The sequence below is a fragment of the Streptomyces sp. 7-21 genome (assembly GCF_016741785.1).
In the GTDB taxonomy this organism is placed as follows: Bacteria; Actinomycetota; Actinomycetes; order Streptomycetales; family Streptomycetaceae; genus Streptomyces.
Genome location: NZ_JAERRL010000005.1, coordinates 1 through 226,582 on the forward strand (window position 1 = coordinate 1; position 226,582 = coordinate 226,582).

A 226,582-nucleotide genomic window follows, 5' to 3' on the forward strand; every position below is an offset into this window, starting at 1 on the left:
CCCGGTACTCGTCGTCCGCGTCGGCGTACGCCTCGTCGGAGGTGTCCCGCTTCAGGGCGTCGAAGATGCTGCTCTGGAGCTCCTCGACGCCCCAGCTGACGATGTCTCCTCCGACCGGCAGGCGCTCTGTCAGCAGCCCGACGCCCTCGCCGATCACCAGGCCGGCGGCGGTTTCCGCGATCTCCAGTTTCTCGTTGAAGGCCTCGTCGTCCGCGATGCCTTCCTCGAAGACCGCGGCGGCCCGCGCGTCGGCGAGGATACCGGCGATCCTCGCCCCGGGAGCGATCGCGTGCTCCACGCGGTCACCGATGTTGACACCCGAGTTGGTGTGCTCGTTCATCGCGACCTCCACGGCCAGCGCGGTGAACGCCTGCTGCGCACCCGTGAGGGCCCCGTACGCGTCGGGGTCGCGTGCCAGCTGCCCCAGGAAGTAATCGACGGGCAGTGCGCCGTTGTCGGTTCCGAACAGGTCGGGGAGGGCTGCCTCATGGGCGTGGAGGAGGTTCGCGTTGTCTCCCAGTTTGTAGTTGAACTCCTCCATGAAGGCGCTCGCCATGATGCCCAGCTGCGGCCGCATGAACGCGAAGTCCCCGTCGTCCGCGATGAGGGCTCCCTCGTCCCGGGAGAACCGGTCGACGATCTCGCGCATGACGCGGTCGCCCTGCGGCGTCCGCTGGAACGGCGTGTCGTCGCTGCTGCCGGCGGGCCGGCCGGTGGTGGCGGCCTCCAGGGCGGCCGCGAAGCCGGTGCGGGCGCCGGCGGTCTCCTCCGTGGTGGTTCTGACATCCTCGCCCGAGATCCGCATGACATGGTCGAGTTCCCAGTTGCGGTCGTTGATGAGGTAGGCGAGGGCGTCGCCGTTGTCCGGGTCGAGATAGGTGGCGGCGGCGTCCGGGTGGCGGCTCATGATGCCCAGGACGCCGTCCAGCGGGTCCTGCGCGAACCACTCGGGGGCCTCGCGCGGTTCGTGGCCGCGGCCGTAGGAGATCAGGGTCTCCCGCCAGATCAGCTTGTTGCCGCCGCGCGAGGGGTCCTCGGCGGAGCGGATGTTGTCGGCCAGGTGGGTCAGGAAGCCCGTCGAGTAGCCGCTGCCCGACTGCAGCAGCGTGACGAGGTACTGGTAGCCCCGCACGCCGCCGGGGTCGTCGGTGATGTCGGTGTCGAAGTAGTTCTCCATGCCCGCCTCGTGGAGACGGGACATGAAGTCGACATACCACTGGGCCTCCGAGGTGACCGCCCAGTGCTCGTACCAGGGGGCGCCCGGCTGCGGCCGGCCCACGTCGGTGGCGCTGGCGACGGCGTTGGCGATGTTGGTCTGCAGGTCGGCGTAGCCGGGCCGCAGCTTCTCGTCGCCGCCGTTGGCCAGCCCCGGGAGCCGTTCGGCGAGACTGATCAGGCCCTCGGGGGAGATCGCGTCCATCAGGGCGCGGTTGAAGTCGCCGTTCTGGTAGTTGCTGGCGAGGAACTCGTTGAGGGTGAAGAGCTCGGGGGCGGACAGGTCGTCCGCGTTGATCAGCCCGCTCACCAGCTGCGCGGCGTCGGCGAGGTTGGCTTCGCCGGAGTTCTGGAACGCTTCCAGGCGCGCCGCGAACGCCTGGCCCTGCGGGGTGTTCTCCACCCACTCGTCGTACTCGTCGGTGCCGGGCCGCATGCCGCCGGGAAGGTAGAAGGCGGCGGTCAGCACGAGGGCGAGCTGGTTCCGCAGGTCACGGGCGACCGTGGGGTCGTCCAGGCCGTCCGCCTGGCTCTCGACGCGCCGGGCCAGCGCCAGGAAGTCCGCCACGCCCATCTGGTCGACCAGGGCGGCGGCGAAGTTCGGGTCGGAGGAGAAGGCGCCGAGCCAGCTGCGCATCTCCTCCAGGTCTTCCTCGGACAGCTCCTGCCGCTGCGCCAGCTCGAGGAACCGGTCGATGTTGGCCTGGCCGAGCACCCGGAACGGTGCGTCCGGGTCGGCGTTGGCCCGCTCCTCGTACGCCTCCAGGTCCGCCGGGGTGGGAGCCGAGCCGCCCCAGTTCGGCAGCGGCGTGTCGCCGCGCAGCAGCGCCGCCTTGTCGCGCAGCTGGCTCGCGGTGTCGGTCAGCCAGGTCAGGACGGGGGCGAGGCTGGTGACCTCCCCGGACGCTCCCAGGGCGCGGGCCCGGTCGAAGATGGCGGCGAGGTCGCCGTAGGCCCCGCCGTCGCCGGGCGCGCAGAGCTTGTCGGCGAGTATCTCCAGCTGATCCGGATTAGCGCTGCGGACGTCTGCCATGACTTGCCGGTCTTCCTCCCCCGCAGGGCACCCCCCGCGACTTGTGACGCTGTGGCCGGGCCACTGCGGGGAAGGACGACGGTGGCCGGCCGGCGGTTCCGCTCCGTGGCCGGCGCGGCCAAAGATGACTCAACGTCACGTTCCCCGCCCGGAGCGCTGCCGCGGGATGACGGAGTGCCGGGGCGGGTGCACCAGGGTGAGCTGCCGGACGATCTGGTGGAATGCGACGAGCGCGGAGACGGGCGGCAGTCCGGCGACCGCGAGCTCCGTGGGGGTGGGGGCCGCCTCGACAACGCACAGCGCCACCGCGAACCCGGAGAAGAGCACGACGACCGCCCAGGAGTGCCAGGCGTGGCGCTGGTGCAGGGCGGCCCGCAGGATCGACAGGGTGCCCACGAGCCAGGGGCCGTAGATCAGCAGCGGCCACCAGGCCGACAGCGCGGGTGAGGTCTCCAGGGCGGCGGCCTCGCGCAGCGGCTGGTAGGACACCAGGCCGCTGAGCACGCTCAGCATCGCGACGAGGGCGGACGCCAGGGCTGCCATCATGAGACTGGCCCAGCGCAGCCACTTGGTGCGGGGCGGCCGGGAGGCCCAGGAGGGGCGGTGGCGCCGCCTGCGGTGGCGGCCGTTGGGCAGGTCGGGCGCCGGTACGCAGCCGGGCGGGGGAGCTGGGGCGGCCCCGGTGAGGGGCGGAATGAGCAGAGTCGTTTCTGCCGCGTCCGTTTCGGGCCACATGCCGACGTGTGAGTGCTGTGAATGGAGATGCGTCACGTCGGGCAAACGAGGCACGCGGGGCCCCGGATATGGTGCAAGCGGGTGAATTCGGACTCGATATGTTTGCCCGGCACGTCCCGAACGGGTATGGCAGGTGCGCTTACTGTGGCGCGGGAGTCGCGGAGGGGGGCTCGGAGGCGCGCGAGGAGCGGAGCGCGCGGGCCGCGACGCAGCCGGCGGCGAACAGCGTGAGGACGGACAGCCCGGTGCTCAGCCAGCTGGCGCCGAGCAGCTGTCCGCCGACGTACCCGACGCCGACGCTGTAGCCCGTCCATACCACGGCGGCCACGGCCGACCAGGGCAGGAACTCACGGGCGCGCCGGTGCGTGGCCCCGGCGCCCAGGCTCACCAGCGCGCGCCCCGCGGGCGCGAACCGCGCCAGCACGACGAGTGCGCCCCCGCCCTTGCTGAGCGCCGCGCCGATGCGGTGATGCGCCGCTGCCAGCCGGCGGGAGCGGGCGATGGCGTCGCCGAAGTGCCTGCCGCCGCGCCGGGCGAGGCGGTAGGCGGCGAGGTCGCCGAGGAACGAGGCGGTCGCGGCGACGAGAACGAGGAAGAAGACCTGGGGGATCTGGCCGGGCGCCGCGGAGAGCCCGGCGACGTCGGCCGCCGCGCCGGCCGCGAAGGTCGCGGCGGTGACGACCAGGGCGCCGCTCGGCAGCACCGGGACGAAGACGTCGAGCAGTGTGCACAGCGCGACGAGCACGTAGATCCACGGGGCGTACAGCAGTATCCCCAGGGTCTCCTGCACGTTGCTTCCCCGTCCCGTCCGTCAGCATCTGCCGCCCGCCGCTGGTCCGGCGAGCAGCAGCAGGGACGCCCCCGTTGAGCGCCTTGGTTCCGCCGCACAGCGTACGCCGTCCGTGCGCGCGGGGAGGCACGCGGGTGGGGCGTGGCGGCGTGTTCATGACCACGGTCATGTGCATGGCCGTGGCCGCGACCGGGTTCGCAGCCGTGTTTGCGGCGTTCGTAGCCAAGTGGGGCAGTGCGGCTGGTTCGGGGCCCGTGTGGGGCGCCTCACGGCGCCCGGCGCGGGCCTGCCCGGGGCCGCTCCGTTACAGTGGCCTCGTCTGAAGGGGAGTAGCTCTTCGCCGGACCATCGACATACTGGCCCGATCCCGCGTGTCATCCGCGCGGCACCGGGCCCGGTGCCCGGAGCGGCGGCCGCGGCGCGGCCCCGCCAGCGAGACCTTCGGCCGCAGTGTCCGTGTTCGATGCTGCCCGGCCGAGGTTCCCCGTCCCCGCCGCGGACTCCCCGGCCCGGGCGGCGGGAAGGTCGGGAGTAACCGTGTTCAGCCTCACCACAGCCGCCGTCGTCTTCGGCGTGGTCTTCCTCGCGGAACTGCCGGACAAGACCGCGCTCGCCGGTCTGCTGCTCGGCACCCGTTTCCGCGCCTCGTACGTGTTCGCCGGGGTCGCCGCGGCGTTCGTGGTGCACGTCGCGCTGGCGGTCGCCGCCGGGAGCGTGCTCACGCTGCTGCCGCAGCGGCCGCTCCAGGCGGTGGTCGGCCTGCTCTTCCTGGGCGGCGCGGTGCTGGTGCTGTGGGAGTCGCGCAAGCGCGAGCGCGGCGAGGAGGACGGCGAGGACGGTGAGGAGCTGCGCCAGCCGAAGCAGCCGTCGTTCTGGGCGGTGGCGGGCAGCGGCTTCATGCTGATCCTCGTCGCCGAGTTCGGCGACATCACGCAGATCATGACCGCGAACCTGGCCGCCCGGTACGACGATCCGCTGTCGGTTGCCGTCGGAGCGGCGCTGGCGCTGTGGGCCGTCGCCGGGATCGGCATCCTGGGCGGGCGCGCGCTGCTGCGGTGGGTGCCGCTGCGGGTGATCAGCCGGGTGGCCGCCGCCGTGATGCTGGGACTGGCCGCGTTCAGCCTCTACGAGGCGGTCGCCGGCTGATCCGGGCGGCCGGGCCCGGCCGCGGGCAGGTACAGGCGGAACGGGCCGGTGCCGGTGACGCGCACGCCCTCGAGCGTCGCCACCACGGCCGCTGGCCCGTGCGCGGCGGCCCGTTCGCCGACGCCGATCACGGTCATGCCTGCGGCGAGCCCGGCGGCGATGCCGGCAGCGGAGTCCTCGAAGACAACGCACTCCCCGGGCGCGACGCCCAGTTCGGCCGCGCCCTTCAGGAAGCCCTCCGGGTCCGGTTTGCTGGCGCTGACGCACTCGGCGGTCACCAGCACGTCGGGCACGCGCAGCCCCGCCGCGCCCATCCGGGCCGTCATCAGCTTCCGGTCGGCGGAGGTGACCAGGGCGTGCGGCAGCCGCTCCAGCGCGGCCAGCAGGCCGGCGGCGCCGGGTATGGGCACGATGCCCTCGGTGTCGGCGGTCTCCTCGGCCAGCATCCGGGCGTTGTCGGCGAGGTTCAGCTCGTGCGGCCGGTCAGGGAGCAGCTCCGCCATCGTCGCGTGCGCCTGGCGGCCGTGCATGGTGGCGAAGACGCGGGCGACGTCCACGCCGTTGGCGGCGGCCCAGCGCCGCCAGACGCGTTCCACCACGGCATCGGAGTCCACGAGCGTGCCGTCCATGTCCAGCAGCGCGGCCCTGAACGTTCCTGCCTCAACTGCTGCGGACACCACGCGCCATCCTGCTCGAAAAGACGAAGACCGGGAAAGACCAGTGGCTCCGCCCGGTTGGTCGGGGATCGGGCGGAACCACTTTGTTTGGCTACGGTACAAAAAGCGGGCGCGGCTACGCTACCCCCGGCGGGAGTTTCGCCCGCCTTTCACCGCCGGTTCATCTGCCGCCACTCCTCGTCCGAACCCGCCAGCTCCGTGGTCATCTCCCGCACCAGCTCGGCGAGGTCATGCGGGCGTTCCTCCGGCCGCCACCAGTCGCCCAGCAGCCCGGCCAGCTCCTCCTCGCGGGAACGGGTGAGCCGGTCCGCCACCTGCCGCCCGCGCTCCGTCGGCCCCAGCCGCAGCCCGTCGCGCTGCGCCAGCCGCTGCTCTTCCAGCTGCCGGGCCGCCGTGGCGACGACCGGCACCGGCACGTCGTGGCGGTCCGCGAGCAGCGCGGGTGCGACCGGGCCGTAGTGGACGATGCGCAGCAGCAGCCAGCACGCCGCCGGGCTCAGGTCCGTGCCCGCGCGCGCGGCGATCCGCGCGTACGCCTCGCGCCGGCCCTGGCGCGTGGCCAGCAGCGACAGCGCGCGGGCGCACTCTTCGCGTGAGGAGCGCTCCACCGGATTGGGCGGCACGGTCTCGCTGCCGTCGGGCGCGCGGACGCTGCCGCGCAGCCGGTCCTCGCGCAGCAGCCAGGCCAGCAGGTGGGCCACCGCCATCACCGGCACGCCGTACAGGAAGACGGAGGTGATCGCGTCGGAGTACGCCGTCAGCGTGCCCGACCGCGCCGCGCCGCCCAGCCGCGCCACCCCGCTCGGGTCATGCAGCAGCGAGCCGGCCGTCACCCCCGGCGGCAGCGGCACGCCGCGCAGCGCGTCGGCGAGGTTGTCCCGCAGCGCCCTGGTGAAGAGCGTGCCGAAGACGGCGACGCCGAACGCGGCGCCGATGGAACGGAAGAACGTCACGCCCGAGGTCGCCACCCCCAGGTCCTCATAGCGGACGGCGTTCTGCACCGCCAGGATCAGCACCTGGATCACCAGCCCCAGGCCCAGCCCGAACACCAGGAAGTACAGGCTCGTCTCCCACGCCGGGCTGGTGCGGTCGAGCCGGTGCAGCAGCGCCAGGCCGGCGGCGGTGACGGCGGTGCCGGCCACCGGGAAGACCTTCCAGCGCCCGGTGCGCGTGATCAGCTGCCCCGAGACGGTGGAACTGGTGAGCACCCCCAGCACCATCGGCAGCATGTGCACGCCCGACATCGTCGGCGACACGCCGTGCACGACCTGGAGGAACGTCGGCAGGTACGTCAGCCCGCCGAACATCGCGAAACCGGTGACGAAGCCGATGGCGCAGCACAGCGCGAACGTCCGCACCCGAACAGCTCCAGCGGCAGCACCGGCTCCGCCGCCCGCCGCTCGGCCGCGGCGAACGCCGCGGCCAGCAGCGCCGCCAGCACCGCCAGGCCCGCGATCTGCCACGATCCCCACGCCCACGCCGTGCCGCCGAGCGAGGCGATCAGCACCAGGCAGCCGGCCAGCGCGGCGATCAGCGCGGTGCCCGCGTAGTCGATGACGTGCCGCTGCTCCCGGGCGGGCAGCCGCAGCGCCGCCGCGATCACCGCGAGCGCCACCAGGCCGACCGGCACGTTGACATAGAACACCCACCGCCAGCTGAGGTGGTCGACGAACAGCCCGCCCAGCAGCGGCCCCAGCACGCTCGTGGCCCCGAACACGGCGCCGAACAGGCCCTGGTACCGGCCGCGCTCCCGGGGCGGCACCAGATCGCCGACGATGCCCATCGACAGCACCATCAGCCCGCCGCCCCCGAGCCCCTGGAGGGCGCGGAAGCCGATCAGCTCGGGCAGGTTCCGCGCTGCCCCGCACAGCGCGGAGCCCGCCAGGAAGATCACGATCGCGGCTTGAAACAGCCGCTTCCGCCCCAGCTGGTCGCCCAGCTTGCCCCACAGCGGCGTGCCCGCGGTCGCGGCCAGCAGGTAGGCCGTCACCACCCACGACAGGTGGTCCATGCCGCCGAGGTCGCTGACGATCGTGGGCAGCGCCGTGGCCACGACCGTCTGGTCCAGCGCCGCCAGGAACATGCCCAGCAGCAGCGCCGCCAGCGGCAGCCACAGCGCGCCGCGCGCGGGCGGTCCGTGGCGGTTCGCGGGCATCGGGGCCGTCTGGTGTGCCTTAAGCACCCTTTTGATGCTAAGGAAGGCCGCCCGACCGCGCTTGTCGAGCCAACCTCGGCGCAGCCGCGCCACACGCGGCCCGGCTGCGGCATAATCGCTGCCAATTCCACAGTGTTATTTACAGCGTCACTGTCGCCGCACACCGCGCACCGCGCTCCACGCGCGGCGGAAGGCGAGGCAAGAGGGGGTGCCGTGACCGACCGGATCGAATGCCTCATCTGCGGTCGGCCCGCGCTGCCGTCCGGCGAGCCGGCCTGCGACTGCGTGACCCACTCGCTCTTCCGCCCGGTGGGGCCGCCCACCCACGGCCCCGACCCGGCGGACGTCGCGCTGTTCCCGCCGGAGCCCCCGCGCCCCCCGCGCCCGGCGCGCCCTGTCCATCCGGGCCGGGACACCGCCGCGCGCGAGGAGAACGCCGGGCCGCCGCCCGCGGGCGCCCACCGCAAGCCCCGGCACCGCACCCGCCTGGCCGTGGCGGCCTCGGGCGCCGTCGCCGCGGTCGTCGGCGGCACGGCCCTGGCCGTCTCGCTGTTCGGCGGGCACGGCCGGGGCAGCGAGGTCAGCGGCGGGCCCACCCTGGCCGTCCCCGACGGCGGCTACGTGCCCGACCTGCCCGACGTCCCCGACGAGGAAGACCCTGCGGGCACCGCTGCCCCGTCCCCCGAGCCGGCGACCGGCGACGGCCTCACCACCGAGACCGCGCCCTCGCCCTCGCCCACCGCGCCGCAGGCCCAGCGGGACGAAGCCCCGCAGCCCTCCTCCCGCACGGGCGGCTCCGGCACGGGCGGCGGCTCGCCGCAGCCCGCGCCGAGCGGCTCTCCCAGCCCCACCGCCGCGGCCCCCAGCCCGGAGCCCGAACCCGACCCCGAGCCCGACCCGGTGCCGGACCCGACGGACGGCCCGGAGCAGCCCGGCCCTACCGCTCCCGACTCGCCTCAGCCCTTGGTGCTGCGCGAGGGCGACGAGGGCCCTGAGGTGGCCGAACTCCAGCAGCGGCTGCTGCAACTGCGCTGGGTCTACCACGGCGACGCCCACGGCTACTACGACCGGGCCACCCGCGACGCGGTCGCCCGCTTCCAGACCGCCTACGGCGTCCACGACTGCATGCCCGGTGTCTACGACCTGGCTACCCGCCGGGTGCTCCAGGCCCACACCCTGGACCCTGGCACCCTGCCCGTGCACCCGGCCCCGTGAGCCGGGCGGGCCGTTACGCCTGCCCGCCGGCGCCGGAGGCCGCCTCGAACCGTACCGGCGCCCCGAACGCCGCCCGCCGCGTCGCCCGCCGCAGCGCCCGCAGCACGGACCCGCCGCACACCAGCACCAGCACGGCCGTCAGCAGCGCCCGCGGCACGTCCCAGCCCAGCGACGTCGCCGCCACGTAGGCCACGTACCGCGCCAGGTTGTCCGGCAGCGGATCGCCGGGCACGAACGACACGCTCGTGCTCAGGCCCGCGAGATACGGCCAGCCCTGGAGGTTGATCACCAGACCGTAGCCCAGCGAGGACACCGCGCCGTAGGCGGCGAGCAGCCACACCTCGGCCCGGCCCCGCAGCCGCTCCCGCCCCGGCAGCAGGCCCGCGCCCATCGTCAACCAGCCCATAGCCAGCATCTGGAACGGCAGCCACGGGCCGACGCCGCCCGTCAGCAGCGCCGAGGCGAACATCGTCACCGCGCCCAGCACGAAGCCGAAGCCCGGCCCCAGCACCCGCCCCGCCAGCACCACCAGGAAGAACATCGGCTGGAGCCCGGCCGTGCCCGCCCCCAGCGGGCGCAGCGCCGCGCCCGCCGCCGCCAGCACCCCCATCATGGCGACCGCCTTCGCGTCCATCCCGGTGTCGGCGATCGTGGCCACCACCACGGCCAGCAGCAGCGGCAGCAGCAGCGCGAACAGCCACGGCGCGCCCGACGCCGAGTGCGCCAGCTGGCTGTGCGGCGGGGCCAGCAGCGGCCAGCCGAACGCCACCACGCCGACCGCCGACACCAGCACCAGCGCGGCCGCCGAGCGCCAGCCCAGCAGCACCGGAGCGGCCGGCGCGTCCGGTGCGGCCGGCCCGCGGCGGCCCGGCGCCCTCACGCCGCGCCTCCCAGCGCGTCGAGCGCCGACCGCACCTCGGCCACGGTCAGCCACGGCTGCGGCGCCATCACCTTCGTCACCTGCGGCGCGAACGACGGCGAGGCCACCACCACCTCGCTCGCCGGGCCGTCCGCCACCACCTCGCCCTCGGCCAGCACCACCACCCGGTCGGCCAGCTCGGCCGCGAGCTCCACGTCGTGCGTGGCCAGCACCACGCCGTGCCCCTGGTCCGCCAGCCCCCGCAGCTCGCGCGCCAGCCGCGCCTTGGCCTCGTAATCCAGGCCGCGGGTCGGCTCGTCGAGCAGCAGCAGCGGGGGAGCGGCGGTGAGGATCACCGCCAGCGCGAGCGCCAGCCGCTGCCCCTCGGACAGGTCGCGCGGGTGCGCCCCGCCCGGCACGTCCGGCAGCAGCCGCGCCACGAGCGCCCGGCAGGTGCCGGGCGCGGCGCCGCTGTCGGCGTCGGCCGCGGCGCACTCGTCCGCCACCGTCTCGGCGAACAGCAGGTCGCGCGGGTCCTGCGGCACCAGCCCGACGTGGCGCAGCAGCCGCCGCGGGTCCTCCCGGTGCGGCGTGATCCGGGCCGGGCCGGCGAGCCGTACGGTGCCCGAGGCGGGGGCGTGCATGCCAGCCAGGGTGCGCAGCAGCGTGGACTTGCCCGCGCCGTTGCGCCCCATCAGCGCGACCGTCTCGCCCGGACGCACCGTCAGGTCCACGCCGCGCAGCACCTCGGCCCGGCCGCGCCGCACGGCCAGCCCGCGCACCCGCGCCAGCTCGCGCCCCTCGGGCGCCGGGCGCGCGGACGGAACGCGCGCCGGCGCGTCCGCTGCCTCGGCCAGCCGCCGCCGCAGGCCGGCGGCGCGGCGCCGCGCGTCCCGCACCGTCAGCGGCAGCGGTTCCCAGCCCGCCAGCCGCCCGAGCGCCACCACGGGCGGGAAGACGGGGGAGCGCGCCATCACCTCCGCGGGCGAGCCGAGTTCGGGCGCGCGCCCGCCGCCCGGCAGCAGCAGCACCCGGTCCGCGTACTGCACCACCCGCTCCAGCCGGTGCTCGGCCATCAGCACCGTCGTGCCAAGGTCGTGCACCAGCCGCTGCAACACCGCCAGCACCTCCTCGGCGGCGGCCGGGTCCAGCGCGGACGTCGGCTCGTCCAGCACCAGCACCCGCGGATGCGCCGTCAGCACCGAGCCGATGGCCACCCGCTGCTGCTGCCCGCTGGAGAGCGAGGCGAGCGGCCGGTCCCGCAGCCCGGCCAGGCCTAGCAGGTCGAGCGTCTCCTCCACACGCTGCCGCATCACCTCGGGCGGCAGGCCCAGCGACTCCATGCCGTAGGCCAGCTCGTCCTCCACGACGTCGGTGACGAAGTGCGCCAGCGGGTCCTGGCCCACGCTCCCCACCACGTCCGCCAGGTCACGCGGCCGGTGGTGCCGGGTGTCGCGGCCGTCCACCGTCACCGTGCCGCGCAGCGTGCCGCCGGTGAAGTGCGGCACCAGCCCGCTGACCGTGCCGAGCAGCGTCGACTTGCCGGACCCCGACGGGCCCACGACCAGGCACAGTTCGCCCTCGTCGACCGTCAGGTCCACCCCGGCGACGGCAGGGGAACGGGCGCCCTCGTAGACGACCGAGACCTCGGAAAAGGTGATCACGAACGCTCCTTGGCAGAACGGGACGGCGGGGCCGCCGGCCCCGGGGGCCTGGGCGCCACCACGGCCGGCAGCAGCCCCAGCAGCAGGGCCGCGGCGGGCCACGGCGGCAGCTCGGGCCAGACGGGCGGGCTCACGGCCGGGTGCAGCGCCGCCCCGTGCGCCGAGGACGCCCACCACATCGCGGCGGCCACCCCGGCGCCCGAGGCCGTGACCAGCCAGGCCCGCGCCCCCCAGCGGTCCGGCCGGTAGCGCGTGCGCGGGCTGCGCCGGCCACCCAGCCACAGCCCGCCCAGCGCCGCCGCCAGCCCGCAGGCCAGCAGCGGCGGCCCGTAGCCCGTGCCCTCGGCGGCCAGCAGGCCGTAGGTGCCGGCGCACACGCCCAGCAGGCCGCCGAGGGTCAGCGCGGTCGTGGCGCGCCGCACCGCGGGCGGCACGGCGGCCGTGCGGCCGTAGCCGCGCGCGTCCATCGCCGCCGCCAGCGCCACCGACCGTTCGAGCGCCCCTTCGAGCACCGGGCGCGCGACCCGCAGCAGCGAGCGGATCCCGCGGTCCGTGCGCCCCCGCAGCCGCTGCGCGGCGCGCATCCGCAGCAGGTCCGCGACCAGGCGCGGCGCGAACGTCATCGCGACGACGACCGCCACGCCCGCCTCGTACAGCGCGCCCGGCAGCGACTTCAGCAGCCGCGCCGGATCCGCCAGCGCGTTCGCCGCGCCCAGGCAGACCAGCAGCGCCGCCAGCCGCATCCCGTCGTAGCAGGCGAACAGCAGCGCCTCGGCCGTCACCCGGCCGCCCAGCCGCACCCCCTGGAACCGCTCCGGCAGCGGCACCTCGGGCAGCGTGAACAGCACGTGCGCGCCGCCCACCGGCGAACCGAGCAGCGCCGCGAAGGCCACCCGCAGCAGCACCACCACGGCGCCCAGCGCCAGGAAGAAGCCGAACGCCCGCGCCCACGGCGCGTCGGTGCGGCGCGCCGCCACCACGTACCCCGCGACCGCGACCAGCAGCGCCAGCAGCAGCGGGTTCGTCGTGCGTGAGGCGGCGGCCGCCAGGCCCAGCGCCCACAGCCACCACGCGCCGGCGTGCAGGGCGTTGCTCCGGTGCGCCTCAGGCGCCCGCAGCGTGCGCGGGGCGCGCAGGGCGCGCGCCGCGCGCCCGGTGACGGTTCTCACGGCCGGCCGCACCCTCTCAGGCACGCCGGGCGCGGGCACGCCACAGCGCGGCGCCCGCCAGCAGCGCCACCACCGCGACCCCGGCGGCCACGGCCGCGCCGCTGCCGCCACCGTCACCGCCCCCGCCGTCGGCAGCGGAACCGGCCGGCTCGCCGGCGTCCGCCCCCGCGTCCTCGCCGGACGGCTCGCCGTCGTCCTCCACCTCGACCGGCTCGGCGCAGCCCGTCTCCGGGTAGCCGCCGACCGCGCACAGCAGCCCCTCGGGGCTGTACCGCAGCGGCTCGGCCACCTCCGCGAGCACCTCGGCCGCCGTGGCGCCCTCGCTGAGCGGCGCACAGACGGAGCGCGGCTCGGGCGGTGACGCGCCGTCCGGCGCGTCCGCCGCCGTGCCGAAGTCGATCACCACCGCCACCCGGTCGCCGCTGCCGCCGCCCTCACCGCCGTCGCCGTCCTGGCAGACGGCCGCGAACGAGGCCTCGCCGCGCGGCTGCGCCGCGTCCGGCGTCCCGGTGCTGACGGCGAACCGGAACCCCAGCACGTCGCCGTCCGAGGGCCGCGCCGTGCCCGGCCCCTGCGTCGCGTACACCCAGGAGCCGTCCTCCCCCTCCCAGAACGACCAGTACCGGTATCCCGTCTCCGAGACCGCCGCGGCCTGCGCGGGCACCGCCCCCGCCAGCCCCAGCAGGCACGCCGCGAGCAGCGGCACCGACCGCCGTGTCCGCCGTATCCGTCTCACCGGCCGGCCCCCCGCCCCCGGCGCAGGCTCAGCACCACGCCGATGACGATGCCCGCCAGCAGCCCCGCGCCCAGCACCCACACCAGGGCCCCGGAGCCGCCGCCGTCCTCGGACGACTCGGCGGCCGCGCCGCCCGTCGCCTCGCCGGGCGTCTGGTCGGGCGCCGGACCCAGCTCGTTCAGCGCCGCCAGCAGGTCGGTGCCGCCGAAGTCCTCCGGCGAGGCGCCGCCCGCGTGCGCCGCCAGCACCAGCAGCCCCAGCGCGCCCGGGCTGTCGGTCAGGCCCCGCCACGCGCCGTGGTTGTCCTCCAGCCAGCCCAGCGGCCCGCTCGCCGCCTCCGGGTCGCCGCTCGCCGCCAGCGCGAGCACGGCCCGGGCGGTCGCCGCGTAGTCCGGCTGCTCCTCGTCGTCCGGCACCGCCGACAGCAGGTGCTGGTCCTGCTCCGCCAGCACCGCCGCCAGGTAGGCCGCGCCCGCGGCGCCCGACGCGGCGCCCGGCGACACCCCCTGTTCCGGCCCCGCCGCGTCATCGGGCTCGTCCGGCCCCTCCGGCTGGCCGGACGCCCCCGCCGACGCGTCCGCGTCCTCCGGCTCGCCGTCCGCGTCCCCGGCCCCGTCCGTGGCGTCGTCACCGCCGCCGGTGCCGTTCCCGTCGCAGCTCACCGGCTCCACCGCCGCGTTGGCCTCGGCCTGCTCCGGGTCCACGACCAGGCCGCTGCCGTACGACGCCAGCACCGCGTCCACCGTCGCCAGGTCGTTGGCGTACAGCTCACCCGACCCCTCGTCCGGCATCACCGCGAACGCCCCGCGCTCCGCCTGCGGCGCGTCGCAGCCCAGCTGGAGCCCGGCCAGCGCGTCGAACGGGCTCGCCCCCTCGCGCGTCACCTCCGCCGGGTCCTCGCCCGCGGCGGCGAAGGCACCGACGACGAGCGCGGTGGAGTTCGCGTCGCTCGCCCCGCCCGGGTTGTAGGCCCAGCCGCCGTCGGCGTTCTGCACCCCTTCCAGCCAGGCGAGCGCCGAGGACACCTCTTCCTCGTACTCGCCGTCCTCGCCGAGCGCCGCCAGCGCCTGCACCGCCGTGGCCGTCGCGTTGGTGTCCGCCGCCGACACGTCGCCGCACTCCCGCTCCGGATCCGGCCGGTACGCCAGGAACGAGCCGTCGTCGCACTGCTGGTCGAGCAGCCAGCTGACCGCCTCGCTGGCCGGCGTGTACCCCGCCGCGTCCTGCGCGAGCAGCGCCAGCGACTGCCGCCACACCCCGTCGTACGTCGGATCGCCCGTCCCGAACAGCCCCTCGGGCGGCGGGGACGACTGGGCCGGCGCGCCCGGCGCCGCGCCCACGGTCAGCACGGCAGCGCCCGTAGCGCAGACCAGTGCGAGGGAACGGCGGCGGAGCCGCGCGCGGGAGGCGTGAGCCATGACGTCGGTGCCTTTCGCTGTGCTGGTCATCCGGCCGCTGGGCACGGCCGACCACCACAGCGCGACGCTGCGCGGGCGGTGCACCGGGCTCAGCTCCGTATTCCTCGACGGTGCCGGCCGTCCGTCGCGGACGGCCGAGTGCCAGTGCGCCCCGCGGGCGGGCATTCCGGCTCACGGGCCGCCGCGGAAGCCGCGGCCGGCCACGCTCACGGTTGCGGGTCAGCGCCGGATTCGCACCGGTCTTCCCCCGCACGCGGGTGAACTGTGGAGGTCATTTTAACGCCGTCCGGCTCCGTCTCGCCCGGCCGCGTCACCAGCCGGCAGGCCGTCGCCACGTCCGCGTGCGCCTCCGCCAGCGTGCAGTGGCCCGACAGCCACGACAGCAGCGCCGACTGCCACGTGTGCCGGATCACGCGCAGCGCGCCCTCCTGCCGCCGCGCCTCCGCCTCCGGCAGCCCCGACGCGTCCCGCAGGATCTCCCCCGTCAGCCGCGTCACCGCCGCGACCTCCTCGCGCGCCGAGCCGTCCGCGAACAGCAGCGCCCGCATCATCGCCTCCGCCAGCAGCGGTTCACGCTGATGCGCCCGGAACGCCCGGCGCAGCGCGTGCTCCAGCCGCTCGGCCGGGTCCTCCTCCGGCAGCGGACGCTCCCGCAGCGTCGCCCGCAGCTGCCCGAGCTGGTCGTGCAGCACGGCCACCAGCAGGTGGATCTTGGACGGGAAGTAGCGGTACAGCGTGCCGAGCGCCACCCCCGCGGACTCGGCGACCTCCCGCATCTGCACGGCCTCGAAGCCGCCCGCCGCCGCCAGCGCCGCCGTGGCGTCCATGATCTTCCCCCGGCGGGCCGCCTGCCGCTCGCTGCGCGCCGGTCCGGTCGCCTTCGCTGCGCCCATCAGGACCCCACGGAACGTGAACACGTCGGAAACCCGGCCAGTCTACGGCCTCACCGCGCCACCGGACCCCGGCCGCAGCGGAAACGGTGCCCCGGTTTCGCCGACCACGGGGGCGGGGGAGGAATGCGACTACCGGCGGGTTAACCTTCAGTTCCCGCGCAAGTGCACGTGAACGAGGGGGCCCGGCGTTGACCACACAGACGGGCGGCGAACGCCCCCTGCGGATCGCCCTGCTCAGCTACCGGGGCAACCCCTACTGCGGCGGCCAGGGCGTCTACGTCCGCCACCTCTCCCGCGAACTCGCCCGCCTGGGCCACCGCGTCGAGGTCATCGGCGCCCAGCCGTACCCCGCCCTCGACGACGGCGTCACCCTCACCCGGCTGCCCAGCCTCGACCTGTACCGGGACAGCGACCCGTTCCGCACGCCCGCCCGCGACGAGTTCCGCGACTGGATCGACGTCCTGGAGTTCGCCACCATGCGCACCGGCGGCTTCCCCGAGCCGCTGACGTTCTCCCTGCGCGCCCGCCGCCATCTCGCCGCCCGGCGCCGCGACTTCGACGTCGTCCACGACAACCAGACCCTCGGCTACGGGCTGCTGCCCAGCCGCGCCCTGCCGCCGCTGGTCACCACCATCCACCACCCCATCACCGTCGACCGGCGCCTGGAACTCGCCGCCGCCGACCGCCTCGCGCGCCGCCTGTCGCTGCGCCGCTGGTACGCGTTCACCCGCATGCAGAAACGCGTCGCCCGCCGCCTGCCCACCGTCCTCACCGTCTCCGGCGCCTCCCGCCGCGAGATCATCGAGGACTTCGCTGTGCCGCCCTCCCGCGTCCACGTCGTCCCCATCGGCGCCGACACCCGCGTCTACCGCCCCGACCCCGCCGCCCGGCGCGTCCCCGGCCGCATCGTCACCACGGCCAGCGCCGACGCGCCGCTGAAAGGCCTGGTCCACCTCGTCGAGGCGCTCGCCAAGCTCCGCACCGAGCAGCCCGACGCCCACCTCGTCGTCGTCGGCACCCGCCCGGCCAGCGGCCCGGTCGCCGCCGCGCTCGACGCGTTCGGCGTGGCCGGCGCCACCGAGTTCGTCCACGGCATCAGCGACGAGGAACTCGCCGCCCTCCTCAACAGCGCCCAGGCCGCCTGCGTGCCCTCCCTCTACGAAGGCTTCTGCCTGCCCGCCGCCGAGGCCATGGCCTGCGGCACCCCGCTCGTCGCCACCACCGGCGGCGCCATCCCCGAAGTCGCCGGACCCGACGGCGAGACGTGCCTGGCCGTGCCCCCCGGCGACGCCGGGGCCCTCGCCGCCGCACTCGGCCGTCTCCTCGGCGACGCCGCGCTGCGCGACCGCCTCGCCGCCAGCGGCCGCGCCCGCGTGCTGCGCCACTTCACCTGGGAACGTGCGGCAGCCGCCACCGCCGAGCACTACCGCGCCGCACTCGCCGCACGAAAGGCAGATCCCCGTGCTCACCGTTGACTTCTCCCGCTTCCCCATAGCCCCCGGGGACCGCGTGCTCGACCTCGGCTGCGGCACCGGGCGCCACGCCTTCGAGTGCTACCGCCGCGGCGCCCACGTCACCGCACTCGACCGCGACGCCGGCGACCTCGCCGAAGCGGCGCGCTGGCTCGCCGCCATGCGCGAGGCGGGCGAGGCACCCGCCGGCGCGCGCGCCCACACCGTGCGCGGCGACGCGCTCGCCCTGCCGTTCCCCGACGGCACGTTCGACGCCGTCATCGCCTCCGAAATCCTGGAACACATCCCCGACGACGAGGCCGCGCTCGCCGAGGCCGTCCGCGTCCTGCGCCCCGGCGGACGGCTCGCCGTCACCGTCCCCCGCTACGGGCCCGAACGTGTCTGCTGGGCCCTCAGCGACGCCTACCACGAGGTCGAGGGCGGCCACGTGCGCATCTACCGCGCCACCGAACTCCTCGCCCGCCTGCGGCGCGCCGGGCTGCGCCCCTACAGCAGCCACCACGCGCACGCGCTGCACTCGCCGTACTGGTGGCTCAAGTGCGCCTTCGGCGACCGGCCCGGCCGCGACCGCGACCCGCTGCCCGTCCGCGCCTACCACCAGCTGCTCGTCTGGGACATCACCCGCCGCCCGCTTGCCACCCGCCTCGCCGAGCGCGTCCTCGACCCGCTGCTCGGCAAGAGCTTCGCCGCCTACGCCACCAAGCCGAGCCGACGGGAGACGGCGTGACCGCGGGACCCGACCACGCACTCGCCCCGCCGGGCGGCCTCACCCCCGGCCAGGCCGCCGCCACGGCCGCCGCCGTCGCCGCCGTGCAGCGGCCCGACGGCGCGATCCCCTGGTTCCGCGGCCACCACCTCGACCCCTGGGACCACGTCGAGGCCGCCATGGCGCTGGACGCCGGCGGCCATCACGACCGCGCCGCCCTTGCCTACCGCTGGCTCGCCGACCGGCAGAACCCCGACGGCTCCTGGTACGCCGCCTACCAGGACACGGACACCGGCCCCGCCGAGCCCAGCGACCTCGGCAAGGAGAGCCACTTCTGCGCCTATCCGGCCGCCGGCGTCCTCCACCACTACCTCGCCACCCGCGACGACGCCTTCCGCCGCCGGATGTGGCCGATGGTGCGCGCCGCCACCGAGTTCGTGCTCGCCGCGCAGCGGCCCGGCGGCGAAATAGGCTGGCGCACCGCCGCCCCGGACACCGGCGACGGCGAGACCGGCGAGGACCTCGCGCTGCTGACCGGCTGCTGCTCGGTCTACCACTCGCTGCGCTGCGCCCTCGCCCTGGCCGACCTCGCGGGCGAGCCGCAGCCCGGCTGGGAACTCGCCGCCGGCCGCCTGGCCCACGCGCTGCGCCACCACCCCGAGCGGTTCGCCGACAAGTCCCGCTACGCCATGGACTGGTACTACCCGGTGCTCACCGGCGTCGTGCGCGGGCCGGCCGCCGCCGCCCGGCTGCGGGAGCGCTGGCACGACTTCGTCGTCCCCGGCCTCGGCGTGCGCTGCGTGACCACCAACCCGTGGGTCACCGGCGGCGAGAGCGCCGAACTCGCCCTCGCCCTCTGGGCGGCCGGCCAGCCGGGGCAGGCCGCCCGCGTGCTGCACTGGCTCGGGCACCTGCGGACCGGCGAGGGCCTGTACTGGACGGGCTACGTCTTCGCCGACGACGCCATCTGGCCCGAGGAACTCACCACCTGGACGGCCGGTGCCGTGCTGCTGGCGTCCGCCGCCCTCACCGGGGACCGCGCCACCCGCGCCGTCTTCGGCGGCACCCGCCTGCCGCGCGGGCTCGAAGCCGAAGCGGACGGCTGCTGCGCGAGAACCTGACCGCGAAGACCCGGCAACGCGCGGCGGCCCCGCCCGGAACGCTGTCCGGAGCGGGGCCGCCGCGCGTGATGCCGCTGGCTGGCTGCTTCGCTCAGCCGCGCTGGATGCCCGAGGTGTCCTGGAGCACACCCCGGCGGCCGTCCTGCGTCTGCGCCACCAGGGCCTGACCGCGCTGCTCCACCGCCAGGTACCAGGTGCCCGGCGCCAGCTCGGCGACCGGTGTCTGCGAACCGTCCTCGCTGTACAGCGGGCGGGCGGCGGGAACGGCGAACCAGAACGGCTGGAAGTTCGGGTCCGAGGCACCCCCGGCCGGTGCGGACTGCCCGGCGGCCGGCTGCTGCGCGGCGGGCTGCTGCGCAGCGTACGGCTGACCCGGCTGACCCGGCTGGCCGGGCTGACCCGGCTGCGCGCCCGGGTAGCCGTAGCCCGGCTGCCCCCCGAACGGCTGGCCGCCCGGCTGACCGGCACCGGCACCGCCGGTGAGCGGCAGCCGCAGCGCCGGAACCAGCGGGGTGGCGACCGCCAGCCCTGCCAGGACGAGTGCTGCGAAGAAGCCGAGGATCGCGCCGACGGCGAGGTCCATGCCAAAGGGGCCATTGCCGATCACGACCCACAGCCCCGCCCAGGCGGAGGACACCGCGAGCACCGTCCCCCACTGGTCGAGCCGCATTCCCAGCAGCTTCCTCTCGTCCGGAAGGAAACGGGCACCGAGGATCAGGCCACCGCCGATAACGCCCGAGAGGAAGAAGGACGGCAGAACCGGGTAGAAGTCGGACGACCAGCCGTTCCAGCTGTTGTTTTCCACCTTGCAGAGGTCGAGGAAGGAGCAGATGAGGAGCACCGCGGCGGCGATCCCTACTCCTAGATCACCTCGGGTGAGCGAGCGGTTGTTCACGTCAGGTCCTTTGTCGGTTCGGTCGTCATGATCGGGTCACATGGGGCGGGCCGTGCCTCATCGTACGGATGAAGGCCGCCGCAAGTCTGAGGGGTAGGGGCTTCTGTTTCTCAGGCGACACGCTTGTGATGCGGCCGTGATGCCGCCGGTATGCGGTCGTGCCCGTCAGATGCCCGGCCCCACCCGTCTCAGCAGGCGCAGCGAACGGCACCCCGGCACCTCGGCGAACGCACCGCTCTCCCGCGCCCGCAGCCAGACCCGGTAAGGAGCCTGACCGCCCTGCGCGGGGTCCGGGAACACGTCGTGTATCGCCAGCAGCCCGCCCTCGGCCAGGTGCGGCACCCAGGACTCGTAGTCGGCCGTGGCGTGCGCATCGGTGTGGCCGCCGTCGATGAAGACCATGCCGAAACGCCCGCCGCCACCGCCCGAGAGCGCCGCCGCCGCGACCGGTGACGCCCCGACCACGGCAATGACGTACTCCTCCAGCCCCGCGTCAGCCACCGTACGGCGGAAGGCGGGCAGGGTGTCCATCCGGGACGGGTCGTGCGGGTCGGCAAGATCCGGGTCGTGATACTCCTCACCAGGCTGCTGCTCCTCGCTGCCCCGGTGGTGGTCCACGGTCACCACGACCGTCCCGGCCCGCCGCGCGGCGTCGGCGAGCAGCAGCGTCGAACGGCCGCAGTAGCTGCCGATCTCCAGCAGAGGCAGCCCGGACCGCGCCGCGTCCGCGGCCGCCGCGTGCAGCGCGCGGCCCTCGTCGGCCGGCATGAAGCCCTTCGCGGCCTCAAAGGCGGCGAAGACCTCCGGGTCTGGCTTCCCCACGTGTCCCCCAGTGCTTCCCCGTGTTGTCCCCACATGCTGCCTTACCGCCCCCCGGCACCCGCCGCCGGGGGAGGGGGTTTCACAGCGGCGCCTGCTGGAGCGGCACCGGCTTGGTGACGCCGGACGGCCGCCCGGCGGCGGCACCGTCCTTGCTGTCCTGGCTGTTCTTGCCGTCCTTGGGGCCGCTGCCGCTGGCCTGCCCGGCCGGGCCGTCCTGGCCGCCGCTCTCCGGAGCGTTCTGGCCCTCCTTGCGGTCGCTGCCGCTGCCGCTGGCCTGCCCGGCCGGGCCGTCCTGACCGCCCCCGCCCGGCGCGCCCTCGCTCGCGGGCGGCAGCGGCTGCGGCTCGGGCACCGGCACCGCGATCCTGGCCAGCCCGCACGGCACCTGCGGCGTGGCGTACGGCAGCAGCAGCTCGCCCTCCGCCGTCCACAACCCGGTGCCCGCCAGCCAGCCCTGCGGCACGGTCAGGTGCTGCAACTCCCGCTGCTGCGGCCGCCAGACCGCCACCCAGTCCGCCTCGGCCGTCGTCATCCGCAGCGCCACCCCGCAGCTCTCCGGCAGCAGCACCTGCCCCGGCTGCACCGCGAACGGCGTGACCGCCGTGCCCGGCACGTGCAGCGCCTCAGGGAACCGCACCGGGCGGTGGCTGCCGAGCACACCCCAGCCGATCCGCTCCTCACCCGGCGCGTCGGACCGCACCAGCAGCAGGCCGCTGTCCGGATCGGCCAGCAGCAGCCGGTCGTTGCTGTCCTCCGCGATGCGCAGCAGCTCCGTCACCTCGCCGCCGCTCCCCACGTCCACGGTGACCGCGCGGGTGCGGCCCGCCGCGTCCGTGCGGTCCAGCGCCAGCAGCCGCCCCTCGCGGTCCAGCCATGCACCGCCCGAGCAGCGGCCCGGTATCACGGTCACCAGCTCGGGGCCGAAGGACCCGCCGCAGACCAGCCACAGCTCGGTCGTCACCTCCGCCGCCGGCTCCTGCGGGCTGCCGTCCTGGCCGCCGCGGGCCACCAGCGCGAACGCCCGCGCGCCGTCCGGCGACGGTGGCAGCAGCGTCACATCCGTGCCCTCTACGGCACCCAGCGGCAGCTGGCCGGTGTCGGGCGAGGAGGGATACAGCAGCTCGAAGTGGTAACGGCCCATCGCCGGGCGGCCGATGAGCACCCGGCCATCGGCCAGCGCGAGCACGGGACTCGTGGGATCCTCAGGCTGCCCGGCGGGCAGCCGCACCGCATACGGCTCCGGCCCGTCCAGCGTCCACCGCTCCGGACACCAGCCCTCACCACCCTCGTCGTTGCGCACGGTGACCAGCCGGGCCGCGTAGGAACCATCGGCGGCGATCGCCAATGGCGCGGGTGCCGGGGCCGTCATGTCGCCTTCACCTCCAGGCAGGACGCTAGGTTCGTCGGATGCGTCGAACAACTCGGCTTGATTCGCTTCACGCTTAAGGGTGAACGCCGCGGGAAACGGCGGCCTGTCGCCCCGTGTGACCGGGGTCCGGCACGCGCGCTGCGCGGGCCCCGCCGCCGGTGCCACCGGCGCGGTTCGCCCCGGCGCGGGGGCGGGTAGCCTGGGCCCGTGCCCGTACTCTCCGAAGTGATCATCGCGCTCGACACCCTATGGCCTCCCGAGCACGCCGAAGGCTGGGACGCCGTGGGCACGGTCTGCGGCGACCCGGACGCCGAGGTCAGCACGGTGCTGTTCGCCGTCGATCCCGTACGCGAGACCGCCGAGGAAGCCATCGCGCTCGGCGCCGATCTGCTGATCACCCATCACCCACTGTATCTGCGGGGTACGACAACGGTTTCCGCCGGCACCCCCAAGGGCGGCGTCGTCCACAGCCTCATCAAGCACGACATCGCGCTGCACGTGGCACACACCAACGCCGACCGCGCCGACCCCGGCGTCTCCGACGCCCTCGCCGCGGCGCTCGGCCTGCGCGTGACCGCCCCGCTGGTGCCCGACCCCTCCGACCCCGCCGGCCGGCGTGGCCTCGGCCGTGTCTGCGCGCTCGACCAGCCCCTCAGCCTCGAGGAGTTCGGCGCCCTCGCTGCCGCCCGGCTGCCCGCCACCGCCCAGGGCATCCGCGTCGCCGGCGACCCCGCCCGGCCCGTCCGCACGGTCGCCGTCTGCGGCGGCGCGGGCGACAGCCTCTTCGACCAGGTGCGCGCCGCCGGCGTCGACGCCTACCTGACCGCCGACCTGCGCCACCACCCGGCCTCCGAGGCCACCCAGCGGCCCGCCGACCCGGCCCTGGTCGACGCCGCCCACTGGGCCACCGAATGGCCGTGGTGCGAGCAGGCCGCCACCCAGGTCGAGGCCCTCGCCATGCGCAACGGCTGGGACCTGCGCACGCACGTCTCGCGCCGCGTCACCGACCCCTGGACCGCCCACCACGCATCCCAAGGAGCCCCCAACTGAAAGCCGCGCCCGCCGATCAGATCCGGCTGCTGGAAGTCCAGGACCTGGACGTCAGGCTCACCCAGCTCGCCCACCGCCGGGAGAACCTGCCCGAGCACGCCGAGATCCGTTCGCTCGAGACCGAGATCGCACAGCAGCGAGACCTGCTGGTGGCCGCGCGGACCGAGGAGAGCGACACGGCCCGCGAGCAGACGAAGGCCGAGGCCGACGTCGACCAGGTCCGCCAGCGCGCCGCCCGCGACCAGCAGCGCCTGGACTCCGGCATGGTCACCAACCCCAAGGACCTCGAAAGCCTCCAGAGCGAGATCGCCTCGCTCGCCAAGCGCCAGGACGACCTGGAGACCATCGTCCTGGAGATCATGGAGCGTCACGAGGCCGCCCGCGAGCGGGTCTCCCAGCTCACCACGCGCCTGGAAGAGCTGGAGGCCAAGGCCGCCGAGACCGCCACCCGCCGCGACGCCGCCCTCGCCGACATCGACGCCGAGGTCCGCCGCGTCCGCACCGAACGCGAGAGCCGGGCCAGCGCCGTCCCCGGCGACCTGCTCAAGCTCTACGACAAGCTGCGCGAGCAGCACGGCGGCATCGGCGCCGCCCGCCTCTACCAGCGCCGCTGCGAGGGCTGCCGCCTCGAGCTGAACATCACCGAGCTGAACGAGGTCCGCGCCGCCCCCGAGGACGCCGTCGTGCGCTGCGAGAGCTGCCGCCGCATCCTCGTGCGCACCCCGGAGTCCGGTCTGTGAGCCCCGCGGGACGCCGGCTCCTCGTCGAGGCGGACGGCGGCTCGCGCGGCAACCCCGGGCCCGCCGGGTACGGGGCCGTGGTGCGGGACGCCGTCACCGGCGAGGTGCTGGCCGAGGCCGCCGAGTACCTCGGCACGGTGACCAATAACGTCGCCGAGTACCGCGGCCTGATCGCCGGCCTGCGCGCCGCCCACGACATCGACCCCGACGCCACCGTGCTCGTCCGCATGGACTCCCGGCTCGTCGTGGAGCAGATGTCGGGCCGCTGGAAGATCAAGCACCCTGCCATGCGTCCGCTGGCGCTTCAGGCCAAGGCCATCTTCCCGCCGGGCGCCGTCCGCTTCGAGTGGGTCCCGCGCGAGCGCAACAGCCACGCCGACCGCCTCGCCAACGAGGCCATGGACGCCGGGCCCAACGGCACCCCCCGGCGCCCGGCCCCGGCACCCGCCAGCGGCGACCCGGAGGCGGCGGCGTTCGCCGGACAGGCCTCCCGTCCCGCCGCCGGCTGGGGCGACCCCGCCCGCACCGCTACCACGTTCCTGCTGCTGCGGCACGGCGAGACCGCCCTCACGCCGCACAAGCGGTTCTCCGGCAGCGGCGGCGACGACCCCCCGCTCACCGAGACCGGCCGCCGCCAGGCCCGCGCCGCCGCCCAGGCCCTGGCCGGTGCCGGCGTCGAGGCCATCGTCACCTCGCCCCTCGCCCGCTGCCGCCAGACCGCCGATGAGGTCGCCGCCGCCCTCGGCTCCCCGCCCGTGCGGGTGGACGACGGCTGGCGCGAGACGGACTTCGGCGCCTGGGAGGGCCTGACGTTCGCCGAGGTCAAGGAGCGCTACCCCAGCGACCTCGACGCCTGGCTCGCCTCTGCCGACGCCCGCCCGACCGGCGGCGGTGAAAGCTTCACCGCCGTGGCGCGGCGCACCGCGCTGGCCCGCGACAAGGCCCTCGCCCGCTACGCCGGGCGCACCGTCCTCATCGTCAGCCACGTCACGCCCATCAAGACGCTGCTGCGGCTCGCCCTCGGCGCGCCGCCGGAGGCCGTGTTCCGGATGGAACTGGCGCCCGCCTCACTGAGCGAGATCGCCTACTACCAGGACGGCAACGCCTCGGTCCGCCGCTTCAACGCCACGCCGCCGCCCGCGTCGTGAGGGACTAGCCGCCGCTGATCACGTCCAGCACGCCCGGTGCCGCCGTGCCCTCGTCCCGGCGCACCGTGAACCCCAGGTCCGCCAGTGCCTCGGCGAGCGCCTGGGGTGTGCGCGGGGCGGCGCCCGACTCCAGCAGCGCGCGGACCAGGCGGCCCTTGACGGACTTGTTGGCGTGGCTGACGACCTTGCCGGCCTCGGTCACCACCCGCACCGTCACCGTGCGGCGCGCGACCTCACCGGCGGGACGCCACATCGCCGCGTACGGCGAGGACCGCAGGTCCAGCACCAGGCCGGAGCCCGCCGCCTCGGGCAGCACGCCCGCCATCGGCTCGCGCCAGAACCGGCCCACCTGGCCGATGCCCGGCAGGCGCACCCCGGCCGCGCAGCGGTAGGACGGGATGCGGTCGGTGATCCGCAGCGCGCCCCACAGCCCGGAGAACACCAGCAGCCAGTCGCGCGCCCGCCGCCGCGCCGCCTCATCCAGGGTGGCCAGGCCCAGCGCCTCGTACAGCACGCCGGTGTACACCTCGCCGGCGGGACGCGCGGGCGCGGTGCGCAGCGCGGCGTTCTTGGCCACCTCCCCCGCCTGCCGCGGGCCCAGGCCCAGCACCTCCCGCGCCTTGTCCGGGCCGGGACCGTTCTCGCCGCACAGCGTCACCAGGACGTCGAGCACCGTCTGACGGGCGGCGTTCAGGCCGGGCAGCGACAGCGCGCCCAGGTCGACGGGCGCGTGGCGGCCCTTCCCGTCCGGCGACGCGTCCGACTTGCCTTCCGACGGCGGCAGCAGCACAAGCATGGCCGCAGCGTAACCTCCGCCGGGCAGCGGGCCGTCCCGCCCGGCCGGGACGCCCTGGCCGGCGGGTATCATGGCTGGTCCGGCGGACGAGTCGGCCGGGCGGCCGCGTCAGGACCCTCCCGGTCCTGCCGAGGAACGTCCGGGCTCCGCAGGGCAGGGTGGTAGGTAACACCTACCTGGGGTGACCCACGGGACAGTGCCACAGAAAACAGACCGCCGGCCGCGAGCCGGTAAGGGTGAAACGGTGGTGTAAGAGACCACCAGCGCCCAGGGTGACCTGGGCGGCTCGGTAAACCCCACCCGGAGCAAGGTCAAGAGGGGCTGCTGCGCAAGCGGCGGCCCTGCGCGGACGATTGAGGGCGGCCCGTCCGAGTCCGCGGGTAGACCGCTAGAGGCCGGTGGCGACACCGGTCCTAGATGGATGGCCGCCACCCCGACGGCCGCAAGGCCCAGGGGTACAGAACCCGGCGTACAGGCCGGCTCGTCCGTCTTCCCCGCCCACGTCGCATAGAGGCGGCCAATTGGCAGGGAGGCTGCCGCGCGGCCCCGGGCAGGGACGGGAGGCATCCGTCGGAGCCGACGGCCAACCTGGCTGCACCGTCCGCATCGACTCCGTCCCGGCGGCTGCCCCACGTCCCGGCTAGGACTCCAGACCTACCGGCGGGCTAGTCTTGCTGCCGCCACTCAACTAAAGCAAAACGGCGGCTCCCGTGAGAAAACCGCAGGCCAATAAGTGTGCTCCCCGCACGCGCGGGGATGGTCCCGCAATGAACGCCATGCACAGGGCAATGATGACGTGCTCCCCGCACGCGCGGGGATGGTCCGGGCTGGCCCACCACAGGCAAAGTCCTCTCCGAGTGCTCCCCGCACGCGCGGGGATGGTCCCGCCAGCTTGGCGTCGATGAGCTCCTGGTGCTCGTGCTCCCCGCACGCGCGGGGATGGTCCGCGCTCTCCGAGTGGCTGTTGCTGCTGGCCGGGGTGCTCCCCGCACGCGCGGGGATGGTCCCGACCAGGCCGTAGCCGTGTACTTGCCCAGGCCGTGCTCCCCGCACGCGCGGGGATGGTCCGGACCGGGAGGGCCGCGGCCGGTACGCCATCGGGTGCTCCCCGCACGCGCGGGGATGGTCCCTCTCACACTGCGCGCGCTCGCCACGGCGACCTGTGCTCCCCGCACGCGCGGGGATGGTCCTCGCCACCGGTGCGGGCGGCGTGGCTCCTCGCCGTGCTCCCCGCACGCGCGGGGATGGTCCTGTGAGGATCGGCCGCACCGATGCGGTGGTGTTGTGCTCCCCGCACGCGCGGGGATGGTCCCGCGAGCGGCTCCAGGAGCTGGCACAGGCCCGGGTGCTCCCCGCACGCGCGGGGATGGTCCCGCCCGTATGAGCGTCCAGCAAGCGGGACAGGGGTGCTCCCCGCACGCGCGGGGATGGTCCCGGCGATCCGCTGATCACGGGCGTCGCCTACACGTGCTCCCCGCACGCGCGGGGATGGTCCCTGCGGTTGACCAGCCGAGCCGACATCAGTCAAGTGCTCCCCGCACGCGCGGGGATGGTCCGCTGCGCGGCGAGTACCGCCGGGGACAGACCCTGTGCTCCCCGCACGCGCGGGGATGGTCCCCGGCCAGAATCCAGCACGGACGCGCCGGATGGGTGCTCCCCGCACGCGCGGGGATGGTCCTGCCGCCCGTTCGCCTGACGCGAGGATGAGGGGTGCTCCCCGCACGCGCGGGGATGGTCCCTCGACATCGCCTGGGAGCTGGTGACGACGCGGCTGGTCGAGGCCACCGAGAGTGACGCGACCGCGCCGGTCTCCCTGTACGTCAACGCGGCGCTGCCGGACGCCTACGACCTGGGGGCCAAGCTCAAGTACGTCGTGGCCCGTTCGCAGTCGGTCGCTCCGGTGCTGCAACAGCGCGCCGAAGAGGGCGACTCCCACTTCCATCCGGCCCTGCGCATCACCGGACGCCTGAAGGGCCCGCTGGACCAGCGGGAAATCGAGCGCGCCCGCGGCATGGCCCGGGTCCGCGGCGTGTCGCTGGACAACGAGCAGACGCCGGGCGAGGCGGTCGCGCTGATCGTGCACCTGGCGCATAACCCGACGATGGTCGACGAGGCACTCGACGCGGCTCAGCGCGGCTGCGTCGATGCCACCGGCACGTCCGCGGTCTGCCGCGCGGCTCTCGTCATCGACGGCGGCCAGGCCAACCTCCCCGAGACGGAAGAGGACTTCGAGCTGATCGTCCGGCACGTGTACTCGGCCTGGACGCAGTGGCTGAGCGCCAACCCGGAGTTCGCCGCGCTGCGCAAGCGGCTGTTCATCGCCGCGCCCGTGTCCATCGGGGTCGCCCTCGGCTGGCTGATGGGGCACACCGTCACCGCCGTTCCCCACCCCTACCTGTACGACCGCCCCGGCGAAGGGACACCGTGACATGCGGGCGCATCTGGTCCAGCTCAGTACCGCCGGCAAGCAGCGGTTCATCTTCTCCTCGATCAAACGCAAGGAGGTCGTCGGCGCCTCCGACGTCATCGCCCGCGTGGACAGGCAGTGGGTGCACGATGCGCTGGCGGAGGTGTTCCCCGGCTTCTCCCGCGACTGGCGGATCGAGGACCGCGACGCCGAACTGCTCGTCGCCGGTGCGGGCGGCGCCACCGTCGTCGTGCGCGACGCGGACCGGGGGCGCGCTCTGGTCACGGAAGTCACGCGCCGCGCGCTCGCGGAGGCTCCCGGCCTCCAGGTATGCGGCGTGGTCGTGCCGCTGCGGTGGAGCGGCGCCGGGGACCTGGCCGAGGCGATGAGCCGGGCCGGCGAGGAGGAGACGGCCGTCCGGTCGGTGCTGCCCGCGCCCGACAGCCGCTTCGCCCGCCTGCCGCTCGCCGAGCAGTGCGCCACGAGCGGCATGCCCGCGGCCGTGCTGCACCGCTCCACCTTCCAGTCCCGCCTCCGGCCGCGCTCCGCGACGACCATGGCGAAGCGGAAGGCCTATCCCGGGGCGCTCACCCGGCTCACCGACGTCCTGGCGACCGGCGACGCCGAGGTACGCAGCGAAACGGTCGAGCGCATCGTGGACTTCCTGGGGCTGTCGGCGGAGTGGGTCGCCGTCGTCCACGCCGACGGCAACGCTTTGGGCGCCGTGTTCCGGGACTTCAGGAAGCTGGTCGGGGACGCGGACGCCCGCACCTATGCCGACAGGCTGCGGGAGCTGTCGCAGGGCGTCGACGCCTGCGCCCACGCGGCGTTCCGCGAGGCCGTCGCCCACGCTGGGGAGGTCGCCGCACGAGCCGGGACGCCGGTGTTCGAAGGGCTCCCCGCGGTGCTGCCGCTCGTCCTCGGCGGCGACGACGTGACCCTCATCTGCGACAGCGCCATCGCCCTGCCGCTCACCCGGGTCTACCTGGAGCGCTTCACCGCTCACACGCAGCGGCGGCTGGGCCCGCTCCTGGCGGGGAGCGGCCGCACCGCGCTGGGCGCCGCCGCCGGGGTGGCGGTCGTGAAGCGGAACTATCCGTTCCACTTCGCTTACGGCCTGGCGGAGGAACTCGTCACCAAGGAAGCCAAACAGGTCAAGGACCGGCTCGGCCCCGACGGCAGCGCCCTGGCGTTCCACGTGCTGTACGACAGCGAGGCAGCCGACCTGGACCGGCTGCGCGCCGCCGCCACCGCCCCCGACGGCACCCGGCTCGTCGCCCAGCCCTACGTGGTGGGGCCGCCCGTGCCGCCCGACGCGCCAGGCGGCGACTGGGCGCAAGGACGCCACTGGGAAGACCTGAGGCGGCGCGTCACCACGCTCCGGCGGCGGGACGAGGCCACCGGCGAGCAGATGCTGCCGGTCGGCGCCGTCCATGACCTGCGGCAGGGACAGTTCCTGGGCCGGGAGGCCGCTGCCGCACGGCTGAGCCTGCTGCGGCGGCGTTTCGCAGCACTGCCCCGGCTCGCCGACGACCTCGGCCACCTCGCCGGCTTCTGGGACCCCGGGGACGGGCCGGTGAGCGGACTGGTGGACGCGTGGAACGCCGCGGCACTGCTGGCGGGGGAGCTGCCGGCGGGGGAGGGGAACGAGGCGTGACAGACGTGATCGGGCTGCGGCTGCGCATGCTGAGCGACTGGCACATCGGGACCGGCGGCGGCGTCCATGGCCACCTCGACCGGCGTGTCCAGCGCGACCAGGACGGCCTGCCGTACGTGCCGGCCAAGACCCTGGCCGGGGTGTGGCGCGATGCCTGCGAAGTCGCCGCTCACGCCCTGGACTCGGGCCCGGCCGGGGTGTGGCACGACTGGGTGGACGACCTGTTCGGCACCCAGCACCACACGACGGGCCCCGGCCGGGGCACCAGCCGCCCGGCCCGCCTGGCCGTCGGCGGGGCCCTGCGGATGCCCGGCCGCATGGGCGAGGCGCTGCGCGGCCGCCCCCAGCTGCGGCAGGCCGCGGCGTTCCTGAAGGTCGGCGTCGCCATCGACCCCGCCACGGGCACGGCCGCCGACGAGGAGCTGCGCGTGGAGGAGATGGCCCGCGCCGGGGTGTGCCTGACCGGCTCCGCCGAGCTGGGGACATCGCCGCCGCTCGGCGCGGAGCAGCGGCGGGCCGCGGCCGCGCTGCTGTGGGCAGGCGCCCGTCTCGTGGAACGCATCGGCGCCAACCGCCGGCGCGGTGCGGGCCGGTGCCGGCTGGAGCTGGACGGCGCCCTGTTTCCCGCAGACCTGGACATCCTGGCCTCGGCGTCGCCGCCCGCGCCGCCGCCGCACCGCTACGGCGACGTGGCGGCCGACCCCGTCCCGGCGTCCGGTCCGGGCTGGGAGCGGGCCACGCTGCTGCTGCGCACCCGCACGCCCGTCCTGGTGCCCGCCCAGACCCAGGGCAACCTGGTCAGCGGCCGGGACCACCTCCCCGGCGGCGCCCTGTTCCCCGCCGTCCTGCGCTGCCTCGGCGGCCGGGCCGCGGCGCTGGCCCGCCGGGGCGACCTGGTGGTGACGGCGGCGGCCCCGGGCCCGCCGGTGCCGCGCGTCTACCTGGCGAAGAAGGGCGACCCGTCCGTGCTCCTGGCCAACGCGCTCGCCGACGAGCCGGACGGCTCCGGGAAGCCCGCCGGCCGCGGCTTCCTCGACGCCGGCGCCAAGGGGGACGGCGACGGTGACGCGCCCCCGCGCGTGGTGCTGCCGGAGACGGTGGTGCGGATGCACAACACCATCCGTGACGACGTGCAGCGCCCCACGCAGGACATCGGCGGCGTCTACATCTACGAGGCGCTCGCCCCCGGGCAGGAGTTCCGCGCCGAGGTCCGGGTCCGCGCGGGTGTGCTCACGTCCGGCTGGGCCGGGAAGCTCGCGGGGACATGGCGGGTGGGGGCGCGCGCTGGAGCGTGCCCTGGCCGCGGCCGGCGCGCGAGGCGTGCGGCTTGCGCCGCTCCGCGACGGGCGGACCTCGCTCGCCCTGAGCCGGGTCGACAGCTGGCACCGCACATGGCAGCTGCCCCGGCCCACCCTGCTGGGCGTGGCGGGCGGCAGCTGCCTGCTGTTCCGCGTCACCCAGGGCTCCGTGCCGCCCCGGGCGCTGGCCGAAGTGGAGTGCGGAGGCATCGGCGAGCGCACGGCCGAGGGCTTCGGTCAGGTGCTCCTCAACGACCCGCGGCTGCGCCGCCGCCTGGCCACCTCCGCCGTACCCCGCCAGGAGCCGCCCGGCCAGGCCCCGGCGGCGGAACAGGCGGCCGGGGAGACGGCGCCGCTCGCCCCCGGCGAGACCGGCTACGAGGAGGCCCGCGTCATCGAGCGGGCGGCCTGGCGCGAGGCCATGCGCCGCGCCGCCGAGGAACTCGCCGCTGACCGCCGGCGCCGGGAGCGGATCGTGCCGACGCAGCCGACGCTGACGCAGCTCAACGCCGTCCGGCGGCTGTTCCCCGCGCTGGACGACGAGGCCGTGACGACATGGCTCGACAGCCTGGCATGGCCCGAGGAGGCCATTGCACGCCTGCGGCGGCTGCTGACCGAGCGGCACACCGTCTGGGACCACCTGAAGCTGCCCGAGGCGGAGCTGACGGCGACGCGTGACGGCCGGGAGACGCTCCGCGCCGAACTCGCCACCGAGGCGATCCGCGTGCTGCTGGAGACCTGCCTGCGGGAGCACGCCCGCGAGTCGGGGGACGGCGACGGGCTGGCCAACGGGAAGGAGAAGCGCGGATGACCGCACGCACCGGCCGCCCGATGACCTCACGCCTCCGCGTCAGAGGCTGGCTGCGCACCGAAAGCCCGCTGCACGTCGGCGGCCTGGGCATGGGCCGGACGGACACGCTGCCGCTGGCCGTGGACGGCCTGGGCAGGCTGTACGTGCCGGGCACGTCCCTGGCCGGCGTGCTGCGGTCCTGGATGAACGGCGCGCCGCCCGACCGCTGCGAGCCGTCGCTGTGGGGCTACACCGAGCCCGGCAGCGAGAAGGGCCAGGCCAGCCGGGTAGTCGTCCATGACGGCCTGATTACCCGCGGCCTGGGCCTGGACTCCCACGGCCAGCCCGCCGATCCCCTGCCGCACCACGCCCTGGAGCTGCGCACCTCCGTGGGCATCGACCGCGTGACCGGCACCGCCGCCCCGGAGATCCTCTACTCCCGCTCGGTCGTGCCCGCCGGGTACCACATCCGGCTCGAACTCGACGTCGAGAGCGACGAGCAGGAGGAGGACCGCGACCGGGCCGTCGTGGGACAGCTGCTGGCGGCGCTCATGGACGGCGAGATCCGGCTGGGCGCCGCCACCGGGCGCGGGCTGGGACGGGTCCGGCTGCTGGACAGCCCGCTGGCCCTCACGGCCGACCGCTTCGACACTCCCGAAGGACTGCTCGCCGCGCTGCGCGACGACCCGGCACGTGCCGTCCGGCTCGACACGCTGAAGGGCGCCGCGGCGGACCTGCCGCTCCGCCGCGAACTGGTGCGGGTCCGTGTCGCCTGGCGGCCCCTCAGCCCGGTGATGTCCGCCGCCAGGGAGGAAGGCCGGGCCCTGCTCACCATGCCGCTGGTGACCCGGGCCGGCGGCGAGCACGTGCGGCTCGTGCTGCCGGGAAGCGCGATCAAAGGCGTCCTGCGTGCCCGGGCCGAGTTCATCGAACGCACGGTGCGCGGTAAGACGGCGGTTCCCGCGTCGCCCGGGAGCCCGGCCCACGAACACAGCGCCGTGTTCCGCGACCATCTCGACCAACTCGACGTGACGACGAGCCTGTTCGGGGCGGCCAGAAAGCAGAGTGCGAAGCAGCGGAAGCCGGCCAAGGCGGGCGCGCTGCGGGCCGAGGAGTGCCTGTCCGACGTCACCATCCCGCCAACCTGTGGCGCGCCGCCGCCGGACTCGACAACCGCACGGCTCCGGCCAGCAAGGACGACCGCCCCACCGACCTCCCCTCCGAGGTGCGCGACCGGCTCGCCGAACTCGGGCTCGAACCCGCCGACCATGTCGCCATCGACCGCTGGACCGGCGGCGCGGCCGACGGACTGCTGTTCCGGGTGCTCGAACCCCACGGCGTCACCTGGGAACCGCTGCGCCTCACCGTGGACCTGACCCGCCTCGGCGACGACCGGAACAGGGCGCTGGCCCTGCTTCTGCTCGTGCTGCGCGACGTCGCCGCCGGGCGGGTCCAGCTCGGGGCCTACGCCAACCGGGGATTCGGCGACATCGAGGTCGAGGACGTCACGCTCGAAGGCGGCCCCTGGCCGCACCCGACCTCGCTGTCCGACGCCCTCGCCACGCCGGACCTCGCGGACGCCTGGCAGCACTACGTGAGTGGAGAGCCCGCCGATGACGACCCTGCACGCGGCGGCCCACCCCGGGCTGCCGCTCGCCGAGGCGCTCGCCACCTGCGTGCGGGCCAGCAAGCTCGCCGAAGCCACGGCACTGCTCACCGCGCCCTCCCGCTACGACATCGCGCTCGTCGGCGCCGACGGCGGCTGCCGCACCCCCCAGGGCCCGGCCCAACTGTCCGAGGTCTACGAGGCGCGTGTCTTCACCGCCGACGCCGAACTCCGCTGGCGCGAGGAGCCCGGCGGGCCGGGGCGAGCGGTGCTTCTCACCGAAGAACCCGCCCTGCTGCCCCCGGAGTTCCCTGAGACCGACGGGCTCGCACTAGAGGCGGTCGGCACGCTGACCACCCACCAGCTGCTGTGGGGGCAGGCGACCGAGGGAGCAGGGAAGTGGACGACGCTGACCGGCGCCAGCGTCACCTTGCGCGTCCCGGTCCAGACGACCGCGCGTGCCCGGCTCGCCGCCCGCCAGTACATCGCCGTCGAGCCGGAGCACGGCAACGCCTACGTCGCGGAGGAACGGCTGCTGCGCATCGAGCCCTACTACCCCCTGTCGGAGCTGCGGGACGGAGACGGCCAGTGACGGACGAGTTCCTCAACCCCTACGGATTCATCCCGGCCTTGCCACGCACGGACCTCCCCGAACCGCTGCGCGACGGGCGTCCCCCGGGCCACGACCGGCTCGCCACCGATGACGGGCAGCCAAGGTGGGCCGGTCAGATCGGCGTCACCATGACCGTTGTGACCCCGGTGGTCGTGCTCGACACCACCCGCGCGACGCGTCCGGAGCAAGGCGACCCCGAGCACCGCGTCTACCCCGTGCTGACGCGGAACGGCCGACCGCATCTGCCGCCGACCAGCATCAAGGGCATGCTGCGTGCGGCCTACGAGGCGATCACCAACTCCCGCATGGGCGTCTTCCGCGGCCACGACGAACCCCTCGGCTACCGGCGCCCCACCTCCGACGGGCTAAAGGTCGAACCGGTCGTCGTCACCGGGGACAGGCGGGTCCGCGTGCTGAAGCAGGCCAAGCTGGCCCGGTACCCAGAGTCGCCAGAAAAGGACTCCATCCTTTTCAAGGGCACCATGCCCAAGCACCGGCAAGGGGTGGCAGCACTTATTAAGGGCGACCGAGTTGAGCGTCTTTCCCTGTGGCAAGACAAGGACCGCCTTGCCAAGGAAGCGCAGGAAGGGCAGAAACCCGTCACGGGCTTCGCCTACATCACGGGGCGGAACATCCCGGGAAAAAAAGACGAGCGGCTGTTCTATCGTCCACCGGACGCCGATCCGGAAGAGATTCCTCTCGACCAGGAGGAGTGGGACGCCCTCGTATCCGGGTGGGAGGCGCTGATTCGCAACTACCGTGGTGCGCACAGCGACGACGAGATCCGACGGCGCGTGAAAGACGGCGGCGCCATCGCCGAGCCCTGGGAATGGCTGGGGCACGAGCCGGGGCAGCCGGCCTGGAGCCCGCACCTCTACGAGCACCTGACGGACTCACCGGATGTGTCCTACCCGTACCAGTCACCGCTGTTGTGCTGGGCACGGTTCAAGAAGGTCAACGGCCAGCGGAAGATCGCCGCCCTGTACCCCGTCATGATCTCCCGCGACCTGCACCCTGCGGCGCCCGCGGAGCTGCTGCACCCGTCGCTTCACCCGGCCGACTCGTTCGACAAGCTGTCGCCCGCCGACCGGGTCTTCGGGTGGGTGGCCCCGGAGGGCTCAGGCCGCAGGCCCGCCGCTTACCGGGGGCGGCTGCGCATCGGGCCGGTCGTGTGTGACCAGGACGCCGAGCAGGCCGTGCGCACGTTCGACGGCGATGGTCTGCCGCTGGCCATCCTGGGACAGCCGCGCCCGGAACAGGTCGGCTTCTACGCCGAAGTGCGGCGGAAACGACACAAGGACGAGGTCGGCCCGCTGTACCAGGAGGGTGTTTCCCTGCGCGGACGCAAGGCGTACGTTCACCACGCGGGTCTGCCGGAGGACTACTGGGACGAGCCGCAAGGTGCCGCCGACCCCACCCAGACTCCGGTTGAGGGCCGGTTCCGGGAGTTCCGTCGCCCCCGTACCCCTGCCACGGCCGAGACACCGGGGCAGGAGCAGCGCGACAGCCAGAACCGGTCCATCAAGGGATGGATCAAGCCGGGCACCGTCTTCCGGTTCACCATCGACGTCCGCAATCTCGACCAGATCGAACTCGGCGCTCTCGTCTGGCTGCTTCGGCTGCCTCAGGGGCACTTCCACCGACTTGGACTGGGAAAGCCTCTCGGCTTCGGCAGCGTCCGGCTGGACATCGACCTGGAACGGACCGAACTCGCCTCCGGAGACCAGTGGCGCGATTACTACCGCTCCCTGACAGCCCCGCTGGCCAGCGCGGAAGAGTCGCGCCTGCTTGATGAGGCGAGGGCGGCCTACGAAGCGTTGCTTGAGCGGACTCCGCCTCTCCGCGCGGTGAAGAAAGCGTTTCTGGCCGCCGCGAAGGGCGACAGCGAACTGCCCGTCCACTATCCGCGCACGCGCCCGGCCGACCTCCCGGAGGGGACGCCGGTGCCGCCGAACCCGGAGGGCAACAGCTACGCCTGGTTCACCGAGAACGCCAGGGCCGAGCGTCTTCCTCTCCCCCGTCTGGGAACGAGCGACGCGCCGCTGAGAATTCTCCCTGAGAAGGACGAGAAGAAGGAGCAGAAGGACAAGAGCCGGAAGGGGCGGAAACCCCGACCCAGAAAACGGAACGGGTGAGCACTCGCCCTCCTGACCGAGGACATGCAGGCCAGGAGGGCGCTGCCGTTAGCGACTCAGCTCACCGCGCGTCAGGGCGGTGAGGAAGCCGGACCAGGCGGGGGCGGAGAACACGAAGGCCGGGCCCGTGGCCATCTTGGAGTCCCGGACCGCCATGGAGGCGCCGTCCAGGCGGGCTCCCTGGACGCATGCGCCTCCCTGGTCATTGCTGTAGCTGGAGGTGAACCACTCGGCGTTGGCGAGGACGCTGGGCTGTGTCTTGTTCACTGGTGCTCCTTGATGGCCTTCTTGATCATGGTTAGTGACTCACGGGGCCCCGGGGCGACTGCTTGCAGTTCGGTGAACGCCTCCTCGTAGCGCTCTACGTCCCCCTCTCTGCGGCTTACCCAGGCATCGGCGAGATGCTCCAGGTAGACGATCGACTTGATGGCGGCGCCGTCCGGGAAGCGCAAGACATGGAACGCCCCGTTCATCCCGGCGTGTGCGCCGACCCGGTAGGGCACGACCTGGACTCTTATGGTGGGAAGCTCCTCTGCGGTCTCGACGATGTGGGTGAGCTGGCGCCGCATGAGGTCTGCCCCGCCTACCGGACGGTGCAACACGGCCTGGTTGATGATGGCCGTGTACTTCAGGGGGTTGTCCTGCCGCCGCAGGACCTCCTGCCGCATCATGCGCACCTCGACGAGGCGGTTCACCTCTTCCGCGCTCAACCCGTGATGAGCCCGCTCATGGATGACCCGCACGTAGGCTTCCGTCTGGAGCAGGCCAGGGACGAACTCCGCCTCGTAGTTGTGCAGCGTGCTGGCCGTCGCCTCCAGCCCCAGGAACGCCTTGAAGACGGGGCGGATCACCGGGCGGTACTCGGGGGACTGCCACCAGTCCTTGCGGGTCTTGGTGACCGCCGCGTATCCCATGAGCTGGGCCTGGGTCTCGGAGTCGGCACCGTACATCTCGCAGAGAGCCATGACGTCGGTCTGTTCCACGACGGAGTTCTCGCCGGTCTCCAGGCGTGTCAGCTTTGACGGACTCCACAGCAGCCTTCTCGCTACCTGGCTTCCTGCCAGCCCGGCGTGCAGGCGCAAGCGGCGCAGCTCGCTGCCGAGTTGCAGCCGACACAGGGCAGGTGTCGCCGACTCGATGTCTGTGATCACGACGTCCCCTCTCTCTTGCCACTCTGGCGGCGAGCGTTCTGCTGCGGCACGAAACGTTCTGGACCGCTGCGGTGGCTACCGCTAGCGTGAGACGGCAATCTCGCCAGAAAAGAACTTCCCGCAGGATTTTGTCAGGGAATTCCTGTCGCTACGGTCCCACGGATGGGCTTCTGCTGTCATCCTGAATAGGGCTGGTTTTGCCGTTGTGTTGGAGCGATCGAGGGGCTCGAACCGGCAGCCAGCGTCTTGCTCGCTCAGCTTCGGTGGGAGAACAGATGCTCGTCACGCGGACGTCATTGGTGAATAGGTACGCGCGTCACTGGGTTCTCACCGCCAGAGCGGAAGACATCGCACGCTGGCGCTGTGTCGTCGCCAGAAGTCTCCAGAGACAGCAAATCGCCACGGAAGGCGTGGAGTTGGCTTGCCTCGGAGTGTCCGAGCTGTTGACCAACGTCGCCAGGCACGTGGCCGACCGTCGCTGCCGGCTTGCAATCTCGTGCACCGCTGCCTCGGTGCTTCTTTCGGTGTTCGACCGCTCGGCCGAACTGCCGAAGGTCGCATGCCCGGACTGGGACGCAGAGCAAGGACGTGGCCTGTGGCTTCTGCGAGAGATGGCGGGGCGGGAGCACCTTGGCGCCCGGCCGGCGGCTGCGCCCTGGCGGAAAGAGGTCTGGCTACGCTGTGTGCTGCGCAGCGACGGCTCGACAAAAAATGTGGCCGAGTCGCGATAAGCCGCTAACACCGAGTCTGTGCTGCCGTGCGGAATCGTACTTCCTGCACAACCACGAGTGCAGGACCACCAGAGATGGTGCCACCCCCGTAGGGGCGATGAGGACCCCATGGCAAAGCCGCTGGTGGCGGGTGGAGAGGGAGGGCGTCTGCGGGCGGATTGCGCAGCGAACCTCCGGTAGCGCGGTTGGGTCCGGCGTGTCGCTGAAAAGAAGGGGCATGGGCTGATGAGGCTACCTCGCAGCGTGCCGACTGCGATGACTTAGGGAAAGATCGCCAGGGCGGACCGCCAGTCGGGGACCGTCCGCTCGACCAGCGCGCAGGATGAAAGCGTCGATGATCTCTTCGCTCACCGGTTCCCCGGCCTGCACCGCTCGGCGCATGTCAGCCTGTGCCTCGTCGAGGGCGGGCCAGCGGGGCCGGTCGCCGCTGGCGGGAAGTTCGATGGTGGCTGTGGCGAAGCCCTCTGCTGGGCGTGCCCGGCGCGGGCAACCAGCCGGGGTACATCGTGCGCGTAGCCCGAGAGCCGGGTGGCCGAGCAGGATCAGCGGTGCCGGTGCAGACGCGGACGCCCGAAGCCGGAGTCCACAGATAGCCGGGGATCTTACCGAGGACGCACTTACGTTCGCGGAAGCCGCCGTCGAGGAGCTGTTCCGCAGTGACGTGGATGGTCGGGCCTTTCGCAAGCGTGCAGGAAGGCGCTCCTGGACGACCTGCTTATTGCCCGACCGCTCCAAGGAGGGAGCACCCATGACGAAAAGTTCACAGGTGCCACCTCCTTGGTCCTTGGCACGGCCTCGCCGGAACGATAACAGCGTGCTGGTCCTGGTCACGAACCGGTTTACGGGCCAAGCGGGTTGGGACTGGACAGCCGCTACAGGGCGGTCTTGCCAGCTGGCTCAGCAGACTGCTCGCCGGACGGGATCTCCGGCGGCGTCACACGGAAGGGGAACGTATCGGCGGCGATGAACGCCTCGATGATCGGCGAAAGCAGCGTGATGAGGCGGCGGATGTCAGCCTCGTCCACGGACGTCCACAGCGCGGCGCAGTGCCGGTCGGTCTCCGCTTCGATCCGCTTGCGTGCCTCGACGCCCTCGGCGGTCACAGTGCCGTCGGCGTGGAGCCAGCCGCGTGCGACAAGGCGGGCGGTTGCCGCAGCTACCTCCTCGTCGTTCCACCGGCGGGTGTCACGTGCCAGCCTCTCTGGCATGCGCCCAACCGCTACCTCCAGCACATTGCAGTCGCACGGCCCGATGCCGTTGGCGGCAAGGACCGTGAAGTGCGCGTCGCCGCGCCACTCGCGCAGCACCGTGATCTGCTGCCACAGCGCGACGAGCGGGTCGTCGGGAAGCGGGACCGAGGCGTTGGCGGCTGCCATCGACTTCCACGCGTAGTCGGCGCGCGCGACAACCGGGTCGAGCAGCGCGCGTGCTTCCGCGATCTGGTCGTCGGTGAGGCTGACGCCGACGCGCCGCATCGCGCGGCCGGCGGCTGTGAATCGGGCTGCCTGCCACTGCTCCGGCGTGGCGATGTTCCACACGCCGTCCATGACCCGCACCGACCGCGGGCTGAAGCCGTAGAAGGCGGCGAGTACGACCTGCCACGGCACCGCGCCGAGCGCGGCCCCGCGGAGGGCGAAGTACGCCGGTCCGCTCTCGGTCACGCCAAGCCGGGCGGCCTCTTCGGAGACCTCAGGCACGAAGTAGATGAACAGGTGGGCTTTGTTGATGGTGAGGCTGACCTCGCGGAGGAGCCGCGGATCGATGGTTTCCGTTACAGCTTCGGGCGCCGCGTCGTTCAACGTCACGCAATCAAAGGTGCGTTGAGGATGCCAGTACCGTCTAGTCACTGGTTTTCCAGGACGCCGACACGCGGTACGGCACCTCAGTAACGGACGGCTGGTGACCAGCGATCTTTCCCGAACCTGTGGGAGCGCTTGTCCTGCGCATGTGCTGCGAGTCACAGCGCTTGCCGAACATCTGCGCATCGATCCCGCTGTCGAGGTGCTGCGTATCCCAGCAGCCGGATGGGCGTCGCCACCGACGCCATTTCAGCGACACGCCGGGCCCAGCGACACTACCGGAGGTTCACTGCAAAATCCGCCCGCAGACGCCCACGCTCTCCACCCGCCACCAGCAGCTTTACCATGGGGTCCTCATCGCCCCTACGAGGGGTAACAACGAGGCGACGGTTCCGATGTGGGTCAGCGACCGCTTGTGTCCTCATCGCCCCTACGAGGGGTAACAACCCGTATCCGAGGTGGACGGCGAGGGACTGGGCGCCGAGTCCTCATCGCCCTTACGAGGGGGTAACAACTACGGGCTCACCTCGCCGTTGCCGTCGTCATCCCGCGTCCTCATCGGCCCCCTAGAGGGTTAACAACACGACAGCCCGGAGCCAGCTGCCAGATCCGCCACGGGTCCTCATCGCCCCTACGAGCGGCCCAGGCGGTGGTTTGTGCCCGGCCACCGCCTGGGCCAGTAGGCAGCATCCGCCGGGCCAGCCGACGCCCGTCACGCCCGCTGCGTGGCCTCGTTGACCGCCGCGTCGGAGGTGGCCGGAGCCGACGGGCCGCTGGCGTGCAGGAGCTTCTGGCGCTTGGCGGCGCCACGCGGCAGCTGGTGCAGGCGGAAGGAGCCCGGCTTGCGGGCCTCCGCCGACAGGGAGCCGGGGATGCTCCGGCAGATGGTCTCCTTGAGCCGGGCGATGAGGCGCCCGCCGACGTGGGCGCGCACCGCGACGTCGGACCGGTTGGCGAACTGCAGGACGGCGTCTGCCCGGCCGAGGCTGAGGCACTGGGCGTAGAACATCTGGTGCACCGTGCCCGGCTCTTCGCCGTCGATCCGGCTGAGCACGGTGTCGGCCGCCCGCGCGCCCAGCGGCGTGGCGTTCAGGCAGCACATCCGCAGCGCCTGCCCCGACGGCGCCGCCGCGTCCCCGGCCGCCAGCACGCGCGGGTCGTCCACGCTCGTCAGCGTCTCATCGGTGAGCAGCCGCCCCGCGGCGTCCGTGCTCAGCCTGCTGCGCGCGGCCAGTCCCGGCACGCCGAAGCCCGCGGTCCGGACGGTGACGTCGCTGGGCAGTTCACGGCCGTCGGCGAGCCGCACGGCGTCGCGGTCGACGGCCGTGACCGTCGAGCCCGGCCCGTCGGTGACCGTCACGCCGAGCGCGGCCAGCCGCCTGGCGACCGAGCGGCGGGCGCGCGCGTGCAGGTTCGGCCCGAGGACGCCGCCGCAGACGAGTGTCACCGTGCGTCCCTGCTCGGCCAGTTCGGCGGCGGTCTCAATGCCGGTGGCACCGGCGCCGACCACCGTCACGGGTGCGGCGGCCGGGGTGGCGTCGAGGGCGGCGCGCAGCCGCCGTGCCTCCTCCAGGGTGGCCAGCGGGTAGGCGCACTCGGCCGCGCCCGGCACGTCGGGTTTGGCGCTGTGGCTGCCGACGGCGTAGATGAGGTCGTCGTAGCCGCGCGTGTCCCCGGACGCGAGCGTCACCCCGCGCCCGGCCGTGTCGATGCGGGTCACGCTGTCAGTCACCAGCCGCACGCGCGCGGCGAGGACGTCGCGGTAGGCGAGGACCGCCTCGTCGGAGCCGCCGACGGGCTGGTGCAGCCGGACGCGGTGCACGAACTCGGGGCGCGGGTTGACCAGCGTCACGGTCACGTCGCCGCGCCCCGTCAGCCGGTTCGCGGCCATCACGCCCGCGTAGCCGCCGCCGATCACGACCACGTGCGTGTTCCCTGTCATGGTGCCTCCTCCGGTGCCGGGCCTGCGCCCCTACGTCACCGGAGCACCGGCCGCTGTGACAGGGGGTGCGGCGGGTCACACCGGGCGCGGCCGGTCAGCCCGTCGTCAGGGAGGCGCGGATCCGGTCCACCGCGCGCAGGATCTCGTCGCGGTGGTGCGCCCGTTTGATCCATGCGGGGAGCCGGGCGATCAGGGACTTGCGGCTGCCGTCGTCGTACCGGTTCGCGCGTTCCCGCAGCGGCGCCTGGACGTAGCGGCGGATCAGGTCGAGGTGTTCGGGGTTGTACGCCCACAGCCAGCCGTGCCGCGTCTCGGTCTGGAGCCACAGCGGCAGGCCGAGGTACGGGTCCGTCGCGGGCTCGGTGGTGCTCCGGGACAGCGTGATGCTGTGGCCCTTCCAAATCCGGGACAGGCCGCAGCCGCGGCAGACGAGCCGCCGGGGGCGGAACATGGTCAGCGTCTGGTGCTTCTCGTCCCCCGGCGGCCGGATGATGCGGGCGGCCTGCGCGCAGCGGGGGCAGCGCACGAGGACGACGTCGAGGAATTCCCACACGCCGCGGGGCGTGTCCTGGAACCGGTGGGCGGGCTGGGACATGAGCCGAGTATGCCGTCCGCCGCCGACGGCAGCGCAGCCGGTTTTCCGGCCGTGAGACCAGCGTCCGTCGCCGCGCAGGTGTCCGGCGAGCGTGCACGTCACCGGCAGAAGCGGCTGAACGGCCATGCGGAAGGCGGGAGTTGGCGGGTTGTACGGTGTGGCCGGTCGACGTCTGGGGGTCGTGTGAGGTACCGGGCCGTTCTCGTGGCGTTCTTCCTCGTGCCGGGGCTGTGGGGCGTGGTGAGCGTCACGGACGCGGTGACGGCCTCGGACGAGGTCGTGTGCCCGGGGGAGAACCTGGGGGAGGACGGCGAGGAGCACCCCGGCCCGATGCGGCCGGGGGACAGGCACTGCGTGGTGCTGGACGGCGCCGGTGCGGTGGGCACCCGGACCTACGAGCAGCAGCAGCGGGTGCAGTCCCTGGAGCGGCGGCGCGACGCGCGCAACGGCGCGCTGCTGCTGGCGTACGCCGCCGCCGGGTCGTTCGCGGCGTGGCGGGCCACGCGGCCCCGCCGGGACGGGGGCTGAGGCCCGGCGGGGCAGGCGTCAGGCGGCGCGGCGGATGAGCAGTACGTGGTCGGTGACCTCGGCGGTGCGTCCGCCGGGGCCCTCCGCGATGCGGCGGGGCGCGTCGGCGCGTTCGATGGTCCAGCCGGTCCCGTCCAGGCCGAGGCCCGCCGCGACTTCGTGCGGGGTGGGGAACCGGGCTGCGGGGTCCTGGTCCCACGACCACGGTGCGGTCGAGCCGTGGTCGACGACCAGCAGTCGGCCGCCGGGGCGCAGCCGGTGCGCGGCCGTGCGCAGGGCGGCCGGCCGGTCCAGGGGGTACGGGGTGTGCAGGTAGTGCGCGGAGACCAGGTTGAACTGCCCGTCGGGGAAGGAATGGTGCAGGTCGTGCCGGGCGGCGGTGATCCGGTCGCCGAGGCCCAGCTCGCGGGCGCGCGCGGCGAGGCGTTTGACCGCCACGGCGGAGATGTCGACGGCGGTGACCCGCCAGCCCTGGCGGGCCAGCCACAGCGCGTCGCCGCCGCTGCCGCAGCCGAGGTCGAGGGCGTCGCCGGGCGGCAGGCTGGAGGCGATCTCGGTGAGGCGGACGTTGGGGCGGGGCTCGGCGGTGGCGGGGCGGTCCGCGTACAGGCCGTCCCAGAACGCCGCCGCGTCGGTCGTGGTCATCGCCGCTCCTTCGTGGTGGGCCGGGTAGGAGCGGCCAGTGTGGGCCGGGGGCGCCCGGGGCGGCGAGGAATGTTGCCGCCCCGGCAAACGGGAGGGGTCCCGGGCCCGGCGGATACCGTAACGCGCAAGGCAGGCAGCGGCGTTGGGGGATCGCATGGCGGCGGAGAACATCGACGACGTCGTGGCCGGGCTGGCGGGCATCGTGCGGGACGCCGCCGCGGCGGCCGACCGGGCCGGGTACTTCGCGGCGCTGTACCGGCAGGTGACGGTCGAGGTCCGCGAGGGTATCCGCAGCGGGCTGTTCGACGACGGGCCGCGCATGGACCGGTTCGACACGCTGTTCGGCAACCGCTACTTCGAGGCGTACGACGCGTGGCGGCGGGACCGGTCCGGGCCACGCTGCTGGCGCGAGGCGTTCGGGCTGCTGGACGATCCGGGCACGGTCATCATCCAGCACGTCGTCCTCGGCGTGAGCGCGCACATCAACCTCGACCTGGCGATCGCCGCCGCCCGCACCAGCCCCGGGGACGGTATCTACGCGCTGCGGCGCGACTTCCTGCTGATCAACGACATCCTGGGGCGGGTGGCGCTGGCGGTGCAGGACGCGGTGGGCGACGTCTCACCGCTGCTGTCGCTGCTGGACCAGGCCGGGGCGCGGACGGACGAGCGGATCCTGGACTTCAGCATCCGGCAGGCGCGGGAGGAGGCGTGGCGCAACGCCGTTCTGCTGGCGCACCAGGACGAGGCGGAGCGCGAGGCGACCCTGGAGCGGCTCGACGTGCGGGCCGCCGTGCTGGCGCGGCTGATCGCGCGGCCCGGGCCGCTGGTGCGGCCGGCTCTGGAGCTGATCCGCAGCACGGAGAGCGACGACGTGCCCGCCGTCATCCGGCACCTGGACCGTGCCCTGGCGGACCACGGGCGCGGCACGGGCCGGTAGCCGCCGCGGGCGGCGCGCGGCCGGCCGTCAGACCGGGAGCGGGCGGGGCTCGTGCTGGATGCTGATCCAGTGTTCGGTGGTGAACTCGTCGATGACCCAGTGGCCGTTGAAGCGGCCGAGGCCGGAGTCCTTCTCGCCGCCGAAGGCGGCGTTGACGTCGTCGTGGACCGTGGTGTCGTTGATGTGCGTCATGCCGGCCTCGACGCGCTGGGCGAACCGCAGCCCGCGGTCGAGGTCGCGGGTGAACACCGCGCTGGACAGGCCGTATTCGGTGTCGTTGGCCAGGCGCAGCGCGTGCTCCTCGTTCTCGGCGCGGATCACCGTGGCGACCGGGCCGAAGACCTCCTCGGAGGCGGTGGCCAGGTGCTGGCCGCCGGCGAGCAGGTGGGGCGGCAGCACCTGCCCGGTGGGCCCGGACGGCTCGCCGGAGTGCAGCAGCCGGGCGCCCTGGTCTACGGCCCGGCCGATCTTCTCCCGCACCGACGCCAGCTGCCTGGCGTTGATGACCGGCCCGATCTGGGTGCTCTCCTCGCGCGGGTCGCCGGCGCGCAGGCCGCGTACCCGCGCCAGCAGGCGGTCGAGGAACTCGTCGTGCACGGCCGCGTCGACGATGACGCGGTTGGTGGCCATGCACACCTGGCCCTGGTGGAAGTAGCTGCCGAAGGAGGCGGCGGCCACGGCGGCGTCCAGGTCGGCGTCGTCCAGCACCACCAGGGGGCCGTTGCCGCCCAGCTCCAGTGACAGCTTCTTGATGCCGGCCGTGGCGGCGATGCCGGAGCCGACGGCCGTGGAGCCGGTGAAGGAGATGATGCGGGGGACCTCGTGCCGCGTCAGGGCGCCGCCGACGCTGCTGCCGGGGCCGATGAGCACGCTCAGCACGCCGGGCGGCAGCCCTGCCTCCTCGTAGATCTTCGCCAGCAGCAGCCCGCCGGTGACGGGGGTGTCGCCGGCGGGCTTGAGCACCACGGCGTCGCCGACGGCCAGCGCGGGCGCGACCGAGCGGTTGGAGAGGAACAGCGGGAAGTTCCACGGGCTGATCACGCCGACCACCCCGGCGGGCTGCCGGTAGACGCGGTTCTCCTTGCCGGGGGTGTCGGAGGGCACGGTGCGCATCGGCAGGAAAGCGTGGGAGGCGGCGAGCGAGGTGACGGCCCGGCAGATCGTCAGCTCCATCTCGATGCGGGCCCGCACGCAGCCGGCCTCGCGCAGCAGCCAGTCGCCGATCTCGCCGGCGCGTGCGGCCATGATCTCCGCCGCGCGGCGCAGCACCGCGGCGCGCTCGGCGGCCGGGGCGGCGCCCCACTCCCGCTGGGCGTCCCGGGCCGCCCGGCAGGCCAGGTCCACGTCCGACTCGTCGGCCTGGGCGATCTGGGTGAGGGTCTCTCCGGTGTAGGGGTCGGTGTCCGTGAGGGCAGAGTCGGAGTTTCCGTCACGCCACTGACCGGCGATGAGCATGCGGTCGAAGCCGGTGTAGGGGGCGGGGGTCGCGGCCATGGGCACCTTCCGTCGCGTGGTTCGTCACAGATGTCCGCCGGGAATGGCGGCAATGCCAGGTTGCTCCCGCGGCGCGGGTGCGGCCGGGGCGCCACGCCGGGGAGGCGGCGCGGACCGGCCCGGTGCCGGCTACTGGCTCCCCGTCAGCAACGGCCCCGCGGGTCCCAGTAGGGTGCGCGGCGTGAACACGGCTTTCGACAACTCGCGCGCTTTCCGGCTGATCGTCACCGGCGGTGGCACGGGCGGGCACACGTATCCCGCCCTCACCGCGATCCGTACCCTGCAATCCCGGCTGGCCGCGTCCGGCGGCACGCTTGACGTCCTGTGGATCGGGACGGCCCAGGGCCTGGAGGCCAAGGTCGCCCCGGCCGAGGGCATCGCGTTCACCACCGTGGCCACGGGCAAGATCCGCCGGTCGTCCAACCCGCTGAAGATGCTCGGCCCCGCCAACATCAAGGACATGGCGCGGGTGCCGCTGGGGGTGGCCCAGGCCAGGAAGGCCATCAGCGGGTTCGGGCCCGACGTCGTGCTCGCCACCGGCGGGTACGTCGCCGTCCCGGCCGGGCTCGCCGCCCGGATGTGCAAGCGGCCGCTGGTGCTGCACGAGCAGACCGTGCGGCTGGGGCTGGCCAACCGCAGGCTGGCGGGCTCGGCGACCCGCATCGCGGTGTCGTCGGAGTCGACGCTGCCGCTGCTGCCCGAGGCCGTGCGCTCGGCCGCCGTGGTCACCGGCAACCCGGTGCGGCCCGAGGTGCTGACGGGCAGCGCGGAGAAGGCCGTCGCCGCGCTGGGGCTGACCGGTTTCGACCGGCGGCTGCCGACGCTGTACGTCACCGGCGGCGCGCAGGGCGCCCGGCAGATCAACGACCTGGTCGCCCAGTCGCTGCCGTGGCTGCTGGAGCGGGCCAACGTGGTGCACCAGTGCGGCCCGGCCAACGTCGAGGAGCTGCGCGGCCAGGCGGCCTCGCTGCCGCCGCAGCTCGCGCAGCGCTACCACCTCACCGGCTTCGTCGGCCCGGAGCTGCCCGACGTGCTGGCGCTGGCCGACGTCGTGCTCTCGCGCAGCGGCGCCGGGACGCTGGCGGAGCTGACCGCCCTGGGCAAGCCCGCGGTGTTCGTGCCGCTGGCGACCTCGGCCGGGAACGAGCAGGCGCACAACGCCCGGCACCTGGAGGAGAGCGGCGCCGCGGTCGCGCTCATCGGCGACGTGACGGCCGCTCAGCTGTGCGAGGCGGTGGAGCCGCTGCTGACGGACCCGGCGCGGCGCGCCGCCATGGCCGAGCGGGCCCGCGCGCACGGCCGCCCCGACGCCGCCGACCGGCTCGTCGACGTGCTGCTGGAGGCAGCTGAGGCCGGCTGACGCCGGCCCGGCCCCGGCCCGGCTCAGCCGCGGCGGCCGGGCGGCCCGGCCTCGACGCGGGCGAGCAGCCGCCCGAACGGCGCCCGCTGCTCGCTGAGGTGCTCCAGCCACCAGGTGACGCCCGCCGCCGCGTACCGCGCGCACGTGCCGTCCCCGGGGCCGGCCGTGACGCCCGTCAGGGCGACGTCGAACGGCGCGTCACGGCCGGGGCGGCCCCCGGCGCGGCTGCGGCGTATGCCGTGGATGCGGGCGATGCCGGCGGCCAGGGCGTCCGGGTCCCGCGTCATCCGGCCGCGCGCGTCGTCGCCGTTGATGACCCAGCCGTCCCAGCGCGCCGCCCGGCGCTGGGCGGCGCGGCTGCCGCCGCCGACCCAGACCGGCACGCGCGGGCGCTGGAGCGGCACCGGCGCCAGCGTGACGCCGTCGGCGGTGTAGTGCGGCCCGGCGTGCGCGACCTGCTCGCCGCGCCACAGCGCGGCGAGCAGGTCCAGCGCCTCGTCGAGCATCTCCGCCCGCATCCGCGCCGGGTGCGGCTCGCCGAACGCCGCGAACTCCGCCGGCACGCCGCCCGCGCCCACGCCCAGCGTCACCCGGCCGCCGCTGAGCCGGTCGAGCGCGGCGACCGCGCTGGCCACGACCGCCGGGCGGCGGCGCGGCAGCGGCGTGACGGCGGGGCCGAGCCGCACCCGGGCCGTCGCCTGCGCCACCGCCCCGAGCAGCACCCACGGATCGGCCGAGGGCACGCCCCAGGCGAAGGCGAGGTGGTCCCACAGGAACACCGCCTCCCAGCCGGCGGCCTCGGCCGCCCGCGCCAGCTCCACGACCCGGGCGGGCTCGGCCAGCGAGCCGAACGTGCGGATGTCCACCCCGTACCTCATGTCCTCATCGTCGCAGCGGGGCCGGACAACGGCCTCCCGGAGACGCGGGCTGCCACTCCTGGGAAAGACCCGTGCACGAGGGGTGGTGCCGTTGGTATGCCGCAGTTAAAATCCAGGTGAAATATGGGAGCGCTCCCAATCTGGAAAGCGTCGCAAGACCCCCCACCACTTCCGGAAGACGGAGATCGCACAGCATGTACGCACACGCCCCTGCCCGCCGCTGGACGCTGCGGGTCATCGCACCGGTGGTGGCCGGCGTCGTCGGCCTCATCACCCTGTTCCTGAGCCCCTGGACCGACTCCGCCCGCGCCCACGGCTCCATCGTGGACCCGGCTTCGCGCGCCTACGGCTGCTGGGAGCGCTGGGGTAACGACCACATGAACCCGGCCATGGAGCAGGAAGACCCCATGTGCTGGCAGGCCTACCAGGAAAACCCGAACACCATGTGGAACTGGATGAGCCTGTTCCGCGAGAACCTGGCGGGCGACTTCCGGGGCAACATCCCCGACGGCCAGCTGTGCAGCGCCGGTAACGCGCAGGGCGGCCTGGCCAGCTCGCTCGACAACCCCGGTCCCTGGACCACCACGGACGTCTCCACCGACTTCAGCGTCCACCTGTACGACACCGCCAGCCACGGCGCCGACTACTTCCAGGTCTACGTGACCAAGCAGGGCTTCGACCCGACCACGGACTCGCTGGGCTGGGACGACCTTGAGCTGGTCGCCGAGACCGGCAGCTACGCCCCGGCGCAGGACATCACCTTCGACGTCAGCGCCCCGGGCCGCAGCGGCCACCACATCGTCTACACGATCTGGCAGGCCTCGCACCTGGACCAGACCTACTTCATCTGCAGCGACGTCAACTTCGTCTGACGTCCGCCACAGCGGCGCTTGACGGACGTGTGCAAGCCCCGGTGCCCTCGGGCGCCGGGGCTTCGCGCATGCCGCCGTTGACCCGCCCCGGCGGCGGTGCTACAACCCCCACGACCCCGCGCGGACAGGGGCGGATCCCGGCGGGCGCGAGACGGGAGGCGGCGGCATGGGCGACCTTCTCCTCCGCGGCGCCACCGTCGTGGACGGCACCGGCGCCCCCCGGCCGGAGGGCCGACGTCACCGTCACCGGCGGCCTGATCGAGGCCATCGGCGGCCCGCTGCCCACCGCCCGCCGCACCATCGACGCGACCGGGCTCGTGCTCAGCCCCGGCTTCATCGACATGCACGCCCACTCCGACCTCGCCCTGCTCGCCGACCCGGCGCACGAAGCGAAGGTCTGCCAGGGCGTGACCTGCGAGGTGCTGGGCCAGGACGGCCTGTCCTACGCCCCCGCCGACGAGGTGACGCTGCCGCAGCTGCGCCGCGCCCTCGCCGGCTGGAACGGCGACCCGCCCGGCCTGGACTACGGCTGGCGCGACGTCGCCGGCTACCTGGCCCGGCTGGACCAGGGCATCGCCGTCCACGCCTGCTACCTGGTGCCGCAGGGCACGGTGCGGGCGCTGGCCATGGGCTGGGAGAACCGGCCGCCCACCCCGGCCGAGCTGGACCGGCAGCGGGAGCTGGTCGCCGCCGGGCTGCGCGAGGGCGCGGCCGGCATGTCCAGCGGGCTCACCTACGCCCCCGGCGGCTACGCCAGCACGGACGAGCTGACCGAACTGTGCCGCGTCGTCGCCGCGTTCGGCGGCCTGTACGTGCCGCACCACCGGTCGTACGGCGCGGGGGCGCTGGCGGCCTACGCGGAGATGACCGAGGTCGCCCGCCGCGCCGGCTGCCGCCTGCACCTGGCGCACGCCACCCTCAACTACCCGGTGAACGCGGGGCGCGCGCCCGAGCTGCTGGCGCTGCTCGCCGACGCCGCCGCCGCGGGCACCGACCTGTCCCTGGACAGCTACCCCTACCTGCCCGGCTCGACCACGCTCGCCGCGCTGCTGCCCGGCTGGGCCGCCGAGGGCGGCCCGGAGCGCACCCTGGCGCGGCTGCGGGACCCGGCCGCGCTGGCGCGCATCCGCCACGCCCTGGAGACTGAGGGCTCCGACGGCTGCCACGGCGTGCCCGTGGACTGGGCCACCATCCGCGTCGCCGGCTCCCGCGACCCGGCCGCCGTGGGCCGGACCATCGCCGAGCTGGCCGCCGCCTCCGGCCGGCCGCCGTTCGAGGTCTGCCGCGGCCTGCTGCTGGGCGACGAGCTGTCCACGGCGGTCCTCCAGCTCGTCGGCAACGAGGAGAACGTCCGCGCCCTCATGCGCCACCCGGCGCACACCGGCGGCAGCGACGGGCTGCTCGGCCCGGCCCGGCCGCACCCGCGGGCGTGGGGGACGTTCCCGCGCTACCTCGGCCACTACGTCCGGGAGGAGGGCGTGCTCGGCCTGGAGGAGTGCGTCGCCCACCTCACCGGCCGCCCGGCGCGGCGGCTGCGGCTGCGCCGCCGGGGCCTGGTGGCCGAGGGCTACCACGCCGACCTGGTGCTGTTCGACCCCGCCACGGTGCGGGACACCGCGACGTTCGACGAGCCGCGGCGGCTGCCCGAGGGCATCCCGCACGTCTTCGTCGGCGGCGTGCCCGTGGTGCGCGACGGCCGCCGCACCGGCGCGCTGCCGGGCCGGGCGCTGCGGCGCGGCCCGGACGGCACCGTCGGGTAGGCCCCGCCTCAGCCCTTGACGGAGCCGGCGGCCAGGCCGGCCACGTAGAACCGCTGGAGCGCCACGTACAGCACGACGCACGGCACCATCGCGATCACCGCCCCGGCCGCCAGCAGCCCGAAGTCGACCGTGCCGTAGGTGCCCTGCTGGAGGTTGGCCAGGGTCACCGGCAGCGTGTACAGGTCCTGGTCGGTCAGGAAGGTGAGGGCGCCGAGAAACTCCGTCCACGAGGCGAGGAACGCGTACAGCGCGACCGTCGCGATGCCGGGCGTGATCAGCGGCCGCAGCACCGACAGCAGCATCCGCGGCGTGCCGGCGCCGTCGACGTGCCCGGAGTCCTCCAGCTCGCTGGGGACGGCGGCGAAGGAGTTCCGCATCACGAACACGCCGAAGGGCAGGTTGAGCGTGGTGTAGAACATCACCAGGCCCAGCAGGGAGTCGGTCAGCCCCATGCTGTTCATTTGGAGGTACAGGGGCGTGAGGATGGCCTGGAACGGCACCATCATCGTCAGCACCAGCACGCTGAACAGCGCCCCCCGGCCGCGGAAGCTGAAGCGGGCGAAGCCGTAGCCGGCCAGCGTCGCCAGCAGGGCGGTGAAGGCGGCGGTGGCCAGCGAGACGATCAGGCTGTTGACGATGGAGCGGGCCAGTTCGCCGTCGGTGAGCAGCGTGCGGAAGTTGGTGCCCGTCCAGTCGAAGAACGTGGACCAGCTCGGCTCGCCGACGACCACGTCGTTGGGCTGGAGCGAGCGCATCAGCGCGAAGACGAGCGGCACCGCGAAGACGAGCGCCGCCCCGCCGCCGCCGAGCACGTAGAGCAGGATCTTGACGCGGGACTCGTGGTCCCTGCCCCGCGCCGGACGGTCGCGCCGCGCCGCTCGGGCGGGCCGGTGGGTGACGGTGGTGGTCATGGCGCAGTGGGTCCTTCTCAGTCCTTCTCGCGGAGCAGCCAGAACTGCACGGCGGCGATGACGGCGATGAGCAGCACGAGGATCAGGGACATCGCGGTGGCCGCGCCCAGCTGGAGGTCGACGAACGCCCGCCGGTAGATCGACATCACGACGGTGGTGGTCTCCGAGCCGGGCCCGCCCTGGGTGAGGATGTAGAACTGGGTGAAGGCGAGGAACGAGCCGATCACGGAGATGACCGTGCTCAGCGCGATCGCCCGGCGGATCATCGGGATGGTGATCTCCCGCTCGATACGCCACCAGCTGGCGCCGTCCATCTCCGCCGACTCGTAGACCTCGCGGGGGATGCCCTGCATGGCCGACATCAGCAGCACCATCGTCAGCCCCGAGGCGCCCCAGATCACCATCACGCAGATCAGGCCGGTGGCGAGCTTGCCGTCGATCAGCCAGGCCGTCGTGCCGTCGGTGATGCCCAGGGCGCGCAGCAGCACGTTGACGCCGCCGCTGGTGGGCTGGGCCTCCAGCAGCGTGATGAAACTGATGGTGGTCAGGCCGATGATGAACGGCAGGAAGAAGATGGTGCGCAGCAGGGTGGCGCCGCGCCGGTTGGAGCGGACCAGGACGGCCAGCCCGTAGCCGAGCGCCAGGATGGGCAGGGTCACGATCGCGGTGTAGACGACCGTGTAGATCACCGACTGCTTGAACACCGGGTCGGACAGGGCCAGTTCGTAGTTGCGCAGGCCGATGAACTCGTACGGCCCGATCAGCGGGAAGTCGGTGAGCGAGATGTAGACCGCGACGAGAAGCGGCGTGAAGACGAAGATGACGGTCATCAGCACGGCCGGGGTCACCAGCGCCAGCCCGGTGCGCGCGGGATGGGTGAGCGAACCCCGGCGGCGCCGGGCGGGTCGGGTGGTCGTGGCGCTCATGCGTCCCCCTGACGCAGGATGTCGTCGAAGCCCCGCTGCGCCTCGGCGAGCGCGCCGTCGACGTCTCCGCCGAAGACGGCGCGCCGGAACATGGCCAGCCAGGGACCGTCGCTCTGGTTAAAGATGCGGTTGTAGGCCAGGGTCAGCGGGGCGTAGCCCGCGTCGATCTGGAGCAGTGAGGGCAGCGCGAGCGGATACCGCTCGCGGAAGGCGGGCGTCGCGGCGTCGGACCTGATGGGGATGTAGCCGGACTCCGGCAGCCGCGTCTGCTGCTCCAGCTCCAGGCAGAACCGGACGAACTCCCAGGCGGCCGACGGGTTCTGCGCGCCGTTGGGGAGGCAGAAGTTGTTGCCGCCGTCGAAGAAGGACTGGCCTCCGTCCGGGCCGGACAGCAGCCTCACCTCGGTGTGGTCCAGCAGGGCCGGCGGCGCGTCGGGGACGACGACGCCGTAGCCGATGGGCATCAGCGCCACCTTGCCCTGGTGGTACGGGGCGGGCCAGCGGGCGCCGTCCTCCGCCTCGGCGTGGGGCGGGACCAGCTCCTCCTCCCACAGGGTGCGCAGCAGCTGAAGGGTGCGGCGCAGCGCGTCGTTGCCCTCGATGCTGCCGCGCTGGCGGCCGATCGGGCCGTCGATGAGATCGGCCCCGGCGGCCCAGATGTGCGGCTGGGTGACGAAGGCCAGGGCGCCGCTGCCGTTGCCGGGGAACATCCAGCCGTAGGTGTCCGGGCCGAGCGCGGAGACGGCCCGGGCGGCCTCCAGGTAGCCCTCGAAGGAGCCGGTGGCGTCGTCGACGGTGAAGCCGGCGCGGTCCAGCAGCTCGGCGTTGCACCACATCGCCGAGTTGTCGGCGAGGGACGGCACGCCGTAGTAGCGGCCGTCCTGTTCGGCCAGCGCCAGGTGCCCGGGGCTGAGCTGGTCGCGGAACGGCAGCTCCTCGATCAGCGGGGTGAGGTCGGCGAAGACCCCGCGGTGGATGAACAGGGCGGAGTTGATGTCGTCGATGTCGACCAGGTCGGGCATGCGGCCGCCGCGGATGGCGGTGGCGAGCTTGGTGACGTACTGCCCGTCCTGGACCGGGGTGAGATCGACGCGGATGCGGTCCTGCGCGGCGTGGAACAGGTCGATGAGCAGCTGCGCCGACCGCTGGATGCCGCCGCGGCACCACATCGAGACCGTGCCGCTGGCGTCGCGGCCGAACCCCGGTTCCGTGACGTCGATCGGCGGGGGCGACTTGGCGCAGCCGCCCAGGAACGCGCCCGCCGCGCCGGCCCCCAGCAGGGAGAGGAAACGGGCCCGAGTCAGCTCCATCGCGCTTGCCCCATTCGTCCGTCCACGGCCTGTGCTTCCACCCGTCAAGGAAACGCCAGGAAAACGATGTCCGCAGACCATAGAAGCGCGGCATGGGTGCGTCAATCCCTCGTAACCGCCTTATTTTCAGGGCCCTCCCACCCCTTGCCCGACCTGGAGGAAACGCTGAGACTGTTCAGAAGGAAAGGCAAGGAAAACTCGGAGGCGCCCATGAAGCTGGAGGGCCGCGCGGTGCGCCTGGCCGACGTCGCCCGCGCCGCCGGCGTCTCGCCCGGCACCGCCTCCAAGGCGCTGCACGGCTCCGGCTCGCTGCGCCCCGCCACGCGCGAGCGGGTCCGCGCCGCCGCCGAGGTCCTCGGCTTCGTCCCGGGCGCCGCGCCGGGACCGCCGCGCCCGGGGCGGCGCCCGCTGCTGGTGGGCCTGATGAGCAGCGACGACATCGGCCGCTTCAGCCTGCCGGTGATGCTCGGCGCGGAGAACGCGCTCACGCGCGGCGAGATCTCCGCGCTGCTGGCCACGGCCCGGCGCGACTCCGTCCGCGAACGCCACCACCTCACCTCGCTGCTGGCGCGCGGCGTCGACGGGATCATCGTCACCGGCAAGTCCACCGAGCCGCGCGAGCCGCTGGCGGTGCCGGTGCCGGTGGTCTACGCGCTGTCGCCGTCGGCCGCGGCCGGGGACATGTCGGTCGTCCCCGATGACGCCGCCGGGATGCGGCTGGTCGTGGACCACCTGCGCACACTCGGGCACCGCCGGGTGGCCCACATCGGCGGGCGCGCCGACCGCCGCGTCTCGCGCGTGCGGGCCGCCGCGCTGCGCGAGGCACTGGCGGCGGCCGGGATGGAGCTCGCCGGCGCGCCGCTGTTCGGCGAGTGGAGCGAGTCCTGGGGCCGGCAGGCCACCGACCTGGTGCTGCGCGGCGACGCCGGCGGACCGGACGGCGGGGACGGCCGGGGCGGGCCGCCGGTCACCGCGCTGGTGTGCGCCTCCGACCAGCTCGCCCGCGCCGCCGGCGACCGGCTGCGGGAGCGCGGCTTCCGCGTGCCCGGCGACATCGCCGTCACCGGCTACGACAACTGGGACGTCATGGGCGAGGCCGCCCGGCCGCCGCTGACCACCGTCGACATGGAACTGGAACAGCTGGGCCGCCGCGCCGCCGAACGCCTGCTGGCGGCGATCGCGGCCGGACCCGGCGCCGCCGCGGCCGACGGCGGCACCGAACTCGTCCCGCCGCGGCTGGTCGTCCGCGGCTCCACCATCGGCGGCGACTAGCCCGCCCGTCCACCGGCACGCGAGCACGAGAACAAGGAGCACCCCCATGGGCACGCGCCACGAACCCCTGCGGCTGGGCGAGATCCGCCCCGCCGGCTGGCTGCGCCGCCAGCTCGGCCTCCAGGCCCGGGGACTGACCGGCCAGGTCGAGGACGTCTGGCCCGACCTCGGCCCCGACTCCGCCTGGCGCGGCGGCACCGGCGAGGACTGGGAACGCGGCCCCTACTACCTCGACGGCCTGGTGCCGCTGGCCCACGTCCTCGGCGACGAGACGCTGCTGCGCCGGGCCGAGCCGTGGCTGGAGTGGATCCTCGGCAGCCAGCGGCCCAGCGGCCAGTTCGGCCCGCGGACCAACGACGACTGGTGGCCGCGTATGGTCGCGCTGAAGGCGCTCATCCAGCACGCCGACGCCACCGGCGACGACCGCGTACCGCCCTTCCTGGCACGCTACTTCGCCTACCAGCTTGAGCGGCTGCCCGACCGCCCCCTCACCGAGTGGGGCGCCTGCCGCGCCACTGAGAACGTCCTGGCCGTGCTGTGGCTGCACCGCCGCGACCCCGACCCGCGCTGGCCGCGCCTGGCGCGGCTGCTGCTCGGCCAGAACGCCGACTGGACCGGCTTCCTCACCCGCGAACTCCCCACCGGGCGCGCCACGTTCTTCGACCACCTCACCCACTGTGTGAACGTCGCCATGGGCCTGAAGCTGCCCGCCGTCCGCGCCCTGCTCGACGACGACGGCGGTGACGGCAGCGGCGGCAGCGGCGGTGCGGGCCGGCACTACGCCGACCTGCGGGCCTGCCTGGCGAACCTGGACCGCTGGCACGGCCAGGTCCACGGCATGTTCTCCGGCGACGAGTGGCTGGCCGGCCGCGAGGCGTCGGCGGGCATCGAGACCTGCGAGGTCGTCGAGTACCTGTACACGCTCGAACAGTCCGCGCTGGCCTTCGGCGAGGGCGCGCTGGGCGACCTCGCCGAACTCGTGGCGTACAACCAGCTCCCCGCCAGCTGCGACCCGCTCATGCGGGCCCACCAGTACCACCAGCAGGCCAACCAGGTCGCCGCGAACATCGCCGAGCGCCGCTGGACGTTCAGCTCCGACGACGCCAACATCTTCGGCCTGGAGCCCCACTTCGGCTGCTGCCTGGCCAATCTGCACCAGGGCTGGCCGAAGTTCGCCGCCTCGCTGTGGATGCGGCCCGCCGCCGAGGACGGGCTCACCGCGTTCGCCTACGCCCCCTGCACCGTGCGCACCACCGTCGCGGGCGCCCAGGTCACCCTGGCGGAGACCACCGGCTACCCCTTCGAGGAGACCGTGCGCCTGGCGCTGACCGTCTCCGCCCCCACGCGCTTCGCGCTGCGGCTGCGCGTCCCCCAGTGGTGCCAGGACCCGGTGCTGCGCGTCAACGGCGAGGAGACCGCGGCCGCGCCCGGCGGCGACGGCTACGTGCGGCTGGAACGCACCTGGCGCACCGGCGACAGCGTGGACCTCACCCTGCCGATGCGGGTGCGGCGGATCCGGCGGGAGCGCAATGCGGTGGGCGTGCGGCTCGGCCCGCTGGTGATGGTGCTGCCCGTCAAGGAGTCGTGGCGGCCGCTTCCGGACGCGCGCGGCCTGGGGGAGTGGGAGGTGCTGCCGCTGTCCTCCTGGAACTACGGGCTGCACGTGCGCGGCGCCGGCGGCCTGGAGAACTGGCCCGTCGAGCGCGGGCCCGTCCCCGAGGTGCCGTTCGGCGCCGACGGCGTGCCGGTCACCATCCGAGGCGAGGGCGCCCGCGTCTACAGCTGGCGGCTCGACGGCAACTCGGCCGGGACGCCGCCGGACAGCCCCGTCGCCGTCAGCTCGCCCGTGCAGGACCTGACGCTCGTGCCCTACGGCTGCGCCCGGCTGCGGCTGGCCGAGCTGCCCACCGTGCTGCCGCTGCCGGGCGCCTGACGGCACCGGCCCGCCGCCCGCCCGCGCTTTTGCCAGACTGGCACAAAGCTTTGCTGCCGCGCGGGCGGCGGGTCCAGGGTGCCGGCATGAGTGAGCGAGACATCAACCACGGATTCCGCCCCGGCCGCAGCGACCAGGACGCGCACGCCAGCCTCCGGGGCCCGGGGCCGGACGGCACCTGGGACGTCGTCGTGATCGGCGGCGGCGCCGCGGGCCTGTCCGGCGCCATGAACCTGGCCCGGGTGCGCCGCTCGGTGCTGGTGATCGACGCGGGCGAGCCCCGCAACGCCCCCGCTGCCGCCGCGCACGGCCTGCTCGGGCGCGACGGCATCCCTCCGCTTCAGCTGCTGCGCCAGGGCCGGGAGGAGGTCGCCTCCTACGGCGGGCGCGTGGTGACCGGCCGCGTCGAGGCGGTGCGCCGCGAGGGCGGGCGGCTGGCGGTGCGGACGGCCGACGGACGCCGCGCCGTGGCCCGGCGGCTGCTGGTGACCAGCGGGCTGACCGACGAGCTGCCCGCCGTGCCCGGCCTGGCGGCGCTGTGGGGACGGGACGTGCTGCACTGCGTGTTCTGCCACGGCTGGGAGGCCCGCGACACCGCCGTCGGCGTCCTGGGCTCCTACCACCACGCGCTGATGTTCCGTCAGGTAACCGGCGACGTCACGCTGTTCCCGCACGACGGGCCCGCGCCGGCCGGCGAGCAGCGGCAGCGGCTCGACGCCCTCGGCATCGGCGTCGCCGGCGGCCGGGTCAGCGGCGTCGAGACGGACGGCCAGGGGCGGCTGGCGGGCGTGCGCCTGGACAGCGGGAACACGGTGCCGGTGCGCACGCTCGTGGTCGCACCCCGCTTCCGCGCCCGCGCCGCGTTCCTGCGCGACCTGGGCCTGGCGGCGCGGGAGCACCCCAGCGGCACGGGCGAGCATCTCCCGGTCGACGCCACCGGCTTCACCGGCGTCGAGGGCGTGTGGGCGGCGGGCAACGTCACCGACCCGATGGCCAACGTCACCGTGGCCTCGGCCGCCGGAGTGACCGCGTCGGGCGCGATCGTCATGAGCCTGCTTGCGGAGGATGCCGACGCCGCCGAGGCCGCGTCCGGCGGCGGAGGCGCTCGGTAACGTCCTGATCACAGAAAGCCGGAATCCCGGGCGGGTATACCGGGCGGGCGGCATGATCAGCGGACCCCCCACGCGTACAGCACAACGTGTCCGTTATCGGACTACGGGGGACTTATGAGCACGTCCCAGCAACCCGGGAACAGTGCCCGGCCGGCCAGCACGCAGGACGGGCCGCCGGAACAGCCGCAGTCCGCCCAGGCGGCGGCACCCGAGCCTCCGGCCTCCTGGCTGCGCCGCCGCAAGAACCTCCTCACCCACGCCGCTGCCGGCATCGTGTGCCTCCTCGTGGGCGTCGCTATCGGCGGCGGCGAGACCGACGACGCCGCTGCCAGCTACGAGCCGCCCGCGGCCGAACGTGACGCGGCCGGGGGTGACGCGGCCGGGGGTGAGGAGCCGGCGGACCACCAGGAGCCAGCCGAGGGGGACGCCCCGGACACACCCCCGGCCGGTGCGGCCGAGGAGGAGGACTCCAGGCAGGAAGCGTCCGGGGAGGAATCCGCCGCCGGCGAAGGGCCACGCACCACCGCCGGCGACGGCGTCCACCTTGCCGGCGAGGACATCGAGGCGGGGGAGTACAGCACCGAAGGGCCGGACCCGGACGGCATCGTCCCCTTGTGCTACTGGGCGCGTCTGAGCGATTCCAGCGGCGACTTCGAAGCCATCATCGCCAACGGCACCATCGAGGGCCCCGGCCGTATCACGGTCAACGAGGGCGAGTACCTGGAGCTCACCGGCGGCTGTGAGTGGCATCTGACGTAGCCGTCGCCCCGGTGCGGACGAACGCCGGCAGGGGAAGGCCAGCGGCGGGCGGAGAGGGGTCCCAGCGCGGCGGAGGCATAGTGACGGCTTCCCGCACACGAGACCGGAAGGACCCGCGCCATGAACCCCGTGCTCGTCGACTGGCTGACCCTGCTGCTGGCGCCTGTCATCATCGGCAGCGGCCTGGTCTCCTACCGTGGTACGCGCCGGGCGCTGACGTCCGGTCAGCCCCGGCCGGCTTCGAGCAACGTGGCGCAGGTCATCATGCTCGTGGCCGTGCTGCTGATGGCTGTCATCCACATCGCGTGAGGCGGGGCGCACGGCGGCGCGCGCCTGGGGCATCCCATTGACCGGACCAGGGCCAGCAGGGGTCCCGCCGGTCAGCGGGAATGCGGGGAATTCCCGGGGCACTGCCTTTCCATGGCCCGCGACCTGGCCGGTACCGCCAGCCAGCGGTCACGGGGCGTCAGCGGCGGCCGGGAGGGGTGCCGGTGCGGCGGAGAGACAGTGGCGGCCTACCGCACACCAGACCCCGGAAGGAGCCCTGCTATGAACCCTGTGCTCGTCGACTGGCTGAGTGTGCTGCTGGGCCCCGTCCTGCTCGTCAGCGCGGTGGTCGCCAGGCGTGGCGTGAGCCGGGAGTACACCACCGGTCAGCCCAGGTCGGAAGCGACGAGCAAAGCGCTGGCCGTCATGGTCGGGTGCGCGCTGCTGATGGTGGTCATCCACGTGGTGTGAGGCGGGGTAGACGGCGGCGCCGCGTCTGTTGATGTCCCGTTTATCGGGCCAGGCCACGATGGGGTCACCGGTTCGCATGGAACGAGGGGATTCCTGTGGCACTGCGTATCCATTTCACGGCCCGCGACCTCGCTCACACTCGGGTGACCACCGGGCCGGACGTCATGTGGGAGCTGGCCAGCAGCCTCCACCGCCTCCAGGCGCCCCGCGTTGCCGAGCGCTACCGGCCCTGGCTGCGGCACGTGCGCGGCCGCCTGGACAGGACCCATCTGCGGGGCGTGGTCCGGCTGCTGACGACGCTCGTGCCACGGCGCGGCGACTTCCCCGACTTCCTCACCCCGCCCGGCAGCTCCGGTTTCGGGGAATCCCTCGAATGCGTCGCCGCCACCCCGGCTGTCCGCATGAGGCGCGAGCTGGCGGCGGCGTTCGCGGCGGGCCGCCGCCCCGTCCCCGCCTGGGTGCGGCTGCTGGCCGACGGCGACCGGGAGGCCCGCCGGGACCTGCTGACCGCCCTGGCGGTGTACCACCGTGAACTGCTGCGGCCCTGCCTGGACGAGGCCAGGGAGGCCGTGCGCGGACAGCGGGATGTGCTGGGCAAGCACGTGCTCGATGGCGGCCTCGACCAGCTGCTGAGCAGCCTCTCGCCCAGCATCCGCTGGACCGCTCCGGTGCTGCGCGCCGACTACCCGTGCGAGAAGGAGCTGCGGCTGGGCGGGCGCGGCCTCACGCTCGTGCCGTCGTTCTTCTGCTGCGACTCCCCGGTGACGTTCATCAATCCCGAACTCCCGCCCGTGCTGGTCTACCCGGCGGCGGGCCAGTCCTCGCGCCCGCAGGCCCCGCAGTCCCTGGCCGCCGTGCTCGGACGCACCCGCGCCCTGGCCATGCGCGAGCTGCTGCGGCCGTGCTCGACCACGGAACTCGCCCGCCGTGTCGGTGTCTCCGCCGGAACCGCGAGCCGTCACGCGGCCGCGCTGCGCAAGGCCGGGCTCATCACCAGCACCCGGCAGGGGCCCGCGGTCATGCACGTCGCGACCCCGCTCGGCCGTGAACTGGCCGCCTCCGGCTGACCCCGGCACGGGGGTTGACGGCGCACCGGTAGCGGTTTCCAGTAGGACCAGCAGACCTGAGCCGCTGCCGGACCGCCGGGCGGCACCCGGGAGACAAGGAGCAACGCCGTTGCACCAGAACAGAGATGAGACAGGCGCGCCCGCGGCGCACGACGGGCGATGGAGCCGGCGGGGAGTGCTCCGCGGCGCGATGGCCGCCGGTGTCGCCGCGAGCGGCGGCCTGGCCGCCGCCGGAGCCGCCAGTGCCGCGCCCCGCCACCGCGCCGCCGCGCCGGTGTACGTGAACCCGCTCATCGAGCAGCGGGCCGACCCCCACATCACCCGGCACACGGACGGCCGTTACTACTTCACCGGCACGGTGCCCGAGTACGACCGCATCGTGCTGCGGCGAGCTGAAACGATTCAAGGGCTGGCGGCGGCCGACGAGGCCGTCATCTGGACCCGGCACACCACCGGCGAGATGGGCGCCCACATCTGGGCCCCCGAGCTGCACCACATCGACGGTGCCTGGCACATCTACTTCGCGGCCGGGGCCGCCGAGGACGTGTGGGCCATCCGGATGTACGTGCTGCGCAACACGGCCGCCGACCCCTTCACCGGCCAGTGGGAGGAACTGGGGCGGATCGTCACCCCGTGGGACACCTTCTCGCTCGACGCCACCACCTTCGAGCACCGCGGCACCCGCTACCTGTGCTGGGCGCAGCAGAACCCGGAACTCGGCAACAACAGCAGTCTGTTCCTGGCCGCCATGGACACCCCGTCGTCCATCACCGGCACCCCCGTCGAGATCTCCGTGCCCGAACTCCCCTGGGAGACCGTCGGCTACCGCGTCAACGAGGGCCCCTACGCCCTGCACCGCAACGGCCGGATCTTCCTCACCTACTCCGCCAGCGCCACCGACGCCAACTACTGCGTCGGGCTGCTGACCGCCGACGAGGACAGTGACCTGCTCGACCCCGCATCCTGGGCCAAGAGCCCCGAGCCGGTCTTCGCCACCAGTGAGGCGAACCGCCAGTACGGGCCGGGGCACAACTGCTTCACCGTCGCCGAGGACGGCGTGACGGACCTGATCGTCTACCACGCCCGCCAGTACCGCGACATCGACGGCGACCCGCTCCAGGACCCCAACCGCCACACCCGGGTCCAGCCCTTGCGCTGGAACGCCGACGGCACCCCGGACTTCGGCGCCCCGGCGCCGGACGGCCCGACGCCCTGACCGTGCTGGGCAGCTCGGCCGCCCCCGGTCCGCAACGGGGCGGTGTGCGCGTCGCGCACACCGCGGGCGAGTGAGGCTCTTCAGCTCGCCACCCGGAACCCGGCATGGCCGTCCACGGCCGGCGACATGCGCGTGCACGGTCAGGGTCCGGCGCCGCCGGACCCTGACCGTTCTTACTTCGTGTCCTCCCTTCGGCTCGCTCGCCGAAGGGCGACGAGACGCGCTCCTTCATGCCCGCAGCGGAGGAAGCAGAAAAGGGACCTGTGCCCACGTCTCAGCATCGTCGGACAGTGTTCGACCTCCGAGAGCCGGCGCTCCCCGTAAGGGAGCACGCAGCACTCATCGCAGCCGCTGAACCGCGATCCGCCCGGGGCCAGCGGGCGGGGAGCGCTGAGGTAACCCCTTCGGGTACAGCAACGCAGGAATGCCTTTCCCGGTCGGGGAGTCGTGCCCGACGTGATGGGAGAGGTGGGGCGCCGGGTTCCGGGACCGGGACGCCGGCGGGCTGGACCTGCGGGTGCTGCCGCGTCCCGGCGTGGTCGTCGTGATCGGGCTGGGTGACGAGACGTTCACCATCGAGGACACCACGGGCCGCCGGTCCTCGCGCGGCCTCGTCGCGGCGCTTACCCCCGGCCCGGGTGCGGGGCGAGCGCGTCGAGTGCGTCGAGGCACGCCTGACGCCTCAGGCCGCGCGGAGCTGGACGGATCGGGCGCCGCCCTGGAGGACGTGTGGGGACCGGACGGGCGGCGGCTGCGGGAACGGCTGGCCGGGGCCGGTTCCTGGGCCGAACGCCTCGCGCTGACCGACGCGTTCCGCCGCGAACGGGCCGCGCGGGGCCCACGGATGGCGCCAAAGGCCGCCGCCTGGGAGCGGATCGTGGCGCGCCGCGGACGCGTCCGCGTGGGCGACCTCGCCGCGTCCTGCGGCTGGAGCCGCAAGCGGCTGTGGTCACGGTTCCGGGAGCAGGTCGGCCTGACGCCGAAGCGCGCCGCCATGCTGGTCCGGTTCGACCGCGCGGCCCGCTCGCTGCGCGCGGGGCAGGACGCCGCCAGCGTTGCCCAGGCGTGCGGCTACGCCGGCCAGTTGCATCTCCACCGTGACGTCCTCGCCTTCGCTGGGTGCACACCGGACGCCGCCGCGCCGGGCGCGGGTTGAGGGGAGCGCCGGTGACGGCGGCCCGCTTGCCGTGCGGAGGGGCGGCGTGTGCTCCGCGTCCCGCTGCTTACGCTGAAGCCTGACATTGAGCGTCCAGGTCAAGCGGGTGCGGGGAGTCACATGCTCATCGGAGAACTGTCGCGGCGGACCGGTGTGAGCACCAGGGTGCTGCGCTACTACGAGCAGCAGGGCCTGCTGCACCCGAGGCGGCGGCCCAGCGGCTACCGGGAGTTCGACGAGTCCGACGTGGACACCGTGCGCCGGGTCCGGATGCTGCTGGCGGCGGGCCTGGGCACCGAGCTGATCCGCAGGGTGCTGCCGTGCATGGCCGATGACGGCGTCATTCTGGCACCGACCTGCGAGGACATGGCCCGGGATCTGCGGCGGGAGCGGGCGCGGATGGGCCGTGCCGTCGAGGAGATGACGGCCGCACACGCCATGCTCGACGCGATCATCCGCGCGGGGGAGCGGCGGACCCTGGCCGGGGCGGATCACTGACGCCGTCAACGCCGCGGCCCCGGGCTCGTGGTGGCCCGGGGCCGCGGCGCGCGGACGGCGGTCAGTGCCGTGGTTAGGCGGTGGCCTTCAGCTCCTCGCGGCGCGGCGCGGACGGCTCCGCGCTGGTGGCGTCGGTGAGGTCGAAGCTGGTGGCGCTGTCGTAGGCGTCCCGGTCGAGGATCTTCTCCCGGGCAGCCACGATGAGCGGCACGGCCGCCTGCCCGGCGACGTTGGTCGCGGTGCGCATCATGTCCAGGATCGGGTCGATGGCCAGCAGCAGGCCCACGCCCTCCAGCGGCAGGCCCAGCGTCGAGAGCGTCAGCGTGGTCATCACCGTGGCGCCGGTGAGCCCGGCCGTGGCGGCGGAGCCGATCACCGAGACGAAGACGATGAGCAGGTAGTCCTGGACGCCCAGGTTCACGTCGAAGATCTCCGCCACGAAGATCGCCGACAGCGCCGGGTAGATGGCGGCGCAGCCGTCCATCTTCGTCGTCGCGGCGAACGGCACGGCGAACGAGGAGTACTCGCGCGGCACGCCCAGGCGCTCGGTGACCTGCTGGGTGACCGGCAGCGTGCCGACCGAGGAGCGGGAGACGAACGCCAGCTGGAGCGCGGGCCAGGCGGCACGGAAGAACTGGAGCGGGTTGACCCCGGCGGCCAGGCGCAGCAGCAGCGGGTAGACGCCGAAGAGGACCAGCGCGCAGCCGATGTAGACGTCGGCGGTGAAGGTGGCGTAGTCGCCGAGCAGGTCCCAGCCGTACTCGTTGATGGCGCGGCCGATGAGGCCGGTGGTGCCGATGGGGGCCAGCCGGATGACCCACCACAGGGCCTTCTGGAGCAGTTCGAGCGCGGCCTCGCCGAGCGTCACCAGCGGCGCGGCCTTCTCGCCGAGCTGGAGCGCGGCGATGCCGGTCGCGGCGGCGAGGAAGACGATCTGCAGGACGGCGAGCTCGGTGAAGGGCGTTACGACGTTGGTCGGGATGATGCCGGTGAGGAAGTCGAGCCAGGAGCCCTGGTTGTCCGGCAGCGCGCCGTCGGCCGGGGTCAGGCCGGTGCCGCGGCCCGGGTTGGTGAGCAGGCCGATGGCCAGGCCGATGGCGACCGCGATCAGGGAGGTCGCGAGGAACCACAGCAGGGTGCGGACGGCCAGCCGGGCGGCGTTGGAGACGTTCCGCAGCCGGGTCACCGAGACGGCGATGGCGAAGAAGACGAGCGGCCCGACGGCCAGGCGCAGCAGCTGGACGAAGATTCCGCCGATCTCGTCGAGGGTCCGGCCGAGCCAGTCGACGTCCCAGGTGCGGGCGGCCCAGCCCAGCAGCACGCCGGCGACGAGGCCGATCAGCACCTGGACCCAGAACGGGGGCAGGGATATGCGCGGCTTCCGGTCGCGCGGCGGGGCGTCCTTGGAATCCGGGGACGAATGCGTGGACACGGTCACACTCCGGTCAGGGGTTTGGGTGAGCGGATGACGGCGGGCGCGGGCATGGCCGCGGGCGCGCGTGAGCGCTGAGAGGCGTCGGGCTGGGTGGTGCGACGGTCAGCGACAGGCCGCGGTGAGACAGCGGCAGAGATCGATGTACAGGCGCGCCACAAGCAGCTCCCCTGGGGGCGGCGAGACGGGCGCGGCTGCGGTAAGCACAACGAGAACCGTAACACCGGTGCGGGAACTCCGTCACGGGCCGGGGCGCCGCGTGGCCGCGCGGCCGCACGCGGTTATGGCGCGGGGGGCGGCGGACCGGCCTTGACGCGACGACTCCGTACATGCATAAGATCTCTTATGCGAGAAAGAGTTCTTAGCGAGAGTGCTGAGTCCGCCGTCAGCACACCCGACTCCTCGCGCGAGCCCTGGCGGGTGGCGGCCCTGGTCTGCCTCGCCGCCTCGTTGCTGCCGATCTCGCTGACGGGCGGAGCGCTGGCGGCGCCGCACGTCGGCTCCGAGTTCGGCAGCGGCGTCGCGGCCACCCAGTGGGTGGCGAACGCCTACATGCTCACCTTCGCCGCCTTCATGGCCGTGACCGGTTCGCTGGCCGACCGGATCGGCCGGCGGCGGGTGTTCCTCGGGGGCCTGGTGACCTTCGCCGCCGCGCTGTACCTCGCGGCCGCCGGGCCGTCGATCGTCGTGGTCGACATCGCCAGGGCCGTCGCGGGCGCCGGCGCGGCCAGCGTGGTGACGTCGGGCAGCGCGCTCCTCGCCGCCACCTACACCGGCGCGCGCAAGAGCCGGGCGTTCGCCATGCTCGGCACCTCCTTCGGCCTCGGGCTCGCGTGCGGCCCGCTGATCGGGGGCGCGCTGATCTCCCTGGGCGACTGGCGCCTGCTGTTCGGGCTCATCGCGGGCGCCGCCACCGTGCTGTTGGCCATCAGCCCGTTCGTCATCCAGGAGTCCACCGGACCCGAGGGCGAGATCGACGCCGTGGGCGGGGTGACGTTCACCGCCGGGCTCGCCGCCCTGATCACGGCGCTGGTCGAGGCGCAGCAGCGCGGCCTGACCCACCCGGTCGTGGTCACCGCGGCCGTGGCCGCCGCCGCCCTGTTCGTGACGTTCACCGTGACCGAACGCCGCCGCGCCGAGCCGCTGTTCGACGTCTCGCTGTTCGCCCTGCCGAAGTTCCTCGCGGTCTGCGTCGTGCCGACCGTGCTGGCCTTCGGCTTCGTCGCCCTCGTCGTCGTGCTGCCGCCCTACCTGGAGTCGGTCGAGGGCGCCGACTCCGGCGAGGTCGGGCTGTGGCTGGCCGCGATGACCATGCCCGCGCTCGTGGTGCCGATGTTCGCCGGGCTGGTGGCCAACCGGCTGGCGCCGCGCACCATCCTCGCCGTCTCTCTCGCGCTCCAGGCGGCGGGCGCGGTCTGGCTCGCCACCAGCTTCAACCCGGCCGGACTCGCCCTGGTCGGCGGGGGCTTCGGCCTGTCGCTGTCCGTCCTCGACGGCACCGCCGTGTCCGTGGTCGACCCCGGGCGCAGCGGCATGGCGGCCGGGCTGTTCAACACCGTCCGGCTGACCGGCGAGGCCGTCGGCATCGCCGCCGTGGGCGCCGCGCTGTCCACCCTGCTGCACGGGCGGATCGGCGACGACGCCGCCGAACTGCTGCGCGGCGAGCCCGCGGGACAGCTCGCCGCCGACTACACCGGCGCGCTCGACGTCGTCCTGTGGACCGTCGCCGGGCTCTCCCTCGCCGGTGCCGCCGTGGTGTGGCGGCTGCTGTCCCAGCCAGAACCCGCGCCGGCGACTCCCGAGCCGGCCGTCCTCACGTCGTAAGAGTCGTAAGAAAGGCACCCAGCATGTGCGGTCCAGCCCTGATGCGGCAGGTGGCGATGTCCGGCGCCGGGCGCGCCGTCGCCAGCGAACTGATCAAGCGCTACGCCCGCGGCGGCTACGGCGGCCAGGCCGCCCCCGCGCACGACGGCGGCCACCCCGACGGCGCTGCGGCGCCCGCGCCCCAGGCGCATGACGGCCACGTCCACGGCGGCCAGGCCCACCACAGCCACCACGGCCAGGCCCACGACGGCCAGGCCGCCCGTCACAGCGACGCACCCGAGAGCGCGGCGTTCGACGGCGACCGGCACCAGGAGACCGCCGACGGCGGGCCCCGCCGCCGCGGCCGGCTCGGCCGGCGGTCGCTGTTCCGCTTCTCCGCGCTGACCACCGCGGGCGTCGCCGCCACCGCGGCCATGGGCGGCGTCGCCGCCGCCGACTCGCCGGCCCGCTCCTGGGCGCACGGCGGCGCGCGCATCGCCGACCTCACCCACGAACTGCACGAGGACTTCCCCGTCTTCTACCCCCTCGTGCCGCAGCCCCGGCTCAACCAGGTCCGGTACCTGGAGACCGACGGCTTCAACGCCAACGAGATCATCTTCAACGAGCACGCGGGCACCCACATCGACCCGCCCGGCCACTTCGACGAGGACGGCGTCACCCTCGAGTCGCTGCCCGTCGAGTGGCTCGTCGCGCCGCTGGCGGTCATCCGCATCGCCGACCGCGCCGCCCGTGACCCCGAGACCACCCTGACCGTGCGGGACATCCTGGCGCACGAGCGCCGCCACGGCCGCCTGCCGGAGCGGGGCTTCGTGGCCGTCGACGCCGGGTGGACCTCCCGCGTGCACCGCCGCGCCGACTACCTCGGCGAGAGCGACGACGGCGTCTTCCGCTTCCCCGGCATCAGCCCGGAGGCCGCCGCGTTCCTCGTCACCGAGCGGAACATCGTCGGCGCGGGCGTGGACACCAGCAGCCTCGACGGCGGCGTCGCCGAGGTGCCGGAGACGCACCAGATCCTGCTGCCCTCCGGCAAGTACGGCATCGAGAACCTCGCCGCGCTCGACACCGTCCCGGACCGGGGCGCGCTGCTGGTCGTCGGCGCGCCCAAGCACCGCGGCGGCTACGGCGGCCAGGTCCGGGCGCTCGCGCTGTACTGACCGCCCGCTACCGCCGCCGGCAGCCGGCCGGCCGCCACCTGACCGGTCCCTGGCCCGGACCCGCCCCGGGCCAGGGACCGCCGCGTCCGGCGGCCGTCCTCACGCCGCGGTGACCAGCTCCGTCCAGGCGCCCGCCAGCACCTCGTGCCCCTCGCCGGTGGGATGCACCCCGTCATCGGCGACCTTCCCCGGCCCGCCCAGCAGCCGCGCCGCCCGCGCCAGCAGCCCGCCGGCGGGCAGCAGCACGGCGCCGGACTCCGCCGCCAGCCGCCGCACCACCTGTATCCGGGCGTCCAGGTCCGGCCGCCAGTCCCACTGCTCCTGGCGGACCGGCAGCAGGAAGGGCTCGATCAGCACCAGCCGGGCGTCCGTCGCCTCGCGCAGCCGCGTCAGCAGGTACCGGTAGTCGGCCTCGCAGGTGTCCCCGCGCGCCGCCGCTCCGGGGCACGCCATGCGCCGCCAGGTGTCGTTGATGCCGACCAGCACAAACACCGCGCAGTCGCATCAGCCCCCGTCTCGTGTCGTACCTGCCGGCGGAGTGTCAGGGGCCACCCTGCGCGCGGCCACTGACACTCCGCCTCCGGACCGTTACTCTCCGGCGTCCGCCGGTGCGAAGCCGACGCGGTGCAGGCCGCCCGGCAGGTCGTTGACGTAGTACAGCTCGCCCTCGGCCGTCTCGCCGAACGCGGTGACCTGCGTCTCGAACGTGCCGATCGCCGCCTGCTCGTAGCCGCCGCCCTCCGCCGGGCGCAGCGCGAACGCCGTCGACGAGCAGTAGTCCGACGCCACGTACGTGCCCTCGGCCAGGTCCGCGAACTCCTCGCCCCGGTAGACGTAGCCGCCGATCACGGCGCAGCCTTCCGCGGACGTCTGGTAGGTGAACACCGGCTCGGTGAACTCTGCGCCGTCCGGGCAGTGCTCCGGATCGAACTCCACCGAGCCCTCCCGGCACGACCAGCCGAAGTTGGCCCCGCCCGCATTCGGCGACAGGTGGTCGATCTCCTCCTCGGTGCCCTGCCCGACGTCGCCGATCCACAGCGAGCCGTCGGCCGCGTCGAACGAGAACCGCCACGGGTTGCGCAGCCCGTAGGACCAGATCTCCGGGCGTGCCCCCTCGGTGTCCACGAACGGGTTGTCCTCCGGCACGCAGTACGCCAGGTCGCCGCAGGCGGCGCTGACGTCGATCCGCAGGATCTTGCCCAGCAGGGTGTCCAGGCTCTGCCCGTTGTTGTTCTGGTCGCCGGCGCCGCCGCCGTCCCCGATGCCCAGGTACAGGTAGCCGTCGGGGCCGAAGGCGAGCTGGCCGCCGTTGTGGTTGCTGTTCTCGGCGTGCTCCTGCGACAGCAGCGGCTCCAGGCCGCCGTCGTCCAGCGTGTACCGCGCCAGCGTCACCGCGCCGTCCGGCAGCGCGGTGTACGCCAGGTACAGCTCCTGGCTCTCGGCGAAGTCCGGCGGCAGCGCGATGCCCAGCAGGCCGCGCTCGTTCCCGGAGCTGTCGACCGCGTCGGTGATGTCCAGCAGCGGCTCGTCCGCCAGGCCGGAGTCCGGGTCGTAGACCCGGACCCTGCCCGGCTTCTCCGTGATGAACAGCCGGCCGGTGCCGTCGTCCGGCGCCGCGATCGCCGTGGGCCGCTCCAGGCCGGAGGCGACCTGCTCGGTGGTGACGGTCAGTTCGTCCAGCGGCACCGCGGCCGTGCCCGGCGGGGCGGCCGCCGCCTCCTCCTGCGGGGTCAGGCCGTGCGCGGTCAGGGGAACGAGCCCGGCGACCGCGGTGGCCAGCAGCAGGCCGGTCAGTCGGCGTGGTGACATGGCGACTCCAGCGGATTGTGGGGGAATGTGGGGGTTTCGGGATGCCCCGCGGCGCCGCCGCCCGTGGCGGCGCCGGTGGCGGACCGGACGGTACCGGCACTCCCCGCACACCCGCCAGAGGGCGTAACTCCCTTCAGCCACTCACCACTTGTAGTCCAGGAACTTCCCGTCGAAGGTGACGACGACGCGGTCGCCGTCCGGATCGGGCCGCCGGGCCAGGTCGACGCGGAAGTTGATGGCGCTCATGATGCCGTCGCCGAACTCCTCGTGGATCAGCTCCTTCAGCGCGGGCCCGTACACCGCCAGCGCCTCGGCGAAGCGGTAGACCACCGGATCGCGCATCAGCTCCTCGCCCGCGCCGCGCACCGGCGGCAGCCGCAGGCTCTCGGCGACCGCCTCGTCCAGATCCAGCAGCTCGCACACCTGCTTGGCCTGGTCCGCCGTCAGCGGGTGCTGGCCCAGCAGCGCCGCCGTCGTCCACACCAGCGGCGTGCCCAGGTGGGAGGCGATCTCGGCCCAGGACAGCCCGTTGCGGATACGGGCGGCGGTGATCAGCTGGGCGGCTTCCGGCTTGGGCATGACCGGGGTCATCGTGTGCTCCTCACATCCGGGGGCGGGGGCGTCCAGCCTGGCCCTTTCCCGCGCCCCGGGCCATGGCCCGCCGGCAGCCGACACCAGCCTTTTACGGCCGGGACACGCACCGGGCCGCCGGCGGGGCCCGGGGCAACCGCCCGGAAACCGCGGGGAAACCCGGCGGGCCGGCGGCCGGCGCGCGCCGCCCGGTGAGGCCGCCGTGACGTGATGCTTTCCGCGCCGACACGGCCAGGAAATCTCCGCTGCCGAGGCTTCACCGGACAGTCCAGCGAAAGAGCGAACCATGTCCTACCTGAATCCCTCGGAGTTCGTACGCAAGATGATCGACGCCGGCGAGGCGAAGGTCTTCATGTCGACCCGGGACACGCTGATCCGGGCGTTCATGGCCGGTGCCATCCTCGCCCTGGCCGCCGCGTTCGCCGTCACCGTCACCGTCGAGACCGGCCAGCCGCTGCTCGGGGCACTGCTGTTCCCCGTCGGCTTCTGCCTGCTGTACCTGCTGGGCTTCGACCTGCTGACCGGCGTGTTCACGCTCGTGCCGCTCGCGCTGCTGGACCGGCGGCGCGGGGTGACGCCGCGGGGGGTGCTGCGCAACTGGGGCCTTGTCTTCGCCGGCAATTTCGCCGGCGCCCTCATCGTGGCGCTGATGATGGCGGTCATCCTCACCTACGCCTTCACTGTGGACCCCAACGAAGTCGGCGAGCGGCTCGGCTCCATCGGCGAGGGCCGCACGGTCGGCTACGCGGACCACGGCGCCGCCGGGATGCTGACCCTGTTCCTGCGCGGCGTGCTGTGCAACTGGATGGTCTCCACCGGCGTCGTCGCCGCGATGATGTCCACGTCCGTGTCCGGCAAGGTCATCGCCATGTGGATGCCCATCCTGCTCTTCTTCTACATGGGCTTCGAGCACTCGGTCGTCAACATGTTCCTCTTCCCGTCCGGCCTGATGCTCGGCGGCGACTTCTCGCTCGCGGACTACCTGCTGTGGAACGAGATCCCCACGGTCCTCGGCAACCTCGTCGGCGGCCTGACGTTCGTCGGGCTCACGCTGTACGCCACGCACGCCCGCACCAGGCCCGCGCGCACCCGCCCGGGGGAGGAGGGCGGCGGCAGCGAGCCGGTGCCCGCCCCGGGACGCGAGCCCGCCCCGGCCGCGGCCGAGTGAACTGCCGTCCCCGGCGCGGGGGCGCTGCCGTCAGCCGCCGGCGTCCCCCCGCGGCCGGGGGTCGAGGATGCCGGAGGTCAGCAGGATCACCAGGCCGGCGAGCGGAACAATGGCCAGCCCGAGCCGGATCGAGGAGGCGTCCGCGACGAGGCCGACCAGCGGCGGGGAGAGCAGGAAACCGACCCGCGTGAGGAACGCCGTGATGGTGATGCCCGCGCCCGGCCACAGCCCCGGGATCTCATCGGCCGCGTGGAAGGCCGCCGGGATGAGCGTGGCGATGCCAAGTCCCGCCAGGCCGAAGCCGGCCACGGTGGCCGGCACCGACGGCCACAGCAGGGCCGTGCCCATGCCGGCCAGGGCGAGGGTGCCGCCGATGCGCGCGGTAAGCCGGTCGCCGAGCCGCTGGACGACCCGGTCGCCCAGCAGCCGGCCCACGGTCTGGGCGCCCTGGAGCGAGGCGAACGCCAGGCCGCCGACAAAGGCGTTGGCCGCCAGCTCGTTCCGCAGGTACACCGAGCCCCAGGAGGCGCCGGAGTCCTCCACTACGGCGGCGGCCGCCGCCAGCAGCCCCAGCACGGCCAGCAGCCGCACCACCGCCCAGCGCGCCCCGGGGGGTACCGCGCGCTGGCCGTCGCCGCTGGATTCGCGCTCAGTGTCCTCGGCGCCCGGCAGCAGGTAGCGCAGCGAGACGAGCGCCGCCGCCGCCGACACGCAGCCGGTGACGGCCAGATGGACGGACAGCGGGACCTGGGCCTGTGCCGCGCCGGCGCCCGCGAAGCCGCCGAGGACGGCGCCGACGCTCCACACGCCGTGGAACGAGTTGAGGATCGACCGCTGGTACAGCCGCTGCACCCGCATGCCGTGCGCGTTCATCGCCACGTCGGTCACCGCGTCGAAGCTGCCCGCCAGGAACAGCCCGGCGCACAGCAGCGCGTAGTTCGGGGCCGTGCCGACGAAGATGATGTTGGCGCCCGCCAGCGCCTGGGTGCAGACCGCGGTTCTGGCGGAGCCGAAGCGCTTGATGAGCGGGCTGGCGGCCAGGCCCAGGATCAGGGCGCCCAGCGGCATCGCCGCGATCGCCGTGCCGAGGGCGGCGTTGCTCAGGCTGAGGCCGTCCTTGATCTCGGGGTACCGGGGAACGATGTTGGCGAACGAGAAGCCGTTGACGAAGAACAGGGTGGCGACGGCGACGCGTGCCTGCACGGCAGTGCCGACGGCGGTAGTCATAGGGCGTGGGTGATTCCTGCTCGCAATCGGACACTTCCGGGGCACAAATACGCACACGATCCTACAAGCGGGACGCGGGGTGCTCCAGAGGCGCGGTGGACTCCCTGACGATCAGCGCGGTGCCGAGCGTCGTCTCCGCCGCACCGCCCGCGGCGGCGCCCGCCGTGCCGCCGCCCTCGCCGTCCGGCGGCTCGATCGCCTGGATCAGCAGGTCCACCGCGGCGTGCCCGGCGGCGGTGGTCGGCATGGCGATCGTGGTCAGCCGGGGGCGGCTGAGGCGGCCCGTGGCGCTGTCGTCCACGCCGACCACGCTGACGTCGCCCGGCACGCCGGCGCCGCGCGCGGCCAGGCCCTCGATCAGGCCGACCGCCACCAGGTCGTTGTAGGCGATCACCCCCGTCGCGCCGGTGCGCAGCAGGTCGCCGGCCGCCGCCGTGCCGCCGTCCTCGGTGGGCGGGACGGGGCCGAGCACCGACAGCGCCAGGCCCCGGGCCGCCGCGGCCCGTTCGGCGGCCCGGCGGAGCTGCGAGCCGGTCCACGAGCCCTTCGGGCCGGTGGCGACGGCCAGGCGCCGGTGGCCGAGCGCGGCGAGGTGCTCGACGGCGAGCGTGGCGCCGTGCGCCACGTCCATCAGCACCGTGGCGTGCGCCCGGCTCCTGCGGTTGACCAGCACCACCGGCAGGTCGCCGCCGGTGCGGGAGAGCACGGCGTTGGACAGGCGCGGGCTGACCAGGACGAGGCCGTCGACCTGCTGGCCGAGGGTGCGGATCAGCTCCTCCTCGGCGCGCGGGTTCTCGTCGGTGTCGGCCAGGAACACCTGGTAGCCGTGGAGGCGGGCGCGCGACTGCGCGGCCTTGATCAGCGGCGGGAAGAACGGGTTGGCGATGTCGGCGACGATCAGGCCCAGGTTGCGGGTACGGCCGGTGGTCAGCGCGCGGGCCGTGTGGTTGGGGCGGTAGCCGAGTTCGGCGGCGACGGCCAGGACCCGCTCGCGGGTCTCCGCACGGACCAGGTGCGGCGTGGACAGGGCGCGGGAGACCGTCGAGACGTGCACGCCGGAGGCGCGGGCGACGTCCCGCAGCGTCACGGCCATGGCGCGGCCTCGCCGGGGCGGCGGACGCGGCGGTCCGGTGGTGGTCTCCTCACGGCCCACACAGTAGCCGCTGGGCATCCACCGCGTCCCTGGGGTGCAACCGGTTGCGCCGCGGCAACTCCGGTGCCAGCCGGACCGGCTGGGGCGCACCGGGAGGGCCGGGGCCGCACCGCTCAGGGCCGGAGTTGACTTCAAGTCGACTTGAGATTCGAGGGTGGTGGCGTCACCGCCCGCCGGAGCGACCGTCCGGCGGGCCCGGAGGAGAGGTATGCCCTGATGACCACGCACACCACCGGCCTGCGCGCCGCACTGATCACCGCCAGCGTCCGGCAGGGCCGCTTCGGCCCCGTCGTCTCCGACTGGTTCGCCGGCCGCGTCCGCGCCCACGGCGCGTTCGAGCCCGACGTCATCGACCTGGCCGGGACCGGGCTGCCGCTGGAGCTGCCCGGGGCGGGCGCCACGCCCCCCGCCGGGGTGGCCGCCGCCCTGGGCAGCCTGTCCGAGCGGCTCTCCCGGGCCGACGCTTTCGTCGTCATCACCCCCGAGTACAACCGCAGTTACCCCGCCTCGCTGAAGAACGCCATCGACTGGACGCACACCGAGTGGCAGGCCAAGCCGGTCGCCTTCGTCAGCTACGGCGGGCTCTCCGGCGGCCTGCGCGCCGTGGAGCATCTGCGCCCGGTCTTCGCCGAGATGCACGCCGTCACCATCCGGGAGACCGTCAGCTTCCACACCGCGTGGGAGGCGTTCGACGCGGCCGGGCAGCCGGCCGCCGCCGAGCGGTCCGAGGCCGCCGCCACCGCGCTGCTGGACCAGCTCGCCTGGTGGGCGCGGGCCCTGGCCGACGCCCGTGCCGCGCGGCCCTACGCCGCCTGATCCCGGTCACACCCGCCGTTGACGTCCCCTGGCACCGGAAGGACCAGCATCATGATCCCCACCACCGCGACCAGCCGCACCGGTTCCGCCCCCGTCCCGGCCCTCCCGGCCGCCGGGGCCGCCCGCGCCCCGTTCGTCGCCAGCGCCCGCTGGCGGGTGACCGGCGGCCGCGCCCGGCAGCAGGCCGCCGCCGACGCCGCCCTCGCCGCCTGGCGGCGCGAGCCCTGGCCGAGCGGGCTGCTGGCGCTCGACTGCTTCCTGAGCACCGACGGCACGCTGGTGTGGTTCCTGGCGGGCTGGGAGTCCGCCGAGGCGCACCAGCGCGGCCGGCGGGCGCCCCGGTGGCGCGGCGTCACCGAGGCCGCCGCCCGGCCCGAAGCGGACGTCGCCCTCGCACACGCCGTCACCGCCCGCGCGCACGGCCCGTTCGGCTCCGTCACCGGCGAACCGGCCTGGCCGGGCTGCACGGTGCTCGTCACCATCGACACCGACCAGGCCGCGCTCCAGCCCGTCGTCGCCGGCACCATCGCGGCGCACGTGGCGTCACCGCCGCCCGGCAGCCTCGGCGGACGGCTGTTCTTCGCCACCGACGGCCGCCACGTCCTCAACTACGCCGAGTGGACGAGCGAGGAGGTGCACCGGGAGGCCGTCGGCTCGCCCGTCCTCGGCGGCCGCGACGGCATCTTCGCGGGCATGGCCGGCATCCGCGGCAGCAGCATGAACCGCTACCAGCCCTACCGCCGTTTCACCGCGCCGGCCTGAGCCCGGCGCCCGCCGCGCGGCCCGCCCCCCCGCGCGGCCCGCCCCGCCGGTCAGACGGCCTGGCCGGTCGGGCGGACGACGAGGGTGTTGATGTCGGTGCCCGGCGGCTGGGACAGCGCCCAGACGATGGTCTCGGCGATCCGGTCCGAGGACAGCGCCGGGCCGGGCGGGCGCTCGCCCCGGCTGTCCCAGAACGGCGAGTCCACCCGCCCCGGCGCGATGAGCGTCACGCCGATGCCGTCGCCCGTCACCAGCTGCCGGGTGTTCTCCGCCAGCCCTGTCACCGCCCACTTGGTGACGGAGTAGACGTTGCCGGGGGTGTTCTTCACCCCGGCAACGCTGCCGACGAGCACGATCCGGCCGCGCGTCTCCCGCAGCGCCGGGAGCGCCGCCTGGATCAGCAGGATGGGGCCGAGCACGTTGGTGAGGACCATCTCCCGCCACGCCGCCGGGTCGCCGTCGGCCAGCGTGTCGTGCGTGGAGAACCCGGCGTTGGCGACGATGTGGTCCAGGCGCCCGAACGTCTTCACCGTCCGCGTCACGGCCTCGGCCACATCCGCCGCGTCGCCGGCGTCCCCGGGTACCGTCAGCAGCCGCTCGCCCGCGTCCGCCTCGGCGGCGAGCCGCTGGAGGTTGGCCTCGCGGCGGGCCGTGGCGGTCACGCGGTGGCCGCGCGCCAGCAGGCGGTGCACGGCGGCCGCGCCGATGCCGGTCGAGCCGCCGGTGACCAGCGTCACGGGGGCGGCGCCGCCGCCCGGTGCGGTGTCACTCATCAGTCGTTCTCCTTACCCTGCTCGGCCGCTTCTCCGGCGGCTGCTTCCGCGTCCTCGTCGACGACGGACATCGCGGCGCCCTCCGGATGCCAGGTGGCGAGGAAGGACGGCTGCCGGGCCAGGTCGACCAGTTCGACGAACCCGCCGACGCTGTCCAGCCGGTGGTAGACGAACGGGCGGCCGTAGGGGCAGCCCGAGAAGTGCTCGGGATAGCCGCGCCGCGTCAGCCGCCGCGCGCCCGCCGCCACGGAGGTGGACCAGAACCCCAGGTGGTGGAACCGGGCGCCGTCCGAGGAGTCCCACGGGCTGCCCGGCGGGCCCTGGATCAGCTCGATGAACGGCGGCCCGCCGCGCGTGAAGACGATGCTGTACTCCCAGTCCGCCAGCCGGTCCTGGCGCGGCTCGTGCCAGGCGACGCCGCCCGAGCGCGTCAGATCCCGCATCGCCCGCCGCAGGTCGGGGACGGCGAAACACACGTGGTAAAAGGACGTCACGACGGCGTCACCGCCCTCTCCTCCGCCTCGCCGGCCGCCGCGGGAGACTGCTCCTGCCCGCCGTCGGCCGGCGGCGCGGACGCGCCGGGCGGCGGGAAGGCGTGGCGGCGCGCCGTGACCGCCAGCGCCAGCGCCCCGGCGAAGACAGCGAAGCTCAGCCACGGCAGCGACGCCGTGCCCGCGGCGTCGAGCGCGATGCCGCCGGTCATCGCCCCGGCGGACATGCCCGCGTTGAGCACGGTCACCACCATCGACTGCGCCACCTCCGCGGACGCGCCCGCGGCCCGTGCCGAGGCCGCCTGGAACATGGTCGGCGCGATGCCGAGGGTGAAGCCCCAGAACGCCATGGTCCCGACGACCACGACCGGCAGTGTGCCGCCGGTGCCGAAGACCAGCATGCACCCGGTGAACAGGCCCAGGGAACCAAGCACGACGGCGCGCAGGTTGCGGTCGATCAGCGCCCCGGCCGTGAACAGCCCGCCCATCGACGCCACCCCGAACACCAGCAGCACCGGCCCGACGTGGTCCTCCAGCCCGGACCGCTCCAGGAACGAGGCCACGTACGTGTACAGGTTCATGTGGCCGACCTCGAAGGCGAACGCCGCCAGCAGGATCGCCGCGATGCCCGGCAGCGCGAACACCTTGCGCACCGGCGTGCGGGAGGCGGCCGGCTCCCCGGGGAACGGCGGGATCGACCACAGGATCCAGACGGTGACCGCCACCGCGAGCAGCCCCATCGTGGCGAAGGTGTAGCGCCAGCCGAGGAGGCTGCCTGCGAACGTGCCGACGGGAACGCCGAACGCCAGCGCGAGCGGCACGCCGGCCATCGACACCGCCAGCGCCCGGCCCTTGAGGTGCGCGGGCACCAGCCGCATCGCGTACCCGGCGAGCATGGCCCACTGCACGCCCGCCGCCATGCCGGAGACCACGCGGCCCACCAGGGTGAGGGCGTACACGGACGAGACGGCGGTGAGCAGGTTGACCGCCGCGACCACGGCGATCGTGGCGAGCAGCACGGCCCGTCTGGGCAGGCCGCGGGTCAGGGCGGTCAGCGGGATGGCCGCCACCACCGACCCGGCCGCGTAGACCGTCAGCAGCTGCCCGGCCTGGGACTCCGACACGTCGAGGCTGTCGCTCAGCTGCGGCAGCAGCCCGGCGGGCACGGCCTCGGTGAGCATCGTTAAGAACCCGGCCGTGGCGAGCGCGAGCAGCCCGGCGAGCGGGAGCCGGTCCCGCTCGGCGGGCGGTGAGGACGTCGGCGATGCCTTGGACACGATCAGTTGTCCGCCTTCGGGGTAGTGGGGTTGCGCAGGGACGTGGGGTACCGCCGCCCCGGCACCGGGGGAAACGGCCGGGGCGGCGGCTGCCGTGCGTGACGGCGGCTCGGATCAGCCGGCGGACGCGGACCGGGCCGGAGCCGCGGGCCCCGCCTGGGTGTTGATGAAGCGAGGCCCGTAGTAGACGGGTTCGCTCAGGTCGGTGTGACGGGACAGGAGGGTGAACTCCTCCGGGTAGATCTCCGCGAGGCGTGCGACGACGCTGTCGGGTACCCGCAGCCGCATGATGTTGAAGCAGGAGCGGACCCGCATCTGGTCCATCTGCGTCACGGCGGCGCCCAGGCTGGGCCACCAGGTCTCGGCCGGCCCGTTCCAGGAGCGGTCCAGCGCCGCCATCATCTCGGTGTAGGCGTTGTCGAAGCCCTCGAGTTCCTTGCGGACATCGGGGCCGTCCGGGTCGAGTTCGAGGATGGCCTCGTAGCCGTCCGACGGCACGGCGAGAGTGTTGATGATCACCGGCCAGGCGATCTCCTCGCCGCGGAAGAACTCCGCCTCGTTCTCGCGCGACACCTCGCGCACGCCCTCGGGCGCCAGGTAGCGGCGGCCGTAGCGGAGTTCGGCGAAGCGGGCGTAGTGCGAGCCCTCCTTCTGGAAGGCGGCGCTCGCCTCGATGGTGTCCTCGCCCTCGCCCTCGCCCTGCTCGGTGATGATGTCCAGGCCGTGCAGGAACTTCTCGACCGGGTCGGTGCCCTCCTCCGGCTCGAAGGTGAGGTAGCCGAGGTTGCCGCCGACCTGGTTGGCCGGGCCGCCCTTTTCCACCGCCGCGCGCACCAGGTCGGCGTTGTCCGTGATCGCCTCACGGATGGCGTCGTAGAACGAACCGACCGTCGGGTAGGGCGCCTTGCGCTGCTCCTCGGTGAGCATGAAGGCGGGCGCCTCCAGCCGCATGAAGTTCTCCAGGCTGCGCGGGGAGAGCTTCGCCAGCGGCACGCGCAGGTCGGGGGCGACACCGCCGGGCAGCCCCGTGGCGGGGTAAGCCGGGGCCAGACCCTTGATGTTGGGTGACCCGCCCAGCGCGGCGACCATGTTCCCCACGATGGCCATGTGGACCATCTCTTCCATCAGCACGCTGCGGATGATGTTGTACGAGGGGTAGTTCTGGACCTCCAGCGAGTACATCGCCGCGCAGTACAGGGGCATGGTCGAGTGCTCCAGCGCCACGGCCGTCTGGAGGGCTCCCCTGATCCAGCTGAGGTCACGCAGTTCCGCCGGTGTCGTGCGGATGCGTCGTCGTGCCCGCGTCATGACGGGCCGCCTCCCTTCCACTCATGTCTCGGTGGGACGGGGCCCCGTCACTCGGCCGGTTCGGGCTTGGGGAGGAGCATCTCCTGGAAGTAGTCCTGGAAGGTCTCCTCCAGTTCGGCGTTCCGGTAGAACTGCGGGCCGGTCTCCTCGAAGACGACGTCGCCGATGCCGCCGAGGGTGTCGAACATCATCGAGACGATCGTGCCGACCTCGCGGCCGAAGTAGTGGGCGACCAGGGCGACCGTGGCGCCGTTGATGCCGTAGGAACCGGTCGCCGTCCAGATGCGGGTCTCCGGGTTGCCGATCCACATCCGGCGGTTCTCCGGCACCGTGTGGCCCTCGTCGCGCAGGCCGCGGGCGACGGCGGCCACGCACGTCACCGGCTCGTCGTTGAGGATGCCGGCCCGGGCGATGATGCCGACGCCGGAGCAGTTGGCGGCGATGATCTTCCCCGCCTCGTGGTGGCGGCGGATGATCTTCTGGATGCGGTCGTTGGTGGTCAGGGCGCCCGAACCGACGCCGCCGGGAACGTAGAAGATGTCGAAGAGCTCGTCATCGTCGAGCACCGAGTCGGCGATGACCTGGGTGCCCATCTGCATCTTGACGACGCCGGGCTCCATGCTGACGAGCCGGACGTCCAGGTCGCGCGGCTGGACCTCGCGCTGCCAGGGGGCGATCTGGCCGGAGACCACCATGGCCGTGCCCTTGAAAATCTCCAGCGGAATGATGGTGTCCTGCTCGCTGCACGCCTCGTACCCGAGAACACCGATCGAATTGATCGTCGTATTGATGCTCGGCAGAGACTTCTCGGCCCTTTCGGAACGCTGGCCGTTCTGAATCGCCATGTGCGCCGACTCCCCTCGGGAAAGTGCGGGTGAGCGCCGGAAGCCGAACGTGCTCCGGCATCACGGAACTAAACCAGCGCCATGGGGAGCCATCAAATAAGCAGGCTGCCAGGAGGGCATTAAAAAAGTTCGGGCTCCGGCCGTGCGCCGCTCGCCAGGCGGCCGGGCGCCGTCGGGGACGGGCCCCGGGCTGGCGTCAGGCGGGCGTCAGGCAGGCAGGCGGCGCAGCCACCCGGCCGGCAGCGGCTCGCCGGCGGCGGTGCGCAGGCCGGTGCTCGCGGCCTGCTGCGCGGAGGCCGGGTTCTGCCCGGTGACGAGCGTGCCGTCGGCGACGACGTGCGGACGGAACGGCTCCGCCGCCGTGTAGCGGGCGCCGCGGCGCTCCAGCTCGTCGGCCAGCAGGAACGGCACCACGTCGGCGAGGCCGACCGCGTACTCCTCGGCGTTGGAGAAGCCGGTGACGTCGCGGTCCGCCACCAGGTGCGCGCCGCCGGGGGCGCGGACGCCCAGCAGCGCCGCCACGCCGTGGCAGAACGCCGTGATCACGCCGCCGGCCGCGTGGAAGGCGCTGAGGAAGTCCGCGAGCCCCTCGTCCTGGGGCAGGTCGAACATGGCGCCGTGCCCGCCGGCGATGAACACGGCCCCGAAGTCGCCGGGGTCGAGTTCGCTGACGGGAACGGTGGCCGCGAGCGCGGCCCGGACCGCGGGGTCGTCCAGGAACGCGCGCTGCGGCGGGTCGGAGCGGTCGATTCCGCTGATGGGAGGGGAGCCGGGGCGCGTGGAGGCGAACGCGAAGTCCCAGCCGAGCGCGCGCAGCGCCCGCCAGGGATAGGCGGCTTCAGGAAGCCAGAAACCGGTGGGGTGGCCGTTCGGGAGCCGGTCGACTCCCGTCACCACGATGAGTCCGTGCGGAGACGTAGGGGGCACCGTGTCACACCTTGCAACTAAGCGGACCAAGGGAAAGTTACTGGCAAGAAACTATGGCACGGCAGGTACTGCCGCGCCCAGACCGTCAGCCTTTCCGCCGAGCAAACTCCCCAAGATTCCTTATGGGGGGGTGCGGCAAAAGATATTTGGCACGGGCCTGAGCGATACATAGCTTCATGTCAGTCACGCCCGGCGACCGGAGAAGGGGATTTGGGCTCCGCCGCCGGGATCGTCACTCCGGAAGGGGGAAAATGTCCGAGGTCACCAACGACTATAGAGCCCCGGCGATCCAGGACGAGCGTGTGGTCCGGATCGATCCGGGCCCCCGTGACTTCTCCGCCCTCAACGAAGTCGTGCGCAAGGGCAGCAGGGTGGGCAACGAGCGCCTTGACGACGACACCCACCTGAACGAAGTGATCCCCAAGCCCTGGGGGAACGAGTACCGCGTCTTCGTCGACGACTTCCTCGACGTGTGGCATCTGTCCATTGACCAGGGACACGCCACGTCGATGCACGTCCACCCGCGGAAGCTGACCTACCTGCTCTGCCTGGGTGGTGAGGGCGTCACCCAGACCCTGACGGGCGAGATCCCCGTCACCACCGGGACGCTGCTGCGCATCGGCGGCGGCGCCTTCCACTCCACGCGCGGCACCGGCGAGGGAACCCTGTCGCTGGTCGAAGTCGAGGCGCCGCGCAACAAGTTCGACCTCATCCGGCTCCGCGACGGCTACCACCGCGAGAACACCGCCTACGAGTCGGAGCACAAGGAGCTGCCGGAGCTTCCGGCACGCCCCGTGTCCTACCTGCCGGAGGCCCGGCTGCGCGACCACTCGCTGTGCGGCAGTTACCGCTTCGACATCCGCGCCGGGATGGACGTCTTCTACCGCAGGCAGCCCGGTGACCTGTTCCACATCCCGCTCGGCCTGACCGGGATCGTCACCGGGGAGCTGGACATCCTCGTCCCGGTCCGGGGTGACAACCGGCGCCCCGCCCTCGACCAGTACTACCTCAGCCTGTCCCACGCCTGACTGCCCGTCACCGTCTTCGCGAGAGAGGGAAATCCGTGACCAGCCCTGCGACCACCCCGCGCAACGCCGTCATCATCACCGGTCCCGGCTTCCAGGACCACGACGTGGTCTACACGTACTACCGGCTCCTGGAGGAGGGCTGGAACGTGGACGTGGCCACCAAGGACGGCGGCGACGTGACGGGCAAGTACGGCATACCGCTGCCGATGGACAAGACGGCCAAGCCGCTGATCTCCTTCGACCAGCTGGACAGCGCCGCCTACGACGCCGTGATCCTGACCGGCGGCCACGAGGCGCCCGACCGCGTCCGGCAGGACGCCCGGGTGCTGGACTTCGTCCGCGCCATGGACGCCGCGGGCAAGGTGGTGGCGGGCCTGTGCCACGGCCCGTGGATCATGGTCAGCGCCGGCGTGCTCAAGGGGCGCCGGGCCTGTGCCTACATCGGGCTGCGCGATGACGTGATCAACGCGGGCGCCGATGTCGTCGACAGCGACGTCATCGTCGACGGGCACATCATCACGTGCTCGTACTACGCCTACGTCGGCCGCTTCATGCGGGCGGTCTTCGACACCGTCAACGCGCTGGCCGAGGCCAAGCAGCCGGCGGCCGCCTGACCAGGCACACCCGCGGGGCGGCCGGGCTGCGAGGGGCCCGGCCGCCCCAGGCCCGCCATCCGGGAGGAAACCGATGCTGATACTCGACTTCGACGGCGTGGTGTGCGACGCCTTCGAAGAGTGCGCCGTCGTCACGTGGTACGCGACCGAGGACCCCGAGACCACGGCGGCCAAGCCCGTCGCCGAGCTGGTGTCCGACCTGCCCGCGTCCTTCCTGACGCGTTTCAGGACCGTCCGCAAGTACTCCCGGCTGCTGCACCACTTCATGGTGGCGCACGACCCGCGCAGTGAAGCGGTCAGCGGGCAGCGGGAGTTCGACGCCCTCTTCGCGGCGTTCCCGGAGTACGAACTGGCCACCTACGTCGACAACGCCAACCGTCTGCGCGCGGCGCTGCGGGAGAACCAGCGCCGCGAGTGGCTCGCGCTGCACACCCTCTACCCGGGCGTGCGGGATCTGCTGGAACGCCACGAGGGCCGCGTGTCGATCGTCACCGCCAAGGACGAGCGGTCGGTGTGGGACATCCTGGCGTTCCACCGCCTCGACCACACCGTCGTCTCGGTGATCGGCGAGTGCGGCGACAAACGCAGCGCGGTCATCGACCTGGTCGCCGAGGACGGCCTGGAACCGCGCCACGCCACCTTCATCGACGACAACCTGACCAACGCGCTCCAGGTCCGCGACACGGGAGCCCGTTCGCTGTGGGCCTACTGGGGGTACCACACCCCTGAGCACGTCCAGAAGTCCCTCGCGCGGCGCATGCGCAGGGCCTACCTGCCGGACCTGGCGGAGCTCCATGCCTGAGCGCCGCCGCCGGCACCCGTCCCACCGTCCTGACTGGACGCTTCTCATCTATCGATCAGCCTGGAGGCAGCACCATGCCCAAGAAGGTCCTCTTCGCCCTCACCAGCCACGGCCAGCTTGGTGACACCGGCCGCACCACGGGCTTCTACGTACCGGAAGTCGCCCACCCGGCCGAGGTGTTCCGCGAGGCGGGCTACGAGTGGGACTACGTCTCGGTCCGCGGCGGCGAGGTCCCGCGTGACGGCGTCAAGCCCGATGACACGGTCGTGGCTTCCTTCCTCGCCGACCCCGGCGTGCGGCGGGCGCTCGCGGCCACGCCGACGGCCGACCAGGTGAACGCGGACGACTACGACATCATCTTCTACGCCGGCGGACACGGCACCATGTGGGACTTCCCCGACGCCGAGCCGCTGGCGCGGCTGGCCGCCCGGATCTACGAGCGGGGCGGCGTCGTGGCGGCCGTGTGCCACGGCCCGGCCGGGCTGGTCAACCTGAAGCTCTCCGACGGCGCCTACCTGGTGGACGGCAAGCAGGTCTCGTCGTTCACCAACGAGGAAGAGCACGCGGTGGGGCTGGCCGACACCGTGCCGTTCCTGCTGGAGAGCAAGCTGGTCGAGCGCGGCGCGAAGTTCACCAAGGCACCGAACTTCGCCGAGCACGCCGTCTCCGACTCCCGGCTGGTCACCGGGCAGAACCCGGCCTCGGCCGCGAAGGTGGCCAGACTGGCGCTGGAGGCCCTGAGCTGACCCGGCCCACACGTGCGCGAGCGGGTGGCCCCTCCACCACAGGGGGGCCACCCGCTCGTGTCGTGTTCCCAAAACGCCCGCGGCGTCTTGACATTGTCAAGCTTTTACAATGTTCATAGACTCTGGCGATATGATGAAAGTGTGCGCACGGCAATGACCGCTGGGGGGATCGTGTTCCGGGAACATCGACCTACGGGGGCACTGAACGATGCAACTGGGATGGCTGAACACGTTCGTCACCGTCTATCGTGTCGGCTCTTTCACCAAGGCGGCACAGAAACTGGGATTATCCCAGCCCGCCGTTACTCAGCAGATTAAGAATCTGGAGAAGAACCTGGGAAAACCGCTCTTCGAGCGGCTGCCCCAGGGCGCCGCTCCCACGGCGGCGGCCGAGTCCCTGGTGCGGGAGATCCAGGGGCCGGTCGACGCGCTCGGAGCGGTCGTCGACCGCCACTTCGGCAGGCCCACGGAGAAGCGACCGGTCTTCCTGGGCGGCCCGGCGGACCTCGTCAGCACGCGGGTGCTCCCCGCCGTCAGCGACCTGATCAGGAACGGCTTCCAGCTCCGCATCAGCTTCGGGCTGGCCGACGAGCTCCTCGACGCGTTGGTCGCCGGGCATCTCGACCTCGTGCTGTCCACCATCAGGCCACGGCTGCGCGGTATCACCGCCACCGCGCTGGTGGACGAGGAGTTCGTCCTCCTCGGCTCACCTGAACTGGGAGAACAGCTCTCCCGCGAGCGGCTCGCCGAGACCGGGCCGGCCGCTCTCGAGGAATTCCCCATCGTGGCCTACGCGGAATCACTGCCCATTATCCGGCGCTACTGGATATCCGTCTTCGGCGTCCGCCCGACCGCGGTCCCGGCCGTCGTCGTCCCGGACCTGCGCGGCGCCTTGTCGGCTGTCAAGTCCTCAGCCGGTATTTCCGTTCTGCCCACCTATCTCTGCGCCGACGAACTCGCCAGCGGCGAGGTGGTGCCCTTGCTGGAACCAGAGGTTCCGCCCATCAACACCTTCTATCTCGCCGTCCGCGACGGCACCCTCGCCCAGCCTCATCTCGCGCTGCTCCACGGCCAGCTGCTGATGAAGGCCCAGGTGTGGGTGTGACCGCTCAGCCGGCGGGCCAGGCGTCGCCCCACGCGGTACGGCGGGCGGCGCGGTAGCGCTCGCTGTCCCGTCTGGTGACCGTCTCCCGCCGCACCACGCCCTCCGGCGCGCACAGCTCCAGCAGCACCTGGCCCTTGCGCAGCTGGGGATGGCGGATCACGCGGGACTCCGCCGGGGCGTCTTCGGACGGCCCGGCGGAGTCCCGCACGGCCGTGACATAGCTGAACTTCTCGTCCTCGTACGGCAGCGAGCCGCCCTTGACCCGCCGGTGGAGCGAGGAGCGGGCGACGCGCGCCGAGAAGTGGCACCAGTCGGCGTCCGGTGCCAGCGGGCACGCGGCCTGGTGCGGGCACGGTGCCAGCACCCGCAGCCCGGCGGCCAGCAGCCGCGCACGGGCCGCCAGCACGCGCCGGTAGCCCTCCGGCGTGCCGGGTTCGACGACCACGACGGCGCCGCCCGGCGCCGTGGCGGCGGCCGCCGCGTCCGCCAGGGCGTCGCGGCCGTCCGGCGGCAGCTCGCCCAGCACATAGGCGGCGGTGACGAGGTCGGCCCCGGGCAGCGGACCGGTCAGCCGCTGCCGCTGCCAGCCCGCCGCCCGCACCGCCGGGTCGGCGGCGCCGGCGGCCAGCTCGCGGCCGACGTCGAGGGCGGGGGACGACCAGTCCAGCACCCTCGTGCGCCGCGCGCCGTCGCCGGGCCAGGCGGCGGCCGCCGCCCAGACGCAGGCGCCGGTGCCGCCGCCCGCGTCGGTGTGCGTGGCCGGGGACCAGCCGGGCCGCAGCGCGGCGAGCCTGCCCAGCGCGTCGGCGGCGGCCGCGTGCGTCGCAGGCATCCGGTACGCCGCGTACGCCACGGCGTCGTCCCGGTTCCGCACCACGGGCGCGGCGGTCGGCGTGCGGCCCCGGTAGCTGGCCATCAGGCGCTCCACCGCGGCCGCCGCCCGGCGCGGCGGCAGCCCGTCGAGCAGACGGTCGAGCGCGGCGCGCAGGTCATTGCCCGCGGCCGGAACGGTGCTGGTCACCGGGACAGTGTAGGAGCCGCGGCGCGGGTCAGGCCGCGCTGCCGGCCCGCTGTCCCGCCGCCGCCGGGGCCGCGGCACGGCGGGAGGCGCGCCGCCAGGGGCGGCACAGCACCGCGAAGCTGACGGCAGCCAGCAGCACGGCGCCGATCTGCGTGACGGCCATCGGCACGGCCGTGTCCTCGCCCGCGATGCCCACCAGCGGGGAGGCGATGGCGCCGACGAAGAACTGCGAGGCGCCCAGCAGCGCGGAAGCGGAGCCCGCCGCGTGCGGCGTGCGCATCAGGCCCTGGGAGTTGGCGTTCGGCAGCACCAGCGGCATCGAGGCCATCAGCACGAACAGCCCGGCGGACACGCCCACCAGCCCCGGGTCGCCCAGCAGGCCGCTGGTCATCACCAGCAGCGCCAGGGAGGCGGCCCCGACCAGCGCCAGGCCCACCGTGATGACGGCGTTGAGCGGCACCCGGCCGACCAGGATCTTTCCGTTGACCTGGCTCATCGCGACCATGCCGATCGAGTTCACCATGAACAGCAGGCTGAACGTCTGCGCCGAGGCGCCGTAGATCTCCTGCACCACGAACGGCGAGGCCGACACGTACGCGAAGAGCGCGGCGAACGTCAGGCTGCCGCACAGCAGGTGTCCGGTGAACGGCTTGTCCCGGAACAGCCCGGCCATGGTGCGCAGCGCCGCGGGCACGCCGCCCGCGTCGCGGCGCTCGGCCGGCAGCGTCTCCGGCAGCCAGCGCGCCACCACCAGCGCCAGCACCACGCCGATGGCGGACAGCACCAGGAAGATGCCGCGCCAGTCGGTGAACCGCATCAGCTGGCCGCCGAAGACCGGCGCCAGCACCGGCGCGATGCCCGAGATGAGGATGAGGGTGGAGAAGAACCGCGCCATCGCCAGGCCGTCGAACATGTCACGCACCACGGCCCGCGCGATGACGATGCCCGCCGCGCCGGTGAGGCCCTGCACGAAGCGGCACGCGATGAGCAGTTCGATGGTGGGCGCCACGGCACAGGCGGCGGAGGCCACCACGTAGCACAGCATGCCGGCCAGCAGCGGGCGGCGCCTGCCCAGCTGGTCGCTCATCGGTCCCACAACGAGCTGCCCCAGGCCCAGCCCCATCAGACAGGCCGTGAGGGTGAGCTGCGCGGTGGCCGCGGCCGAGCCGAGCGAGTCACCGACGTCCGGCAGCGCGGGCAGGTACATGTCCATGGACAGCGGCGGCAGGGCGCTGAGGCTGCCCAGGATGAGGGTGATCAGTATCCCGGCCCGCCGCCGCCGGGTCAGGGGGGCGGCGGGCCGGGAGCCCGCAGGCGGTGAGGTCCGGTCGGTTGAGCCAGGTGAGCGGTGAGCGGATATGTGAGGGGACACGACGGCAGATTGGCCGGACTCAGACATGCACCTCTCCGTGAAGACGTTCGGGGATCGGCCCAATCATCCCATGTCCCGCCGTTCCGCTCATCCCGCTTCTCAGCTCCGCGCGGCCGCCGGCGGGGCGGTGTTCGCGCCCGCGCCGGCCGCATCCGCGCTGATCAGACCGGGGTCGCCCGCCAGCGAGACGAACGACGCGGCCGTGAGGACGTCCGCACCCGGCGTCGTGACTTCGGGCACAACGCGGTAGTCCGCGCGGACCCGCTGCTCGTCGAGCGTGACGAGGAGGTAGCCGCGCCGGCCGTCGTAGAAGCGCAGGTGCGGGTTGGCCGCCATCAGCACGTCCCAGTTGTCCGGGCGTTCGGCCCCGTCGCCGCCGCTGGTGATGGAGGTGGTCACCAGCTCCACGCCCAGGGTCCGGGACTCAGGATCGTCGAAGTCCTCCTTGAGGTCGAACGCGTAATGGACGTGCACGTCGCCGGTGAGGACCACCAGGTTCCCGGCGCCGGAGGCGGTGAACTGGTCGAACAGCCGCTGGCGGGCGGCCGGGTAGCCGTCCCAGGCGTCCATGGAGACGGGGGAGGGAGCCGCCACCTGGTTGTGGCGCCGGGAGACGACGACCTGCTGGCCCAGCAGGTGCCACAGCGCCTGGGACCGCGACCAGCCGTCGGCCAGCCAGCGTTCCTGCGTGGCGCCGAGCAGCGTGCGGCCGGGGTCCTCCGACTCCTGGCTCGGCAGCTGCCAGCCGTCGCCGTTGGCCTGGTCGTCGCGGTACTGCCGGGTGTCGAGGATGTCCAGCTGTGCCAGGCGGCCGAACTGGAACCGCCGGTAGAGCGTCAGGTCCGGGCCGTCGGGCAGCTGCGGCGCGCGCAGCGGCATGTTCTCGTAGTACGCGCGGTAGGCGGCGGCCCGGCGGACGAGGAACTCCTCGACGGGATCGTTGTCCTGGGAGATGCCGGCGGCGTAGTTGTTGTCCACCTCGTGGTCGTCCCAGGTGACGATGAACGGGTGGGCGGCGTGCGCGGCCGCCAGGTCCGGGTCGCTGTGGTACAGCGCGTAGCGCAGGCGGTAGTCCTCCAGCGTGACCGTCTCCCGGTTGAAGACGTCCGGGAGCGGGGTGTCGGTGTACCCGCGGGCCCCGCCCGCGGAGTTGACGGCGTATTCGTAGAGGTAGTCCCCGGCGTGGATGACCGCGTCGATGCCCTCCTCGGCCGCCAGGTGCCGGTAGGCGGTGTAGTAGCCCTGGTCGTAGCGCTGGCAGGAGACCACCGCGAAGCGCAGCGACTGCGGCATCTCGTCGGGCGCGGGGGCGGTGCGGGTGCGGCCGGTGGGGCTGGTCCAGCCGCCGGTGGTGAACCGGTAGTAGTACGTGCGCGACGGGGACAGGCCGGTGGCCTCGACGTGCACGGAGTGGTGGAACTCGGGGTCGGCCAGGGTCTCTCCGGCGCCGACGACCCGTTCGAAGCCGGCGTCTTCGGCGATCTCCCAGGTGACGGCGACCGGTTCGGGCGCCATGCCGCTGTCCGGCTCGTAGGGGGAGGGGGCGAGGCGGGTCCACAGGGCGACGGAGTCGGGGAGCGGGTCGCCCGAGGCCACGCCCAGGGTGAACGGGTCGCTGCTGATGGCCTCGGCGGCGGCCCTGGCGCGGGGCCGGGTCGCGGCGCTGGCCTGGCGGGGGAGTCCGGTCGCGAAGGCGATCGCCGCCGCGGCCGAGGTGACGGTCAGGAACCGGCGGCGGTCCAGAAGGCGCGCGGCCGCCCGGAGCCGGTCAGTGGGGGACGAGGTCTGCGTCATGCTGCCCAGCGCATCCGACGAGACCGTCACGGTGCTGACGCGTACTCGTCATGCCCGTGACGATCTGATGAATGGTTGCGCTCTGGACGCTATCGCTCACATCGCGCGAGCAGTGAGTCCGAAACGCGTCGCGATGCGCCGTTTTTGAGCCGACAGGCGGGCGCGGGGGGCCGGGCGCGCGCGAAGCGGCGGCCGGCTCGGCCGGCCGCCGGAAGCGGTGGTGCGGCGGTGACGGGCGGGGCGGCTGGGGTGGTCCGGGTGGCCCCGCCGGCGGCTCACACCTTCAGGCGGGTCACCCGCTGGTGGGTGTGGGACTCGATGTCCTGCACCGTCTCGTGGATCAGCTGGTGCGACAGGTCCGAGAGTGCGCGGGCCGCGGCGAGCTCGCGGCCGATGTCCGGCACGTTCTCGTCGGTCGGATTGGCGCGGGCCGATCCCTCGCCCACCAGGACCGAGTCGGGCCGGTCCTCCAGCCGTGCCTCGGCCCGGGTCGTCCGGTCGAAGACGTCGATGGCGATCCGCACGTTCCACGTCTGCGCCATGGCTGCTCTCCCTCGCTAGGCCTCGTGTCGTCCCTGGGGTCCATCGTCGCGCGCCCGCAGGTGCCCCGCATGCCGGGGCGAAACGGGCTGGGCGGGGGAGAGGGATGAGAGGGATGAGAGGGGCGAGAAGGTTGGGAGGGGCAGGAGGGGCGGGAGGGGTAGGAAGGGGGGAGTGGTGGCGGTGCGGGGTGAACAGGGCAGGGGAGGCTTTCGTTACATCTCGGTAAAGCCCGGTGACTGTCGAGGTTAGGTATGCCTTACCTTAGTCCGGTGGCTGTGAGACTCGGGAACGCGGACAACCGGCCCGGCGGCGCGGCGCTGCGAGCTGACGGCGTCAGCGCCGGATACCGGGGCACGCCCGTCGTGCACGACGCCTCGGTCCGCCTGACCGGCGGCCGGGTGACCGTGCTCATCGGGCCCAACGGCAGCGGCAAGTCGACGCTGCTGCGCACCATGGCGGCGCTCCACCCCGCGATGAAAGGCCGGATCGGTTTCCCCGACGGCGCCCGCGTGAGCGACCTGCCGCCGCGCGAACTCGCCCGCCGCGTCACGCTGCTGTCGCAGCACCGGCCCACCCCCGGCGGTGTCACCGTGCGCGAGGTCGTCGCCTACGGCCGCCACCCGCACCAGCCGCGCTGGGGCGGCCGCGACCCGGAGGGCCCCGCCATCGTCGAGCGCGCCATGGCGCTGACCGGCGTCACCGCCCTCGCCACCCGCCCCGTTGACGGCCTGTCCGGCGGGCAGCTCCAGCGCGTCTGGCTGGCCAGCTGCCTCGCCCAGGACACGCCGCTGCTGCTGCTGGACGAGCCGACGACCTTCCTCGACCTGCGCTACCAGGTCGAACTCCTCGACATCGTGCGGGACCTGGCCGACCGCGACGGCATCGCCGCCGGCCTCGTCCTGCACGACCTCGACCAGGCCGCCGCCATCGCCGACGAGGTGGTCCTGCTGGTCGGCGGCCGGGTCGCCGCCGCCGGACCCCCGGCCGAGGTCATGACCCCCGAACTCCTCAGCTCCGCCTACGGCATCCAGGTCGACGTGCACCGTGACCCGGACTCCGGCCTGCTCCACACCCGGGCCCGCGCGCGGCACCACCGCCGCCTCACCACCCGCTGACCCGGCACACCCCGAAAGGAACCCCCGTGCGATCCACTCGCGCCACCGTGCTCGCCTGCCTCACCCTCGCCGCCGCCCTCACCGCCTGCGGCACCACGGAAGACCCCGCCGGCGACGAGCGGTCCGGCGGCGCGGGCGGCTCCGGCGAGGAGATCACGCTCACCGACGCCCGCGGCAAGGAGATCACGCTCGACGGCCCCGCCGTCCGCGTCGCGGGCACCGAATGGAACGTCATCGAGTACCTGGTGTCGCTCGGCGTGCAGCCCGTCGGCGTCTCCGACATCGACGGCTTCGAGCAGTGGAACAGCGCCGTCGAACTCGACGGCTCCGCCACCGACATCGGCACCCGCGGCGAGCCGAGCATCGACACCCTCGCCACGCTCGACCTCGACGCGCTCTTCGTCACCGACCAGCTCGTCGACGGTGCCATCGAGCAGATCGAGCGGACCATCCCCGTCATCGTCGTGCCCGGCGGCGACACCGAGGACCCCATCGGCACCATGTTCGACAACGTGGACCTGGTCGCCCGCGCCACCGGCACCGAGGACCGCGCCCGCGAGCTGCGGCAGGAGTTCGACGACGCCCTGGCCGAGGGCCGCGAGGCCGTCGCCGACGCCGGCGCGGACGGCACGCCCGTGGCCTTCGGCGACGCCTGGGTGACCGGCGGGGCCGTCACGGTCCGCCCCCACGGCGAGGGCTCGCTCACCGGCGCCGTCCTCTCCGAACTCGGCTTCACCTGCGCCTGGAACGAGCTGCGGGACCTGGAGTACGACCCGGTCTACGGGCTGGCGCAGACCGACGTCGAGGGCCTGACCGGGCTGCCGGACGACACCGCCTTCTGGTACATCGCCGGCCGCGGCGAAGCCGACCCCTACGCCGACACCCTGGCCGGCAACGACGTGTGGAACTCCCTGCCGTTCTCCCAGGACGCCGTGCGGCTCCCGGACTCCATCTGGATGTTCGGCGGACCCGAGTCGATGACGGACTTCGCCGCCGCTGCCGTCGACGCCGCCACCGGCGGCACCCGCTGACCGGGCCGTTCACCCGGGTGAGCACGCCATGAGCACCGTCCCGCTCCGCACCCGCCCCGCCCGGACAGCCGGCCCGCCCGGCTCCGGCCGCCCGGCCGCCGGGCGGCTGGCCGCGCTGGCCGGCGCGCTGCTCGCCGCCCTGGTGCTGCTGGCGGCCGCCCACCTCGTCCAGGGCACCGCCGCCGTCGGCGCCGGCGAGCTGCTGTCCTGGGCGCTGGGCCGCGGCGGTGGCGCCGAGACCGCCGTCGTCGTGGAGTCCCGGCTGCCGCGGCTGGCGGCCGGGCTCGTCGTCGGCGTCGCGCTGGGCGCCGCCGGCTGCGTGCTGCAATCCGTCTCCCGCAACCCGGTGGCCTCGCCCGACGCCCTCGCCGTCAACGGCGGCGCCCACCTGGCGCTCGTCCTGGCGGCCATCGGCGGCCTGACCCTGCCGTTCGCCGGGAACGTCGCCCTGGCCTTCGCGGGCGGTCTGCTCGCCGCCGGCACCGTGCTCGCGCTCACTGGGCGCGCCTACCACACCGCCCGCCTCGTCCTCGGCGGCACGGCCGTGTCGATCGCGCTCGCCTCCGTCACCACCTCGCTGCTCCTGCTCTACCCGCAGGAGAGCACCGGCCTGTACGCCTGGGCGGCAGGCTCGCTCAGCCAGAACGGCCTGGGCACCGTGCGGATGCTGGCGCCGCTGGTGGCGGCGGGCCTGGCGCTGCTGCTGCTCCTGGCGCGGCGGCTGGACGTGATGATGCTCGGCGAGGACGAGGCGCACGCCCTCGGCGTGCCGGTCCGCCGCACCCAGCTGACCGTGCTGCTGACCGCCGTGCTGCTGTCCGCCGCCGCCGTCGCCGCGACCGGCCCCCTCGGTCTCGCCGGGCTCGCCGCGCCCGCCCTGATGCGGCTGCTCGTGCCGCGCGTGCCCGGCCTGCACCGCCACCGCGCCCTGGTGCCGCTCGCCGCGCTGACCGGCGCCGTGGTGGTGCTCGGCGCGGACGTCGCGCTGCGCGCCGCGATGGGGGCGCAGCAGGCGGTGCAGGTGCCGACAGGCGTGGTGACGTCGCTGCTGGGCGGGGCGTTCATGGTGGTGCTGGCGCTGCGGCTGCGTGCCGCGCCGATCGGCGGGGCGGCCGCGGCGCTGGAGGTGCCCGGCACCGGCGTGCGCCACCGGGCCGCGCTGGCGGCCGGGCTGGCCGCGCTGCTGGCGGCGCTCGCCGTCACCGCGGCGCTCGCCGGCGACCGGACGCTCCTGCTGGGCGACCTGCTGCTGTGGGCGCGCGGCGACGCCGGGCCGCTGGTGTCCACGGTGATGGGCACCCGCGTCCCCCGGCTGGTCGCCGCGCTGCTGGCCGGGATCGCGCTCGCCGTCGCCGGCGTGGCGATCCAGGCGGTCACCCGCAACCCGCTGGCCGACCCCAGCCTGGTCGGCGCGGCGGGCGGCGCCTCGGTCGCGGCCGTCGCGGTCGTCACCTGGCTGCCGGCGGCCGGGTTCTGGGCGCTGACCGGCGCCGCCGGGGCCGGGGCCGCCGCCGCGGCGGGGATCGTGTTCACGCTGGCGGCGCGCGGCGGCTTCGCCTCCGACCGGCTGGTGCTGATCGGCGTCGGCGTCTCCCACGCGGCACAGGCGCTGGTGACCGTGCTGATCGCGGTGACCGACCCGTTCAACGCGGCCAAGGCCCTGACGTGGCTGTCGGGTTCGACGTACGGCCGCTCCTACGAGCACCTGCTGCCGCTGGGCCTGGCCTGCCTGCTGGTGGTGCCGCTGGTGTGGCTGGGCCACCGCCGCCTGGACCTGCTGTCCGTCGACGAGGACACCCCGCGCGTGCTGGGCCTGCACGTGCCCCGGGCCCGGCTGGGGCTGCTCGCCTGCGCCGTGGTGCTGACCGGCACCGCCGTCGCCGCCATCGGCATGATCAGCTTCGCCGGCCTGGTCGCCCCGCACGCCGCCCGCGCCCTGCTGGGACGGCGCCACCGCTGGGTCGTGCCGGTCGCCGCCCTCCTCGGCGGCCTCACCGTGCTGGGGGCCGACCTCCTCGGCCGGACGGCCATCGCCCCCGAACAGCTGCCCGCCGGGCTGCTCACCGCCGTCATCGGCACCCCGTACTTCCTGTGGCTGCTCCACCGCACCCGCGCCTGACGGGCCGCCGCACCGGCCAGGCCTGCGCTGGAGTGCGGTCCAGCTCCCATGCTGGCCAGCGACCCGACCACATCAGCCAAGGGAGCGGCCATGGCCGCAGTCAATTTCGCGCTGGGCACGAGGTACTCCGGGACAGGGTGGACGAGGCGGACTCCTTCCGCCTGCTGGACCGCTTCACCGAAGCGGGGCACGTTGATCGACACCGCCGACTGCTACACCTTCTGGTCCGACGCCAGCGGGCACGGCGGGCAGAGCGAAACCGTCATCGGGCGGTGGCTGAAGCGGCGTCCCGGCGTGCGCGACCGGGTGGTGCTCAGCACCAAGGCAGGGCTGGAGCCGGGGACACCGGGGAGTGGCCCGGCAACCGGCTGGGCCTGTCGGCCCCCGCGGTCAGGGCCGCCGCGCGCGGCAGTCTGCGGCGGCTGGGCACCGACCGGACCGACGTGTACGGGGCGCACGGGGAGGACCGCCGCGTTCCCCTGGAGGAGACGGTGCGGGCCATCGCCGAGCTGGAGCAGGAGGGCACCGCCGTCCGGCTCGGCGTCTCCCGCCGTCCGCTGTGGCGGGTGGAGCGCGCCCGCCAGCCGTGGGTGTACACGCCGCTGCTGAGCGGCGCCTGCACCCGCGCCGGCCGAAGGCCGCCGGAGGCGTACGAGCACCGGGGGAACGAGCGGCGGCTGGCCGCGCTCGGCAAGGTCGCGGCCGAGCTGGGGCCACCCGCAACCAAATCGTGCTGGCCTGGCTGACCGGCGGCGACCCCTCCCTCACCCCGATCGTGGGGGTCAGCCGTCCCGAGCAGCTGGACGAGGCGGTGGCGGGCGTCGCGCTTGAGCTGCGCGCCGAGCACCGCGCGCTGCTGGACGGGGCCGCGTGAACCGCGCCCGCCCCGGCGGCCCGCACGGCCGCCGGGGCGGGACGGTGCCGGGCCGCTCTCAGGAGCGGCCGAGCGCGTCGCGGACGCGGTCGGCGACCGCCGCGAACGGGCCGGCCGCCAGGTTCGCCGCCCTGCTCTCCATGCCGGGGTGCGGGTGGGTCGGCGCCGCCGCTTCGGCCGCCCGGACCGCCTTGGCCATCCGGGCCAGCCGGGCCGGGTCGGTGTGCTCGTTCAGCTGGGGGAACTCGTACTGTTCCTCGGCCTCGGCGTGCGCGAGCACGGCCTGGCGCAGCGACCGCAGCTTCGGCATGAAGTCCGGGTCATCAGGGTCCATGCGGTCCAGGTCGCGCAGCAGCTCCTTCGCCTCCCGCTCCTCGCGCAGCCGGTCGCCGACGACCTGTTCGCCGCCCTCGAACGCCTTGCGCGCCGCCGGGTGGACGACCTCCTCCTCGGCGGTCTCGTGCACCGCGAGCAGCCGCACCAGGTCGCGGAAGGCGCCGCGGCGCTCGTCGCCGGTGCCGGACTCCACCCGCGCGAACAGACTCTTGATCTGCTGGTGCTGCTGCTTGAGAAGCACCACTACGTCGTCGGTGTCCATCGCTCCGCCGTGTGTCTGCGCCATCGCAGCCTCCTTACGATCGGTGGCTCCCCGGAGTACCCAGGGCCGGGAAGAACAGTGCTGCGCCGGGCCCCGCGAATGCGGTGATGACGCCGGGCGTGCCGAGGCCCGGCCCCGGACGGACCGCACGGGGTGTGGGCCAGGGCGGTGAACGGCGGGCGCGGTGCGGTCAGCGGGCGGTGCCCGGGACGGTGTCGTCGCTGCCGTCCCCGCCGGCTTCCTCATCGGCGTCCTCGTCGCCGTCTTCGCCGGGGTTTCCGGCGTGGTCGCCGCTGTCCTCGCCGTCCTGGTGCTTTCCGTCTTCTCCGTCTTCCCCGTCTTCTCCGTCGTCGCGGTCGTCGCTGTCGCCGCGGTCGCGGCCGGGCACGCCGTCCGGCGGACCGGTCCGCGCCGGGGCGCCGGATGCCGGGGGAGTCTCCCCGGCGGTGCCGCTGGTCGCGTTCCCGTTCCGGCCGGTGCTTCCGGCGTTGCCGCTGGCGGACCGGTCCGCGCCGGCGGGTGAGCCGGCTGAAGCGCCGGACGACGGCCGGCCGGTACCGGCCGGGGTGTCGTCGCTGCCGCATTCCGTGTCGCAGGATGGCTCCGCCGGGGCGGAGGGCCCGCTGGACGGCTCGCGTTCGCCGGCCCCGTTGTCGCGGTCGCCGTCGTCTGGGCCGTCGTCTTCGCTGCCGGCGCCGTCACCGGTGCCGTCCACCCGGCGGGCCTGCTGGCTGCCGCCGTCCGCGGCGCCGCTCAGGTCCGGGTTCCCCCACAGCGGCGGCAGGGCCTCCTGCCCGGCGCGCGGCTGGGGCACGTGCGCCGGCGGCGCGTCGGCGACCAGGCCGCCCGCCGCGACGGCCAGCGTGAGCGAGACGGCCACCTTGCCCAGCGCGCCCGCGGACCCGGCCACACCGGCGGACCCGGCGACGCCGGTCGCGGTCGCCGCTGCGGTGGCCGACGCGGTGGCCGACGCGGTCGCCGTCCCCGCCGCCGCGCTGAGCAGCTCGGCCGCCGCGGGCGTCCCCAGCAGCGCCGCCGGCAGCAGCCCGCGCAGCGTCGTGTCCAGCTCGGCCAGTTCGAGCGAGGCGGCGCGGCAGCGGTCGCAGCAGGCGAGGTGCTGCCGCAGCCCGCGGAACGCCCGCCGCCGTCCCTTGCGGGTGAACGTGCCCAGCTGGCTGGCGTACTGGCGGCACCCGTCCCGCCCGGCCAGCAGCGATTCGCTGACGTGCGCCTGGAGGTACGCCTCGCGCAGCCCTTCGCGCGCGCGGAAGGCCAGCACGGAGGTGGCGTTGACCGTCAGCCCGAGCACCGCGGCGACCTGGCGTATCGGCTGCGCCTCGACCGTGGCCAGCCACAGCACGGTCTGCCACCGCTCGGGCAGGCTGCGGAAGGCGCGGATGACTATCGACCGGTCGGCCTGGCGCATCGCCTGGGTCTCGGTGGCAGGTTCGTACGGCCACACCGGCACGCGGTCCGGTTCCGCGACGGGGTGTTCGCGGTGTTCCGCCGCGCCCCGCAGCGCGGCCTCGCGCCGCACCATGGTCAGCAGGTAGGCGCGGACCGACGCGCGGGGGCCGCCGCCCTGCCGGACGATCCGCAGGGTCCTGGCGAACACCTCAGCGGTCAGGTCGTCGGCCGTCGCCCGGTCGCGGCAGCACAGCTGGGCGTGCCGCCATACTGGCTCGGCGTGGCGCAGGTACAGCTCGCCGAAGGCCGATTCGTCGCCCTGGCGCGTGCGTTCCAGCAGCGCCGCGTCGGACGTCCCGTCCGCCGGCGCTGGCGCGCCTGCCGGGGCGGGGGACGGGGCCGCTCCCTCGTCCGTCAGACCGCCCACGCGCGACCAGTCCCGTGCACCGTTGCTCCCTTGCCCCCGTGGCCGCTGCGCGCCCGGTGAGCACGGTGAGCGGCGCGGCGGTGAGTTGAATACGCAGCGGTTCACGATAGTCAGTACTGGCCGGTTCGCACCCGGGCGTGCACGCGGCTTCCGGGGGGCGCGGTGCGGCCCGCCCGCCCGTGGCGTGCCGGGCGGGCGGGCCGGTGAGGCTGACAGGGCGCGAAGGTCACGTCCCGGCGGTCATCCCGGCGATTCCGGCGGTGGCGTGGAAGGCGAGGGCCGACTTCGCGGGGAGGCTGAGCGTCGCCTGGCCGCCCGTGACCGTGATCTCGCTGGCGCAGCCGCTGAGCAGGTCGCAGTAGGTGCCGTCGGGCAGGCCGGTGGAGAAGGAGGCCGTGGCGGCGGCGTCGCTGTTGTTGATCGCCAGGAAGCCCTCGCCGCGGGCGAACCCGATGACGTTGCTCTGCGGGGACTGGAAGCGGGTGACCTCGGCGTCGCCGACGGCGGCCCGCCACTGGACCATGCCGGTGATCCGCGGGTCGCGGTCCAGGCAGTACCAGCCGTTGCCGCAGTCGGTGCCGGTCACGTAGCCGCTGGCGTCCGAGGGCGGCCCGTCGTCGTTGCCGCGGTAGGTGAAGCCGGAGTAGACCGTGACGGGCGCGCCGTGGTCCCAGCCGAGCTGGAAGACGTTGGCCAGCACGGCCGTGTCGCCGTCCCGGTAGCTCAGGTGGCGGCCGTCCCGCTCGGTGTCGTGGTTGGTGACGAACGACACCGAGTCTTCGGCGGGCAGCAGCCCGTCGCCGAAGCTCTCAAGCTGGGCGATGTCGCTGCGGAAGGCCGACGTGAGCTGGTCGCCGAAGCCGAAGTCGAGCACCCTGCCGCTGCCGAAGTACTCGTCGGGCGTGGGCGTGGTGCCGGGGAAGACCTCGAAGAACACGAACGGCGCGGAGCCGTCGGCCGTGGGGTTGAGGCCGCTGACGATGGCGGCGAGGTCCTCGGCCGGGATGTGCTTGGCGGCGTCCACGCGGAAGCCGGAGACGCCCAGCGCGATCTGGTCGTTGAGGTAGGCGGTGATGCGGTTCCTGACGGTTTCGCTGCCGGTCTTCAGGTCGGGCAGGCCCAGCAGCTCGCAGTTCTGCACCTCCCATGTGTCGTCGTAGTTGCTGATCTCCCGGTCGCACACGTCCACGTTGTAGTCGGCGCGGGAGTACTCGGCGTGCTCGTACTTGTCGGTGAGCTGGGTGCCGCCGTAGCCGGTGCCGGTCTGCGCGGCGGTGTGGTTGATGACGACGTCGGTGTAGACCGCCACGCCGGCGTCGGCGCATGCCTGGGTCATGGCGGCGAAGTCCTCGCGGGTGCCGAAGCGGCTGTTCAGCTCGTAGCTGTAGGGCTGGTAGATGTCCCACCAGGCGCCGTCGGGGTGGGCGAGTGACTCGGCCGGCGGCGCGACCCAGACGGCGCCGTAGCCGGCCGGGCCGAGCACGTCGGTGCACTCGGCGGCGACCGAGTCCCAGTTCCACGACCAGAGGTTGGCGATCACGTCGCCGCCGGCCGCGCGGGCGGCGGGCGCGGCGGCGGCACCGCCGGACGGCAGCAGCGCGGCGAGGACCCCGGCGGCGGCGAGCGGGGCGAGGGCGGACCGGGCGGCCCGCCGCACGGCGCGGCGGGTGCGCGGGGTGCGGTGAGGGTGACTGTGCCTGGGACTGTGCCTGCGCACAACGGCTCCTTCGGTTGGTCCGAGCGACGGCCACACGCGCCAGCGGCCCGTTCCGTTCTGCAAGATGTTGCAGAAACTTGCGGGCATGCTACTGAGGTGTCGCGTGCATGTAAACGCTCAGGACGCACGCGGTTCCGGTGTCTTACCGGGATCCGCGGCGTCCGTCCCGGGCGGAAGATCCGCAAGAAATTGCGGCCGGGCCGGTCCGTCCTCCCGGCTCCGCCCCGCCGGTGCGCTCAACGCAGCTCGGCGGTGACGCACTTGACGCTGCCGCCGCCTTTGAGCAGCTCAGTCAGGTCCACCGGCACCGGCTCGTACCCCCGCTCCCGCAGCCGCGCCGCCAGCCCCTGCGCCGCCTGCGGCAGCACCACGTGGTGCCCGTCCGACACCGCGTTCAGGCCGAGCGCCCGCGCGTCCGCCTCGTCGGCGAGGACCGCGTCCGGGAACAGCCGCGCCAGCACCGCCTGGCTGCCCGGCGAGAACGCGTCCGGGTAGTACATCACCGCGTCGTCGCGCGCGTCGTCCAGCACGCACAGCGCCGTGTCCAGGTGGTAGAAGCGCGGATCGACCAGGTCCAGGCCGATGACCGGGCGCCCGAAGAACTCCTGCGCCTCCGGGTGCGACAGCGGGCTGCTGCGGAAGCCGCGCCCCGCCAGCAGGCAGGAGGCGGTGACCGCGAAGTCGCCCTCGCCCTCGTTGACGTGCTCCGGCTCCCGGAACTCCCGGCAGCCGTGCGCCAGGTGCCACTCCCGGTGCACCGCCGCCTCGCCGTACCGCTGCGGGTGCGCGAACCGCGCGCCGAGCACCCGCCCGCCGAGCGCCAGCGCACCGTTGGCGGCAAACACCAGATCGGGAAGCTCCGGCCGGGGCGTCAGCTCGTGCACCGTATGGCCGAGCGCGCGGTACCGCTCCGCCAGCTGCTCCCACTGCGCCAGCGCGAGGCGCACGTCCACCGGTTTGCCGGGATCCATCCACGGATTGATCGAGTACGTCACCCGGAAATACTCGGGCGGACACATCAGGTAACGGCGAGGCGCGTACAACCAGGACTCCTTCGTCGGCGTACGGGAATGAGCGGGCGATTTCCGGCAACCCGCGGGAAATCGCCGTGCGCCCAGTGTGCCCCGATTACCCATCCGCCGGGACGGCGAGGCAGTATGGCCGGAATAAACGACGGACTCCAGGCGCTGCGCCTGTGGGACGGCGGACGGAAAGTGAGGCGGTAGATGGCCCATGGCACGTGAGAGCAGACTCCCTCGCTGGCTCCGGCGGAGTGCCAGGAGCGCCGCCGCGTCAGCCGCCGCCGCGCGCGCCCGTGAGGACATGCTGCTCGCCGCCGCACAGGCGGGCTTCCCGCTCGCCCCCGCCGCGCGGCCCCGCGGCTACGGCTGCTCCTGCGAGCGGATCGGCTGTCCCACGCCCGCGCGCCACCCCGTCTCCCTGGCATGGCAGACCCAGGCCACCACCGACCCCGAGCAGATCCTGCGCTGGGCCCGGGCCGAGCCGGAGGCGAACTTCATCACCGCCACCGGCCGCACCCACGACGTGCTGGACGTGCCCGCCAGCGCCGGGTGCGCCGCCCTGGAACGCCTCGCCGCCGAGGGCGTGGCGACCGGCCCGGTCGCGATGGCCGACCCCGACCGCATCCTGTTCTTCACCACCACCCGCGGCACGCCCGAGGACGAGGACGAGTGGTGGCCGTGCGAGCTCGACTGCCATCCCGAGACGATGGACGAGCACCCCGGGCTGCGCTGGCACTGCCGCGGCAGCTACGTGCTGCTGCCGCCGTCCCGGGTCACGGCGGGCGGCACCATCAGCTGGCTGCGCGGCCCCGAACTGCCGCTGCCCGAGCCGCTGACGCTGCTGGAGGCGCTGACCGACGCCTGCGCTGAGACCGCCGCCGCGGAGGCCCGCGCCGAGGCGGAGCGGGAGGCGGCGGGCTGGCCCACGCCCTGAGCCTTTGCCCGCCGGGCCGCACCCCGCGCCGCCCGCCGCGGTGCGGCCCGGCGCTACTCGCCGCGGGCCTCGATGATGCCCGGGTGGCGCCGCAGGATCTCCACGTCGCCCTCGCCCTCGGCGGGCACCAGCGCCAGCTGCATCGACAGCCACGTCCGCGTCACCGACGTCCGGGCCTCGCCCTCCATCAGCTGCTCGACCTCTTCGCTCACGGACGGCGTGTGGCCGGGCGCCACCGTCTGCCGGTCGCTGTGGTGCGAGGTGAAGAACACCAGCGCCGAGCCGTCGGCCGTGCGCATCGCCACCGGCGCGTGCTCCGGCTCGTTGGCCGCCCAGTCGCGGTACTGCCAGTCCTCCTCCGGGGCGGGCTCGGTCTCCCGCTCCGCGAGCAGCTGGTCCGTGTAGGGGCCGCTGGCGAACGGGCCCTCACCGCTCTGGAGATACCCGTCGCCGTTGAGCGCGCCGTCCCCGTCCAGCGTGCCCGCGTATGCGGTGCTCAGCTCGGCGGGCGGCACCGCCAGGCCGGCCGCGCCGTCGTCGAGCGGGATGTCGACCAGGTAGCCGTTGTCGTCGACCTCAAGCTCGGGCACCTCGTCCGGCGGGAGAATCGCGCGGTAGGCGGCCTTCCAGCGCTCGTCGATGCTGTTGCGCGTGAAGACCAGCAGCCAGTGCGCGCCGCCGTCGTCGTCGGACAGCGTGACCTCGGCGACGAAGAACTTCGGCCACCCCGCCTGCTCCGGGATGAACACCTCCGTGCGGGTGAACTCCACGGTGGCTGCTTCGGGGTCGGGGTTGCCGTCCGGGTTGATCCCGTGCAGGGCGGTCAGCGAAGCCTCGGTGATCTCCGCCAGCGGGCCCGTCATCGTGGGGCCGACCTGCTCGGCGTCGAACGACACCGACACCTCGTTCATGGTGTCCAGGTAGCGCTGGACCGCCCGCTCCGCCCCGGACTGGGAGGCCGCCGGGACCACGGCGGTCTCCCCGTGCACGGTGATGCAGCCCGACAGGGACGCTGCCATGGCCAGGGCTCCCGCCGCCCCCGCCACGGCCTTCGCCGCCCGTGCTCGCACCCGCATCGTGGGCCCTCCCCATGGTGTCGCAGTTTGGTGTCGCAGTCTGCTTGCGCAGTTGGTGCCGCGGTCCGTCTCACGGCAGGCGGTGCCGCCTTTGGCCCAGGCATCGTATCCGTGTCACGAAACGGGCCGCGCGTGGGATGATGCCCGCCATGACCTTCGGGGCCGCGCTGGCGAGGCTGCGCGAGGCGCAGAAGACGTCCAAGGGCGTTTCGCTGTACTCACGTTACGTCAACCGGCCACTGGGCCGGGTGCTCGCGGCGGCGGCCTGCCGCGCCGGGCTCAGCGCCCACCACGTCACCGCCGCCAGCGCGCTGTGCAGCGGCGCCGGCCTGGCCGCCGTCGCCCTGGCCGAGCCGTCCTGGCCGCTGGGCCTGGCGGTCTACGCGGCGCTCGTCCTCGGCTTCGCCCTGGACTCCGCCGACGGCCAGCTGGCGCGGCTGCGGGGCACGGCCGGGCCGGCGGGGGAGTGGCTGGACCACATCGTGGACTGCGCCAAGGTGACCGCGCTCCACGCCGTCGTGCTGATCTCCGCCTACCGCTTCACCGACGCGCCGCGCGGCTGGCTGCTGGTGCCGCTGCTGTTCCAGCTCGCCGCGCTCGTCATCTTCTGCGGCGGGCTGCTGACCGACCAGCTCAAGCGCGCCGCGTCCCGGGCCGCGCCGCCCGCCGCGCCCGGCCCGCCGCCCTCCCGGCTGCGCGCCGCCGCGCTGCTGCCCGTGGACTACGGGGTGCTCTGCGCCGTCTTCCTGCTGCTGGGCAGCCCCGCGGCCTTCCGCGCCGCGTACACGGCGCTGTGCGCGGCCTACGTGCTGTTCTGCGGGGCGTTCCTGGTCAAGTGGTTCCGCGAGCTGTCCGCCGTCAGCGCCTCAAGCGCCGCCCGCAGCTGAGTACTTGAGGTGCGCGTCGTGTACGGGAAGTACACCACGCGCACGCCTACGGCGGCGAAGTCCCGCTCCAGCTTCTCGCCCTTGGGCGTGCCGCGCCAGTCGTCGCCCTTGAACAGCACGTCGAACCCGACCTGGCGCCAGGCCACCAGCTTGTCCGGCACCGTCTCGACGTGCACGTCGTCCACGTACCGCACGCTGCGGACGATCTCGACCCGCTCCAGCAGCGGGACCACCGGCGGCCTGCCCTTGGCCAGCAGCGCCATCTCATCCGAGACCACCCCGGCCACCAGCCGGTCGCAGCGGGCCCGCGCCTGGCGTAACACGTTCAGATGCCCGACGTGGAACAAGTCATACACACCCGGCGCGTACCCCACCACCTCTGGCATGCGGCCACCCCCACGATCCCGCCAGCAGTCCTGCCGAGGATATCCCCAACTCCCGCTCAAGAGAGGCAAACTCGCGCAGGGGAGGTGCGGCCAGGCGATAGGCTGCGCACGTACCGCGACCGGACGCGGGCGGACCGTGGGAGGAGTGCCACTGTGAGCGGTGAGCGGCTGCTGCTGGTCTCGACCAACTACGCGCCCGAGCACGCGGGAATCGGCCCCTACGCGACGCAGATCGCCGAGCACTGGGCGCAGGACCGCGGCGCCGAGGTGCACGTCCTGGCGGGCATGCCGCACTACCCGGCCTGGCGCACCGACCCCGCCTACCGCCGCACCTGGCGCACCGTGGACGAACGCGAGGGCGTCCTCATCCACCGCCGCCGCCACGCCGTGCCCGCCCGGCAGAGCGCCGCCCGCCGCGCCCTGTACGAGGCGACCATCCTCGGGCACGGGCTGCTGGCCCCGCCGCGCATCGCACCACCGCACGCCGTGGTGGCGCAGGTGCCCAGCCTCGCCGGCGGGGTGCTGGCGGCCCGCCTGGCCCGCCGCTACGGCGTGCCGTTCGTGCCGGTCATCCAGGACCTCATGGGCGCCGCCGCCGCGCAGAGCGGCATGCGCGGCGGCGGGCGGGCGGCCTCGGCCGCGGCCCGCATCGAGCGGCGTGTGCTGCGCGAGGCCCGCCTCGTCGGCGTCATCCACGACAGCTTCCGCCCCCGGGTGCGGGCGCTGGGCGTGCCCGATGACCGGGTCCGCCTGGTCCCCAACTGGACCCACATCCCCGCCCCGTCCGGGCACGAGCCGGACCGCGCCGCGGTCCGGGCCCGGCTGGGCTGGCGCAGCGGCCAGACCGTCGTGCTGCACGCGGGCACCATGGGCCTCAAGCAGGGCCTGGAGACGGCCATCGCCGCCGCCCGCCTCGCGCCGGAGCTGCGGGTCGTGCTCATGGGCGACGGCAGCCAGCGGCCGCACCTGGCCGCACTCGCCCGGGACGTGCCCAACGCTGAGCTGCTGCCGCCCGTGCCCAACGAGGAGTTCCCCGGCGTGCTGGCCGCCGCCGACATCCTGCTGGTCACCCAGCGCGCCTCCGTGCTGGACATGAGCGTGCCGTCCAAGCTCACCTCCTACTTCGCCGCCGGGCGGCCCGTCCTCGCCGCCGTCGCCGCGGGCGGCGGGACCGCCGAGGAGATCCGCCGCTCGGGCGCCGGGCGCCTGGTGCCGCCCGAGGACCCCGCCGCGCTGGCCGCCGCCGCCCGCGGCCTGGCCGCCGACCCGCGCGCCGCCGCCAGACTCGCCGCGCGCGGCAGGGCGTACGCCCGGGGGAACCTGACCCGCGAAGAGGGCCTCGCCCGCGTCAGCGCCCTGCTCGACGAGGCGCTCGGCGGGCCGCGCGACGGGGCGCACACCCCGGCCGGAGCGGGCGCGGGCGGTGCGCGATGACGGACACCAGCCAGGCGGGACCCACCGGCGGCTACGACGAACCCGACGCGCTGCGCGACCAGTTCCGGCAACTGCTGCGGTACCGGATGCTCATCGTCTGCGGCATCCTGCTGGGCCTGGCCGGCGGCGCCTGGCTCGGGCTGGCCACCGACGACACCTACCGCGCCACCGCCGAGCTGACCGTCCGGCAGCCCACCGCCGACCCGTTCACCGACAGCGGCGCGGTCGACGACATCGCCATGGGCTCCGAGCGCCGCACCGCCGCCAGCGACACGGTCGCCCGGCGCGCCGCCGAGATCCTCGGCGAACCCGGCGCCGCCCGCACCCTGGCCAGCGGGCTGTCCGTCACCAACCCGCCCAACACCCGCGTGCTGCGGTTCTCCTACACGGCGAACGACCCCGGCACCGCCGCCGAGCGCGCCAACGCCTTCGCGCAGGCGTACCTGGACAACCGGCAGGCCGAGGCCGACGAGATCATCGAGGCGTCCGTGGCGTCGCTGCGGGCGCAGCGCGAGCCGCTGCTGACCCGCCGCGAGGAGATCCAGGCCGAGCTGAGCGGCCTCGCCGAGGGCAGCGCCGCCTACGACAGCGCGCTCGCCGACCTGTCCACCGTCACCGGGCACATCTCCGAGATCAACGCCAGCATCGCCAGCCTGACCGCGCTCGACACCACCGGCGGCCGCGTCATCACCGAGGCGCTGCCGCCCGCCAGCCCTTCCGGACCCGGGCTGCCGCTGCTGCTGGGCCTGGGCTACGTCGTCGGCATCGCGCTCGGCCTGCTCGCCGCCTGGGTGCGTCTGGTCTTCGACCCCACGGTCCGCACCCCGGGCGACGTCACCCGCGCGCTGCGCGCGCCCGTGCTCGGCGTGCTGCCCCGCACCGGGCGCGGCCAGCCGGGGCAGCTGCTGGCGGAGGGGCGGCTGGCCGAGGAGTACCGCTCGGTGGCGTTCCGCCTCGCCTACGACGAGGGGTTCGCGCGCCGCCGCAAGCTGCTGGTCGTCGCGCCGCGCGGCTCCATCGAGACGCCGCTGGCCGCCGCTGTCAACCTCACCGCCGCGTTCGCCGAGATGGGCAAGGACGCCCTGCTGGTCGAGGCCGACCTGCGCACCCCCAGCCTCAGCGACCAGCTCCGCCACGCCGACGGCGTCCGCCCGCCGGCGTGGGCGGCCGGGGGCCCGGGCGGCCACGCCGGCGGCTGGCCCGGCACCCCGGTGCCCATCGACGCGGGGGACTCCGGCACGTTCGATCTGGTGCCGGGGCGGCGCGTGCGGAACGTGCCGCGCGCCCTGACCTCGCCGGCGGCCACGGAGCTGATCAACCACGCCGAGGCCAGGAACGCCGTCGTCGTCGTCCTCGCCCCCGCCGTGCTGTCCTACGCCGACGCCATCGCGCTGACCGACCGGGTGGACGGCGTGCTGGTGGTCTGCGACCCGAGCCAGGTGCGGCGGGAGGACCTCGCCCGTATAAGGGAACTGGTCGTGGGCGCCGGCGGTGTGCTCCTCGGTGCCGTGCTGCACTCGTGGGGCGGCGGCACCGGCCGGGACCGCTGGGACGGGCCGGACGGCACTGACGGCGGCGATGGCGCTGACGGTGCCGGCGGGGCCGGCGGCGGTCACCGGGACGGCGCCGGTGACGCCGGGCAGCGGCCGGCCGTGCCGCCCCAGGCGCGGCGCAGCCGCCCGGCGGCCCTGCCCCCGGCGGACCGTCAGGACGCCGCCGGACAGGACACGCTGGGCCTGCGCATCCTTGACCCCTCCGAGCTGGATGACCGCCGGCCGCCCCGGTAGCCGCCCGCCGCCTCACCTGTTCCCTTCTGCCGTTCCGTCTGATCTCATCTGTGCACATCCACAACTGGACCAGTCCGCTCCGCTTCCTCTGACGGTGACAAGCACCCCGTGATACGACCCCCTTCGCACGTCCTCACCTCCGCCGCCGACCAGGGCGCCGCCGCCCTCACCAACATCGCGGTCGTCGTGGTCACCGCCCGCCAGGTCCCGGCGGGCGACTTCGCCTCGTTCGCCATCGCCTACGCCGTCTTCACGCTGCTGCTCGGCGCGTTCACCGCGTTCATCGGGCAGGCGCTGGTGCTGCGCGGCGGCCCCGGCGACGAGCCGCGCCGCCACTGCCGCGCCGCCGCTGTCTTCACCCTCGCCGCGTCGGCCGCCGCCGGGGTGCTGCTGGCCGCCACCGCCCCGCTGTCCGCGGCCACCGGCGCGCTCGGCGCGGTGCTGCCGGTGCTGCTGACCCAGGACGGGCTGCGCTACGCCTTCTCGCTGCTGCGCCGCCCCGGGCTGGCCCTCGCCACCGACACGCTGCGGCTGGCCGTGACCGTGCCGGTGCTCGCCGCCCAGCCCGCGGGCGCGGGTCCGGGGCGCATGGTGCTCGCGTGGGGCCTGTCGGCGCTGCCCGCGCTGCTGCTGGGCGCCGCGCTGCTCGCGTACGCCACGCGCGGCGCGGGCGCCGGCGCGTGGCGGCCGGACACCCGCACCTACCTGGCGCGGCGCTACCTCGGGCGCCGCTTCCTCGCCGAGTTCGGCGTCGGCAACGCCGCCTCGCAGACGGCCATCATCGGTGTCGGCGTGCTGGGCAGCTCCCTGGCCGTGGGCGCGCTGCGCGGCGCCACGACGCTGTTCGGGCCGGTGGGCGTGCTGTTCAACGCCGTCACCGGCTTCGGGCCGCCGCAGCTGGCCGCCGTGCCGGGCGCTGCCCGCAAGGCGCGCGCCGCCGCCATGACGGGCCTGGCGCTCGCCGCGCTCGCCGCCTGCTGGGCGCTGCTGCTGTCCCTGCTGCCCGATGCCGCCGGGCGGGAGGTGCTCGGCGAGACCTGGGGCCACGCCGCCGAGCTGCTCCCGGCCACCGGCACCCAGTACGCGGCGATGGCGCTGGGCACCTGCGGGCTGCTGGCGCTGCGCGTGCTGTGCCCGCGCGCGACGCTGGGCGTGCAGGTGGTGTTCTCCGTGCTGTCGGTGGCCCTGCTGCTGGGCGGCTACGCGCTCGGCGGCGTCACCGGCGCGGCCTGGGGCCTGGCGCTGGGCTCGGCGGCCAAGGCCGCGGCGGCCTGGGCGCGCGTCACGTTCGAGGTGCGGGTCTCCCGCTGACGGGGCCCGTTGTCAGTGGCCCGTGGCACCCTCATGGACGTGACCAGCCAGCCCAAGGCCCAGCAGCGCTTGCGTGACCTGGCGCTGCTGCGCCGCGTCCGTGACCGGATAGACCGGGAGTACGCCCGGCCGCTGGACGTGGCGGCCCTCGCCCGCGGCGTGCACATGTCGGCCGGGCACCTCAGCCGCCAGTTCCGCCTCGCCTACGGCGAGTCACCGTACGCGTACCTCATGACGCGGCGCATCGAGCGCGCCATGGCGCTGCTGCGCCGTGGTGACATGAGCGTGACCGAGGTGTGTTTCGCCGTCGGCTGCTCCTCGCTCGGCACGTTCAGCACGCGTTTCACGGAGCTGGTCGGCGTACCGCCCAGCGTCTACCGGCAGCGGGAGGCGGGCGCGGTGGCGGGCATGCCGCCGTGCGTGGCGAAGCAGGTGACGCGGCCGGTCAGGAACCGAGCAGCGCGGTCCGGGGCCCGCGCCTAGCGTGAGGGCCATGGACATCACCATTCACTCCAGTTTCCTGCCGCAGGACGATCCTGAGGCGGCGCTGGCGTTCTACCGCGACGCCCTCGGCTTCGACGTGCGCAACGACGTCGGGTACCAGGGGATGCGCTGGATCACCGTCGGCCCTCCCGGCCAGCCCGACACCTCGGTCGTGCTGTACCCGCCCGAAGCGACCCCGGGCCTGACCGAGGCCGAGCGCCGCACCATCGCCGAGATGATGGCCAAGGGCACCTTCGGCTCCCTGGTGCTGGCCACGGCGGACCTCGACGGCACCTTCGAGCGGCTCCAGGCCCTGGCCGAGGTCGTGCAGGAGCCGGCCGACCAGCCGTACGGGGTGCGCGACTGCGCCGTCCGCGACCCCGCGGGCAACCTGATCCGCATCCAGGAGCGGCGCTGACGCCGCGCCGCCCGCCCCGGCATGCGGACGCCGCCGCCCGTTCGCGCGGGGGACTCACACGGGCGGCGGCGGGTCGCGGGGGGCTACCGGCGGGCGAGCTGCGGTGGCAGGTCGTCCTCCGGCGCCGGGACGAACCGGGCGGTGACGGCGGGCCCTTCGCCGCAGAACGCCGCCTCAAGCGTCTCGCCCGGTTCGGTGTTGACGGTGCCGTTGTGAGAGGCGTTGGCCATGGCCGACAGGCTCTGGCTGCCGTCCTCGGTGGTGAAGGCGTACGTGTAGTAGCCCTGCATCGTGCCGGTGTGGCCGTAGACCGACTCGCCGCACGACAGGTCGTACCGCCGCAGGCCGACGCCGTAGAAGCGGGTGCCGCTGTCGTCCGCCGGCCGCATGTTCAGCATGCGCCCGCCGACTGGGCCCAGGAGGCGGTCTGCTCGGTCGAGTCGACCAGCGGCTCCCCGGCCTCGTCCGGCGTCAGGTGGCCGTTGATGTGGTTGCCCGGGATCTCCCGGTCCGGGTGCACGCAGACGGTGCCGGTGAGCCCCAGCGGCTCGATGATGCGCTCCTGGTACGCCTCGGCCAGCGACTGTCCCGACAGGTGCTCGACGAGCATCCCGGCGACCACGTCGTTGGCGTTCGAGTACGCGTAGCCGGACCCGGGCTCGATGGTCAGCGGGTGGCTGGCCGACATGCCGGCCAGCTCCTGAAGCGAGTACCTCGTCCCGCGTGGCCTCGAAGCCCGGCACGGTCTGGGCGAACATGCCGTTGCTGTAGTCGTACAGCCCGCTGCGGTGGCGCAGCACCTGGCCGATGGTGAGGGAGTCGTCGGGCAGCAGGTCCGGGATGTGCGCGTTGACGGAGTCGCCCAGCCGGGCCTTGCCCTCGCCGATGAGCTGGAGCAGCACCACGGCGGTGAATGTCTTGGTGACGCTGCCGACGCGGAAGCGCGCGTCCGGGTCCATCGCCTGGCCGGTGCCCAGCTCACGCTCGCCCGCCGTCGCGGTGAACGAGCCGTCCGGTCCGTCCACCCGCGCCATGGCCCCGGGCGCCCCCGCCGCCACGGCCTCGGCCAGCGCGGCCTCGACCGCTTCCCGGTCAGGCGCGGTGGTGGCCGCGGGCAGCGCTGGCGCCGCGAACGCGGGCTGTGCCAGAAAGGCGGAGCACAGCGCGGCACTCGCCACAAAGGTGACGCGCCCCGTGGTACGGAAACCCATACTTTTCCTCGGTGTTGGGGGAAGGCCACCACCGTAGCGCCGCGCCGCGGCGATCCCGGCCTCCGCGCGCCAGGCTTCCGGGACAGGAAAACGGGCAGCACCTCGCCCCCAGGGACGCGGGGGAAACGGGTCCTAGGCGGTGCGGCGGCTCCTCCGGGCCGAGGCGTCGCGCCACCAGGCGACGCCGACCGGCACCAGGGAGGCCAGGAACAGCACCAGCATGGCGGCGTTAGCCCACCACGGCACCTCGGCGGTCCGCTCCGTGCGCAGCTGCACCCACAGCGGCGGCAGGAACCCCGCGCCCAGCAGCGCGTTCATCGTCAGCAGGGCCCGGGCCATGCGCTGGGCCGCGGCGGCGGTCGCGGGCCGGTTGGACATGGTGGCCGCGGCCCGCTGCCACGGGTTGTCCTGCGGGGGGAGCTCGTCGAGCGGTGTCACCCGCGCCATCGCGACGGCGCCGGCCACGACGAGAACCGTCACGACGGCGTAGATGCCGACGGGCAGGAACACGGCCGGCACGGACTTGGCGGTCCACGCGTCCACGCCGCCGGGGCCGATGTGCCGGGGGACCTCATCGGGCAGGCTGGGGTAGCGCACGACTGCCCAGACGGTCATTCCGCCGAGCAGCAGCAGGCTCGGCACCAGCCACGCCCACGGGAACGCCCGCCGTTCTGGTCCGCTGGCCACGCCGCCCACTCCCCTTCGTCCCGCTCGCACGTCCGTTCGCCGTCGTCCCCTCCACCTTAGGTGTCCGTGCCCCGGGCCAGACGGCGCCTGCGAAGCTGAACCGGTCTTGATAACGTGCCGCTGCTTGCAGACTGCGACGGGCTCCGGGCCAGCGCCCCGACCGCCGCCGCGTCGCTCGGGCCCTCCAGCAGGACCACCGTGTGCACGGGCAGCCGCGCCGCCAGCGCCCGCGCGGGGGCGCCGGAGCCACCGGCCGCCCAGGCGGCGACCGCCTCGCGGAACGACGCCATGTCCGTCATGCACGGCAGCCTGGACGCTGCCCGAGCGCGCGGGCACGGCTGTTTCCGCCGTGCCGGGGAGTTTCCCCCGCCCTGCCCGCCCCCGGGCTCTCGCCGAAGGCGGTTCCAGCGCCGCCATGATCCGGGGCGGGGTCCTGGTGCCCGCACGACAGGCGCGTGTGCGTGTGCGAACGCGTCAGACGGCGCGGCCCCGCCGGATCTGAGTACGTGTACTCAGGCGCCGGGACACCGGCCGTGGCAGCGTGGGGCTCATGAGACGAGGGGGAGGACGTGGCGGCGGACCGCCGTCGGTGGAGACACGCGTGCGGGCCGCCCTGGGCGCGCTGCGCGGCAGCTACCCCGAGCGCGCCCGGGCGGCGCGCCGCGTGCTGGTGGCGGCGGGCATGGCGCCCGGTGAGGCGCGGGCGGCGGTGCGGCAGCGGATCGGCCGCCCCAGCGGCGTACCGCAGACCTATCCGACACTCGGCACGCGCGGCCGCCCGCTGTCGCCGATGCTGCGCGTGCGCTACGAACTGGCGGGCGGCATCGACGACATGACGTGGCGCTTTCCCTCGCCCGCCCGCCTGGCGCGGCTGCACCGGTCGCCGTCGCTGCGCGCTGCCTACCTGGCGCAGGCCGAGAGCTGGCAGGGCTCGGCGCCGATGCGGTTCGTGCCCGGGCGGCTGTCGGTGCTCGCCGAGGCCACCGTCCACGGGCGCGACATCGCCTACCTGGTGTGGCGGGACGAGGCGGCGGAGCCGGAGGTGTGGGCCTATGTGGGCCGCCGGGAGCACCGCTACCGGGACCTCGCCGCGTTCCTCGACGGGCTGCGGACCGGCCTGAACGGAACCCCGGAACCACCGAACTGACCGCCGTCCCGCCAGCGGCGCGTGCTGGTCAGCCGCGCGCCACGGCGATGGAGCCGTCGCGGTGGTCGCGGTCACGGGCATGGGGTGGTCCTCCTGACGGGCCGTGCGGGGTGCGGCGGGCGGCGGGCCGGCGGTGTGGCCGGGGCGGAAGGCGCAGGCGACGAGCCGTTGGGCGTCCTCGCCGCCGTCGAGCAGGGTGGTCAGCAGCCGGACGGCGGCGGCGCCCAGTTCGGTGCGCGGGATGTCGAAGCCGGTGGGGCCGGGCTCGTGGGCCAGGTCGGCCGGCGGTGAGCCGAGGAGGGCGAGCGAGAGGTCGCCGGGGGCGGTGAGCCCGGCCGTCCGGACCGCCGCGCGCAGGGCGCGCCAGGCGTCGCCGGTGTCGGTCTCCTCGGCGGCGAACGCGGTGACGCCCTCGGCCAGTTGCGCCCGCACCCAGCCGGCGGTGAGGTCGGCGGCGGGCGCGGCGGTGCGCACCACGGTGCCGGCCGTGCCGGGGGAGGCGGCGAGCCCTTGTTCGAAGCCGGGCTGCCGGTCGGTGGAGGCGGGCGCGTCGTCGTCCTCCCGGACCAGCACGATGCGGCGGTGGCCGAGCCCGGCGAGGTGGCGCACGACCTCGGCGCTGGCGGCCACGTAGTCGGCGCCGACCCACGGCAGGCCCTCCGGCTCGTTGCGGCGGCCCAGGTGCACCAGCGGGAAGCCGTCGTCCACCAGGCGCCGCAGGCCGGCGGCGGGCACGTGGCGGCCCAGCAGCAGGCAGCCGTCGGCCAGCCGCACCCGGTCCAGGGCGCCGGGGGCGTCCGCCTGGGCGCCGCCGGGGCTGGAGCCGGTGAACAGCACCAGGTCGTAGCCGCGGGCGGCGGCCTCCTGCTCGACGCCGACGAGGAAGCGGCAGTAGGAGTGCTCGACGGCGGTGGGGAAGGTGGCGGTGAAGCTGAAGACGCCCAGCAGGTTGTTGCGGGCGGCGGTCAGCCGCCGGGCGGCCGGGTCGGGCACGTAGCCGAGGGTGCGGGCCTGCGCTGAGTGAACTAATGCGGATTACCGAGCACTCTGCGCCCGCCGTGCGCGCCGCGTCATGGGGTGGCGGCGGACAGATGTGCCGCGCGACGGGAACGGGCCGGGAGGCGGAGGTGCGGCTCCGTGCTCCCGGCCCGTTCGCCCCTGTTCCCCGCTGTGTCCTGTCGCGCGCGGTCCGGTGGCCCGGCGGCGGCCCGTCAGTCCCCGGGCGCGGCCGCGGTGGCGCGTCCCATGCGGGTGACCGGCCCGGCCTCCGGCGGCGTCAGGTCCGTGAAGCCCAGGCGTGTGAAGAAGGCGCGGGCCTGGGTGTTGGACGTCGCCACGGTGAGATGGACCGCGGGCGCCCCGCGCTCCCGCAGGGCCCGCAGCAGGGTGTGCACCAGCGCGCTGCCGTAGCCGCGCCCCTGCCACTGGGGGGCCAGCTTGACGTGCAGGTGCGCCGGATAGTCGCTGGCTTCGGGGATGAGCATCAGCTCGGGGTGGTGCAGCCGCTTGAGGACCGCCTCGTCCGGAGTGGCCGGCGCCCCGGGCGGTTCCGGGAAGCGGGCGGCGACCCGGGGGAGCCAGCGGGTGCGGTAGGCCGTGACGAACTCCTGGGTGTCCGCCGTCGCGAGCAGGTAGCCGACCGCGGTGCCGTGGCCGTCGTCCACCACGAAGGCCAGCTCGGGTTCCAGGTCGAGGTAGGGGGCGGCTGTGAAGATGGCGGGGTCCGCCCAGACCGGCCGGCGGTCCGGGTCGCGCTGTGCGGCTGGAACGCACAGGTCATACAGGGCGTTTCGGTCCTCGGGGCGGTAGGGGCGTATGACGGAGGGCTCGGTCACCTCAGCATGCTCGCCCGGTGGGAGCGCTCCGGCAAGGGGCGTGAGGGGCCGGGCGGCGTCCGGCCGCGCGCGGGACGGCCCTGAAAGATTTCCGGGCCCGAACCCGTACCGTCGCCGTCTGTCCGCGACGGTCCGTTGCTGGTCGGACGCCGTGCCGGCTTCTCAGATCACGCACTGGCATAAGGTGCCGTATTTTCGGTTCGCTGCTCCCGCCCGGCCGCTTGCGCGGAGTGAGGGTCGAAATCAAGCCAAAAGATCGCCCTTCGTTACCTTCCTGTTAACGGAAGGAGGCGGTCCGATTCGCCGGGACACCAGTACTCATCGCTCTGCGCCCGGATCACACCTGCTGCGGCGGAAACGGCCGTAGTCTTACTGGCGGGTCAGTTGGGTGGGGTTCACAGCGTTGACCCGAAGGGGTGTGCGACGTAGCTTCATTTGTGCGGAGTTGCGGGTCAGTGAAGTCTTGGTTTGTTCCGGATAACGCTGCCCAAAAACTTCGTGTACCGCTCAAGCAAGTCCCGTGTGTGACACCAAGGAGGAAAACAATGACCGCTGCTGTGCTCGAGCGCGAGGAAACCGTCGTCGACCCCGCCGGTGAGGGCTTCGGTGAGCTGTCCCTCGAGGAGCTGCGCCAGGACCGCAAGGTCTACAACAGCGAGGGCTGGCTGTGCACCATCACCATGGAGACCGGCACCCTGATTTGCGCCTGCTGAGTTCACCACTGAACGGGAAATGACCGTCCCGGCAGTGTGAAACAGCCGAATGAGCGTGGGTCGGATCGTCCGTCCCACGCTCATTCTTTGCCTGCATAGCAGGCCTGACCGCGGCCGTGCAGGAAAGCCGGACGAGCGAGTGCCGCTGACCAACAAAACCCCGCCCGGACAGAGGAGCGTCGAATGCCAGGTGCGAACGAGCCGACGACACTGTGTTTTTCGCGGACCGAATATGCCTCCTATCTGCACGAGCGGGTGCCGCGGCGCTCCTCGTCCGGTCTGACCGCTGAGGCAGCCGAACGCCTGGCGGCCTGGCGCGGTTCCGCGTACCTGTCCGAGGAAAAGTTCGCGCAGCGGCTGCGGCAGACCGGCTACAAGCCGGAGGAGTTCGCCGACCTTCTCGGCGACGGCGATTTCTCGGCCGCACCCGAGGCGACGCAGTGGGCGGAGGAACTGGCCCGCCTCCTCAGCCGGTCCCGGCCATCCGAACCGCTGGGCGTGACGGCCAAGCTCTACGGCGTGCGTTTCGACCGGCTGCTCTTCGCCTCGCTGCTGGAGCCGCTGCTCGACGGCTACGCGGAAGGGCTGCGCGAGCGGGCCGAGGCCGATCCCGTGATCGCCGCCTCCGGAATTCCGCTTTCCCTGCTGCGGGAAGGACTGCTGGAGGCGCTCGCCGACCGGCTGCTCGAAGTATGCGGGCGCACGCTCATTCTTGAGGTGAACGTCGCCCGCGCCGACGGCCGGCTGACCGGTGACGACCCGGAAGCCCGTTACGAATGCTACGACAAAACACTCCTGCGCGACCCGGAATACCTGGAACGGCTCTTCACCCAGTACCCGGTGCTCGGGCGCTGCCTGGTGGAATGCGGGCGCGCCTGGCAGGACTACGCCCTGGAACTGCTGCGGCGGCTGGCACAGGACGCCGGCGTGCTCCGCGACAGCGGCCTGCTGCGGTGCCCGCTCACCGGACTGACCGGCATCACCGCCAATCTCGGTGACGCCCACGCGCACGGGCGCACCGTCGCCCGGCTGCTCTTCCGGGACGGCAGCACGCTGATCTACAAGCCCCGGCCGGTGCGGGCGGAGCAGGCATACGCCGAGGTCGCGGCCCAGGCCCGGCGGCTCGGCGCGCCCTGCGCCCGCGCCGGAGCGGTCCTGGCCCGCGACGGCTACGGCTGGTGCGAGTTCATCGCCAGGCAGCCCTGCGAGTCCGCCGACGACATCGCGGACTTCTACCGCAAAGCCGGGGGAACGCTCGCCGTGATGCTGCTCCTGGGCGCCAGCGACATGCACATGGAGAACATGATTCCGGCGGGCACGGATCTCGTTCCCATCGACCTGGAAACCCTCCTCCAGCCGCACGCCCTCACCGTGGACTCGCGGACCGCCAACGAGCGGGCCATGGACATCCTCGACGTCAGCGTCCTGGCCATCGGAATGCTGCCCTCCCGGGTTTTCGGAAAGGCACACGGAAAGGGCGTCGACGTCAGCGCGCTCGGCGGCGGAACCCTCCAGGAAGCTCCGGCGAAGGTGCCGCGGGTCCTCGACCCGTTCACGGACATTATGCGCATCGCTCCGGTCACCGGAATGATGCAGCCCGCCGGAAACCGCCCCTTCACACGGGAACGCGAATACGGGCCGCAGCAGTACACATCGGCGATCATGGACGGTTTCCGGGAGGCCTACTGGACCATCGCCGCGCACCGGGAGACATTCGCCGCTGTCCTCAAGACCTTCGCGGACCACCCGGTGCGGTATCTCGCGCGCCCCACCCGCCGGTACAACCTCTTCCTGACCGAGAGCTACCACCCCAAGTACCTCCGCGACGGCCGCGACCGGGACTGCCTGCTGGAAAAGCTGTGGACGGTCATCGAAGGGCGGGAGGACATGATTCCGCTCATCGATTCCGAACGCGTGCAGCTGCTGCGCGGAGACATACCGGTGTTCCACAGCAAACCGGGCTCCACCGACCTGTTCACCGGCGATGAACTCGTGGCCACCGGATTCTTCCGGGGCACAAGCCTCGACGCCCTGCTGGGCCGCCTGGAACTCTACGGAGAACAGCACTACGAAGCGCAGCAGCGCATCGTCTCCGACACCCTCGGCGCCTACCGCGCCCAGCAGTCCGACTGGCGGGGCAGCAAACCCGCCGAAGGACAGGACATACCCGAGCTGGCCGAGGACAGGCTGCTCGCGCTCAACCGGGACTTCATGGACGGCCTCGCCAGCACGGCCATACTCGGATCCGACCACGATTGCAGCTGGATCGGAATCCGGGTCAACGCGCTCGAGGAAAACGTCTTCGACTACCGCGCCATGGGCACCACCGTCTACGACGGCCTGGGCGGAATGGCCCTGGCATTCGCCGAAGCCGCCGCGGTCCACGGCAGCGATACCTACCTTGAGATGGCCGAGCGCTGCGCGACACCCGTGATCCGCCACCTGGAGGACGTGGCACGCCACGAACTCAACCAGGCGGTCGGCGCCTACAGCGGACTTTCCGGTTCTCTTTACGTCCTGGACCGCCTCGCCGCCATTACCGGCGACTCCCGCTATCACGACCACCTGTGGGATGCGGTGCCGTCCGTCCTGCGCTCCGCCAAGGCCGAGAGCTATAACGAGCTTGTGACAGGATTGGCCGGCTGCATGGCCGTCGCCGCCGGTTTGCACCGCCGCCACCCCCACGACTCCCTGCGTGAGGTGATGGCCGTCTGCGCGGAGCGGCTCGCCGAGCGCGCCGAATGGCGCGATGACACCGCCCGGTGGCCCATTGAAGCGGGACGCACCAGCCTCACCGGCTTCTCCCACGGCGCCTCCGGCATCGCCTGGGCCTTCCTGGAGGCCGCCGACGTGCTCGGTGACGACGGGCTCCGCCGCTACGCGCGCGGCGCGTTCGCCTTCGAACGCGCCCACTTCCTGCCGGACAAGGGCACGTGGGAGGACCTGCGCGACGACGAGGCGGCGGGCAGCGCCGCCCGGCGGCTGATGGCGCGCTGGTGCCACGGCGCGGGTGGCATCGGCATCGCCCGGCTGCTGGCGATGCCCCACCTGTCCGACGACCCCCGGATCGCCGACGAGGCCCGCATCGCGCTGCGCGCCACGGAGCGGCGCGGCTTCGGCGACTCACACTCCCTGTGCCACGGCGACTTCGGCAACCTGGAGCTGTACAGCCTCGCCGCCCGCGTGCTGCCCGGCGACGAGGCCGCGCACTGGCGCCAGGTCCGCGACGAGCGGGCCCGCGCGGCGGTCGCCACGCTGACCGAACGCGGCCCCATCTGCGGCGTGGCGCCGGGCGTGGGCTCGTCCGGCCTGATGCTGGGCGTCGCGGGCATCGCCCTGGGGCTGCTGCGGCTGGCCCGCCCCGACGAGGTCCCGCCGGTGCTGTGGCCCGCGCAGCGGGCAACGTGGCGCGAATGAAGCGTCGGGATTCTCTGCCTGTGTATAGGTAGAGGCTCGGTTCACCCGCGCCACATCCACCCCCACGGCCCCTCCGATTGGCAGTCAGATGTTCCGCATCGCCCTCCGCAACATGCTGGCGCACAAGGCCCGTCTGCTCATGACCACGCTCGCCGTCGTGCTCGGCGTGGCGTTCGTCGCGGGAACGCTGATGTTCACCGCCACGATCAGCAAGGGCCTCAGAGACGCGGCGTCCCGCAGCTTTGCGGACGTCTCCGTCGCCGTGCGCCCCGCGGCAGGCGACTCGGACGCCGCCCGGTCCGGCCACGAACGCGCGGGCGTGCCGCAGGAGGTCTACGAGCGGCTCGCCGGGCTGCCGGGCGTGGCCAGCGCCCGCGGCACCGTCAGCGGCTACACCGGCGTGGCCGACGCCGACGACGAGCTGATCGGCGACGGCTTCCTCAACGAGGGCGGCAACTACGCCCCGGGCAGCGACGGCTCGGACCCCCGCGTCGACTTCACCGAGGGGCGGGGGCCCGAGTCGCCGGGCGAGGTGGCCCTCGACGCCGACACCGCCGAGGCGGGCGGCTACGAGGTCGGCGACGAGGTCCGGCTGTCGGTCAGCGGCCCCGTGCTGACACGCGAACTCACCGGTATCTTCACCACCGACGACGGCAGGGTCGCCGCGGGCGGCACCCTCGCCCTCTTCGACACCCCCACCGCGCAGCGCCTCTTCCTGGAGGAGGGCCTGTACGACCAGGTGGAACTGACGGCCGAGCCCGGCACCACGCAGCAGCAGCTGCGGGACGCCGTGCCCGAGGACCTGCTGGACGAGCACGGCCTGGAGGCCGTCACCGGCCAGCAGCTCATCGACGACCAGGCGGCCGCCATCGCCGACCAGACCAGCGAGATCAACACGGTCCTGCTGGGCTTCGCCGCCATCGCCCTCTTCGTCGGCGTGCTGCTGATCGCCAACACCTTCTCCATGCTGGTGGCCCAGCGCACCCGCGAGGTGGCCCTGCTGCGCGCCGTCGGCGCCTCGCGCCGCCAGATCACCCGCTGCGTGCTGGCCGAGGCCGGTCTCCTGGGCGCCGTCTCCGCCGTGGCCGGGATCGTCCTGGGCATCGGCGTGGCCGCCGGGCTGCGGCCGCTGCTCAACAACGCGGGCGCCGGGCTGCCGGACAACCCGCTGGTCATCAACCCGGGCTCGGTCATCGCCTCGCTGGCGGTCGGCGTCGGCATCACCCTGCTGTCCGCCTACCTGCCCTCCCGCCGCGCCGCCAGGACCTCACCCCTGGCGGCGCTGCGCAGCGTGGACGTCCCGCCGCCCCAGCGCCGCATGGCCGTCCGCAACGTCATCGGATCGCTGCTGACCGCCGTGGGTCTGCTGGTGGTCCTGGCGATGGTGGTGACGGGACAGGACCAGGGCGCCACGCTCATCGCCCTCGGTGCGGTCTGCGCGGTGTGCGGCCTGATCATGCTGACCGCCGCGCTGTCCCGGCCGCTGTTCGCCGCGCTGGCGCCGCTGGTACGCAGGTTCGGCGCCGCCGGAAAGCTGGCCCGGCAGAACGCCGCCCGCAACCCGCGCCGCACCGCCGCCACCGCGACCGCCCTGATGATCGGCCTCGCCCTCACCAGCGCGCTGACGGTCATCACCGTCTCGCTGCAGAACAGCATCCAGCAGGGCGCCGCCGACGGGCTGCGCGCCGACTACGCGGTCCGGATGTCGAACTTCGGCCCCGTCGACCCCGAGGTGGTCGAGACGGTGCGGGAGGTCCCCGGCGTGCGCACGGCGGCGGGGGAGAGCCGGGTCAGCCTGGAACTCGACGGCGACTCGACGACGGCGGTGATGTCCGACGGAGCCGCGTTCGCCGACGTGTTCCGCATGGAGATCGTGCAAGGTGACGTCAGCGCCCTCGCGCGGGGCGAGATCGCCGTCTCCGAGGGGTACGCCGAGGACCGGGGCCTGCGTCCGGGCGACACCCTCCAGGTCAGCTACCCGGACGGCGCCGAGGAGACGGTCACCCTCGGCGCGGTCTACGCCGACAGCACCGTGCTGTCGGACCTGGTGGTCGGCCAGGAACTCCTGGCGCCTCACCTGTTCCGCCTCGGCTACCAGACCGTCTACGTCGACACCGAGCGGAACAGCGGCGAGGGAGGCGACGACAGCGCCGTCATCGACCGCATCGAGGCCGCGCTCGGCAACAGCCCGGTGATCCAGGTCTCCACCCCGGACGACCTGTTCCGCGACGCCAACCGGCAGCTGAACCAGCTGCTGTACATGGTCTACGGGCTGCTGGGGATGTCCTTGGTGATCGCGGTGTTCGGCGTGGTGAACACCATGGCCCTGTCGGTCTTCGAACGGTCGCGGGAGCTGGGCATGCTCCGCGCGATCGGCCTGGACCGTGCCGGGGTGAAGCGGATGATCACGCTGGAGTCGCTGATGATCTCCATGCTCGGCGCGGTCCTCGGCCTGGCCCTGGGCACCTTCCTCGCCTGGGCGGCGGGCGAGGTGGCCCAGACCGTCTTCACCCGCTACAGCACCCAGCTGCCGTGGGACAGCTACGGCGTCTTCTTCGTCCTCACCCTGGTGATGGGCGCCCTCGCGGCGCTCTGGCCCGCCCGCCAGGCCGCCCGCCTGCACCCGCTGGAGGCCCTGCGGACCGAATAGCCTGCGGACCGAATAGGCCCGCGGCCCGGAACCGGCCCCGCGTCAGCGGCGTGGGGAGCGCAGCGGCGGGACCACGCTGAAGGGGCGGGCCGGGAGATGCGGCGGAGGCGGAGGCTCCTCGAACCAGTGCAGCGCGCGCTGGTAGAAGGCGTACCAGGCGGCGTCGGCGCGGCCGAGTACCGCGTCGAGAGCGTGTTTGGCCACGCGCCGGGCCGGAGCAGGCCGCGCCCGCGCGGCGGCGGCACCGAGCGCCGCTCCGCGAGGAGGAGCGCCACGTTGCGGCCGAGACGGTTCGGTCGTCGCGGCATGGGAGTCACCGCCTTTCCCGGGTGACGGCGGCCGTGGCCACATCGCGCCGCGCCTGGTCCTCGCGCGCCATGGCCGCCAGGCGGGCCAGGCACTCGGCGCAGCCGTAGAGCGGTGCTTCGGCGTGCGGGGTGTCCGGCCCCCACAGGGACGCCCGCCCCACCCACACCACCGGCCGCGCGCTGGCCCCGCACCCCAGCCAGCAGCGGCCCACCACCCACTGGCCCGGACGGGGTTCGGACGACACCGCGACGGTCAGGGCCGCCTCCGGCCGTCCCGGCCTGCGGTGCCTGCTCATCGCAGCCCGCCGCGCAGTCCGGCGCTGGTCGCGCTCTGTTCGTTGGCCTCCCGGACCTTTCTCGGCAGGTCCGCCGTGTCGCCGGTGGCGCCGCTGAAGCGCGGGCACACCACGAGCGTGTGCCGGGGCCCGCTGGTGTCTACCTCGACCGAGGCCTGGATGCCGAGGAGCACGAAGATGGCGCGCAGCTTGTCACGGGTAGCGTTCAGCTGGCCGTTCACAACCGGTTCTTCGCTGGGAGTGGGGGAGTCATGCGAAAACTTCCTCTGAGTGGTCGCGTGGTTACTAGCATTCGCGTCAGGTGACCGGCGCACCAGCCAGAGTCGTGGCATGGGGGCGAAGCACTACGAAGGGGTGTGCGGCATGGCGAGGCGTGGCCCATCGGCACCGGAGCTGCTGGCGGAGAATCTCAAGGCCCTGCGGGAGAAGTCAGGGCTGTCGCTCCGCGAGCTGGCGGACAAACTGGGGTGGGATCACGCCCACCTCCACAAGATGGAGAACGGCAAGAACCGTGGCAGCGAGGCCGTGATCGAGGCCCTCGACACGTTCTACGGCACGGGCCCGATGCTCAAGCACCTCTGGCTGCTGGCGGGTCAGCGGGCGTTCCGCGACAAGTACAAGCGGTACATGGAACTTGAGGCCGAGGCACGGGTGATGCAGCAGTACTGCCCGAGTGTGGTGCCGGGCCTGTTGCAGACCGAGGCGTACGCGCGTGAGCTGCTGCGTGCCTCTGATCTGGCCGGAGAGGAACTGGAGGATCAGGTCGCGGCGAGGCTGAGTCGCCAGACCATACTGACGAATGAGCCTCTTACTGACTTTCGCGCGATCCTTGATGAGGCTGTGGTGCGTCGGCCTCTGACTGCGTCCGATGAGTGGCGGGAGCAGCTAGCTCATCTGATCAAGATGTCCGAGCGCCCCAACGTGACCATCCAGGTGCTGCCGTTGCGTGCAGGGCTCCACGGACTGCACAACACAGACACGATGTTCCTGTGGCGCCAGAATGGCACTTGTGCTGCTTACACGGAGACCAGTTATTCCGGAGACCTCGTAGAGAGCCCAGAGGACGTGCAGCGCCTACGATTGACTTACGATCGCCTCCGCGATCTGGCGTTCTCGCCACGCGAAACTGTGGCGTTCCTGGTGCACCTGTTGGAGGACATCCCATGCGCGTCGCCCGAGCCGAGCTGAGCCGCGTGATGACTTGGCGCAAGAGCAGCTACTCGAACGCGGATGGCGGCAACTGTCTGGAGGTGGCCGACGGTTTCGCCGGGGTGGTGCCGGTGCGGGATTCGAAGCGGCCTGGTTCGGTTCTGGCTGTGTCTGCTGGTGCCTGGGCGGCGTTCGTGGCCCATGTGGGGGCAGCTGAGCACGGTCGGGTGTAACGCGGAGGGTGGTGTCCCTCGGTACGCGGCGACATCGTCCCGTGTCGTGCGGTTGCAGTGTTAGTTGGCCGAACGACATACCGGCGGTTGTCCGGTCGTCGTCGTACCATCGCGTGTCCGGCCTGTGTTCCGCTGGTGAGTTGGAGGACATCCGATGTGCGTCGCCCGAGGCGAGCTGAATCGCGCGATCTGGCGGAAGAGCAGCTACTCCAACGCAGACGGAGGAGCATGCTTGGAGGTGGCCGACGGTTTCGCCGGGGTGGTGCCGGTACGGGATTCGAAGCGGCCTGGTCCGGTTCTGACCGTGTCAGCTGACGCCTGGGCGGCCTTCGTGGCCCACGTGCGGCGTTGCGCCTGAGCGGCGTCTTCGCAGCCGACGTCCAGGTCATCCGCTTCTCTCCGGACGGCACCTCACCGCCCATGGCCAACGCCCCGTGCGACCTGTCCACGTGGCCCGCCTGACCGGCACCCGGGGGTGAGACGTCAGCGCTGGACGCGGTAGCGAAGGTGGAGGGCCCGGTGCCCTTGGACGACGGCCGGATCCTTGAGAAACACGTGGCCCCGGTGCAGTTTCGCGAAGTACGGGATGCCCTCCCCGAGCAGCACCGGCACGAGGCTGACCCACACCTCGTCGACCAGGCCCAAATCGAGGGCCTGCTGGGTGACGGACGCGCTCGCCAGGATGACGTCCTTGTCCCCGGCGATCTCCCGGGCCCGGGTGACCGCCGCCCCGATGTCCGTCACGAAGCTCGTCCTGGGCCAGCGGGTGGCGGCGTCCTCGGGCGGGCGGTGCGTGACCACGACGACGGGGGCGCCCACCGGGTGGGTGTCGCCCCAGCCGTCGGTGATGTCGAACAGGCGCCGACCCGCGACGAGCGCCCCGCAGCTCTCCGTCAGCTCCCGCATCACGCCCGCGCTGTCCCCGTCGACCCGCAGCGTGACGTCCCTGCTGGCGGTCGGCAGGGGCACCTCCCCCGTCTCGTACCACTCGAAGAGGTCCTCGACCCGGTCCCGCGGGTCCGCGATGAACCCGTCCAGGGACATCGTCATGTGGCTGAACACCATGCCCATCTGGTTTCCTCCGCTCGCTGGCCGTTGCCTGTGCCGACCCGGCCTGGCGGCGGAACGCACCGGTGCTGCCCGCAGTGCCACCGCAACGGCCGGGTACGGTGACCCGGTTGGCGTACCGCGCGGGGAGGAGCGCACCGTTGGCCAGTGAGGACAGCTACTACGTGCCGACCGGCGAGGGCCGTTACAAGCCGACCGCCCACACCGGCGGGGCGTGGCACCGGGACGAGCAGCACTTCAGCCCGCTCGGCGGCCTCCTCGTGCACGCCATGGACCGCTACCTCGCCACCCGGCCGCCCACGGGCATGGTGATGTCGCGGATCAGCTTCGACATCCTGGGCCGCCCGGCGCTGGACGAGTGCGAGATCACGGTGGAGACGGTCCGGCCGGGGCGCACCATCCAACTGCTCGAAGCCGTCGCGCGGATCGGCGGCCGGCCGGTGGTCCGGGCGCGGGCCTGGCTGCTGGTGTCGCTGGACACCGCCGCCGTCGCGGGCGGCGCGGCGGAGCGGCTGCCCGCGCCCGAGACGCTGGAGCGGTGGCCGATGACCGACCTGTGGCCCGGCGGCTACATCGCTTCCGTGGACGTGCGGCAGGTCGCCCCGCCGCGCCCGGGGCGCGCGGCGGCGTGGGTCGCCACGGACCTCGCGCTCGTCGCGGGCGAGACCAGCAGCGCGCTGGCGTCGTACGTGGCGCTCGTGGACACCGCCAACGGCATCGCGGTGCGGCAGCCGCCCACCGCCTGGATGTACCCCAACGTCGACCTGACGCTGCACTTCCACCGCCAGCCCGAGGGCCGGTGGACGGGCCTGGACACGTCCGTGACCTTCGGGCCGACCGGGCAGGGGCTGACCAGCACCGTGCTGCACGACCTGGCCGGGCCGGTGGGGACCGCGCAGCAGATGCTCACCGTGCGGCCGCTGCCCGGCAGCTGACGGCAGGCGCCCGGCGGGTCAGCCGGGCAGGCCGCTGTCGAACGGGGTGGTGCGCCAGTGGTCGAGGGCGGGCCGCAGCGCGTCCTTGAGCAGCGGCAGCTGCGGCACGAGGGCGAGGCAGGCCACCGCCCGGGCCATGCCGACCGCGCTGGCGAACCGCAGCACCCGCTCGTTGAGCGGCCGCAGCCCCCGTTCGCGCGCGGCCTCGTCGTAGGCGGCGGCGCAGCCGGGCGGCATGCCCGCCAGGTCCCACTCGACCGGGCCGAGGGAGACCAGTTCGAAGTCGGAGTACAGCGGGCCGTCCGCCCCGGCGATGATATTGACGGCCGGGGCGTCGCCGTGGACGGGCTGCAGCGCGACGCCGGGGAACGCCGCCTCGAAGGCCGCGCGGGAGCGCACCACCGGCTCCAGCACCTCCCACTCGTGCCGGGCGCGGTCCAGGTCGCCGGGCTCGATGAGGTCGGGGCGGGAGCCGAGGGCGTCGAGGCCGTCGGTGACGAAGCGGGGCTCGGCCGCCGCCAGGAACGGCAGCTCGCCCGGGTAGCCGCGCAGGGCGTCGTGCAGCCCGGCGACGAGGCGGGAGTGGTGCACGTAGTCCGGCTCGGCGCCCGCAGCGGCGTCCGTCTCGGCGTAGGCCCAGAACGTCATGGAGAACCCGTCGCGGCGCACCGGCTCGCGGGGCACCAGCGGGCTGGGCGGGATCACCCGGTGGCCCTGCTCCGCCAGCCAGTGCACCACGTCCAGCTCCCGCTGCTGCCGCTGAGCCTGGAAGGCGGGGTCGGCCGCGGCGTACGGCGGCAGGACGGTGGGGACGCGGACCACCACGGGGGAGGGGGCGAGGTGCACGACGACGGAGAACATGTCGTGGAGCACCCGGGCGTCGGTCACCGTCAGGCCGAGGCCGCGCCCGGCGGCGGTGGCCGCCTCGACGGCGCGTGCGGTGCGGGCGGCGAGTTCGTCGGGCGTCATCAGTGCTGCGGGCATCCGGTCATGCTCCCACACCGGCCCGCTGGGCCGCCGTGCGGCAGTCCGTCCCGTTCGGCATACGATGACGGATGGTTCGGCACGGACGTTCGAGCAGGTGGTAAGCGAGGGGCGTGGTGGGCGAGTTCAGCGGTGATCCGGAGCCCGGGCCGCCGCGTGACGACGCTGGCCGGCCCCGGCCCGTCCCGCCGCCCGTGACGCTGAGCGCGGCTCTGGCCCGGGCGCTGACCGCCGCTGCGGTCGCCGTGCTGGTGGTCGTGCTGGCCGCCGTGGTGGTCCTGGGCGAGCGGGCGGAGGAGCGGCCGGACCCGGGGACGGACGGCGCGCCGTCCGGGGCGCCCGCCGAAGCCGGGGAGCAGGAGCCCCGCGAGGCGTCACTGGCGGTGGCGCGCATGTCCGGCGGCTGGGACGAGGACTGCGGCTGCTACCTCGCCGCCGCGACCGTCCGGGTCCGCGCCCCCAAGGGCACGGGCGTGCGGGCGGCGTGGTACCGCGACGGGGAGCGCGAGGAGGTCGAGGAGGAACGCTGGGCCGGCCCCGGCGAGACGGCCGAGTTCCGCTACACCCACGAGGCCGAGGACTGCGCGACCCGCCATGAGCTGCGGGTCGAACTGGAGGCGTTCGACGGCATCTACGCCGACGGCAGCGTCAACATCCTCTGCTGAGGCGGCCCGGGCCCGGCCGTAAGCCGCCCCCGGCCGCCGTCAGTGCAGCGCGGTGCGCCGGTCGTGGCGGACGGTGGTGACCAGGGCCAGGCACAGCGCGGCGATGGCGATGCGGCCGGACGCCTGGAGCAGCGAACCGCGCAGCAGGATGAAGCTGTACCCGGCGAGCAGCGGCACCACCACGGCCATCACGTTGCCCGGCGAGCGGTCGTCCACGGTGTGCCGCACGTACCGCCGGTCGGTGCGGGCGGCCAGGTAGCCGGCCAGCACGAACCCGGCGAGCATGCCGGGCGTGCCGAAGTCCAGCCACAGCTCCGCCCACAGCGGCGAGGAGAGGTTGAAGCTGTCCGTGCCCATCCACTCGCCGACGACGAAGCCGGTGTCCTGCGGCTTGCCCTCCCACATCGAGCGGGGCACGAAGAACAGCGCCGCGCCCGCCAGCTGGCGGCCGTAGGTGTGCCCGCCGCCGTCGCCGCTGTAGGTGATGGTGTTGGCGAGCATGTTGACCTGGTCGTAGTCCTTGACGACCAGCGGTTCCAGCACCGAGCCGGTGTCCAGGGACGCGGCCGGCGGGCCGTCGTCCTGGTAGCGGAAGCGGTCGCTGAACGGGAAGACCAGCAGCGCGCCCGCCACGCCCAGCGTCAGCGCCGCCCGGTAGGCGACCGGGCTGCGCGGGAAGACGGTGAACAGCAGGGCGAACAGCACCGTCAGGAACCAGTACCGCGGGTTGGTGACGGGGTTGTTGACCACGGCGTTGACCCCGAGCAGCCCCAGCCACGGCAGCAGCACGGCGGGGCGGCGCCGCGCGTCGCGGGAGGTGACCAGCCAGCGGGTCAGGAACAGCAGCGCCAGCAGCGCGGGCACCGTGCCGAAGCCCCGCAGCAGCGCGTTGCCCGCCTCGCCCGCGCCCTCGCCGCCCGTCGCGGCGGCCAGCGTCCGGCCCAGCTCCTCGCGGCTGGTGAAGAACACCGCGGGCCCGCCGACCCGGAGCACCAGCACGGTGCTCGCCAGGTAGGCGAACGCCACCAGCAGGTACAGCCGCCGCCGGTGCACCCGGGCCACCGGCGGGCGGCGCGCCCGCAGCGACGGGCGGTGCCGCGCCAGCAGCGCGCCCACGTCGAAGGCGACCATGCCGCACAGCACCAGCACCGTGGCGAGCTGGGTGTCCTCGCGCGGGCCGAGCACGGGCGTGGGGTCGCGGGCCAGCACGGACTGCGCGAGCGGCGCCACGCCCATCGCCAGGTAGCAGAACAGCCAGAACACGCCCTGCACCAGCCGCCTGCGGCCCGACAGCACCATGGCGCACAGCCGCACCCCGGCGTACGCGGTGACCGTCAGCTGGAGCCAGAACGCGGTGTCCCGCGCGCCTTCCCCGGGCTGGGCGGCGACTGCCAGCGGCAGCCCGGCGGTGACCGCGGCGATCAGCGGTACCGACAGCGGCAGCGACAGCAGCGGGCGGTGTGCGGGCCGCGTCCCGGCCTCGGCGGCCACCGCGTCACCCCTCCCTGTTCACCTGCCGTCGCGGGCCGCCAGCTTACCGGCGCGGCGCCCCGCCGTACCGGATCTCCTCGAAGACCCGGCTGGCGCTCTCGCGGCCGAAGCCACGCGCGATCTGACGTGCCATCAGCGACTGCGCGACGCCGGGCACGTCCGTGGCGATGCCCTGCTCGCGGGAGGCCGCCACAATCAGGTCCACCGCCTTGTGGTTGAACTCCAGGGACTGCTCCCCGGCCGTGTAGTCGCCGCTGTCGATCCGGTCCGTGCCGAGCGGCAGCGCGGCCGCCATCGCCTGGAGGAACGGCACCGCCTTCGCGGTGAACTCCTTCGCCGGAACGCCCCCGGTGGCCAGCAGCGCGGCGCCGTGCCAGTAACCGGCGAACATCCCGTACCTGCCCGCCAGCAGCGCCAGATCCCACAGCGAGGCCCGGCCCGGATCGGCGCCGACGAACGACACCGTGCCGAGCGCCCGCAGCGTTCCGGCGTGTGCGCCGAAAATCTCCTGCGGGCCGCTGAAGAGGAATTCCGCCTCCGGTTTTCCGACCAGGGGCGGCGTGGCCATCATCGCCCCGGCCAGATACGGAATGCCGCGCCGCGACGCCCAGGCGGAAAGCTCCCGGGCGCCGCGCGGCATCAGCGTCGTGCACACCACCACCGGCCGCCCGGCCAGGGCGCTGACCACCGGCCCGGGAGACAGCACCCCCTCGACGGCGGCCCGGTCGAGCACGGTGACGAGGACCAGGTCGCTGGCCGCGACCGCCTCCTCCGGCCGGGCGGCGCGCATTGCCCCGCGCGCCACCTGCGCGGTGTCCCGGCCCGGCGTGCGGTTCCACACCGTCACCCGGTGCCCGGCGGCCCGCAGCGCGTCGGCGACCGCCCGTCCCATCGCTCCCATGCCGAGAACGGCAACACGCATGCGGAAAAACCCCTTCCGGCAAGAACGGAAACGCGGAAAAGAAAAGGAAAACTCCTGGACGCCCCCATCCTCAGCCGGAGCGGAAAACGCCGGCAAGTACGAACTTGGAAGTAAGCACTTACCCGAAGGTGAGGCACCCGGCCGGTTCTGCGATGATGCGGCGGGGAACCCGCACGGGGGAGACCAGGGGAGGGGAACGGCCGTGAAGGTGCTGCACGTGGTGACGCTCCACACGCCCACGCACGCGTTCGGCGGGCCCACGCGCGTCGCGCTCAGCCTCACCCGCGGCCTGCGCGAGCGCGGGCACCAGGCCGTGCTGGCCGCCCTGGGCGACGAGTTCGGGCCGGGGCCGCTGCCGCGCACCGTGGACGGGGTGCCGGTGCGGCTGTTCCCGGCCCGGCACGTGCTGCCGCGGTTCGAGGTCAGCGGCATCACCTCACCCGCGCTGCTGGCGCGGGCCCGCCGCTGGGCGCGGGCCGCCGACATCGTCCACGTGCACCTGATGCGGGACCTGATCACCCTGCCGTTCGCGCTGCTGGCGATGTCGGCCGGAACGCCCGTGGTGCTCCAGACCCACGGCATGGTCGACCCGACGGACAAGCGGGTGGCGCGGCTCGTCGACGTCCTCGGCACCCGCCGGGCGCTGCGCCGCGCCGACGCCGTGCTGTACCTGACGGAGCGGGAACGGCGGGAGACCGCCGCCGTGGCGGCGCCCGCGCCGCTGGCGCCCGCCTGGCGGCTCGTCAACGGCGTGCCGCCGCAGGACCGTTCCGGCGCCCGGACCGGGCCGCCGGTGGTGCTGTACCTGGCGCGGGTGCAGGCGGGCAAGCGGCCGGAGGACTTCGTGCGCGCCATGCCCGCGGTGCTGGCGCGCCACCCCGGGGCCCGGTTCGTGATGGCCGGGCCGGACACCGGCGCGCTCGCCGGGACGCTGGCGCTGGCCGAGTCGCTGGGCGTGCGCGGCTCGCTGGACTACCTGGGGCCGCTCGACCCGCCGCAGGCGATGGCGCAGCTGCGGCGCGCCCACGCGCTGATGGTGCCCTCCGTGCAGGACGCCTTCTCCATGGCGGTGCTGGAGGCGATGTCCGTCGGCACGCCCGTGGTCGTCGCGCGGACCACCGGGCTGGCGCCGGACGTGGCGCGGGTGGGCGCGGGCCGCACCGTCGACGTCAGCGACGCGCCGGACGCCGACAACGGCCCGGCGTTCGCCCGCGCCCTGCTCGGCCTGCTCGAACCGGCCGCGCACCAGGCCGCCGCCGAGGCGGCCTGGCGGCTGGTGCGGGACCGCTTCACGATCGACGCGGTCGTCGGCGACCTGCTGGACGTCTACCGGCGGGTGCGGGCGGACGCGCCCTCCCGCGCCTTCAGGCCGATCTGCCAGCGGTAGAAGCTCATCGCCAGGGCGTAGTCCAGGCCCGCGCGCCCGTCGAGGAAGCCGCGCCGCCACAGGTAGGCGTAGGCGAACGACACCAGCGGCTTCAGCGGCGCCCGGTGGAACAGCTGGCCCTGCCGCGTCTTGGCGGTGCGCACCTGCTCGCGGACCTCAGGGTGGTTCTCCAGCCACGCCTCCCAGTCCGAGTAGCGGTTGTGCCGCTCGAACCAGGTCCGCACCGGGTCCAGGTCCCGGTGCTCGATGGTGGCGCGCAGCCGGTAGACGGGGTCCGCCAGCGGCTGGTAGTGCCCCTCCTGCTCGCCCATGCCCGGCGCGTCGAGGTCGTCCGGCTCGGGGAAGCGGGCCCGGGTGCGGTCGACCAGCGCGCGCTTGACGATGGTGTGGCCGTGGCGCAGCCGCCGCCCGGCGAACCAGTAGCCCAGCGGGATGTCGAACGCGGCGGGCCGCACCCGCCGCCCGTCGCCGAAGATCCGGTACAGCTCGGCGAGCAGCGCCGGGCTGGGCGTCTCGTCGCCGTCGAGGAACAGCACCCAGTCGGTCTCGGTGCGCACGTGGTCCAGGCACCACTGCTTCTTCTTCGGGTACCGGCCGTCCCACGTGTAGTCCACGACCTCGGCGCCCGCCTTCTCGGCGAGCTGGCGGGTGTCGTCCGTGCTGGCCGAGTCCACCACGGTCACGCTGGCGGCGTGCCGGATGACGGAGCGGACGGCGCCGGTGATGTTGGCCGCCTCGTTCTTGGTCGGGATGATGACGGCTATCGGCAGCGGGCTCACTCGGCGCCTCCCTCGCCGAGGGCCTCCTCCAGCAGGCCGGTGTGCTCCGGGCACAGGTGCCTGATGGCGTCCTCGGCCCCGGGTATCTCGCCGTCGCGCAGCGCGGCGACGGCGGCGGGCCGGTCGTGCCGCGCCAGGTAGCCGACGCGGTCACAGGCTTCCGTGCCGAGCTGGAGCACGGCCGCCGGGTCCGTGCCCTCGGGCACCCGGCCCGTCAGGTAGTCGCGTTCCTCCTCGGTGAACGAGCCCTCGGCGGGCGTGAGTTCCTCCCGGGGCACCGTCCGGCCCGTCATGCCGTCCTCCTCTCCGGCGGGCGCCTGCGGCCCGGCCGGTGTCTGCTCTTCCCCAGGCGGCGCGGCGGCCGGGCCGCCGGCCTCCGCGCCGCCAGAGGAGCCGCAGCCCGCGAGCAGCAGCGCCAGCGCCGCGGCCGCCGCTGCCGCGGCCGTCCGTACGCGGGGCCGCCCCCCCGCCCGGGCGCTCACGGCGCCCCGTACAGCAGGTCGAGCCGCGGCCGCTGCGCGGACGACCCGCTGGCCTCACGGGCCCACAGCCACAGGCTGTCGGTGCCCTCGGCGGTCAGCGCCAGGTCCAGCGTGCCGCCGGCCGCGTCCGCGACCGCGTCCAGCGGCAGCGGCACGGCCGCGACCGAGCCCCGCTCCAGCGGCCCGCTGGCGGTGGCGAGCACGTCGTCGCCGAGCGCGGGTCTGGTGGCGTACGACGTGGCCTCCTCGGACCAGTCGCCCTCGACGGGCCGGATGAGCACGTCGTCGGCCGAGTCGGCCGCGTCCTCGCTGGACACGCCCAGCCACAGCGTGGCGCTCTTCAGCTCGGTGCCGGCCGGCGGCTGCGGCACCTCGAACCGCAGGTAGCTCTCGTACGGGCTGTCGCCGCGCACCGCCAGCTGCTGGTGCGTGCCGTACACGGCGCTGGGCGCCGCGCCGTTGACGTACGTGTCGGCGACGGGGTCCAGGCTGGTGAGGCTGTCCACCGGCTCCGACGCCGCCGCCAGGTGGGCGCTGATCCGGGCGGCGGGCAGCTGCTCGCCGTACACGGCGGTCTCGTCCAGCTGGCCGTCGAAGTAGTCGCTGGCCGGCCGGTCCGGCCAGCGCAGCAGCGCGTCGCCACCGGTGCGCCAGTAGTAGCCGCTGAGGTTCCGGGCGGAGGTGACGCGGTTGTTGCTGGCGACGAGCTCGCCGTCCACGTACAGCTCCAGGCCGCGCGGCCCGATGGACGCGGCGGCGTGGTGCCACTCGCCGTCGTTGTACGGCTCGCTGCTCGTCGCCAGCCGGTAGGTGCCGTTGTAGACGCCGAACCGCAGCCGGCCGTCGTCGAGCATGTACAGGTTGTTGTCGTGGCTGTAGCTGTCCTGGAGGATGCGGTCGCCCATCCCGATCAGCTTGCCGCCCTCATCCGTGGTCGTCCGGAACCACGTCTCCAGCGTGTACTCGGTCACGCCCGAGTAGGGCCGCTCGTTGTACGTGTAGGCGTCCGTGCCGTCGTACCCGACGGCGGCAGCCTGGGGGCCCGGCACGGCCGGGTCGGCGCCGCGCTGCGGGCCGCCGCGGTGCGCGCCCGCGCTGCCGTTGCCCGAGGCGTCGGACGCGAAGTTCCCCGCCGTCTCGTCGTACGGCCAGTACAGCAGCGGGTCGTCGGCGAGCACGGCCGCCGCGTACGGCGGCGTGCTCGCGGCCGCCATGGCGGTGACCGGCGGCGACAGGGCGCTGGTGTTGCCCGCGCCGTCGGTGGCGGTGATCCGGTAGCTGTGCGTCTCGCCGGGCTCGGCGGCGTCGGTGAACGACAGCTGCGGGCGCCGCCAGGGCACCGACTCGGCGTCCACGGTGTGCACCGGCTCCGGGGCGCCGTCGCGGTAGACGCGGTACGTCAGCAGCGAGTCGTCCAGGTCCAGCGAGGGCCGCCACGTCAGCTCGATCTCACCCGGGACCAGGCTCCTGGCGTGCGCCTCGGGGACCGAGGGCGCGCCGGTGTCGGGGCCGGTCGCGAAGCGCGTCAGGCCCCACTGCGGCTCGCCGTTGACCGTGGTGAAGCCGCCGCCGACCCACAGGTAGTCGCGGTCGTCGCCCGGCACGTCCTCGGCGACCGCCAGGGTGCGCGGGCCGAGCGCCTCGCCGAGCCCGTCGTTGGTGTTGGGGAACCAGCCGAGCAGCTTCGGGTCGTGCACCGACTGGGCGAACAGGTGGTACCGCTCCTGGTTCGGGAACTCGCCCATGCTGGCGCAGTTGTGGGCGTGGTGCCCGCTGTAGAGCACCTCGTCGTGCACGGCGACGGCCTGCGTGGCGCCCAGGCAGGTGTCGCGCCACCGCTCGTCGAAGGTGTCCAGGTCCAGCGCGATCCGGCCGTCGAACACGCCCGAGCCGGTGCCCTCGTGCCCGGTGTAGAAGCCGGTGTCGTCGGTGGTGATGTCCTGCACGGTCGAGGCGCGTTCGATGAAGCCCAGCGGGTAGGCGCGGGCCACCTCCCCGGTGTCCGCGTCCACCACGGCCAGGGCGTGCGAGTTCTCGCCGTTGACGGTGAAGAAGTCCCCGCCCAGCAGCACGTGTTCCCCGTCGGGGGTGACCTCCACGGCCTTGCCCGGCTCGTCGGCGTCGGCCACCCAGCCGTCCACCACGTCCCCGTCGCGGGTCACGGCCGCGAACCGGGACCGGCCGGTGCCGTCGATCCGCGTGAAGTTCCCGCCCAGGTAGACCCGGTCCTCGGTGACGGCCAGCGCCCGGACCATGCCGTTGGCCGAGACGGGGAACGGCTCGCGCGTGCACGAGGCGATGTCGACGGCGGCCAGGCTGGAGGCGCCCGAGCCGCCCGCCGAGCCGAACGTGCCGCCCACGTACAGCGTTTCGCCGTCCGGCGAGACCGCCAGCGCCCGCACCGACGCCGTGCCCGAGCCGACCGTGAACGGCATCTGGCAGTCGGCCGGTTCACCGGTCGCGGCGTCGAAGACCGCGAAGTTCAGCGCCTCGTGCTCGTCCTCGCCCGGCTCGGCGCCGGGCGGCCGGATCGCCGAGAACGTGCCGCCGACGAACACCAGGCCGCCGGCCTCCGCCATGGCGTAGACGATGCCGTTGGTCTGCCACGTCGGCAGCGTGTCGGCCGTCATGCTCACCGGCGGCGTCAGCGCCCCGGCCCGCTGTGCCGGGCTCCCGGGCACCCCCAGCAGCCCGGCGGCCACCGCGAGCCCGGCGGCCAGCGCCGCCGCCCGGGCCCGCCAGCCTCTGCGTCCGCGCCCTGCGCGCGACTGACTTCCCATGCCCCTGGCCGATCCCCTCACCGCTCGCTCGAAGTCCTTGGAAAAACCCTGCGGTCCCTGTCAGTTGGACCACTCAGCCCTGTCACCGGTTGTACGCGCCGCAGGACTATCTGTCGATCCGGACCCGCGCCCCGCTGCGCTCGGCCTCCAGCGCCGCCATGTCGGCGTCCACCATCAGCGCGGCCAGCTCCGGCCACAGCACGGTCGGCTTCCAGCCCAGCAGCTCCTCCGCCTTGCTGGCGTCGCCCACCAGGGCGTGCACCTCGCTGGGCCGCTCGTACTTCGGGTCGAAGCGCACGTACGCCGACCAGTCCAGCCCGGCGGCCTCGAACGCCGCCTGGAGGAAGTCCCGCACGCTGGCCGGGACCCCGGTGGCGATGACGTAGTCGTCCGGCTCGTCGCGCTGGAGCATCCGCCACATCGCCTCCACGTACTCCGGCGCGTAGCCCCAGTCCCGCACCGCGTCCAGGTTCCCCAGGTACAGCCGGTCCTGGAGGCCCGCCCGGATCCGCGCCACCGCGCGGGTGATCTTGCGCGTCACGAACGTCTCGCCGCGGCGCGGCGACTCGTGGTTGAACAGGATGCCGTTCACCGCGAACATGCCATACGCCTCGCGGTAGTTGACGGTCGACCAGTAGCTGTACACCTTGGCGCAGCCGTACGGGCTGCGCGGGTGGAACGGGGTGCGCTCGTTCTGCGGGGGCGGCGCCGAGCCGAACATCTCCGAGGACGACGCCTGGTAGATGCGGGTGTCGATGCCGCTGGCGCGTATCGCCTCCAGCAGCCGCAGCGTGCCCAGGCCCGTGACGTCCCCGGTGTACAGCGGCGCGTCGAACGACACACGCACGTGCGACTGCGCGCCCAGGTTGTACACCTCGTCAGGCTGCACATCCCGCAGCAGGTTGACCATGGCCACGCCGTCCGACAGGTCGGCGTGGTGCAGCACCAGCCGCCGCCCGGGCTCCTGCGGGTCCTGGTAGATGTGGTCGATGCGCTCGGTGTTGAACGACGACGAGCGGCGCACCAGGCCGTGCACCGTGTAGCCCTTCTCCAGCAGGAGTTCAGCCAGATACGAGCCGTCCTGGCCGGTGATGCCGGTGATCAGAGCGGTTTTGCCCATGCTGTGTACCCCCCAGCGGGATGATGCCGATATGAATGAGTCAAGCGAGCGCACGCCGCTGCTGCCGCCGGGCGCCCGGGTGTTCGTCGCCGGCCACCGCGGCCTGGCCGGGTCCGCCATCGCCCGGCTGCTGGCCGCCGAGGGGTACCAGGTGCTGACCCGGGGCCGTGAGGATCTGGACCTGCGTGACGCGGACCGCACCGCCGCGTACCTGTCTCAGGCACGCCCTGACGCCGTCGTCCTGGCGGCGGCGCGCGTGGGCGGCATCATGGCCAACGACCGTTACCCCGTGCCGTTTCTGGAGGACAACCTCCGCATCCAGCTGAGCGTCATCGCGGGGGCACACGCCGCCGGGGTGGAGCGGCTGCTGTTCCTCGGCTCCTCCTGCATCTACCCGAAGCACGCCCCGCAGCCCATCACCGAGGACGCGCTGCTGACCGGGCCGCTGGAGGCCACCAACGAGCCCTACGCGCTGGCGAAGATCGCGGGCATCGCCCAGGTGCGGGCCTACCGGCGCCAGTACGGCCGGTCCTACATCGCCGCCATGCCCACCAACCTGTACGGGCCCGGCGACAACTTCGACCCCGAGACCTCCCACGTGCTGCCCGCGCTCATCCGCCGCTTCCACGAGGCGGCCCGCGACGGCCGGCCGGAGGTGGTGCTGTGGGGCAGCGGCACGCCCCGGCGGGAGTTCCTGCACAGCGACGACCTGGCCCGCGCCTGCCTGCTGCTGCTGCGCGCCTACGACGGCGACGCGCCGGTCAACGTCGGCTGCGGCGAGGACCTGACCATCGCCGAACTCGCCGCGCTCATCGCGGACATCACCGGCTTCACCGGCCGGATCGCCTGGGACACCAGCAAGCCCGACGGCACCCCGCGCAAGCTGCTGGACGTCACGCGGCTGCGCGAGCTGGGCTTCACCCCCCGCATCGGGCTGCGGGAGGGCATCAGCGCGACGTACCAGTGGTGGCTGCACAGCGGCTCCTTAGCGGGCGGGAGGTGAGGCGGGGCGGTGGGTCAGTACGCGCCGCGGCCGTCGAGGACCGCGCGGACGGTGCGGGCCAGCACGTCGAGATCGCCCGTCACCGACCAGTTGTCGGCGTAGGACAGGTCAAGCGCAAGGCCCTCGTCCCACGACAGTTCTGACCTGCCGCTGACCTGCCACAGTCCGGTGAGCCCCGGCTTGACGGAGAGCCTGCGCAGTTCGGCCACCCCGTAGGAGGCGACCTCGCCGGGCAGCGGCGGGCGCGGGCCGACCAGCGACATCTCGCCGCGCAGGACGTTGACCAGCTGGGGGAGTTCGTCGAGGGAGGTGCGGCGCAGCAGCCGCCCGACACGGGTGACCCTGGGGTCCCGGCGGATCTTGAACAGCGGCCCGGTGACGTGCTCGTTCGACGCCTCCAGGCCGGGCCGCAGCCGCTCCGCGTCCGCCACCATCGTGCGGAACTTCCACAGCGTGAACGGCGCGCCCCGGTGGCCGATGCGGGTCTGCCGGTACAGCGCCGGGCCGGGGGAGTCCAGGCGTATCGCCAGGGCGATCAGCGCCAGCAGCGGCGCGAGCAGCAGCAGCCCGAGCGCCGCCGCGGTCCGGTCCAGCGCCGCCTTCACCAGCGACTGCGGGCCGCCGCGCAGCGGCGGTGCCACGTGCAGCAGGCTCAGCCCGGCGGCGGACTCGACGCGGATGCGGCGCGGCGCCACGTCGGTCAGCCCGGCCGCGACCACCAGGGCCAGGCCCGCGTCCTGCACGGCCCACGACAGGCGCCGCAGCCGCTCGCCCGTCAGCAGCGGGCCGGGCACGGCCAGCACCAGATCGGCGCGGGTGCGGCGCGCGGCGGCCAGCACCGTCGGGCCGTCGGGGCCGTCGGGCACCAGATCGGGCGCGGCGGGCGCGCCGTCAGACGGCTGCGGCGGGCCGGGGAGGCGGCCTGGTTCCACGACGCCGCTGGTGAGCTGGCCCTCGCCGACGGGCACGGCGCCGACGACGACGTAGGCGTGGTCGGTGCGCGCCGCCAGCCGCGCCGACACGGCGTCGGCCGCGCCGGGCTCGCCGACGACCAGGACCCGGCGCACGGCGCGGGCGTGATGGCGCTGGCGCGTCAGGTGGTGGTGGATCGCGGCCGACGCGGCGCCGGTGATGACGGCGGCGGGCGCGAGGGCGAGCAGCGCCGTGCCCAGGGGGGTGTCGTCACCGGTCGCGGCACGCAGCACGGCGAGCACGCCCACGAAGAACAGCCAGTCGTGGGCGGTGGCGAGCAGGCCGCGGCGCTCGGCGAGCGTGCGGCGGGCGTAGCGGTGGTGGAAGGCGCGGACGCCGGTCCAGCAGACGGCGGCGGCGAGCGCGGTGGCCGCGGGGTTGGGGCGGCCGTGAAGCGTGAGAACGAGCAGAACGGGGAAGAACGAGCCGGTCGCGTCGGCGGCGAGCGCGACGAGCGCGAGCGGCGGGTACCACGGCGGCGTCGCCGGGCGGGTGCCGGGCGGCCGTAAGACGGTGGCGGGTCTTCGCGAGCGGGCGGGTGGCGACGTGTCCGGTTGTCTCATGAACTCCCCAGGACGGCCCGGTCATACACCAGAAACGAGAAGAGATTAGGGCATCCAGGCCGCCTTTTGCTGTCGTACGGCGAAACTTTCCGAAACCGCCCGCTTCCGGGGCCGGAATGACCCGGTCCGCATGGGGGCGCACCGTGCGGGAAGGTGGCGCGCCGGGCGCCAACTGTGCTGCCGCGTGCGTCATGTCGTGCGCTCGTTACCGGAGTTGGCTGTGGGCTGGCTGCGAGCTGGCCGAGCGGTGAGCGGGCGTCCGCGGGCTGGCGGCCAGCTTCAGCACGTCCGGCACGAGGCCGCACAACTCACATACATCTTTGTCGACCTGTCGCCCAGTATTCCCGGCTGTCCCGCGCGTCTCGCTTTGTCGACTTAGGTGTCCACGATGGCGTGCCCGCCGGGGCGTCAGGTCACCGGGCACTGCACGCGGGCGAGCGCCTCGGCGAACGCCCGCACCGGCTCCGGCGCGGGCGGCCTGCCGTACACCGCCAGGAAGACGCTCCGGCGCTCGCCCGGCACCGCCGCCGTCCGCACTCCCGGATGCCGGTGCGCCGCCAGCGCCAGCCCCGGCAGCACGCTCACCCCCAGGCCGCCGGCGACCAGCGCCTGCACCGCCACGTAGTCGTCGGTCTGGAAGGTCACGCGCGGCGAGAAACCCGCCCGCGCACACGCGGCGACCAGGTGCGCGCGGCATCGCTCGCACCCCGCGATCCAGCTGCGGTCCGCGAACGCCGACAGCCGTGCCGCCCCGCCGCCCGCCGCAGCGCCAGCCGCGCCGCCGGGCTCCTCGCCGGCCGGAGTCACCAGGTACAGCGGTTCCCGCAGCACGGGCGTGAGCGTCGTGTTCCGCTCCTCGGCGCCGCCCGCGGCCTGCGGCGTGCCGTGCTCGAAGACCAGCGCGGCGTCCACCTCACCGTTCCGCAGCGCCGTCAGCGCCTCGGGCGGCTCGGCCTCCCGCAGTGCCAGCTCGATGCCCGGATGGTCCGCCGCCAGCCGCGCCGCCGCCGGGGGCACAAGCGTCGCCAGCGCCGAGGGGAACGCCGCCAGCCGCACCCGCCCGGCGCGCAGCCCGGCGTGCGCCGCCAGCTCCGCGCGCACCGCCTCCACCTGGCCGAGGATCTCCTCGGCGCGCTCCACCAGCAGCCGCCCCGCCTCCGTCAGCACCACCCCGCGCCCGGCCCGCCGCACCAGCACCACCCCGGCCTCCGCCTCCAGCTTCGCCAGGTGGTGGCTGACCGACGGCTGCGAGTAGTGCAGCGCCTCGGCGGCGGCCGTCACCGATCCCTCGCGCGCCACCGCGACGAGCACCCGCAACCGGTTCAGGTCCCTCATCCCGCCAACCATAGAGGAGGCCGATGAATCCATCGAAAGTCATCATTAGATCTATGTGTCCGGCCGTGGCACCGTGGCTGACATGACTGGCACGGCCACCCCCGCTCCACCGACGATCACCGACGCCCTGCGGGCCCGCCGCCTCCTGGCGGAGTACCTCCCGCCCACGCCGCAGTGGTCCTACCCCGCGCTCAACGCCACCGCCGGGGCCACCGTGTACGTCAAGCACGAGAACGCGCAGCCCACCGGCGCCTTCAAGGTGCGCGGCGGGCTGACCCTGCTCGCGGGCATGACCGAGGCGGAACGGCGGCGCGGCATCGTCGGCTACTCCACCGGCAACCACGCCCAGTCCCTCGCCTACGCCGCCGCCGCGTTCGGCGCGCCGTGCGTGATCGTCATGCCCGAGCGGCCCAACCCGGCCAAGGCGGCGGCCGTCCGCGCCCTGGGCGCCGAACTGATCGAGTCCGGCGCCGACCTCGGCGAGGCGAGCGCCGCCGCCAGCGCCGTCGCCGCCGAGCGGGGAATGCGGCTGGTCAGCGCCGCCGACGAACCCGCGCTGATCGCGGGCGTCGCCACCGCCTACCTGGAGATCTTCGACCGCACACCCGACCTGGACGCGGTCATCGTCCCCGTCGGCGGCGGCAGCGGCGCCGCCGCGGCCTGCCTGACCGCCGCCGCGCTCGCCCCGCGCTGCCGCGTCATCGCCGTGCAGTCCGCCGCCTCGCCCGCCGCCCACGACTCCTGGCGCGCCGGGCGCCTGCTCACCCGGCCCAACCGCACCCGCGTCGAGGGCCTGGCCACCGGCAGCGGCTTCGCCCTGACCCAGCGCCTGCTCGCCGCGCACCTGGACGACTTCGTCCTCGTCGACGACGACGCCATCGCCGAGGCGCAGTGGCTGCTGATGCGCGACGCCCACACCCTCGCTGAGGGCGCCGGAGCCGCCGCGCTCGCCGGGCTGCTCGCCCTGCGCCCGCGCCTGGCGGGCCGGAAGGTCGCCGTGGTGTGCACCGGCGCGAACGCCAGCGAGCGGGAGCTGGCCGCCACCTGCGCCGCCCGCGCCGCGTAGGGCCGCCGCCGGTCCCGTCAGCGTCCGCGCGCCGGCGCCGCCTCCCCGCGCGGCACAGGCGGCGCGGGCAGCTCCGCGCCGTACAGCGCGGCCGCCACGCGCACCACCGCCGCGAGCCCCGGCGAGACGCTGGCCGGCTGCCACGCCAGCACCGTGGTGACCAGCGGCGCGTCGACCACGGGCACCGCGACATGATCCGGCCACTGCCAGGCCCGGCTGGACGCGGGGATGACCAGCAGCGTCTTGCCGAGGGCGACGAGCTGGGCGAGCTGCGACTGGGTGCGCACCTCGGGGCCGGGCCCCTCCGGGTAGGTGCCGTCCAGCCGGGGCCACCGCGCCAGCGGCAGGTCCGGCACGTCGCGGACCTCCGCCATCGTCAGCCGCTCCCGCGCGGCGAGCGGATGCCCGGCGGGCAGCAGCGCGATCTGGCCCTCCGTCAGCAGATCCACGGTGTCGAACCCGGCGAGGTCGTCGAACGGCCGGTGCATGAGCGCCACGTCGGCGCGCCCGTTGCGCAGCAGCCCCGCCTGCTCACCCACCTCGCACAGCAGCACCTCGACCGGCGGCGCACCGGGCTCGCCGTCCACCGCGTCGAGCAGGCGGCGCAGCAGTTCGTGCGACGCCCCCGCCTTCGTCACCAGCACCAGCCGCTGCCGTGGGTCGCCCGCACGCTGGGTCCGGCGCGCGGCGGCGGCCACCGCGTCGAGCGCCACCCGGGCCTCCCGCAGCAGCACCCGGCCCGCGTCGGTGAGCGCTGCGCCCCGGCGGTCCCGGTCGAACAGCCGGACGCCGAGCCGCCGCTCCAGCTGGCGGATCGCGCGCGACAGCGCGGGCTGGGCGATGCCGAGCCGCTCGGCGGCGCGCCCGAAGTGCAACTCCTCGGCGACGGCCACGAAGTACCGCAGCTCGCGGGTCTCCAGATCGGCCACGGCACCGAACCTACTGCCTGATACCCGCACGGCATCACGTCGTTCCGGACCCGGTTCACCCGCCACTCCGGCTCCGTCGGCCCGCTCCGTATCCCGCCGATCGCCTGTGTCCGGACCTGTCACCCCCGTACACTTGCCAGCCATGACAGCACGCAGCGAGAGACGGCGCCAGGCAGGCAAAGAACTGGCAAAGCCTCTCTAACGCCGCAGGTCAGGAAGTGTCCTCCCCGCGCAAGCGGGGGTGAGCCGTGCCACGAGGCCATCGAGAGTTGGGCCTGGCGGTCCTCCCCGCGCAAGCGGGGGTGAGCCGGACGGCGTCTACCGCTGGGAAGCCGGCCGCTGGTCCTCCCCGCGCAAGCGGGGGTGAGCCGTGCTCGCCGCTCCGCGGCTGCGCGCTTGAGGGGTCCTCCCCGCGCAAGCGGGGGTGAGCCGCTATGGAGCTGGTGGACGATGGCTGGCCTGTCGTCCTCGCTGGAGCTCCAGATGGGCCCGATCCTGGCCGCCTACGCGCCGTCGAAGACGATGGTCAACGCCCTCACCCGGCAGTACGCGCGCCGCCTTGCGGACACCCCCGTCATCGTGAACGCGTGCTGCCCCGGCTACGTCGCCACCGACTTCACCAACTTCCAGGGCACCCGGACGCCCGGGCAGGGGGGCCGCCATCGCGATCCGGCTCGCCACCCTGCCGGACGACGGGCCGCGCGGCGGATTCTTCGACGACGAGGGCGCGGTGCCCTGGTAATTCCCGGTTCCTCCGCCGCGCGCCGGGCGCGGGCGGAGACCCGTCGTGGCCTCCGTAGTGACAACCGGCGCCCGGCGCGCTCATCATGATCGGATGGCCAGGCTCCTCGACATCGTCGTTGACTCCGCCCACCCGGCCTCGATCGCCCGTTTCTGGGCCGCCGCGCTGGAGGGCTACGCCATCGCTCCGTATGACGAGGCGGAGCTGACGCGCCTGCGGGCGCTGGGCATCGAGAACCCCGAGGACGACCCGACCGTGCTGCTGGAGCCCCTCGTACCCGGGGCCGGGCCGCGGCTGTGGTTCCAGCGCGTCTCCGAGCCCAAGACCGTCAAGAACCGGCTGCACCTCGATCTCGTCGCCCCGGACCCCGAGGCTGAGATCACCCGTCTCACCAGCCTCGGGGCCCGGGTTCTCGACCGCCATGACGGGCTGACCAACCTCGCCGACCCGGAAGGCAACGAGTTCTGCCTGACCCAGGGCTGACCCGGCCCCCCGTCCGGGTCAGCCCCGGGTGGGGCCCGGTCAGGCGTCGGTCCGGCCCAGCAGCTCGTCGATCTCGGCGAGCTGAGCCGCCGTCAGCGGGCCGTGGGCCAGCGCGCCCGCGTTCTCCTCGGCCTGCGCGACCGTGCGCACGCCGGGGATCGGCACGGTGCGCGGGCTGCGCGCCCACAGCCACGCCAGCGCGCCCTGGGCGGGGGTGCGGCCGCCGCTGGTCAGCACGTCGCGGACCGCCTCGAACCGGCGCTCCCACTCGGGCGCCAGCCGCCCGTCGCGGAAGAACCGCAGCCAGGCCGGCGGTGTCGCGCGGATGTCGCCCGCGCCCAGCGCCGTGCCGCCGCCGCGCTCGCCGCTGAACTTGCCGGTCAGCACGCCCATCGCCAGCGGACCCCGGATGATGGCCGCCAGCTCCTGCTCCTCGCACAGCGCGAGCATCGCGGGCGCGTCCTCGAACACGTTGCAGTTCAGCTGCGCGCTGGCGCAGTGCGGGCCCTTGGCGAACAGCGCGGCGCGCTCCGGGTCGTCCGTGGACCAGCCGTAGCCCCGGATCAGGCCCTCGTCGACGAACCGCTCGCACGCCTCGCGCAGCTCCTCCGCCTGCGGCAGCGGCGCGTCGCCCACGTGGAGCTGGTACAGGTCGAGGTAGTCGGTCCCCAGGCGGCGCAGCGTGTCCGTCAGGGCGCGGCGGGCGTAGGCGGGGGTGAGGTCGGGCACCAGGTCGGAGACCCGGCTGCCCGGCACGAAGGTGTTGCCCCACTTGGAGGCGATCACGACCTCCTCACGCCGCCCCTTCACCGCGCGGCCGAGCACCTCCTCGCTGTGGCCGGTGCCGTAGCAGTCGGCGGTGTCGAAGAAGGTCACCCCCAGGTCGATGCCGCGGCGCAGCGCGGCGATCGACTCGTCGTCGTCCACGGCACCCCAGCCCCAGGGCTGCCCCTGGCTGCTGGACCATTCCCCTCCGATGGCCCAGCAGCCGAAGCCCAGGGCGCTGACCTCGATGCCGCTGCGTCCCAGCGTTCTGCTGGGCGTCCGGTTGTGCGTCGTGCGGTTGTGCATGCCGGTGAGTGTGGCTGCTGGAGCGCTCTCTAGCGCAAGCGGTCTTCGTCCCGGCGTTCGCCGTCGCCGTCAGCGGGTTCCGGCTGTCCTGCGCAAGTCGTGCAAGTGGAGGGGATATTGCTCACAACGCGCAGTCGTCGGTACCGTTTCTGCTCATGACAACGCACGCGATCCTGCTGGTCGCGGACGATCTCAGCGGCGCGGCCGACTGCGCGGTTCCCTTCGCGGTGCGCGGAATGCGCAGCACGGTGGCGCTCACGGACGCCGCTGACCGCCGCGACACCGCCGCGGTGACGGGGCCGGTCACCGTCGTGGACACCGACAGCCGGTACCTCCCGCCCGGCGAGGCGCGGCGCCGCGTGGCCGGGGAGCTGCTGCGGCACGGCTCCGGCCGGCTGCTGTTCAAGAAGCTCGACTCCACGCTGCGCGGCAACCTCGTCCCCGAGATCGACGCGCTCCGCGCCCACGGCGGCGGCTCGTCCCCGGTGATCTGCACGCCCGCCGTCCCGGCCACCGGCCGGACCGTGCGCGACGGCGCGCTGTTCGTGCACGGCACCCCGCTGCCGGACAGCGGGGCCTGGGACGCCGAGCCCGGGCCCGCGCCCCGGACGGTGGCCGAGGCGCTGCGGCCGCTGCCGGTCACCGAGGTGCCGCTGCGCGCGGTGCGCGGGCCGCGCGCCCAGCTCACCGAACTGCTCGCCGCGGCCGCCCGCGAGAGCCGCGTCGCGGTCTGCGACGCCGAGACCGACGCGGACCTGCGGGCCATCGCCGAGACCGGGCTGGCCCTGCCCCGCCCGCCGCGCTGGGCCGGCGCCGCGGGCCTGGCCGCCGCGCTCGCCCGCGCGGTGGCGCCCGGCGCCGGGCCGGCCGCGCCGCCGGCGCCCCTGGCGCTGACCGGGCCGGTGCTCACCGTCGTCGGCAGCGCCAGCTCGGTCGCCGCCGCCCAGGCCGACGCGCTCGCGCGCCGCTGCCCCGGCCGCACGCTGGCCCTCACCGCCCGCCAGGCGCTGGCCGGCGACGCCGCCGCGCACGCCGCCCGCCTGGCCGCGCTGCTGCCGCCGCGCGGTGAGGCGCTGCTGCGGCTCGTCCCCGACGGCCCGCCCGACCCGGCCCTCGCCCGCCGCCTGGTCAGCCGCCTCGGCGACATCGCCGCCCCGGCGGCGCGGCGGGCTGGCCTGCTCGTGCTGACCGGGGGCGAGACCGCGCGGGCCGTGCTCACCCGCTGCGGCGCGCCCGCCCTGGAGATCCTCGCCGCGCCCGCGCCGGGCGCCGTGCTCGGCCGGGTGCCGGGACCGGCCCCGCGCTACGTGGTGACCAAGCCCGGCGGCTTCGGCACGCCGCGCACCCTCGCCGACATCCTGGACGTCCTCGGCGTCACCGGCGTCACCGGCGTCCGGACCGCCCCGGCCGCCGGAGCCGGCGCTCCCGCCGCCGAGGACGCCCCCCTGCTGGAGGAAACACCATGAGCCAGCCCCTGCCCGCTGTCGCCGTGACCATGGGCGACGGCGCCGGCGTCGGCCCGGAGATCATCGTCCGGGCGTTCGCCGAGCCGGACGTCCACGCCCGCTGCCGCCCCGTCGTCGTCGGCGACGCCGCCCGGCTGGCCGAGGCGGCGCGCCGCTGCGGCCTGGCCGACGCGGTGACGGTGCGCCGCGTGGCCGGCCCGGCCGAGGCCCGCCCCGCCCCCGGCGTGATCGACGTTATCGACCTGGGGCTGCTGCCGGCCGGGCTGCCGTTCGGCGAGCTGTCCGCCGCCGCCGGGGAGGCCGCCTACCGCTACGTGGAGCGGGCTGCCCGGCTGGCCGTCGCCGGAGAGGTCCAGGCGATCTGCACCGCCCCCCTCAACAAGGCGGCGCTGCACGCCGCCGGGCACCGCTTCCCCGGCCACACCGAGCTGCTGGCGCACCTGACCGGCACGCCCGAGGTGTCGATGATGCTGGCCACCGAGAAGGTGAAGGTCATTCACGTCACCACGCACCTCGGGCTGATCGACGCCATCGAGCGGATCGACCCCGGCCTGGTCGAGCGCACGGTGCGGCGCGGCCACCGCACGCTGGTGGACGCCGGGATCGCCCGGCCGCGCATCGCCGTGTGCGGCATCAACCCGCACGCGGGCGAGAACGGCCTGTTCGGGCGGGGCGAGGAGGAGGAGAAGATCGTCCCGGCCATCCAGCGGCTGCGCGCGGACGGCATCGACGCCCGGGGGCCGCTGCCCGCCGACACGGTATTCTTCGTGGCCGGACGCGGCGACTACGACCTGGTGGTGGCGATGTATCACGACCAGGGCCACGGGCCGGTGAAGATTCTCGGCCTGGAAGCGGGGGTCAACATCACGGTGGGGCTGCCCGTCATCCGCACGTCGGTGGACCACGGCACGGCGTTCGACATCGCGGGCACCGGCACCGCCGACCACCGCAGCATGGTCGAGGCGCTGCGCCAGGCCGCCCGCCTGGCGCCGGACCCGGCGGCCTCCTGACCGGCAGCGCCGCGGCGTGACCGGGAACCAGCAGCAGCGACAGGCGCGAGGCACATGGACGGCGTGAACCGCGGCAGCGGCGGCACCGGCGCGCACGGCGCGGCGGCCCGGCGGATGCGCGCCGCCGAGCGCCGCGACCTGATCGTGCGCACCGTCGCCTCCGACGGCACCGTCTCGGTCGAGGACCTGGCGTCCAGCCTCGGCGTAACCCCCTCCACGATCCGCCGCGACCTGGCCCTGCTGACCGAACAGGGCGCCATCGCCCGCACCTACGGCGGGGCCATCACCGCCCAGCACGTCCCCGAGCCGTCGCTGGGCCAGCGCGCGGCCCTGGCCGTCGCCGAGAAGGAGCGCATCGCCGCCTGGGCCGCCGACCGGATCGCCTCCGGCGACACGGTGATCCTCGACGCGGGCACCACCACCGGCCGGGTGGCCCGGCGGCTGCGCACCCGCACCGGCCTGACCGTCATCACCAGCGGCCTCACCGTCCTGCTGGAGCTGCGCGACGCCGCCGGGGTGGAGGTGGTGCTGCTCGGCGGCACGCTCCGCCGGGTCAGCCAGGGCTTCGCGGGCCCGCTGGCCGAGCTGGCCCTCACCCGGCTGAGCGCCGGCAAGGTGTTCCTCGGCGCCGACGGCCTCGACGCCCGCCGCGGCATCTGCGAGGCGAGCCTGGCCCAGACCGCGCTCAAGGAGCTGATGGCCGAACGCGCCAGGGAGGTCTACGTGCTGGCCGACAGCAGCAAGCTGGGGCAGGCGCCGTTCACCGCCTGGGCGCCGGGGCCGCTGCGGCGGCCGTGGACGCTGGTGACGGACACCGGTGCCGCGCCGGAGCGGCTGGCGCCGTTCCGCGAGCTGCCCGCCTGCACGGTCGTCACCGTCTGAAGGGCGGCGCGGGCACGCCGCGCCGGCACGCCGGCGCACCATCACGCCGTCACGCCGTCAGGCGGCCGTGAGCACCTCCGCGCCGGACTCGGTCACCACCAGCGTGTGCTCGAACTGGGCCGACCGCTTCCGGTCGCGGGTCACGACCGTCCAGCCGTCCTGCCACATCTCCCACTCGTGCGTGCCCAGGTTGAGCATCGGCTCGATCGTGAACGTCATGCCGGGCCGCATCACGGTCGTCGCCGTCGGGTCGTCGAAGTGCGGCACGATCAGGCCGGAGTGGAAGGCCGTGTGGATGCCGTGGCCGGTGAAGTCCCGCACGACGCCGTAGCCGAAGCGCTTGGCGTAGGACTCGATGACGCGGCCGATGACGTTCAGCTGCCGCCCCGGCTTCACGGCCTTGATGGCGCGGCGCAGCGCCTCCTCGGTCCGCTCCACCAGCAGCCGCGACTCCTCGTCGGCCGCCTCGGGGCCGCCGACGAGGAACGTGGCGTTGGTGTCGCCGTGCACGCCGCCGGTGTACGCCGTCACGTCCAGGTTGACCAGGTCGCCCTCGCGCAGCACCGTCGAGTCGGGGATGCCGTGGCAGATGACCTCGTTGACGGACGTGCACAGCGACTTGGGGAACCCCCGGTATCCCAGCGGCGAGGGGTAGGCGCCGTGGTCGCACAGGAACTCGTGCGCCACCTGGTCCAGCTGGTCGGTGGTCACACCCGGCGCGATGTGCGAGGCGGTCTCGGCCAGCGCCTGGGCCGCCAGCTTCCCGGCCACCCGCATCCGGGCGATCGTCTCCTCGTCCTGCACCTCCGGGCCGGTGTACGGCGCAGGCGCCTTCTTCCCCACGTACTCGGGGCGGGGGATGGCGGCGGGAACGGTCCGCCGCGGTGAGACCGTGCCGGGGACGAGGTAGCGCTGGCCAGACATGCGACCGAGTTTACGGGCGGGCAGGATAAGGGCATGTCCGGTCTCTTCAGCCGCTTCCGGAGCAGGCCCGCCGGCCGTCCGGGTGAGTGGTACTACTGCCTGAAGCACCGCACGGTCGAGGAGGGGCCCGAGTGCCCCGCGAAGGACCGGTTCGGCCCGTACGCCACGCGCGGCGAGGCCGAACGCGCCATGGATCTCGCGCGGGAGCGCGACGCGGCCTGGCGCAACGACCCGCGCTGGCGGGACGACGATGACGACGGCGACGGCGACGATGGCGCTGCCGGCGCCGGTGACCCTGGGCGCTGACCCGCGCCGCCGCGGTGGCAGGATGCGTGACATGACTGGTGACCAGCGCCCCAGCGCGCCCGCCCGCAGCAAGAAGGACCCCTGGGACCTGCCCGACGTCTCCCGGCTCACCGTGGGCGTGCTGGGCGGCACCGGCGACCAGGGACGCGGCCTGGCGTACCGGTTCGGCCGGGCCGGGCAGCGCGTCATCATCGGCTCGCGCGCCGCCGAACGCGCCCAGGCCGTCGCCGAGGAGCTGCGCGGCCTCGGCGTCACCGGCACCGTCACCGGCGCGGACAACGCCGCCTGCGCCCGCGACAGCGACATCGTCATCGTCGCCGTGCCCTGGGAGGGCCACGCCGACACCCTCCGGGCGCTCGCCGGCGACCTGGCCGGCAAGCTCGTCGTGGACTGCGTGAACCCGCTCGGCTTCGACAAGCGCGGCGCCTACGCGCTTCAGCCTGAGGAGGGCAGCGCCGCCGAGCAGGCCGCCGCGCTGCTGCCCGAGTCCCGCGTCACCGCCGCCTTCCACCACCTGTCGGCGGTGCTGCTGAAGGACCCGGCGGTGGAGACGATCGACACCGACGTGATGGTCCTGGGCGACTCCCGCGCCGACTGCGAGACGGTCCAGGCGCTGGCCCAGCGCATCCCCGGCATGCGGGGCGTCTTCGCCGGGCGGCTGCGCAACGCCCACCAGGTCGAGGCGCTGGTCGCCAATCTGATCTCGGTCAACCGCCGCTACTCGGCGCACGCCGGGATCCGGCTTACGGACGTCTGAGCACGACTGGGACAATGGCAGCCATGTCAGCCGTCACGCTCACCCGCCGCCAGGCCCGGCGGTACGCCCTCTACGCCCTGCTGGTCTGCGTCCTGGCCGTGGCCGCCGCCGTGGTCTCGTTCGCGCAGGGCAGCTGGCTCGGCGTGGTCTGGGTCCTCCTCGCGGGCCTGTCGTCGAACATGGCCTGGTACTACCACCGCCGCTCCGCCAGCCCGCGCCGCTGAGGGCGCCGCGCCGGGGAGCCGCCCGGTCCGGGCCGGTTCCGATCCGCTCTGGCCGGTACTGGCCGCCTGGCGGCGGGCCGGGACGGCGGCCACCACCCGCTGACATGGCCGCCGCACCCGGACCCGCGGGGAAAGGCGCCGGCGGGGGAGGGGGAGAGACCCCCGCCGGACGCCGTGGCTTTCAGTGGAAGGCGTGCTCCTCGGCCGGATACGTCCCGCCGACGACGTCATCAGCGAACGACCTGGCCGCGTCGCGCAGCGTCTCCCGCAGGCGGGCGTACTGCTTGACGAAGCGCGGCATGCGCCCGCCGGGCCACTCGGTCAGCCCGGCCATGTCCGTCCACACCAAGACCTGGGCGTCACAGTCGGCGCCCGCCCCGATGCCCACGGTCGGGATGTGCAGCGAGCGCGTCACCTCGGCCGCGAGCTGCGCCGTCACCAGCTCCAGCACCACGGCGAACGCCCCCGCGTCCTGCACCGCCTTGGCGTCCCGCAGCAGCTGCTGCGCCGCCTCCTCGCCCCGCCCCTGGACCGGGTGGCCGCCGAAGGCGTGGACGGACTGCGGCGTCAGGCCGACGTGCGCCATCACCGGGATGCCCGCCTCGACGAGCAGCCGGATCTGGTCGGCGGAGCGCTCCCCGCCCTCCAGCTTCACGGCCCCCACCCCGGCCTCCTTCACCAGGCGGGTGGCGCTGCGCAGCGCCTGCGAGGCGCCCTCCTGGTAGGAGCCGAACGGCAGGTCGCCCACGATCAGCGCCCGCCGCGTGCCACGCACGACGGCGGCGGCCAGCATCGTCATCTCGTCGAGCGTCACCGGCACCGTCGAGTCGTAGCCGAGATGGCAGTTGCCCATCGAGTCGCCGACGAGCATCACCGGGATGCCCGCCTCGTCGAAGACCGACGCGGTCATGGCGTCGTAGGCGGTGAGCATGGGCCACTTCTCGCCGCGCCGCTTGGCGGCGGCTATGTCACGTACGGTGATGCGGCGGTTCTGTTTCCCGCCGTACAGCGCGCGCTCCTGCTCGGGAGCAGGCGAATGCGGCATCGCGGTCATCGCGGACTCCTGTTCGTCGTCTCGAAGCGCCTCACGGCGTCCCCGGATCACCTCCATCGTCCCACCCGGGCGGCGTTTGAGGAATCGCCCGGTCCCCTCGCCTATCGTTCGGCCTGGCGGAGACAGTCAGGCCACCGGCGCAGACGGCAGCGAGGAACGCGGATGTCACGGTTGTTTTCCCCGGACACCGGCCAGGACCCGGCGGACCCCAGCCCGGGCGGTCCGGACCCGGACGGCCCCGCCGGCGAGGCGGCCGGGCGGCTCCGGTGGAGTGATCATCCGGGGCGGTGGCGCCGGGGCTGGGTGATCGCCGCGCTGGCGCTGGCGCTGGCCCTGGTGCTGGCGCTGCACTCCCGCATCCCCAACCAGATCGGCAGCCTCGGCAGCCTGGTCCAGACCTTCCTGCCGTGGCTGGGGCTGGGCGTGCCGGTGCTGGCGGTGTGCGGGATCGTGCGGCGCTCGGTGACGGCCCTCGCGGCGGTGCTGGTGCCCGCGCTGGTGTGGCTGGAACTCTTCGGCGGTCTGCTCGCCGACAAACGGTCCGAGGGCGGCGCGCTGGAGGTCGTCAGCCACAACGTGGACGCCAGCAACCCCGACCCGCGGGCGACCGCCCGCGCGCTGGCCGCGTCGGGCGCCGACCTCATCGCGCTCCAGGAGCTGCCGCCGGAGCGGGTGAGCCTCTACGAGGAGGCGCTGGCCGCCCGCTACCCGTACCACAGCGTGCGGGGCACGGTGGGCCTGTGGAGCCGGTACCCCATCGAGAACTCCGCCCCCGTGGACACCGGCATGGGCTGGACCCGGGCCATGCGCGCCACGGTCCGGGTGGGCGGCGAGCTGGGCGAGGTCGCCGTGTACGTCGCGCACCTGCCGTCGGTGCGGGTCGCACTCGACGCGGGCTTCACGGCGGGCCGCCGGGACGAGGCCGCCGAGATGCTGGCCCAGACGATCGCCGCCGAGCCGCTCGGGCAGGTGCTGCTGCTGGGCGACCTCAACGGCACGGTGAACGACGGGGCGCTCGCGCCGCTGACCTCCCAGCTCCGCTCCGCCCAGGGCGCGGCCGGCGCCGGCTTCGGCTTCTCCTGGCCCGCGTCGTTCCCGCTGGCGCGCATCGACCAGATCCTCGTGGGCGGCCTGGAGCCGGTCTCGGCCTGGACCCTGCCGCGCACGGGCAGCGACCACCTGCCGGTCGCGGCGACGGTGGACCCCGGGGACGGCTGACGGCCAAGGGCCGCGCGCCCGGATCTCCCGGACCTCCCGGATCTCCGGGTTCTCCCGGTTTTCCCGTCCGGTCTACCTTTGAAGAGGAACGGACGCGTAAAGACCGGACGACGCGAGGGGGAGGAAAGAGGGCAGCGCGATGGCACGGACCCGATACGCCCCGGACCGGGGGCTCACCGGCCGCATGGTGACCACCATGTTCCTCATCGGCCTGCTGTACGTGGTCTTCGTTGGCTTCCTCATCGCCGCGCTCGGCGACTCCTGGCTGCTGGTGCTCCCGTTCGTCGCCCTGCTCTTCATCGCCCAGTTCTGGTTCAGCGACAAGATCGCCGCGTTCAGCATGGGCGCCAAGGAGGTCACGCCCGCCCAGGCCCCCGAGCTGCACGGCGCCGTGGACCGGCTGTGCGCCATGGCCGACATGCCCAAGCCGCGCGTGGCCATCGCCGACACCGACGTGCCCAACGCCTTCGCCACCGGCCGCGGCCAGAAGAACTCGCTGGTCTGCGCCACCACCGGCCTGCTGCGCCGCCTGGAGCCGGAGGAGCTGGAGGGCGTGCTGGCCCACGAGCTGTCGCACGTGGCGCACCGCGACGTCGCCGTGATGACCATCGCGTCGTTCCTCGGCGTGGTCGCGGGGCTCATCACCCGCATGGCCCTGTGGTCGGGGCTCATGCGCGGCGGGCGCGGCAACCAGCAGCAGAACGCGCTGCTGCTGCTCATCCCGCTGATCAGCGCCGTGGTCTACGTGATCAGCTTCCTGCTGACCCGGCTGCTGTCCCGCTACCGCGAGCTGTCCGCCGACCGCGCCGGCGCGCTGCTGACCGGCCGCCCCTCGGCCCTGGCCTCCGCCCTCACCAAGGTCTCCGGGCAGATGGCGCGCATCCCCACCCGGGACCTGCGGCAGGCCGAGCCGTTCAACGCGTTCTTCTTCGCCCCCGCGCTGTCCGGCGAGGCGTTCAGCCGGCTGCTCTCCTCGCACCCGCCGCTGGAGCAGCGGCTTGACCAGCTCGGCCGCATCTCCGCCCAGCTCGGGCGCTGACACGGAAGGCACTGACCGCACGTGGGCCGCCTGCTCGACATCATCCTGGGCCGCAGCAAGCCGGCCCGCCCCGACCTCGACCAGCTCTTCGCCATCCCCTCGGCCGCCATCACGCTGGAGGCCGGCGCCGGGTTCACCCCGACCGGGCTCGGCTCGGTGTGCTTCGCCAGCGTGGAGGGCGGGGCGTTCCAGCGGGTCAGGGACGAGATCCAGGGCCTGCTCGACGCCGACACCCCGCGCGGCGGCATCCCGGTGGAGTTCAGCCAGGACTCCTACGGCTACACCTGGCTGCTGGTGCGCCACGACCCCACCGGGCCCGGCGGCGTCGCGGCGCTCGTCAACGACCTGCACGCGGTCAACACCGCGCTGCGGGACGCCGGCTTCGGCCCCAAGCTGCTGTGCTCGCTGACCGGCTTCCGCGACCGCCGGGACCGGCCGATGGCGCTGGTGTACCTGTACAAGCGCGGCACGTTCTACCCCTTCGCGCCCGTGCCCGGCGCCACCGAGCGGCGCGACAACGCCCTGGAGCTCCAGATCCGCGCCCTGCTGGAGCACGACCTGCGGGTGGAGCGTGACCTCAGCCGGTGGTTCCCGGTCTGGGGCGCGCCCGGCCTGTGAGGCGGCCGGCGCCGCGCCGCGGCAGCGTCAGGCGCCCTCCCGCCAGGCGTTGGTGATCGGCAGCCGCCGGTCCTTGCCGAAGACCTTGGCGGAGATCTTCGTGCCCGGCGGGTACTGGCGGCGCTTGTACTCGGCGGTGTCCACCAGCCGCAGCACCCGCTCCACCAGCTCCGGTTCGAACCCGGCGGCGATGATCTCCTCGCGGCCCGCGTCGCGGTCCACGTACAGCTCCAGCACGCGGTCCAGCACGTCGTAGTCGGGCAGCGAGTCGGTGTCCACCTGGCCGGGGCGCAGCTCGGCGCTGGGCGGCTTGGTCAGGGAGTTCTCCGGGATCGGCGGGGTCTCGCCGCGCTCGGCCGCCGCCGCGTTCCGCCACCGCGCCACCCGGTACACCAGCGTCTTGTACACGTCCTTGATCGGGCCGAACGCGCCGACGGAGTCGCCGTAGAGCGTGGAGTACCCCACGGCCAGCTCGCTCTTGTTGCCCGGCGCCAGCACGATGTGGCCCTCCTGGTTGGACACCGCCATCAGCAGCGTGCCGCGCAGCCGGGACTGGAGGTTCTCCTCGGCCAGGCCCGTCAGCCCCAGCGACCCCATGTAGGCGTCGAACATCGGGCCGATCGGCACCGTCCGGAAGTGCAGCCCGGTCCGCCGGGCCAGCTCCTCGGCGTCGGCCACCGAGTGCTCCGAGGAGTACCGCGAGGGCATGGCGATGCAGTGGACGTTGTCCGCGCCGATCGCGTCGCAGGCCAGCGTGGCGCACAGCGCCGAGTCGATGCCGCCGGACAGGCCGATCAGCACCGAGCTGAAGCCGTTCTTCCGCACGTAGGCGCGCACGCCCGTGACCAGCGCCTGGTACACCTCCGCGTCGTCCGGCAGCCGCTCGGCGAGCAGCGCGGGCGAGCCGGGCACGTACCGCGGCTCGTACGGCGCCACCGGCTCGTCCGACAGCGTCAGCCGGTCGATGACCAGGCCGTCCTCGACCCGCCCGGCCGGCGGCTGGGCGGCGGCGCGCGGCAGCTCCAGGTCGATCAGCAGGCACTCCTCGGCGAACTGCGGCGCCCGCGCCAGCACCCGCCCGTCCCGGTCCACGACGATGGAGTCGCCGTCGTAGACCAGCTCGTCCTGGCCGCCGGTCATCGCCAGGTAGGCCAGCGTGCAGCCCGCCTCCGCGGCCCGCTTGCGCACCAGCTCCAGCCGGGTGTCGTCCTTGTTGACCTCGTACGGCGAGGCGTTGAGAGTCAGCAGCAGCCCGGCGCCCGCGGCGCGCGCGGCCGGGACCCGGCCGCCGTCCTGCCACAGGTCCTCGCAGATCGCCAGCGCCACGTCGACGCCGCCGACCCGCACCACCGGCAGGGTGTCGCCGGGCACGAAGTAGCGGAACTCGTCGAAGACGCCGTAGTTCGGCAGGTGGTGCTTGGCGAACGACAGCGCCACCTCGCCCCGGTACAGCACGGCGGCGGCGTTCTGCGGCGCGCCCGCCGGCAGCCCGGTGGTGCGGCCCGCCAGCTTGGCCGGGTCGGTCCGGTCCAGGTAGCCGACCACGACCGGCACCCCGCCCAGGCCCTCCGCCGCGAGCCGGGCCGCCAGGTCGCGCAGCGCCCGCCGGCTGGCGGCGACGAACGAGGCGCGCAGCGCCAGGTCCTCGACCGGGTAGCCGGTGAGCATCAGCTCGGGGAAGGCCACGAGGTGGGCGCCGCGCTCCACGGCGTGCCGCGTCCAGCGCAGCACCGCCTCGGCATTGCCGCGCAGGTCGCCGACGCGGGAGTCGGTCTGGTTCAGGGCGAGGCGTAGCTGGGGCACGCCACGAGTCTAATCGTCCGACTGACGCTATGCCTGGCCGGCGGAGCGGCACATGCCAGCGGCACACGCCGCGCATGAACGCCGGTGGCGCAGGGCAGAGGAACGGTCACGCCCCGCAGCGCGCGGCTGTGGCTCTCTCCCCAGTTTCAGCGGCCCGGCTCCCGCCGGTCCGCGGTGACCACCAGGAGCGGAAGCATGCCTCAGCGATCCGACGCCGTCCTGCCGTTCACCACCCGCGCCAACCCCGACGTGCCCCGCGCCCGCGCCCGCCACCTCGCCTGGGTGCGTGCCCACGGGCTGCTGGCCGACGAGGCCCAGCTGCGCCGCTACGGCTCCTGGCGGCTGACTGACCTGGTCGGCTACGCCTACCCCGGCGCCCGCGGCGACGACCTCGACCTGGCCACCGACTCCGTCTGCCTCGGCTTCCCGCTCGACGACGCCTTCGACGGGCCGCTGGGGCGGCACCCGGAACGCGCCGTGCCGCTCATCGCCGAGTTATGCGCCATCCCGCGCCGCGCCCCCGGCGCGCGCCCCCGCCTCGACCTGCCGCTGACCCGCGCCTACGCCGATGTGTGGCAGCGCACCGCGGCCGGCATGTCGGCCGCCTGGCGCGAGCGCGCCGCCCGCCACCTCGGCCGCTTCTTCCGCTCCTACCTCGCGGAGGCCCGCAACCGCTCCTCCGGCGAGGCGCTCACCGAGGCCGCCTACGTGCGGCTGCGCCGCGAGAGCGTGGGCACCGGCCCGTGCTTCGACCTCATCGAGCGCACCGGCCACTTCGAGGTGCCGCCCGCGGCCCACGCCAGCGGCGAACTGCGCACGCTCACCCGCTGCGCGGGCGACGTCATCTTCCTCGGCAACGACCTGCACTCGCTGGCGCGCGAGGAGTCCCGCGGCGACCCGCACAACCTGGTCCTGATCCGCGAGCACGCCACCGGCTGCACCCGCGCCGAGGCCACCGCGTACGTCACCGCCGAGATCCGCAAGCGCGTGCGCCTGTTCACGACCGTCTCCCGGCGGCTGCCCCGGCTGTGCGCGCGCCTGGGCCTGGGCCCCGCCGACCGCGCCGCGGTCGAGGCGTACGCGGCGGGCCTGCGCGCCTGGATGGCCGCCAACGAGCTGTGGGGCACCACCTCCCCGCGCTACGGGACGCCCGGCGTCAGCCCGGACGCCGCCGCACCCGCTGCCGCACCGCGCGCAGCCGCTCGCGCCACGTGAGCCGGGTAGCGTGCCGCCCCCGGCCCGGCGTGGCGGGCGGCGCGGGCGCCGTGGCCCGGTCCCGCGCGGCCGGCCGTTCCCGGGGCGGCGCGGCCGCCGCCGGGCCGCGCGGCGCCGGCGGGCCGGCCGGGGCCACCGGCTCGCGCGGGGTGAACCGCACCGGCAGCGCCATCAGCTGGCGCGACCACGTCGAGGCGTTCCAGCGCAGCTCGTCGGGCCGCACCGCCAGCTGGAGATCGGGCAGGCGGCTCAGCAGCACCTCGATGCCGGTGTGCGCGATGGCCTTGCCGAGGTCCTGGCCGGGGCACTCGTGCGGCCCCGAGGTGAACGACAGGTGCGAGCGGTTGGTGTGCATCAGCGCCCCGGGGGCCGGCCGCACGCCCGGGTCGGTGTTCCCGGCGGCCAGTCCCAGCAGCACCGCGTCCCCCTTGAGGATCGTGCGGCCCGCCAGCTCCATGTCGTACGCCGCGAACCCGCCGGGGCACACCGCGATCGGCGGCTCGTCCCACAGCACCTGCTCCAGCGCCGACAGCAGGGTCATCCGGCCGCCGCGCAGCGTGCCGTGGAAGCTGTCGTGGGTGAGCACCATCCGCAGCGTGCTGCCGATGAGGTTGGTCGTCGACTCGTTCGCCGCCACCAGCACCAGCCGCAGGTGGTGCGTGACCTCCTCGTCCGACAGGTCGTGCGGGTGCGCGATCAGCCAGGACGTCAGGTCATGTCCGGGCCGCTCGTGCTTGCGCGCCACCAGGCGGCCCAGCACCCGCCGGATGGCGGCGTCGGCGTCGAGCGCCTTCTCGGTGCCCATCAGCAGCTGCCGGCTGGCCATCACCAGTCCCGGCCCTTCCTCCTCCGGCAGGCCGAAGAGGTTGGTCAGCACCAGCATCGGCAGCTGCTGCGCGAACTGGCCCAGCAGCTCGGCCTGCCCGCTGCGGCAGAAGCCGTCGGCCAGCTTGTGCGCGACGTAGATGACGTGGCGCCGCATGCCGCGGCGGTCGAACCGCTCCAGGCTCTCGTTGAGCGCCCGCCGCAGCCGCTGGTGCGCCGCGCCGTCCTGGTGCGTGCAGTCAGGGCCCCACGCCAGCACCGGCGCCACCGGCGAGTCCTGGCGCACCCGCCCCTCCCGCCACTCGCGCCAGGTCCGGCCGTCGCGGCGGAACCGGTGCGGGTTGCGCGCCACGTGCAGGATCTCGCGGTAGCCGAGCACCAGCCACGCGGGCACGTCCCCCTCCAGCAGCACCGGCGCCACCGCGCCGTGCTCGGCGCGCAGCCGGTCGTACACGCCCGCCGGATCGGCGGTCACGTGCGGCCCGTACAGCCGCGGCACGCCGCCGGTGCCGTGGACCGGGCAGCCCGGCGGCGGGGCCTGGGGGCCGGGCGGTGCGGCGGGTCGGGCGGGGTGTCCGGCCGCGGCCCCGGCCCGGGGTGCGTCACTCACGGTGCCTCCTTGCGGGCGGCTGCGTCCTCGCCGCCGTACGTGTCGTGCAGGTAGCGCATCAGGGTCAGCAGCACGTCCCGGCTGGAGCCGGGCTGGCGGGCGTCGCAGCGGACCACCGGCATGTGCCCCGGCAGGTCCAGCGCCGCCCGCAGCTCCCGCTCGCCGGGCAGCGGCGCGTCGGGAAAGGTGTTCAGGGCGACCACGAACGGCACGCCGCCCTCCTTCAGGCGGTCCATCGGCTGGAAGCAGTCCTGGAGGCGGCGCGCGTCCACCAGCACCACCGCGCCGAGCGCCCCCTCAAGCACGCCGTTCCACAGCGACCAGAACCGCTGCTGCCCCGGCGTGCCGAACAGGTACAGCACCAGCCGCCCGCCGAACGTCAGGCGCCCGAAGTCCATGGCGACCGTCGTTGCGGACTTCTCCTCGACCCCGCACAGGTTGTCCACGGGCGCGCTCGCCCGCGTCATGGTCTCCTCCGTGGTCAGCGGGCGGATCTCGCTCACCGAGCCGACCATCGTCGTCTTGCCGGCGCCGAAGCCGCCGGCGATCACCACCTTGACCGCCCGCTCCGCCGAGCTGGGCAGCCGGTCCTCCTCCCGGGGCCCGGGCGGCGCCGGGCCGCCGCGGTCACAGTCGTTGCAGGCCATCGATCAGCGCCTTCAGCGTCGCGATATCGGGTTCCGCTGCCTCCTGCCGCTGCTGTGCCCGGGTCTGCCGCACCCGCACCAGCCCGGCGGCCAGCAGCTCCCCCACGAGCACGCTGACCACGCTGAACGGCAGCTGGAGATAGGCCGAGATCTCGGCCACCGACAGCGGCCTGGCGCACATCCGCCGGATCGCCGCCAGCTCCGGGCGCAGGCCCGCGGCGCCGCCCGGGGCCCCGTGCCCGGGCGGCGCCGGCCGCGCCACCACCAGCGTCACCAGGTCGAGGACCTGCGCCTCATCCTCGCCGCCCTGCCCGGCTTCCCCGCCGGTGATCACGTAGAGCGGGACGGCGGGGCCGTCGGCGGACGACCGGGAGCGGCGGGTCATGGGGCGGCCCGCTCGGGCGCGCGCGGCGCGGACGACAGGTGCTCGCCGATGCGCAGCACCAGGTCGCGCATGCGGTTGCTGACCAGCCCGGGGTCCGCCTCGTGGCTGGCCGTCACCGCCAGGTACGAGCGGTCGCCCGCCGACATCAGGTAGAACAGCCCGCCGGTCAGCTCCACCACGACCACCCGGACGTCCTCGTCCGCGGTCACGCCCGGGGCCGAGGGGGCCTGCGGCAGCCGCGGCATGTCGTCGGGCAGCTCGGCCGCGAGGGACCGCGCCAGGCTGTTGATGCCCGAGGCGGCGGCCGCGATCCGCTCGCCCTCCTCCCGGGTGGCGTGGTACCGGGCCAGGCACAGGCCGTCCGCGGAGAGCACCACGATGTGCCGGATCTCCGGGACGGTCTGCGCGAGGTCCCGCAGCAGCCAGTCCATGCTCCTGAGCCGATGTGCCGTCACGTCTCATTCCCCCTTGCCTCGCGGCTCGTCGTCTGCCTGGTCGTCGGTGGCCGGCGCGCCGCCCGCCGGGGCGCTGGGCCTGCGCAGCCCGGTGAAGAAGGCGCCCACCCAGGAGCCGGCCTCGCTGGTGTCCCGGCCGCGGGGGCGCTCCCGCGCGGCCGCCTCGCCCGGGTAGAGCGGGCGCGGCTCGGGGCGGGGCGGCGGGGGCGGCGGCGCGGTGGTGCTGCGCAACGGCGCGCGGCGGCGGCGCTGCGGCAGGCCGCCGGGGCCCCGCTCGTACTCGTACAGGTCGTCCTGGGCGGGCTCACCGAACCGCTGTGCGTCGTAGCCGCCGCGCCGCGCCGGGTGCGGGTTGTCGGCCGCCGGGCCCAGCGGCGGCGGCGCCGGGGCCAGCAGCTCCTCGGGGACGAAGACCACCGCCCGCACTCCGTCGCACGTCGAGGGGCGCAGCGACACCCGCGCGTTGATCTGGCTGGCCAGGATGCCGGCCACGCGCAGCCCCAGCCGCGCGCTCTCGCCGAGGTCCTCGAAGTCGATGACGCCGTCGACGCCCTGGTGCAGCAGGAACTCCGCCCGCCGGCGCCGCTCCTCGGACAGGCCGGTGCCCCTGTCCTCCACGGAGATCTCCACGCCCGTGGCGACCTCCTCGGCGTTCATGATCACCTTGGCGGCCGGGGGCGAGTAGCGGGTGGCGTTGTCCAGCAGCTCGCCGAGGATGAGGATCAGCGGCTCGACCACGTCGCCGCGCACCCCGACATCGACGACCTTCTGCTGCTCCACCCGCCGGTACTCGTAGATCGGGCCGGTGCCCGCGCGCATCACGTCGAACAGCGAGACCGGACGCAGCCACCGCCGCGCGGGGGTGCCGCCGCCCAGCACCGCCAGCGCGGCGGCGAACCGGCCCGCCACGTTGATGCCGTGCTCCACCCGCATCAGGTCGCTGAGCATGCCGGGGCCCTGGTGGCGGAACTGCATCTCGCGGATCTCGTCCCGCATCCGGTTGATCTCGGCCTGGATGCGGCCGGCGACGTTCACGATGGCCTCCTTGCCGGAGGTGCGCTGGAGCTCCATCTCGGTGAGCGCGTCCGTCACCCGGTGCAGCACGGCGTCGAGCGCCTCGGCCATGGCCGGCTCGGTGGTCGACCCCGGCGTCAGCGCGGGCAGGCGCCGCGTCGGCTCCGCCTCGCGGCGCGCCCGGCTCATCGCCGCGGGCAGCACCTCGTGCGCGAGGTGGGAGGCGTCCGCGACATGGTCGTCCAGGCGCCGCCGCAGCTCGGCGATGGTGCGGCCCCGCCTGGCCGTCTCACCCGCCATCGCGGCGGCCACCGCCGCGGCCGCCGCCCCCGCGCACAGCACCGCCGCCCGGTGCGCCGCCGGGACGGCGAAGGCCGCGGCGGCCGCGCAGGCGGCGATGAGCAGGGGCGGAACCAGCCACCGCCGGGCCCGTGCCGGGCGGTGGTCGGGGGATAAGGCGTCGGCGCGCATCGGCTTCCTTCACTGGACTGACGGCCGGACATGGCGGTGGCGCATGCCCCTGTCACATGCGGGCGCGCGGCGGCGGACGGGTGGCGACCGGCGGTAGCCGCCGCACCTCGCAAGGTGACTGGGAGAGTACGGGTAGCGAGGCCCGGTGTGCAGAGAGTTGCCGAAACCTCCCCCAAACGTGGCTGTCATGCGCTATAGGGGCCGGGGACCCGGGCAGGCGTCTGGGCTCGTACCGGTGTTCCACAATGTGTCCCGCCGGGCGGTACCGTGGCCCCGGGGGCTGGCCTGCTCGCCCGCGCAATGCCCCGGAAACCACGTCCTGCGAGGATGGATGGCATGGAGAAGCAGCAGGAGTTCGTGCTCCGCACGCTGGAGGAGCGCGACATCCGGTTCGTGCGGCTGTGGTTCACCGACGTGCTGGGGTTCCTCAAGTCAGTCGCCGTCGCCCCGGCCGAGCTGGAGCAGGCGTTCGAGGAGGGCATCGGCTTCGACGGCTCGGCCATCGAGGGCTTCGCCCGCGTGCACGAGTCGGACATGATCGCCAAGCCGGCGCCGAGCACGTTCCAGATCCTGCCCTGGCGGGCGGAGGCGCCCGGCACGGCGCGCATGTTCTGCGACATCCTGATGCCGGACGGCTCCCCGTCGTTCGCCGACCCCCGCTACGTGCTCAAGCGCGCGCTGGCCAAGAGCTCGGACCTGGGCTTCACCTTCTACACCCACCCCGAGATCGAGTTCTTCCTGCTGAAGGACAAGCCGGTCGACGGTACCCGGCCCACCCCCGCCGACACCTCCGGCTACTTCGACCACACCCCGCAGCACGTCGGCATGGACTTCCGGCGCCAGGCCATCACCATGCTGGAGTCCATGGGCATCTCCGTGGAGTTCTCCCACCACGAGGGCGCCCCCGGGCAGCAGGAGATCGACCTGCGCTACGCCGACGCCCTGTCCACGGCGGACAACATCATGACCTTCCGCCTGGTGATGAAGCAGGTCGCGCTGGAGCAGGGCGTGCAGGCCACCTTCATGCCCAAGCCGTTCTCGGAGTACCCCGGCTCCGGTATGCACACCCACCTGTCGCTGTTCGAGGGCGACCGCAACGCCTTCCACGAGACCGGCGCCGAGTACCAGCTGTCGAAGATCGGCCGCTCCTTCATCGCCGGGCTGCTGCGCCACGCCGGGGAGATCTCGGCCGTCACCAACCAGTGGGTCAACTCCTACAAGCGCATCTGGGGCGGCACCCAGCGCACCGCGGGCGCGGGCGGCGAGGCGCCGTCCTACATCTGCTGGGGCCACAACAACCGCTCGGCCCTCATCCGGGTGCCGATGTACAAGCCGGGCAAGATGGGCTCCACCCGCATCGAGGTCCGCTCCCTGGACTCCGGCTGCAACCCGTACCTCGCCTACGCCGTGCTGCTGGCCGCCGGGCTGAAGGGCATCGAGGAGGGCTACGAGCTGCCGCCCGGCGCCGAGGACGACGTCTGGTCGCTCACCGACGCCGAGCGCCGCGCCCTGGGGATCGAGCCGCTGCCGCAGAACCTCGGCGAGGCCATCTCGCTGATGCAGCACAGCGAACTGGTCGCCGAGACGCTGGGGGAGCACGTCTTCGACTTCTTCCTGCGCAACAAGAAGCAGGAGTGGGAGGAGTACCGCTCCGAGGTCACCGCCTTCGAGCTGCGCAAGAACCTCCCGGTGCTCTGACGGGCCTCCCCGGTCCGGCGCGGGTGCGGCGGCAGCGGGGGCGCACGCCGGCGGCGGCTGGTTAGGCTGCTGGGCGGCAAGCACCAGGCCGAACGAGGGAGGCACCTGCCGTGCCGGTGGGCGGACGACGCGACAGCCGCTTCGGGCAGCTCCTGCGACGGGGCTTCACCGACCCCACCGCCGCCGAGCGGCTCCTCGACTCACCCGCCCTGCGGCCCGCCGCCGACAGCGTGCTGCTCGACGCGCTCGGCGCGACCGCCGACCCGGACCTCGCGCTGCGCGGGCTGGCCCGCCTGCTGGAGGCGCAGCCGCCGGGCGAACGGACCCTGCTGCTGGACACCGTGCTGTCCGCCAAGCCGCTGCGCGACCGGCTGCTCGCGGTCCTCGGCGCCTCCGAGGGCCTGGCCGACCACCTCGCCCGCCACCCCGCCGAGTGGCGGGCGCTCGCGGCTTTCGAGGCGGCGAGCGACCTGCACCCGGGCATCGCGGAGTTCGAAGCGGCGCTCGCCCCCGCCAGCGACCCCGACGCGCTGCGCATCCACTACCGCCGCGCCCTGCTGGGCATCGCGGCGCGCGACCTGACCGGCACCACCGGCTTCGCCGAGACCGCCGCCGAGCTGTCGGACCTGGCCACCGCCACGCTCCGCGCCGCCCTGCGCATCGCCAGCGCGGAGGCCCCCGAGGACGCCCGGCGCTGCCGCCTGGCCGTCATCGGCATGGGCAAGTGCGGCGGGCGCGAGCTGAACTACGTCTCCGACGTGGACGTCATCTTCGTCGCCGAGCCCGCCGACGGCACCGAGGAGGGCCCGGCCCTGGCGGCCGCGACCCGCCTGGCCTCCCGCCTCATCCGCGTCTGCTCGGACACCACCGCCGAGGGCACCATCTGGCCCGTCGACCCCAACCTCCGCCCCGAGGGGCGCAACGGCCCGCTGGTGCGCACCCTCAGCAGCCACCTGGCCTACTACCGCCGCTGGGCCAAGACCTGGGAGTTCCAGGCGCTGCTGAAGGCCCGCCCGGTCGCCGGCGACGAGGAGCTCGGCGCCGCCTACCTGGACGCCATCACGCCGCTGGTGTGGAGCGCCGCCGAGCGGGACAACTTCGTGCCCGACGTGCAGGCCATGCGCCGCCGCGTCGAGCGCTCCATCCCGGCCTCCCACGCCGGGCGCGAGCTGAAGCTGGGCCCTGGCGGCCTGCGGGATGTGGAGTTCGCCGTGCAGCTGCTCCAGCTCGTCCACGGCCGCTCCGACCCCGAACTGCGCGACGCCCCCACGCTGCCGGCCCTGGAGGCGCTCGCCGCCGGCGGCTACGTCGCCCGCCAGGACGCGGCCTCGCTCGCCGACTCCTACCGCTTCCTGCGCACCGCCGAGCACCGCATCCAGCTCTACCGGCTGCGCCGCACCCACCTGATGCCCACCGAGCCGTCCGAGCTGCGGCGCCTGGGCCGGTCGCTCGGCTTCACCGCCGAGCCCGCCAACGAGCTGACCCAGGAGTGGAAGCGCCACACCGCGGCCGTGCGCCGCCTCCACGAGAAGCTCTTCTACCGCCCGCTGCTCGACGCTGTCGCCCGGCTGGACGCCGGGCAGGCGCGCCTGGCACCCGAGGCCGCCCGGGAACGCCTCGTCGCGCTCGGCTTCGCCGACCCCGCCGCCGCTCTGCGCCACCTGCGGGCGCTGACGTCCGGGGTCAGCCGCAAGGCCGCCATCCAGCGCACGCTGCTGCCCGTCATGCTCGACCGGTTCGCCGACTCCGCCGACCCCGACTCCGGGCTGCTGAACTTCCGCAAGGTCTCCGACGCCCTGGGCACCACCCCGTGGTACCTGCGGCTGCTGCGCGACCAGGGCGCCGCCGCCGAGAACCTCGCCCGGGTGCTGTCCGCCGGGCGCCTCGCCCCGGACCTGCTGCTGCGCGCCCCCGAGGCCGTGGCGCTGCTCGGCGACGAGGAGGGCCTCGCCCCGCGCGGGCGCGAGGCGCTTGAGGGGGAGGTGCTCGCCGCCGTCCGCCGCGCCGACAGTCCCGGGCAGGCCGTCGCCGCCGCGCGCGGCGTGCGCCGCCGGGAGCTGTTCCGCACCGCCGCCGCCGACATCGTCGGCGCCTACACGCCCCCGACCGGCCCGGACGACGGGGAGGCCGCCCTGGCCGCCCGGGGAGCGGCGCTGGACCGCGTCGGCGAGGCGCTGACCGCGCTCAACGGCGCCACCCTCGCCGGCGCCCTGCACGCCGCCACCGCCGCCCGGCGGGCCGAGCGCGGCGAACCGCCCGCCACCCGCCTGGCCGTCATCGCCATGGGCCGCTTCGGCGGCCACGAGCTGGGCTACGGCTCCGACGCCGACGTGCTGTTCGTCCACGAGCCCGCCGAGGGCGCCGACGAGCGCCAGGCGGCCGAGGACGCGTTCGCGATCGCCAACGAAACCATCCGGCTGCTCCAGCTGCCCAGCTCCGATCCGCCGCTGGTTGTCGACACCGACCTGCGGCCCGAGGGCAGGAACGGCCCGCTGGTGCGCACGCTCGACGGCTACGCCGCCTACTACCGCCGCTGGTCCCTGGTGTGGGAGAGCCAGGCGCTGCTGCGCGCCCAGCCGGTGGCGGGCGACGCGGAGCTGGGGGAGCGGTTCACCGCGCTGGTGGACCCGCTGCGCTACCCGCCCGACGGGCTCGACGACGCCGCGGTGCGCGAGATCAGGCGGCTGAAGGCCCGGATGGAGGCCGAGCGGCTGCCGCGCGGCGCGGACCGCACCACGCACACCAAGCTGGGCCGGGGCGGGCTGTCCGACGTGGAGTGGACCGTCCAGCTCCTCCAGCTGCGCCACGCCGGGCGGCTGCCCGCGCTGCGCACCACCCGCACCCGGCGCGCGCTGGCCGCCGCCTGTGAGGCCGGGCTGCTGGCGGCCGAGGACGCCGCCGTGCTCGACGAGGCGTGGGTGCTGGCCTCGCGGGTGCGCAACGCGGTGATGCTGGTGCGCGGCCGGCCGCAGGACACCTTTCCCACGGCCCCGCGCGAGCTGGCCGCCGTGGCCCGCTACCTGGGCTACGAGCCGGGCGCGGCGCGGCAGCAGGACACCGGCGGCAGCGGCCAGATGCTGGAGGACTACCGGCGCACCACCCGGCGCGCCCGGGCCGTGGTCGAGCGGCTGTTCTACGAGGGCTGAGCGGCCGGCGGGCCGCCGCGGCCGGCGGGCGGGACGTCCCGGGGCAGCCGGTAGCACAGCCGCCGGTACCAGGCCCAGGCCACGAGGTAGCCGAAGCCCAGGCAGAGCAGCCCGCCGGCCGCGTCCAGCCAGAAGTGGTTCGCGGTCGCGACGATCACGATGAGCGTCGCCACGGGGTAGAGCACGCCCAGTGCCTTCAGCCACAGCGGGCGGGCGAGGACGGCTATCGTCACGCCGCACCACGCCGACCAGCCGATGTGCATCGACGGCATGGCCGCGTACTGGTTCGACACCGAGGCCATCGCGGTGTCCTGGGCCGACAGCGAGCCCCAGGTGTGGTGGACGAGGGCGGTGTCGATGAAGTCCATGCCCTCCATCAGCCGGGGCGGCGCCAGGGGGTAGAAGTAGTAGCCCAGCAGCGCCACCGCCGTGGTGGCGAACAGCACCAGGCGGGTTGCCCCGTACCGGCCCGGGTGGCGGCGGAAGAGCCACACCAGCACGGCGATCGTCACCACGAAGTGGAGGGTGGCGTAGTAGTAGTTCATGGTCACGATCAGCCACGTCACGCCCTCGGCGGCGTGGTTGACCGAGCGTTCGAACGCCAGTCCTATCGACTCCTGGAACTCCCAGACCCACCGCGCGTGCTCCTGGGCCAGGTCCACGCGCTCGGGCGCGGCGTTGCGGATCAGGGAGTACACGCCGTAGCTCACGGCGATGAGCACCAGCTCGACCCAGATCCGGGGGCGGCGCGGGCTCCAGGGCCAGTGCGCTCGTCTGGCCGGGGCGGTGCTTACGCCGGTCCCGGGCGCCGCGCTGTCCTGCTCGTTCACGACGCCCGTGCTGTCCCCTCGGTGCTCGCTGTCTGGCCTGACGCTGAGTGCCCCCATGCGGCACTAGTCTGCCAGAGGGATGACGGCGCTCAGATCATCCTTAGGTCGGTTGGTCTGCCCGGTGTCCCCCACGGAGGGCGTCACCCGCGCCGGGCCGGGGGCGCGGTGGCGGTCGAGCCCCTGACCACCAGCTCCGGCATGAAGACGAACTCGCTGTGCGGCGCCGGGGTGCCGCCGATCTCCTCCAGCAGCGCGCGGACAGCGGCCTGCCCCATGGCGGGCACGGGCTGCCGGATCGTTGTCAGCGGCGGGTCGGTGAACGCGATGAGCGGGGAGTCGTCGAAGCCGATCACGGAGAAGTCCCTGGGCACGGCCAGCCCCCGCTGCCGGGCGGCGCGGATGGCGCCCAGCGCCATCATGTCGCTGGCGCAGACCACGGCCGTGCACGCCCGCTCCAGCAGGGCGGTGGCCGCGGCCTGCCCGCCCTCCAGGGTGAACAGCGAGTGCTCCACGAACTCGCCCGCGGCCTCCGCGTCCAGGCCGAGCTCCTGCTCGACGGCGCCCAGGAACCCCTCGATCTTGCGCTGCACCGGCACGAACCTGGCCGGGCCGAGCGCCAGGCCGATGCGGGTGTGGCCGAGCGAGACGAGGTGGGTGACGGCCAGCCGCATCGCCGCCCGGTCGTCCGGTGAGATGAACGGCGCGCGGACCTTCGGTGAGAACCCGTTGATCAGCACGAACGGCACGCCGCTGCCGCGCAGCCGCTCGTAGCGCTCCATGTCGGCCGTGGTGTCCGCGTGCAGCCCGGAGATGAAGATGATGCCCGAGACCCCGCGCTCGACGAGCATGCCGGTCAGCTCGTCCTCCGTGGAGCCGCCGGGGGTCTGGGTGGCGAGCACGGGCGTGTAGCCCTGACGGGTGAGCGCCTGGCAGATGACCTGGGCGAACGCCGGGAAGATCGGGTTTTCCAGCTCCGGGGTGATCAGGCCGATCAGGCCGGCGCTCCGCTTCTGGAGGCGGGCCGGCCGCTCGTAGCCGAGCAGGTCGAGGGCGGTCAGGACGGATTCGCGGGTGGCCGCGGCGACTCCCGGTTTGCCGTTCAGCACCCGGCTGACGGTCGCTTCGCTGACCCCCGCCTGGGCTGCGATATCAGCAAGCCGTGCGGTCACAGGTCCGGACTGTACCCGGCGGGCCGGGTGCTGCCCACTGGCGGCGGGCGAAGTGTACCGGATTGTGGGAATTTCGGTGCTTGCCAACGGCTGCCCGGGTGGTCCGGCAAGCCGCCACGCGGTACCGAAAGAATCTTGCAGAAAGTTGCCGCAAGGACTTTCCAAAGCATGGCGCCACTGTTACGTTCCTGCCCAGCCCGGCGCCGTCGTGGCGTGAAGCATAGGGTGGAACATAGCCCCCCAAACCGGGCGTTAGCACTTGAAGGAGTTCACATGCGGCGCAGCATAGGGACGACAGCGGTGGTAGCAGCCCTGGCTCTTGCGGCAACGGCTTGCGGGGGCGACGGCGGCAGCGAGGGCGGCGGCGCCGACGGCGAACTCTCCGGAACCGTGACGTTCTGGGACACGTCCGGCGAGAATGAGGCGGGTGTCTTCGAAGAGATCGCCAAGGACTTCGAGCAGGAGCACCCGGGCGTCACCGTCGACTACGTCAACATCGGGTTCGACGACGCCCAGAACCGCTTCAAGAACGCCGCGGCCGCCAATGAGGCGCCCGACGTCATGCGCACCGAGGTGGCCTGGGTCGCCGACTTCGCCAGCCTGGGCTACCTGTACCCGCTCGACGACACCCCCCTGGGCGAGCAGGGCGACTTCCTCGACCAGGCGTGGGCCTCCACCCAGTACGACGGCCAGACCTGGGCCGTGCCGCAGGTGATCGACACCCTGGCCCTCTTCTACAACGAGGACCTGCTGAACGAGGCGGGCGTCGAGGTGCCCGGGAGCCTGGCGGACATCAGGCGCTCCGCCGACGCGTTCGAGGAGATCGGCGTCACTCCGCTGTACGTGCGCGGCGACGACCCGTACTGGTTCCTGCCCTTCCTCTACGGCGAGGGCGGCGACCTGGTCGACGCCGAGGCCCAGGAGGTCACGATCGACGACGAGGCCGGGGTCCAGGCGTTCACCCAGATGCACGACCTGGTCGAGTCCGGCGCCGCGATCACGGACGTCAACGACGGCCTGGAGAACATGCTGACGTCCTTCAGCCAGGGCGACGTCGCCATGATGATCACCGGCCCCTGGGACACCGTCACCGCACAGGAGGCCCTCGGCGACAGCCTCGGCGTAGCCCCGGTCCCCGCCGGCAGCGAGGCCCAGGGCGCCCCGCAGGGCGGCTGGAACTACGGCATCTACGCCGGCACGCCCGACGCCGACGCCTCGATGGCGTTCGTCGAGTACATGAGCAGCCCCGACACGCAGCAGCGGATCACCGAGGAGCTGAACCTGCTGCCGACCCGCGAATCCGTCTACGAGCGGCCGGCCGTCCAGGACAACGAACTCGTCAGCTTCTTCCGGCCCGCCGTCGACGTGGCGCACGAGCGCCCCTGGATTCCTGAGGCGCAGTCGCTCTTCGACCCGCTGCGGACCTCCATCGAGGCCATGCTGACCGGCTCCGCCTCCCCCGAGGAAGCGGCCCGCGACACGGCCGACGAGTACCGGGACATCCTCGAGGACTGGCAGTAGCCAGCCGGCCTGACGACACGGAGGTCACACCATGGCTGACGCCGCGAGCCCCCAGGGAGCGGTTCCCGCCGTGGGGCAGGGGCTGCCGCCGGTGCAGGGCGCGGGAGCCGCGGGAGCCCGCGGCCCGCGCCGCCCGGCGCAGAGACAGCGCGTCCCGCTGCGGTACCGGCTGGCGGGCTACTGGTACGCCTGGGCGATGATCGCCCCGGTTGTCCTGGTCGTCACCGCCATCATCGGCTGGCCGCTCGCCCGGGGCATCTACCTGTCGCTCACCAACGCCGATGAGTCCAACGTCGCCCGCCACATCGGCGTCAACGACATCCCCGCGACCTACGAGATGGTCGGCCTGGAGAACTACCGCGAGGTCCTCACCGACAGCGACTTCTGGGACCGCCTGGGCTGGACAATCGTCTGGACCGTCTCCTGCGTCTCCCTGACGTTCGTGATCGGCCTGGGCCTGGCGGTCATGCTCAACCGCCGCATGCGCGGCCGCACGCTCTACCGGATGGCGCTCATCCTGCCGTGGGGCATCCCGGCCTTCGTCTCCGTCTTCGCCTGGCGGATGATGTTCAACGAGCGCAACGGCATCCTCAACGGCCTGCTGGACGGCGGCGGCATCGCCGGCATCAGCTGGCTGAGCGACCCGACCTGGGCCAAGGTGTCGGTCGTCGCCGTGAACATCTGGCTGGGCGTGCCGTTCATGCTGGTCGCGATGCTGGGGGCGCTCCAGTCCATCCCCGCCGACCAGTACGAGGCGGCCGAGATCGACGGCGCCAACGCCTGGCAGCGGTTCACCCACGTCACGCTGCCGGGGATCCGCCCGGTGAGCATGACGGTGATCCTGCTTTCCACGATCTGGACCTTCAACATGTTCCCCGTGATCTTCCTGCTGACCCGAGGCGGGCCCGCGGGAGCCACGGACATCCTCGTGACCGAGGCGTTCAACCTGGCGTTCATCAGGAGCCCGCGTGACTTCGCCGCCTCCGCGACGTGGGGCGTGCTGATCCTGCTGCTCCTGATCCTCTTCGCGATCGCCTACCGCCGGGTCCTCCGCAGGCAGGGAGAGGTGTGGTGACCATGGCCACCCAGACGACCACGACCAGGCCGGGCGGCGGCGAACCGGAGCCGCGCCGCCCCGCCGGCGCCACCGCGGCGGCCCCGCCCGCCAGCACCGGCCGCACCGGCCGCACCGGCCGCACCGCCCGGCAGCACCGCGGCCGCGGCGAGCGCGGGCCGCTGGCCTCCGCCGGCCTGCACGCCGGGCTGCTGCTGGCCGTGCTGGTGGCGGTGTTCCCCCCGTTCTGGCTGCTGGTGACGTCCTTCAAGCCGAAGAGCGACACCTTCACCCTCAGCCTGGTCAGCGACTTCACGCTGGCCAACTACGACTACGTCCTCAACGAGTCGGCGTTCCTCACCTGGTTCGGCAACTCGGTGCTGGTCGTGGTGACGACGACGGTCCTGGGCGTGCTCATCTCCTCGACCACCGGGTACGCGCTCAGCCGCTTCCGCTTCCCCGGCATGCGGCCGCTGATGTGGATCCTGCTGGTGACGCAGATGTTCCCGATGGCCGTGCTGATCGTGCCGCTGTACAACCTGATGTCGGACTACGGCCTGCTGAACCAGCCGATAGCGCTGGTCGTCACCTATCTGACGATCGCCGTGCCGTTCTGCGCCTGGATGATGAAGGGCTTCTTCGACTCCATCCCCGTCTCCATCGACGAGTCGGGGCGCGTCGACGGCCTGACGCCATTCGGCACCTTCTGGCGCCTGATCATGCCGCTGGCCCGGCCGGGCCTGGCCGTCACGGGCTTCTACACCTTCGTGACCGCCTGGGCCGAGGTCGCCTACGCCACCGCGTTCCTGACCGGCGAGGACAACCTGACGCTGGCCGGCGGGCTCCAGACGTTCGTCAACCAGTACAACCAGAACTGGCACCTGATGACGGCGGCGGCCGTGCTCATCGCCGTGCCCGCCACGCTCGTCTTCGGCTACGCGCAGCGCCATCTCCAGTCGGGGCTGACCGCCGGAGCCACCAAGGCCTGACCGCGGCCCGTCACCGCTGCTCTTCCCGCCGATTGTTCCCGCTGACCGTTCCCGCCCGCCCCACGAGTTACCTCAGGGACACCATGACCCAGCACCTCGCTGACCACCCCCAGCCGACCGGCGGCCCGCAGGGCCCGCTGCCAGACGGCAGGCCCGGCTGGTGGCGCGACGCCGTCATCTACCAGGTCTACCCGCGCTCCTTCGCCGACGGCAACGGCGACGGCAACGGCGACCTGCCCGGCATCCGCTCCCGGCTGCCGTACCTGGCCGACCTCGGCGTGGACGCCGTGTGGCTGAGCCCTTTCTACGCCTCACCGCAGGCGGACGGCGGCTACGACGTCTCCGACTACCGCGCCATCGACCCGATGTTCGGCACGCTCCACGACGCCGACGCCCTGATCCGGGACGCCCACGAGCTGGGCCTGCGCGTCATCGTCGACCTCGTGCCCAACCACTCCTCTGACCAGCACGAGTGGTTCCAGCGCGCCCTGCGCGAGGGCCCCGGCTCGCCGCTGCGCGACCGCTACTACTTCCGGCCCGGGCGCGGCGAGAACGGCGACGAGCCGCCCAACGACTGGGAGTCCATCTTCGGCGGCCCGGCCTGGACCCGCGTGCCCAACCCCGACGGCAGCCCGGGCGAGTGGTACCTCCACCTGTTCGCGCCCGAGCAGCCCGACTTCAACTGGGAGAACCCCGCCGTGCAGGACGAGTTCCGCTCGGTGCTGCGGTTCTGGCTCGACATGGGCGTCGACGGCTTCCGCATCGACGTCGCCCACGGCATGGTCAAGGCCAAGGGCCTGCCCGACATGGGCACCAAGGACCAGCTGAAGCTGCTCGGCACCCAGGTGCTGCCGTTCTTCGACCAGGACGGTGTGCACGACATCTACCGCTCCTGGCGGCAGATCCTCGACGAGTACCCCGGCCAGCGCATCGGCGTCGCCGAGGCGTGGACGCCCAGCCAGGAGCGCACCGCCCGCTACGTCCGGCCGGACGAGCTGCACCAGGCGTTCAACTTCCACTACCTGGGCACCGACTGGGACGCCGACGCGCTGCGCCACGTCATCGACACCTCCCTGGACGCCATGCGCCCGGTGGGCGCCCCCACCACCTGGGTGCTCTCCAACCACGACGTCGTCCGCCACCTCACCCGGCTCGGCGGCAGCCTGGACCGGGCGCGCGCCGCGACGCTGCTGATGCTCGCGCTGCCCGGCTCCGCGTACATCTACCAGGGCGAGGAGCTGGGGCTGCCCGAGGTCACCGACCTGCCGGACGAGGTCCGCCAGGACCCGGCGTTCTTCCGCCGCGGCCCGGGCGACGGCTCCTCCGACGGGCAGGACGGGATGCGCGACGGCTGCCGCGTGCCGCTGCCGTGGACCTCCGACGGCCCGTCGTACGGCTTCGGCGACGGCGGCAGCTGGCTGCCGCAGCCCTCGGGCTGGGGCAAGCTGTCCGTGGCCGAGCAGACCGGGAAACCCGAATCGACGCTGGAGCTGTACCGGCGGGCGCTGGCGGTGCGGCGCGCGCAGGCCGCGCTGGGCGCGGGCGACGCCGTGGAGTGGCTGCCCGCGCCGCGCGGCGTGCTGGCCTTCCGCCGCCGCGGCGCCGACGGCAGCGCGGTGGTGTGCGTGGCCAACACCCTGCCGGACGCCGTCGAGCTGCCCGAGGAGCTGGCTGCCCCGGGCACCCTGCTGCTGGCCAGCTCCCCGTACGCGGGCGGGGCGCTGCCGGGCGACACCACCGCGTGGTGGTCCGCGTGACGGACGCCGGGCCCATGGCCCCGCCGGCCGCCCCCGGCGGGGCCCGGCTCTCCGACATCGCCGCCCAGGCACGGGTCAGCGAGGCCACGGTCAGCCGCGTGCTCAACGGCAAGGCGGGCGTGGCGGCGGCGACCCGGCAGCGGGTGCTCGCGGCGCTGGACGTGCTGGGGTACGAGCGGCCGCTGCGGCTGCGGCAGCGCAGCGCCGGGCTGGTGGGCCTGGTCATACCGGAGCTGACCAACCCGATATTCCCGGCCTTCGCGCAGGTCATCGAGCAGCTGCTGGCCAGCGAGGGCTACACGCCGGTGCTGTGCACCCAGACGCCGGGCGGCGCCACCGAGGACGAACTGGTCGACCAGCTGGTCGAACGCGGTGTCAGCGGCATCGTGTTCATGTCGGCGCTGCACGCGGACACCACCGCTGACCCCTCCCGCTACGCCCGGCTGGCGGCGCGGCAGGTGCCGTTCGTCCTCATCAACGGCTACAACGAGGCGATCAGCGCGCCGTTCGTCTCCCCGGACGACGCCGCGGCGGCGCGGATCGCGGTGCGGCACCTGCGGGCGCTGGGCCACGAGCGGATCGGGCTGGCCGTCGGGCCCCGCCGCTTCGTCCCGGTGCTGCGCAAGGTGGAGGGCTTCCTGGCGGAGACGGGGGGCCGGGGCCTGGTCCGCCACACGCTCTTCAGCGTCGAAGGCGGGCAGGCCGCCGCGGCCGCGCTGCTGGGGGAGGGCTGCACCGGCATCGTCTGCGGCAGCGACATGATGGCGCTCGGGGCGATCCGCGCGGCGCGCCAGCGCGGGCTGCGGGTGCCTCAGGACGTATCGGTGGTGGGGTACGACGACTCGGACCTGTTCGCGTTCACCGATCCGCCGCTGACCACGCTGCGGCAGCCGGTGCGGGCGATGGGCGCGGCCGCCGTGAACACGCTGCTGGAGGAGCTGAGCGGCAACCCGGTGCAGCACGCCGAGTTCGTCTTCCAGCCGGAGCTGGTGGTCCGCGGCTCCACGGCCCAGGCCCCCGGCTGAGCCCCGGCCGGCCGGGCGCGTGGGGCCCGGTCACGGACCCTCGGCCGGCCGGGGAACGCGTCGCACCGTAGCATCCTGCAAGCTCTTGCGAAAGAGCTTGCAGGCACGTCATGTCCCTTCCGGGACGGGCGTGTTGCGCAGGGTGAGGCGCCCCGGCGGGAGCCCGGGGCCGCTACTGCCCGTGCTCCAGGTAGGTGAGGACGGCGAGCACCCGGCGGTTGTCGTCGTCCGAGGGCGGCAGCCCGAGCTTGGTGAAGATGTTGGAGGTGTGCTTGGCCACCGCCCGCTCGGTCACGACCAGCCGCTCGGCGATCGCCGCGTTGGACCGGCCCTGCGCCATCAGCTCGATCACCTCCATCTCGCGCGGCGTCAGCTTCTCCAGCGGCGAGTTCCGGGTCCGCTGCGCCAGCAGCTGCTGGATTACCTGCGGGTCCATGGCGGTGCCGCCCGCCGCCACCCGGCGTACCGCGTCGACGAACTGCCCGGCGTCGAACACCCGGTCCTTCAGCAGGTAGCCGACGCCGCCGTTGCCGTCCGCCAGCAGCTCCCTGGCGTACAGCCGCTCGACGTGCTGCGAGAGCACCAGCACCGGCAGCCCCGGCCGCTCCCGGCGCGCGGCCAGCGCGCACTGGAGGCCCTCGTCGGTGAACGACGGCGGCAGCCGCACGTCCACGATGGCCACGTCCGGGCTGAGGTCCGCCAGCGCGCGGCTCAGCCCGGGCCCGTTGTCGACCGCGGCGGCGATCTCGAAACCGTGGGCCTCCAGCAGCCTGACCAGGCCGTCCCGCAGCAGAAACAGGTCTTCGGCAACGACGACTCGCATCCGCACAGCGTAGACAAGCGGCGCCCCGCGGTTCACCCGGCGCCGCCAGGCCGCATGACGGCCCGTCAGCCGCCGCGCCGCGCGCCCGGCAGGGCGGCCACGTCCATGGCGTACCGGCGCAGCAGGGCCGGCACGCGGAACCGGAACGGGCCCACCGGCTCCACGAAGTGCAGTGCCACCAGTGCGTCCAGGTCGCGGAACGCGCGCCGCCACGGCAGGCCCGCCCGGAAGGCGGCCTCGTCCACGGAGAACTCCGCGCCGCCGTCCTCACGCAGGCAGGCGCCGAGCGCGGCGAACATGGCCCGCGCGCCGGGGTCGAGCCGCTCCCAGGAGTGCAGCCACGCCTGGCGCAGCCCCGGCCCGTCCGGCCCGTCCCCCGCCAGCAGGTCCAGGCCGGCGTCGCCGTGCAGCGTGCGCGCCAGCTCCGTCAGCGGCGTGCCCGGATAACGGCTGGCGAACGCGCTGATGAGCCGGATCACCAGCGGCACGCCGCCCGCCAGGTCGGCCAGCAGCTTCCGCCCCCCGGGGTCGGCGGCGGCGCGGGCGGCGCCCAGGCCCCGGTCCAGCAGCTCCCCGGCGGCCCGCTCGTCCAGCGGACCGAGGGGGATCCGGGCCGCGCCGTGGTGCGCCACGAGGTCGCGCAGCGCGCGGCGGCTGGTGACGACGGCCAGGCAGCTCTGCGCGGGCAGCAGCGGGCACGCCTGCGCGGAGTCCACGGCGTTGTCCAGCAGCACCAGCATCCGGCTGCCGGCGGTGCGGCTGCGGAACAGCGCGGCGCGGTCGGCGGCGCCGCGCGGGATCTGCGCGTCCGGCAGGCCGAGGCCGCGCAGCAGCGAGCCGAGCGCCTCGCCCGGCTCGACCGGGCGGCCGGGCCCGAAACCCCGCAGGTCCACGTACAGCTGCCCGTCCGGGAACCGGCCGGCCGAGCGGTGCGCCCAGTGGACGGCCAGCGCCGTCTTGCCGATGCCGGCGGCGCCTTCGACCACGACCGGGGGCGCCGCCGCCAGGCCGGGGCGGCAGACCGCGTCGAGCGCCGCCAGCGCCCGGGAACGCCCGCAGAAGTGAGTGACATCAATGGGCACCTGCCGCGGCGGCCGGGCGCCGTCCCCGGACGGGGAGACCACCGCTGCCGGCCCCCCGGCGTCCGCGGCCAGCAGCCGCTCGTGGAGCCGCCGCAGCTCGGCCCCCGGGCCGACGCCCAGCTCCTCGGCGAACAGCGCCCGGGCGTGCTCGTACCGCTCCAGCGCCTCCGCCGTCCGGCCCGCCCGCTCCAGGGCCAGCAGCAGCGCGTACCACGACCGCTCGTGCAGCGGCCGGGCGGCGGTCAGCTGCCGCGCCAGGGCCACGGCCTCCTCGTGGTCGCCGCCCCGCAGCTCCAGCTCGACGAGGCGGTGCGCCGCCTGGGTGCGCTCCTCGTCCACGACGGCGGCGACGTCGCGGCGCAGCGTGTCGGAGCCGACGTCACACAGGGCCTCGCCCCGGAACAGCCCCAGCGCCTCCCGCAGCAGCGCCCGTTCCCCCGCCGCGTCCGGGGCGCGGGACGCCTCCTCGCGCAGTTGACGGAAGCGGTGCAGGTCGACGGCCTCGGGCCCGACGTCCAGCCAGTAGCCGTTCTCCGCCGAGCGCAGCACGGTGTCCGAGCCGCCCGCCAGCCGCCGCAGCACGCCGCGGAGCCGCCGGACGTTGCCCCGCAGCGTGGTGCGTGCCGAGGGCGGCGGGCGCTCGTCCCACAGCACCTCCACGAGCCGGTCGCTGCTGACCGCGGCGCCGCGGCCCACGGCCAGGGCGGCCAGCAGCGACCGCAGCTTGCCCGCCAGCACGACCGGCTCGCCCGTACGCGACGTGACCGTGAAAGGGCCCAGCACCTGGATACGCAGGACAGGCGCACACTCCGTCATGAACGAACTCCCCCGCGGCGACGCGTCCCCCGTCCCCGCCGGCTGGCCACCGTCACCCGCGGCCGCGGGCCGGACCGGGAAGCGCCCACCCGCCGCTGGCCGCGCGGCGCGGCGCCGGGCGGACACCCTTGCGGCGGGCCGCCCGCACGGGGAGCCGAAGCGGCCGGGCCGGGCGGCAGTCCACCGGGCAGCGGTGACAGGCAGGTCATCGAACCTCCGGTCGATCCAACGTGTCGGCCTGGTCACGAACAGTGAAAACGACGGTGGCGGGGAGGGGTCTCCGCGCCCGCACCGGCTCCTACCAGCGGCGTTCCCGCCGTGCCACGCCCGCACCACCGCCATGCCACGCCCGTGCCACGCCCGTGCCACGGCCGTGCCACGGCCGGCCGCGACCGTGGGATGCGACGCGGAACCGCCGACGAGCCAAGGGAGCTGCTGTGGAGTCCGGGACCAGGTGGCACTTTGTCGTCCTCCCCGACCAGGAGGAGGCGCGCGGCGTCGCCCAGCGGGCCGCCGCCGGGGCCACGCGTGTCGTGACGCACCCGTCCGGACGGCCGTGGCTCATCGCCCACCTGCCCGCCGAGCAGATCGCCGTCGGCCAGGCGCGCGACGCCCGGATCGCGGTCCTGGGCTGGTCGTCCGCCACCGACACCTGGCTGCGGCGCGAGGCCGAACGCACCACGCACGTCGGGCGGCTCGACGCCCTGGCGCACGCCCTCCCCGGCTCGTTCCACCTGGTCGCCGTCGCGGGCGGCACGGTGCGGGCCCAGGGCAGCGCCGCGGGCGTCCGCCGCGTCTTCCACGCCCGCGTCGGCGGCGTCACCGTCGCCTCCGACCGGGCCGACGTGCTCGCCGCGCTCGGCGGCCACCCGCTGGACGAGACGTCCCTGACGCTGCGGCTGTTCCGCAAGCTGCCGCATCCCCTGGCGGAGCAGCCGCTGTGGCGCGGCGTCGAGCCTGTCGCCCCCGAGGACTGCGTGCTCTTCGGCCCCGGGGCCCGGGCGGCGCGCACCACCCGCTGGTGGCAGCGCCCCGAACCCCGGCTGAGCCGCGCGCAGGGCGCCGTCCGGCTGCGGGAGGCGCTGCGGGAGGCAGTCGCCGCCCGCACCCGCCACGCCGACCGGGTGCACTGCGACCTCTCCGGCGGCTTCGACTCCACCCCGATCGCCTACTTCGCCGCCCAGGGCCCGGCCGACGTCGTCGCCACCACCGTGTACAACCGCGACCCCGGCGGCGGCGAGGACCTGATCTGGGCGCGGCGCGCTCTGCCGGTGATGCCGCGCGTGGTGGAGCACCACACCGCCTCCACCGACGACATGCCCCGCTTCTACGGCGGCCTGCGCGACGCCCAGGTCCCGCTCGACGACCCCTCCGACGCCTACCGCGCCGCGCCCCGGCTGCTGCACCTGATGCGCGCCGCGGCCGGCCACCGCACCCGGATCTACTTCAACGGCCAGGGCGGCGACGAGGCGCTGACGGGCTGGCTGAAGTGGGAGCACACCCTCTTCCGCACCCGGCCGCTGCTCGCGCTGCGGCGGCTGCGCCAGCACCAGCTGCTCGAAGGGCTCAGCACCAAAGAGGCGTTCGGCGGCCTGCGCGACCGGCGCGACTACCGGCAGTGGTTCGCCGACGTGGTGCTGCACGCGGGGGTGCGGGACGGCCTGGCCCGGCTGCCGAAGGTCACCATGGACTGGGACCACGTCGTCTACTGGCCGGCCTGGGTGACGCCCGAGGCGCGCGGCGCGGCCCGCGCCCGGCTGCGCGAGATCCTGCGGGACCTGCAACCGCTCGGCCCCGACATCGCCTCCCACGCCGAACTCGCCGCCATCCGCGAGGGCACCCGCATCGCCCGCGGCACGCAGCAGCTCGGCGCGACGCTCGGCATGAACTACGAGACGCCGCTGTCCGACGACCGCGTCGTCGAGGCCTGCCTGGCCGTGCGCCGCGAAGAGCGCGTCTCGCCACTGGAGTTCAAGCCGCTGATGCGCGAGGCCATGCGCGGCCTGCTGCCGGACGACTTCCTGATCCGGACACGGAAGACCGGGGGAGCGGCCCAGTCGGTGCGCGGACTGCAACGGCACCGGCAGGAACTGGTGGAGCTGTGCGAGGGCTCAGCCCTGCGGCAGCTCGGCGTCATCGACATGGCCGTGCTCACCGAGCACGCCTTCCCCAAGGACCGCTGGATGTACGTACGGGACCTCGACACCACGCTGAACTGCGCGATGTTCGCGCCGGTTCGGCCCACGACCACGCCCCTGGCGGGCGTGCCGGCCACAGGAAGGGAAGCCGATGAGCCTTCGGCTGCGTGACGGCGTGAGCACCGTCGACACCGAGTACGGCGCCGTCCTGCTGGACCAGCGCCGCGGCAAGTACTGGCAGCTCAACCCGGCGGGTGCCCTGCTGCTCCAGGCGTTCCAGGACGGCACCGGCGTGGACGGCGCCGTGCGGGCGCTGACCGAGCGCTACGGCATCGGCGCCGACCGGGCGCGCGAGGACGTCACCGCGCTGCTGGCGCGGCTGCGCGAGGCCGGGCTGGTGGCGTCATGACCGTCGGCGTCGTCCCCGACCGCAGGCTCCGCATCGGGCCGAGGGACCAGCTGCTGGCGCGGACGGCCGTCGGCCTGGCCCGGGTGCTGGCCAAGCGCCCGCCCGAGGAGATCTGCCGCGTCCTCACCCGGATCCGGCCGGGCAGCAGGCCCGCCACCTACCGGCAGGCCAAGTGGGCCCGCGACGCCGTCCTGACGGTCAGCGTCCGCTGCTGCGGCAAGAACGCCTGCCTGCCCCGCTCGCTGGCGGCCGTACTGCTGTGCCGGGCGCGGGGCGTGTGGCCCGACTGGTGCGCCGGCGTCGTCGCGGCGCCGCCGTTCGCCGGCCACGCCTGGATCGAGGCCGAGGGCCGGATGGTCGACGAGTACCTCGACGACACGTTCTACAAGCGGCTCTGCGGCGTCACCGCCCAGGGCTGACCGGCGGCGCGGGAGAGCCCGGCGACGCGGGCCCCGCAACGGACTTGGCCGGACCAGCCGGTCCGGTCAGGAAGGAAACAGGAAGGAAAGGGCGCCATGCGGCGCCCGGGATGAGAGGAGAACGCCATGGAGCAGTACGAGGCCCCTGCCCTGGTCGAGCTGGGCGACTTCGACAAGGAGACCGGCCGCGGCGGCGAGCCGATCTGGGAAGAGGTCGTCGTGCCGTGGGACTACTGGGTCTGAGTCCCGCGCCCGGGCTGGAAGCGGCCCGGTGACCAGCGGCTGAACGGTGCGGCGGGCGCGCGGCCAGCGTGCGCCCGCCGCACCCGCGCACCGCACCGGAGCCCCACCGGAACCGCAACCGGCCCGCACAGACACAGGCACAGACACCCGCACAGACACCGACGAGGAGGTGCACCCATGGCGGCCACTGCCGGGCCCGTCCGCGCCTCCGGCCGGTACGGCGCCGCGCTCGCGGTGGTGGGACTCGCCGACCCGGTCGCCCGGCTTGCCCTGCCCGCGGCGCTGGCCATGGCGGTCGACGCCGCCCTGGCGGGCCGGACGGACGCGGCGGTGACGCTGGGCGTGCTCGGCGTGCTGGCGCTCGCGACCGGCTGCGAGATCGGCCGGGAGGTGCTGGAGAACCGGGCGGGCGTCCACGGCGCGTTCGTGCTGCGCCGCGCCGTGCTGGGCCACGTGTTCCGGCTCGGCGTGGCCGGGCAGCGGCGGTTCGGGACCGGCGACCTGCTCAGCCGCACCCTGGAGTCGACCAGGGGCGCGGCCACCGCCGCCCCCGTCCTCGTCGGCCTCGCGGCGTCGGTGGCCACCTCCGTGGGCGGACTGGTCGCGCTGTTCGTCATCGACGTCCGCCTCGGCCTGCTGTTCCTCGCCGGGGCTCCCCTGATGTGGTGGCTGCTGCGCTGGCTCGTCCGCCGCGTCGGCCAGGCCACTACCGAGTACCAGCGGCTGCTGGCGGGCCTGACCGCCCGGTTCGTGGACGCGCTGCGCGGGGCCCGGACCATCCGCGCCAGCGGCACTGCCCGGCGCGAGACCGCACGCATCCTGGCGCCCCTGCCCCAGCTGCGGGCCAGCGGGCACGGCTTCTGGGACGCCCAGCGCCGCGCGGGCTGGCAGGTTGGCCTGGTGATGCCCGTCATGGAGGTCGCCGTGCTGGCCGTCGCCGGGCACGGCGTGATGACCGGGCGGATCACCCCCGGCGAACTCCTCGCCGCCCAGGCCTACCTGGGCCGCGCCATGGGCCTGCTGTCGCAGACCGCCGGGCTCGCCCGCTACGCCCGTGCCCGCGGCTCGGCGGCCCGGCTGCGCGAGGTGCTGCACGTTGCGCCGCCGCCGGCCGGCGACCGCCCGCTGCCCGCCGGCGGCGGCGCCCTGTCGCTGCGCGACGTCCACGTCAGCCGGGAGGGACACCCGGTGCTCACCGGCGTCAGCATGGACGTGCCGCCCGGCGCCGTCGTCGCCGTCGTCGGCGCCTCCGGGGCGGGCAAGACGACGCTGACGGAGGTGGCCGGCGGGCTGCTGCGGCCGGACCGGGGCACCGTCAGCCTCGACGGCGTGCCGCTGTCCGCACTCCGCCCCGGCGACCTGCGCCGCGCCGTCACCTACGCCTTCGAACGCCCCCGCCTGCTGGGGCGCACCCTCGGCGACGCCCTCGGCTACGCCGACATCCCGCCGCCCGCCGCCCGGATCGACGCCGCGCTGCGCGACAGCGCCGCCGCCCAGCTGGTGCGTGCCCTGCCCGACGGGCTGGCGACGCCGCCGCGCGACCTGCGCCTGTCCGGCGGCGAACTCCAGCGCCTGGGGCTGGCCAGGGCCGCCTGCCGCGACGCCCGGCTGGTCGTGCTCGACGACGCCACCTCCAGCACGGACACCGCCACCGAGGCGCAGATCACCGCCGCCCTGGACCGGGCCCTGGCCGGCACCACCCGGCTGGTGGTGGCCCACCGCGCGGCCACGGCGGCGCGCGCCGATCTCGTCGCCTGGCTCGACGGCGGCACGCTGCGCGCGCTCGCCCCGCACGCGCGGCTGCGGCGGGATCCCGCCTACCGCGCTGCGTTTCACCTGGCTGACGATCCCGGAGCCGACCCGGCAGCCGACCCGGCAGCCGACCCGGCCGGCGCCGCCGCGGGGGAGCAGCGGTGAGCGCGCCGGGCCGCGGCGGCTGGCGGCTGCTGCGGCCGGTGGCGGCCGCTCACCGTGCCGCGCTGTGGCGGCTGGCGGCCTGGTCCGCGCTCGGCGCGCTGCCCGTCCTGCTGTCCGGACGCCTGGTCGCGCTCGCCGCTGACCGCGGCTTCCTCGCCGGCGACGCCGCCTTCGGGCTGGCCATGCTCGGCTGCTACGGCGCCGCGCTGGTGCTGGGGGCGTACGCCACGCGGCAGGCGTTCGGCCCCATGGCCGACCTCGTCGAGGCCGTCCGCGACCACGTGCTGCGCGGCGCCGTCAGCGGCGGCCTGCACGCCGCGGTGCACGGAGAACGCCCGCCCGACACCGCCGTGGTCTCCCGGATCACCAGCCAGAGCGAGCGGGTGCGGCAGATCCTGTCCGTGCTGCTGCTCTCGCTGTCCACCACGGTCTTCGCCGCCGGTGCCGCCGTCGCCGGGCTGTGGCATCTCGCGCCCGTCCTGGTCCTGGTGACCCTGCCCGCCGCCGCCCTGGCCTGCGCCGCCCTGGTGCCGCTCTCGCGCCGCTGGCGGCGCCGCTACGAGGCGTCGCTGCGGGCCGAGGAGGAGCTGGCGGAGGAGTGCGGCCGCACCCTGGAGGGCATGCGGGATGTCGTCGCCTGCGCCGCCACCGCCCGCGCCGAGGCCGACCTGGACCAGGCGCTGCGCCGCCACGCCGGGGCCGCCGCCGCCGTCGCCTGGCTGAGCGGCGCCCGCGTTGCCGTGCTCGCGCTCAGCACGCGCCTGCCCCTGGCCGCCCTGCTGCTCCTCGCCCCGTCCCTGGTCTCCAGCGGCGCGCTCACCGCCGGCGAGCTGCTGGGCGCGGCCACCTACCTGGTCTCCGGGCTGGAGCCGGCCATGAAGGCGCTGGTCCACTCCGCCGGCAACCTGGGCCTGGAGCTGGCGACCCTGCTGCACCGGCTCGCCGCGCACGGCGCGCCGCCGCCCGGCACCGCCGCATCTGACGCCGGCGCTGACACCGGATCGGACACCGGACCGGACACCGGAGGGGATACCGGGTCCGTCGCCGGGGCCGATACTGCATCCGGCGAGGAGCCCGGCGGGGACCCGGCCCCGGCGTGCGGCCGCCGCACCCGCGGCTGCGCACTGACGCTCCACGACGTGACGTTCCGGTACGGCCCGCACGCCGCGCCCGTGCTCGACGGCGTCCGGCTGCGCGTGGCCCCGGGCGAGCACGTCGCCCTCGTCGGCCCCAGCGGCACCGGCAAGTCGACGCTGGCGCTGGTCCTCGCCGGGCTGGCCCGCCCCGAGCGCGGCGAGGTACGGCTCGGTTCGGCCGCGCTGCCGGGGCTCGACCAGGCGTGGCTGCGGCGCGCCGTGGCGCTGGTGCCGCAGGAGGCGTACGTGTTCGCCGGCACCGTCCGGGAGAACCTCGCCTACCTGGCGCCGGGTGCCGGCGACGCCGACCTCGACCGCGCCGTGGCCGCGCTCGGCCTCGGCCCGCTGCTGCACCGCCTGGGCGGCTACGATGCCCCGCTCGCCGGGCCCGGCGCGCTCTCGGCGGGCGAGCGGCAGCTGCTGACGCTGGCCCGTGTCTACGCCTCGCCCGCCCGCGTCGTCATCCTCGACGAGGCCACCTGCCACCTCGATCCGGCGACGGAGGAGCGCGTCGAGAACGCCTTCGCACGCCGCGAGGGCACCCTCGTCGTGATCGCCCACCGCATCAGCTCCGCGCTCCGCGCCGAGCGCGTGCTCGTGCTCGACGGCGCCCGCCTGCGCGCCGGGCGCCACGAGGAACTCCTGGCCACCAGCCCGCTCTACACCGACCTGGTCGGCTACTGGCAGGCCGTCAGCTGAGCGGTGTGCAGGGGATCTCGATCGTCACCATCGTCGGCCCGCCTTTCGGGCTGCTCACGGCGATCACGCCGTCGAACGGGCCGAGGCGGCGCTCGATGCCGCGCAGCCCGGTCCCGCCGTCCATGGTGGCGCCGCCGCGCCCGTTGTCGGTCACCGCGATCCGCAGCGTCGCGTCCTCCGCGCTGTAGTACATGTCCAGCCACGCCTGCTGGGCGCCCGAGTGCTTGGCGACGTTGGTGAGCACCTCGCTGACCGCGAAGTACGCGGCGGACTCCACGGCTTCCTCCAGCCGCCCCGGCAGCTCCGCGTCCACCTCCACCGGCAGCGGCATCCGCAGCGCCAGCGCGCGGGCGGCGTCGGCCAGGCCCCGCTCGGCCAGCACCGGCGGGTGGATGCCGCGCACCAGGTCCCGCAGCTCGGTCAGTGCCGCCTGGGAGTTCTCCCGTGCCTGTGCCAGCAGCTTCCTGGCCTGCTCCGGGTCGGACTCGATCAGCGACTCGATCGTGCCCAGGCTCATGCCCATGGCCACCAGCCGCGCCTGGGCGCCGTCGTGCAGGTCCCGCTCGATCCGCCGCAGTTCGGCGGCCGAGTTGTCCAGCGCGTCGTGCCGGGTCTCGGTCAGCCGCGCCACCCGCTGTGCCAGCAGCTCCTTCTGCGAGGCGCCGATCAGTGCCCGCGTCAGCAGGAAGTGCAGCCGCAGCAGCACCGGGTTGAACCGCAGGCCGAGCACGATCATCACCGCGCTCAGGCCGGCCGCCAGCAGCGCCGTAAACCAGCTGTTGACGGGCACGAAGCAGAAGAAGTACGTGCCGGTGGCCTCAACGATCGGCACCCACAGGCCCGTCGGCAGCAGCAGGCCGAACGCGGCGTAGCCGATCAGCACGAACGGCATCATCCCGGTGAGGAAGCCGGCGACCGCGTCCGTGAGCAGCCAGCCGAAGTCCCGCCAGGTCGCGGTGTCCCGCAGCAGCCACACCGTGCGCTCCACCTGCCCGGCGATGCCGGCGCGGTGGCGGTGCGGGAACGGCTGGTACGCGGCGGGGATCGTCACGCCGCTCCAGTCGCGGGCGAACAGCCGCCGCTGGTTGGCGTGCGCCCGCACGGCGTCGGCGATCACGGGCGTGGTGAACAGCCCGATGCCCAGCAGGATGAACGCCAGCGACAGCACGAAAAGGATGAACAGTACGAGGGAGACCCCCACGCTGAGCAGTATCAGCAGCAGCGACTGAGCGGTGGCCAGCAGCGAGGCGCGCGCCTGCCGCTCATCAATGCCCAGTACTTTCAAAGCCTTCATCATGCCTGTGCCGGTCCTCCGTCCCTCGGCCGTCGCGGCCTCGCAGGCGTTTACGGTCTCACGGACCGAGGGCGGCGGGTGAGGAGGGCGGCACCCGGACCGGGGGTGTACTCACCTACACCCCCGCCGGCCACGGGCAGGGCACTTCCGGGCACGGCGAAGGCGCCCGCCGGCGCGGGCGCCTTCGCGGCAAGCCTCCCCGGACCGCGCCCGAGCTGCTGGCCGCGGCCGGGGAGACGTCGCGGGGGACGGGCCAGGGCTCAGGCCAGTCCCGAGGCCGCGAGCTCGGTGCACACGGTGTCGGTGAGCAGGCGGGTGACCACGTACGGGTCGCAGTTGGCGTTGGGGCGGCGGTCCTCGATGTAGCCCTTCTTGTCCCGCTCGACCTGCCACGGGATGCGGACCGAGGCACCGCGGTCGGAGACGCCGTAGCTGAACGTGTCCCACGGCGCGGTCTCGTGGGCGCCGGTGAGGCGGTCCTCGACACCCACGCCGTAGTTCCGCACGTGCTCCAGCGGCTTGCCCTCCTTGCCGAGGGCGTCGCAGGCGGCGATGATCGCGTCGTAGCCCTCGCGCATCGCCTTGGTCGAGAAGTTGGTGTGCGCGCCCGCGCCGTTCCAGTCACCCTTGACCGGCTTGGGCGTCAGCGTGGCGGAGACGCCGAAGTCCTCGGCCGTGCGGTACAGCAGCCACCGCGCGACCCACAGCTGGTCGGAGACCTCCAGCGGCGGCAGCGGGCCGACCTGGAACTCCCACTGGCCGGGCATCACCTCGGCGTTGATGCCGGAGATCGACAGGCCGGCGGCCAGGCAGTTGTCCAGGTGCGCCTCGACGATCTCGCGGCCGTGGATCTCGTCGGCGCCGACGCCGCAGTAGTAGCCGCCCTGGGGCTCGGGGTAGCCGCCCTCGGGGAAGCCGAGGGGCCGGGAGCCCTTGAAGAACGTGTACTCCTGCTCGATGCCGAAGACCGGCTCCTGCGCGGCGTGCTTCTCCACGACGGGGCGCAGCACGGCGCGGGTGTTGGAGGGGTGCGGCGAGTCGTCGGTGTTGTAGACCTCGCACAGCACCAGCACGTTGTCGCCGCCCCGGATCGGGTCGGGGTAGCTGGCGACCGGCTTGAGCACGCAGTCCGAGGAGTGGCCCTCGGCCTGGTTGGTGGAGGAACCGTCGAAGCCCCAGACCGGGGGCTCGGTGCCGTCCGCGAGGATCTTGGTCTTGGACCGCAGCTTCGCTGTCGGCTCGGTGCCGTCGATCCAGATGTACTCGGCCTTGTAGCTCACGGTCGTGCCCTCCGGGATCCTCGCGGGGTGCGTCACGGGTGCGTCGCGCACTGGCTGCGCTGCCCGTACCCTCGCCACCCGCCGTGTCTGGGTCATTGCCCCGCTGTAACGCGGCTGTGAACTCGCTCTCCGGCCGCCTGCTGCCCGGCCGGGAGGCCGCCGCCCGTAAGGTAGGCGCCTGCCAGGACCTACCAGGGAAGGGAAGGCGGCGGCTATGAGATTCGGCCTGTTCGGCACCGGCCCGTGGGCGCGCATGGCGCACGGCCCGGCTCTCGTCCAGCACCCCGAGGCGGAACTGGCCGGAGTCTGGGGCCGCCGCGCCGAGGCCGCGGCGGAGCTGGCCCGGACGCTGGGCACCCGGCCCTACGACAGCCCCGAGGCCCTGTTCGAGGACTGTGACGCGGTGGCGATCGCGCTGCCGCCCGACGTGCAGGCGCCGCTGGCCGTGCGGGCCGCCGCGGCCGGCAAGCACCTGCTGCTGGACAAGCCGGTGGCCACGACGGTGCCCGCCGCGCGGGACCTCGCCGAGGCGGTGGCGGACGCGGGCGTGGCGTCGGTGGTCTTCTTCACGCTGCGGTTCACCAAGGACACCGCGGCGTGGGTGGCGGCGCAGAGCGCCACCGAGGGCTGGCTGACCGGCCGCGCCGAGTGGCTCTCGCCGGTCTTCGGGGGCGCCGACTCGCCGTACGCGGCCTCGCCGTGGCGGCGCGAGAAGGGCGCGCTGTGGGACACCGGGCCGCACGCCCTGTCCGTGCTGCTGCCGCCGCTCGGCGATGTCTCGCTGGAGCCCGGCGCGGTGCGGGCGGCACGCGGGCCGGGCGACACGGTCAGCTTCGTGCTGCGCCACGAGTCCGGCGCCCAGAGCACCATCACGGTCAGCCACACGGTCCCGCCGCAGGCCGCCGGGGTCGCCGCCGAACTGCGGGGCAGCGCGGGCGTCTCCACGCTGCCCGAGCGCGGCAGCGGCGGCCCGGTCGTGCCGTTCACGCGCGCCATCGACGCGCTGCTGGAGTCCGTGCGCACCGGCCAGCCGCACCCGTGCGACGTGCGGTTCGGGCTGCGGGTCACCCAGATCCTCGCGGCGGTCGAGGCGGCGCTGGACTGACCCGCGCCGCCCCCGCGCCGGGCGCGGCCCTCACAGCACCAGCTCCCAGTCCTGCCCGGTCTCAGGGCGGCCGAACCGCTCGTGCGGCGCGCTCGCCGTGAGGGTGAAGCCGAGGTCCTGGTAGATCCGGCGGGCGGAGGCCAGCACCTCGTTGGTCCACAGCACCACCCGCCGGTAGCCGGCCCGGCGGGCGAAGGCGACGCACTCCTCGGCGAGCGCCCGCCCGATGCCCAGGCCCCGGGCGTGCGGCTCGACGAGCAGCAGCCGCAGCCGCGCCGTGGGGCTCTCCTGGCCGTTCTCCTCCTTGCCGGCGGGCTCCTCGGCCACGCAGAAGACGCAGCCGACGGGCTCGCCGGCCAGTTCGGCGATCCACGCGGCCTCGCGCGCGGGATCGCGGTGGCGGGCGTAGCGGGCGACGACGTCGGCCACGAGCGCCTCGAATGCCTCGTTCCAGCCGTACTCGGCCGTATACAGCGCACCGTGACGCTGGATTACCCAGCCGAGGTCGCCGGGTCCCGGCGGCCGCAGCCGGAAACTGGTGGGCCGCGGCGTGAGGCCCAGCAGGCTGGAGACGGTGCGGAGGGCGGCGAGCAGGCGGGTCCGGTCGGCGTCGCTGAGGGGGTCGAGGAGCGCGCCCGTCGCCTCCTGCGACCTGCGCTCCAGCAGGGCGGCGGCCTCCCGGCCGGCCGGGGTGAGCCGGACGATCTGGCGGCGCGAGTCCCCGGGGTCGCGCCGCCGCGTGACCAGGCCGTCGGCCTCGGCCTGGCTGAGCAGCCGGCTGAGCTGCCCGGGGTCCATGCCGAGGTCGCCGCGCAGGCGGGCCAGCGGCGTCTCCTCGTACCTGGCGAGTTCGTACAGCACGCGCGCCTGCGGCAGCGAGTAGGGCGTGCCCAGGCGGTGCTCGTAGTCGAGGGCGCCGATGAGGCGGGTGTAGCCGCGGTTGAACTCCCGTACCCGCTCCACCGCGTCCGCGAGTTCCGTTGACTCGGTCATTGACTCAGTCAATGGTGTGGGTGCGCCAGGTGTCAACCCCTTTCCGGCGGGCCGCCGCACCGGACGGCTGCCCGGTGCGGCGGGGCGCGCGGTCAGGCCCGCGGCTGGCGCCCGAGCGCCCTGGCCACGTGCTGCACGTTGTCGTAGCGGACATCCGGCGGAAGCTGGCGCACCGCCTCGGTGAGATAGCCGGGGGCGTGGGTCTCGTCCAGCAGCCGCAGCAGGTCCTCACGCGCCGCCGGGAAGACCGTCCGCCGCAGATGGCGGGCGAGATCGAAGCGGAACTCCTCGTCCCGCTCCTCGCGGGCGCGAGGCGAGCCCGGTTCGGGGGGCGGGCCCAGGTCCGGCTCCGGATCGTCCTCGGCGGACGGCTCCGGGTCGCGCCATTCCTCGGCGCGCGTGGCGTGGTCGGAGCGAAGCATGCCCTCAAGCTCGTGCTTCATCTCGTCGTCACGCAGGGGGCTGAGCCGGTCACTGCCTCGTTGCTGCATGGCGTTCACCTCGCGTTCCTTCGCGTGGAACCACCCGGGTACCCGCCGCCGCGCGGCCGAACACGGCAGAACGCGGCCGGTCTGGTTTCGCCCGGGAAGGAGCGGGGAACACGCGCGGGACGGCCAGGCGAGCGGCCTCGCGTGGGCGTGGTTCCGGGACGGGAGATCAGGGGCCCGCCCCGGGTTCGGCCGCGCACGGGGCCGGGTGTGCGCCCGCCCCGTGCGCGGCGGGAACACCGGAGAAGCAGGTCTGCCGGCTGCCGTGCCAGCCGTCTCCCGGCGTCCGCCCGTTCCGCCCGCCCGCCGCCACCGCACGGCGCAGCCGGGCTCTGGAGCAGTCCGCGGAGCGCCCCGCCCCGGCCGGCGGACAGCCGGATGCCGCGCAGCCCCGCGGCACCGGCACCCGCAACGTCCTCGCCGGGCAGGCGCGACCGGGCAGGGCAGCAGCGCCGCCAGCACGGCCAGGCCCTGCTCCCGTCCGAGAACAAGCGCGCCGGCGTGACACCACGTCAGTCTGGGGGAACGCGAGGGCCGCCCTGCCTTCCGCGTCAGCTCAGCGGCCGTGATGCCGCCACAGGCGTCACCGCCGCACCCGTGACCCGCGCCGCCCGCGCCCGCCCGCGGCCCTGCGGACGGGCACGCACCGGAAGTTGAGCGGGCGTACGGGCTGCGGCATTCTTGCCCGCATGAGCCTGGCAACCCCCGCCGACGCCCTGACGAGCGGACCTGGCTACTCCTTCGAATGGGCGCTCGTCGACGTCGAGACCTCGGGACTGCGGCCGGGCCAGCACCGCGTGCTGTCCGTCGCCCTCGCCGTCGTCGGTCCGGACGGCAGGCAGACCGACTCCTTCGCCACCCTGCTCAACCCCGGCTGCGACCCCGGACCGGTCCACATCCACGGCCTGACCCGCGAACGGCTCGCCGGCGCGCCGACGTTCGACCAGGTCGCCGACCGGATCGCGGGCATGCTCGAGGGCCGGGTCATGGTCGCCCACAACGCGCAGTTCGACTACGACTTCCTTGCCAGCGAGTTCGCCCGCCTGGGACGGACCCTGCCGGTCACCCGCCGGCTGTGCACGCTCGCCCTCAACCGCCGCATCGGCCCCGCCACCGAGGACCTGCGCCTGGGCACCCTGGCAGCCCACTACGGCATCGAGCAGCTGCGCCCCCACGACGCCGAGGACGACGTCCGCGTCCTCGCCGGCGTGCTGCGCGCCTCCCTCGCCGAAGCCCAGCGGTTCGGCCTCGGCCTGCCGCTGGTCGCCTGCCCGCCCCGGAACACCCCCGCGGCCGCCGCGCCGCGTTCGGCCCGTGCGACCTGCGCCTACCGCAATCCGGGCCGCATGCGGCCCGGCGGACCGCTGGTGCAGGGCATGAAGATCGTCCTCACCGGCGAGTCCGCCACGCCGCGCACCGAACTCGTCGCCCGCGCCGTCGGCGCCGGGCTGCACGTCATGAGCGCCGTCAGCCGCCACACCAGCGTCCTGGTCACCAACGACCCGGAGTCCGGCACCGCGAAGGCCCGCCGCGCCCGGGCGGAGGGCGTGCCCGTCATCGACGAGGAGACGTTCCTGCGGCTGCTCGACGACGTCCGCCCCGGCATTCCGCGGCCCCGCCAGCCCGCCGGAACCCGCGCCCCCGCCGCGCCCCCGGCCGGCGAGGACCCGCGCCGCCGCATCGCCGTGGCCCGCGACGGCGACGGCCCGCTGGGCGGCCGCCGCGTGCTCGTGCTCGGCGGCACCCACGAGGCGGCGGCCTCGGCGCGGCGGCGGATCGCCGGGCTCGGCGGCGCCGCGGCCGTGAACCTCTCCGCCAGCGTCACTGACGTCCTGCTGCTCCCCGGGGGCGAGAACGACCGCCGCCTGGCCCGCGTCACCGCCCTCGCGCTGCCGGTGCACGACGCCGCCTGGCTCGCCGGGCTGGACACCACGCCGTCCGGGCCGGCCGCGCCGTCCGGGCCGGCCGGGCCGCCTCCCGGGCCCGCGCCCGTCGTGCTGCCGCGCGGCGGGGTGACCGACCTGCCCGGCGGCCGCTGGACGCTGGCCGTCTCCTGGGCGCAGCACACCTCGTGCGAGGTGGACGTCGTCGCGTTCCTGCTGGACGCCGACGAACAGGTCACCCGCGACGAGGACTTCGTCTTCTACGGCGCGCCCGAGACCCCGGACGGCGCGGTGCAGCTCACCACGGACGGCCCGACCGAGCAGGCCGTCACCGCCGACCTGAGCGCCCTCCCGCCGGCCACCTCGCGCCTGGTCGTGGCCGCCGCGATCGACGGCACCGCCGCCTTCGGCGAGGTCGGCGCCATCGAACTCGCCCTCGTCGGCGGTGCCCAGCGCCAGCAGGCGCAGGCCACGCTGGACGCCGCCACCACCGAACGCACGCTGCTGCTGGCGGAGTTCTACCGCAGGAACGCCGGCTGGCGCCTGCGGATTCTCGGCCTCGGCTACGACCACGGCCTGGCCACCCTCGCCCGCGACTACGGCGTGGACGTCGAGGACGACTGACGGCCGGGCCCCGCCGCGGCCGGGGCGGGGGAGCGGGTCACGGCACGGCGGGCCCGGAGAGGTACTCGCCGTTCTCGTCGTAGGGCCAGGCATTGGCCACGCAGCCGTCCAGCCCCTTGATCTGCTGCATCATCGCCGGAGCCGGGGCGCCGGGGCCGGGGCAGCCCTCGTGGCCGTGGCCGAGGAAGTGGCCGACCTCGTGGTTGATGATGAGCGCGCGGTACTCCTCGACCGGTCCGGAGAACTCCGGCGAACCGGTCATCCAGCGCTTGAGGTTGACCATGACAGACTCGCCGACCCGGCAGTTGACCTCGCCGCCGGTGTCCAGCCCGTACTGGCCGCAGATGTCGTCCACGGTGCCGGGCGTCGCGATGCGCACCATGAAGTCGGCCGGCTCATCCGGCCCGACGAGCCGGAAGCCGGTGGACCCGTCGGCCGTCCAGCCCCGCTCGTGGCCGAGGATCGCGTGCACCTCGGCCGCCGTCTCCGCCAGGTCCAGGCCGAGGCCGTCCTCGATCTGGAGCTGGTAGCGCCACACCTCATCGCCGCCGACGGGGTCCAGGCCGCCGGGGGCCGTCTGGAACGTGCCGGGACCGGACTCCGGGAGCCCGGACTCCTCGTCCCTTCCGGAGCCGTCGCCCTCGCCGTCGTCGCTGCCGTCGTCCGCGTCTTCGTCGTCTCCGGTGTCCTCGCCGACGGGTTCCTCGATCGCCGCCTCGAACTCGTCGGCCACCGGATCCTGGTCGGGCGTGGTGGTGGCGGACGCCGACGGCGGGCTGTCCTCCGGGTAATCGTCCGGCATCAGGTGCCGCGCCGCGAAGAACGCGACCGCCAGCAGGCCGAGGGCCGCGGCGAGTATCCCCGGGACCCGTATCCGGGACTTCCGGGAGTGCCTGCCCCGGGAGCGGCCACGGGGGTGGTGTGTCGTCATGGGGGGTTCGTCCTTCCGGTGCGCACGCGGATGTCCGTGCGGGAGCCGCGTGGGGCGGGTGCGGATGGGGTGCCGCCACGGGCGTTCCAGCGGCGGCGGGGATCGGGGCGCGCCTTCCCGGGGAGGTCAGCGGGCACGGGCCGCCGTCCCCGGCCAGCGGCGAGCGCCGCCGTGCCGCACTGGTCTCCGGGCGTGGCCGGCCGGGAGCCCGCGTCTGGACAGTTCCGGCCACGGCTGCCGGCCCGGCATGCCAGCGGGCGGGGCGCTCACCCGGCCCGCCCCGCGAGCAGCCGGGCGTTCTGGAGCCGGTCGCGGCAGCTGGACGAGCGCCCGCGAGCAGGCGCGGGCCACCTCGCCCTCGCCGCACCGCAGCAGCTCCGCCACCTCCGCCACGCTCAGCTCCTCCCGGTAGCGGAGCACGACCATCGCCCGGACCCGGGGCGCGAGTTCGGCCAGGGCGGCGAACAGCACCACCCGCGGCTGAGGATCGCCGGGCGCCGGGAAGGGCGCCTCGAAGGGCGCCTCGAAGGGCGCGGCCGGGCGGCGGTACCGCCCCCAGCGCTGCTCCGCGAGATAACGGCGCGTCAGCACGGCGCGGGCGTAGGCATTCACGCTGTCCGCCCGCGTGACGCGGCGCCAGCGCCGCAGCAGCCGGGTCAGCGTACTGCGCACCAGGTCGTGGGCGCGGTGCGGGTCGCCGCACAGCAGCACGGCGGTCTGATAGAGCCAGCGCTGACGGGCGCGCGCGTACTCGAAGAACTCCCCGTCGCCGCGCACGTGCTCTCCCGCCGTTGTCCGCCATGCCCATCACTCCTGTTGGAGTCGCGGAGCGCCGGAAAAGTTCAGTCACGATCCGATCACGGGAGTGAGGGGTCTGCCGCGGGGCTGCACCGGGGTGGCGGTCCCCGGAAGCCAAGCCGCCCTGCCAGGGCCGGGAGCGGAGTTTCCTCACGTCACGACACCAATGCCGTCCAGCATGCCGGACGGCACCGAGGGAAAATCCAGGCCCCCCGGGACAGGACTTCGGGCCACCTCAGCCGCTGTCCGGCCCGGTCCCGCGGGGCACACGGCGGGCGGGACCGGCCCCGCGGTCCGTGGTGCGCGTGCGCGACGGAAACGGCCCCGGTACCGGGCGGGCCGGAACCGGGGCCGTGTCACGCGCGGGCCGCTGCCGCGGGCGCGGGGCGGCTCACACGTCGAAGTACAGCTCGAACTCGTGCGGGTGCGGACGCTGGGCCATCGGCGCGATCTCCTTCTCGCGCTTGAAGTCGATCCAGGTCTCGATCAGGTCCTCGGTGAAGACGCCGCCCGCCTGGAGGTACTCGTTGTCGGCCTCCAGGGCGTCGAGCACGGCCGGCAGGGACGCCGGGATCTGCGCGACCTCGGCGTGCTCCTCGGGGGCCAGCTCGTAGAGGTCCTTGTCGATCGGCTCGGCGGGCTCGATCTTGTTCTTGATGCCGTCGAGGCCCGCGAGCAGCATCGCGGAGAACGCCAGGTACGGGTTGGCCGAGGGGTCGGGCGCGCGGAACTCGATGCGCTTGGCCTTGGCGTTGGAACCGGTGATCGGGATGCGCAGCGCGGCGGAGCGGTTGCGCTGCGAGTAGACCAGGTTGACCGGGGCCTCGAAGCCGGGCACCAGGCGGTGGTAGGAGTTCACCGTCGGGTTGGTGAACGCGCACAGCGAGGGCGCGTGCTTGAGGATGCCGCCGATGTAGTACCGCGCGATGTCGGACAGGCCCGCGTAGCCCTGCTCGTCGTAGAAGAGCGGGTTGCCGCCCTGCCACAGCGACTGGTGGCAGTGCATGCCGCTGCCGTTGTCGCCGAAGATCGGCTTCGGCATGAAGGTGGCGGTCTTGCCGTTGCGCCAGGCGACGTTCTTGACGATGTACTTGAACAGCATCAGGTCGTCGGCGGCGGCCAGCAGCGTGTTGTACTGGTAGTTGATCTCGGCCTGGCCGGCGGTGCCCACCTCGTGGTGCTGGCGCTCCACCTTCAGACCGGCCTTGATCAGTTCGAGCGTGATCTCGGCACGCAGGTCGGCGAAGTGGTCGACCGGGGGAGCCGGGAAGTAGCCGCCCTTGTACCGGACCTTGTAGCCCCGGTTGCCGCCCTCCTCGATAGCACCGGTGTTCCAGGCGCCCGCCTCGGAGTCGATGTAGTAGTACCCCGCGTTGGAGCGGGTCTCGAAACGGACGTCGTCGAAGACGTAGAACTCCGCCTCCGGGCCGAAGTACGCGGTGTCGGCGATCCCCGAGGAGGCCAGGTAGGCCTCGGCCTTCTTCGCGACGTTCCGCGGGTCACGGCTGTACTCCTCGCCGGTGACCGGGTCGTGGATGAAGAAGTTGATGTTGAGCGTCTTGTCCTTGCGGAACGGGTCGAGCCGCGCGGTGGACAGGTCGGGAACCAGCGCCATGTCGGACTCGTGGATGGCCTGGAAGCCGCGGATCGACGATCCGTCGAACATCAGGCTCCCCGCCGGGTCGAAGGCCTCGACCGGCACCGTGAGGTGCTGCATGATGCCCGGCAGATCGCAGAAGCGAACGTCAATGAATTTGACGTCGTTGTCCGCGATGTACTTGTTGATCTCGTCGGCGTTCTGGAACATCCGATGTCCTCCTAGGCCCGCCGGAGGCGGCGGGAAATGTGCAGCTCGGGGAGAGGCCCAGCACGTGGGTCTGCCGGGGCCGACCCTAGAGACGCGCCATTTCTCCGGCATGACCCGATTGTTTCGCTGACGTTAACCGGGAGCGGGGGGATGTTCCCGGCACGACCGGGCCGCCGGCCGGGGGAACGGCTCCGTTACCGTGGAGGGCGTGGACAAGAGGCAGGCGATCGGCTCGTGGCTCTCCGGGCCCCGCGCGGCGGCCCAGGACATGGGCGTGGACTTCGGTTACCGGGGGGAGCGGCTCGGCCTCCCCGAGGAGGGAACGGGGGCAATCGCGCCGCTCGGACGGCGGGTGGCCGCCCTGTTCATCGACTGGGGCCTGTGCATGCTGATCGCATACGGTCTGCTCGCCAACCAGGACGACCCGGCTTCGATCAGCAACTGGACGCTGCTGGTCTTCGTGATCATGGCGATCCTGACCGTCGGCACGATCGGGATGACGCCCGGCAAGCGGCTGCTCGGGCTGCGGGTGGTGGCGCTCGGCGGCGGGCGGCTGCCGTTCCTGCGGGCCGCGATGCGGTCGGTGCTGCTGGCGCTGGCCATTCCGCCGCTCATCTGGGACCGCGACTCGCGGGGGCTGCACGACCGCCTCACACACGCCGTGCAGGTCCGCGCCTGAGCCCCCGGCGCCGCCCGCGTGACCCGCGGAGGACCCGCGGGCGAGAAAGCGGGAAGAAGCGCGGAGAAACGCCGGGAAAGGCCCAGAGCAGCCGGGAGCAGCCGAGAAGCAGCCGGGAGAGAGAAAGCCCCTCGCGCGGCGCGCGAGGGGCGGTGGCTTGGTGGTGCGGGCTTTTTCAGCGGCCCCGGCGCTGCACGTTCCCCTTCGGCAGGCGCATGCCCTTCGGCATCGGGCCCTTCGGCAGCGGAAGGTTGTTCATCAGGTCGCCCATGGCGCGCAGCCGGTCGTTCACCTCGGTCACGCGCGGCCCCGACAGCACCTTGGGGTACTTCAGGATCTTCGTGCGCAGCTTCTTCAGCTCGACCTGGCCCTCGCCCGTGCCGACGATGATGTCGTGCACCGGCACATCCGAGACGACACGGTTCATGCGGCGCTTCTCATCGGCGATCATGCCCTTGAGGCGGTTGGGGTTGCCCTCGCCGACCAGCACGATGCCGTACTTGCCGACCGCGCGGTGGACCACGTCCTGGTTGCGGTTGACCTTCACGGCGGGGGTGAAGACCACGCCGCGCCGCATGTTCTCCAGCACGGCCGCGGCTGCGCCCGGCTTGCCCTCCATCTGGCTGAAGGCAGCCCGCTCGGCGCGGCGGCCGAAGACGATCGCCGTCGTCAGCAGCGCCACCAGCACACCCAGGATGCCGAGGTAGATGGGGTGCCCGATCAGGAAGCCGAGGCCGAGGATCACGCCGAAGGTGCCCAGGCCCACGATGGCGAGAACCAGGCCGATCCAGCGGTCGGCCCGCTTCGTCATCTGGTAGGTCAGGCCGATCTGCTTCAGCCGGCCTGGGTTCTCGGAAACCTGTTCCTTTTCCTTCCGCGCCATGCGGTCAAGTCTACGCAGGTCACCCGCACGGGCGCCCGGCCGGGGCGCGCGGCCCCGCACCGGCGCCCGCTCCCGGGCCCGGTGCGGTCTGAAGGCCGCTGCCGCCCTTACGCCGCCTGCCCGGCCTCGCGGCGGGCGATGGCCTGCTGGTACAGCCGCCCGGCGCGGTAGGACGAGCGCACCAGCGGGCCGGACATGACGCCCGCGAAGCCGATCTCCTCGGCCTCCTCGCGCAGCTCAACGAACTCCTGCGGCTTCACCCAGCGCTCCACCGGGTGGTGGCGCACGCTGGGCCGCAGGTACTGCGTGATCGTGATCAGCTCGCAGCCGGCGCCGTGCAGGTCACGCAGGGCCTGGCTGATCTCCTCGCGGGTCTCGCCCATGCCGAGGATCAGGTTCGACTTGGTGACCAGGCCGGCCTCGCGGGCCCGGGTCAGCACCTCAAGCGACCGCTCGTAGCGGAACGCCGGGCGGATGCGCTTGAAGATCCGCGGCACCGTCTCGACGTTGTGCGCCAGCACCTCCGGGCGCGCGTCGAAGACCTCGCCCAGCAGCGCCGGGTCGCCGTTGAAGTCCGGGATCAGCAGCTCCACGCCGGTGCCCGGCATCAGGCCGTGGATCTGCCGCACGGTCTCCGCGTACAGCCACGCACCGCCGTCCGGGAGGTCGTCGCGCGCGACGCCGGTGACCGTCGCGTACCGCAGGCCCATCTGCCGCACGGACTCCGCGACGCGGCGCGGCTCGTCGCGGTCCAGCTCGGCGGGCTTGCCGGTGTCGATCAGGCAGAAGTCGCAGCGCCGCGTGCACTGCTCACCGCCGACGAGGAACGTCGCCTCGCGGTCCTCCCAGCACTCGAAGATGTTGGGACAGCCCGCCTCCTGGCAGACCGTGTGCAGCCCCTCACGCTTCACCAGCCCCTGGAGGTCGCGGTACTCGGGGCCCATCACCGCCCGGGTCTTGATCCACTCGGGCTTCCGCTCGATCGGGGTCTGGCTGTTGCGGACCTCCAGCCGCAGCAGCTTCCGGCCTTCGGGTGCGACAGCGGACACGTCCGGCTCCCTACACTTTCGATTCTTCGGCGAACCCCAGCGTACGCCTTTGCTTATGCCGGTCAGACGGCGCGGGGCAGGAGCGTCGCCGACTCCATCACCGCCGTCAGGTGCTTCTCGATGACGGGGACGACCTCCTCGACGGTGACCTTCCTGCCCAGCTCCTCGGAGAGCGACGTCACCCCGGCGTCCCGGATCCCGCAGGGCACGATCCGGTCAAACCAGGTCGTGTCCGGACAGCAGTTGAGCGCGAAACCGTGCATGGTCACGCCCTTGGCGACCCGGATGCCGATCGAGCACAGCTTGCGGTCCTCGCCGCGCTGCCCGGCGTTCGACGGCGCGTACTCGGGCCCGGACAGGCGCGGGTCGTACTCCTCGTCGTTCAGCCGGGGGTCGAAGTCCAGCTTCAGGCCGCCCGTGGGCGCGTTCCCGCCGCTGGCGTCGCCCAGCACCCACACGCCGCTGCGGCCCTCCACCCGCGTGGTCTCCAGGCCGAACTCGGCGCAGGTGCGGATCACCGCCTCCTCCAGGCGCCGCACGTGGGCGACCACGTCGACCGGGCGCGGCAGCTTCATGATCGGGTAGCCGACGAGCTGGCCCGGGCCGTGCCAGGTGATCTTGCCGCCGCGGTCCACGTCCACCACCGGGGTGCCGTCCAGCGGCCGCTCGCTGTCCTCGGTCCGGCGGCCCGCCGTGTAGACCGGGGGATGCTCCAGCAGCAGGCAGGTGTCCGGGATCTCGTCTGCGAAACGCGCGGTGTGGACCCGGCGCTGCTCCTGCCACGCCGCGTGGTACTCGACGGCCTCGTCTCCGAAGCCCAGGTGGACAAAGCGCAGCTCGCTCACGGCGGCATCCTCTCGAAGACCCTGCGAACCACTGTACGACTGCCTCGCAGGGGCGTTCCGCCTACCCCTTCCACGCTCCTGACCTGCTCAGGCGTGCACTCACACATACGGATGAATCCTCGCCGGAGGCGGCGAATAACTGGAGCTGGACCGTTACATTCGCGCCGTTCCAGCCACAAGCCGCAAGGCAGGAGACCGCACCGCCGATGTCCACGGAACGTCCCCGAGGCTCGTCCTCTCCGCAGTCCGCCTCGTCCCCCCACCGCACTCCCAACCGCCAGCTCGCCGCGCTGATCGCCGAGGCGGGATTTTCACACGCCGGGCTGGCCCGGCGTGTCGACCAGCTCGGCCTCGAACACGGTCTCGATCTGCGCTACGACAAGACCTCGGTCACCCGCTGGCTGCGCGGCCAGCGCCCGCGCGGCACTACACCGGCCCTCATCGCCGAGGTCTTCACCCGCCGCCTGGGCCGCCGCCTGTCCGCCCAGGACCTCGGTCTGGAGGCGTGCGCACCCGTGTACGCGGGGCTTGAGTTCGCCGCCAGCCCCGCCGAGGCGGTGGACATCGTCTCCGGGCTCTGGCGCAAGGACTCCGGCAGCCTGGCCGAGCTCCGCAAGATCGCCTTCACTCCCGCTGGTCTCGTCGTCCCCAGCCGCGACTGGCTCATCGGACGCCCCGACGAGCGGGTCGCCCGCGGTGAGCCGCCCGGTCCCGCCCCCCGGGTGCCCGAGCAGACGCGCGGCACGGCCGCCCGCCCAGGGCAGCCGTCCGCCACCGTCAGGCAGCTGCGCCCGGGGCAGCGCGGCCAGCCCGGCGCCGCCCCGGCGCCGGGAGCACCAGGCGCACCGGGGGGCCAGGGGAGCCCGCAGTCCGGACGGCCGGGCACCCGCCCCGCCGAGCGTGCCGACCGGATCGAACGCGGGCCCGGGCAGCGGGTTACCGCGGGCGATATCGCGGCGCTGCGCTCCGTTGCCGATCTGTTCCGGACGCTGGACCAGAGGTACGGCGGCGGCCACGCGCGCCAGGCGCTCGTGCGCTACCTCGAGCACGAGCTGGAGCCCATGCTGCGCGGCACCTACGGCGAGCAGACCGGGCGGCGGCTGTTCTCCGCGGCCGCCGAGCTGACCCGCCTCGCCGGCTGGACCGCCTACGACATCGCCGCCCACGGCCTGGCCCAGCGGTACTTCGTGCAGGCGCTGCGGCTGGCCCAGGCGGCCGGCGACCGGCCCTACGGCAGCTACGTGCTGGTGTCGATGAGCCGCCAGGCGGTCTACCTGGGCCACGGCCGGGAGGCGGTGCAGCTCGCCCGGGTCGCCCAGCAGGGCACGGCCAGCTCCGCCGCGCCCCCGGTGCAGGCGCTGCTCCACGCCGTCGAGGCGCGCGGGCACGCGCTGCTCGGCGAGGTCCGCTCCTGCACCGCCGCGCTCGCCAGGGCCGAGCGCGCGCTGGAGGCCGAGCGCCCGGCCGAGGAGGTGCCGCACTGGGCGCGGTTCTTCGACGAGGCGCAGCTCGCCGACGAGCTGGGGCACTGCCACCGCGACCTCAAGCAGTACCGCGCCGCCGCCCGGCACGCCGAGCGCTCGCTCCAGCTGCGCAGCCCGGAGTACGCCCGCAGCCGGCTGTTCTGCCGCATGGTGCTGGCGTGCGCGCGGCTGGGCCTGGGCGATCTGGAGCAGGCGTGCGAGCTGGCGGCCGAGGCGGCGCAGCAGGCCAGCGAGATGCGTTCGGCACGCGCCCACGAGTACATCCAGGACTTCGAGCGCCGCCTGGAGCCGTACCGGGACACCGCGGCCGTGCGCGGCTACCGCGACCGGGTCGCGGCGCTCGCCTGAGCCCTGCCCCGGGGCCGCGGCGCGTCAGCCGGCCGCCGCCCCCGCCGGGAGCCGGGGCCGCAGCCCGGCGTCGGCCAGCAGGTCGGCGGCCGCCCGGCGCGCCGAGGCCAGGTCGCCGACCAGGCCCGGCACGTCGCGGTGGTCGCCGCACACGTACAGGCCGTCGAGCAGCCGGGTGCGCCGCACCCCGGGGAACGGCCGCGGCGTCACCGGGACGGCGCGCGGGTCGTGGTACGCGGCCAGCAGCTCCCAGTCGTCGGCCGGGACGTCGTACAGCTCGGTGAGCTGGGTGCGCGCCGCCTTGTCCAGCACGTCGACGGGCTCGCAGGCGTGCGGGCCGAGCGCAACGGAGGTGACCAGGGCCCGCCCCGAGGGCGCGCGCTCGGGATCGGCCGCCGAGGCGACCAGCGTGTACGCCAGCGGCCCGCGCGCCGCGCCGTCCACGAGCACGGCCGGGGCCGCGCCTGGCGGCACGGCCGCGGCGTGGTGCAGCACGGTCGCGGGCCGGTGCTCGGGCACCCGCACGCCGGGCAGCAGCCGCGCCGCCTCGCGCGCCCCCGTGGCGAGCACGACGGCGCGGCAGCGGAACGTGCCGTGCTCCCGCGTGACGACGGCGGTGGTGGCGACCGACTCGGCGCGCACGCCGGTGCGTATCCGGACGCGCCCGCGCTCGCCGTGCAGCAGCACGCTGGTGAGCGCCGCCGCGCCCCCGGCGGGCAGGCTGACGCCGCCGCCCGGGCCGGCGGTCTCCTCCGGTTCGCCCCGCAGCAGCGCCAGCAGCGGGCGGAGCGCCCCCGGCGTGCCGCTGCGGCCGCGTCCGGGCAGGCCGGTCAGCAGCACCCCGCCGCTCAGCGGCCGCAGCGGCAGCGGTGAGGGGAGCCGGGCGAGTTCGGGATGGCCGGGGGGCAGGATCGGACTGGAACGGTCCAGCCGGAAGCCGTCCTGGTGCGCGGTGGCCAGGCGGCCCCCGATCGTTCCGGCTGCTTCGAGAACGGTCACCGTAAGCCCGGCGGCACCCAGGTGATGGGCGGCGGCGAGTCCGGCCGGGCCGGCCCCGATGACGATGACGTCGCTGTCGTTGTCGCTGTCCCTGCGGGGCGTTCGGGTGCGTGGCACGTGCCCTCCTGGTGAGGCGGTCGGTGCGTCCGAGCGGCGGAAGCCAGGGCCGGTAGGCCCTTCGAACTGATGCCCGCTCGGGTCGCGGGAAACGCGGCCAGCAAGGACCTTCTCAGCGCCACGGCCGCCCCGTCGACGGCGCACACACCGGGGAGAGAGGCACGCCAGAGCACGACGCACGCGCGGCCCGCCGGCCGCCAGGAGCGGCCGGCGGGCACCTAGCGGGGCTCGGCCAGCGCCGCCCGCAGGGCCTCCTCGATGCCCGGATGGGCGAAGGAGAAGCCTGCCGCCAGCAGCCGACCCGGCAGCACCCGCTGGCTGCCGAGCACGTCCCCGGCGAACTCGCCCAGCACCAGGCGCAGCACCGGCGCCGGTACCGCGAAGACGGCCGGGCGTCGCAGCACCCGCCCCATCGCCCGCGTCACCTCGCGGTTGGTCACCGGCTCGGGACCGGTGAGGTTCACCGGCCCGGACAGCGGGCAGTCCTCGCGCAGCAGGAACCGCAGCGCCGCGACGTGGTCCCGCAGCGAGATGAAGCTCCAGTACTGCCGCCCGCTGCCCAGCCGCCCGCCGAGCCCGGCGCGGAAGACGGGGAACAGCGGCCCCCACGCCCCGCCCGACCGCGCCACCACCAGGCCGGTGCGCGCGAGGACCGTGCGCACCCCCGCCTCGCGGGCGGGACCGGCCGCCGCCTCCCAGTCCTGGCACACCTCGGCCAGAAAGCCCGTGCCCGCCGGAGCGTCCTCGTCCACGGGCCGGTCGCCGGTATCGCCGTAGTAGCCGATGGCGCTGCCGCACACGAACGTCCGCGGCGGCGCGTCCAGCGAGGCGATCGCGGCGGCCACGGCGGCCGTCCCCAGCACCCGGCTGTCGCGCAGCGTCCGCTTGTAGGCAGCGGTCCAGCGCCGCTCGGCGACGCCCGCGCCCGCCAGGTGCACCACGGCGTCGCAGCCGGCGAGCGCGGCGGCGTTGACCTCCTGCTCCCGGCCGCTGGGATCCCAGCGCGCCTCGTCCTCGGCCGCGGGCGCGCGCCGCACCAGCCGCACCACCTGGTGGCCGTCGGCGCGCAGCGCCCGGACCAGGGCGGAGCCGACGAGCCCGGACGAGCCGGTGACGGCGACGCGCTGGCGAGCGGCAGGGGCATCGTTTCCGGGGGCGTTCACGGCGGAGTCGTTCACGGGCGTCATCCTGCCAGCGTCCGGCCCGGAAACGTGCCCGGCAGCCGCGCGCGGGCGCCGGCCAGCGCCGCCGGTCCGCCGCCCGCAGCCCCCGTACCCGTCACCCAGGGCCGTGAACCCGCCGCGCACGTGTCCCCGACACGAAAAAAAGGCGACAGAAGGTGTCGGGTTTGGCTGCCAAGGTCGTGGCGAACCGAGACACGAACGGAAGGGAACACGCGTGGACAAGCGCAGCACCTCACCGACGGCACTCGCCGGGAAGACCGCCCTGGTCGCCGGGGCGACGCGCGGCGCGGGACGCGCCATGGCCGTCGAGCTCGGGTACGCCGGGGCGACGGTCTACGTCACCGGGCGCACCACCCGGACCAGCGTCAGCGAGGTCGGGCGCGCCACGGAGACCATCGAGGAGACGGCCGAGCTGGTGACGGCGGCGGGCGGCGAAGGCATCGCCGTGCCCACCGACCATCTGGAGCCCGAGCAGGTGAAGGCGCTCGTGGCGCGCATCGATGCCGAGCGCGGGCGCCTGGACATCCTCGTCAACGATCTGTGGGGCGCCGACCACCTGCTCGACGTCGGGTTCACCACCGCGATGTGGGACATCCCGCTGGAGCAGGGGCTGCGGATGCTGCGGCTGGGCGTGGAGAGCCACATCATCACCAGCCACTTCGCCCTGCCGCTGCTTATCCGGCGGCCGGGCGGCCTGCTGGTGGAGATCACGGACGGCACCGCCGAGTCCAACGCGCGCTACCGCGAGCACTTCTACTACGACCTCGCCAAGTACGCGCCGATCCGGATGGCGTTCGCGCTGGGGCAGGAGCTGAAGCCCAAGGGGTGCACGGCCGTGTGCGTCACGCCCGGCTGGCTGCGGTCCGAGGCGATGCTCGACACGCACTTCAAGGTCACCGAGGAGAACTGGCGCGAGGGGGTGAAGAAGGACCCGCACTTCGCCATCTCCGAGTCCCCGGCCTACGTGGCGCGGGGCGTGGCGGCGCTGGCGGCCGACCCGGACGTGGCCCGCTGGAACGGGAAGTCGCTCAGCAGCGCGCAGCTGGCGCGCGAGTACGGCTTCACCGACACGGACGGGTCGCAGCCGGACTGCTGGGGGTACCTGTCGGCGGCCGTGTACGAGGGCCGGGACGTGGACCCCGCCGACTACCGCTGACCGCCCGCTGCCCGGGCAGGGGGTGCCCGCCCGGGCAGCGTCTCACCCCACCCCGTAGAGGGCGGCGGACCGGCGGGCGGCCTCGGCGAACCGCTGCCGCAGCGAGTCCGGCGCCAGCACCTCGCCCTCCGGGCCGAGCATGAGCAGCTGCGAGTAGGCGACCTCGAGCGACTCGACCGCCACCGTCACCGTGACCCACCCCGCCTCGTCCGGCTCCCCGGCCCGCGCCAGCGCCTCCTCGGCCGCGGCACGGTCGGTCGCGACACGCAGCAGCCGGGCGCCCAGCGGCGACACCCGCACCGTCACCCGGTCCCGCAGCAGCGAGCGGGCGAACTCCGCGGCGCGCTGCTCCCAGAAGGCGGCCAGCTCGAACGTTTCGTCGCGTGCGAACCGCTCGCCCGTGGCCTCAGCGGCCGTGAAGCGTTCCACCCGGTAGACCCGGAAGCCGCCGCCCTCGGCCCGCGCCGTCAGGTACCAGACGCCGGCCTTGAGCACCAGCCCGTACGGGTCGAGCGTCCGCGTCACCTCCTGGCCGTCGCGGCGCGTGTACCGCACACGCAGCCGCAGGTCGTCCCAGACGGCCTCGGCGACCGCGGGCAGCAGCGGGGGCGTCTGGGGCGGCTGCCACCAGCCGGGGGCGTCCAGGTGGAAGCGCTGGGCCGCGCTCTGCGGCGCGTCCCGCAGCTCGGGCATCAGCGCTGCCGAGACCTTCAGCCGGGCGGCGGAGGCGGCGTCCGCCAGCCCCATGTCGCGCAGCGCCGTGGGCACGCCGGAGAGGAACAGCGCCTCGGCCTCGCTGCGGCCCAGCCCCGTCAGCCGGGTGCGGTAGCCGCCGGTCAGCCGGTAGCCGCCCCCGCGCCCGCGGTCGGCGTAGACGGGCACGCCCGCCTCGGAGAGGGCCAGCACGTCACGGGAGACGGTGCGCTCGGAGACCTCGAGCTCCTCGGCGAGTTCGGCGGCGGTCATCTCGCGACGCGCCTGGAGGAGCAGCACCATCTTGATCAGCCGTGCCGCGCGCATGGGCTTTATCTTGCCCCGCTCCGCACGGCCGCTGAGCCGTCACCGGAGGGCCGGGCCCCGTGCTCTGGCGCGACGTACGGGACCCGGGCCTCGGGCTTTGCACCGCACCGCAGGGCAGGACAGGAAGCGGTACGGCTGCGAGCACTGTAGGCACTGATCGATGATCGATCAAAGGGTTCGGGCAAAATTGGCATTCCGTGCCAGCGCAAGCCCCCTCATTCCGGGACGGACCCCAAACTGTCAGGCACGGGGTGCACAGTTGAGCACGTGCACCTTCACCAGCTCGCCGATGCGCGGATCGCGCCGCACGAACGCGTCCACCAGCTCCTGGTGCTCCTCGGCGAAGGACTGCTGCCGCGTGCCGAGCCACCGTATGGACAGCGCCGTGACGATCTCGATGCCCAGGGACTCCCAGGTGTGCAGCAGCACGCTGTTGCCCGAGGCCGCCACCAGCGCGCGGTGGAAGGCGACCGTGTGTCCGACCTGCGCCTCGGCGTCGCCGTGCCGGTCGGCCTCGTACAGCGCCGTGACCTCCGGCTCCAGCGCGGAGACGTCCGTGGCGAGCCGCTCGGCCGCCAGCTCGGCGGCGATCTGCTCCAGCCCGGCCCGCACCGGGTAGATCTCCTCCAGGTCGGCGGCGGTCAGCGCCCGCACCCGCACCCCCTTGTTGGGGGCCGACTCGATCAGCCGCAGCGCCTCCAGCTCGCGCAGCGCCTCCCGGACGGGGGTCTGGCTGACCTGGAGCTCGACCGCGATCCGCCGCTCCACGATCCGCTGGCCCGGCTGCCAGCGCCCGCTGACGATGCCCTCCACGATGTGCTCGCGGATCTGCTTGCGCAGCGAGTGGACGACGGGCGGACTCATCTTCGCTCCTGTGGGGTGTGCACACGGGTTGCGCCCCGCCCGGATACCCCGGACGGGGCGCGCCGCACCGGTGGGCCCCTGCGCAGGGGCCCACCGGTCTGACAGGCCGGTCACGACCGGCAGGTCACGACAGGCCGAGCTCGCCCTCGAACTCGCCGGCCTCCAGCCGGGCCTTGACGTCGTTCAGGTACCGGGCCGCGTCGGCGCCGTCCACCAGCTGGTGGTCGTAGGAGAGCGTCAGGTAGACCATGTCGCGGATGGCGATGGTCTCGCCGAGCTCCGGGTGGTTGACCACGACCGGGCGGCGCACGGTGGCGCCGATGCCCAGCTCCGCCACCTGCGGGTAGTTCACGATGATCGTGTCGAACAGCGCACCGCGCGAACCGGTGTTGCTGATCGTGAACGTGCCCCCGGACATGTCGTCCGGTGCCAGGCCGCCGTTGCGGACCTTGTCGGCCAGCTCCGCCGTCTTCTTGGCGATACCCGCCAGGCTCAGGTCGCCGGCGCCCTTGATGACCGGGACCATCAGGCCCTTCTCGGAGTCCACGGCGATGCCGATGTTCTCCACGTCGTGGTACGTGATGGTGCCGTCGTCGTTGATCCTGGCGTTGATGGCCGGGTGGTACTTGAGGGCCTCCGCCGCCGCCTTCACGAAGAAGGGCATCGGCGACAGCTTCACGCCTTCGCGGGCCAGGAACGCATCCTTGGCCCGGGCCCGCAGCCGCATGATCCGCGTGACGTCGACCTCGACCACGGTGGAGAGCTGCGCCTGGTTGTGCAGCGCCCTCATCATGTTCTCGGCGATGACCTTGCGGATCCGCGACATCTTGACCGTCTGGCCGCGCAGCGGCGACGGCTGCGCCGCCGGACGGCTCGGCGCCGCGGCCGGGGCGGCGGCCGCCGGAGCCGCCTGCGCCGCCTTGGCGGCCTCGGCCGCCGCGAGCACGTCCTGCTTGCGGATGCGGCCGCCGACGCCGGAGCCCTTGACCTGGGTCAGGTCGACGTTGTGCTCGGCGGCGAGCTTGCGCACCAGCGGCGTGACGTAGACGCCGTCGGCAGCGGGCGCGGCCGCCGGCGCGGGCTGCGCGGCCGGTGCGGGCTGGGGAGCCGGGGCCGGAGCCGGCTCAGGCGCCGGGGCCGGGGCCGGAGCGGGGGCGGGGGCGGGGGCGGGAGCCTGCGCGGCCGGTGCGGGCTGGGGAGCCGGAGCCGGAGCGGGCTCAGGCGCCGGGGCCGGAGCGGGCTCAGGCGCCGGCGCCGCGGGCTCGGCGGGAGCGGCCGGGGCGGCGCCCGCCGCACCGATCACGCCAAGCTTCGCGCCCACCTCGGCCGTCTCGTCCTCGCCCACCGTGATCTCCAGCAGCGTGCCGGAGACCGGGGCGGGGATCTCGGTGTCCACCTTGTCGGTGGAGACCTCCAGCAGCGGTTCGTCGGCCTCCACCTCCTCGCCGACCGACTTCAGCCAGCGGGTGACGGTGCCCTCGGTCACGCTCTCGCCCAGCGCGGGGAGCACCACGTCGGTGCCCTCCGCGCCGCCGCCCTGCGGCGCGGGCGCGGGCGCCTGCGCGGCGGGCTCCGGCTGCGCCGGGGCGGGCGCGGGCGCGGGCTCAGGCTCGGGGGCCGGGGCGGACTCGGCAGCGGGTGCCGGGGCGGCGGCCGGGGCGCCGGAGCCGTCGTCGATGACGGCCAGCTCGGCGCCGACCTCCACGGTCTCGTCCTCGGCGACCCTGATGGAGGTCAGCACGCCCGCGGCGGGGGCGGGGATCTCGGTGTCCACCTTGTCGGTGGAGACCTCCAGCAGCGGCTCGTCGGCCTCGACGCGCTCGCCCTCGGCCTTGAGCCAGCGGGTGACGGTGCCCTCGGTCACGCTCTCGCCGAGCGCCGGCAGGGTTACGGAAACCGCCATGGTCTCTGGTGCTCCTTACGAAAAATGCGGTTGATGTCGCGCTGACGGGGAAGTTCGCGGCCAGGTCGTCAGTCGTGGGAGTGCAGCGGCTTGCCGGCCAGGGCCAGGTGGGCCTCGCCCAGGGCCTCGTTCTGCGTCGGATGCGCGTGGATGAGCTGTGCCACCTCGGAGGGCAGCGCCTCCCAGTTGTAGATCAGCTGTGCCTCGCCGACCTGCTCACCCATCCGGTCCCCGACCATGTGGACGCCGACCACGGCGCCGTCGCGGACCCGCACGAGCTTGATCTCGCCCGCCGTCTTGAGGATCTTGCTCCTGCCGTTGCCGGCGAGGTTGTACTTCAGGGTGACGACCTGGTCGGCACCGTACACCTCCTTGGCCTTGGCCTCCGTGAGGCCGACGGAGGCGACCTCCGGGTGGCAGTACGTCACCCGGGGCACGCCGTCGTAGTCGATCGGCACGGGGGACAGACCCGCCGCCCGCTCCGCCACCAGGATGCCCTCGGCGAAGCCGACGTGCGCGAGCTGCGGCGTCGGGATGAGGTCACCGACCGCCGAGACCGTCGGCACGTTGGTCTGGCAGTACTCGTCGACCAGCACGTAGCCGCGGTCCATCGCGATCCCGGCTTCCTCATACCCCAGCCCCTGCGAGACCGGGCCGCGGCCGATGGCGACGAGCAGCACCTCGGCCTCGAAGCTCTTGCCGTCCTCCAGGGTGACCCGGACGCCGCTGTCGGTGTACTCAGCCGCCTTGAAGAAGGAGCCGAGCGAGAAGGAGATGCCGCGCCTGCGGAACGCCCGCTCCAGCAGCTTCGAGGTGTTCTCGTCCTCGGCGGGCACCAGGTGCGGCAGGCCCTCGACGATGGTGACGTCGGTGCCGAAGGACTTCCACAGCGAGGCGAACTCCACGCCGATGACGCCGCCGCCGAGCACGATGGCCGACTTCGGCACCCGGTCAAGAGTGAGGGCGTGGTCGGAGGAGATGATCCGGTCGCCGTCGATGGTCAGGCCGGGCAGGGACCGGGGCACCGAACCGGTGGCCAGGACGACGCGGCGCCCGGTGTAGCGCTGGCCGCCCACGTCCACGGAAGTGGGGGAGGACAGCCGCCCCTCACCCTCGACGTACGTGATCTTCCGCGAGGCCACCAGGCCCTGGAGGCCCTTGTACAGGCCGGAGATCACGCTGTCCTTGTAGGCGTGCACCGCGGCCATGTCGATGCCGTCGAAGGACGTCTTCACGCCGAACTCCCCGCCCGACCGGGCGGCGTCGGCGACCTCGCCCGCGTGCAGCAGGGCCTTCGTGGGGATGCAGCCGTTGTGCAGGCAGGTGCCACCGAGCTTGTTCTTCTCGATGAGGGCGACGTCCAGGCCAAGCTGTGAGGCGCGCAGGGCCGCTGCGTAACCACCGCTGCCGCCACCGAGGATCACTAGGTCGAACACGGTGCTGGCGTCGTTCGCCACGTCACGTTCCTCCAAGGATGGGGTTGTGGGCCGCTGGTCGCGGCCTGCGTGCGGCTCGCCGTCGTGGTGGAGCCTGGCCCTGTCCTGCCGGGTCACCATCTTCGCACCCCGCACCGCGCGCCGGGCAGCGGCCCCGGCCGCCGCAGGCGGACCGGGGCCGCGGAACGGTGTGGGGTTTCTCACCCCGCGAGGTCGCCGGCGGCTGCCCGTTCCGCCAGGCGGACCAGGGTGCGCACCGCCGAACCGGTGCCGCCCTTGGGGGTGTAGCCGAACGCGGACCCCTCGTTGAACGCCGGTCCCGCGATGTCCAGGTGCGCCCAGCGGGTGCCGTCGGGCACGAACCCCTTCAGGAAGATGCCGGCCGCCAGGCCGCCGCCCCGGCGCGGGCCGACGTTCGCCACGTCCGCGACCGGCGAGCGCAGGCCCTCGGCGAGATCGGCGGGCATCGGCAGCGGCCAGGACTGCTCCCCGGCCTGCTCGGCCGTCTCGTGCACCAGGTCGCGGAAGGCGTCGTCGTTGCCCAGCACGCCGAACGTGCGGTCGCCCAGCGCCACGGTCATCGCGCCGGTCAGCGTCGCCACGTCGACCAGCGCGTCCGGCGACTCCTCGCTGGCCCGCACGAGCGCGTCGGCCAGCACCAGGCGGCCCTCGGCGTCGGTGTTGCGCACCTCCACCGTCCGGCCGCCGTACATCGTCAGCACGTCACCGGGGCGGCTCGCCGACCCGGACGGCATGTTCTCCGCGAGCGCCAGCCAGCCGGTGAGGTTCACCTTCAGGCCCAGCCGCTTCGCGGCCACCACGGCCGCGAAGACCGCGGCCGCGCCGCTCATGTCGCACTTCATCGTCTCGTTGGCGCCGACCGGCTTCAGCGACAGGCCGCCCGAGTCGTACGTGATGCCCTTGCCGACCAGCGCCAGCGAGGACGTGGCCGCCTCGTGCGTGTACGCCAGCCGCACCAGCCGCGGCGGCGTCGCCGAGCCCTTGCCGACACCGAGGATGCCGCCGTAGCCGCCCTCGGTGAGCGCCTGCTCGTCGAGCACCTCAACGGCCAGCCCGAACTCCTCGGCGGCCGCCCGCGCGGCGGCGGCGAAGTCCTCGGGGGACAGGGCGTTCGCGGGCGTGTTGACCAGGTCACGAGCGCGTGCCACCTCGGCGGCGAGCACCGTGGCCCGCTCGGCGGCGGCGCGGTGGTCCGCCGCGTCCGCCGCGGGCGTCAGCACGGTCACCTCGGCCAGCGGCGCCTGGCTGTCGTCCTCCCGCTCACCGCGGAAGGCTGTGAACGCGTAGGCGCCCAGCAGCGCGCCCTCGGCGACGGCGGCCACCGCCGCGGCGTCGCCCGCCGGCAGCCCGAACGCGGCGCGCCGGGTCCCGGCCAGCGCCCGGGCGGCGGAGCCCGCCGCGCGGCGCAGTGTCTCGGCCGGCCAGGCACCCTCCTGGCCGTCGCTCCCGGCGCCTTCCGGGGCCGCGCCGAGGCCGACGGCGACGACAAGCGGAGCGGCGAGGCCCTCGGGCGCGGGCAGCTTGGTGATCTCCTCCTCGGCACCCTTGGCGCCCACCGTCGCCAGCAGGGCGGCCAGTCTGCCGCCGAACGCCACGTCCACCTCGGACGCGGCCGAGCCGGGGGCCAGAGCCGGGCCCTCCTCACCCTTGACGAGACCGATCACGACGGCGTCGGAGTCGGCCTGCGCGGCGGAGGAGGAACTGAGGGTCAGTGAAGTCACAGCGTGGGTCCGTTCCGTCGTGGGGCAGGGGACGGTCCTCGGCACCTCCCAGGAGACCGGGGGCGGGACGTCTGGCAGTGAAGCCTACGCCCGGGGGCCGGGTTGTCACGCGGTGAGGGTGAGTACGACGAGCGTTACGGTGGCGGCCGTCTCCGCCAGCGCCCCCAGCACGTCGCCGGTGACCCCGCCCAGCCGCCGCACGCAGCGGCGCAGCAGCAGCTCGGCGGCCCCCAGCCCCAGCACCACGGCGGCCGCGCCGCCCACCACGCCCGCCGGGGCATCCGCGGCGGTCAGCCCGCCCAGGACGGCGCCCAGCGCGACGGCGCCGGCCGCCACCGCCAGCGCCCGCGGCGCGGCCACCGTGCCCGCCACCGCCGCGCCGAGCCCGTCGGGGGCGGCTGCCGGGACGCCGCTGCGGCACGCCGACGTCAGGGCGGTGCGCGCGGCGAGCTGGGCCAGCAGGGCGGCGGCGGGTGCCGCCCAGTAGCCCCGGTGGCACAGCTCGTACAGGGCAGCCGTCTGCGCCAGCAGCACCAGCACCAGCGTGACGACCGCGAACGGCCCGGTGTCGGACCGCTTCATCACCCGCCGCGCCTCCTCGGCGGGCCGGCCGCTGCCCAGCCCGTCGGCGACGTCGGCCAGGCCGTCCAGGTGCAGCCCACGCGAGAGGTACGCGGGGACGGCGACGGCGGCGACGGACGCCAGCAGCCAGCCCATCTCCAGCTCGCGCACCACGGCCGCGGCCGCCGCGGCGGCGAGCCCCACCGTCAGGCCCACCACCGGGGCGCAGAGCATGCCCTGCCCGGCCGTCCGCCGGTCCCATGCCACCGGGCCGCCGACGGGCAGCACCGTGAGCGTTCCGAACGCGAACCGCAGGCCCGCGCGCGGCAGGGCCGCCATCGTCAGGTCGCTTCGGCGATGGCCGCGGCGTCCTCCGCCTCACCGCCGTCCGGCCCGCCGGCGGACGCGGGGTCCGCCGCGTCCGGTTCCCCGGTGCCGGGCTCCTCGCCCGCGGGCAGTTCGGCGGCCAGCTGGGCGGCGGCGCGGACCAGCGGCAGCGCCAGCAGCGCCCCCGTGCCCTCGCCGGCCGTCACCCCGTGGTCCAGCAGCGGCCGCATCGACAGCCGGTCGAGGGCCTTGGCCTGCCCCGGCTCGCCGCTGGCGTGGCCCGCGATCCACCAGTCGGGGGAGCGGAACGCGATCCGCTGCGCCACCAGCGCGCAGGCCGCCGAGACCACGCCGTCGAGGATGACGGGCGTGCGGCGCACCGCGCACTGGAGCAGGAAGCCGGTCATCGCTGTCAGGTCGGCCCCGGCGGCGGTCGCCAGCAGCCGCAGCTGGTCGCCGATCACCGGGCGGGCCCGGCGCAGCCCGTCCCGGATGGCGGCGCACTTGCGCATCCACATCAGGTCGTCGATCCGCTGCCCGCCCCGGCCGGTGACGACGGAGGCGTCCGTGCCGCACATGGCGGCGATCAGCACTCCGGCCGCGGTCGTGCCGCCGACGGAGATGTCGCCGAGCGCGATCAGGTCCGTGCCGGAGTCGGCCTCCTCGTCGGCCAGGTCGACGCCGGCCTGGAACGCCTCCTCCGCTTCCGCCAGGGTCAGCGAGTCCTCGACGTCCAGCCGCCCGGAGCCCCGGCGCACCCGGCGCGAGGTGACCTCGGCGGGCAGGTCGCCGGCGGGGCAGTCCAGCGAGGTGTCCACGACGCGCACCGGCACCCCGGAGCCGCGCGCCAGCACGGCCACCGGGCTGGTGCCGTCCAGCACGCCGCGCACCAGGTCGACCGCGCCGCCCTGCGGCCGCGCCGAGACGCCGAGCGCGGCGACGCCGTGGTCGCCGGCGAAGAGCACGGCCTTGGGCCGCTCGATCGGCCCGGCAGGGACCCGGCCCTGGACCGCCGACAGCCAGGCGCCGGTCTCGTCCAGCCGTCCCAGCGCCCTCGGCGGCACCGGGCCATGCGCCCGGCGCTCCGCAGCGTCCCGCCGCAGCTGGGCACTTGGGCGCTCGATGAGTTTGCCGAAGGCATCGAGATTCACACCGCCGTCGCTCATGGCCCTGAGCGTACCGTCCGGCCCCGCGCCCGTCGCCCGTGCACGCGGTCAGGTCCGCAGCGGGCAGACCACCCCCGCGGTGACGAGCAGCACCTGCTCGCACTCGGCGGCAACGGCCGCGTTGAGCCTGCCCAGTTCGTCGCGGAAGCGGCGGCCGGAGGCGGTGGCGGGCACGACGCCGGAGCCGGCCTCGTTGCTGACGAGCACCATGGTGCGGCGGCTGTCGCGGACGGCGGCGGCGAGGGCGGCGGTGCGCGCGGCCAGGCGGGCGGCGGCGCCGTGCTCCCACCGCTCGTCGTCCCAGGCGCCGGCGGCGTCCATCACCCGGGTCAGCCACAGCGTCAGGCAGTCCACCAGCAGCGGCGGCCCGTCCGCGTCGGCGAGCAGCGGCTCCAGGTCGGTGGTCTCGACCGTGGACCAGCCCGCCGGGCGGCGGGCGCGGTGCGCCTCAATCCGGGCGGCCCACTCCGGGTCCCCGTCGCCGCGGCCCGCCGTGGCGACGTAGACGACGCCCGGATAGGCCGCCAGCCGCCGCTCCGCTTCGGCCGACTTGCCGGACCGCGCCCCGCCGAGCACCAGCGTGCGGCGCGGCGGCTCCGGCGGCGGCCGGTAGTCGGCGGCGCGCAGCGTCGTGCCGTCCGGCTCGGCCCGCGCGCCCGCGGCCGCCAGGCGGCGCCGGGTCTCGGCGCCCGGCGGCACGTCGTGGTCCAGATGCACCGCCAGCACGTCGGTCATGGGCGTGACCGCCCCCCAGGCGCGGAGCGCTGCCAGCCCGTCGGGCCGCCCGGTCACGTCCAGCAGGCACACGTCGAACGGCGGCCCGTACCCGTCGCGCGCGGCGGGCGCCGCGCCGGGCGGCAGGTACAGCAGCCGGTCGCCGTCGGGGCCCGTCACGGCGTAGCCCGTGCCCTCGCCGTCCACGGCCAGCGCCCGCACCCGGTGGCCGCTGAGCAGGGCCAGGTCGCCGCCGGGCGGCACCCGGACGGGCGCGGGCAGCCCGGGCGGCACGTGCGCCGCCGCGCCGCCGGCGTGGGGGTGGCTCAGGAGCAGCTGCCGCACGCCGTGCAGCGACCGGCCCGCCCGCGCGGCCGACAGCACCGCGCCGGGAGCCAGATCGAGCAGCAGCACGTCGTCGACGAGCACGCAGGCCGGCGTCCTGGCGTGCTCGCCGAGCGCGCGGGCACACGGGGCGCAGGGGCACCCGGGGCGGGGCAGTCCGCCGGGGGCGCCGGTGCCGAGCAGGGTGATGTCCACACCGCGATCCTCTCCCGGAACCGGCTGGTACCGCGCGGTCAGGCTGGGGGGAAAAGCTGACGTGATCTAGGCTGGCGCATCGCGGGCGTCACGAAGGCCAGCAGCGGATCGGCACACGGCGGGAGGCGTACATGGCGTGGGAGTGGCGCTTCGAGAAGGCGGACGGCACGGTGACCGAACCGTCGTCGTCGCCCGGCGACTTCGGCACCCAGGGCGACGCCGAGTCATGGATCGGCGAGACCTGGCGGCAGCTGCTGGAGGAGGGCGTCGACCAGGTCACGCTCCTGGAAGACGGCGTGAAGGTCTACGGCCCGATGAGCCTGCACGCGGCCACCGAGGACTGACGGCCGGCCCCGGGCTGCGGGCCGCGCGGCCCGCAGCCGGGCTTCAGGCCTCGCCGAGGGTGACGCGGGAGGTGTGCTCGGTGCCGTCGCGCTCGTAGCGGATCTCCGTCTCGCGGCCGGGGCGCAGGCTGGCCAGGGCCTCCGACAGCGAGACGACGTCCGTCACCGGCTCCTGGCCCAGGGCGGTGATCACGTCGCCCGGCCGCAGCCCCGCCCGCTCGGCGGGGCCGTCCTCGGTGACCTCCACGACGGCGGCGCCCGCCGGCTCGAAGCCATCGCCGAGCACGGTACGCACCGTGACACCCAGTTCGGCGCGGCCGGAGTCGATCACGCGGCCGTGTTCGATCATCTGCTCGGCCAGCGAGGTGACCGTGGAGGCCGGGATGGCGAAGCCGATGCCCGGGGCCTGGCCGCCGCCGAGTTCGGGGTCGCGGGCGGCCAGTGTGGGGATGCCGATGACCTGGCCGGAGAGATTGACCAGCGCGCCGCCGCTGTTGCCGGGGTTGATGTCGGCCGACGTCTGCACCATGTTGCCGAGGGCGGCGCGGCCCTCGCCCTCGCTGACGGAACGTCCGACCGCCGAGACGATGCCCTGGGTGACGCTGGAGGACAGGCCAAGCGGGTTGCCCATCGCCATCACGATCTGGCCGACCTCCACCTCGGCGGAGTCACCGAAGACGGCCGGCCGCAGCCGGTCCGGCAGGTCGGTCAGGCGGATGACGGCCAGGTCCTGCTCCGGATAGGACGCCACCAGCCGGGCCGGGAGCGCGTCGCCCCCGGTCGCCATCGCCACTTCGAACCGCTTGGCGTCGCCCACCACGTGCGCGTTGGTGACGATGTGGCCCTCCTCGTCGTAGACGACGCCGGAGCCGAGCCGGTCACCCGCCGTGATCTGCACCACCGACGGCAGCACGTCGGTGACCACCCGCTGGTACGCCTCCTGGAGTTCCGTGGTCACCGTCGGCGCGGGTGCGGTCGCCGCGCTGGCCTCGGCGGCGCCCGGGGAGGACGGCGCGCCGCCCGTGCAGCCCGCCAGCGGCAGCGCGCACAGCGCGCACGCGGCCAGCATCACGGAAGAACGGGCGGGTGGCGACGGCACGCGAACGGGCGGCATGCCCGACATTGTCGGCACGCCCCGGGTGCCGCTGAAGGAAGCGGCGCTGCCCGGCGGCGACGGCCGCTCGAACGGGCGCGGGGATCCCCGCGGTCCCGTCCCGCCGTTACGCCGTTACCTCGGTGCCTGTCCCCGCTCGACCTGCGGCTTGGGCAGCCGCATCCGCCGCATCTGGAGCGTGCGCATCAGGGCGTAGGCCGTCGCGCCCCGGAGGTTCTCGTTGGGGAAGCGCTCGCGCAGCTGCCGCTTCAGGCGGCGCGCGGTCACCACCGAGTCGAAGACGATCATCAGGATCACGCCCAGCCACAGCAGCAGGGCGAGGTTCCTCGCCGCGAGTGAGGGCAGCATGCTCAGCACCAGGATCACCACGGCGAGCGGCAGGAAGTACTCCGCCACATGCCACTTCGCGTCCACGTAGTCACGCGCGAAACGCCGCACCGGGCCCCGGTCGCGCAGCGGCAGGTGCCGCTCGTCGCCGGAAAGCAGCGCCTCACGCTGCTTCGCCAGCGCGGCCCTCCTGGCCTCCCGGGCACGCCTGGCCGCCTCCTTGCGGGTGGCCGGAGGCTTGACGACCGCGCGGCGCAGCGCCTCGGCCTCGGCGCGCTTGGGCGTCGGGCGGCCCTTGGGCGCCTGGGGGTCGCGGGCCTTCGGCGGCTCGGCTGCCTGCTGGGGGGTCTTGTTCTCTTTCGAACGGCTTCGGAACACGCCTTTAGCCTACGTTCTGGCCGTGCAGCCCCGGCCAGACCTGGGCGGGAACGATCGTGCAACGGCCCCGCACCGTGCCACGGCCGGTACTCTCCTCGTTCTCTTCCGTGTGTTCTCCGGTGTTCTCACGGGCGTTCTGACGCATACCGTTCGTCGTCTGCGGGGTTTCCGCCCGGTCTTCTCGGCGGGCGTCCCCGCGCTTTCCCGGCATCTCCCCGGCCTTCTCCGCCTCGTGTGCTATCCGGGCCGGGCGGAAACATTCCGAGGATCATTCCCGAGGAGGAGGGCATCGGGTGCTGGGCGGTGCCCTAATAGATACAGGCCGTTTAGGCTAGTGGTGCGGCCCTGCGTGCAGCCGCCGAGATCGAGACCGTCACATGAGAGGGGCGCGGAGGCCCATGAGCGGTGTCATGAAGCGGATGGGAATGATCTTCCGCGCGAAGGCCAACAAGGCTCTTGACCGGGCCGAGGACCCGCGCGAGACGCTCGACTACTCGTACCAGAAGCAGCTGGAGCTGCTCCAGAAGGTGCGGCGCGGCGTCGCCGACGTCGCCACGTCCCGCAAGCGGCTGGAGCTTCAGCTCAACCAGCTGAACAAGGAGTCCGACAAGCTGGAGGAACAGGGCAGGAAGGCGCTGTCCCTCGGCCGCGAGGACCTCGCCCGCGAGGCGCTCACCCGCCGCGCCGCCCTCCAGCAGCAGGTGTCCGACCTCCAGCAGCAGCACGAGACGCTCCAGACGGAGGAGAACAAGCTCACCCTCGCGGCCCAGCGGCTCCAGGCGAAGGTGGACGCCTTCCGCACCCGCAAGGAGACCATCAAGGCCACCTACACCGCCGCGCAGGCCCAGACGCGCATCGGCGAGGCGTTCTCCGGCATCTCCGAGGAGATGGGCGACGTCGGCATGGCCATCCAGCGCGCCGAGGACAAGACCGCCCAGCTCCAGGCGCGCTCCGGCGCCATCGACGAGCTGCTGGCTTCCGGCGCGCTCGACGACCCGACCGGCACCTCCAAGGACGACCTCACCGCCGAGCTTGACCGCATCTCGGGCAACGCGGACGTCGAGCTGGAGCTGGAGCGCATGAAAGCCGAGCTGGCCGGCGGCAGCTCCAGCCAGCGGCAGGCGCTGGAGAGCGGCAGCGGCCAGAGCGAGACGCAGGTCACGGAGCAGCGGCAGGAGTCCCCCCGCTTCGACAAGCCGTGACCGCCGGGCGGCCGGCGGCCGCCGGTGGTAGAAGAAGAGGAAAGCGGTGGTGCCGCCGCCCGCCGCCCCGGTCGGTCGTGAGGAGCAAGCCGTGATCGTGCGGATCATGGGCGAGGGCCAGGTCGAACTGGACGACAGCCATCTCGTCACGCTGAACGAGCTGGACGACGAGCTGATGGCGGAGGTCGAGTCGGGCGACACCGACGGCTTCCGCCGTACCCTCGACGCCCTCCTGGAGGCCGTCAGGAAGGCCGGCAGGCCGCTGCCGGAGGACTCGCTCGAGCCCTCCGAGCTGATCCTGCCGTCGCCGGAGGCCACGCTTGAGGAGGTCCGTGCCATGCTCACCGACGACGGCCTCATCCCGGGCGTCCCGGAGAGCTGAGCACGTGCGCCAGCCCGTTTCTCTCCCGCCCGTCCGGCCCGCTCCCGCGGCGTGATAGCCAGGCACGGCGCCCGCGCCCGGCAGTGGCTGAAGGCTCACCCGCGGGCGCTGGACGCGCTGCTGGCCGCCGGCGCTTACGCCGTCCTCCTCATCGCCTCCGTCACCCCGACGCAGTCGCCCGACTCCGGCCCCGGTTTCGGGGAGCGCCCGCTGCCGGCCCACACGGCGCTGCTCGGTGCCCTCGCCAGCGCCCTGCTCATGGCGCGCCGCCGTCACCCGCTCGCGGTGCTCGCGGCCACCTGCGCGATCACCGTGACCGATCTGGCCCTGAGCACCTCCTCTCACCCGCCGTCCGAACGGCACGCCTCTCTCGCCGTGACCGTGGCGGTCGCGCTGTTCTCGCTGGCCAGCCGCTCCGGTCCCGTCACCACGCGGCGCGCGGGCCTGGCCACGCTGGCCGTCGTCACCCCCGCCGCGATGCTGCTCGGCCAGCAGCCCTGGTACTCCTCCGAGAACCTCGGCGTCTTCGCCTGGATCGCGCTGGCGGCGGCGCTCGGCGAGGCGCTCCGCAACGGCCGCGCCGTCATGGCGGCCATCCGGGAGCGCGCCGAGCGGGCTGAGCAGACCCGGGAGGAGGAGGCGCGGCGCCGCGTTACCGAGGAGCGCATGCGCATCGCCCGCGAGCTGCACGACGTCGTCGCCCACCACATCTCGCTGGTCAACGTCCAGGCCGGGGTCGCCTCGCATGTCATGGACTCGCGGCCCGACCAGGCCAAGGAGGCCCTGGCTCACATCCGGCAGGCCAGCCGCCGCGCCCTCAGCGAACTCCAGACCACCGTCGGCCTGCTGCGCCAGCGTGACGAGCCCGTCGCCCCGACCGCGCCGGCGGGCGGCCTGGCCGTGCTCGGCGAGCTGGTCGAGGGCTTCACCCGCACCGGGATGTCGGTGACCGTGGACGTCCGCACCGGCGGGCCGCTGCCCTCGGCCGTGGACCTGGCCGCCTACCGCATCGTCCAGGAGGCGCTGACCAACGTGCACAAGCACGCCGGGCCGCGGGCCACTGCCCTGGTGCGGGTCGTCCGCGCCGGGGAGGCGGGGGAGCGGCTGGACATCACGGTGCTCGACAACGGCCGCGCGCCCGGCACCGGCGGCCCGGGCAGTGAACCAGACAGTGACCCGGCCAGCGATCCGGACACGAGCGGCCACGCCGAGGGCGGGCACGGCCTGGTGGGGATGCGGGAGCGGGCCGCCGCCCTCGGCGGCACCTGTGAGGCCGGCCGGACCGACGGCGGCGGCTTCCGGGTCCGGGCCGTCCTGCCGCTGGACCCGCCCCGGACGGCCGCCGCCCCGCGCCAGCGGAACGGGAGGTGCTGTGATACGCGTGGTTCTGGCTGATGACCAGGCACTGCTGCGCAGTGCGTTCCGGGTGCTGGTGGAGTCCGAGCCGGACATGACGGTCACCGGCGAGGCGGCCGACGGTGCCGAGGCGGTCCGGGCGGTGCGGGAGTCCGGCGCGGACGTGGTGCTGATGGACATCCGGATGCCCGGCACCGACGGCCTGGCCGCCACCCGCGCCCTTGCCGCCGATCCGCGGCTGCGCGGCGTCAAGGTGCTCATCCTGACCACGTTCGAGTCCGACGACTACGTGGTGGAAGCGCTGCGCGCCGGGGCCTCGGGCTTCCTCGGCAAAGGCGCGGAGCCCGCCGAGCTGCTCAACGCCATCCGCCTCGTCGCGGCGGGGGAGTCCCTGCTCTCTCCCGCCGCCACCCGCGGCCTGATCGCCCGGTTCCTCGCGCAGGCGGACCGCCGGGAGACGCCGCTGGACGACTCGCGGCTGCGGGTGCTCACCACCCGGGAGCGCGAGGTGCTCGCCGAGGTCGCGGCCGGGCTGTCCAACGACGAGATCGCCAGCCGGCTCGACGTGAGCCCGCTGACGGTGAAGACGCACATCAACCGGCTGCTGTCCAAGCTCGCCGCCCGCGACCGTGCCCAGCTCGTCGTTCTGGCCTACGAGACCGGCCTGGTCCGCCCCCGGGCGGCGTGAGGACGGCTCACAGGAACTGCGGCGACGGCAGGTAGGGTGCCGGCGGCCGCATGCCGCGCAGCGCCAGGTAGCCGTCGTGCGCCAGCCGCAGCCCGGCGTCCAGGCCGACGCCCACCGCCCAGTCCTGCTCCGCCGTCAGGTGCCGCACCACGGCGGCGGCGCCCGCCGGCAGGCTCAGCAGCGCGGAGGACAGCAGCCGCACGGCGATGCGCCGGGACGTGGCCGCGAGCAGGCCCACGACGCCCTCGTCGCTGACGTAGCAGTAGCCGCTGCCCGCCAGGTCGTCCGCGACGATCACCCGGTGGTGCTTCAGCAGCTCGTCGTGGTCCGGGCCGTGGGCGCTGCCGCGCACCCGCCGGTCCACGGAGTCCATCAGGGCGCGCTGGCCGGGGCCGCCCTCGACGGCGGGCCCGTCCGGCACCTCCACGTCCGCAGCATCCACCGTGCCCGTCAGCCGCATCGTCGGATGCAGCGTGAACCCGGCCCGGTGGTAGACGCGGGCGGCCGCCTGGTGCGGGGTGCAGCAGATCATGCCGCGCAGCGTGCCCCTGCTGTACTCCAGGGCGCGGTCCAGCAGCTGCGTGCCCAGGCCCTTGCCGCGCGCGCCCGGCGCGACCGCCAGCAGCGACAGCCCCCACAGGCCCTCGCGCCGGCTGGCCAGGACCGCACCGACGGGTCTGCCGCCGTCCTCTTCGGCGAGCCAGCAGCCGGGCGGGTCGGTGACGGCGAGGTGGCGCACCCGGCGCCGGAACCGGGCCGTGCGCCGGTCATCCCACGCGCCGCCTTCGAAGGCGCTGGCGGCGACCTCGCGCACGGCTTCGGCGTCCGCCGCGGTATCCCGTATCGGGCGAAGGATCATCACAGCATCGTGACGTGGCCCCGGGCGCCAGCCAACACGGTGCCCGGGGCGGGGAAGCGTAAGGGGGAGAGGGGAAGCGGGGTCAGGGCAGCGCCAGCATGCGCTCCAGGGCGAGCTTGGCGTCGTGCTCGGTGCGCGGGTCCACCTCGATGCGGTTGACGACCCGGCCGTCGGCCAGCGACTCCAGCGCCCACACCAGGTGGGGCAGGTCGATGCGGTTCATCGTGGAGCAGAAGCAGACGGTGCGGTCGAGGAAGACGATCTGCTTGTCCTCGGCGGCGTGGCGCTCAGCCAGGCGGCGCACGAGGTTCAGCTCGGTGCCCACGGCCCACTTCGAGCCCGCCGGGGCCTCGCGGAGCGTCTTGATGATGTACTCCGTGGAGCCCACCTGGTCGGCGGCGGCGACCACCTCGTGGCGGCACTCGGGGTGCACCAGGACGTTGACGCCGGGGATGCGGTCACGGACCTCGTTGACGGAGTCGAGCGTGAACCGGCCGTGGACCGAGCAGTGGCCGCGCCACAGGATCATCCGTGCGTCGCGGAGCTGCTGCGGCGTCAGGCCGCCGTTCGGCTTGTGCGGGTTATAGACCACGCAGTCGTCCAGCGACATCCCCAGGTCGCGGACGGCCGTGTTGCGGCCCAGGTGCTGGTCGGGCAGGAAGAGCACCTTGCCGGCGCCCGGCTCGTGCTGCGCGAAGGCCCAGGTCAGGGCGCGCTTGGCGTTGGACGAGGTGCAGATGGTGCCGCCGTGCCGGCCGGTGAACGCCTTGATGTCCGCCGAGGAGTTCATGTACGTCACGGGCACGGTGACGTCCGCGACGCCCGCCTCCGCCAGCACCTCCCACGCCTCCTCGACCTGCTCGGCGGCGGCCATGTCGGCCATCGAGCAGCCGGCGGCGAGGTCGGGGAGGATGACCTGCTGGTGGGCGGAGGTGAGGATGTCGGCGGACTCGGCCATGAAGTGCACGCCGCAGAAGACGATGTACTCGGCTCCGGGCCGCGCGGCGGCGTCGCGGGCCAGCTTGAACGAGTCGCCGGTGACGTCCGCGAACTGGATGACCTCGTCACGCTGGTAGTGGTGGCCCAGCACGAAGACGCGGTCGCCCAGCCGTTCCTTGGCGGCGCGGGCGCGGGCGACCAGGTCCGGGTCCGAGGGCGCGGGCAGGTCACCGGGACAGTCCACGCCGCGCTCGGAGGCGGGGTCGGAGCCGCGGCCGAGCAGGTGGAGCGCGAGCGAGGTGGGCTGGACGTCCAGGGGCTGGGCGGTGGTCACGACACGCACCCTTTCTGTTGCTGGTCCACGTCTTTTCGTCGGAATGACGTAATGGGTGCAAGGATGATAACCGCCTTAGCGTCAATCTGACGATGACGATCGCGTCACTCTGACGCGTGCGGTGCCGCGACCGGGGCCCGTGTGCGAGCATGAAAGGACGCGACGGACCGCCCCGTGAAGGAATGAATCCGCCGGGCGGCCTGTTGGAGCACACGGCAGAGCATCCGTACTACCCGGGAGTCAGCAGATGTCCGTATCGGAACAGACCGCTGTGAGTGACGGCATCATCCTTTCCGACGCGGCCGTGGCCAAGGTCAAGAGCCTCCTTGAGCAGGAAGGGCGCGACGACCTCGCGCTCCGCGTGGCGGTCCAGCCCGGCGGGTGTTCCGGCCTGCGCTACCAGCTCTTCTTCGACGAGCGCTCGCTCGACGGCGACGTCGTCAAGGACTACGACGGCGTCAAGGTCGTGACCGACCGGATGAGCGCCCCCTATCTCGGCGGTGCCTCCATCGACTTCGTCGACACCATCGAGAAGCAGGGCTTCACGATCGACAACCCCAACGCCACGAACTCCTGCGCCTGCGGCGACTCCTTCAGCTGACCGGCTGAGGGACGGGGCGGCCGCGGCCGCCCCGCCGCCCACGCCGCCGCTGCGAGGCCAGAACCTCCCGTGCCCGGGGGAGGCCGCCGGTCACCTGCCGGCCGCCTCCCCCGGGCACGCGCGCGTTACGTCTCCGCCCGGGTCACCATCCCGTCACCATCCGGCTCACCACGCGGGCAGCGGCTCCCCGGTGGCGTCCACCACGTCCCGGCTGCCCAGCGGCTCCTCCAGCCGGATCTCGGCCTCATGCTGCTCGGCCATCATCACGCAGACCTGGTCGCTGTCCGTGTCCTGCCGCGCCACCGTGACGGCGACCTCCTCGCCGGTCTCCTCGGCCGTCACCTCGTACTCGCCGCAGGCGCTGCCCCAGAAGGTCACGGTCAGCGTGCGGCCGTCCGCCGTGTACCCCACCGCGCCGCCGCCCTCCGGCCGCGCCGCGTCGTCGTCCCGGGCCGGCCGCTCGCCCGCCACCCCGTCTCCGGAGCCGTCCGCGGTGTCCCCGCTGTCCCCGTTGTCCCCGTTGTCTGCGGTGTCCGCGCTGTCTGCCGGGGCGGCGCCGGCCGCCGCCTGGCCACCGCCGTCCGCCCGCGCTGCCGCCGTCTCCTCACCCGGCTGACCGCCGTCCTGCAGCGCCTGGGCCCCGTACGCGCCGCTTGCCAGCAGTGCCACCGCGGTCGCCGCGGCGGCGACGGCAGCCCAGCGGCGGCGGCGAGGCGCGGGGGCATCCGGCTCGCTGCCGGCGGCGTGCGCCGGCCGCGCGGGGACGAGGTCGTTGGTCTCTTCGCTCTCGTCGTTGGTCACGCTGGTTTGACGGGCAGGTCCGCGCCGTGGTTCCCGTTGGATAACCTAAGAAGCCCGTCCCCTTCCAAGGAAGCAGCACCGCGTTGCGCATCGCCGTCTCCGGGTCCATCGCCCACGACCACCTGATGACCTTCCCCGGCCGCTTCGCGGAGCAGCTCGTCGGGGAGCAGCTGCACACGGTCTCCCTGTCCTTCCTCGTCGACTCGCTTGAGGTCAGGCGCGGCGGTGTCGGCGCCAACATCTGCTTCGGCATGGGCCAGCTCGGCGCGGCGCCGATCCTGGTGGGCGCCGCCGGAGCCGACTTCGAGGAGTACCGCGCCTGGCTGGACCGGCACGGCGTGGACACCCAGTCGGTGCGCATCTCCGACGTCCTGCACACGGCCCGCTTCGTGTGCACCACCGACGCCGACCACAACCAGATCGGCTCCTTCTACACCGGCGCCATGAGCGAGGCCCGGCTCATCGAGCTCCAGACCGTCGCCGACCGCGTCGGCGGCCTCGACCTCGTCCACATCGGCGCCGACGACCCGGAGGCGATGCTGCGGCACACCGAGGAGTGCCGCACCCGCGGCATCCCGTTCGCCGCCGACTTCTCCCAGCAGCTCGCCCGCATGAGCGGCGAGGAGATCAGGGACCTGATCGACGGCGCCGCCTACCTGTTCTGCAACGAGTACGAGCGCAGCCTCATCACGGCGAAGACGGGCTGGTCGCCCGAGGAGATCCTCACCAGGGCCGGCACCTGGGTGACGACCCTCGGCGCCCGCGGCGCCCGCATCTCGCGCGCCGGCGAGCCCGACATCGAGGTCCACTGCCCCGAAGAGGAGGAGAAGGTCGACCCCACCGGCGTGGGCGACGCCTTCCGCGCCGGTTTCCTCTCCGGCCTCGCCTGGGGCGCCTCCCTGGAACGCAGCGCCCAGGTCGGCTGCATGCTCGCGACGCTCGTGATCGAGACCGTCGGCACGCAGGAGTACACCCTGCGGCGGGGCCCGTTCATGGAGCGCTTCACCAAGGCGTACGGGCAGCAGGCCGCCGACGAGGTCCGGGCCCACCTGCTGTGACGGCCGCGGCGCCTCAGCGCTCCCGGCGCACGCGGTAGGCCGTGCCGCCGTCCGGCGCGGGGGACTCACCCAGGTAGGTGTGGCCGCGCATCGTGCACCACGCGGGAATGTCCAGGCGCGCGGCCTCGTCGTCGGCGAGCACCGTCACCACGCCGCCGGGCGGCACGTTCCCGATGGTCTTCGCCAGCTCGATCACGGGAAGGGGGCACCGCCGCCCCAGCGCGTCGACCGTGATCCCGTCCGGCGTCCGGCCGGGTGCCTGGCCGGTCCGCGGCGCGGTCGCGTCCCCGGCGTCCGGTTCCCCGGGAAGCTGCCCGCGGACCCGGGACACCACGCCGGGCAGCACCTGAAGGAACCGCTCGACGTCCCCCTCCGCCGTGCCCGGCGGCAGCGACACCCGCACGTTCCCCTCGGACAGCACGCCCATCGCCCGCAGCACGTGGCTGGGCGTGAGGGTGCTGGAGGTGCACGAGGAGCCGGACGACACGGAGAACCCCTCCCGGTCCAGCTCCCCCAGCAGCGCCTCGCCGTCGGCGTACAGCACGGAGAACGTCACGATGTGCGGCAGCCGGTCCGCCGGATCCCCCATCACCTCGGCGTCCGGCACCAGCCGCGGCACCTGAGCCCGCACCCGGTCCACCAGCACCCGCAGCCGGGCCGCCTCCCGCTCCGCCTCCTCACGCACGGCGCGCAGCGCCGCCGCGGCGGCCACGATCTGCGGGATCCCCGGGAAACCGGGCGCCCGGCCCGCCTCCCGCTCGTCCGAGGGCGCCGGGGGCGCGAACCGCGTGCCCTTGCGCACCACGAGCAGCCCGACGCCCCCCGGGCCGCCCCACTTGTGCGCGCTGGCCGCCAGCAGCGACCACGGCCCGTCCGTCCGTTCCCAGGGCAGCGACTGCGCGGCGTCCACCAGCAGCGGCACCCCCGCCTCCTGGCACAGCTGGGCGATCCGCGCCACCGGCTGCCGCGTCCCCACCTCGTGGTTGGCCGCCTGCACGCACACCAGCGCCGTCCCGCCGGGTGCCTCCCGCAGCGCCGCCGCCACCGCCTGCGGGGCCACCCGGCCGGTCCGCTCCACCGGAACCAGCGCCGAGGTGCCGCCCGCCGCGCGGTGCGCCTCCGCCGCGTGCAGCACCGCCGAATGCTCCACGGCAGACACCAGCAGGTGCCGCCCGGCCCGGGCCCGCCCGGCCAGCGCCCCCGCGATCCCGGTGTGCAGGGCGCGCGTCCCGGATGCGGTGAACGACAGCTCGTCCGGGCGGCAGCCGACGGCCTCCGCCGCGCTCTCCCGGGCGGCGTCCAGCAGCAGCCGGGCCCGCCGGCCCTCCCGGTGCGGGCGCGCCGGGTCGGCCCAGCCCTCGTCGAGCGCGGCCAGCAGCGCCTGCCGGGCGACCGGGTGCAGCGGGAGCGAGGATGCAGCGTCAAAGTACGGCACGGTCAGAACGCTACGCGGCGCCGTCACGCGGGACAGCGCGGGGCGGCGTCCCCCGGAGGGCGGGGGGCGGCACGCCGTACCGTCCCCAGGCACGCCGCGATTGGCCCCCTCCCCGCGAGCGCTCCGGGGGCGTCGAGTAGGGTTCTGTCCCGCATAAAGCAACCAAACCCTGCCCGTGGCAGGTCACGCCCCCGCCACCGAGCGAAGGCAGCGGCCGCACGGGCGAGATTCTCGGGAAGGCGCTACGTGAGTCCCAACGGCTCCGACCGCTCGTCGCGGCGCCCGGTGCGGCGGATCCTGCCGCAGGCGCTGATCGCGGGCCTGGTCCTGGCAACCGCCACGGGTTGCACCTCCGAGGACTTCCCCCGCCTCGGCATGCCCACCCCGGTCACCGAGGAGGCCCCCCGGATTCTGTCTCTGTGGCAGGGCTCATGGGCCGCCGCGCTGGTGACGGGCGTGCTGGTCTGGGGTCTGATCCTGTGGAGCGTGTTCTTCCACCGCCGCTCCAGGACCAAGGTGGAGGTTCCACCGCAGAACAGGTACAACCTGCCCATCGAGGCGCTGTACACGCTGGTTCCGCTCATCGTGGTCTCGGTGCTGTTCTATTTCACGGCCCGGGACCAGAGTGAGCTGCTGGAGACCTCGGATGAGCCCGACCACGTCATCAACGTGGTCGGCTATCAGTGGAGCTGGGGCTTCAACTACCTGGAGCCCGTCGGCGCCTCGGACAACGACGCGCACACCGCTCCGGAACTGGACGCCATCCCCGACCGGATGATGGAGCGCGTCCCCGAGGGTG

203 protein-coding genes, 1 other RNA gene, 9 pseudogenes, 2 CRISPR repeat arrays and 1 riboswitch (1 of these 216 cut by a window edge) are annotated in these 226,582 nt (G+C 74.2%); of the genes and pseudogenes, 104 read left to right on the plus strand and 109 right to left on the minus strand.

Annotation, left to right across the window (positions count from 1 at the left end; genetic code table 11):
* From JK356_RS07555 to JK356_RS07565, 3 genes are all read right to left on the minus strand, one after another.
* Positions 1 to 2,248 (minus strand): DUF6571 family protein (locus JK356_RS07555; RefSeq protein WP_374100622.1); only part of this gene is annotated, 2,248 nt, incomplete at its 3' end.
* A 135-nt stretch (positions 2,249 to 2,383) separates the two neighbouring features.
* Positions 2,384 to 2,791 (minus strand): DUF2637 domain-containing protein, encoded by a 408-nt coding sequence (locus tag JK356_RS07560; RefSeq protein ID WP_236670950.1) that lies wholly within the window; start codon positions 2,789 to 2,791, stop codon positions 2,384 to 2,386.
* A gap of 331 nt (positions 2,792 to 3,122) precedes the next feature.
* Positions 3,123 to 3,773 carry a DedA family protein gene (locus tag JK356_RS07565; RefSeq protein WP_201866808.1) on the minus strand — a complete coding sequence of 217 codons (651 nt, stop codon included), beginning with the start codon at positions 3,771 to 3,773 and terminating at the stop codon, positions 3,123 to 3,125.
* 537 nt (positions 3,774 to 4,310) lie between these two features.
* On the opposite strand from JK356_RS07565, the gene JK356_RS07570 reads away from it, so the two are divergent.
* On the plus strand, positions 4,311 to 4,919 hold the full coding sequence (locus JK356_RS07570) for a TMEM165/GDT1 family protein (RefSeq protein ID WP_201866809.1): 609 nt from the start codon (positions 4,311 to 4,313) through the stop codon (positions 4,917 to 4,919).
* On the opposite strand, the gene JK356_RS07575 is transcribed toward JK356_RS07570, so the two are convergent.
* Together JK356_RS07575 and JK356_RS07580 are read right to left on the minus strand one after the other, a co-directional pair.
* Positions 4,898 to 5,596, minus strand: coding sequence for an HAD-IA family hydrolase (locus JK356_RS07575; protein ID WP_307815455.1), 699 nt, complete (start codon positions 5,594 to 5,596; stop codon positions 4,898 to 4,900). The two genes, JK356_RS07570 and JK356_RS07575, sit on opposite strands and share 22 nt — an antisense overlap.
* Positions 5,597 to 5,745: 149 nt before the next feature.
* Positions 5,746 to 7,751: pseudogene (locus tag JK356_RS07580) on the minus strand (DHA2 family efflux MFS transporter permease subunit).
* A 213-nt stretch (positions 7,752 to 7,964) separates the two neighbouring features.
* On the opposite strand from JK356_RS07580, the gene JK356_RS22325 reads away from it, so the two are divergent.
* Positions 7,965 to 8,966, plus strand: coding sequence for a peptidoglycan-binding protein (locus JK356_RS22325; protein ID WP_201866810.1), 1,002 nt, complete (start codon positions 7,965 to 7,967; stop codon positions 8,964 to 8,966).
* A gap of 13 nt (positions 8,967 to 8,979) precedes the next feature.
* Here JK356_RS22325 and JK356_RS07590 read toward each other — a convergent pair whose 3' ends face one another.
* The 6 genes and pseudogenes from JK356_RS07590 to JK356_RS07610 form a co-directional block, all read right to left on the minus strand.
* Positions 8,980 to 9,846, minus strand: a complete 867-nt coding sequence (locus tag JK356_RS07590; protein ID WP_307815457.1) for an ECF transporter S component — start codon at positions 9,844 to 9,846, stop codon at positions 8,980 to 8,982.
* Positions 9,843 to 11,489 (minus strand): ABC transporter ATP-binding protein, encoded by a 1,647-nt coding sequence (locus tag JK356_RS07595; RefSeq protein WP_201866812.1) that lies wholly within the window; start codon positions 11,487 to 11,489, stop codon positions 9,843 to 9,845. The genes JK356_RS07590 and JK356_RS07595 overlap by 4 nt, the downstream gene beginning before the upstream one ends.
* The gene (locus tag JK356_RS07600; protein WP_307815459.1) at positions 11,486 to 12,658 is read right to left on the minus strand and encodes an energy-coupling factor transporter transmembrane component T; all 1,173 of its coding nucleotides are present in this window, start codon (positions 12,656 to 12,658) and stop codon (positions 11,486 to 11,488) included. The genes JK356_RS07595 and JK356_RS07600 overlap by 4 nt, the downstream gene beginning before the upstream one ends.
* 16 nt (positions 12,659 to 12,674) lie before the next feature.
* Entirely contained in the window at positions 12,675 to 13,394 is a 720-nt protein-coding gene (locus JK356_RS21750) for an SCO2322 family protein (protein ID WP_236670951.1), read from the minus strand.
* On the minus strand, positions 13,391 to 14,896 hold the full coding sequence (locus JK356_RS07605; RefSeq protein ID WP_201866814.1) for a prenyltransferase/squalene oxidase repeat-containing protein: 1,506 nt from the start codon (positions 14,894 to 14,896) through the stop codon (positions 13,391 to 13,393). Before JK356_RS07605 ends, JK356_RS21750 begins: the two co-directional genes overlap by 4 nt.
* Before the next feature lie 54 nt (positions 14,897 to 14,950).
* A riboswitch (cobalamin riboswitch) is annotated at positions 14,951 to 15,093 on the minus strand.
* A gap of 93 nt (positions 15,094 to 15,186) precedes the next feature.
* Positions 15,187 to 15,705, minus strand: a pseudogene (locus JK356_RS07610) (TetR family transcriptional regulator); the annotation flags it as partial.
* A gap of 188 nt (positions 15,706 to 15,893) precedes the next feature.
* On the opposite strand from JK356_RS07610, the gene JK356_RS07615 reads away from it, so the two are divergent.
* From JK356_RS07615 to JK356_RS07625, 3 genes are read left to right on the plus strand one after another with little or no spacing between them, the layout of a single operon-like run.
* Positions 15,894 to 17,180, plus strand: a complete 1,287-nt coding sequence (locus JK356_RS07615) for a glycosyltransferase family 4 protein (RefSeq protein ID WP_201866815.1) — start codon at positions 15,894 to 15,896, stop codon at positions 17,178 to 17,180.
* Positions 17,167 to 17,904: a class I SAM-dependent methyltransferase gene (locus JK356_RS07620; RefSeq protein WP_201866816.1), complete on the plus strand. Its 738-nt coding sequence runs from the start codon at positions 17,167 to 17,169 to the stop codon at positions 17,902 to 17,904. The genes JK356_RS07615 and JK356_RS07620 overlap by 14 nt, the downstream gene beginning before the upstream one ends.
* Positions 17,901 to 19,004, plus strand: a complete 1,104-nt coding sequence (locus tag JK356_RS07625; protein ID WP_201866817.1) for a prenyltransferase — start codon at positions 17,901 to 17,903, stop codon at positions 19,002 to 19,004. Before JK356_RS07620 ends, JK356_RS07625 begins: the two co-directional genes overlap by 4 nt.
* 91 nt (positions 19,005 to 19,095) lie before the next feature.
* On the opposite strand, the gene JK356_RS07630 is transcribed toward JK356_RS07625, so the two are convergent.
* From JK356_RS07630 to JK356_RS07640, 3 genes are all read right to left on the minus strand, one after another.
* Entirely contained in the window at positions 19,096 to 19,899 is an 804-nt protein-coding gene (locus JK356_RS07630; protein ID WP_201866818.1) for a DUF5336 domain-containing protein, read from the minus strand.
* A gap of 165 nt (positions 19,900 to 20,064) precedes the next feature.
* Entirely contained in the window at positions 20,065 to 20,667 is a 603-nt protein-coding gene (locus JK356_RS07635; protein WP_201867114.1) for a class I SAM-dependent methyltransferase, read from the minus strand.
* Positions 20,668 to 20,800: 133 nt separating this feature from the next.
* Positions 20,801 to 22,090: a hypothetical protein gene (locus tag JK356_RS07640; RefSeq protein WP_201866819.1), complete on the minus strand. Its 1,290-nt coding sequence runs from the start codon at positions 22,088 to 22,090 to the stop codon at positions 20,801 to 20,803.
* Positions 22,091 to 22,297: 207 nt separating this feature from the next.
* Here JK356_RS07640 and JK356_RS07645 point away from each other — a divergent pair, with 207 nt between their 5' ends.
* The 3 genes from JK356_RS07645 to JK356_RS07655 are packed head-to-tail and all read left to right on the plus strand — an operon-like array spanning position 22,298 to position 25,028.
* Entirely contained in the window at positions 22,298 to 23,140 is an 843-nt protein-coding gene (locus JK356_RS07645) for a Nif3-like dinuclear metal center hexameric protein (protein WP_201866820.1), read from the plus strand.
* Complete coding sequence (locus JK356_RS07650) at positions 23,137 to 23,880, plus strand: zinc ribbon domain-containing protein (protein ID WP_201867115.1); 744 nt, start codon at positions 23,137 to 23,139, stop codon at positions 23,878 to 23,880. The genes JK356_RS07645 and JK356_RS07650 overlap by 4 nt, the downstream gene beginning before the upstream one ends.
* Complete coding sequence (locus tag JK356_RS07655; protein ID WP_201866821.1) at positions 23,877 to 25,028, plus strand: bifunctional RNase H/acid phosphatase; 1,152 nt, start codon at positions 23,877 to 23,879, stop codon at positions 25,026 to 25,028. Before JK356_RS07650 ends, JK356_RS07655 begins: the two co-directional genes overlap by 4 nt.
* 4 nt (positions 25,029 to 25,032) lie before the next feature.
* On the opposite strand, the gene yaaA is transcribed toward JK356_RS07655, so the two are convergent.
* Positions 25,033 to 25,824, minus strand: a complete 792-nt coding sequence (yaaA, locus tag JK356_RS07660; protein ID WP_201866822.1) for a peroxide stress protein YaaA — start codon at positions 25,822 to 25,824, stop codon at positions 25,033 to 25,035.
* Positions 25,825 to 25,911: 87 nt separating this feature from the next.
* Here yaaA and rnpB point away from each other — a divergent pair.
* The 8 genes from rnpB (at position 25,912) to JK356_RS07700 (ending at position 36,330) form a co-directional block, all read left to right on the plus strand.
* Positions 25,912 to 26,312, plus strand: an RNA gene (gene rnpB / locus JK356_RS07665) — RNase P RNA component class A.
* A 247-nt stretch (positions 26,313 to 26,559) separates the two neighbouring features.
* Positions 26,560 to 27,562: a CRISPR direct-repeat array (repeat unit 28 nt; unit sequence GTGCTCCCCGCACGCGCGGGGATGGTCC).
* Between the two features lie 21 nt (positions 27,563 to 27,583).
* Complete coding sequence (locus JK356_RS07670) at positions 27,584 to 28,252, plus strand: hypothetical protein (RefSeq protein WP_201866823.1); 669 nt, start codon at positions 27,584 to 27,586, stop codon at positions 28,250 to 28,252.
* Between the two features lies 1 nt (position 28,253).
* Positions 28,254 to 29,888: a hypothetical protein gene (locus JK356_RS07675; protein WP_201866824.1), complete on the plus strand. Its 1,635-nt coding sequence runs from the start codon at positions 28,254 to 28,256 to the stop codon at positions 29,886 to 29,888.
* Positions 29,885 to 31,639 (plus strand): RAMP superfamily CRISPR-associated protein, encoded by a 1,755-nt coding sequence (locus JK356_RS07680; protein ID WP_201866825.1) that lies wholly within the window; start codon positions 29,885 to 29,887, stop codon positions 31,637 to 31,639. The genes JK356_RS07675 and JK356_RS07680 overlap by 4 nt, the downstream gene beginning before the upstream one ends.
* A complete protein-coding gene (locus tag JK356_RS07685; RefSeq protein ID WP_236670952.1) occupies positions 31,608 to 31,997 on the plus strand; it encodes a hypothetical protein in 390 nt (129 codons plus the stop codon). Before JK356_RS07680 ends, JK356_RS07685 begins: the two co-directional genes overlap by 32 nt.
* On the plus strand, positions 31,994 to 33,352 hold the full coding sequence (locus JK356_RS07690) for an RAMP superfamily CRISPR-associated protein (RefSeq protein WP_201866827.1): 1,359 nt from the start codon (positions 31,994 to 31,996) through the stop codon (positions 33,350 to 33,352). The genes JK356_RS07685 and JK356_RS07690 overlap by 4 nt, the downstream gene beginning before the upstream one ends.
* A gap of 237 nt (positions 33,353 to 33,589) precedes the next feature.
* Positions 33,590 to 34,174, plus strand: coding sequence for a CRISPR-associated protein Csx19 (gene csx19 / locus JK356_RS07695; protein ID WP_201866828.1), 585 nt, complete (start codon positions 33,590 to 33,592; stop codon positions 34,172 to 34,174).
* Positions 34,171 to 36,330, plus strand: a complete 2,160-nt coding sequence (locus JK356_RS07700) for a TIGR03986 family CRISPR-associated RAMP protein (RefSeq protein ID WP_201866829.1) — start codon at positions 34,171 to 34,173, stop codon at positions 36,328 to 36,330. The genes csx19 and JK356_RS07700 overlap by 4 nt, the downstream gene beginning before the upstream one ends.
* Before the next feature lie 48 nt (positions 36,331 to 36,378).
* Here JK356_RS07700 and JK356_RS07705 read toward each other — a convergent pair whose 3' ends face one another.
* Positions 36,379 to 36,597 (minus strand): DUF397 domain-containing protein, encoded by a 219-nt coding sequence (locus JK356_RS07705; protein ID WP_201866830.1) that lies wholly within the window; start codon positions 36,595 to 36,597, stop codon positions 36,379 to 36,381.
* Complete coding sequence (locus JK356_RS07710) at positions 36,594 to 37,481, minus strand: helix-turn-helix transcriptional regulator (protein WP_201866831.1); 888 nt, start codon at positions 37,479 to 37,481, stop codon at positions 36,594 to 36,596. Before JK356_RS07710 ends, JK356_RS07705 begins: the two co-directional genes overlap by 4 nt.
* Positions 37,482 to 37,756: 275 nt before the next feature.
* On the opposite strand from JK356_RS07710, the gene JK356_RS22525 reads away from it, so the two are divergent.
* On the plus strand, positions 37,757 to 38,212 hold the full coding sequence (locus JK356_RS22525) for an ATP-binding protein (RefSeq protein WP_374100623.1): 456 nt from the start codon (positions 37,757 to 37,759) through the stop codon (positions 38,210 to 38,212).
* Between the two features lie 275 nt (positions 38,213 to 38,487).
* On the opposite strand, the pseudogene JK356_RS21755 reads toward JK356_RS22525, so the two are convergent.
* From JK356_RS21755 to JK356_RS07725, 4 genes and pseudogenes are all read right to left on the minus strand, one after another.
* Positions 38,488 to 38,879: pseudogene (locus JK356_RS21755) on the minus strand (alpha/beta hydrolase); the annotation flags it as partial.
* Positions 38,880 to 39,084: 205 nt separating this feature from the next.
* A complete protein-coding gene (locus tag JK356_RS07715; RefSeq protein WP_307815461.1) occupies positions 39,085 to 40,017 on the minus strand; it encodes a hypothetical protein in 933 nt (310 codons plus the stop codon).
* Positions 40,018 to 40,723: 706 nt separating this feature from the next.
* Entirely contained in the window at positions 40,724 to 41,953 is a 1,230-nt protein-coding gene (locus JK356_RS07720) for an NAD(P)/FAD-dependent oxidoreductase (RefSeq protein WP_201866832.1), read from the minus strand.
* A gap of 94 nt (positions 41,954 to 42,047) precedes the next feature.
* Positions 42,048 to 42,548, minus strand: coding sequence for a zinc ribbon domain-containing protein (locus tag JK356_RS07725; RefSeq protein WP_201866833.1), 501 nt, complete (start codon positions 42,546 to 42,548; stop codon positions 42,048 to 42,050).
* 183 nt (positions 42,549 to 42,731) lie between these two features.
* On the opposite strand from JK356_RS07725, the gene JK356_RS07730 reads away from it, so the two are divergent.
* Complete coding sequence (locus JK356_RS07730; protein ID WP_201866834.1) at positions 42,732 to 43,076, plus strand: hypothetical protein; 345 nt, start codon at positions 42,732 to 42,734, stop codon at positions 43,074 to 43,076.
* 18 nt (positions 43,077 to 43,094) lie between these two features.
* On the opposite strand, the gene JK356_RS07735 is transcribed toward JK356_RS07730, so the two are convergent.
* The gene (locus JK356_RS07735) at positions 43,095 to 43,721 is read right to left on the minus strand and encodes a cyclopropane-fatty-acyl-phospholipid synthase family protein (protein WP_201866835.1); all 627 of its coding nucleotides are present in this window, start codon (positions 43,719 to 43,721) and stop codon (positions 43,095 to 43,097) included.
* 154 nt (positions 43,722 to 43,875) lie between these two features.
* On the opposite strand from JK356_RS07735, the gene JK356_RS07740 reads away from it, so the two are divergent.
* Positions 43,876 to 44,658, plus strand: a complete 783-nt coding sequence (locus JK356_RS07740) for a DUF5995 family protein (RefSeq protein WP_201866836.1) — start codon at positions 43,876 to 43,878, stop codon at positions 44,656 to 44,658.
* Positions 44,659 to 44,685: 27 nt separating this feature from the next.
* On the opposite strand, the gene JK356_RS07745 is transcribed toward JK356_RS07740, so the two are convergent.
* Positions 44,686 to 46,152: an aldehyde dehydrogenase family protein gene (locus JK356_RS07745; protein ID WP_201866837.1), complete on the minus strand. Its 1,467-nt coding sequence runs from the start codon at positions 46,150 to 46,152 to the stop codon at positions 44,686 to 44,688.
* Positions 46,153 to 46,333: 181 nt separating this feature from the next.
* On the opposite strand from JK356_RS07745, the gene JK356_RS07750 reads away from it, so the two are divergent.
* Positions 46,334 to 47,512, plus strand: a complete 1,179-nt coding sequence (locus JK356_RS07750) for a UDP-N-acetylglucosamine--N-acetylmuramyl-(pentapeptide) pyrophosphoryl-undecaprenol N-acetylglucosamine transferase (protein WP_307815462.1) — start codon at positions 46,334 to 46,336, stop codon at positions 47,510 to 47,512.
* 23 nt (positions 47,513 to 47,535) lie between these two features.
* Here the strand turns inward: JK356_RS07750 and JK356_RS07755 are convergent, their stop codons facing one another.
* Positions 47,536 to 48,390, minus strand: a complete 855-nt coding sequence (locus JK356_RS07755) for an LLM class flavin-dependent oxidoreductase (RefSeq protein ID WP_201866839.1) — start codon at positions 48,388 to 48,390, stop codon at positions 47,536 to 47,538.
* A 194-nt stretch (positions 48,391 to 48,584) separates the two neighbouring features.
* Here JK356_RS07755 and JK356_RS07760 point away from each other — a divergent pair, with 194 nt between their 5' ends.
* Together JK356_RS07760 and JK356_RS07765 are read left to right on the plus strand one after the other, a co-directional pair.
* A complete protein-coding gene (locus JK356_RS07760) occupies positions 48,585 to 49,262 on the plus strand; it encodes a lytic polysaccharide monooxygenase (RefSeq protein ID WP_201866840.1) in 678 nt (225 codons plus the stop codon).
* Between the two features lie 166 nt (positions 49,263 to 49,428).
* Positions 49,429 to 51,022, plus strand: a pseudogene (locus tag JK356_RS07765) (amidohydrolase family protein).
* An 8-nt stretch (positions 51,023 to 51,030) separates the two neighbouring features.
* Here JK356_RS07765 and JK356_RS07770 read toward each other — a convergent pair.
* From JK356_RS07770 to JK356_RS07780, 3 genes are read right to left on the minus strand one after another with little or no spacing between them, the layout of a single operon-like run.
* Positions 51,031 to 51,933, minus strand: a complete 903-nt coding sequence (locus JK356_RS07770; RefSeq protein WP_201866841.1) for a carbohydrate ABC transporter permease — start codon at positions 51,931 to 51,933, stop codon at positions 51,031 to 51,033.
* A gap of 17 nt (positions 51,934 to 51,950) precedes the next feature.
* Positions 51,951 to 52,859 carry a carbohydrate ABC transporter permease gene (locus JK356_RS07775; protein WP_201866842.1) on the minus strand — a complete coding sequence of 303 codons (909 nt, stop codon included), beginning with the start codon at positions 52,857 to 52,859 and terminating at the stop codon, positions 51,951 to 51,953.
* A complete protein-coding gene (locus tag JK356_RS07780; protein ID WP_201866843.1) occupies positions 52,856 to 54,169 on the minus strand; it encodes a sugar ABC transporter substrate-binding protein in 1,314 nt (437 codons plus the stop codon). The genes JK356_RS07775 and JK356_RS07780 overlap by 4 nt, the downstream gene beginning before the upstream one ends.
* 210 nt (positions 54,170 to 54,379) lie before the next feature.
* Here JK356_RS07780 and JK356_RS07785 point away from each other — a divergent pair, with 210 nt between their 5' ends.
* The 10 genes from JK356_RS07785 (at position 54,380) to JK356_RS07830 (ending at position 63,920) form a co-directional block, all read left to right on the plus strand.
* Entirely contained in the window at positions 54,380 to 55,441 is a 1,062-nt protein-coding gene (locus JK356_RS07785; RefSeq protein WP_201866844.1) for a LacI family DNA-binding transcriptional regulator, read from the plus strand.
* Between the two features lie 46 nt (positions 55,442 to 55,487).
* Positions 55,488 to 57,374 (plus strand): beta-L-arabinofuranosidase domain-containing protein, encoded by a 1,887-nt coding sequence (locus JK356_RS07790; RefSeq protein ID WP_201866845.1) that lies wholly within the window; start codon positions 55,488 to 55,490, stop codon positions 57,372 to 57,374.
* A gap of 86 nt (positions 57,375 to 57,460) precedes the next feature.
* Positions 57,461 to 58,486, plus strand: coding sequence for an NAD(P)/FAD-dependent oxidoreductase (locus tag JK356_RS07795; RefSeq protein WP_201866846.1), 1,026 nt, complete (start codon positions 57,461 to 57,463; stop codon positions 58,484 to 58,486).
* Between the two features lie 114 nt (positions 58,487 to 58,600).
* Entirely contained in the window at positions 58,601 to 59,245 is a 645-nt protein-coding gene (locus JK356_RS07800; RefSeq protein WP_201866847.1) for a hypothetical protein, read from the plus strand.
* A 120-nt stretch (positions 59,246 to 59,365) separates the two neighbouring features.
* On the plus strand, positions 59,366 to 59,554 hold the full coding sequence (locus JK356_RS07805; RefSeq protein WP_201866848.1) for a hypothetical protein: 189 nt from the start codon (positions 59,366 to 59,368) through the stop codon (positions 59,552 to 59,554).
* Positions 59,555 to 59,794: 240 nt separating this feature from the next.
* Positions 59,795 to 59,983 (plus strand): hypothetical protein, encoded by a 189-nt coding sequence (locus JK356_RS07810; RefSeq protein ID WP_201866849.1) that lies wholly within the window; start codon positions 59,795 to 59,797, stop codon positions 59,981 to 59,983.
* Between the two features lie 143 nt (positions 59,984 to 60,126).
* Positions 60,127 to 61,050: an ArsR family transcriptional regulator gene (locus tag JK356_RS07815; protein WP_307815463.1), complete on the plus strand. Its 924-nt coding sequence runs from the start codon at positions 60,127 to 60,129 to the stop codon at positions 61,048 to 61,050.
* Positions 61,051 to 61,225: 175 nt separating this feature from the next.
* The gene (locus tag JK356_RS07820) at positions 61,226 to 62,266 is read left to right on the plus strand and encodes a glycoside hydrolase family 43 protein (protein ID WP_307815464.1); all 1,041 of its coding nucleotides are present in this window, start codon (positions 61,226 to 61,228) and stop codon (positions 62,264 to 62,266) included.
* Between the two features lie 517 nt (positions 62,267 to 62,783).
* Positions 62,784 to 63,422, plus strand: coding sequence for an AraC family transcriptional regulator (locus tag JK356_RS07825; RefSeq protein WP_307815465.1), 639 nt, complete (start codon positions 62,784 to 62,786; stop codon positions 63,420 to 63,422).
* A gap of 120 nt (positions 63,423 to 63,542) precedes the next feature.
* Positions 63,543 to 63,920, plus strand: a complete 378-nt coding sequence (locus JK356_RS07830) for a MerR family transcriptional regulator (protein ID WP_201866851.1) — start codon at positions 63,543 to 63,545, stop codon at positions 63,918 to 63,920.
* 73 nt (positions 63,921 to 63,993) lie between these two features.
* Here the strand turns inward: JK356_RS07830 and JK356_RS07835 are convergent, their stop codons facing one another.
* Positions 63,994 to 65,352, minus strand: a complete 1,359-nt coding sequence (locus JK356_RS07835) for a dicarboxylate/amino acid:cation symporter (RefSeq protein ID WP_201866852.1) — start codon at positions 65,350 to 65,352, stop codon at positions 63,994 to 63,996.
* Positions 65,353 to 65,697: 345 nt separating this feature from the next.
* On the opposite strand from JK356_RS07835, the gene JK356_RS07840 reads away from it, so the two are divergent.
* Both JK356_RS07840 and JK356_RS07845 read left to right on the plus strand, forming a co-directional pair.
* Positions 65,698 to 67,176 carry an MFS transporter gene (locus JK356_RS07840; protein WP_201866853.1) on the plus strand — a complete coding sequence of 493 codons (1,479 nt, stop codon included), beginning with the start codon at positions 65,698 to 65,700 and terminating at the stop codon, positions 67,174 to 67,176.
* Positions 67,177 to 67,199: 23 nt separating this feature from the next.
* Positions 67,200 to 68,330, plus strand: a complete 1,131-nt coding sequence (locus JK356_RS07845) for a cyclase family protein (RefSeq protein WP_201866854.1) — start codon at positions 67,200 to 67,202, stop codon at positions 68,328 to 68,330.
* Between the two features lie 99 nt (positions 68,331 to 68,429).
* On the opposite strand, the gene JK356_RS07850 is transcribed toward JK356_RS07845, so the two are convergent.
* The 3 genes from JK356_RS07850 to cynS all read right to left on the minus strand — a co-directional run bounded on the left by JK356_RS07850 (position 68,430) and on the right by cynS (position 70,730).
* Entirely contained in the window at positions 68,430 to 68,822 is a 393-nt protein-coding gene (locus tag JK356_RS07850; protein WP_307815466.1) for a GDSL-type esterase/lipase family protein, read from the minus strand.
* Positions 68,823 to 68,918: 96 nt separating this feature from the next.
* Positions 68,919 to 70,139 carry a sorbosone dehydrogenase family protein gene (locus JK356_RS07855; protein WP_201866855.1) on the minus strand — a complete coding sequence of 407 codons (1,221 nt, stop codon included), beginning with the start codon at positions 70,137 to 70,139 and terminating at the stop codon, positions 68,919 to 68,921.
* A 141-nt stretch (positions 70,140 to 70,280) separates the two neighbouring features.
* Positions 70,281 to 70,730, minus strand: a complete 450-nt coding sequence (gene cynS, locus JK356_RS07860; RefSeq protein WP_201866856.1) for a cyanase — start codon at positions 70,728 to 70,730, stop codon at positions 70,281 to 70,283.
* A 286-nt stretch (positions 70,731 to 71,016) separates the two neighbouring features.
* Here cynS and JK356_RS07865 point away from each other — a divergent pair, with 286 nt between their 5' ends.
* Complete coding sequence (locus JK356_RS07865) at positions 71,017 to 71,898, plus strand: formate/nitrite transporter family protein (RefSeq protein WP_201866857.1); 882 nt, start codon at positions 71,017 to 71,019, stop codon at positions 71,896 to 71,898.
* 30 nt (positions 71,899 to 71,928) lie between these two features.
* Here JK356_RS07865 and JK356_RS07870 read toward each other — a convergent pair whose 3' ends face one another.
* Both JK356_RS07870 and JK356_RS07875 read right to left on the minus strand, forming a co-directional pair.
* Complete coding sequence (locus tag JK356_RS07870) at positions 71,929 to 73,125, minus strand: MFS transporter (RefSeq protein WP_201866858.1); 1,197 nt, start codon at positions 73,123 to 73,125, stop codon at positions 71,929 to 71,931.
* Positions 73,126 to 73,186: 61 nt separating this feature from the next.
* Positions 73,187 to 74,296 carry a LacI family DNA-binding transcriptional regulator gene (locus JK356_RS07875; protein WP_236670953.1) on the minus strand — a complete coding sequence of 370 codons (1,110 nt, stop codon included), beginning with the start codon at positions 74,294 to 74,296 and terminating at the stop codon, positions 73,187 to 73,189.
* 198 nt (positions 74,297 to 74,494) lie between these two features.
* Here JK356_RS07875 and JK356_RS07880 point away from each other — a divergent pair, with 198 nt between their 5' ends.
* Together JK356_RS07880 and JK356_RS07885 are read left to right on the plus strand one after the other, a co-directional pair.
* A complete protein-coding gene (locus JK356_RS07880; RefSeq protein ID WP_201866859.1) occupies positions 74,495 to 75,094 on the plus strand; it encodes an NADPH-dependent FMN reductase in 600 nt (199 codons plus the stop codon).
* Positions 75,095 to 75,145: 51 nt separating this feature from the next.
* On the plus strand, positions 75,146 to 75,856 hold the full coding sequence (locus JK356_RS07885; RefSeq protein ID WP_201866860.1) for a hypothetical protein: 711 nt from the start codon (positions 75,146 to 75,148) through the stop codon (positions 75,854 to 75,856).
* Between the two features lie 50 nt (positions 75,857 to 75,906).
* Here JK356_RS07885 and JK356_RS07890 read toward each other — a convergent pair whose 3' ends face one another.
* The 6 genes from JK356_RS07890 to JK356_RS07915 all read right to left on the minus strand — a co-directional run bounded on the left by JK356_RS07890 (position 75,907) and on the right by JK356_RS07915 (position 81,477).
* Entirely contained in the window at positions 75,907 to 76,629 is a 723-nt protein-coding gene (locus tag JK356_RS07890) for an SDR family oxidoreductase (RefSeq protein WP_201866861.1), read from the minus strand.
* Entirely contained in the window at positions 76,629 to 77,123 is a 495-nt protein-coding gene (locus JK356_RS22330) for a VOC family protein (RefSeq protein WP_201866862.1), read from the minus strand. The genes JK356_RS07890 and JK356_RS22330 overlap by 1 nt, the downstream gene beginning before the upstream one ends.
* Complete coding sequence (locus JK356_RS07900) at positions 77,120 to 78,397, minus strand: MFS transporter (RefSeq protein WP_201866863.1); 1,278 nt, start codon at positions 78,395 to 78,397, stop codon at positions 77,120 to 77,122. The genes JK356_RS22330 and JK356_RS07900 overlap by 4 nt, the downstream gene beginning before the upstream one ends.
* A 114-nt stretch (positions 78,398 to 78,511) precedes the next feature.
* Positions 78,512 to 79,705 (minus strand): ferritin-like protein, encoded by a 1,194-nt coding sequence (locus tag JK356_RS07905; protein ID WP_201866864.1) that lies wholly within the window; start codon positions 79,703 to 79,705, stop codon positions 78,512 to 78,514.
* Positions 79,706 to 79,752: 47 nt separating this feature from the next.
* Positions 79,753 to 80,550 (minus strand): DJ-1/PfpI family protein, encoded by a 798-nt coding sequence (locus tag JK356_RS07910; protein WP_201866865.1) that lies wholly within the window; start codon positions 80,548 to 80,550, stop codon positions 79,753 to 79,755.
* A gap of 207 nt (positions 80,551 to 80,757) precedes the next feature.
* Positions 80,758 to 81,477 carry a type 1 glutamine amidotransferase domain-containing protein gene (locus JK356_RS07915; RefSeq protein ID WP_201866866.1) on the minus strand — a complete coding sequence of 240 codons (720 nt, stop codon included), beginning with the start codon at positions 81,475 to 81,477 and terminating at the stop codon, positions 80,758 to 80,760.
* A 251-nt stretch (positions 81,478 to 81,728) separates the two neighbouring features.
* Here JK356_RS07915 and JK356_RS07920 point away from each other — a divergent pair, with 251 nt between their 5' ends.
* The 5 genes from JK356_RS07920 to JK356_RS07940 all read left to right on the plus strand — a co-directional run bounded on the left by JK356_RS07920 (position 81,729) and on the right by JK356_RS07940 (position 85,772).
* Positions 81,729 to 82,505, plus strand: a complete 777-nt coding sequence (locus JK356_RS07920; protein ID WP_201866867.1) for a hypothetical protein — start codon at positions 81,729 to 81,731, stop codon at positions 82,503 to 82,505.
* Positions 82,506 to 82,540: 35 nt separating this feature from the next.
* Entirely contained in the window at positions 82,541 to 83,119 is a 579-nt protein-coding gene (locus JK356_RS07925) for a DJ-1/PfpI family protein (protein ID WP_201866868.1), read from the plus strand.
* Positions 83,120 to 83,192: 73 nt separating this feature from the next.
* Positions 83,193 to 83,921 carry an HAD family hydrolase gene (locus tag JK356_RS07930; RefSeq protein ID WP_201866869.1) on the plus strand — a complete coding sequence of 243 codons (729 nt, stop codon included), beginning with the start codon at positions 83,193 to 83,195 and terminating at the stop codon, positions 83,919 to 83,921.
* A 74-nt stretch (positions 83,922 to 83,995) separates the two neighbouring features.
* Positions 83,996 to 84,667 (plus strand): type 1 glutamine amidotransferase domain-containing protein, encoded by a 672-nt coding sequence (locus JK356_RS07935; RefSeq protein WP_201866870.1) that lies wholly within the window; start codon positions 83,996 to 83,998, stop codon positions 84,665 to 84,667.
* Between the two features lie 208 nt (positions 84,668 to 84,875).
* Positions 84,876 to 85,772: a LysR family transcriptional regulator gene (locus tag JK356_RS07940; protein ID WP_201866871.1), complete on the plus strand. Its 897-nt coding sequence runs from the start codon at positions 84,876 to 84,878 to the stop codon at positions 85,770 to 85,772.
* 4 nt (positions 85,773 to 85,776) lie between these two features.
* Here JK356_RS07940 and JK356_RS07945 read toward each other — a convergent pair whose 3' ends face one another.
* The 4 genes from JK356_RS07945 to JK356_RS07960 form a co-directional block, all read right to left on the minus strand.
* A complete protein-coding gene (locus JK356_RS07945) occupies positions 85,777 to 86,793 on the minus strand; it encodes a small ribosomal subunit Rsm22 family protein (RefSeq protein WP_307815467.1) in 1,017 nt (338 codons plus the stop codon).
* 28 nt (positions 86,794 to 86,821) lie between these two features.
* Entirely contained in the window at positions 86,822 to 88,192 is a 1,371-nt protein-coding gene (locus JK356_RS07950; RefSeq protein WP_201866872.1) for a multidrug effflux MFS transporter, read from the minus strand.
* A 72-nt stretch (positions 88,193 to 88,264) separates the two neighbouring features.
* Positions 88,265 to 89,959: an alkaline phosphatase gene (locus tag JK356_RS07955; protein WP_201866873.1), complete on the minus strand. Its 1,695-nt coding sequence runs from the start codon at positions 89,957 to 89,959 to the stop codon at positions 88,265 to 88,267.
* A gap of 275 nt (positions 89,960 to 90,234) precedes the next feature.
* The gene (locus tag JK356_RS07960) at positions 90,235 to 90,501 is read right to left on the minus strand and encodes a DUF1876 domain-containing protein (protein WP_201866874.1); all 267 of its coding nucleotides are present in this window, start codon (positions 90,499 to 90,501) and stop codon (positions 90,235 to 90,237) included.
* A gap of 252 nt (positions 90,502 to 90,753) precedes the next feature.
* Between JK356_RS07960 and JK356_RS07965 the strand changes: the two genes are divergently transcribed.
* The 6 genes and pseudogenes from JK356_RS07965 (at position 90,754) to JK356_RS21760 (ending at position 95,641) form a co-directional block, all read left to right on the plus strand.
* Complete coding sequence (locus JK356_RS07965) at positions 90,754 to 91,617, plus strand: ABC transporter ATP-binding protein (protein ID WP_201866875.1); 864 nt, start codon at positions 90,754 to 90,756, stop codon at positions 91,615 to 91,617.
* Positions 91,618 to 91,643: 26 nt separating this feature from the next.
* The gene (locus tag JK356_RS07970) at positions 91,644 to 92,648 is read left to right on the plus strand and encodes an ABC transporter substrate-binding protein (RefSeq protein ID WP_307815468.1); all 1,005 of its coding nucleotides are present in this window, start codon (positions 91,644 to 91,646) and stop codon (positions 92,646 to 92,648) included.
* Between the two features lie 28 nt (positions 92,649 to 92,676).
* Positions 92,677 to 94,767: an iron ABC transporter permease gene (locus JK356_RS07975; RefSeq protein ID WP_201866876.1), complete on the plus strand. Its 2,091-nt coding sequence runs from the start codon at positions 92,677 to 92,679 to the stop codon at positions 94,765 to 94,767.
* 90 nt (positions 94,768 to 94,857) lie between these two features.
* A pseudogene (locus JK356_RS22160) lies at positions 94,858 to 95,046 on the plus strand (aldo/keto reductase); the annotation flags it as partial.
* Positions 95,040 to 95,513, plus strand: coding sequence for an aldo/keto reductase (locus JK356_RS22165; protein ID WP_307815469.1), 474 nt, complete (start codon positions 95,040 to 95,042; stop codon positions 95,511 to 95,513). The pseudogene JK356_RS22160 and the gene JK356_RS22165, both read left to right, overlap by 7 nt.
* The gene (locus JK356_RS21760) at positions 95,498 to 95,641 is read left to right on the plus strand and encodes a hypothetical protein (protein WP_236670955.1); all 144 of its coding nucleotides are present in this window, start codon (positions 95,498 to 95,500) and stop codon (positions 95,639 to 95,641) included. Before JK356_RS22165 ends, JK356_RS21760 begins: the two co-directional genes overlap by 16 nt.
* Before the next feature lie 58 nt (positions 95,642 to 95,699).
* Here the strand turns inward: JK356_RS21760 and JK356_RS07985 are convergent, their stop codons facing one another.
* From JK356_RS07985 to ddaH, 4 genes are all read right to left on the minus strand, one after another.
* Positions 95,700 to 96,263 (minus strand): hemerythrin domain-containing protein, encoded by a 564-nt coding sequence (locus JK356_RS07985; RefSeq protein ID WP_201866877.1) that lies wholly within the window; start codon positions 96,261 to 96,263, stop codon positions 95,700 to 95,702.
* A 166-nt stretch (positions 96,264 to 96,429) separates the two neighbouring features.
* The gene (locus JK356_RS07990) at positions 96,430 to 98,073 is read right to left on the minus strand and encodes an RNA polymerase sigma factor (RefSeq protein WP_201866878.1); all 1,644 of its coding nucleotides are present in this window, start codon (positions 98,071 to 98,073) and stop codon (positions 96,430 to 96,432) included.
* A gap of 226 nt (positions 98,074 to 98,299) precedes the next feature.
* Positions 98,300 to 99,790 (minus strand): alpha-amylase family protein, encoded by a 1,491-nt coding sequence (locus tag JK356_RS07995; RefSeq protein WP_307815470.1) that lies wholly within the window; start codon positions 99,788 to 99,790, stop codon positions 98,300 to 98,302.
* 236 nt (positions 99,791 to 100,026) lie between these two features.
* Positions 100,027 to 100,809 carry a dimethylargininase gene (ddaH, locus tag JK356_RS08000; protein WP_201867122.1) on the minus strand — a complete coding sequence of 261 codons (783 nt, stop codon included), beginning with the start codon at positions 100,807 to 100,809 and terminating at the stop codon, positions 100,027 to 100,029.
* A gap of 214 nt (positions 100,810 to 101,023) precedes the next feature.
* Here ddaH and JK356_RS08005 point away from each other — a divergent pair, with 214 nt between their 5' ends.
* Positions 101,024 to 101,746: a bifunctional DNA primase/polymerase gene (locus JK356_RS08005; protein WP_201866880.1), complete on the plus strand. Its 723-nt coding sequence runs from the start codon at positions 101,024 to 101,026 to the stop codon at positions 101,744 to 101,746.
* A 53-nt stretch (positions 101,747 to 101,799) separates the two neighbouring features.
* Here the strand turns inward: JK356_RS08005 and JK356_RS08010 are convergent, their stop codons facing one another.
* Complete coding sequence (locus tag JK356_RS08010; protein ID WP_201866881.1) at positions 101,800 to 102,822, minus strand: hypothetical protein; 1,023 nt, start codon at positions 102,820 to 102,822, stop codon at positions 101,800 to 101,802.
* Between the two features lie 149 nt (positions 102,823 to 102,971).
* Between JK356_RS08010 and JK356_RS08015 the strand changes: the two genes are divergently transcribed.
* Entirely contained in the window at positions 102,972 to 103,709 is a 738-nt protein-coding gene (locus tag JK356_RS08015; RefSeq protein WP_236670956.1) for a CDP-alcohol phosphatidyltransferase family protein, read from the plus strand.
* Here JK356_RS08015 and JK356_RS08020 read toward each other — a convergent pair.
* Positions 103,625 to 104,095: an adenylyltransferase/cytidyltransferase family protein gene (locus JK356_RS08020; protein ID WP_201866883.1), complete on the minus strand. Its 471-nt coding sequence runs from the start codon at positions 104,093 to 104,095 to the stop codon at positions 103,625 to 103,627. The two genes, JK356_RS08015 and JK356_RS08020, sit on opposite strands and share 85 nt — an antisense overlap.
* Positions 104,096 to 104,248: 153 nt before the next feature.
* Between JK356_RS08020 and JK356_RS08025 the strand changes: the two genes are divergently transcribed.
* The 5 genes from JK356_RS08025 to JK356_RS08045 all read left to right on the plus strand — a co-directional run bounded on the left by JK356_RS08025 (position 104,249) and on the right by JK356_RS08045 (position 109,528).
* Positions 104,249 to 105,529, plus strand: a complete 1,281-nt coding sequence (locus tag JK356_RS08025) for a glycosyltransferase family 4 protein (RefSeq protein WP_307815471.1) — start codon at positions 104,249 to 104,251, stop codon at positions 105,527 to 105,529.
* Positions 105,526 to 107,316, plus strand: coding sequence for a lipopolysaccharide biosynthesis protein (locus JK356_RS08030; protein ID WP_201866885.1), 1,791 nt, complete (start codon positions 105,526 to 105,528; stop codon positions 107,314 to 107,316). Before JK356_RS08025 ends, JK356_RS08030 begins: the two co-directional genes overlap by 4 nt.
* Positions 107,317 to 107,424: 108 nt before the next feature.
* Positions 107,425 to 108,627, plus strand: a complete 1,203-nt coding sequence (locus JK356_RS08035) for a hypothetical protein (protein WP_236670957.1) — start codon at positions 107,425 to 107,427, stop codon at positions 108,625 to 108,627.
* A 33-nt stretch (positions 108,628 to 108,660) separates the two neighbouring features.
* Positions 108,661 to 109,110: a helix-turn-helix transcriptional regulator gene (locus JK356_RS08040; RefSeq protein ID WP_236670958.1), complete on the plus strand. Its 450-nt coding sequence runs from the start codon at positions 108,661 to 108,663 to the stop codon at positions 109,108 to 109,110.
* Between the two features lie 10 nt (positions 109,111 to 109,120).
* On the plus strand, positions 109,121 to 109,528 hold the full coding sequence (locus tag JK356_RS08045; RefSeq protein ID WP_201866887.1) for a VOC family protein: 408 nt from the start codon (positions 109,121 to 109,123) through the stop codon (positions 109,526 to 109,528).
* A gap of 83 nt (positions 109,529 to 109,611) precedes the next feature.
* Here the strand turns inward: JK356_RS08045 and JK356_RS21765 are convergent, their stop codons facing one another.
* From JK356_RS21765 to JK356_RS08070, 7 genes and pseudogenes are all read right to left on the minus strand, one after another.
* Entirely contained in the window at positions 109,612 to 109,926 is a 315-nt protein-coding gene (locus JK356_RS21765) for a hypothetical protein (RefSeq protein WP_236670959.1), read from the minus strand.
* Positions 109,920 to 110,216 carry a serine hydrolase domain-containing protein gene (locus JK356_RS22170; protein ID WP_269137111.1) on the minus strand — a complete coding sequence of 99 codons (297 nt, stop codon included), beginning with the start codon at positions 110,214 to 110,216 and terminating at the stop codon, positions 109,920 to 109,922. The genes JK356_RS21765 and JK356_RS22170 overlap by 7 nt, the downstream gene beginning before the upstream one ends.
* A 124-nt stretch (positions 110,217 to 110,340) precedes the next feature.
* A pseudogene (locus tag JK356_RS22175) lies at positions 110,341 to 110,739 on the minus strand (serine hydrolase); the annotation flags it as partial.
* 132 nt (positions 110,740 to 110,871) lie between these two features.
* The gene (locus JK356_RS08055) at positions 110,872 to 111,426 is read right to left on the minus strand and encodes a DUF1648 domain-containing protein (RefSeq protein WP_201866888.1); all 555 of its coding nucleotides are present in this window, start codon (positions 111,424 to 111,426) and stop codon (positions 110,872 to 110,874) included.
* A 146-nt stretch (positions 111,427 to 111,572) separates the two neighbouring features.
* Positions 111,573 to 111,725 (minus strand): annotated as a pseudogene (locus tag JK356_RS08060) (ATP-dependent endonuclease); the annotation flags it as partial.
* A gap of 962 nt (positions 111,726 to 112,687) precedes the next feature.
* Positions 112,688 to 113,584, minus strand: a pseudogene (locus JK356_RS08065) (LacI family DNA-binding transcriptional regulator); the annotation flags it as partial.
* A 200-nt stretch (positions 113,585 to 113,784) separates the two neighbouring features.
* Complete coding sequence (locus JK356_RS08070; RefSeq protein WP_201866889.1) at positions 113,785 to 114,408, minus strand: GNAT family N-acetyltransferase; 624 nt, start codon at positions 114,406 to 114,408, stop codon at positions 113,785 to 113,787.
* A 545-nt stretch (positions 114,409 to 114,953) separates the two neighbouring features.
* Between JK356_RS08070 and JK356_RS08075 the strand changes: the two genes are divergently transcribed.
* The 3 genes from JK356_RS08075 (at position 114,954) to JK356_RS08085 (ending at position 121,188) form a co-directional block, all read left to right on the plus strand.
* The gene (locus JK356_RS08075) at positions 114,954 to 115,121 is read left to right on the plus strand and encodes a hypothetical protein (RefSeq protein ID WP_201866890.1); all 168 of its coding nucleotides are present in this window, start codon (positions 114,954 to 114,956) and stop codon (positions 115,119 to 115,121) included.
* A 183-nt stretch (positions 115,122 to 115,304) separates the two neighbouring features.
* Complete coding sequence (locus JK356_RS08080) at positions 115,305 to 118,538, plus strand: type 2 lanthipeptide synthetase LanM family protein (RefSeq protein ID WP_201866891.1); 3,234 nt, start codon at positions 115,305 to 115,307, stop codon at positions 118,536 to 118,538.
* An 88-nt stretch (positions 118,539 to 118,626) separates the two neighbouring features.
* Positions 118,627 to 121,188, plus strand: a complete 2,562-nt coding sequence (locus JK356_RS08085; protein ID WP_201866892.1) for an ABC transporter permease — start codon at positions 118,627 to 118,629, stop codon at positions 121,186 to 121,188.
* A 42-nt stretch (positions 121,189 to 121,230) separates the two neighbouring features.
* Here the strand turns inward: JK356_RS08085 and JK356_RS08090 are convergent, their stop codons facing one another.
* The 3 genes from JK356_RS08090 to JK356_RS08100 all read right to left on the minus strand — a co-directional run bounded on the left by JK356_RS08090 (position 121,231) and on the right by JK356_RS08100 (position 122,013).
* On the minus strand, positions 121,231 to 121,392 hold the full coding sequence (locus tag JK356_RS08090; RefSeq protein WP_201866893.1) for a hypothetical protein: 162 nt from the start codon (positions 121,390 to 121,392) through the stop codon (positions 121,231 to 121,233).
* A 109-nt stretch (positions 121,393 to 121,501) separates the two neighbouring features.
* Positions 121,502 to 121,792: a hypothetical protein gene (locus JK356_RS08095; RefSeq protein WP_236670960.1), complete on the minus strand. Its 291-nt coding sequence runs from the start codon at positions 121,790 to 121,792 to the stop codon at positions 121,502 to 121,504.
* Entirely contained in the window at positions 121,789 to 122,013 is a 225-nt protein-coding gene (locus JK356_RS08100) for a hypothetical protein (protein ID WP_201866894.1), read from the minus strand. The genes JK356_RS08095 and JK356_RS08100 overlap by 4 nt, the downstream gene beginning before the upstream one ends.
* 109 nt (positions 122,014 to 122,122) lie before the next feature.
* Between JK356_RS08100 and JK356_RS08105 the strand changes: the two genes are divergently transcribed.
* The 3 genes from JK356_RS08105 to JK356_RS08115 all read left to right on the plus strand — a co-directional run bounded on the left by JK356_RS08105 (position 122,123) and on the right by JK356_RS08115 (position 123,532).
* On the plus strand, positions 122,123 to 122,980 hold the full coding sequence (locus JK356_RS08105) for a helix-turn-helix transcriptional regulator (RefSeq protein WP_236670961.1): 858 nt from the start codon (positions 122,123 to 122,125) through the stop codon (positions 122,978 to 122,980).
* Between the two features lie 8 nt (positions 122,981 to 122,988).
* Entirely contained in the window at positions 122,989 to 123,174 is a 186-nt protein-coding gene (locus JK356_RS08110) for a DUF397 domain-containing protein (protein ID WP_307815494.1), read from the plus strand.
* Positions 123,175 to 123,328: 154 nt separating this feature from the next.
* Positions 123,329 to 123,532 (plus strand): DUF397 domain-containing protein, encoded by a 204-nt coding sequence (locus JK356_RS08115; RefSeq protein WP_201866896.1) that lies wholly within the window; start codon positions 123,329 to 123,331, stop codon positions 123,530 to 123,532.
* 125 nt (positions 123,533 to 123,657) lie between these two features.
* On the opposite strand, the gene JK356_RS08120 is transcribed toward JK356_RS08115, so the two are convergent.
* Positions 123,658 to 124,239 carry a dihydrofolate reductase family protein gene (locus JK356_RS08120; RefSeq protein ID WP_236670962.1) on the minus strand — a complete coding sequence of 194 codons (582 nt, stop codon included), beginning with the start codon at positions 124,237 to 124,239 and terminating at the stop codon, positions 123,658 to 123,660.
* Between the two features lie 143 nt (positions 124,240 to 124,382).
* Between JK356_RS08120 and JK356_RS08125 the strand changes: the two genes are divergently transcribed.
* Positions 124,383 to 125,177 carry a thioesterase family protein gene (locus JK356_RS08125; protein ID WP_201866898.1) on the plus strand — a complete coding sequence of 265 codons (795 nt, stop codon included), beginning with the start codon at positions 124,383 to 124,385 and terminating at the stop codon, positions 125,175 to 125,177.
* 18 nt (positions 125,178 to 125,195) lie between these two features.
* Here the strand turns inward: JK356_RS08125 and JK356_RS08130 are convergent, their stop codons facing one another.
* Positions 125,196 to 126,161: an aminoglycoside phosphotransferase family protein gene (locus JK356_RS08130; protein WP_236670963.1), complete on the minus strand. Its 966-nt coding sequence runs from the start codon at positions 126,159 to 126,161 to the stop codon at positions 125,196 to 125,198.
* A 116-nt stretch (positions 126,162 to 126,277) separates the two neighbouring features.
* On the opposite strand from JK356_RS08130, the gene JK356_RS08135 reads away from it, so the two are divergent.
* Positions 126,278 to 126,826 (plus strand): hypothetical protein, encoded by a 549-nt coding sequence (locus JK356_RS08135; protein ID WP_201866899.1) that lies wholly within the window; start codon positions 126,278 to 126,280, stop codon positions 126,824 to 126,826.
* 39 nt (positions 126,827 to 126,865) lie between these two features.
* Here the strand turns inward: JK356_RS08135 and JK356_RS08140 are convergent, their stop codons facing one another.
* The gene (locus JK356_RS08140; RefSeq protein WP_307815472.1) at positions 126,866 to 128,317 is read right to left on the minus strand and encodes an O-antigen polymerase; all 1,452 of its coding nucleotides are present in this window, start codon (positions 128,315 to 128,317) and stop codon (positions 126,866 to 126,868) included.
* Positions 128,318 to 128,360: 43 nt separating this feature from the next.
* Positions 128,361 to 129,239 (minus strand): NAD(P)-dependent oxidoreductase, encoded by an 879-nt coding sequence (locus JK356_RS08145; RefSeq protein WP_201866900.1) that lies wholly within the window; start codon positions 129,237 to 129,239, stop codon positions 128,361 to 128,363.
* A gap of 202 nt (positions 129,240 to 129,441) precedes the next feature.
* On the opposite strand from JK356_RS08145, the gene JK356_RS08150 reads away from it, so the two are divergent.
* Entirely contained in the window at positions 129,442 to 130,626 is a 1,185-nt protein-coding gene (locus JK356_RS08150) for a glycosyltransferase (protein WP_201866901.1), read from the plus strand.
* Here JK356_RS08150 and JK356_RS08155 read toward each other — a convergent pair.
* The 4 genes from JK356_RS08155 to gmd all read right to left on the minus strand — a co-directional run bounded on the left by JK356_RS08155 (position 130,566) and on the right by gmd (position 135,787).
* Positions 130,566 to 131,405, minus strand: a complete 840-nt coding sequence (locus tag JK356_RS08155; protein WP_201866902.1) for a glycosyltransferase family 2 protein — start codon at positions 131,403 to 131,405, stop codon at positions 130,566 to 130,568. The two genes, JK356_RS08150 and JK356_RS08155, sit on opposite strands and share 61 nt — an antisense overlap.
* Positions 131,402 to 131,887: a hypothetical protein gene (locus tag JK356_RS08160; protein ID WP_201866903.1), complete on the minus strand. Its 486-nt coding sequence runs from the start codon at positions 131,885 to 131,887 to the stop codon at positions 131,402 to 131,404. The genes JK356_RS08155 and JK356_RS08160 overlap by 4 nt, the downstream gene beginning before the upstream one ends.
* Positions 131,884 to 134,667 carry a LamG-like jellyroll fold domain-containing protein gene (locus JK356_RS08165; RefSeq protein ID WP_201866904.1) on the minus strand — a complete coding sequence of 928 codons (2,784 nt, stop codon included), beginning with the start codon at positions 134,665 to 134,667 and terminating at the stop codon, positions 131,884 to 131,886. Before JK356_RS08165 ends, JK356_RS08160 begins: the two co-directional genes overlap by 4 nt.
* Positions 134,668 to 134,773: 106 nt before the next feature.
* Positions 134,774 to 135,787, minus strand: a complete 1,014-nt coding sequence (gmd, locus tag JK356_RS08170; protein WP_201866905.1) for a GDP-mannose 4,6-dehydratase — start codon at positions 135,785 to 135,787, stop codon at positions 134,774 to 134,776.
* Positions 135,788 to 135,818: 31 nt separating this feature from the next.
* On the opposite strand from gmd, the gene JK356_RS08175 reads away from it, so the two are divergent.
* Complete coding sequence (locus JK356_RS08175; protein ID WP_201866906.1) at positions 135,819 to 136,790, plus strand: GDP-L-fucose synthase; 972 nt, start codon at positions 135,819 to 135,821, stop codon at positions 136,788 to 136,790.
* Between the two features lie 14 nt (positions 136,791 to 136,804).
* On the opposite strand, the gene JK356_RS08180 is transcribed toward JK356_RS08175, so the two are convergent.
* On the minus strand, positions 136,805 to 138,325 hold the full coding sequence (locus JK356_RS08180) for a sugar transferase (protein ID WP_201866907.1): 1,521 nt from the start codon (positions 138,323 to 138,325) through the stop codon (positions 136,805 to 136,807).
* Between the two features lie 408 nt (positions 138,326 to 138,733).
* Positions 138,734 to 139,660: a LysR family transcriptional regulator gene (locus tag JK356_RS08185; protein ID WP_201866908.1), complete on the minus strand. Its 927-nt coding sequence runs from the start codon at positions 139,658 to 139,660 to the stop codon at positions 138,734 to 138,736.
* 82 nt (positions 139,661 to 139,742) lie between these two features.
* Between JK356_RS08185 and JK356_RS08190 the strand changes: the two genes are divergently transcribed.
* A complete protein-coding gene (locus JK356_RS08190; RefSeq protein ID WP_201866909.1) occupies positions 139,743 to 140,726 on the plus strand; it encodes a threonine/serine dehydratase in 984 nt (327 codons plus the stop codon).
* A gap of 17 nt (positions 140,727 to 140,743) precedes the next feature.
* Here the strand turns inward: JK356_RS08190 and JK356_RS08195 are convergent, their stop codons facing one another.
* Entirely contained in the window at positions 140,744 to 141,655 is a 912-nt protein-coding gene (locus JK356_RS08195) for a LysR family transcriptional regulator (protein ID WP_307815473.1), read from the minus strand.
* 219 nt (positions 141,656 to 141,874) lie between these two features.
* Positions 141,875 to 142,087: direct repeats of the CRISPR family, unit length 29 nt; unit sequence GTCCTCCCCGCGCAAGCGGGGGTGAGCCG.
* A gap of 36 nt (positions 142,088 to 142,123) precedes the next feature.
* Here JK356_RS08195 and JK356_RS08200 point away from each other — a divergent pair.
* Both JK356_RS08200 and JK356_RS08205 read left to right on the plus strand, forming a co-directional pair.
* Positions 142,124 to 142,397 (plus strand): annotated as a pseudogene (locus tag JK356_RS08200) (SDR family NAD(P)-dependent oxidoreductase); the annotation flags it as partial.
* 93 nt (positions 142,398 to 142,490) lie between these two features.
* Positions 142,491 to 142,880: a VOC family protein gene (locus JK356_RS08205; protein WP_201866911.1), complete on the plus strand. Its 390-nt coding sequence runs from the start codon at positions 142,491 to 142,493 to the stop codon at positions 142,878 to 142,880.
* A gap of 39 nt (positions 142,881 to 142,919) precedes the next feature.
* Here JK356_RS08205 and JK356_RS08210 read toward each other — a convergent pair whose 3' ends face one another.
* Positions 142,920 to 143,951, minus strand: a complete 1,032-nt coding sequence (locus JK356_RS08210; protein WP_201866912.1) for an aldo/keto reductase — start codon at positions 143,949 to 143,951, stop codon at positions 142,920 to 142,922.
* A gap of 155 nt (positions 143,952 to 144,106) precedes the next feature.
* Between JK356_RS08210 and JK356_RS08215 the strand changes: the two genes are divergently transcribed.
* Genes JK356_RS08215 through JK356_RS08225 form a run of 3 tightly spaced genes read left to right on the plus strand, consistent with a single transcriptional unit; the run spans position 144,107 to position 147,309 of the window.
* Positions 144,107 to 145,417 (plus strand): four-carbon acid sugar kinase family protein, encoded by a 1,311-nt coding sequence (locus JK356_RS08215; protein ID WP_201866913.1) that lies wholly within the window; start codon positions 144,107 to 144,109, stop codon positions 145,415 to 145,417.
* On the plus strand, positions 145,414 to 146,427 hold the full coding sequence (pdxA, locus tag JK356_RS08220) for a 4-hydroxythreonine-4-phosphate dehydrogenase PdxA (RefSeq protein WP_201866914.1): 1,014 nt from the start codon (positions 145,414 to 145,416) through the stop codon (positions 146,425 to 146,427). Before JK356_RS08215 ends, pdxA begins: the two co-directional genes overlap by 4 nt.
* Before the next feature lie 54 nt (positions 146,428 to 146,481).
* Positions 146,482 to 147,309 carry a DeoR/GlpR family DNA-binding transcription regulator gene (locus tag JK356_RS08225; protein WP_201866915.1) on the plus strand — a complete coding sequence of 276 codons (828 nt, stop codon included), beginning with the start codon at positions 146,482 to 146,484 and terminating at the stop codon, positions 147,307 to 147,309.
* A gap of 57 nt (positions 147,310 to 147,366) precedes the next feature.
* Here JK356_RS08225 and map read toward each other — a convergent pair whose 3' ends face one another.
* Positions 147,367 to 148,233: a type I methionyl aminopeptidase gene (gene map, locus JK356_RS08230; protein WP_201866916.1), complete on the minus strand. Its 867-nt coding sequence runs from the start codon at positions 148,231 to 148,233 to the stop codon at positions 147,367 to 147,369.
* A 33-nt stretch (positions 148,234 to 148,266) separates the two neighbouring features.
* Here map and JK356_RS08235 point away from each other — a divergent pair, with 33 nt between their 5' ends.
* From JK356_RS08235 to JK356_RS08245, 3 genes are read left to right on the plus strand one after another with little or no spacing between them, the layout of a single operon-like run.
* The gene (locus JK356_RS08235) at positions 148,267 to 148,539 is read left to right on the plus strand and encodes a hypothetical protein (RefSeq protein ID WP_201866917.1); all 273 of its coding nucleotides are present in this window, start codon (positions 148,267 to 148,269) and stop codon (positions 148,537 to 148,539) included.
* A 31-nt stretch (positions 148,540 to 148,570) separates the two neighbouring features.
* The gene (gene npdG, locus JK356_RS08240) at positions 148,571 to 149,296 is read left to right on the plus strand and encodes an NADPH-dependent F420 reductase (protein ID WP_201866918.1); all 726 of its coding nucleotides are present in this window, start codon (positions 148,571 to 148,573) and stop codon (positions 149,294 to 149,296) included.
* Positions 149,297 to 149,319: 23 nt separating this feature from the next.
* Positions 149,320 to 149,520, plus strand: a complete 201-nt coding sequence (locus JK356_RS08245; RefSeq protein ID WP_201866919.1) for a hypothetical protein — start codon at positions 149,320 to 149,322, stop codon at positions 149,518 to 149,520.
* A 181-nt stretch (positions 149,521 to 149,701) separates the two neighbouring features.
* Here the strand turns inward: JK356_RS08245 and panB are convergent, their stop codons facing one another.
* Positions 149,702 to 150,574: a 3-methyl-2-oxobutanoate hydroxymethyltransferase gene (gene panB / locus JK356_RS08250; RefSeq protein ID WP_201866920.1), complete on the minus strand. Its 873-nt coding sequence runs from the start codon at positions 150,572 to 150,574 to the stop codon at positions 149,702 to 149,704.
* Between the two features lie 162 nt (positions 150,575 to 150,736).
* Here panB and JK356_RS08255 point away from each other — a divergent pair, with 162 nt between their 5' ends.
* From JK356_RS08255 to JK356_RS08265, 3 genes are all read left to right on the plus strand, one after another.
* Complete coding sequence (locus JK356_RS08255) at positions 150,737 to 151,792, plus strand: endonuclease/exonuclease/phosphatase family protein (protein ID WP_201866921.1); 1,056 nt, start codon at positions 150,737 to 150,739, stop codon at positions 151,790 to 151,792.
* A 139-nt stretch (positions 151,793 to 151,931) separates the two neighbouring features.
* Positions 151,932 to 152,831: a zinc metalloprotease HtpX gene (htpX, locus tag JK356_RS08260; protein WP_201866922.1), complete on the plus strand. Its 900-nt coding sequence runs from the start codon at positions 151,932 to 151,934 to the stop codon at positions 152,829 to 152,831.
* Positions 152,832 to 152,852: 21 nt separating this feature from the next.
* Positions 152,853 to 153,449, plus strand: coding sequence for a hypothetical protein (locus JK356_RS08265; RefSeq protein WP_201866923.1), 597 nt, complete (start codon positions 152,853 to 152,855; stop codon positions 153,447 to 153,449).
* A gap of 27 nt (positions 153,450 to 153,476) precedes the next feature.
* Here the strand turns inward: JK356_RS08265 and JK356_RS08270 are convergent, their stop codons facing one another.
* Entirely contained in the window at positions 153,477 to 155,252 is a 1,776-nt protein-coding gene (locus JK356_RS08270) for an NAD+ synthase (protein ID WP_201866924.1), read from the minus strand.
* A gap of 195 nt (positions 155,253 to 155,447) precedes the next feature.
* On the opposite strand from JK356_RS08270, the gene JK356_RS08275 reads away from it, so the two are divergent.
* Entirely contained in the window at positions 155,448 to 156,467 is a 1,020-nt protein-coding gene (locus JK356_RS08275; RefSeq protein ID WP_201866925.1) for a hypothetical protein, read from the plus strand.
* Here JK356_RS08275 and JK356_RS08280 read toward each other — a convergent pair.
* From JK356_RS08280 to JK356_RS08300, 5 genes are read right to left on the minus strand one after another with little or no spacing between them, the layout of a single operon-like run.
* On the minus strand, positions 156,409 to 157,902 hold the full coding sequence (locus JK356_RS08280; protein ID WP_201866926.1) for a cytochrome P450: 1,494 nt from the start codon (positions 157,900 to 157,902) through the stop codon (positions 156,409 to 156,411). The genes JK356_RS08275 and JK356_RS08280 overlap by 59 nt on opposite strands.
* On the minus strand, positions 157,899 to 158,549 hold the full coding sequence (locus tag JK356_RS08285) for an ATP/GTP-binding protein (RefSeq protein WP_201866927.1): 651 nt from the start codon (positions 158,547 to 158,549) through the stop codon (positions 157,899 to 157,901). The genes JK356_RS08280 and JK356_RS08285 overlap by 4 nt, the downstream gene beginning before the upstream one ends.
* Positions 158,530 to 158,934 (minus strand): DUF742 domain-containing protein, encoded by a 405-nt coding sequence (locus JK356_RS08290; protein ID WP_201866928.1) that lies wholly within the window; start codon positions 158,932 to 158,934, stop codon positions 158,530 to 158,532. The genes JK356_RS08285 and JK356_RS08290 overlap by 20 nt, the downstream gene beginning before the upstream one ends.
* Entirely contained in the window at positions 158,931 to 159,389 is a 459-nt protein-coding gene (locus JK356_RS08295; RefSeq protein WP_307815474.1) for a roadblock/LC7 domain-containing protein, read from the minus strand. Before JK356_RS08295 ends, JK356_RS08290 begins: the two co-directional genes overlap by 4 nt.
* A gap of 3 nt (positions 159,390 to 159,392) precedes the next feature.
* Positions 159,393 to 160,874: an ATP-binding protein gene (locus JK356_RS08300; protein ID WP_201866929.1), complete on the minus strand. Its 1,482-nt coding sequence runs from the start codon at positions 160,872 to 160,874 to the stop codon at positions 159,393 to 159,395.
* Between the two features lie 336 nt (positions 160,875 to 161,210).
* Here JK356_RS08300 and JK356_RS08305 point away from each other — a divergent pair, with 336 nt between their 5' ends.
* Both JK356_RS08305 and JK356_RS08310 read left to right on the plus strand, forming a co-directional pair.
* Complete coding sequence (locus JK356_RS08305; RefSeq protein ID WP_201866930.1) at positions 161,211 to 162,572, plus strand: glutamine synthetase family protein; 1,362 nt, start codon at positions 161,211 to 161,213, stop codon at positions 162,570 to 162,572.
* A gap of 110 nt (positions 162,573 to 162,682) precedes the next feature.
* On the plus strand, positions 162,683 to 165,718 hold the full coding sequence (locus tag JK356_RS08310) for a bifunctional [glutamine synthetase] adenylyltransferase/[glutamine synthetase]-adenylyl-L-tyrosine phosphorylase (RefSeq protein ID WP_201866931.1): 3,036 nt from the start codon (positions 162,683 to 162,685) through the stop codon (positions 165,716 to 165,718).
* Here the strand turns inward: JK356_RS08310 and JK356_RS08315 are convergent.
* Both JK356_RS08315 and JK356_RS08320 read right to left on the minus strand, forming a co-directional pair.
* Positions 165,706 to 166,605, minus strand: a complete 900-nt coding sequence (locus JK356_RS08315; RefSeq protein ID WP_201866932.1) for a phosphatase PAP2 family protein — start codon at positions 166,603 to 166,605, stop codon at positions 165,706 to 165,708. The two genes, JK356_RS08310 and JK356_RS08315, sit on opposite strands and share 13 nt — an antisense overlap.
* Before the next feature lie 83 nt (positions 166,606 to 166,688).
* Complete coding sequence (locus JK356_RS08320; RefSeq protein ID WP_201866933.1) at positions 166,689 to 167,717, minus strand: LacI family DNA-binding transcriptional regulator; 1,029 nt, start codon at positions 167,715 to 167,717, stop codon at positions 166,689 to 166,691.
* A gap of 273 nt (positions 167,718 to 167,990) precedes the next feature.
* Between JK356_RS08320 and JK356_RS08325 the strand changes: the two genes are divergently transcribed.
* From JK356_RS08325 to JK356_RS08345, 5 genes are all read left to right on the plus strand, one after another.
* Positions 167,991 to 169,238: an extracellular solute-binding protein gene (locus tag JK356_RS08325; protein WP_201866934.1), complete on the plus strand. Its 1,248-nt coding sequence runs from the start codon at positions 167,991 to 167,993 to the stop codon at positions 169,236 to 169,238.
* Between the two features lie 31 nt (positions 169,239 to 169,269).
* Positions 169,270 to 170,313 carry a carbohydrate ABC transporter permease gene (locus JK356_RS08330; RefSeq protein WP_201866935.1) on the plus strand — a complete coding sequence of 348 codons (1,044 nt, stop codon included), beginning with the start codon at positions 169,270 to 169,272 and terminating at the stop codon, positions 170,311 to 170,313.
* A 2-nt stretch (positions 170,314 to 170,315) separates the two neighbouring features.
* A complete protein-coding gene (locus JK356_RS08335; RefSeq protein WP_201866936.1) occupies positions 170,316 to 171,281 on the plus strand; it encodes a sugar ABC transporter permease in 966 nt (321 codons plus the stop codon).
* Between the two features lie 83 nt (positions 171,282 to 171,364).
* Entirely contained in the window at positions 171,365 to 173,038 is a 1,674-nt protein-coding gene (locus tag JK356_RS08340) for a glycoside hydrolase family 13 protein (RefSeq protein WP_201866937.1), read from the plus strand.
* A gap of 14 nt (positions 173,039 to 173,052) precedes the next feature.
* Positions 173,053 to 174,063 (plus strand): LacI family DNA-binding transcriptional regulator, encoded by a 1,011-nt coding sequence (locus JK356_RS08345; RefSeq protein ID WP_201867129.1) that lies wholly within the window; start codon positions 173,053 to 173,055, stop codon positions 174,061 to 174,063.
* A 172-nt stretch (positions 174,064 to 174,235) separates the two neighbouring features.
* Here the strand turns inward: JK356_RS08345 and JK356_RS08350 are convergent, their stop codons facing one another.
* Entirely contained in the window at positions 174,236 to 174,886 is a 651-nt protein-coding gene (locus JK356_RS08350) for a response regulator transcription factor (RefSeq protein ID WP_201866938.1), read from the minus strand.
* A gap of 65 nt (positions 174,887 to 174,951) precedes the next feature.
* A complete protein-coding gene (locus JK356_RS08355; protein WP_201866939.1) occupies positions 174,952 to 176,784 on the minus strand; it encodes an AfsR/SARP family transcriptional regulator in 1,833 nt (610 codons plus the stop codon).
* 437 nt (positions 176,785 to 177,221) lie between these two features.
* Between JK356_RS08355 and JK356_RS08360 the strand changes: the two genes are divergently transcribed.
* From JK356_RS08360 to JK356_RS08385, 6 genes are all read left to right on the plus strand, one after another.
* A complete protein-coding gene (locus JK356_RS08360; RefSeq protein WP_201866940.1) occupies positions 177,222 to 179,093 on the plus strand; it encodes an asparagine synthase in 1,872 nt (623 codons plus the stop codon).
* Positions 179,074 to 179,331 (plus strand): lasso peptide biosynthesis PqqD family chaperone, encoded by a 258-nt coding sequence (locus JK356_RS08365; RefSeq protein WP_201866941.1) that lies wholly within the window; start codon positions 179,074 to 179,076, stop codon positions 179,329 to 179,331. The genes JK356_RS08360 and JK356_RS08365 overlap by 20 nt, the downstream gene beginning before the upstream one ends.
* Positions 179,328 to 179,750 carry a lasso peptide biosynthesis B2 protein gene (locus JK356_RS08370; RefSeq protein WP_201866942.1) on the plus strand — a complete coding sequence of 141 codons (423 nt, stop codon included), beginning with the start codon at positions 179,328 to 179,330 and terminating at the stop codon, positions 179,748 to 179,750. Before JK356_RS08365 ends, JK356_RS08370 begins: the two co-directional genes overlap by 4 nt.
* A gap of 126 nt (positions 179,751 to 179,876) precedes the next feature.
* Positions 179,877 to 179,993 carry a keywimysin-related RiPP gene (locus JK356_RS08375; RefSeq protein ID WP_201866943.1) on the plus strand — a complete coding sequence of 39 codons (117 nt, stop codon included), beginning with the start codon at positions 179,877 to 179,879 and terminating at the stop codon, positions 179,991 to 179,993.
* A gap of 177 nt (positions 179,994 to 180,170) precedes the next feature.
* Entirely contained in the window at positions 180,171 to 181,910 is a 1,740-nt protein-coding gene (locus JK356_RS08380) for an ABC transporter ATP-binding protein (protein WP_201866944.1), read from the plus strand.
* Positions 181,907 to 183,745, plus strand: a complete 1,839-nt coding sequence (locus JK356_RS08385) for an ABC transporter ATP-binding protein (RefSeq protein WP_201866945.1) — start codon at positions 181,907 to 181,909, stop codon at positions 183,743 to 183,745. Before JK356_RS08380 ends, JK356_RS08385 begins: the two co-directional genes overlap by 4 nt.
* On the opposite strand, the gene JK356_RS08390 is transcribed toward JK356_RS08385, so the two are convergent.
* Together JK356_RS08390 and glnII are read right to left on the minus strand one after the other, a co-directional pair.
* Positions 183,738 to 185,042, minus strand: a complete 1,305-nt coding sequence (locus JK356_RS08390) for a sensor histidine kinase (protein WP_236670964.1) — start codon at positions 185,040 to 185,042, stop codon at positions 183,738 to 183,740. The two genes, JK356_RS08385 and JK356_RS08390, sit on opposite strands and share 8 nt — an antisense overlap.
* A 257-nt stretch (positions 185,043 to 185,299) precedes the next feature.
* Entirely contained in the window at positions 185,300 to 186,319 is a 1,020-nt protein-coding gene (gene glnII, locus JK356_RS08395; protein ID WP_201866946.1) for a glutamine synthetase, read from the minus strand.
* Between the two features lie 214 nt (positions 186,320 to 186,533).
* On the opposite strand from glnII, the gene JK356_RS08400 reads away from it, so the two are divergent.
* Positions 186,534 to 187,424: a Gfo/Idh/MocA family protein gene (locus JK356_RS08400; protein ID WP_201866947.1), complete on the plus strand. Its 891-nt coding sequence runs from the start codon at positions 186,534 to 186,536 to the stop codon at positions 187,422 to 187,424.
* Between the two features lie 30 nt (positions 187,425 to 187,454).
* Here the strand turns inward: JK356_RS08400 and JK356_RS08405 are convergent, their stop codons facing one another.
* Complete coding sequence (locus JK356_RS08405) at positions 187,455 to 188,417, minus strand: helix-turn-helix domain-containing GNAT family N-acetyltransferase (protein ID WP_201866948.1); 963 nt, start codon at positions 188,415 to 188,417, stop codon at positions 187,455 to 187,457.
* Positions 188,418 to 188,509: 92 nt separating this feature from the next.
* Entirely contained in the window at positions 188,510 to 188,908 is a 399-nt protein-coding gene (locus JK356_RS08410; protein WP_201866949.1) for a DUF2795 domain-containing protein, read from the minus strand.
* Positions 188,909 to 189,594: 686 nt separating this feature from the next.
* Here JK356_RS08410 and JK356_RS08415 point away from each other — a divergent pair.
* Positions 189,595 to 191,412 carry a DEDDh family exonuclease gene (locus JK356_RS08415; RefSeq protein ID WP_201866950.1) on the plus strand — a complete coding sequence of 606 codons (1,818 nt, stop codon included), beginning with the start codon at positions 189,595 to 189,597 and terminating at the stop codon, positions 191,410 to 191,412.
* Positions 191,413 to 191,449: 37 nt separating this feature from the next.
* On the opposite strand, the gene JK356_RS08420 is transcribed toward JK356_RS08415, so the two are convergent.
* From JK356_RS08420 to glnA, 3 genes are all read right to left on the minus strand, one after another.
* On the minus strand, positions 191,450 to 192,343 hold the full coding sequence (locus tag JK356_RS08420) for a DUF3152 domain-containing protein (protein WP_201866951.1): 894 nt from the start codon (positions 192,341 to 192,343) through the stop codon (positions 191,450 to 191,452).
* Positions 192,344 to 192,469: 126 nt separating this feature from the next.
* Complete coding sequence (locus JK356_RS08425; RefSeq protein WP_201866952.1) at positions 192,470 to 193,120, minus strand: sigma factor-like helix-turn-helix DNA-binding protein; 651 nt, start codon at positions 193,118 to 193,120, stop codon at positions 192,470 to 192,472.
* Positions 193,121 to 193,532: 412 nt separating this feature from the next.
* Positions 193,533 to 194,948, minus strand: coding sequence for a type I glutamate--ammonia ligase (glnA, locus tag JK356_RS08430; RefSeq protein ID WP_201866953.1), 1,416 nt, complete (start codon positions 194,946 to 194,948; stop codon positions 193,533 to 193,535).
* Between the two features lie 208 nt (positions 194,949 to 195,156).
* On the opposite strand from glnA, the gene JK356_RS08435 reads away from it, so the two are divergent.
* Positions 195,157 to 195,627 carry an RDD family protein gene (locus JK356_RS08435; RefSeq protein ID WP_201866954.1) on the plus strand — a complete coding sequence of 157 codons (471 nt, stop codon included), beginning with the start codon at positions 195,157 to 195,159 and terminating at the stop codon, positions 195,625 to 195,627.
* Between the two features lie 175 nt (positions 195,628 to 195,802).
* Here the strand turns inward: JK356_RS08435 and JK356_RS08440 are convergent, their stop codons facing one another.
* From JK356_RS08440 to lipB, 3 genes are all read right to left on the minus strand, one after another.
* Entirely contained in the window at positions 195,803 to 196,510 is a 708-nt protein-coding gene (locus JK356_RS08440; RefSeq protein ID WP_201866955.1) for a DUF4191 domain-containing protein, read from the minus strand.
* A gap of 107 nt (positions 196,511 to 196,617) precedes the next feature.
* On the minus strand, positions 196,618 to 197,559 hold the full coding sequence (gene lipA / locus JK356_RS08445; RefSeq protein ID WP_201866956.1) for a lipoyl synthase: 942 nt from the start codon (positions 197,557 to 197,559) through the stop codon (positions 196,618 to 196,620).
* Positions 197,560 to 197,621: 62 nt separating this feature from the next.
* Entirely contained in the window at positions 197,622 to 198,404 is a 783-nt protein-coding gene (gene lipB / locus JK356_RS08450; protein ID WP_201866957.1) for a lipoyl(octanoyl) transferase LipB, read from the minus strand.
* A 206-nt stretch (positions 198,405 to 198,610) separates the two neighbouring features.
* On the opposite strand from lipB, the gene JK356_RS08455 reads away from it, so the two are divergent.
* Positions 198,611 to 200,236, plus strand: coding sequence for a regulator (locus JK356_RS08455; RefSeq protein ID WP_201866958.1), 1,626 nt, complete (start codon positions 198,611 to 198,613; stop codon positions 200,234 to 200,236).
* Between the two features lie 24 nt (positions 200,237 to 200,260).
* Here JK356_RS08455 and JK356_RS08460 read toward each other — a convergent pair whose 3' ends face one another.
* Positions 200,261 to 201,352, minus strand: a complete 1,092-nt coding sequence (locus JK356_RS08460; RefSeq protein WP_307815475.1) for an FAD-dependent oxidoreductase — start codon at positions 201,350 to 201,352, stop codon at positions 200,261 to 200,263.
* Between the two features lie 218 nt (positions 201,353 to 201,570).
* A complete protein-coding gene (locus JK356_RS08465; RefSeq protein ID WP_201866959.1) occupies positions 201,571 to 202,539 on the minus strand; it encodes a TIGR01777 family oxidoreductase in 969 nt (322 codons plus the stop codon).
* Positions 202,540 to 202,750: 211 nt separating this feature from the next.
* On the opposite strand from JK356_RS08465, the gene JK356_RS08470 reads away from it, so the two are divergent.
* Positions 202,751 to 203,692, plus strand: coding sequence for an SDR family oxidoreductase (locus JK356_RS08470; RefSeq protein WP_201866960.1), 942 nt, complete (start codon positions 202,751 to 202,753; stop codon positions 203,690 to 203,692).
* A gap of 42 nt (positions 203,693 to 203,734) precedes the next feature.
* Here JK356_RS08470 and JK356_RS08475 read toward each other — a convergent pair whose 3' ends face one another.
* From JK356_RS08475 to JK356_RS08510, 8 genes are all read right to left on the minus strand, one after another.
* Positions 203,735 to 204,712, minus strand: a complete 978-nt coding sequence (locus JK356_RS08475) for a YafY family protein (RefSeq protein WP_201866961.1) — start codon at positions 204,710 to 204,712, stop codon at positions 203,735 to 203,737.
* A 240-nt stretch (positions 204,713 to 204,952) separates the two neighbouring features.
* Positions 204,953 to 205,576, minus strand: coding sequence for a GntR family transcriptional regulator (locus JK356_RS08480; RefSeq protein WP_201866962.1), 624 nt, complete (start codon positions 205,574 to 205,576; stop codon positions 204,953 to 204,955).
* A 124-nt stretch (positions 205,577 to 205,700) separates the two neighbouring features.
* On the minus strand, positions 205,701 to 207,479 hold the full coding sequence (gene sucB, locus JK356_RS08485) for a 2-oxoglutarate dehydrogenase, E2 component, dihydrolipoamide succinyltransferase (protein WP_201866963.1): 1,779 nt from the start codon (positions 207,477 to 207,479) through the stop codon (positions 205,701 to 205,703).
* 68 nt (positions 207,480 to 207,547) lie between these two features.
* Positions 207,548 to 208,936 carry a dihydrolipoyl dehydrogenase gene (gene lpdA, locus JK356_RS08490; RefSeq protein ID WP_201866964.1) on the minus strand — a complete coding sequence of 463 codons (1,389 nt, stop codon included), beginning with the start codon at positions 208,934 to 208,936 and terminating at the stop codon, positions 207,548 to 207,550.
* Between the two features lie 179 nt (positions 208,937 to 209,115).
* Positions 209,116 to 210,657 (minus strand): leucyl aminopeptidase, encoded by a 1,542-nt coding sequence (locus JK356_RS08495; RefSeq protein WP_201866965.1) that lies wholly within the window; start codon positions 210,655 to 210,657, stop codon positions 209,116 to 209,118.
* Between the two features lie 105 nt (positions 210,658 to 210,762).
* Positions 210,763 to 211,557 (minus strand): adenosylcobinamide-GDP ribazoletransferase, encoded by a 795-nt coding sequence (locus JK356_RS08500; RefSeq protein ID WP_201866966.1) that lies wholly within the window; start codon positions 211,555 to 211,557, stop codon positions 210,763 to 210,765.
* A gap of 2 nt (positions 211,558 to 211,559) precedes the next feature.
* Positions 211,560 to 212,711, minus strand: a complete 1,152-nt coding sequence (locus JK356_RS08505) for a nicotinate-nucleotide--dimethylbenzimidazole phosphoribosyltransferase (RefSeq protein ID WP_201866967.1) — start codon at positions 212,709 to 212,711, stop codon at positions 211,560 to 211,562.
* Positions 212,712 to 212,759: 48 nt separating this feature from the next.
* Positions 212,760 to 213,965 (minus strand): bifunctional adenosylcobinamide kinase/adenosylcobinamide-phosphate guanylyltransferase, encoded by a 1,206-nt coding sequence (locus JK356_RS08510; RefSeq protein ID WP_201866968.1) that lies wholly within the window; start codon positions 213,963 to 213,965, stop codon positions 212,760 to 212,762.
* Between the two features lie 131 nt (positions 213,966 to 214,096).
* Between JK356_RS08510 and JK356_RS08515 the strand changes: the two genes are divergently transcribed.
* Positions 214,097 to 214,309, plus strand: coding sequence for a hypothetical protein (locus tag JK356_RS08515; RefSeq protein ID WP_201866969.1), 213 nt, complete (start codon positions 214,097 to 214,099; stop codon positions 214,307 to 214,309).
* 43 nt (positions 214,310 to 214,352) lie between these two features.
* Here the strand turns inward: JK356_RS08515 and JK356_RS08520 are convergent, their stop codons facing one another.
* Positions 214,353 to 215,423 carry a S1C family serine protease gene (locus JK356_RS08520; RefSeq protein WP_201866970.1) on the minus strand — a complete coding sequence of 357 codons (1,071 nt, stop codon included), beginning with the start codon at positions 215,421 to 215,423 and terminating at the stop codon, positions 214,353 to 214,355.
* A 114-nt stretch (positions 215,424 to 215,537) separates the two neighbouring features.
* On the minus strand, positions 215,538 to 216,128 hold the full coding sequence (locus tag JK356_RS08525; protein WP_201866971.1) for a DUF3043 domain-containing protein: 591 nt from the start codon (positions 216,126 to 216,128) through the stop codon (positions 215,538 to 215,540).
* Positions 216,129 to 216,526: 398 nt separating this feature from the next.
* Here JK356_RS08525 and JK356_RS08530 point away from each other — a divergent pair, with 398 nt between their 5' ends.
* The 4 genes from JK356_RS08530 (at position 216,527) to JK356_RS08545 (ending at position 219,756) form a co-directional block, all read left to right on the plus strand.
* Positions 216,527 to 217,330, plus strand: a complete 804-nt coding sequence (locus JK356_RS08530) for a PspA/IM30 family protein (RefSeq protein ID WP_201866972.1) — start codon at positions 216,527 to 216,529, stop codon at positions 217,328 to 217,330.
* Between the two features lie 91 nt (positions 217,331 to 217,421).
* Entirely contained in the window at positions 217,422 to 217,712 is a 291-nt protein-coding gene (locus tag JK356_RS08535) for a hypothetical protein (protein ID WP_201866973.1), read from the plus strand.
* Between the two features lie 51 nt (positions 217,713 to 217,763).
* Positions 217,764 to 219,107 carry a sensor histidine kinase gene (locus JK356_RS08540; RefSeq protein ID WP_201866974.1) on the plus strand — a complete coding sequence of 448 codons (1,344 nt, stop codon included), beginning with the start codon at positions 217,764 to 217,766 and terminating at the stop codon, positions 219,105 to 219,107.
* Positions 219,085 to 219,756 carry a response regulator transcription factor gene (locus tag JK356_RS08545; RefSeq protein ID WP_201866975.1) on the plus strand — a complete coding sequence of 224 codons (672 nt, stop codon included), beginning with the start codon at positions 219,085 to 219,087 and terminating at the stop codon, positions 219,754 to 219,756. The genes JK356_RS08540 and JK356_RS08545 overlap by 23 nt, the downstream gene beginning before the upstream one ends.
* 7 nt (positions 219,757 to 219,763) lie before the next feature.
* On the opposite strand, the gene JK356_RS08550 is transcribed toward JK356_RS08545, so the two are convergent.
* Both JK356_RS08550 and nadA read right to left on the minus strand, forming a co-directional pair.
* Positions 219,764 to 220,615 (minus strand): GNAT family N-acetyltransferase, encoded by an 852-nt coding sequence (locus JK356_RS08550; RefSeq protein WP_201866976.1) that lies wholly within the window; start codon positions 220,613 to 220,615, stop codon positions 219,764 to 219,766.
* A gap of 82 nt (positions 220,616 to 220,697) precedes the next feature.
* Complete coding sequence (gene nadA / locus JK356_RS08555; RefSeq protein WP_201866977.1) at positions 220,698 to 221,888, minus strand: quinolinate synthase NadA; 1,191 nt, start codon at positions 221,886 to 221,888, stop codon at positions 220,698 to 220,700.
* Positions 221,889 to 222,135: 247 nt separating this feature from the next.
* Between nadA and erpA the strand changes: the two genes are divergently transcribed.
* Positions 222,136 to 222,489, plus strand: a complete 354-nt coding sequence (gene erpA, locus JK356_RS08560; RefSeq protein WP_201866978.1) for an iron-sulfur cluster insertion protein ErpA — start codon at positions 222,136 to 222,138, stop codon at positions 222,487 to 222,489.
* A gap of 165 nt (positions 222,490 to 222,654) precedes the next feature.
* On the opposite strand, the gene JK356_RS08565 is transcribed toward erpA, so the two are convergent.
* Positions 222,655 to 223,290, minus strand: a complete 636-nt coding sequence (locus tag JK356_RS08565; RefSeq protein WP_201866979.1) for a hypothetical protein — start codon at positions 223,288 to 223,290, stop codon at positions 222,655 to 222,657.
* A gap of 83 nt (positions 223,291 to 223,373) precedes the next feature.
* Here JK356_RS08565 and JK356_RS08570 point away from each other — a divergent pair, with 83 nt between their 5' ends.
* On the plus strand, positions 223,374 to 224,348 hold the full coding sequence (locus JK356_RS08570; RefSeq protein WP_201866980.1) for a carbohydrate kinase family protein: 975 nt from the start codon (positions 223,374 to 223,376) through the stop codon (positions 224,346 to 224,348).
* A gap of 13 nt (positions 224,349 to 224,361) precedes the next feature.
* Here the strand turns inward: JK356_RS08570 and JK356_RS08575 are convergent, their stop codons facing one another.
* Positions 224,362 to 225,783 carry a cysteine desulfurase/sulfurtransferase TusA family protein gene (locus tag JK356_RS08575; RefSeq protein WP_201866981.1) on the minus strand — a complete coding sequence of 474 codons (1,422 nt, stop codon included), beginning with the start codon at positions 225,781 to 225,783 and terminating at the stop codon, positions 224,362 to 224,364.
* Between the two features lie 246 nt (positions 225,784 to 226,029).
* On the opposite strand from JK356_RS08575, the gene coxB reads away from it, so the two are divergent.
* Positions 226,030 to 226,582, plus strand: partial view of a cytochrome c oxidase subunit II gene (coxB, locus tag JK356_RS08580; RefSeq protein ID WP_201866982.1) — the 5' portion only. 413 nt of this gene lie beyond the right edge of the window; 553 of the gene's 966 nt are visible here — the first part of the coding sequence; the start codon lies at positions 226,030 to 226,032; its stop codon lies beyond the right edge, outside the window.

Bases quoted from the DNA above. Each gene is read 5' to 3' on its own strand.
- JK356_RS08215 (WP_201866913.1), top strand. From the start codon at position 144,107: ATGACAACGCACGCGATCCTGCTGGTCGCGGACGATCTCAGCGGCGCG.
- JK356_RS08500 (WP_201866966.1), bottom strand. From the start codon at position 211,557: ATGGCGGCCCTGCCGCGCGCGGGCCTGCGGTTCGCGTTCGGAACGCTC.
- JK356_RS08410 (WP_201866949.1), bottom strand. From the start codon at position 188,908: ATGCAGCAACGAGGCAGTGACCGGCTCAGCCCCCTGCGTGACGACGAG.
- JK356_RS08005 (WP_201866880.1), top strand. From the start codon at position 101,024: ATGGCACGTGAGAGCAGACTCCCTCGCTGGCTCCGGCGGAGTGCCAGG.
- JK356_RS08085 (WP_201866892.1), top strand. From the start codon at position 118,627: ATGTTCCGCATCGCCCTCCGCAACATGCTGGCGCACAAGGCCCGTCTG.
- JK356_RS08440 (WP_201866955.1), bottom strand. From the start codon at position 196,510: ATGGCGCGGAAGGAAAAGGAACAGGTTTCCGAGAACCCAGGCCGGCTG.
- JK356_RS07950 (WP_201866872.1), bottom strand. From the start codon at position 88,192: ATGTCTGAGTCCGGCCAATCTGCCGTCGTGTCCCCTCACATATCCGCT.
- JK356_RS08225 (WP_201866915.1), top strand. From the start codon at position 146,482: ATGGACGGCGTGAACCGCGGCAGCGGCGGCACCGGCGCGCACGGCGCG.
- JK356_RS08110 (WP_307815494.1), top strand. From the start codon at position 122,989: ATGACTTGGCGCAAGAGCAGCTACTCGAACGCGGATGGCGGCAACTGT.
- JK356_RS08015 (WP_236670956.1), top strand. From the start codon at position 102,972: ATGACCTTCGGGGCCGCGCTGGCGAGGCTGCGCGAGGCGCAGAAGACG.
- JK356_RS07875 (WP_236670953.1), bottom strand. From the start codon at position 74,296: ATGCCCAGCGGCTACTGTGTGGGCCGTGAGGAGACCACCACCGGACCG.
- JK356_RS07940 (WP_201866871.1), top strand. From the start codon at position 84,876: ATGCAACTGGGATGGCTGAACACGTTCGTCACCGTCTATCGTGTCGGC.
- JK356_RS07840 (WP_201866853.1), top strand. From the start codon at position 65,698: ATGCGAGAAAGAGTTCTTAGCGAGAGTGCTGAGTCCGCCGTCAGCACA.
- JK356_RS08255 (WP_201866921.1), top strand. From the start codon at position 150,737: ATGTCACGGTTGTTTTCCCCGGACACCGGCCAGGACCCGGCGGACCCC.
- JK356_RS07640 (WP_201866819.1), bottom strand. From the start codon at position 22,090: ATGACGGCCCCGGCACCCGCGCCATTGGCGATCGCCGCCGATGGTTCC.
- JK356_RS07955 (WP_201866873.1), bottom strand. From the start codon at position 89,959: ATGACGCAGACCTCGTCCCCCACTGACCGGCTCCGGGCGGCCGCGCGC.
- JK356_RS08115 (WP_201866896.1), top strand. From the start codon at position 123,329: ATGTGCGTCGCCCGAGGCGAGCTGAATCGCGCGATCTGGCGGAAGAGC.
- JK356_RS08505 (WP_201866967.1), bottom strand. From the start codon at position 212,711: ATGAGCGACGGCGGTGTGAATCTCGATGCCTTCGGCAAACTCATCGAG.
- JK356_RS08245 (WP_201866919.1), top strand. From the start codon at position 149,320: ATGTCAGCCGTCACGCTCACCCGCCGCCAGGCCCGGCGGTACGCCCTC.
- glnA (WP_201866953.1), bottom strand. From the start codon at position 194,948: ATGTTCCAGAACGCCGACGAGATCAACAAGTACATCGCGGACAACGAC.
- yaaA (WP_201866822.1), bottom strand. From the start codon at position 25,824: ATGCTTGTGCTGCTGCCGCCGTCGGAAGGCAAGTCGGACGCGTCGCCG.
- JK356_RS07905 (WP_201866864.1), bottom strand. From the start codon at position 79,705: ATGACGCGGGCACGACGACGCATCCGCACGACACCGGCGGAACTGCGT.
- JK356_RS07870 (WP_201866858.1), bottom strand. From the start codon at position 73,125: ATGACTACCGCCGTCGGCACTGCCGTGCAGGCACGCGTCGCCGTCGCC.
- JK356_RS08275 (WP_201866925.1), top strand. From the start codon at position 155,448: ATGCCTCAGCGATCCGACGCCGTCCTGCCGTTCACCACCCGCGCCAAC.
- JK356_RS08165 (WP_201866904.1), bottom strand. From the start codon at position 134,667: ATGGGAAGTCAGTCGCGCGCAGGGCGCGGACGCAGAGGCTGGCGGGCC.
- JK356_RS07760 (WP_201866840.1), top strand. From the start codon at position 48,585: ATGTACGCACACGCCCCTGCCCGCCGCTGGACGCTGCGGGTCATCGCA.
- JK356_RS08340 (WP_201866937.1), top strand. From the start codon at position 171,365: ATGACCCAGCACCTCGCTGACCACCCCCAGCCGACCGGCGGCCCGCAG.
- JK356_RS07635 (WP_201867114.1), bottom strand. From the start codon at position 20,667: ATGCCGGCCGACGAGGGCCGCGCGCTGCACGCGGCGGCCGCGGACGCG.
- JK356_RS08405 (WP_201866948.1), bottom strand. From the start codon at position 188,417: ATGACCGAGTCAACGGAACTCGCGGACGCGGTGGAGCGGGTACGGGAG.
- JK356_RS08365 (WP_201866941.1), top strand. From the start codon at position 179,074: ATGAGCCTTCGGCTGCGTGACGGCGTGAGCACCGTCGACACCGAGTAC.
- JK356_RS07780 (WP_201866843.1), bottom strand. From the start codon at position 54,169: ATGGAGCTGACTCGGGCCCGTTTCCTCTCCCTGCTGGGGGCCGGCGCG.
- JK356_RS07885 (WP_201866860.1), top strand. From the start codon at position 75,146: ATGATCCCCACCACCGCGACCAGCCGCACCGGTTCCGCCCCCGTCCCG.
- JK356_RS07735 (WP_201866835.1), bottom strand. From the start codon at position 43,721: ATGACCACGACCGACGCGGCGGCGTTCTGGGACGGCCTGTACGCGGAC.
- JK356_RS07720 (WP_201866832.1), bottom strand. From the start codon at position 41,953: ATGACAGGGAACACGCACGTGGTCGTGATCGGCGGCGGCTACGCGGGC.
- JK356_RS08480 (WP_201866962.1), bottom strand. From the start codon at position 205,576: ATGAGTCCGCCCGTCGTCCACTCGCTGCGCAAGCAGATCCGCGAGCAC.
- JK356_RS07560 (WP_236670950.1), bottom strand. From the start codon at position 2,791: ATGGCAGCCCTGGCGTCCGCCCTCGTCGCGATGCTGAGCGTGCTCAGC.
- JK356_RS08075 (WP_201866890.1), top strand. From the start codon at position 114,954: ATGACCGCTGCTGTGCTCGAGCGCGAGGAAACCGTCGTCGACCCCGCC.
- JK356_RS08530 (WP_201866972.1), top strand. From the start codon at position 216,527: ATGAGCGGTGTCATGAAGCGGATGGGAATGATCTTCCGCGCGAAGGCC.
- JK356_RS22525 (WP_374100623.1), top strand. From the start codon at position 37,757: ATGCTCGTCACGCGGACGTCATTGGTGAATAGGTACGCGCGTCACTGG.
- ddaH (WP_201867122.1), bottom strand. From the start codon at position 100,809: ATGTGTCCGCCCGAGTATTTCCGGGTGACGTACTCGATCAATCCGTGG.
- JK356_RS08325 (WP_201866934.1), top strand. From the start codon at position 167,991: ATGCGGCGCAGCATAGGGACGACAGCGGTGGTAGCAGCCCTGGCTCTT.
- JK356_RS07855 (WP_201866855.1), bottom strand. From the start codon at position 70,139: ATGTCACCACGCCGACTGACCGGCCTGCTGCTGGCCACCGCGGTCGCC.
- JK356_RS07975 (WP_201866876.1), top strand. From the start codon at position 92,677: ATGAGCACCGTCCCGCTCCGCACCCGCCCCGCCCGGACAGCCGGCCCG.
- JK356_RS08380 (WP_201866944.1), top strand. From the start codon at position 180,171: ATGGCGGCCACTGCCGGGCCCGTCCGCGCCTCCGGCCGGTACGGCGCC.
- pdxA (WP_201866914.1), top strand. From the start codon at position 145,414: ATGAGCCAGCCCCTGCCCGCTGTCGCCGTGACCATGGGCGACGGCGCC.
- JK356_RS08130 (WP_236670963.1), bottom strand. From the start codon at position 126,161: ATGCCCGCAGCACTGATGACGCCCGACGAACTCGCCGCCCGCACCGCA.
- JK356_RS08040 (WP_236670958.1), top strand. From the start codon at position 108,661: ATGGACGTGACCAGCCAGCCCAAGGCCCAGCAGCGCTTGCGTGACCTG.
- JK356_RS08330 (WP_201866935.1), top strand. From the start codon at position 169,270: ATGGCTGACGCCGCGAGCCCCCAGGGAGCGGTTCCCGCCGTGGGGCAG.
- htpX (WP_201866922.1), top strand. From the start codon at position 151,932: ATGGCACGGACCCGATACGCCCCGGACCGGGGGCTCACCGGCCGCATG.
- JK356_RS08145 (WP_201866900.1), bottom strand. From the start codon at position 129,239: ATGCGTGTTGCCGTTCTCGGCATGGGAGCGATGGGACGGGCGGTCGCC.
- csx19 (WP_201866828.1), top strand. From the start codon at position 33,590: ATGACGACCCTGCACGCGGCGGCCCACCCCGGGCTGCCGCTCGCCGAG.
- cynS (WP_201866856.1), bottom strand. From the start codon at position 70,730: ATGACCCCGGTCATGCCCAAGCCGGAAGCCGCCCAGCTGATCACCGCC.
- JK356_RS07795 (WP_201866846.1), top strand. From the start codon at position 57,461: ATGAGTGAGCGAGACATCAACCACGGATTCCGCCCCGGCCGCAGCGAC.
- erpA (WP_201866978.1), top strand. From the start codon at position 222,136: ATGTCCGTATCGGAACAGACCGCTGTGAGTGACGGCATCATCCTTTCC.
- JK356_RS07725 (WP_201866833.1), bottom strand. From the start codon at position 42,548: ATGTCCCAGCCCGCCCACCGGTTCCAGGACACGCCCCGCGGCGTGTGG.
- JK356_RS08475 (WP_201866961.1), bottom strand. From the start codon at position 204,712: ATGCGCGCGGCACGGCTGATCAAGATGGTGCTGCTCCTCCAGGCGCGT.
- JK356_RS08175 (WP_201866906.1), top strand. From the start codon at position 135,819: ATGAATGAGTCAAGCGAGCGCACGCCGCTGCTGCCGCCGGGCGCCCGG.
- JK356_RS08080 (WP_201866891.1), top strand. From the start codon at position 115,305: ATGCCAGGTGCGAACGAGCCGACGACACTGTGTTTTTCGCGGACCGAA.
- JK356_RS07775 (WP_201866842.1), bottom strand. From the start codon at position 52,859: ATGAGCGCCACGACCACCCGACCCGCCCGGCGCCGCCGGGGTTCGCTC.
- map (WP_201866916.1), bottom strand. From the start codon at position 148,233: ATGTCTGGCCAGCGCTACCTCGTCCCCGGCACGGTCTCACCGCGGCGG.
- JK356_RS08105 (WP_236670961.1), top strand. From the start codon at position 122,123: ATGGGGGCGAAGCACTACGAAGGGGTGTGCGGCATGGCGAGGCGTGGC.
- JK356_RS08045 (WP_201866887.1), top strand. From the start codon at position 109,121: ATGGACATCACCATTCACTCCAGTTTCCTGCCGCAGGACGATCCTGAG.
- JK356_RS07755 (WP_201866839.1), bottom strand. From the start codon at position 48,390: ATGAGGTACGGGGTGGACATCCGCACGTTCGGCTCGCTGGCCGAGCCC.
- JK356_RS08300 (WP_201866929.1), bottom strand. From the start codon at position 160,874: ATGCGCGCCGACGCCTTATCCCCCGACCACCGCCCGGCACGGGCCCGG.
- JK356_RS08010 (WP_201866881.1), bottom strand. From the start codon at position 102,822: ATGCGGGTGCGAGCACGGGCGGCGAAGGCCGTGGCGGGGGCGGCGGGA.
- JK356_RS08315 (WP_201866932.1), bottom strand. From the start codon at position 166,605: ATGGGGGCACTCAGCGTCAGGCCAGACAGCGAGCACCGAGGGGACAGC.
- sucB (WP_201866963.1), bottom strand. From the start codon at position 207,479: ATGGCGGTTTCCGTAACCCTGCCGGCGCTCGGCGAGAGCGTGACCGAG.
- JK356_RS07690 (WP_201866827.1), top strand. From the start codon at position 31,994: ATGACCGCACGCACCGGCCGCCCGATGACCTCACGCCTCCGCGTCAGA.
- JK356_RS08285 (WP_201866927.1), bottom strand. From the start codon at position 158,549: ATGGCCTGCAACGACTGTGACCGCGGCGGCCCGGCGCCGCCCGGGCCC.
- JK356_RS08020 (WP_201866883.1), bottom strand. From the start codon at position 104,095: ATGCCAGAGGTGGTGGGGTACGCGCCGGGTGTGTATGACTTGTTCCAC.
- JK356_RS07805 (WP_201866848.1), top strand. From the start codon at position 59,366: ATGAACCCCGTGCTCGTCGACTGGCTGACCCTGCTGCTGGCGCCTGTC.
- JK356_RS08355 (WP_201866939.1), bottom strand. From the start codon at position 176,784: ATGACGGAGTGTGCGCCTGTCCTGCGTATCCAGGTGCTGGGCCCTTTC.
- JK356_RS08390 (WP_236670964.1), bottom strand. From the start codon at position 185,042: ATGATGAAGGCTTTGAAAGTACTGGGCATTGATGAGCGGCAGGCGCGC.
- gmd (WP_201866905.1), bottom strand. From the start codon at position 135,787: ATGGGCAAAACCGCTCTGATCACCGGCATCACCGGCCAGGACGGCTCG.
- npdG (WP_201866918.1), top strand. From the start codon at position 148,571: ATGACTGGTGACCAGCGCCCCAGCGCGCCCGCCCGCAGCAAGAAGGAC.
- JK356_RS08180 (WP_201866907.1), bottom strand. From the start codon at position 138,325: ATGAGACAACCGGACACGTCGCCACCCGCCCGCTCGCGAAGACCCGCC.
- JK356_RS08290 (WP_201866928.1), bottom strand. From the start codon at position 158,934: ATGACCCGCCGCTCCCGGTCGTCCGCCGACGGCCCCGCCGTCCCGCTC.
- JK356_RS08335 (WP_201866936.1), top strand. From the start codon at position 170,316: ATGGCCACCCAGACGACCACGACCAGGCCGGGCGGCGGCGAACCGGAG.
- JK356_RS07920 (WP_201866867.1), top strand. From the start codon at position 81,729: ATGTCCGAGGTCACCAACGACTATAGAGCCCCGGCGATCCAGGACGAG.
- JK356_RS08420 (WP_201866951.1), bottom strand. From the start codon at position 192,343: ATGACGACACACCACCCCCGTGGCCGCTCCCGGGGCAGGCACTCCCGG.
- JK356_RS07785 (WP_201866844.1), top strand. From the start codon at position 54,380: ATGAAGCTGGAGGGCCGCGCGGTGCGCCTGGCCGACGTCGCCCGCGCC.
- JK356_RS08550 (WP_201866976.1), bottom strand. From the start codon at position 220,615: ATGATCCTTCGCCCGATACGGGATACCGCGGCGGACGCCGAAGCCGTG.
- JK356_RS07865 (WP_201866857.1), top strand. From the start codon at position 71,017: ATGTCCTACCTGAATCCCTCGGAGTTCGTACGCAAGATGATCGACGCC.
- JK356_RS08210 (WP_201866912.1), bottom strand. From the start codon at position 143,951: ATGCACAACCGCACGACGCACAACCGGACGCCCAGCAGAACGCTGGGA.
- JK356_RS07790 (WP_201866845.1), top strand. From the start codon at position 55,488: ATGGGCACGCGCCACGAACCCCTGCGGCTGGGCGAGATCCGCCCCGCC.
- JK356_RS08030 (WP_201866885.1), top strand. From the start codon at position 105,526: ATGACGGACACCAGCCAGGCGGGACCCACCGGCGGCTACGACGAACCC.
- JK356_RS08345 (WP_201867129.1), top strand. From the start codon at position 173,053: ATGGCCCCGCCGGCCGCCCCCGGCGGGGCCCGGCTCTCCGACATCGCC.
- JK356_RS08370 (WP_201866942.1), top strand. From the start codon at position 179,328: ATGACCGTCGGCGTCGTCCCCGACCGCAGGCTCCGCATCGGGCCGAGG.
- JK356_RS07935 (WP_201866870.1), top strand. From the start codon at position 83,996: ATGCCCAAGAAGGTCCTCTTCGCCCTCACCAGCCACGGCCAGCTTGGT.
- JK356_RS07890 (WP_201866861.1), bottom strand. From the start codon at position 76,629: ATGAGTGACACCGCACCGGGCGGCGGCGCCGCCCCCGTGACGCTGGTC.
- JK356_RS08515 (WP_201866969.1), top strand. From the start codon at position 214,097: ATGGCGTGGGAGTGGCGCTTCGAGAAGGCGGACGGCACGGTGACCGAA.
- JK356_RS08305 (WP_201866930.1), top strand. From the start codon at position 161,211: ATGGAGAAGCAGCAGGAGTTCGTGCTCCGCACGCTGGAGGAGCGCGAC.
- JK356_RS08455 (WP_201866958.1), top strand. From the start codon at position 198,611: ATGTCCACGGAACGTCCCCGAGGCTCGTCCTCTCCGCAGTCCGCCTCG.
- JK356_RS07880 (WP_201866859.1), top strand. From the start codon at position 74,495: ATGACCACGCACACCACCGGCCTGCGCGCCGCACTGATCACCGCCAGC.
- JK356_RS07685 (WP_236670952.1), top strand. From the start codon at position 31,608: ATGCGCCGCGCCGCCGAGGAACTCGCCGCTGACCGCCGGCGCCGGGAG.
- JK356_RS08375 (WP_201866943.1), top strand. From the start codon at position 179,877: ATGGAGCAGTACGAGGCCCCTGCCCTGGTCGAGCTGGGCGACTTCGAC.
- JK356_RS07965 (WP_201866875.1), top strand. From the start codon at position 90,754: ATGCCTTACCTTAGTCCGGTGGCTGTGAGACTCGGGAACGCGGACAAC.
- JK356_RS08465 (WP_201866959.1), bottom strand. From the start codon at position 202,539: ATGACGCCCGTGAACGACTCCGCCGTGAACGCCCCCGGAAACGATGCC.
- JK356_RS21765 (WP_236670959.1), bottom strand. From the start codon at position 109,926: ATGCTGAACATGCGGCCGGCGGACGACAGCGGCACCCGCTTCTACGGC.
- JK356_RS08190 (WP_201866909.1), top strand. From the start codon at position 139,743: ATGACTGGCACGGCCACCCCCGCTCCACCGACGATCACCGACGCCCTG.
- JK356_RS08185 (WP_201866908.1), bottom strand. From the start codon at position 139,660: ATGAGGGACCTGAACCGGTTGCGGGTGCTCGTCGCGGTGGCGCGCGAG.
- JK356_RS07810 (WP_201866849.1), top strand. From the start codon at position 59,795: ATGAACCCTGTGCTCGTCGACTGGCTGAGTGTGCTGCTGGGCCCCGTC.
- JK356_RS07770 (WP_201866841.1), bottom strand. From the start codon at position 51,933: ATGACCACCACCGTCACCCACCGGCCCGCCCGAGCGGCGCGGCGCGAC.
- JK356_RS07800 (WP_201866847.1), top strand. From the start codon at position 58,601: ATGAGCACGTCCCAGCAACCCGGGAACAGTGCCCGGCCGGCCAGCACG.
- JK356_RS07960 (WP_201866874.1), bottom strand. From the start codon at position 90,501: ATGGCGCAGACGTGGAACGTGCGGATCGCCATCGACGTCTTCGACCGG.
- JK356_RS07675 (WP_201866824.1), top strand. From the start codon at position 28,254: ATGCGGGCGCATCTGGTCCAGCTCAGTACCGCCGGCAAGCAGCGGTTC.
- JK356_RS08350 (WP_201866938.1), bottom strand. From the start codon at position 174,886: ATGCGAGTCGTCGTTGCCGAAGACCTGTTTCTGCTGCGGGACGGCCTG.
- JK356_RS07985 (WP_201866877.1), bottom strand. From the start codon at position 96,263: ATGGCGCAGACACACGGCGGAGCGATGGACACCGACGACGTAGTGGTG.
- JK356_RS08205 (WP_201866911.1), top strand. From the start codon at position 142,491: ATGGCCAGGCTCCTCGACATCGTCGTTGACTCCGCCCACCCGGCCTCG.
- JK356_RS08235 (WP_201866917.1), top strand. From the start codon at position 148,267: ATGTCCGGTCTCTTCAGCCGCTTCCGGAGCAGGCCCGCCGGCCGTCCG.
- JK356_RS08400 (WP_201866947.1), top strand. From the start codon at position 186,534: ATGAGATTCGGCCTGTTCGGCACCGGCCCGTGGGCGCGCATGGCGCAC.
- JK356_RS08095 (WP_236670960.1), bottom strand. From the start codon at position 121,792: ATGAGCAGGCACCGCAGGCCGGGACGGCCGGAGGCGGCCCTGACCGTC.
- JK356_RS07830 (WP_201866851.1), top strand. From the start codon at position 63,543: ATGCTCATCGGAGAACTGTCGCGGCGGACCGGTGTGAGCACCAGGGTG.
- JK356_RS07930 (WP_201866869.1), top strand. From the start codon at position 83,193: ATGCTGATACTCGACTTCGACGGCGTGGTGTGCGACGCCTTCGAAGAG.
- JK356_RS08520 (WP_201866970.1), bottom strand. From the start codon at position 215,423: ATGCCGCCCGTTCGCGTGCCGTCGCCACCCGCCCGTTCTTCCGTGATG.
- JK356_RS07845 (WP_201866854.1), top strand. From the start codon at position 67,200: ATGTGCGGTCCAGCCCTGATGCGGCAGGTGGCGATGTCCGGCGCCGGG.
- panB (WP_201866920.1), bottom strand. From the start codon at position 150,574: ATGACCGCGATGCCGCATTCGCCTGCTCCCGAGCAGGAGCGCGCGCTG.
- JK356_RS07740 (WP_201866836.1), top strand. From the start codon at position 43,876: ATGGCGGCGGAGAACATCGACGACGTCGTGGCCGGGCTGGCGGGCATC.
- JK356_RS08120 (WP_236670962.1), bottom strand. From the start codon at position 124,239: ATGGTGTTCAGCCACATGACGATGTCCCTGGACGGGTTCATCGCGGAC.
- JK356_RS07910 (WP_201866865.1), bottom strand. From the start codon at position 80,550: ATGGCGATTCAGAACGGCCAGCGTTCCGAAAGGGCCGAGAAGTCTCTG.
- JK356_RS07745 (WP_201866837.1), bottom strand. From the start codon at position 46,152: ATGGCCGCGACCCCCGCCCCCTACACCGGCTTCGACCGCATGCTCATC.
- JK356_RS08415 (WP_201866950.1), top strand. From the start codon at position 189,595: ATGAGCCTGGCAACCCCCGCCGACGCCCTGACGAGCGGACCTGGCTAC.
- JK356_RS22170 (WP_269137111.1), bottom strand. From the start codon at position 110,216: ATGTCGGCCAGCCACCCGCTGACCATCGAGCCCGGGTCCGGCTACGCG.